Genomic DNA, 192,312 nt, shown 5'->3' with positions numbered 1-192,312 from the left:
AGTTCTCAAGGAACGGTCGCTTCCTTTGTACTCACCCTCTCGGGCTTTCCTCCGGGCGCTTCCCTTCGGTCTTGCGTTTCCGACTCTATCAGATCCTTTTTCGATCCGATTCCCTGTCGGCGGGATTTGCCTTCCGGCCCGGGCTTTCACCCGTCGGCCTTTCGACATTCACTACGTTAGCCGATTCGCCGTCCAACTCATAATCGAGTCCGTCGGCGCCGAATTCAGACGTGCGGGCACGCCGAATTCGCCCCTGCTGAGGGGATTCGCTAGGTAGTGGTTTGGCCGCTTCCGGCTGCTGGCGAACGCCGTACCCGGTTCAAGCGGCTCGGGCCACGTTACGCGCCCCGGCGAGGCGAGTCAACTGCGGCGGCGCCTCGGGACATGGGCCCTATAGGGGCTGACCGTCGGGTCGTTGGCGACCCAGAAGCGCCAGGGGTGCACGGCCCCCTCGCCGGCGACTCCGGTGCGGGGCCCGCTGAGTACCTGGTCGGAGGGCACGGCCGTGCCGGTCAGCATGCGGAGAGGGGTGTCTCCTGGACTGCACGCGTCCGTGCCGTCGAGGGAGCGGTCCACATCGAGGGCCGTGGCCAGGCGGGCCGGGCCTTTGGCCAGTTCCTTGTCGTTGCGGGCCGAGAGCCGACGGGTGCGGGCCAGCTCGGCGCCCTCGATGATCTCGCCCGCGCGCAGCAGGACCGCGCTCGCCTTTCCCTCGGGGCCGCAGACGAGGTTCATGCAGAACCACATGCCGTAGGTGAAGTAGACGTACACGTGTCCGGGCGGGCCGAACATCACCTCGTTGCGGGGGGTGCGGCCGCGGTAGGCGTGGGAGCCGGGGTCGTCCGCGCCGTCGTAGGCCTCGACCTCGGTGAGGCGGAGGGCGATCGGACCGTCCGGGGTGGTGCGGACCAGGATGCGGCCGAGGAGGTCGGGGGCGACCTCGAGGACGGGCCGGTCGAAGAACTCCCTGGGCAGGGGCGTACGGTCGGGGCTCGCGATCATGCCGTCCGAGGGTACTGGAGACGCGTGGTACGGCGGGGTGGCCTCCGGGCATCCGTCTTGCCAGGGTGAGGGAGTGCAACCGGCCACGGCCGGATCGCGTTTACAGGGATCAGGGATCCACCCGTAGTGGGCGAGAGGGAGAGACATGGCGTTCAAGAAGCTGCTCGCGAGCCTGGGGGCCGGCGGGGCTTCGGTCGAGACGGTGCTGCACGAGGTCAACGTTGTGCCGGGCGGTGTCGTCCAGGGCGAGGTGCGGATCCAGGGCGGGTCCGTGAACCAGCAGATCGAGGGGCTCTCGGTCGGGCTGCAGGCCAAGGTCGAGGTGGAGAGCGGCGACCAGGAGTACAAGCAGGACATCGAGTTCACGAAGTCGCGGCTGGGCGGTGCGTTCGAGCTGCAGGCGAACGCGGTGCACGCGGTGCAGTTCGGGCTGGAGATCCCGTGGGAGACGCCGATCACGATGATCGACGGTCAGGCGCTGCGCGGCATGAACATCGGGGTGTCCACGGAGCTGGAGATCGCGCGGGCGGTGGACTCCAGTGACCTGGACGCGGTCAACGTGCACCCGCTGCCGGCGCAGAAGGCGATCCTCGACGCGTTCCTCCAGCTGGGCTTCCGGTTCAAGAACGCGGACATGGAGCGGGGCGTCATCCGGGGGACGCGGCAGAAGCTGCCGTTCTACCAGGAGATCGAGTTCCTCCCGCCGCAGCAGTACCGCGGGCTGCACCAGGTCGAGCTGAGCTTCGTGGCCGACGAGCACGCCATGGACGTGGTGCTGGAGATGGACAAGAAGCCGGGGCTGTTCAGCGAGGGCAGCGACACGTTCCGGTCGTTCCAGGTGGGGCTCAACGACTACCAGGGCACCGACTGGACGGCGTACCTCAACCAGTGGCTCTCCGAGGTGGGCAGCAAGCGCAACTGGTTCTAGGTGAGGCCCTAGGCTCGGGGTCGACTGCACGAACCGATCAGGAGGTACCGAGGTGACCGAGCTCAAGCGGCGGCCGCTCCCCCACGACTTCCATCCGCCCGTTTCCGCGTTCACGGTGACGAGCGAGGACGTCCGGGAAGGGGCGACGCTCGAGGACGCTCAGGTCTACGCGGCCGGCAACACCTCGCCGCAGCTGCGGTGGGAGGGTTTCCCGCCGGAGACCAAGAGCTTCGCCGTGACCTGCTACGACCCCGACGCCCCGACGGGCAGCGGGTTCTGGCACTGGGTGCTGTTCGACATCCCGGCTTCGGTGACGGAGCTGCCCGCGGGCGCGGGCAGCGGCAAGTTCGAGGGGTTGCCCGAGGGGGCGGTCCACGCCCGCAACGACTACGGCAGCAAGGACTTCGGTGGTGCCGCGCCGCCGCCCGGGGACGGGCCGCACCGGTACGTGTTCACCGTGTACGCCGTGGACCAGGAGAAGCTCGGCCCGGACGCGGACGCGTCGCCGGCCGTCGTGGGCTTCAACCTGCGGTTTCACACGATCGGCCGGGCCCAGCTGATCGGCGAGTACGAGGTGCCCGCCGAGGGCTGAGCCGGCCGCCCGGGCGATCCCGGAGTTCATGGAACGTTTGCCCGCTCCTGGTCTTGGAATTGATCAGGAGCGGGCATTTTTGTTGCCGGGGGTCGCGGGGGTCACCCCCCGTGGGAGCAGCAGATATTGCGTTGTCCATCTCGGCGTGCCCGGCCAGAGTTGATCCCAGCCCGCCAGGGGGTGGGCCGGTGCACACGGGAGGTGGGCTGGTATGCGGGACACGCTGGTACTCAACGCGAGCTTCGAGCCGCTGTCGACGGTGACGCTGAACCGAGCCGTCGTTCTGGTGCTTCAGGACAAGGCCGTCGTCGAGCAGGCCCACCCCGAACTGCGCATGCGGGGAGCGGCGGTCGACATACCGGCGCCCCGCGTGATCAGGCTCTGCCAGTACGTACGGGTGCCGTTCCGAAGACGAGCGCCGTGGTCGCGGCGGGGTGTGCTGGTCCGGGACCGGCACAGGTGCGCGTACTGCGGGAGGCGGGCGACGACCGTGGACCACGTGGTGCCGCGGTCGCAGGGCGGTCAGGACACGTGGCTGAACACGGTGGCCTCGTGCGCGGAGGACAACCACCGCAAGGCGAACCGGACTCCGGAGGAGGCGGGGATGCCGCTGCTGCGGCAGCCGTTCGAGCCGACTCCGGCGGACGCGATGCTGCTGGCGCTGGGGCAGGACGACTTCGACGCGCTGCCGGAGTGGCTGGCCCAGCCGGCTGCCTAGCGGCCGTGTGCGAAGGGGCTCGCTTTCCCCCGAGGGGAAAGCGAGCCCCTTCGCATGTGCTGCCTCAGTCGATGGACGGCTTCTCGCGCCGTTCCTGGGCGGGCACCTGGGCTCCGGTCCCGCCGCCGTTGCCGCCGGAACCTCCGCCGATGCCGCCGAAGTTGCCCATGGCGCCGGACAGGCCCTTGAGGGCGTCGCCGATCTCGCTGGGCACGATCCAGAGCTTGTTGGCGTCGCCTTCGGCGATCTTCGGGAGCATCTGGAGGTACTGGTAGGAGAGAAGCTTCTGGTCCGGGTCGCCGGCGTGGATGGCCTCGAAGACCGTGCGGACGGCCTGGGCCTCGCCCTCGGCGCGCAGGGCGGCGGCCTTGGCCTCACCCTCGGCGCGCAGGATCTGGGACTGCTTCTCGCCCTCGGCGCGCAGGATCTCGGACTGCCGGACACCTTCGGCCTGGAGGATCGCGGCGCGCTTGTCGCGGTCGGCGCGCATCTGCTTCTCCATCGAGTCCTGGATGGAGGTGGGCGGTTCGATGGCCTTGAGTTCGACGCGGTTGACGCGGATGCCCCACTTGCCGGTGGCCTCGTCCAGGACCCCGCGCAGGGCGGCGTTGATCTCCTCGCGGGAGGTGAGGGTCCGCTCCAGGTCCATGCCGCCGATGATGTTGCGCAGCGTGGTGACGGTGAGCTGCTCGATCGCCTGGATGTAGCTGGCGACCTCGTAGGTGGCGGCCCGGGCGTCGGTCACCTGGTAGTAGATGACGGTGTCGATGTTGACGACCAGGTTGTCCTGGGTGATCACCGGCTGCGGCGGGAAGGGCACGACCTGTTCGCGCAGGTCGATGCGGTTGCGGATGGTGTCGATGAACGGGACGACGATGTTGAGGCCCGCGTTGAGCGTCCGCGTGTAGCGGCCGAAGCGCTCGACGATGGCCGCGCTGGCCTGTGGGATGACTTGGATCGTCTTGATCAGGGCGATGAAGACCAACACCACCAGAATGATCAGGACGATGATGACCGGTTCCATCGTCGTTCCCCGTGTCCCTTCTCCGCTGCGGCGTCTTCGGCAGATCTTATGGTTGTCGAAGATCTTGCTGGTCGAGTCTGACAGACCGTCGCGTAGCTGGCGAGGAGTTCACTCCAGTTACGTCGTGCGAGGTCACATGACGATCGCGGTGGCTCCCTCGATGTCCACGACGTCCACTTCCTGGCCCACTTCGTAGGCGCGGCCGGTGTCGAGGGCGCGGGCCGACCAGACCTCCCCGGCGAGCTTGATACGGCCGCCCGAGGCGTCGACGCGTTCCAGGACGACGGCTTGTCTGCCCTTCAACGCGTCCACGCCCGTGACGAGTTGGGGGCGCTGGGAGCGGTGCCGGTTCGCGATGGGGCGTACGACGGCGATGCCCGCCGTCGAGATGACGGCGAAGACGACGACCTGGGCGACGGCTCCGCCGCCGAAGACGCCGGTGACCACCGCAGCGGCGACGGCTCCCACCGCGAGCATGCCCAGTTCCGGCATCGCGGTGATCACGAGCGCGATGCCGAGCGCCGTCGCGCCGATCAGCCACCACAGCCATGCGTCGATGTCCACGTGGTCATCGTAGGACCGGCGCCCCTGTCGCCGACAGGGCGCCCGGTGGGTAATTGCCCTTCCTGACCCGGGATTTGCGCGGCGCTCGGGCCGTTCAGGACAGCGGGAGGCCCTGGGCGGTCCAGCGCTCGCCCACCTGTTCGACGACGAGCGGAAGGCCGAAGCACAGGGAGAGGTTGCGGGAGGTGAGTTCCAGCTCCAGCGGGCCGGCGGCGAGGACCTTGCCCTGGCGGATCATGAGCACGTGGGTGAAGCCCGGCGGGATCTCCTCGACATGGTGGGTGACCATGAGCATCGAGGGCGCGATGGGGTCGCGGGCGAGGCGGCCGAGGCGGCGGACGAGGTCCTCGCGGCCGCCGAGGTCGAGGCCGGCGGCGGGCTCGTCGAGCAGGAGCAGCTCGGGGTCGGTCATCAGGGCGCGGGCGATGAGGGTGCGCTTGCGCTCCCCCTCGGAGAGCGTGCCGAACTTGCGGTCCAGGTACTCGCTCATGCCGAGGCGGTCGAGGAAGGCGCGGGCGCGCTGCTCGTCGATCTCCTCGTAGTCCTCGTGCCAGGTGGCGGTCATGCCGTACGCGGCGGTCAGGACCGTCTCCAGGACCGTCTGGCGCTTGGGGAGCTTCTCCGTCATGGCGATGCCGGCCATGCCGATGCGGGGGCGCAGTTCGAAGACGTCGGTGCCGGGGCGGCCGAGGGTCTCGCCGAGGATGCCGGCGGTGCCGGAGCTGGGGTAGAGGTAGGTGGAAGCGAGGTTGAGGAGGGTGGTCTTGCCGGCGCCGTTCGGGCCCAGGATGACCCAGCGCTCGCCCTCCTTGACCGACCAGGAGACCTGGTCCACCAGAGCCCGGCCCTCACGGACCACGGATACGTCCTGAAGCTCCAGAACATCGCTCATGAGCGCGTTGTCTCCCCTTGCAGTGTGGCCGGTCTCGGCTGTCGCGTACGCCTGTGGCTCGGTCCGCCGCGCCGGTGGGCGCAGCCCTCCATGAAATCTACGCCACCGGTCGGCCGGGGCATTCCCTCGGTCCTGTCCTTGGGGGGTCCTAGGGTGGAGGCATGCTCACGGAACCGCGCGCTGGACGTCTCGCAGCTTGGGGAAATGCCCTTTTGGCCGGACTTGTCTCGCCGGATGACGCCGTGCTCGCCATCGTCGGCGGGGACGCGGTGCACCGGGTGGAGGGACTGCCGGGTGAGTCGGGCCAGGTCGGTCTGACACTCGCGCTGGGGCGGCTGCGCGCGCTCGGCGTGACCGGGCTGCGGGTGGCGCTGCCGGCGCCGGGGCATCCGCTGGGGCTGAGCGGGCCGCCGGAGTTCAACGCGCGGGCGCTGGAGGCCGAGGAGGCGGTGGTCTGCCACGGGGCCGCGCTCGGGCTGGTGCCGGACGTGTACGAGGCCGGGCCCGAGGGTGTGCAGGTCGAGGTGGTGTGGCATGTGCTGCCCGTGCGGGAGGCGCCGCCCGCGGATGTGCCGTCGCTCGGTGAGGCGGAGCGGGAGCTCGCGGAGGCCCTGCGGGACGCGACCGAGGTGCTGACGCGGCTGGACGTGGCCGGGTCGGGACCGGTGGCGGAGGCGGCGGTCGACGCGTACCGGGCGCGGGCCGAGCGGGGGCGGGAGGTGCTGGCGCCGGGGTATCCGCCGCGGGCGGTGCGGGTGCTGGAGCTGGCGCAGCGGGTGGGGGCGTTGATCGGGGTGGCCACGGAGAGCGGGCACGGGGGTGCGGTCAGCTCGTCCGAGATCTCCGCGCGGCGGGAGGCGCTGCGGCCGGTGGAGCGGACGGCTCGGCGGGCGCAGGTCGCGGCGTACAACTCCGTGGTGGAGGAGCGGGAGCGCGGGGTGCGGTGAGGTGGGGCGGTGACGGGGGGTGTGTCGTGCCCGGCGTCACCGGCTGGGGTCACGGCGTCGCGCGACCCGGCGCTGCGGGATGCCTCCCCCAATCTCTTCGAGCTGGGGGTACCCGAGCGCCCACCCGTGGCCCCCTGGCGGCATGTATACCCGCGGCTGAGCCGACCGGCCTCCCAGGTGCTGCCGGGAGGCCGGTGTCACCTCCGGCTCGGAGACAGAGGAGCGGCGTCAGTGGTTGACGGCGAGGTTGCCGAAGGCCGGGTTCAGGACGCCCACGACGTTCACGCTGTTGCCGGAGACGTTGACCGGGACGTGCACCGGGGCCTGGATCACGTTGCCCGAGCCGACGCCCGGGGAGCCCGCGGCCTGGCCGTCGGCGTGCGCGCTGGTGGCGGAGGCGACGCCCGCGCCCGCGGCCAGCAGGCCACCCGTCACCATCGTCACGGCCGCTGCCTTCTTCAGGTTCTTCACTTCTGAGCCCTCCTAGCGATTGCCGCGGCAGGCGCCGCAGCACGTACTGGAGAACGGCGGAGATCCACCGAGGTTGCGCCATCCGGGGGACGTTCCCACGACAGTATGAATCTCAGTCCGGAACGCAACCTTCCGTGTTGCCGTGGGGCGAGCGTTTCAACCGGTCACGCCATGGCGAACGGCCCACAGCGCGGCCTGGGTGCGGTCGGCCAGGTCGAGTTTCATCAGGATGTTGGAGACGTGCGTCTTGACGGTCTTCTCGGACAGGACGAGGGCGCGGGCGATCTCCCGGTTGGAACGGCCGTCGGCTATCAGGCCCAGCACCTCGCGTTCCCGCTCGGTCAGCGAACCGCCCCGGCCGGGGCCGGAGTTGGCCTCCTCCTGGGAGAGCAGGGCGCCGGCGACCTCGGGCTGGAGCAGGATGTGCCCGGCGTGCACCGAGCGGATGGCTCCGGCGAGGGCGTCGGGGTCGACGTCCTTGTAGACGTACCCGGCGGCGCCCGCGCGCAGGGCCGGGACGACCGTGCGCTGCTCGGTGAAACTGGTGACCACCAGCACCCGCGCGGGGTTGTCCAGCTCGCGGTGCCGGCGCAGGGCGTCGACGCCGTCCATGCCCGGCATCTTGACGTCCATGAGGATGACGTCGGGCCGCAACTCCTCGGCGCAGTCGACTCCTTCGGCGCCGTCGGCCGCCTCGCCGACGACCTCGATGTCGTCCTGCACCTCCAGGAACGTGCGCAGGCCCCGGCGGACGACCTGGTGGTCGTCGACGAGCAGGACCTTGATCGCGTCAGCCACCGGGGACCTCCATCTCGATCGTGGTGCCCTTGCCGGGCGCCGATTCCACGGTCAGCGAGCCGCCGGCGCCGCTCGCCCGGTCCCGCATGGAGACCAGTCCGAGGTGGCGTCCGGCGCGGCGGACCGCCTGCGGGTCGAAGCCGCTGCCGTCGTCCGTGACCCGCAGGACGGCTCCGGCGCCGCGGCGCTCCAGGGTCACGTCGACGTGGCCGGCTCCGGAGTGGCGCAGGGCGTTGTGCAGGGCCTCCTGTGCGACGCGCAGGACGGCTTCCTCCTGGGAGGCGGGCAGGGCCTTCACGCCGTGGCCGGTGAACGTGACGCGGGCGCTGTGGGCGCGGTCGAGGACCTGGATCTGCGTGCGCAGGGTGGCGACCAGGCCGTCCTCGTCGAGGGCGGCCGGGCGCAGCTCGACGACGGCCGCGCGCAGTTCGTCCGCGGCCTCGGCGGCCAGGGCGGCCACCTGCTGCAGTTCGCCCTTGGCGCGGGAGGGGTCGCGGTCCACCAGGCGGGCCGCGGCCTGGGCCGTCAGGCGCAGGGAGAACAGCTTCTGGCTGACCGCGTCGTGCAGTTCGTGGGCCAGGCGTGAGCGCTCCTCGGCGATGGTCAGTTCGCGGCTGCGCTCGTAGAGGCGGGCGTTGGTGAGGGCGATCGCGGCGTGCTGGGCGAGGATGCCGAGCAGTTCCTCGTCGTCCTGGGTGAAGCCGCAGCTGCCCTCGGGCTTCGTGCAGTTCTTGTTCGCGAGGAACAGGGCGCCGATCACCTCGTCGCCGTCCCGGATCGGCAGTCCCAGGAAGTCGACCAGGTCCGGGTGGGCCTTGGGCCAGCCTTCGAAGCGGGGGTCCTTGCGGACGTCGGCGAGACGCTCGGAGCGGGCCTCGTGCAGCATCGCGGCGAGGATGCCGTGCTGGCGCGGGAGCGGGCCGATGGCCTTCCACTGCTCCTCGCTGACCCCGTCGACGACGAACTGGGCGAAGCCGCCGTGGTCGTCGGGGACGCCGAGCGCGGCGTACTGCGCGTCGAGCAGTTCGCGGGCCGAGGCGACGATCGTCTTGAGGACGTCGCGCACCTCCAGATGCCTGCTCATGGCCAGCAGCGCGGAACTCACCGCGGCGAGGCCGGACCGGGGACCGTGGCTCATGTCCTCACGGTACCGGCGGGGTGTGACGGCGCGGATCGGGCCGGTGGCCTCGGGTGCCGGTCCGGTGGGCCTAGGTCGCGGGACGGGGGCGGACGGGCCGGGTGACCTAGGGCCGGGCGCGGCGGGGCGCGGGAGGCCGGGCCTGCGGCGTAGGTCCGGGGACGGTGGGCCGGTGGCGTAGGGCGAAGGGCCCCGGTGGGTTGCGGCCCGCGGCGGAGGCGGTCCGCGCGGCCCCGTTCCTACGGTGAGGGCACTTCGATCACGACGACGGGAGCTGATCATGCCGGTTGCGATCATCACCGGGGCCTCGAAGGGGCTGGGCCGGGCGCTCGCCGAGGCCCTGGCCGGGCGGGGCTGGGACCTGGTGCTCGACGCCAGGGGTGCCGGGGCCCTGGCGGAGACGGCGCAGGCCCTCTCCGGGTACGGCACGCGGGTGAGGGCGCTGCCGGGGGACGTCACGGACGCGGACCACCGGTCGCGGCTGGTGGAGGCGGCGTGGCGGCTGGGCGGGCTCGACCTGCTGGTGCACAACGCGAGCGCGCTGGGCATCGAGCCGCTGGTCCGGCTGGAGGAGCTGCCGCTGCCGGCGCTGCGGCGGGCGCTGGAGGTGAACCTGGTGGCCGCGCTGGGCCTGGTCCAGGAAGGGCTGGCCCTGCTGCGGGCCTCCGGAACGGGCACGGTCATCGCGGTCAGTTCGGACGCGGCGGCGGAGGCGTACGAGACCTGGGGCGGCTACGGAGCATCGAAGGCGGGCCTGGACCAGCTGGCGGCGGTGCTGGCCGTGGAGGAGCCGGGGCTGCGGGTGTGGACCGTGGATCCCGGGGACATGGCCACCGACCTCTACGCGGCCGCCGTGCCGGAGGACCGGGAGCCGCGGCCCGCGCCGGCGACGGTGGTGCCCGGGTTCCTGCGGCTGCTGGACGAGCGGCCGGCGAGCGGGCGGTACACGGCGGCGGCCCTGATGGAGGGTGCCGTATGACGCTCGCGGTGCGGGTGCCGCGGGAGCTGTCGGCCCGGGTGCCCGCCGAGCAGCGGGGGCCCGGGCTGGACCGGGACGCCGTACGGCTGCTGGTGTCGCGGGGTACCGAGGTGGCGCACCACACGTTCGCGGAGCTGCCGCGGCTGCTGCGGGCCGGGGATCTGCTGGTGGTCAACACCTCGGCCACGCTGGCGGCGGCCGTCGACGGGACGATCGGGCACGCGCGCGTGGTGGTGCACTTCTCCACGCGCGGGGACGACGGCCGCTGGGCGGTGGAACTGCGGGAGCCCGACGGGCGGGGCACCACGTGCGCGCGTGCGGGCGCGCCCGCGGGTACGGAGGTGCGCCTGCCGGGAGACGTGCGGCTGGTGCTGGAGGAGCCGCAGAGCCCGCGGAGCGGGCGGCTGTGGTGGGCTCGGGCGTCCGGGCCCGGGATACCGGGGCTGCTGCGGGAGCACGGGCGGCCCATCCGCTACGCGTACACGGAGCGCGACCAGCCGCTCTCCGTCCATCAGACGGTGTTCGCGCTGCCGTCGGCCGACGGGGCGGGCAGTGCGGAGATGCCGAGCGCGGCGCGGCCCTTCACGGCGCGGCTGGTGACGGAGCTGGTGAGCCGGGGGGTGCAGTTCGCGCCGGTCACGCTGCACACGGGGGTGGCGTCGGCGGAGGCGCACGAGCCGCCGTGTCCGGAGCGCTTCGCGGTGCCGGAGGCGTCGGCGCGGCTGATCGGCGCGGTGCGGGCCGGCGGGGGCCGGGTGCTGGCGGTCGGGACGACGGCGGTGCGGGCCGTGGAGTCGGCGGTGGACCCGGACGGGACCGTACGCGCGCGGGCGGGCTGGACGGATCTCGTCGTCACGCCGGAGCGCGGGGTGCGGGTCGTGGACGGGCTGCTGACCGGCCTGCACGAGCCGGAGGCCTCGCATCTGCTGATGCTGGAGGCGGTCGCGGGGCGGGCGGCGGTGCAGCGGGCCTACGAGGCCGCGCTGCAAGGCCGCTACCTGTGGCACGAGTTCGGGGACACGCACCTCGTACTGCCCTGAGCGGGCCCCTTACGCAGAGCATCGCTCGTGCAACGGGTGGTGAGACCGGTGGGCGCCCGGTGTGAGCCCGCGCATAGGGCGCACGTCACGTACGAAAGTGCATAGGAGACAAAGTCGCCCCTACTGAGCGGCGCAGATCGTCCAATATGCCCCGTTTTACCCCTCCCTGATCCACTATCTTCCTTCGTACGTCACACCTTTGCCTCGCGATTTTGCGGCCGCTAAGAATGGCTCTCGTCGCTCAGCGCCGTGGGTTCTGCCCCCGCGGCGTTCGTGTCGGAAACACACCGAGTCCAACGCCGGACGCCGAGCGACTCCCGCGCTATTCGAAGAGGTCCACACCAGCATGCCCAAGAACATCTTCAGCCGTGCTCGCAGTCGTAGCCTGACCCGTCACCACAAGATCGCCATGGCCGGTGTCACCACCCTCGGCGCCGCCGCCATCGGTTTCTCCGCGGTGCCGAGCGGGGCGTCGACGACGACCACGACCGAGGCCGCTCAGCCGGCTGCGGTGGCGTTCAGCACCGAGCAGATCAAGGACGTCAAGGCGAGCGTCACCGACCAGATGGCCGGTGCGAGCGTGAAGGCCGAGCAGATAGCGGCCAAGAAGAAGGCCGAGGCCGCTGCCGCCGCCAAGCAGAAGGCCGCCGCCGAGGCCGCGAAGAAGAAGGCCGCGGCCGAGCGCCAGGCCAAGGAGGCCGCGAGCCGCGCCGCCAAGCGCGCCGAGGTGAAGAAGGCCGCCCAGAAGAGCTACCCGAACAACCTCGACGGCTGGATCCGCGAGTCCCTCGACGTCATGAAGAAGCACGGGATCCCGGGCTCCTACGAGGGCATCAAGCGCAACATCATCCGCGAGTCCTCGGGCAACCCGCGTGCCATCAACAACTGGGACATCAACGCCATCAACGGCATCCCGTCGAAGGGCCTGCTCCAGGTCATCCCGCCGACCTTCAAGCACTGGCACGTCCCCGGCACCTCCTGGGACATCTACGACCCGGTAGCCAACATCACCGCCGCCTGCAACTACGCGGCCGACAAGTACGGCTCGATGGACAACGTCGACAGCGCGTACTGAGGCCGGCGCGGGACCTCTCTGCTTCGCTGAACGAACGCCGAAGGGCGGCACCCTCCTGACGGGGTGCCGCCCTTCGGGCGCGGTGCGCAGGCGACTACTTGCGCATGACCTCGGGCTCGTGGCGGCGCAGGAAGCGGGCCACGAAGAAGCCGCAGACCACGCCGAGCGCGAGCAGCGCGCCCATGTCCATGGCCCAGGCTCCGACCGTGTGCTCCCACAGCGGGTCGGTGTCCCCGGCGGTCTCCGGCGGGCTGATCTTGTTGAAGTCCAGCGTGGCACCGGCGGCGGCGACCGCCCAGCGCGACGGCATCAGGAACGAGAACTGGTTGACGCCGATCGAGCCGTGCAGCGCGAACAGGCACCCGGTGAAGACGACCTGGATGATCGCGAACATCACCAGCAGCGGCATGGTCTTCTCGGCGGTCTTCACCAGCGAGGAGATGATCAGGCCGAACATCATGGACGTGAAGCCCAGCGCCATGATCGGCACGGACAGCTCCAGCAGGGTGGCGCTGCCGAAGACGAGCCCCTCCTCGGGGATCTCCCGGCTGGAGAAGCCGATGACGCCGACCAGCAGGCCCTGCAGCACGGTGATCATGCCGAGCACGAAGACCTTCGACATCAGGTACGCCGAGCGGGACAGGCCGGTGGCGCGCTCCCGCTCGTAGATGACCCGTTCCTTGATCAGCTCGCGGACCGAGTTCGCCGCGCCGGCGAAGCAGGCGCCGACCGCGAGGATGAGCAGGACCGTGGTGGCCGTGCCGTTCGGGATGATCCGGCCGGTCTGCGGGTTGGCCGGGTTCGGCAGCAGGCCCTTGTCCGCGTCGATGAGCAGGCTCACCGCGCCGAGCACGGCCGGCAGGATCACCATCAGGGCCAGGAAGCCCTTGTCGGACGCGATCACCGAGACGTACCGCCGGACGAGCGTGACGAACTGGGACATCCAGCCCTGCGGCTTCGGCGGCTTCATCGCCTGCATCGGCGGAACCTGTACGGACTGCGGCGCCACCGCGTCCAGGTCCGCGGCGTACATCTGGTAGTGCTGCGAGCCCTTCCAGCGGCCCGCCCAGTCGTAGTCGCGGTAGTTCTCGAAGGCGGAGAAGACGTCGGCCCAGGTGTCGTAGCCGAAGAAGTTCAGTGCCTCCTCGGGCGGACCGAAGTAGGCCACGGCACCGCCGGGCGCCATCACCAGCAGCTTGTCGCACAGGGCCAGCTCGGCCACGGAGTGCGTGACGACGAGGACCGTGCGGCCGTCGTCGGCGAGGCCGCGCAGCAGCTGCATGACGTCGCGGTCCATGCCCGGGTCGAGGCCGGAGGTCGGCTCGTCCAGGAAGATCAGCGACGGCTTGGTCAGCAGCTCCAGGGCGACCGAGACGCGCTTGCGCTGGCCGCCGGAGAGAGACGTGACCTTCTTGTCCTTGTGGATGTCGAGCTTGAGCTCGCGCAGCACCTCGTCGATCCGGGCCTCGCGCTCGGCCCCCGTGGTGTCGGCGGGGAAGCGCAGCTTGGCCGCGTACTTGAGGGCCTTCTTGACGGTCAGCTCCTTGTGCAGGATGTCGTCCTGCGGGACCAGACCGATGCGCTGGCGCAGCTCGGCGAACTGCTTGTAGAGGTTCCGGTTGTCGTAGAGGACCTCGCCCTGGTTGGCGGGCCGGTAGCCGGTGAGCGCCTTGAGCAGGGTGGACTTGCCGGAGCCCGACGGGCCGATGACCGCGATCAGCGACTTCTCCGGGACGCCGAACGAGACGTCCTTGAGGATCTGCTTGCCGCCGTCGACCGTGACGGTCAGGTGGCGGGCGGAGAAGGACACCTCACCGGTGTCGACGAACTCCTCGAGACGGTCGCCGACGATCCGGAACGTCGAGTGACCGACGCCGACGACGTCGGCCGGACCGAGCAGCTGCGAACCGCCCTTGGGGATCGGCTGGCCGTTGACGTACGTGCCGTTGTGCGAACCGAGGTCGCGGATCTCCATGCGCCCGTCGGGCGTGGCGTGAAACTCGGCGTGGTGCCGCGAGACCTGGAGGTCCGAGACGACCAGCTCGTTCTCCAGGGCACGGCCGATGCGCATCACGCGGCCGAGGGAGAACTGGTGGAACGTGGTCGGGCTGCGGTCGCCGTAGACCGGCGGTGCCCCCGCGACACCGCCGGGGCCCTGCTGCTGCGGGATGTGCGCCGCGGGCTGCTGCGACTGCTGCCAGCCGGCCTGCTGCTGCGGCGGCGTCTGCTGGGCGGGAGCCTGCTGCGCCCAGCCGGGGTTCGCGCCCTGCGCCGCGTACGGCTGCTGCTGGGGCTGGGCCTGCGGCGCGGCGACGGAGGCCGCGGCGCCGGACAGGTTCAGGCGCGGGCCGTCGGTCGCGTTGCCCAGGTTGACCGCCGAGCCGGGGCCGAGCTCCATCTGGTGGATGCGCTGCCCCTGCACGAACGTGCCGTTGGTGCTGCCGTGGTCCTCGATGACCCAACTGCGGCCGTTGAAGCTGACCGTGGCGTGACGCCAGGAGACCCTGGCGTCGTCGAAGACGACGTCCCCCTGCGGATCACGTCCGAGGGTGTATGCCCTGGACGGATCGAGCGTCCAGGTACGTCCGTTTGATTCCAGTACGAGTTCCGGCACTCCATGCCCCACTGAGTTGTCCCCCGAGTTATCCCCCGACATGGGGAGTCTAGGGATGTCGAACATCGGGGGGAACTATTTCAGGAGCGGCCCCCTGACCGAAAGTCGGGCCTTGTGAAGAGCGCGCGCACACGCGTCTGCGGATTCCGTTGACGGGGTTGAAAACGGGCCGGAGAGTGGTATTTCGACGCGAGGGGGACCTGCCCGGTGTTCCCGCCGCGGAGCGGATCGGGGGGTCTGCCATGGGTGCTGCGACGGGTGTGGAGCCGGCGAGGGACGGTGCGCGCGTGCCGTGGGGGGACGTGCTGATGTCCGCCGTCGCCGCGGTGAGCTGGGCGTTGATCGGGATGGCGGGGACGGCGGCGCTGGGCCTGCGGCTGCTGGAGGCGGACGCGGCGGGTTCGCTGGGGCCGATGACCGCGGCGGTGGTGGCGCTCGCGGCGGGCGGCTCGGTCACGCCGAGCGGTGACGTGTCGGCGTTCGGCCTGACGGGCGCGGAGGCGGACACGGCCATCGAGATCACGCCACTGGGGGTGAGCCTGGTCGGGGCGCTGCTGCTGTCGTGGTTCTTCCTGCGGTCCTTGCGTGCGGCGGGAGTTGTGATCGCACCGGCCGAACTCCTGGCCCGCGCCGGGGCGGTGGTCGCGCTGTCCGTGGCGATGCTGGGCGGGCTGGTGTGGGCGGGACACGATGTGATCACGATCGACGGGGGGTCGCTCGGGCTGGACGACGTGCCCGGCGGCAGCGGGAGCGTGGAGGTGCCGGGGCTGGGGGACATCGGCGGGCTGCTGCCGGACCGGCTCGGAGAGCTGGTCGACGCGCGGGCGGCGGTGGGTTTCACGGTCGACACGGCGCCGACGCTGCTCGGCGGGCTGGGATGGACCGCCGGGGTTCTCGTCATCGCCCTGCTGGCCTCCCGCCGCACGCCGCTGCCGCCGGGCTGGGAGGCCGTGCACCGGGTCGTGCGGCCGGCGGTGTCGGCACTGGTGACCGTGCTGGTGATGGCCGTGGCGGCGGGGCTCGCGGCGGCGGCGTACGCGGCGATCGGCGACGACCATCCGCGCCGCGTCGCCGGGGCGGCGCTGCTCGGGGCGCCGAACGGGGTGTGGCTCGGCGTCCCGCTGGGCCTGTTCGTGCCGTGGGACGGCCGGGCCACGGGCGAGCTGACCCGCTTCCTGCCGGACCCCCTGGACGACCTGCTCGGCTCGGGCACGGACCGGCCGGTGACGCTGGGGCGGCTGGCCGAGCTGGACGGCCGGGTGTGGCTGCTGGGCGTGGCGGCGGCGCTGATGATGCTGCTGGCCGGGGTGCTGACGGCGGTACGGACGCCGGTAGTGGGAGGTGCGGGTTCGGGGAGCCCGGGTGCTCCCCCGCCGGGTTCTGGTCCCACCTCGCCGAACTCCGGTGCGGCCTCGGCGACTTCTGGTGCCGCCTCGCCCGGTTCCGATGCTCGCGCTTTCGTGGGCCGGTGCGCGCTGCGGCTGGGGGCGGTGACCGCGCTCGGGCTGCCGTTGCTCGCCTGGCTGACCGACGTGTCCGTCAGCGCGTCCCTGTCCGTCCTCGGCATCGACGCGTTCGGCGCGGGCATCGACCTGCACGGCCACGTCGGCACGGCCCTGCTGCTCGGCGCGGTGTGGGGCACGGGGGCCGGGGGTGCGGGAGCGCTGCTGGCGTGGGGGTTCGGGGTGGCGGGGCGGTCGGCCACCGCACTGGCACGGGGCGTGCAGGGCGGGGCGCGCGGGGAGGGTAAGGGGTCGAGGTCGAGGGCGGAATCGGGGTTGGGGGTCTGGTCGGGGTCGGGGGCACGGTTGGCGGCATGGCCGGGGGCTGGTCCTGCCGCGGAGCCGGGGGCGACTGCCACGTCACCGGCCGGCCCCGGGCCCGCAGGTTACGGCGACGGGGGCGGGGCCGGGGCCGGTGAGAGGCGCGCGGGGTGGGCGGGACCGAGCGCCGGCGCCACGCCCCGAGGGCACCGCGAAGGCGCCGGGGGCCTCGGGCCGGAGGCCGCTCAGCCGGGAGCAGGGTGGGTGGGGCCGAGGGCCGGCGCCACGCCTCAGGAGCACCGGGAAAGCGCCCCGAACTTCGGGGCAGGGACCGGGGAGGCGGGAGCAGGATGGGTGGGGCCCGGGGAACACAGCCCCCCGCCGGGGCACCGCGAAAGCGCCCAGGACCACGGGTCAGAGACCGGTGAGGCGGGAGCAGGGGGGGTGGGGCCAGAGGGACGCACCGCTCCCCACGGGCACGACGCCGGGCGTCTCGGAGGGCTTGGGCCGGGGGCCCACGGCGGGGAGGCGGGACCCTACGCGCCGGGGACGCCGTACCGTCCGCCGAACCCGGCCACCAATCCCTATCTGCGCGTCCCCGACGGACTGCGGGAGCCGGAGGACGCCCGGCCGCAGGACTCGCCGCCGCGGGAGGACCCCGCCGGCCGCCGGAACGACCCCGCCGGCCCGGAGGACGACTCGGCCGCGCCCGAGGACGACGGCATCTACGGCGCCCCCACGGTCGTACGGCCCGTCGGGCCTCCCCCGCGCGGGCCCCGGAAGTCCCCCGGGCCGAGGAAAGGGAACGGCCCGCCCGCCCGGCCGGACGAGTGGCCTCCGCCCCCGCCGCCCCCTCCCCCACCGCCGCGGACACCGCGCGGCGGCCGGTGAAGCCCTCCGGTCGCCGGCCGCTCCCCGGGCCCCCGGCCCTCGCGCGCAAGGTTCACGCCACCCTCCCGACACCCACTGTTCCGTGTCCGCCAGGCGGACCTCGGGGGCGGTGCGGTGTGCCCGCCGGATACGGTGGAAGCACCATGAGCGCTTCGCAGACCTCGCCTTCCGATGTCCCTGCCGACGTCCCCACCCTGCTGGTCAAGATCTTCGGCAAGGACAGGCCCGGCATCACGGCCGGCCTCTTCGACACCCTCGCCGCCTACTCCGTCGACGTCGTCGACATCGAGCAGGTGGTCACCCGTGGCCGAATGGTGCTGTGCGCGCTCGTGACCGAGCCGCCCCCCGGCCTGGAGGGCGGACTGCGGGCGACGGTCCACAGCTGGGCCGAGTCGATGAAGATGCAGGCCGAGATCATCTCCGGCCTCGGTGACAACCGGCCGCGCGGCCTGGGCCGCTCCCTGGTCACGGTGCTCGGGCACCCGCTCACCGCGGAGGCCACCGCGGCGATCGCCGCCCGGATCACCAGGACCGGCGGCAACATCGACCGTATCTTCCGGCTCGCCAAGTACCCGGTCACCGCCGTCGAGTTCGCCGTCTCCGGTGTGGAGACCGAGCCGCTGCGGACCGCGCTGGTCACCGACGCGGCGAAGCTCGGCGTCGACGTGGCGGTGGTCGCCGCCGGCCTCTACCGGCGCGCGCAGCGCCTGGTCGTCATGGACGTCGACTCGACGCTCATCCAGGACGAGGTCATCGAGCTGTTCGCCGCGCACGCCGGCTGTGAGGACAAGGTCGCCGAGGTGACGGCGGCCGCGATGCGCGGGGAGCTGGACTTCGAGCAGTCACTGCACGCGCGCGTGGCGCTGCTGGAAGGGCTGGACGCCTCCGTCGTGGACAAGGTGCGCAGCGAGGTGCGGCTGACGCCCGGCGCGCGCACCCTGATCCGCACGCTGAAGCGGCTGGGCTACCAGGTGGGTGTCGTGTCGGGCGGCTTCACCCAGGTCACGGACGACCTGAAGGAGCGGCTCGGGCTGGACTTCGCCCAGGCCAACACGCTGGAGATCGTCGACGGCAGGCTGACGGGCAGGGTCACCGGCGAGATCGTCGACCGCGCGGGCAAGGCGCGGCTGCTGCGCCGGTTCGCGGCGGAGGCGGGCGTGCCGCTGTCGCAGACGGTGGCGATCGGTGACGGGGCGAACGACCTGGACATGCTGAACGCGGCCGGTCTGGGCGTGGCCTTCAACGCCAAGCCGGTGGTCCGTGAGGCCGCGCACGCCGCGGTGAACTTCCCCTTCCTGGACACGGTGCTGTATCTGCTCGGCATCACGCGCGAAGAGGTCGAGGCGGCGGACACCGTCGAGACGGTCTGAACCCCTGGACCCCTGAGTCCCCTGCATCCCTGAACCGCTCAGGAGAGCCCGGCGCCGGGTCGGCGCCGGGCCCCGCACACATGTGGACGTCACGCCGGACGGGCCGGCCGGGCCGGCCGGCTCACGCGGAGCGGGTCACTCGGCCGGCGCCCAGTAGTCCCGCAGTGTGGCCACGCCCGGCTCGAGGCTCTTCCACGCCCCCGTGAACGACAGCACGGCGAAGGCGGCGGCCGGGAACCCGCGACGGGCCATCCGCTCACGGGCGTCGTCCTCGGCCGAGCCCGCCAGCACCTCGGCGAGGCCCTGGATGCCGGGATTGTGGCCGATCATGAGGAGGTTCCGCACGTCGTCGGGGGTCTCGTTGAGCACGGCGATCAGCTCACCCGGCGAAGCCTCGTAGATCCGCTCCTCGTAGACGGTTTTCGGCCGCTGCGGGAACTCCTGGACGGCCAGCTTCCAGGTCTCCCGGGTGCGGACGGCGGTGGAGCACAGGGCCAGATCGAAGGGGACGCCGGTGTCGGCGAGCCGGCGCCCGGCCTCCGCCGCGTCCATACGGCCCCGGTCGGCGAGCGGACGCTCGTGATCGGTCACCTGCGGCCAGTCGGCTTTCGCATGGCGGAAGAGGACAATCCTGCGGGGTTCTGCGACGCTCATGAGATCCAGCTTCGCATGAAACACGCCACAGGGCGCAGGGAGTTGACCGCCGGCTCCGGCCGTGCTCAGCGGGCTGTGAGCTGCCGTATCCGCTCGATGAGCTGATCGAGGAGCTGGGTGATGGCGGGATCCCCGGTGGCCGCGTGGGCCTCGGACGGGTGCAGCATCAGCAGGAGCAGGGTGGTGAAGGCGAGCGCCGGGAGGGCGAGGGCCCACCAGGGCAGGCGGCTGTCGGCACCGGCCCGGGTCGCCGGGTGGGGCGGGGTGTGCACAGGAGCCGACATGTCTGCCTCCGCTCTTCGTACGGCCGGTGACCCGTCTGGCGTGGTCACACCTCGAAGCTACGGAAGGCGCGGGCGCCAACCCATCCGGTGATCCACCCACTTGACCCTGACCCTCACCCCCTAGGGGACAGGGGGGCTAGCCCCACCGTGCGCGGGGGGGCGCCGGCGGGCCGGTTCACGGTGAGGCGATGGTCGCGATGACGGCGATGACGATGAAGATCGCGAAGAAGGCGCCGAAGACGAGCAGCATCTTCTTCTGACCGTGCTGGGGATTCGGGTCGAGCACTGGCATGGGCCAAGTCTCGCACCCGCCCGGCGCGCCGCGCGTCCGGGGGTCGGGCCCCGGCGGCTCAGCGGCCCGCCTCGTCCTCCACGGTGCGGTTCCGGCCGGCCAGGAAGCCGACCACCATCTGCGGGATCATCAGGGCGCTCATCAGCGCGATCGGCAGGCCCCAGCCGCCGCTGTGCTGGTAGAGGACGCCGATCAGGAGCGGCCCCGGGATGGAGATCAGGTAGCCGGTGCTCTGGGCGAAGGCGGAGAGCTGGGCCACGCCCGGTCCCGTCCTCGCCCGCATGCCGACCATGGTCAGGGCGAGCGGGAAGGCGCAGTTCGCCATGCCGAGCAGCACGGCCCAGGCCCAGGCTCCGGCGGCGGGTGCGAGGTACAGCCCGGCATAGCCGGCGAGGCCGCAGACGCCCAGGACGAGCACGATGGGGCCCTGGTGGGGCAGCCGCGTGGCCAGACGGGGTATCACGAAGGCCAGGGGCACGCCCATGACCATGGTGACCGCCAGCAGCAGACCCGCGGTACCGGCGGGGACACCGGCGTCCCGGAAGATCTGCGCCATCCAGCCCATGGTGATGTAGGCGGCGGTGGCCTGGAGCCCGAAGAAGACGGCCAGGGCCCAGGCGGTGCGGCTGCGCGTGATCCGCAACGGCGGGACCGCCCCGCGCGCGGGGCCCGGTGCGGCCCCGGCACGCGTGCCGCCGGACGCACCGTCCCGCTCGGACCCGGCACCGCTGAGGACGGAGTCGGCACCGTCCGCCTCGCCCCCGGCACCGTCCGCCACGCCCCTGGCATCCCCCGGCAGGGCAGCGCCGTCGCCCGGTACGGCAGCGCCGTCGCCCGCCCCCCGCTCCCCGGCCCCGTCCCCCGCGCCGGGCCCCGTTGCGCGGCCACGGACGAACGGGAGCCACGGCAGGACCGCCGCCACGGCCAGTGCCGCCCACAGGGACAGGCCCGACTGCCAGTTCCCGCCGAGCGCGTCGGTCAGGGGCACCGTCACGGCGGCCGCGAGGGCCGTGCCGAGCGCGAGGGCCATGGAGTACAGGCCGGTCATGGAGCCGACCCGGTCGGGGAACCAGTGCTTGACGATGACCGGCATCAGCACATTGCTGACCGCGATGCCCATGAGCGCGAGGGCGCTGGCGGCCAGGAAGCCGGCCGTGCTGCCGGTGTACGGCCGCACCAGCAGGCCGGTGGCGATGGCGGCCATGCCGGCGCACACCACCGCCCCCGCGCCGAAGCGGCGGGCCAGTCGCGGGGCCATGACACCGAAGACGGCGAAGCACAGCGGTGGCACGGAGGTGAGCAGCCCGGCCACGCTGCCGCTCATGCCGAGCCCGTCGCGCACCTCCTCCAGGAGGGCGCCGAGGCTGGTGATGGCCGGGCGCAGGTTCAGCGCGGACAGCACGATGCCCACGACGAGCAGCCGCACCGTCCACGCGCGCGGGGACGCGCCGGCCGGTTCCCCGGTGCCGTGCGCGGCGGAACCGCGCACGGCCGGGGGTGCCGCCGCCCGGGATGTCGTCCGCGTCGTCGTCCGGGTGTCCTCAGGAGCCATGAGGCCCATCATAGAATCATGGGATGATTGACTGTCCACTCCGGTCCGGCCCCCGGACACCCTCCGGGCCGCCGTTCGTGCGAAGGTGAGCCCATGCCCCTGAGCCATCCCCGACGTTCGGCCCTGTCCGAGCAGGTCATCGCCGCGCTGCGGGCCCAGATCACCTCGGGCGAGTGGCCCGTCGGCTCCCGCATCCCGACGGAGCCCGAGCTGGTCGAGCAGCTCGGCGTCGCCCGCAACACCGTCCGTGAGGCCGTCCGGGCGCTGTCGCACAACGGCCTGCTGGACATCCGCCAGGGCTCGGGCACGTACGTCGTGGCGACGAGCGAGCTGGCGGGGGTGATGCAGCGGCGGTTCGCCGACGCCGACCCCCGGCACATCGCCGAGCTGCGCTCCACGCTGGAGTCGGCGGCCGCCCGGCTGGCCGCCGAGCGGCGTACGGAGAAGGACCTCAAGCAGCTCGACGCGCTGCTGCTGCGGCGTGAGGAGGCCTGGGAGTCGGGTGACAAGGAGGCGTTCGTGACCGCGGACGCGACCTTCCACCTGGCCGTGGTGTCCGCCTCGCACAACGACGTGATGACGGCCATGTACGCGGACCTCGGCGAGGTGCTGCGGGACTGGCTGCGCGAGGACGTCGGCGAGGAGCTGACCCCGGAGACGCACATGGACCACGGCCGGCTGCTCGACGCGATCCGCGCGGGCGACGCGGAGCAGGCGGCGACGGAGGCCGCCCGCTATCCGTTCCTGTGCCGCCTGGGCGGGATCAGCTCCCCTTCCGGTGGCTGACCCACACCTCGTCGACCTCCTTCCAGCAGCGCCCGGCCAGCCGCACGGTCTGGGCGGGCGCGGCCGCCACCGGCGCGCTGTCGGTGTCGAGGTCCCACCAGCGGGCGCACTCGACGTGCAGGCTCACCCGGTCGGTCTCCGGATAGGGGTTGTGGCAGTACGCGGTCACCGTGGAGCCGGTGACCCGGATGCGGCAGGCGGCCCCGAACGGGTCCGTCCGCTCCCGCTCGGCGGCGGGCACGCGCGTGTGGGGCACCGCCTCGTACGCCAGGGTCATCACGAGAGCGACGGCGAGGGACAGTGAGGCCGTTCGGCGGGACAAGCGCACAAGGGGACCTCCTCGGCCGTGCTGGGGAGGGGCTCGCGTGGTGAACGCGTCTCCCAGACTGCCCAGGTGCGGCCCGTACCGCCCGGACTGCTGCGCCGAACGGGTGACGCCCCGCTCCCCGCGCGTGCGGGGAACGGGGCGTCCGGGCCTACGAGAGGCGTACGGGGAGGGTCAGGCGCCGATGGCGTGCAGACCGCCGTCCACGTGGATGATCTCGCCGGTGGTCTTCGGGAACCAGTCGCTCAGCAGCGCGACGACGCCGCGGCCGGCCGGCTCCGGGTCCTTCAGGTCCCACTCCAGCGGGGAGCGCGAGTCCCACACGGACGCCAGCTCGCTGAAGCCCGGGATGGACTTGGCGGCCATCGAGCCGAGCGGGCCCGCCGAGACCAGGTTGCAGCGGATGTTCTGCTTGCCCAGGTCGCGGGCCATGTAGCGGCTGGTGGCCTCCAGGGCGGCCTTGGCCGGGCCCATCCAGTCGTACTGCGGCCAGGCGAACTGCGCGTCGAAGGTCAGGCCGACGACCGAGCCGCCGTTCTGCATCAGCGGCAGGCAGGCCATGGTCAGCGACTTCAGGGAGTACGCCGAGACGTGCATGGCGGTGGCGACCGACTCGAACGGGGTGTTCAGGAAGTTGCCGCCGAGGGCGTCCTGGGGGGCGAAGCCGATGGAGTGCACGACGCCGTCGAGGCCGCCGAGCTCCTCGCCGACGACGTCGGCCAGGCGCGCGAGGTGCTCGTCGTTGGTCACGTCCAGCTCGATGACCTTGACGGGCTTGGGGAGCTTCCTGGCGATGCGCTCGGTGAGCGTGGGCCGCGGGAACGCCGTGAGGATGACCTCGGCGCCCTGCTCCTGGGCCAGCTTGGCGGTGTGGAAGGCGATGGAGGCCTCCGTCAGCACACCGGTGATCAGGACGCGCTTGCCCTCGAGAATTCCGCTCATGGTGATCAGTGACCCATTCCCAGTCCGCCGTCAACCGGGATGACGGCTCCAGTGATGTACGAGGCGTCGTCCGAGGCGAGGAACCGCACGGCCGCGGCGATCTCCTCCGGCTGGGCGTACCGCCCGAGCGGCACCTGCGCCACGATGCCGGAGCGCTGCTCGTCGGTGAGCACCTTGGTCATGTCGGTGTCGACGAAGCCGGGTGCGACGACGTTGAAGGTGATGTTGCGCGAGCCCAGCTCCCGGGCGAGGGACCGCGCGAAGCCGACCAGGGCGGCCTTGGAGGCGGCGTAGTTGGACTGCCCCGCGGAGCCGAGCAGCCCGACGACCGACGAGATCAGCACGACGCGGCCCTTCTTGGCGCGCAGCATGCCGCGGTTGGCCCGCTTGACGACACGGAAGGTGCCGGTGAGGTTCGTGTCGACGACCGAGGTGAAGTCCTCCTCGGACATCCGCATCAGGAGCTGGTCCTTGGTGATGCCGGCGTTGGCGACCAGGACCTCGACGGGGCCGTGGGCCTCCTCGATCTCCTTGTAGGCCTGCTCCACCTGCTCGGCGTCGGTGATGTCGCACTTGACGGCCAGGCAGCCCAGCTCCGTCAGGGCGGCCGGCGGCTCGCCCGAGCGGTACGTGATGGCGACCTTGTCGCCGGCATCGGCGAAAACGCGGGCGATGGCGAGGCCGATGCCCCGGTTGCCTCCGGTGACGAGAACCGAGCGGCTCAACGGATCACCCTTTCGGTAGCGGTCTGGTACCCCGCCCGGGCGCCTGGACGACAGGCGGCGATGACAGGCGGCTTCCCCGAAAACCTATCGGTCCCGGCACACCCTCGGACAATCGGGCACCGACAGTGGCGCAGGGACCTCACTGTCGGGTCCCTACAGAAGACCGTGGTCATCGGTGCGGAAAGTCGTGGCCCGCGCGCGGGATGGGCGACATGATCGGAGCAGTCAGCAAGACACCGAGAACGGCAACCACGGTCACCTCGACAGAAAGAGACGGCGGTGCCTCATACCATCGACGAGGCCTTCACGGCCCTCCCCCTACGCGCCCTCGCCGACGCGGCCCTGGCACGCGCGCGTGCGCTGGGCGCCGAGCACGCGGACTTCCGGTTCGAACGGGTGCGCAGCGCCTCCTGGCGGTTCCGGGACGCCAAGCCCGCCGGGTCGTCGGACACCACCGACCTGGGGTACGCGGTGCGGGTGGTGCACGGCGGCACCTGGGGCTTCGCGTCCGGTGTCGACCTGACCATGGACGCCGCCGCCAGGGTCGCCGGGCAGGCGGTGGCCATGGCGAAGCTGTCCGCCCAGGTGATCAAGGCGGCCGGCTCGCAGGAGCGCGTGGAACTCGCCGACGAGCCGGTGCACGCCGACAGGACGTGGATCTCCTCGTACGAGATCGACCCGTTCACCGTGCCGGACGAGGAGAAGGCCGGGCTGATCGCCGAATGGAGCGCGCGGCTGCTCGCGGCGCGCGGGGTCGACCACGTCGACGCCTCGCTGCTCACCGTCCACGAGAACAAGTTCTACGCCGACACGGCCGGGACCGTCACCACGCAGCAGCGGGTGCGGCTGCACCCGGTGTTCAACGCCGTCGCGGTGGACGAGTCCAGCGGCGAGTTCGACTCGATGCGCACGCTCGCGCCGCCCGTCGGGCGGGGCTGGGAGTACCTGCGCGGCACCGGCTGGGACTGGGAGGGCGAGCTGGAGCGGATCCCGGAGCTGCTCGCCGAGAAGATGCGCGCGCCGAGCGTCGAACCGGGCCTGTACGACCTGGTGGTCGACCCGTCCAACCTGTGGCTGACCATCCACGAGTCCATCGGCCACGCCACCGAACTCGACCGGGCGCTCGGCTACGAGGCCGCCTACGCCGGCACCTCCTTCGCCACCTTCGACCAGCTGGGCAAGCTGCGCTACGGCTCGGAGCTGATGAACGTCACCGGCGACCGCACCGCCGAGCACGGCCTGGCCACCATCGGCTACGACGACGAGGGCGTCGAGGGCCAGTCCTGGGACCTGGTCAGGAACGGCACGCTCGTCGGCTACCAGCTCGACCGGCGGATCGCGAGGCTGACGGGCTTCGAGCGGTCCAACGGCTGCGCCTTCGCCGACTCCCCCGGCCATGTGCCGGTCCAGCGCATGGCCAACGTGTCGCTGCAGCCGGACCCGGCGGGGATGTCGACCGAGGACCTGATCGGGGGCGTGGAGCGCGGCATCTACGTCGTCGGGGACCGGTCCTGGTCGATCGACATGCAGCGCTACAACTTCCAGTTCACCGGGCAGCGCTTCTACCGCATCGAGAACGGCCGGCTCGCCGGGCAGCTGCGCGACGTGGCCTACCAGGCGACCACCACGGACTTCTGGGGCTCGATGTCCGCCGTCGGCGGGCCGCAGACCTATGTCCTGGGCGGCGCCTTCAACTGCGGCAAGGCCCAGCCGGGCCAGGTCGCCGCCGTGTCGCACGGCTGTCCCTCGGCGCTGTTCAAGGGCGTCAACATCCTCAACACGACCCAGGAGGCCGGTCGATGAGCGCGCGCACCAGCAAGCCCCACGAGGTCGTCGAGCGCGCCCTCGAACTGTCCCGGGCGGACGGCTGTGTCGTCATCGCCGACGAGCACTCCTCCGCCAATCTGCGCTGGGCGGGCAACGCCCTGACGACGAACGGCGTCACCCGTGGGCGCACCCTCACGGTGATCGCCACGGTGGACGGCACGGAGGGCACCGCCTCGGGGGTGGTGTCCCGGTCCGCCGTCACCGCCGACGAGCTGGAGCCCCTGGTGCGGGCGGCGGAGGCCGCCGCGCGGGGCGCGGGGCCCGCGGAGGACGCGCAGCCGCTGGTCACGGGCGTGGACCGGTCGCCGGACTTCACGGAGGCGCCCGCCGAGACGTCCTCGGCCGTGTTCGCCGACTTCGCTCCGGCGCTCGGCGAGGCCTTCGCACGCGCGCGTGCGGGCGGCCGCGAGCTGTACGGCTTCGCCCACCACGAACTGGTGTCGTCCTACGTGGGCACCTCCACGGGGCTGCGGCTGCGGCACGACCAGCCGAAGGGCACGCTGGAGCTGAACGCCAAGTCGCCCGACCGGACCCGGTCGGCGTGGGCCGGGCGTTCCACGCGGGACTTCAAGGACGTCGACCCGGCCGCCATGGACGCCGAGCTGGCCGTGCGGCTCGGCTGGGCCGAGCGGCGCGTGGAGCTGCCCGCGGGACGGTACGAGACGCTGCTGCCGCCGACGGCGGTGGCGGACCTGCTGATCTACCAGCTGTGGTCGGCGTCGGGCCGGGACGCGGTCGAGGGACGCACGGTGTTCTCCAAGCCGGGCGGTGGCACGCGGGTCGGCGAGAAGCTGACCGACCTGCCGCTGACCCTGCGCAGCGACCCGTACGAGCCCGGCCTGGAGACGGCGCCCTTCGTGATCGCGCACTCCTCGGGCGGCGACCAGTCGGTGTTCGACAACGGGCTGCCGCTGACGGCCACCGAGTGGATGCGCGAGGGCGAGCTGCGGCACCTGACGACCAGCCGCCACAGCGCGGGCCTGACCGGGCTGCCCGTGGCGCCGGGCATCGAGAACCTGATCCTGGACGGGGGCGAGGACCGCTCCCTGGACGAGATGGTGGCGAACACCGAGCGCGGGCTGCTGCTGACCTGCCTGTGGTACATCCGCGAGGTCGACCCGGCGACCCTGCTGCTGACCGGCCTGACCCGGGACGGCGTCTACCTGGTCGAGAACGGCGAGGTGACGGGCGAGGTGAACAACTTCAGGTTCAACGAGTCCCCGGTGGGCCTGCTGGGGCGGGCGACCGAGGCGGGGCGGACGGAGAGGACGCTGCCGAGGGAGTGGAGCGACTGGTTCACCAGGGCCGCGATGCCGGCCCTGCGGGTGCCCGACTTCAATATGAGCTCTGTCAGCCAGGGCGTATAACCTCGTACCCACCACGAGGCCAATCAAGGAGATACGAGAACCGTGACGGACATCGTCGACGAGCTGAAGTGGCGCGGGCTGTTCGCCCTGTCCACTGACGAGGACGCTTTGCGCAAGGCGCTCGCGGACGGTCCCGTCACGTTCTATTGCGGTTTCGACCCGACCGCGCCGTCGCTGCACGTGGGGCACCTGGTGCAGGTGCTCACCGTGCGCCGGCTCCAGCAGGCCGGTCACCGGCCGCTGGCGCTGGTCGGCGGAGCCACGGGCCTGATCGGCGACCCCCGCCCGACGGCGGAGCGCACGCTGAACGACCCGGAGACGGTCGGCGGCTGGGTCGACAGGCTGCGCGCCCAGATCGAGCCGTTCCTCGACTTCGAGGGTCAGAACGCGGCCGTCATGGTCAACAACCTCGACTGGACGCGGGACCTCTCCGCGATCGAGTTCCTGAGGGACATCGGCAAGCACTTCCGCGTCAACAAGATGCTGACGAAGGACTCCGTGGCCCGCCGCCTGGAGTCCTCCGAGGGCATCAGCTACACGGAGTTCAGCTACCAGCTCCTGCAGGGCATGGACTTCCTCCAGCTCTACCGGCGCTACGGCTGCACGCTCCAGCAGGGCGGCAGCGACCAGTGGGGCAACCTCACGGCGGGCCTGGACCTGATCCACCGTCTGGAGCCGGACGCGACCGTGCACGCGCTGGCGACGCCGCTGATGACGAAGGCGGACGGCACCAAGTTCGGCAAGACCGAGGGCGGTGCCGTCTGGCTCGACCCGGAGATGACGACGCCGTACGCGTTCTACCAGTTCTGGCTGAACGTGGACGACCGGGACATCTCGCGGTACATGCGCATCCTGTCCTTCCGCTCCCGCGCGGAGCTGGAGGAGCTGGAGAGGCAGACGGAGGAGCGTCCGCAGGCACGGGCCGCGCAGCGGGCGCTGGCCGAGGAGCTGACGACGCTGGTGCACGGCGCCGACCAGACGGCCGCCGTGATCGCCGCGTCGAAGGCCCTCTTTGGGCAGGGCGAGCTGGCGGAGCTGGACGAGCGGACGCTGGCCGCGGCCCTGTCCGAGGTGCCGCACATCCAGGTGGCCGAGCTGGCCCCGGCCGTCGACCTGTTCGCCGAGGTCGGCCTGGTCGCCAGCAAGTCGGCCGCGCGCCGCACGGTCAAGGAGGGCGGCGCGTACGTGAACAACGTCAAGGTCGCCGCCGAGGACGCCGTCCCGGCCCGGGAGGACCTGCTGCACGGCCGCTGGCTGGTGCTGCGCCGGGGCAAGAAGAACCTGGCCGCGGTCGAGGTCACGGGCGGCTGAGCACGCACGGCGAAGGGGCGGCCTCCGGTGCCGGAGGCCGCCCCTTCGCCGTGCGCCCGTCATGCCCTGCGTCTGCTCCCCCTGACCGCCGTCCAGGCCCGGTCGCCGAGACCGACGAGGATGACCGCCATGACCAGCTGGAAGACGTGCCGCCACCAGTCGATGCCGGCTGTGGCGTCGACGCCTGCCGCCCGGGCGATGGCGTTGCCGGCGATACCGCCGATCATGCCCAGGATGACCGTCAGCCACAGCGGTACGTGCTGTTTGCCCGGAATGATCGCCTTGGCGATCAGACCGAGCACCAGTCCCACGATGATCGCCCACAACCAGCCCATCGGTGCCTCCTCGTCCGGCTCGACCTGAGCACTACGGCCAGTGTCGGCCCAGCCGCCCTACGCCGCATGCCGACGACTCCGTACGCGGTACGGCGCAGGCCGTGCGCATCGGCCGGACCGGCCCCGGTCTCGTAGCGGACGCAGCCGCGGCGTAACGTGGGATGTGTCCTGGTCGGTCACCCCCCACCGGCCCGGGGCGGCTACGGGGCGGGGACGGTCCGATACGGGCGGATGGTGGAATGCGATGCGGAAGCAGCATGGCGGCGGCAACGTCCAGGTTTTCCGGATCACCGGCGCCCGGGCGGGGCTGCAGGAGGACGTGCGCGGGCGGCAGCGCAGGTACGTGATCTCGATGACGGTCCGCACGATCTCGGTCATCCTGGCGGCGGTCCTGTGGAACGTCGAACGGCACGTGGCCGTCGTGGCGTTGGTGCTCGGACTGGTGCTGCCGTACATCGCGGTGGTGATCGCGAACGCCGGGCGCGAGAACGCGCCGTCCCTGCCGTCGACGTTCGTGGCACCGCCGGTGCGGCCGATGATCGCGCCGGCCGGGCCCGAGGACGGCCGGGCGGAATCCGCGGCGGAAGACGCCGTTTCGGGGACGGCGCCGGGGGCGCGCGGCGAATCTCCCGAGCGGTAGGGGCGCCGCGGGGCGGGCTGGTCGCGCTCGCAAACGGAAGTCGCCTTCCCGCCAAGCTCAGGAAAAGCTCAGATCAATCATGTTGTTCCAGTGCCGGGCCCGGGGTTACCCGTGACATACTTCGTACGCGCTCCGCATCCCCCGTCGGAGCGACGGACCGACGCCGGGCAGCTCCCCCCGTGGCTGCTCGGCGTCGCCTTTTCTGTGTGCAGTGGTGAGATGAACCTGTGAGTGACGAGACGCCCATCTGTTCCGCGAAGGGCTGCCGTGTCGACGCGGTGTGGGTCCTCGCCTGGAACAACCCGAAGATCCATACGCCGGAGCGGCGCAAGACGTGGCTGGCCTGTGAGGAGCACCGCGAGCACCTGTCGCAGTTCCTCGGGGTGCGGGGATTCCTGAAGGACGTGGTCCTCCTCCGGGAGTGGGAAGAGACCGCCTAGCCCGTCAGCCGCCGATCGCCGACATGGGGCGGTCCGGCTGCACGAACGCCGGGTCGTCCAGGCCCGCGCCCGCCTTCTTGCCCCACATCGCCAGGCGCCAGACGCGGGCGATCTCCTCGTCCGGGGCGCCCGAGCGCAGCGCGGCGCGCAGGTCCGTCTCCTCCCGTGCGAACAGGCAGGTGCGTACCTGACCGTCGGCGGTGAGGCGGGTGCGGTCGCAGGCCGCGCAGAACGGGCGGGTGACCGAGGCGATCACACCGACCACGTGCGGGCCGCCGTCGACGAGCCAGCGCTCCGCCGGGGCCGAGCCGCGCTTCTCCTCGCCCTCGGGCGTCAGCTCGAAGCGGGTGCGCAGGGAGGCCAGGATGTCGCCTGCCGTGATCATGCCGTCGCGCTTCCAGCCGTGCTGGGCGTCCAGGGGCATCTGCTCGATGAACCGCAGCTCGTACTCGTGCTCCACGGCCCAGGCGAGGAGGTCGGGGGCCTCGTCGTCGTTGAGCCCCGGCATGAGGACCGAGTTGACCTTGACCGGGGTCAGACCGGCGTCACGGGCGGCGTGCAGGCCCTCGATGACGTCCTTGTGGCGGTCACGGCGGGTGAGGGTCTTGAAGACGTCGGGACGGAGCGTGTCCAGGGAGACGTTGACGCGGTCCAGGCCCGCCGCCTTCAGGGCCGCCGCCGTGCGCTTGAGGCCGATGCCGTTGGTGGTCAGCGACATCTGGGGGCGGGGTTCCAGGGCGGCCACGCGCTCGACGATGCCGACCAGGCCGGGGCGCAGCAGGGGCTCGCCGCCGGTGAAGCGGACCTCCTCGATCCCGAGGGACGTGACCGCGATGCCGATCAGGCGGACGATCTCGTCGTCGGTGAGCAGATCCGGCTTGGCCAGCCACTGCAGGCCTTCCTCGGGCATGCAGTACGTGCACCGCAGGTTGCAGCGGTCGGTCAGCGAGACCCTCAGGTCGGTGGCCACTCGGCCGTAGGTGTCGATGAGCACGTGGGCCCCCTCCCTCGACGCGGATCGTGCCCGGAGCACTGGTTCTCCGACTCCTGTGAGCCTACGTGACACCGCTGACAACGCCACAGACCCGATCCCACGACGTGGGACGCGACCGCGCCGCAGGGACCTGGAGGTTCCTACGACGCGGCCGCGGGTGGAGGGTCGTGCTCAGTGGGCGCCGGTGCCGGTCAGGGACCTGACCTCCAGCTCGGCGTACTTCTTGGCGTCGGGCTCCTCCTTGGACAGGACCGTGCCGAGCCAGCCCATGAGGAAGCCGAACGGGATGGAGATGATGCCCGGGTTCTTCAGCGGGAACCAGGCGAAGTCGACCTCGGGGAACATCGCCTTGGGGTCGCCGGAGACCACGGGCGAGAACAGCACCAGGCCGACGGCGACGATCAGGCCGCCGTAGATCGACCACAGGGCGCCCTGGGTGGTGAACCGCTTCCAGAACAGGCTGTAGAGGATCGTCGGCAGGTTGGCGGAGGCCGCGACGGCGAAGGCGAGGGCGACCAGGCCCGCCACGTTCAGGTCGCGGGCCAGGGCGCCCAGGCCGATGGAGACGATGCCGATGGCGACGGTCGCCCAGCGGGCCGCGCGGACCTCCTCGGCGCCGGAGGCCTGCCCCTTGCGGATGACGTTGGCGTAGATGTCGTGCGCGAAGGACGACGACGAGGCGAGGGTGAGGCCGGCGACCACGGCGAGGATCGTCGCGAAGGCGACCGCCGAGATCGTGGCGAGCAGGATCGCGCCCCAGGCCGAGTCGACGCCGCCCAGGTGCAGGGCGAGCAGTGGCGCGGCGGTGTTGCCGGACGGGTTGGAGGCGATGATCTCGTCCTGGGAGATCAGCGCGGCGGCGCCGAAGCCGAGGGCGATGGTCATCAGGTAGAAGGCGCCGATGATGCCGATGGCCCAGTTCACGGACTTCCGGGCGGCCTTGGCGTTGGGCACGGTGTAGAAGCGGATCAGGATGTGCGGCAGGCCGGCGGTGCCGAGCACGAGGGCGATGCCCAGGGAGATGAAGTCCAGCTTGGAGGTGCCGGTGGCGCCGTACTGGAGGCCGGGCTCCAGGAAGGCGGCGCCCTTGCCGCTGTTCTCGGCGGCGGTGCCGAGCAGGTCGGAGATGTTGAAGTCGAACTTCAGCAGCACCAGGAAGGTGATCAGGAGGGTGCCGCCGATGAGCAGCACGGCCTTGACCATCTGCACCCAGGTGGTGCCCTTCATGCCGCCGATGGAGACGTAGACGATCATCAGGAGGCCGACCAGGGCGACGATGAGGATCTTGCCCGCGTCGGAGGTGATCCCGAGCAGCAGCGAGACGAGGACGCCCGCGCCGGCCATCTGGGCCAGCAGGTAGAAGATCGACACGACGATCGTGGAGGTGCCGGCGGCGGTGCGGACCGGGCGCTGGCGCATGCGGTAGGCGAGGACGTCGCCCATGGTGTAGCGGCCGGAGTTGCGCAGCGGCTCGGCCACCAGGAGCAGGGCGACCAGCCAGGCGACCAGGAAGCCGATGGAGTACAGGAAGCCGTCGTAGCCGAAGATGGCGATGGCGCCGGCGATGCCGAGGAAGGACGCGGCGGACATGTAGTCGCCGGAGACGGCGAGGCCGTTCTGGAAGGCGCTGAACTGGCGGCCGCCGGCGTAGAAGTCGGCGGCGTCCTTGGTCTGCCGGCCGGCCCAGACGGTGATGCCGAGGGTGGCGAGGACGAACAGCGCGAACAGGGTGATGATCAGCGGGCGGTGCTCGCTGGCCTCGTTCGCGGCGAGCAGGGTCTGCTGTGCGGTGCTCATGCGCCGCCCTCCATCCGGGACTTGATGGCCTCGGCCTTGGGGTCGAGCTTCGCGGCGGCGTGCTTCGAGTACCACCAGGCGATGAGGAACGTGGTGACGAACTGGGCGACGCCGAAGACGAAGGCGACGTTGATGTTGCCGAACAGCTTGGTGCCCATGAAGCCGCCCGCGTAGTTCGACAGCAGCACGTACAGCAGGTACCAGGCGATGAAGGCGACGGTCAGCGGAAAGGCGAAGGAGCGGTAGGAGCGGCGCAGTTCACCGAACTCCGCGCTCTGCTGCACCTCGGTGAACTCCTCCGGTGAGGGGAGTTTGTGTTGCTCTTTCGAGGGGGGCGGTGCGTCGGTGGCCACGGAGTCTCCTCGTAGGGACGGAAGCGGTAGGTACGGGGCGGAGGCGAGTGTCCTCGCGCTCCTTGTCCAACGTCACGGCGGCACGCGAGGAGCGGTTCAACCGGGTCGGTTTCTTTCCGAAGTCGTTCCGGGAAAACGTTGCTGGCCAGCGAGAGGCCGGGATAGCTTCACCCTGCACCACCTCGTCATGTACCTGCCCGAGCACCACCTGTGCCTCGGGCCGGTTTCGTTTCCGGAGGATGTGGAGACCCCATGTCTCACTTGCGTTCCAGACGCCGGCTCGCTCTCGCCGTGCCCGTCGTGCTGTCGCTGACGGCTTCGCTCGGTTTCCTGCCCGCCGCCGCCTCGGCGGCCCCGCAGGCGGAGCAGGCCACCCGGACGGCGGACGCGCCCCAGCTGGCGTACGTCGTCAACACCAAGGTGGACCGCCACACGATCGCGTCGGTGAAGAAGGCGATCGGCAAGGCCGGCGGCTCCGTCGTGGCGACGTACGAGCGGATCGGCGTCATCGTCGTCCACTCCTCGAACCCCGACTTCGCCAAGACCGTCCGCACGGCCCGCGGAGTGCAGTCGGCCGGCGCGACGCGCACGGCGCCGCTGGCCGCCGCGGGCACGAAGGAGGAGGGCGAGGCCCGGTACCTGACGGCCGCCCAGGCCGAGCGGGTCGAGGCCGCCTCCGCCAGGACGCCCGAGAGCGAGCCCCTCGAGGCCGACCAGTGGGACCTGCGCGCGATCGGCGCCGACAAGGCGGCCGCGATCAACCCGGGCAGCCGCAAGGTGACGGTCGCCGTCATCGACACCGGCGTGGACGACACCCACCCCGACATCGCCCCGAACTTCTCCGCCTCCCAGTCCGCCAACTGCGCCGGCGGCAAGGCCGACACCAGCGAGGGCGCCTGGCGGCCGTACACCCCCGAGGACTACCACGGCACGCACGTGGCCGGTTCGATCGCCGCCGCCCGCAACGGCGTGGGCGTCGCGGGCGTCGCTCCCGGTGTGAAGGTGTCCAGCATCAACGTGACCGACCGGGCGAGCGGCCTCTTCTACCCGGAGAGCGTCGTCTGCGCGTTCGTGTTCGCCGCCGACCACGGCGTCGAGATCACGAACAACAGCTACTACGTCGACCCGTGGCTGTACAACTGCATGGACGACCCGGACCAGCGCGCGATCGTGGACGCCGTCAACCGGGCGCAGCTGTACGCCCAGAAGAAGGGCACGCTGCACGTCGCCGCCGCGGGCAACTCCAACCACGACCTGGACGCGGACGCGATCGTCGACGACTCCAGCCCGAACGACACCACGCCCGTCGAGCGCACCATCGACCCGCACGAGTGCTTCGACATACCCACCCAGCTGCCGGGTGTCGTCACGGTCAGCGCGACCGGCGTGCAGAACGTCAAGTCGTACTACTCGACCTACGGCAAGGGCGTCGTCGACGTCGCCGCGCCGGGCGGTGACCGCCGCTACCAGATCCCGGACACGCCCTCCAAGGACGGCCGCATCCTGTCCACCATGCCGAACGGCGCGTGGGCCTTCCTGCAGGGCACCTCGATGGCCTCGCCGCACGCCTCCGGCGTCGCCGCGCTGCTGAAGTCCAAGTACCCCTGGGCCTCGCCGGCCCAGCTCCAGGCGCTGCTGAAGGCGCAGGCCGACGAGACGGCCTGCCCCGCGTCCTACGACCAGGACGGCGACGGCACGCAGGACGCGGTGTGCGAGGGCGGCGAGCGCGTCAACGGCTTCTACGGCCACGGCATCGTCAACGCGCTGCGCGCGGTCAAGTGACCCGCGCGTCCCTGACCCTCCGCACAGCCTCCTCGTACCGCGAACGAACTGGAGACACCATGACTGCGCCGCACGCGCGCTACCGCCGCGCCGTCGCGATCCCGGCCGGGATGGCCGTGGCCACGGCCCTCGCGTTCCTGCCGAACACCGCGGCCACGGCCGCCGAGGACGCCCCCGCGACGGTCTCGGCCGACGCGACCCCGCTCAGCTACGTCGTCAACGTCAAGCCCGGTCACGGCACTTCGGCGTACGTGAAGAAGGCCGTCGGCAAGGCCGGCGGGACGATCGTGACGTCGTACGACCAGATCGGCGTCATCGTCGTCCACTCCTCGAATCCCGACTTCGCCAAGACCATCCGCACGGTGCGCGGAGTCCAGTCGGCCGGTGCCACCCGCACCGCCCCGCTGCCCGCGGCGTCGACGGGCGACCTGGGCGCGCCGAAGGTGCTGAGCGCGGCCGAGGTCGCGCGGGCGGAGGCGGCGGCCGGGCAGGACCCGCTGGAGTCCCTGCAGTGGGACCTGCCCGCCATCAAGGCGGACAAGGCGCACGAGAAGTCGCTGGGCAGCGACAAGGTCACGGTCGCCGTGATCGACACCGGCGTGGACGACACCCACCCGGACATCGCGCCCAACTTCGACCGCGAGGCGTCGGTCAACTGCGTCACGGGCAAGCCGGACACCTCCGACGGGGCGTGGCGGCCGAGCGCCGCGGAGAGCCCGCACGGCACGCACGTGGCCGGTGAGATCGCCGCCGCCAAGAACGGCGTCGGCATGACGGGCGTCGCGCCCGGCGTGAAGGTCTCGGGCATCAAGGTGTCCACCACGGCCGGCTTCTTCTACACGGAGGCCGTGGTGTGCGGCTTCGTGTGGGCGGCCGAGCACGGGGTCGACGTGACGAACAACAGCTATTACACCGACCCCTGGTACTTCAACTGCAAGAACGACCCGGACCAGAAGGCGCTCGTGGAGGCCGTCACGCGCGCCTCGCGGTACGCGGAGAAGAAGGGCGCGGTCAACGTCGCGGCGGCGGGCAACGAGAACTACGACCTCGCCTCCGACTCGATCACCGACCCCTCCTCCCCGAACGACACCACGCCGGGCGAGCGGGTCGTCGACCCCTCGGAGTGCCTCGACATACCGACCCAGCTGCCGGGTGTCGTCACGGTCGCGGCGACGGGTGCGAAGGGCATCAAGTCGTCCTTCTCCAACTACGGCCTGGGCGTGGCCGACATCGCCGCGCCGGGCGGCGACTCCACGGCCTACCAGAAGCCGGAGCCGCCGGCCACGAGCGGGCTCATCCTGGGCACGCTGCCGGGCGGCAAGTGGGGCTACATGGCCGGTACGTCGATGGCGTCCCCGCACGTCGCGGGCGTCGCCGCGCTCATCAAGTCGACGCACCCGTACGCCTCCCCGGCCCTGGTGAAGGCCCTGCTGTACGCGCAGGCCGACGCCAAGGCGTGCACGGACCCGTACGACATCGACGCCGACGGCAAGGTCGACGCGGTGTGCGAGGGCTCGAAGAACCGCAACGGCTTCTACGGCTGGGGCATCGCCGACGCGCTGGACGCGGTGACCAAGTAGCGTCCGTGTGACGACGAGACGGGCCGGGCGGGGTCATCCGCCCGGCCCGTCCCGTTCCGGCGGGTCGGCGGACGGACCCCGCTTCCGACTTGCCCGGCCCTGTGGAGGTTGGTGAAGATCCCGGGGTGACCTCGACAAGATCTGCTCCCGGGGCGGCCGGGACGCGCGAACGGGGCGGTGCCGGGCGGGCCGTCGCCCTGCTGGCGCTCGTGGCGCTTGCCGCGCTGATCCCGCTGCTCGGCCCGTCGGCCGCGCTGCACGGCACCGGGGAGGCCGAGGCGCCCGGCGCCGGGGGCATAGCCCTGCTGCGCACGGTGCTGTTCGCGGCGCTGTGCATACCGGTCGGCGAGGTGTTCGTGAACCGGCTGGCACGGTCGGTGCCGGGGGCTCTGCCGGGTCCGCCGCCCAGCTGGTCGCCCTGGGCGGCCGCCGCCGGCTTCCTGGCCGCCCTGGGGCTCGCCTCGGTCGTCGCCACGGGCAATCTGGTGCCGGGCGGCCTCTCGGACATCGACGCCGGCGGCCTGTACGCCTCGCGGGACGGCAAGCTCGCCCTGCTGGAGGTCAACGCGTTCCTCGTGGCGGGGCTGTGCGCCGTCTCCCGGCGCCCGGCCACCCAGGTGCTGCCGCTGGCCGCCGTGATCGTCGCCGAGGCGCTGCGCGCCCACCCCGCGACCGAGCACACCCCGCTGACCGGCTCCGCCCTGACGCTCGTGCACCTGACCTGTGCCGCCCTGTGGGCGGGCGGCCTGCTCCACGCCCTGCGTGTGCTGCGGTTGTGGCGCGCCCCGGCGGGCGCGGCTCTGCTGGGCCTCTACGCGCGCGTGGCGGCCGTGCTGCTCGCCGCCATCACCGCGACGGGCGTGTGCAGTTCGCTGCGGCGGATGCCGCCGGAGACGATCCTGGAGCAGCTGACGGCGACGGCGTACGGCCGTGCCCTGCTGGCCAAGGTGCTGCTCGTGGCCGCCGTCGCCGTGCTGGCCCTGTGGGCCCGGCGACGGCTGCGCCGGGCGGCGGATCCGCTGACCGCATGCGCCCCGGCCCGGGCGGAGGTCGCCGCGCTGGGTCTGGTGGTCGCGGTGTCCGGGCTGATGACGGCCCTGCCGGTACCCATCCGCTGGTAGACCGGCCCTCTCCCCCGCACGGCTCTCTCCCCCGCCCGCCGCCCGGCCGGTCTCAGGCCACCCGCATCTCGCCGTACGTCGCGGCCGGTGCGCGGCGGGCGTTGAGCGCCCCGAGCGCGCCGCCGGTCAGCAGGGCCTGCGCGGCGATGTAGGTGAGCATGATCCAGAAGTCGGGGCGGGGCGGCTGCGGCCAGCCGGCGACGCCGGTCGCGATGAGCGTGTCGGAGAGCAGGAAGAGCGCCCCGCCGAGGCCGGTGTAGAGGCCGAGCCGGGTACCGGCCCGGTACGCCATGGCCGTGAGCAGGAGGCTGTACCCGGCGACGGGCACGCGCAGGTCCGCCGGCAGGTCCGGCCACAGCAGCGCGACGGTCGTGACGAGGGCGCCGGCGTAGGCGAGGGCCAGCAGAGCCGCACGCGCGCGGGGGACGGCGTACCGGCTGCCGTGCGCGCGGAAGAGCAGGAGCCAGCAGACGTGTCCCACGGCGAAGGAGGCCATGCCGGCCAGGAAGGCCGGCTCGGCGCCGGACAGCAGCAGCACGTCCCCGCCCCAGCCGAACAGCAGGGCGGCCAGGAGCGGCCGCGGCGCCCGGCGCAGGGCGGCCCACAGCGCCAGCAACGGCATCAGCAGGGGCTTGGCGACGGTGTGCCCGGCGTCGAACCCCGCCGCGAGGCAGGCGAGGTCGACGGCCGAGGTGAGGGCGAAGGCGGCGAGGACCAGGCGCGCGTGGTTCACGCGGGCGGGGTTTTCCCGGCGGGCGCGGTCCCGGCGACGGGCCGCTGCCCCCGCGGGGTCCCGGACGGGGCGGGTGCCGCCGGGGAAGCGCCGGCCGGCGCCGCCGCCCGTGCCGGTCCCCATCCCGGGCCGCGGAACACCCGCCCCGCGCGCTCGCTCCAACTGCGGGCGGCGCGCAGGTCCCTGGCGATGGACACGTACTCGTGGGTCGCCACCTTCAGCAGGTTGTACGTGTCGATGTTCTTGGTCAGCCCGTACCGGGGCCGCTCGGTCTCCGCGACGAACGAGCCGAACAGCCGGTCCCAGACGATGAGGATGCCGCCGAAGTTGCGGTCCAGGTAGCCGCCCTGGGAGGCGTGGTGGACGCGGTGGTGCGAGGGCGTGTTGAAGACGAACTCGAACCAGCGGGGCATCTTGTCGATCCGCTCGGTGTGGATCCAGAACTGGTAGACGAGGTTCGCCGAGGAGCAGAAGGCGAGCGCGGCCGGGTGCACGCCGAGGAGGACGAGCGGCACGTAGAACGGCCACACGGTCAGGGACGTCCAGGGCTGGCGCAGCGCGGTGGTGAGGTTGAACTTCCGGCTGGAGTGGTGGACGACGTGGCAGGCCCACAGGATGCGGACGACGTGGTGGCCGCGGTGGGACCAGTAGTAGAAGAAGTCCTGCCCGAGCAGCATCAGCGGGACCGTCCACCACAGCACGGGCACGCGCAGGGGCGTGAGTTCGTACAGAGCCGTGTAGATCGCCAGAATCGGTATCTTCCACAGAAAGTCGAAGGCGAGGCTGCCGAGTCCCATCCCGACGCTCGTCGCGGCGTCCTTCGCCTCGTACCCCGCGGCGTCCTCGTCGGGGTGGAGGCGGTAGCTCACCATCTCGACCACGGTGAGCAGCACGAAGGCGGGGATCGACCACAGCACGACATCGGGCAGGTTCGGCATGCAAGCACCGTAGGACCGCCGTCGCGGCCCCACCAGACGTTGTTACCGACAAGTATGGACGACGGTACGCGCTTGCTTCTTGGCGATCTCCGCCAAACGGGCGGCGGTCGAGCAGACGTACGCCCCGTGAACGGACAAGCCGGACAAGGCGCCTGAGGGGGCATCGGAGAAGGCGCGGGCGCGCACCTGGCGGGCGGTGGTGTCAGTCCCGGCCCGTATCCTCGTGAACCATGCTCGAAGACCTGACGACCGCAGCGCTCTCCGCCACGGCGTGGCCGGCCGCGTATCCCCGGGGATACGCGGTCGTCGACGTGGAGACCACGGGCCTGGCCCGGGACGACCGCATCATCTCCGCGGCCGTCTACCGGCTGGACGCGCGCGGCGAGGTCGAGGACCACTGGTACACGACGGTCAACCCGGAGCGCGACCCGGGCCCGGTCTGGATCCACGGGCTGACGAGCGAGGCCCTGGAGGGCGCGCCCCTGTTCCGGGAGATCGCCGGAGAGTTGACGGCCCGGCTGACGGGACGGGTCCTCGTCGCGCACAACGCCGTCTTCGACTGGCAGATGATCGCCCGCGAGTACGCGCGGGCGCAGCGCGAGGCGCCGGTGCGCCAGCGGCTGTGCACCATCGCGCTCTCCAAGGAGCTCGGGCTGCCGCTGCCCAACCACAAGCTGGAGTCCCTCGCGGCGCACTTCGGCGTCGTGCAGCGGCGGGCGCACCACGCGCTCGACGACGCGCGCGTGCTGGCGGAGGCGTTCCGCCCCAGCCTGCTGGCCGCTGCCGCGAACAACCTGCGGCTGCCGCTGCACGAGTGCCGGCCGCTCACGGAGTGGTCGGACCGTCCCGCCGCGCCCCGCATCGGGCAGCAGGCCGGCTACGGCGGCCAGCGCCCCACCAGTTGGCGCCCCTCCCGCAAGCGCCCCGCCTGCCCCTACCCCAACCCGGGGCGCTACGAGCCGGGCGGGCGGCTCAAGCAGGGCATGCGGGTCGCCTTCTCGGGTGACACCTCGACCGAGCGGGAGCTGCTGGAGGACCGCGCGACCGAGGCCGGGCTGCACGTCGCCACGAGCCTGTCCCGGCTGACGAGCCTGCTCGTCACGAACGACCCGGACTCGGGCACGTCCAAAGTGGTCAAGGCCCGCCAGTTCGGCACCCCGGTTGTGGACGAGGCGGCCTTCGGGCAGCTCCTCGGTGACGTGGAGCCGGCGTCCGAGGGGTGAGCGCGGGCGCGGCCCGGGGCGACCGTACGGACGGGTGATTGCCGGGCGACTCGCCCGGCGGCCGCTCGCCCGGGCCGGGGGTACGGCCCACCCTGTGGCCCATGGCGACCTGTGAGGTTTGTGGCAATCAGTACGGAATGACCTTCGAGGTGCACGCGCAGGGCGCGGTGCACGTCTTCGACTGCTTCGCCTGCGCGATCCACCGCATGGCCCCCATCTGCGAGCACTGCCGGGTGCAGATCATCGGGCAGGGCGTGGAGGTCGAAGGGCACTGGTACTGCGGCGCCCACTGCGCCCGCGCGGAGGGAAAGGTGGGAATTGTCGACAAGGTCTGAACCCGTACCCCCGTGAACGCACCCCACGACCGAGTTGTACGGTCGTGGGGTGTACCGCTTCCTGATGTCCCGGCAGTGGGTGATCCTGACCCTGGTCGCCCTGCTTCTCATCCCCACGATGATCAGGCTGGGCATCTGGCAGATGCACCGCTACGAGGAGCGCACCGCCCGCAACCGGCTGGTCGCCGACGCGCTGGCCGCCGATCCCGTGCCCGTGGAGCGGCTGACCGCGCCGGGGCACACCGTGACGAGCACCGAGCGGTACCGGACCGTGACCGCGAAGGGCCGCTTCGACGCCGAGGACGAGGTCGTCGTCCGCCGCCGCACCAGCTCCGACGACGAGGTCGGCTACCACGTGCTGACCCCGTTCGTCCTGAACGACGGCAAGGTGCTGCTGGTCAACCGGGGCTGGGTCCCCTCCGGCCCGACCCAGGCCGCGTTCCCTGAGGTCCCCGCACCGCCCGCCGGCGAGGTCACCGTCCAGGGGCGGCTGATGCCCAGCGAGACGACCGCGGCGAGCGGCATCAAGAACCTCAAGGACCTGCCGGACCGGCAGATCATGCTGATCAACAGCGAGCAGCAGGCGCGCCGCCTGCACGCCGAGGTGCTCGGCGGCTACCTCGCCCTGACGGCGCCCGAGCCCAAGGGCGACACCCCCGAGCTGCTGGGGAACCCCGGCAAGGAGGACGCGGCGCTGAACTACGCGTACGCCGTCCAGTGGTGGCTGTTCGCCGCTGCCGTCCCGGTCGGCTGGGTGATCCTGGCCCGCCGCGAGGCCCGGGACCGGGCGCAGGCGGCGGCCGAGAAGCAGGAGTCCGGCGAGGTGGCACCCGCGGCGGTCTGACCGCGCCGGCCATGAGAGCCGCGGCGGTCGCGAGAGCCGCGCCGGCCACGAGAGCCGCGCCGGCCCGTCGTCCCGGGCCTCGGTGCCGCCGCCGTCGGCCGAAAGTCACTCCCCCGGCCCCCGCCCTGATTGCCACGCCGAGTTGCCGGGAACCCGCACTCCGTGCACCCCAGCATCGAGGACTACGCGATCATCGGCGACGAGCAGACCGCGGCCCTGGTCGGCACGGACGGATCGGTGGACTGGCTGTGCCTGCCCCGCTTCGACTCGGCCGCCTGCTTCGCCAAGCTGCTCGGTGACGAGGACAACGGCTACTGGCGCATCGCCCCCGTGGGGGCGGACCGGTGCACCCGGCGCGCCTACCGCCGCGACACCCTCGTCCTGGACACCGAGTGGGAGACCGGGCAGGGCTCGGTCCGGGTCACCGACCTGATGCCCCAGCGCGACGAGGCTCCCGACCTCGTGCGCATCGTCGAGGGCCTGGACGGCGAGGTCACACTGCACAGCGTGCTGAAGCTGCGCTTCGACTACGGCTCGATCGTGCCGTGGATGCGCCGCTCGGACGGCCATCGGGTCGCCGTCGCAGGCCCGGACTCCACCTGGCTGCGCAGCGAGCCGGAAGTGACCAGCTGGGGCGAGGACTTCGGCACGCACGCGGAATTCACCGTGAAGAAGGGGGAGAAGGTCGCGTTCGTGCTGACCTGGCACCCCTCCCACGAACCGCGCCCGCCGCTCGTCGACCCCTTCGAGTCGCTGCGGCACAGCGTGGAGGACTGGCAGGCCTGGGCGTCACGCTGCCGCTACGACGGGCCGTACCGGGACGAGGTCGTCCGCTCCCTGATCACCCTCAAGGCGCTCACCTACGCGCCGACCGGCGGCATCGTCGCCGCCGCCACGACCTCGCTGCCCGAGGAGCCGGGCGGCGTGCGCAACTGGGACTACCGCTACTGCTGGCTGCGCGACTCCACCCTCACCCTGGGCGCGCTGCTGGCGGCGGGCTACCAGGAGGAGGCCGAGGCCTGGCGGAACTGGCTGCTGCGCGCGGTCGCGGGCGACCCGGCCGACCTGCAGATCATGTACGGCCTGGCGGGCGAGCGGAGGCTGCCGGAGTTCGAGCTGCCGTGGCTGTCCGGCTTCGACGAGTCCACGCCCGTCCGCATCGGCAACGACGCCGTCAACCAGCTCCAGCTGGACGTCTACGGCGAGGTCATGGACTCGCTGTCGCTGGCCCGCGAGTCGGGCCTGTCGCCGAAGCCGGACGTGTGGGCGGTGCAGACGGCCCTGATGGACTTCCTGCGGGAGAACTGGCGGCAGCCCGACGAGGGGCTGTGGGAGGTGCGCGGCGGCCGGCGCCAGTTCGTGCACTCCAAGGTGATGGTGTGGGTGGCCGCCGACCGCGCCGTGCGCACCCTGGAGCAGCATCCGGAGCTGCACGGCGACCTGGACGGCTGGCGCGCCCTGCGCGACGAGGTGCACCGCGAGGTGTGCGAGAAGGGGTACGACCCCGAGCGCAACACCTTCACGCAGGCCTACGGCTCGCGGGAGCTGGACGCCGCGCTGCTGCTCATCCCGCGTGTGGGGTTCCTGCCCCCGGACGACCCGCGGGTGATCGGCACGATCGACGCCGTCCGCGAGGAACTGGACCACGGCGGCCTGCTGCGGCGCTACAGCACCACCGACTCGGAGGTCCCGGCGGACGTCGACGGGCTGCCCGGCAGCGAGGGCACGTTCCTGGTGTGCTCGTTCTGGCTCGCGGACGCCCTGTTCATGACCGGCCGCACCAAGGAGGCGCGCGAGCTGTTCGAACGTCTGGTGGGGCTCGCCAACGACGTCGGCCTGCTGGCCGAGGAGTACGACCCGGTGGCCGGCCGGCAGCTCGGCAACTTCCCGCAGGCGTTCAGCCACATCGGCCTGGTCAACACCGCCCTCGCCCTGTTCGGGACGGACGGGGCAGGATAGGGACCATGGATCTTGGACTGAAGGACCGGGTGTACGTCGTGACCGGGGCCACGCGCGGCCTCGGCAACGCCTCCGCGCGTGAGCTCGTCGCGGACGGCGCAAAGGTGGTGGTCTCGGGGCGGGACGACAAGAGCGTCGCCGAGGCGGCCGCGGCGCTGGGCCCGAACGCGGTCGGGGTGGCCGTCGACAACGCCGACCCCGACGCGGCGGCCGTGCTGATCGGGGCCGCGCGGGAGCACTTCGGGCGCTTCGACGGTCTCCTCGTGAGCGTGGGCGGGCCCCCGGCCGGGTTCGTCGCCGACAACACCGACGAGCAGTGGCAGACGGCGTTCGAGTCGGTGTTCCTCGGCGCGGTGCGGCTGGCGCGCGCCGCGGCCGCCGAACTGGAGGCCGGGGGCGTCATCGGGTTCGTGCTGTCCGGCTCGGTGTACGAACCGATCCCCGGGCTGACCATCTCCAACGGGCTGCGGCCGGGCCTGGCCGGGTTCGCCAAGTCGCTCTCCGACGAGCTGGGGCCGCGCGGCATCCGGGTCGTCGGTGTGCTGCCCGGGCGGATCGACACCGACCGGGTGCGGGAGCTGGACTCGCTGTCGGCCGACCCCGAGGCGACCCGGGCGGCTTCGGAGTCGCGGATCCCGCTGCGCCGGTACGGCGCGCCGGAGGAGTTCGGGCGGGTCGCCGCCTTCCTGTTGTCGCCGGCCGCGTCCTATCTGACCGGCGTCATGGTGCCGGTGGACGGCGGGGCGCGGCACGGGTTCTGACCGGCCCCTTCTCAACTGACCCGTTCGGCACCGTGCTTGACCCCGCGCAGGCGCACCTCGGCCGGGAGCGACGCGAGCCCCGCCGACGTCCTGGCATGGGTCAGGGCACCGGCCGTGAAGTCGGTCAGGGCGGTGCCGGGGTCCACGTGCGGCTCCAGCGCGAGGCGTACGTGGGCCTCGGGGGCGGTGCGGCGGCCGGTCAGATGGGCGCGGGACCGGTCGACGCCGTCGATCCGAGCCGCCTCCTCGGTGAGGACGTGCTCCAGGGCCCGGCCCCGCAGCAGCGCGCCCTCGCCGTCACCGGTGTCGACCAGGACCTCGGCGAGGCGGCGCCTGCGCAGGACCCCGACCAGCCACCACAGGGCGAGCAGCAGCAGGACCGCGAGCGCGGCGATGACGACCGGCCACCACCAGCCGGAGTCCCGCCAGCGGGTGCGCTCGGCATCGCTGAGCAGCACGTCGTGCTCACTGCCGTGGATCCACCAGGAGGGGGCCGGCGCGCCGAGGCCGACGGCCAGCACCGAGCCGCCCAGCACCAGCAGCACCAGGCCCAGGAGGCCGAGGAACACCCGGTTGACGCCCCTGATCATCGTCGTCATCCCTTCCGGCCCGGGCGCCGTACCCGCACCGACAGCGAGGGCGGCCGGGACAGTCCCAGGCCGCGCACGGCGTCGCCGAGCACGGCGTCCAGGTCGGCTCGTACGTCGTCCAGTTCGCGGAAGTGCGACAGGGCGCGGACGTGCGCCCGGCGCCTGCGCACGCGGACCCGGGCCGACTGCACGCCGGCCACCTCCATGGCCCGGTCGCGCAGGGCGGTCGCGGCGGCGTCCCGGTCCAGTCCCGCCCGTACGTCGGCGTGGGTGCGGCGCATCGGCAGCACGTGCCGCTGCCCGGGGGTGACGGCCAGCAGGATCAGCCAGAGGCCGAGCGCGGCGGCGACACCGGCGCCGACCAGGACCCAGGTGTCGTCCAGGGGCCGTTCGGCGAGCTGCCGGGACAGGTCCCGGCGCCAGGCCATGCCGGGCCGGCCGGCGCGCACCGAGACGATGTCGTAGAGGAACAGTCCCGCCAGGCCCAGCAGGAGCAGCGCGACGACGGCCGCGGGGACGCGGCGCGCCGACCAGAAGCGGCCCGCGCGGCCGCCCTCCTCGCCGGCCGGGTGCGGGGGCCGCTCGGGTCCGCCGCCGTCGTCCGCCCCGGGCTCGTGCAGGACGGGCAGGTGCCGTGTGGCGCCTGCGGACTCCGTGTCCCCGGGTCGCGTGCCCTGGGGTTCGCTCATCGCGTCCTCCGCTGTCCGGCGCCGGGCGCCCCGGTCAGATGCAGCTCCTCCACCTGGACGACGACCTCCGGCACGTGCATGCCGACCAGGGTGCCCACCCGCTCGACCACCCGGCGGCGCACGCGGCGGCACCGGTCGCCGATGTCGCACGGGTAGCCCAGTTCCACGTGCACCCGGACGTGGACCACGTCGTGGTGGACGGTGACACTGGCGGACGGCCGGCCGGCGCCGGGCGGCAGCGTCCCGACGGCCTCGCGGGCGGCCTGCGAGGCGATCTTCGCGACGACCCGGTCGGCGATGCCGGTCGCGCCGCGCTCACCCGGCGGGACGACGGTCAGGGGTCTGTCGAGCTCACTCGCCCCCGTGCTCACGGGCGTCACCGCCGCCGTTCGTCACGGCTGCGGAAGAAGTCGCCGAAGTCCATGTCCCCCTCAAGGAACCGGCCGACGACGAAGCCGACGGCGCCCAGCGCCGCCACCAGCAGAAAGGCTCCGAACCCGCCGAAATATCCGGCGAAGGCCAGCGCCATGCCGGCGATCATTCCGGCCACGCCCATGCTCATGCGCTCCTCAGCTCCTCATCCGCTGTGCCGTGCCCTGGCCCGTGCCTCACTGGATCCGGCGCTCCGGTTCCTCTTCCTCCTCGTCCGGCAGCTTCACGTCGCTCACCGCGATGTTGACCTCGACGACCTCCAGGCCGGTCATCCGCTCGACGGCGGTGATGACGTTCTCCCGCACGTCCCGGGCCACGTCGGCGATCGACACGCCGTAGTCGACGACGATCTCCAGGTCGAGGGCGGCCTGCACCTCACCGACCTCGGCCTTCACCCCGCGGGTCACGCCCGACTTCTGGCCGCCGGGCACGCGGTCGCGCACGGCTCCGAAGGTGCGGGACAGGCCGCTGCCCATGGCGTGCACGCCGTCCACGTCGCGTGCGGCCAGTCCGGCGATCTTCTCCACGACGCCGTCGGCGATGGTCGTCCGGCCCCGGGAGCCCGGGTCTCCCCCGCCGCGCTTGGTCAGGGGGCTTCTGCGCGCCGCCGCCGTCTCGCTCTCCCCGCCCCGGTTCTCGGTCATGTCAGTCATCGCCGCACGTCCTTTTCGGTCGTCGTCCTGCTGACCACCGTAAGCACGGTTACGTGGAAGCGCGCCCCTGATGCGGCAGGCTGGAGGAATGACGGCCGACCGATGGACGCGTGCAGTGAGACATCAACTGGGTCTGGGCAGGCTTCTGCCGCTGGGTGAGGCGCGGGACGGCGCCTGGATCGCCGAACGAGCGGCGGAGGCGGTGCTGGGGCGCGCGGCGCGCGGTGCCCCGGGGGTGCGCCTGGACGCGCTCCGGATCGCGCTCGCGGACCCGGAGGACACCGGGGAACCGGCCGTGCCGGCGCCGCCGAGCGCGCTGCCGCCGGGACCGCTGCGGGTGACGGCGGAGATCGCGGCCACCGGCGCGCGGCCGCTGCCGGCGACGGCGTCGCTGGTGCGGGAGGCGCTGGCGACGGCGGCCGCGCGGCAGGTCGGCCTCGCGGTGACGGAGGTCGACCTGAAGGTGACGGGCCTGCTGGAGGAGGAACCGGAAGCGGAGCCCGAGACGGAACCTGCCGGACCGCCGCCCGCTGAACGGGTGGAGGGCGGCGACGAGGGCCGCGTGGCCGCCGCCGCGCTGGAGGTGCCGGGCGTGCTGCGGCTGACCGGGACCCTGGGCCACCCGGTGCACATCGAGGAACGGCAGGCCGGGGCCGCGCTGCCGCACCGCCACGTCCGGCTGGAGGTGGCGGTGGCGGCGGAGCACCGGGCCGGTGATGTGGCCCGCGCGGTCCGCACGGCGGTCGGCGCGGTGCTGCCGGACCATCCGACGGTGGCGGTCGTGGTGAGCGCGCTCGGCTGACCGCGCCCGGCGGGCCGGGTGCGGCGGTGTCAGTCGCCGATGCCGGCGAGGTCCCGCAGCCTGCGGGCCTGGGACTGGCGCTCCGCGCGGCGCTGTTCCTCGTAGGTGCGCTCCTGGGCGCCGCGCAGCAGGGCCTTGGTCTCGACGACGGCGTCGCGGGGCGCGGCGAGGAGGGCGGCGGTGAGGTCGCGGACCGTGTCGTCGAGCTGGTCCGCGGGCACGGCCACGTTGGCCAGGCCGGTGTGCACGGCCTCGTCGGCCGTGACGAAGCGCCCGGTCACGCAGATCTCCAGCGCGCGGGCGTATCCGACGAGGCCCACCAGCGGATGGGTGCCCGTCAGGTCGGGCACGAGCCCGAGGCTGGTCTCGCGCATGGCGAACTGCACGTCGTCCGCGACGACGCGCAGGTCGCAGGCGAGGGCGAGCTGGAAGCCCGCCCCGATGGCGTGCCCCTGGACGGCGGCGACGGAGACGATGTCGCTGCGCCGCCACCAGGTGAACGCCTCCTGGTATTCGGCGATGGTCGCGTCCAACTCGGCGTCGTCGCCGCGCGCGAGGTCGATGAACGACGGTTCCCCGTCGAAGCCCTCGGGCGTGAACGCCTGCCGGTCGAGCCCGGCCGAGAAGGACTTGCCCTCGGCCCGCAGCACCACGACGCGGACGGAGCCCGGCAGCTGCCGCCCGGCCTCGGTCAGCGCCCGCCACAGAGCGGGGCTCTGCGCGTTGCGCTTGGCCGGGTTGGTCAGCGTCACCGTGGCGATCGCGTCGTCGACGGTGAGCCGTACGCCGTCCTTGTCGAGTACGGGAACGAGGTCCTTGTCGGGCGAAGCCATGGGACGCCTCCGATGCGTGCGGTCGTCTTCCGTGCCGTACGCCGGCTTGTGCGCCGGAGCAGGACACAGCTAAGTGACTGCACAGTAACCACCCGGCCGGTCAGGCGAACGACCGGGTGGCCACCATCGAAGCCGAGGGGCCACCCGGGGTCAGGCCGTGGCCTTCTTGCCCCGGGTCGCCCCGCCACGCCCTCGCAGCGTGACGCCCGACTCACTGAGCATGCGGTGCACAAAGCCATACGAGCGGCCGGTCTCCTCGGCCAACGCCCGGATGCTCGCACCGGCGTCGTACTTCTTCTTCAGGTCTGCCGCGAGCTTGTCGCGCGCGGCGCCGGTCACCCGGCTGCCCTTCTTCAGAGTCTCGGCCACCCGTGCCTCCTCAAGGAAGTGCGCTCTGGTCTCCTCATGATCACCCCTCCGGGCCCCGATGGCCACCCATTCGGCAAGGTCCGTGAGACACGGACGTGACGACAGGAGCACATCCCCACATGCGGAATGCGTGATTCCGAAGAGCGCCGCCCGTGCGGCCGAACGGATCGTTCCGGGAAACGCCAGGTCAGAGAGGCGCGACGGCCGGGCCCGGAAGGATCAGGGACACGGCCGCGCAATTGATGTAGGACACACCTCGGTACGAGGAGATCTCACACAGATGATGGATCACCGATGGGCCGAATGATCCATACGCCGTTGATCACGCATTCGATCAAGCGGCACTGACGCCCGGGCGGGACTCAGGCCAGGGCGACGAGATCCGCGTAGTCGGCGCCCCACAGGTCCTCGACGCCGTCCGGCAGCAGGATGATGCGCTCCGGCTGGAGCGCCTCGACCGCGCCCTCGTCGTGCGTGACGAGGACGACCGCGCCCTTGTAGGTGCGCAGCGCGCCGAGGATCTCCTCGCGGCTGGCCGGGTCGAGGTTGTTGGTGGGTTCGTCGAGCAGCAGCACGTTCGCCGAGGACACCACGAGGGTGGCGAGGGCCAGGCGGGTCTTCTCCCCGCCGGAGAGCACCCCGGCCGGCTTGTCGACGTCGTCGCCGGAGAACAGGAACGAGCCCAGCACCTTGCGGACCTCGACGAGGTCCATGTCGGGCGCCGCGGAGCGCATGTTCTCCAGGACCGTGCGGTCCGGGTCGAGGGTCTCGTGCTCCTGGGCGTAGTACCCGAGCTTCAGGCCGTGCCCGGGCACGACCATGCCGGTGTCGGGCTGCTCGACGCCGCCGAGCAGCCGCAGCAGGGTGGTCTTGCCGGCGCCGTTGAGGCCGAGGATGACCACGCGGCTGCCCTTGTCGATGGCCAGGTCGACGTCGGTGAAGATCTCCAGCGAGCCGTACGACTTCGACAGGCCCTCGGCCATCAGCGGGGTCTTGCCGCAGGGCGCGGGCTCGGGGAAGCGGAGCTTGGCGACCTTGTCGGACTGGCGCACCGCCTCCAGGCCGGACAGCAGCTTGTCGGCGCGGCGGGCCATGTTCTGCGCGGCGACCGTCTTGGTGGCCTTGGCGCGCATCTTGTCGGCCTGCGAGTGCAGGGCGGCGGCCTTCTTCTCGGCGTTGGCGCGCTCGCGCTTGCGGCGCTTCTCGTCGGCCTCGCGCTGCTGCTGGTAGAGCTTCCAGCCCATGTTGTAGACGTCGATCTGGGCGCGGTTGGCGTCCAGGTAGAACACCTTGTTCACGACCGTCTCGACCAGGTCGACGTCGTGGGAGATCACGATGAAGCCGCCGCGGTAGGTCTTGAGGTAGTCGCGCAGCCAGACGATCGAGTCGGCGTCGAGGTGGTTGGTCGGCTCGTCGAGCAGCAGGGTGTCCGCGTCGGAGAAGAGGATGCGGGCCAGCTCGATGCGGCGGCGCTGACCGCCGGAGAGCGTGTGCAGGGGCTGGCCGAGCACGCGGTCGGGCAGGTTGAGCGCGGCGGCGATGGTGGCGGCCTCGGCCTCGGCGGCGTACCCGCCCTTGGTGAGGAACTCGGTCTCCTGGCGCTCGTACTGCTTGAGGGCCTTCTCGCGGGTGGCGCCCTGGCCGTTGGCGATGCGCTGCTCGTTCTCGCGCATCTTGCGGATCAGGACGTCCAGGCCGCGGGCGGACAGGATGCGGTCGCGGGCGAGGACGTCGAGGTCGCCCGTGCGCGGGTCCTGCGGGAGGTAGCCGACCTCGCCCGAGCGCGTGATGGTGCCGCCGGCGGGCTGTGCCTCGCCCGCCAGGCACTTGGTGAGGGTGGTCTTGCCCGCGCCGTTGCGGCCGACCAGGCCGATGCGGTCGCCCTTGGCGACCCGGAAGGTGGCGCTTTCGATGAGGACGCGGGCACCGGCGCGCAGCTCGATACCGGAGGCGGAGATCACGGACAGACTCCAGGGCGGATACGGGGGCGGGATGGGCGGCTGAGGACGTTCCCGCCGTCTAATGCGCGAGGAGAATGGCCATGGGCAACAGTCTAACGGGGCGGTGCAACCACTTTTTCTGTGTGCGCGTGTTCGGTTCGTCTCGCCGGGTCGGCGCCGGCCGGCGGTGCCAGACTGGACAGCGGGTCCGGACCACGGCGACCGCGCACAAGGAGTGATCGGTATGGCAGGCACGTCCGCGGGGCGCCCGGGCATCTGCCCGACGCTGCTGTACGGGGACGCGAAGGCGGCGATCCGCCAGCTCACGGAGGCCCTCGGCTTCACGGAGCTGTCCGTGTACGAGGGCGAGGACGGCTCGGTGCTGCACGCCGAGCTGGCGCAGGGCAACGGCGTGGTGATGATCGGCACCCGCGGCACCGGCAGCGTCTTCGACCGGGCCATGAAGGGCGCCGGCACCACGGGCGTCTACGTGGTGGTGGACGACGTGGACGCGCACCACCGCCGCGCCGTGGAGCACGGCGTGGAGATCCTGATGCCCCCGACGGACCAGGACTACGGCTCCCGGGACTACATGGCCCGGGACGTCGAGGGCAACGTGTGGAGCTTCGGCACCTACGCGCCGGAGACGGGGGGCTAGCTGCCGCCGGTGTGCACCTGGAAGGCGGCCCGGCGCACGGCCTTGGCGAGGGCCGGGTCCGGATGGGCGGCGGCGAGTGCGACCAGGACCTGCACGGTGCGCGGATGCCCCACGGCCCGCACCTCGTCGAGGAGCATCGGCACGGTCGGCTGCACCGCGGACTCCAGGTGGCGCACGAGCAGCGGGGCCTCCCCGTGGTCGGCGACGGCGGCGGCGGTGTCCACCCACAGCCAGGTCGCCTCCTCCCGGGTGAGGACCTCGTGGGCGTCCTCCGGGTCGGCGCCGTCGTGCTCGGCGAGCCACAGCAGCGCGTACGGCCGGAGCGTGGGCTCGTCCAGCACGGCGCGCACGTCCGGCTCGGCGGGGGCGCCGACGACGCGCAGCGCCTCGAAGGCGAGACCGCGCAGCAGGGCGTCCTCGCCCCGTGCGGCGCCGAGGAGCTCGGTGACGGCGCTGCCGACGGTGCGGGCGGCGAGCCAGGCGCGGTATTCGGCGCGGGCCGCGTTGGGGCGCAGCTGGGCGCAGCCGCGGAGCATGTCCTCGGCGGACTGCTCGATGTTCCCGGCGGGGCTCTGCGCGGCGACGCAGATCTGCTCCAGCTTGACCCAGACGGCCCAGCTGCCGAGCGGGGTGAGCGTGGCCTGGCCGTCGCCGCAGGTGAGGGCGCCGACCGAGGCGAGGGCGCGCAGGGCCCAGTCGAGGAGGGGCGCGAGCGGGGCGTCGGCGGGCTCGGGTTCGGCGGCCGGCTCGGGCTGGGGGCCGTAGGGGATCTCGCAGCGCGCGGTGCGCAGTTCGGTGACGCGCTGCTCCAGGAGGTCGAGGAGCTGCTCGACGGGGACGGGCCCGGCGGACAGCTGGAGGAAGGAGAGCACCTGGGGCATGGCCGAGACGACCTCGGCGACGGCGGCGGGCTCGTGCTCCTCGGGTTCCGGGAAGGCGAGCGACCAGGCGTCGAAGAGGGCGACCCAGCCGCGCAGCACGGCGCTGTCGTCGCGGTCCCAGGCGCGCAGCCGCCAGCCGGGGCGGGCGCTGTCGCCGTGCACCTCGACGAGGCCGGCCAGCCGGGCGGTGTCCCAGTCGGCTCTGACCTGAGCCGGGGTCAGGCCGAGGTCGCGGGCCGCCCGTTCGGCGGTCGCCGCGGAGAGGGTGGCCTTGCCGTCGGCGGTGGCGCTGTCCCCTCCGGGGCCGAGCGCCGCGTCGGCCCAGCGGGCGACGCGAGCCGCGCCGGCCAGACCTGAGCGTGCCATTCTGGCCAGCTCCGCCGGTGCCGGGGTGCCCTCCGGAGGGCGTGGGGCGGGGCGGCGCGAGCGCCGCTGGTTCATCGCTGCGGGGGCGGCGGCCAGGGGTCGCGGGCGGACGAGTCGGAGCCTGGAGTCGCGCGGGATACGGGACGTCACGGGGGCAGTCTTCCGGTTGACGGTCGGAAATCCCAAACGGAATGTCACGGCGGGCGACGGGGATGGCCAACGCACCGGGCTCCGTGAGCGGTGCGGGGCGGGGAACCGGCCAGTGGTACGGCGCTAAACGGAATCGTCCCGACCGGTCGGTGGGAGCGGGCCCGGAGGCGGTTGCGGGACGGCGAAGGGGGCGTGAACGGGGGGGTGCATGCGGCCGGGCCGCGGGAGGTGCCGGGCGGAGGGTCACATGAGAGGGGTCAGGAAGCGCCGGAGGGCCTCCTCGTAGGCCTGGGGGTCGGCGTTCCACATGGCTCCGTGGGGGGCGTTGCCGACGGTGCGCAGGGAGACCATGTCGGGCCGGGCCTCGGCGAGCCGCCGGGACAGCCGCCAGGGGGCGACCGTGTCGTCCGGGCCGTGGAAGACCAGGGCCGGGACGCGCAGGCCGTCGTAGGAGCTGGTGCCGCGGTCGCCGGGCAGGCCGGTGCGGCCCTGGGCGGCGCGCACGGCGAGGGGCAGCAGCGCGCCCGGGGTGCGGCGGGCCGCGGCGAGGGCGCGCAGGGTGGTCTCCCAGCTGAGCACCGGGGAGTCGAGGACGAGCCCGGAGACGTGGTCGCGCAGTCCGGAGCGCTCGGCGGCGCGCAGGGCCATGGTGGCGCCGGTGGACCAGCCGTGCAGCACGATCTGCCGGGCGCCGTAGCGCACGGCGTAGCGGATCGCGGCGTCGAGGTCGCGCCACTCGGTCTCGCCGAGGTGGCTCAGGCCGTCGGGCGGGCGGGGTGCGCCGAGGTCGCCGCGGTAGGCGAGGGCGAGCACCGGGAAGTGGTTGCGGTGCAGGAAGCCCAGGACGTTCAGGGCGAGTTCGCGGGTGGTGCCCAGGCCGTGCACGGCGATGACCCAGGTGTCCCGGGCGCCGGGCACGAACCAGGCGGGCAGGGCGCCGAGCTCTCCGGGGACGTCGACGTCGGCGTGTGCGACGCCGAGCGCGGAGCCCGGGTCGCCCACGTGGACGTTGGGGGTGAGCCAGGCCGGGTCGCCGGGGCGCAGGGTGCCGTGCGTGACGCCCTCCAGGCGGCGCACGACGGTGTCGGCGGTGTGCGGGGCGCCGGGCAGGACGGGTCCGACGATCGCGTGGCAGCCGTCGCCGGACAGGCCGTAGCGGCCGGGCCGCAGGGCGGCCAGGTCGCGGGTGAGGGTGATCTGCCCGGCGGCGGTGCCGTGCACGGTGAGCCGGGGCTCGGTCGGCAGCGGACGGCCGGGGCGCGCCCTGAGCGCGGCGTCGCTGGCGAGCCGGCCGGCCGCCACCGCGGCGGCACCGGCCCCGAGGGCGGCGGAGACGGCAGCGGCCGTCGCTCTGGCAGTGCGCACCGCTCCAGTGTCCCGGCGCGGTCCACGGGCGACCAGCGGGAGACGGCGGCGGGGTGACGGCGCCCGGGTCAGCCGCGCTGGCCGTAGCCGCGCAGCCGCTCCTGGACCTGGCCCAGCTGCCGCTCGGTCAGCAGGCTGGGGGTCAGGCCCGGCACCGACGCGGCGGTGAGCCACACGCGGCACATCCACTCCAGCTGGGCCGTGCGGTCGTAGGCCTGGTCGAGGGTGGCGCCATGGGTGACGGTGCCGTGGTTCTGCAGGAGGCAGCCGGAGCGGCCGTCGAGGGCGCGCAGCATGTTCCGGGCCAGTTCCTCGGTGCCGTAGGTGGCGTAGGGCGCGACCCGGACGGGTCCGCCGAGGGCCGCGGCCATGTAGTGGATCAGCGGCAGCTCGGTCACGAGCGTGGACACGGCCGTGGCGTGGACGGCGTGGGTGTGCACGACGGCACGGGCGTCGGTCGTGCGGTGGACGGCGAGGTGCATGGGCAGCTCGCTGGTGGGGACGAGGGTGCCGAGGACCTGCCGGCCGTCGAGGCCGACGCCGGTCACGTCGGCGGGCGTGAGGCGGTCGTAGGGGACGCCGGACGGGGTGACCAGGACGGTGTCCCCGACGCGCACCGAGACGTTGCCCGACGTGCCGACGACGAGTCCCTCGGCGACCGTGCGGCGGGCCGTCGCGACGAGGTCCTCCCAGGCGCGGGCCTCCTCGGGGCGGGCCCTCCTGCGCCGCGGCTCCCCCGCGCCCGGCCCGCCGTCCGGGGTTCCGCCCGTGTCCCGCTCGTCGTCTCGCTGCTCGGCCATGGCGCGATCCTGCCAGGGCGGGGCCGGCGCACCACCCCGCGGGGGCACTTCGGGCCGGAAACCGGCCACCCGTGACGGCACCCGCGGGGGGGGCAGGTCGTACACGACCGCGGGTCACTCGATCGGCTGAAGAGGGACGCGGGGAGAGCCTGGACCGCGGGGGTGTGGGGAGCCTGACAGCAGGGCGAACGCCGAACCCTTGTTGTGGACACCCCTGCGCCCCTCCCAGTTCATCTTCCGTTCACTCGGGTTACTTACGTTCGTCCAGCCAATGACCTCGAACGATTGCCTGGGTAAATGGAAAGCTTCTCGCTGATCCTCGCGATTGTGGTGGTAACCGCACTCGCGTTCGATTTCACGAACGGTTTCCACGACACCGCGAACGCGATGGCCACGACCATTTCCACGGGCGCCATGCGGCCGAAGGCCGCGGTCGCGATGTCCGCGGTCCTGAACCTGGTCGGCGCCTTCCTGTCCGTCGAAGTCGCCAACACGATCTCCAAGGGCCTCGTCGACGAGGCCGGCATCCGTCCCGAAGTCATCTTCGCCGCCCTGGTCGGCGCGATCCTGTGGAACCTGCTGACGTGGCTGGTCGGACTGCCGTCCAGCTCCTCGCACGCCCTCATGGGCGGCCTCGTGGGCGCCACGATCGCCTCGGCGGGCGTCGGCGCGGTGCACGGCGACGTGCTGGTGACCAAGGTCCTGATCCCGGCGGTCGCCGCCCCGCTGGTGGCGGGCATCGCGGCGATGCTGGCCACGCGGCTGACGTTCTCCCTGGGCCGCAAGGCCGACGGCAAGGCGTCCGCGAAGGGCTACCGGGCCGGCCAGATCGCCTCGGCGGGCCTGGTCTCCCTGGCGCACGGCACCAACGACGCGCAGAAGACGATGGGCGTCATCACCCTGGCCCTGGTCGCCGGCGGCGCCGTCGCGCCCGACTCGGACCCGCCCATGTGGGTCATCCTGTCCGCGGGCGTCGCGATCGCCCTCGGCACCTACCTGGGCGGCTGGCGCATCATCCGCACCATGGGCAAGGGCCTGACCGACCTCCAGCCGCAGCAGGGCTTCGCCGCCCAGACCAGCGCGGCCACGGTCATCCTGGCCTCCTCGCACCTCGGCTTCTCCCTCTCCACGACCCACTCCGTGTCCGGCGCGGTGATGGGCGCGGGCCTCGGCCGCAAGGGCGGCGTCGTCCGCTGGTCCACCGCGACGCGGATGTTCGTCGCGTGGGGCCTGACCCTGCCGGCCGCCGCCCTGGTGGGCGCGCTCGCCGAGTACGTCACCGGCTTCGGCGCCTGGGGCACCGCCGCGGTGGCCGTCTTCCTCGTCGCCTCGTCGGCGGCCATCTGGAAGATCTCCCGGCGCGAGGTCGTCGACCACACCAACGTCAACGACACCGACGACGAGCCGGCCGGCGTGGTGACCACGGCGATGGCCGCGGTGACGCCGCCTCCCGCGGGCGACGTGCCGCCGATCCCGGCCCAGGCGACCGCAGAGCGGACGCCCTCCACGACCGCCACCTCGGTCTGACCCCGCCCACCGGTTCACAAGGAAGCAGCAGAGATGAAGATCGACTGGGCGGCCCTCGGCTCCGTCTTCGGCGTCAGCCTCGTGGTCACCGTGGCCCTCGTGGGCCTGTTCACCCTCGGCATCACCGGCCTGTCGCGCCGCGAGCGGGCGGTGGCGCAGGGCGGCTCCGCCGGCCTCGCGGTGACGGGCGCGTACGCGTGCTTCGCCGCGTGCGCGGCGGCCGTCGGCTACGGCATCTACCTGATCGTGGCCTGACGCCCCGATCGCACAGCGTGTCCGCCGGGCGGCACGGGACCCGGGTCCCGTGCCGCCCGGTCGTCGTGTGCGGGTGGGGGCGGTGTGGGGTTCTCCACACTCTCCCCGCGCAGGTCAAGGGCAAGTTGACGGCGGTTCGCGCCCGTGGTGGACTTCCGGGGCCAGTACGGCGGCAGGAGAGGAAGCCGGTGTGAGTCCGGCGCGGTCCCGCCACTGTCACCGGGGTAGCCATCCCCCGGGAGCCAGGAACTCTCACCGCCGGTCACGTCGAACCAGGGCGCGGACACCCTGAGTGAGGACACATATCGCCATGCGCGGCTGCCGATCGAGGTTCAGCACCCCACCCCTGCCTGTCCTGTTGGGCGGCTGAGCCCATGGGTGCCGGTCGCGTCTTCGCGTACGGTGCCGCCGCCGGCCTGATCGGTGACCTGCTGCTCGGCGACCCCCGCCGGGGACATCCGGTCGCCGCGTTCGGGCGGGCCGCGGGTGCCGTGGAACGGGTGCTGTGGCGGGACCACCGCGGGTGGGGCGCGCTGCACACCGCGGTGTGCGTGGGAGGAGCCGTCGCCCTCGGGGCCGTCGCCGAGCGTGCCGTACGTCCCTGCGCCGTCGCCTCCGTCGCGCTCACCGCCGCCGCCACCTGGGCCGTCGTCGGGGGTACGTCGCTCGCCCGCGAGGCGGAGACCATCGGGCGGGCCCTGGAGGCGGGGGACGTCGAGGCGGCCCGGGCGCGGCTGCCTCATCTGTGCGGACGGGATCCGCAGGCCCTGGACGCCGACGGGATCGCCCGGGCCGTGGTCGAGTCCGTCGCCGAGAACACCTCCGACGCGGTGGTCGGGGCGCTGGTGTGGGGGGCCGTCGGCGGGGTGCCGGGGCTGCTCGGGTTCCGGGCCGTCAACACCCTGGACGCCATGGTCGGGCACAGGTCGGCCCGGTACCGGCGCTACGGATGGGCCTCGGCGCGTCTCGACGACCTCGCGGGATGGCCGGGCGCGCGGCTGACCGCCGTGCTCGCGGTGCTGGCCGGGCCGGATCCGCGCGGGGCCGTGCGCGCCTGGCGGGCCGACGCGGCGCAGCATCCCAGTCCCAACGCCGGACCCGTGGAGGCCTCGTTCGCGGGGGCGCTCGGGGTGCGGCTGGGCGGGACGCTGTCGTACGGCGGGCGGGTGGAGCACCGGCCCGTGCTGAACACCGGCGGGCGGGCCGTCGCCCGGCGCGATGTCGAACGGGCCGTGCGGCTCTCGCGGCGCGTCACCTGGCTGGCGCTCGGGGTGTGCGCCGGCGCGCGGTTGCTGAAGAGGGGGAAGTGAGCATGAGCGGTGGGCTTCTCGTCGCCGGGACCACCTCCGACGCGGGCAAGAGCGTCGTGACGGCCGGGATCTGCCGGTGGCTGGTACGGCAGGGCGTCAAGGTCGCGCCGTTCAAGGCGCAGAACATGTCCCTGAACTCGTTCGTGACGCGGGAGGGCGCCGAGATCGGGCGGGCGCAGGCGATGCAGGCGCAGGCCTGCCGGGTGGAGCCGACCGCGCTGATGAACCCCGTGCTGCTCAAGCCCGGGGGCGAGCAGAGCAGTCAGGTCGTGCTGCTGGGCAAGCCGGTCGGTGAGCTGAGTGCGCGCGGCTATCACGGCGGGCGGCAGCAGAAGCTGCTCGGCACGGTGCTGGACTGCCTGGAGCAGTTGCGGGGCACGTATGACGCGGTGATCTGTGAGGGGGCCGGTTCTCCCGCCGAGATCAACCTGCGGCGGACCGACATCGTCAACATGGGCATCGCCCGCAACGCCGGGCTTCCCGTGCTCGTCGTCGGCGACATCGACCGGGGCGGTGTCTTCGCCTCGTTCTTCGGCACGGTGGCGCTGCTGTCCCGCGAGGACCAGGACTGCGTCGCCGGGTTCCTGGTCAACAAGTTCCGCGGGGACGTCTCCCTGCTGGAGCCGGGCCTGGACATGCTGCACGGGCTGACGGGGCGGAAGACGTACGGCGTGCTGCCGTTCCGGCACGGGCTGGGGATCGACGAGGAGGACGGGCTGCGCGTCTCCCTGCGGGGAGCCGTGCGGGAATCCGTCGTCGCGCCGCCGCTCGGCGAGGACGTGCTGCGCGTCGCCGTGTGCGCGGTGCCGCTGATGTCCAACTTCACCGACGTGGACGCCCTGGCCGCCGAACCGGGCGTCGTGGTGCGGTTCGTGGACCGGCCCGAGGAGCTGGCCGACGCCGACCTCGTCGTCGTGCCCGGCACCCGCGGCACGGTCCGGGCGCTGGACTGGCTGCGGGAGCGGGGGCTCGCCGACGCCCTGGTGCGCAGGGCCGCCGAGCAGCGGCCCGTGCTCGGCGTCTGCGGCGGCTTCCAGCTCCTCGGCGAGCACATCGAGGACGACGTGGAGAGCCGCCGGGGTCACGTCGACGGGCTCGGGATCCTGCCCGTGCGGGTGCGGTTCGCCCGCGAGAAGACCCTCACCCGGCCGGAGGGCGAGGCCCTCGGCGAGCGGGTCGAGGGCTACGAGATCCACCACGGGGTCGCCGACGTCACCGGCGGCGAGGCCTTCCTGGACGGCTGCCGGGTCGGCCAGACCTGGGGCACGCACTGGCACGGCTCGCTGGAGTCGGACGGCTTCCGGCGGGCGTTCCTGCGCGAGGTGGCGGCCGCCGCGGGCCGCCGTTTCGTGCCGGCTCCGGACATCTCGTTCGCCGCGCTGCGCGAGGAGCAGCTCGACCGGCTCGGCGACCTGATCGAACAGCACGCGGACACCGACGCGCTGTGGCGGCTCATCGAGTCCGGCGCGCCGCAAGGACTGCCCTTCATCCCACCGGGAGCACCCGCATGAGCACTGTGTTGTTGTTGTCGACCGCCGACACGGACCTGCTGGCGGCCCGGGCCGCCTCCGGTGCCGAATACCGGATCGGCAACCCGACCCGCGTGGACGTCCGGGAGGAGCTCCCGGCCCTGCTGGACGGGGCGTCCGTCGCCGTCGTCCGGCTGCTCGGCGGCAAGCGGGCCTGGGAGGACGGGCTCGCCGCGCTGAAGGCGTCCGGGATCCCGACCGTGCTGCTGGGCGGCGAGGCCGTGCCGGACGCGGAGCTGATGGCCGAGTCGTCGGTGCCGGCCGGTGTCGTCGCCGAGGCGCTGAAGTACCTCGTGGAGGGCGGGCCGGAGAACCTCACCGAGCTGGCCCGGTTCCTGTCCGACACCGTGCTGCTCACCGGTGAGGGCTTCGCCGCGCCGCGGAAGATGCCAGAGTACGGCGTCCACGGCGAGCGGGCGCACCACGAGGGCCGCCCCACCGTCGGCGTGCTCTTCTACCGGGCCCACGAACTGAGCGGCAACACCGCCTTCGTGGACACCCTGTGCGACGCGATCGAGGCCCACGGCGCCAACGCCCTGCCGGTGTACTGCGGTTCGCTGCGCGGCGCGGACGAGGGGCTGTACGAGATCCTGGGCCGCGCCGACGCCCTGGTCGCCACCGTCCTGGCCGCCGGCGGCACGCACGCCTCGCAGGCCTCGGCGGGCGGGGACGAGGAGGCCTGGGACATCGGGGCGCTGGCCGGGATGAACGTGCCGGTGCTGCAGGGGCTGTGCCTGACCTCCTCGCGGCAGGCCTGGGAGGAGTCGGACGCCGCCCTGTCCCCCATGGACGCCGCGATGCAGGTGGCGATCCCGGAGTTCGACGGGCGGCTGATCACCGTGCCGTTCTCCTTCAAGGAGCAGGGCCCGGACGACGTGCCCGTGTACGTGGCCGACCCGGAGCGGGCCGCGCGGGTCGCCGGCATCGCCGTACGGCACGCCCGCCTGAAGCACAAGGAGAACGCGGAGAAGAAGCTCGCGCTGGTCTTCACCGCGTACCCGACCAAGCACTCGCGGGTCGGCAACGCGGTCGGGCTGGACACGCCCGCCTCGGCCGTGCGGGTGCTGGACGCGCTGCGGCAGGCCGGGTACGCCGTCGAGGGCTACCCGGACAACGGCGACGAGCTGATCCACCGGCTGATCGAGGCCGGCGGGCACGACGTGGAGTGGCTGACGGAGGAGCAGCTCGCCTCGGCGCCCGCGCGGGTGCCCCTGGCGGACTACCGGGCCTGGTTCGAGAAGCTCGACCCGGAGCTGAGGGACGCCATGACCGAGGCGTGGGGCGAGCCGCCGGGCTCGTTGTACGTCGACGGGGACGACATCGTGCTGGCGTCCCTGCAGTTCGGGAACGTCGTGGTGATGATCCAGCCGCCGCGCGGCTTCGGCGAGAACCCGATCGCGATCTACCACGACCCCGACATGCCGCCCTCGCACCACTACATGGCGGCCTACCGCTGGCTGGAGGCTGCGACATCCGAGGGGGGCTTCGGCGCCGACGCCATCGTCCACATGGGCAAGCACGGCACCATGGAGTGGCTGCCCGGCAAGGGCCTCGGGCTCAGCGGCGGGTGCGCCCCGGACGCCGTCCTCGGTGACCTGCCGCTGGTCTACCCGTTCATCGTCAACGACCCCGGCGAGGGCACCCAGGCCAAGCGCCGCGGCCACGCCACCGTCGTCGACCACCTGGTGCCGCCGATGGCCCGCGCCGACACCTACGGCGACCTGGCCAAGCTGGAGCAGCTCCTCGACGAGTACGCGCTCGTCTCCGACCTGGACCCGGCCAAGGCCCCGGCCGTGCGGGCGCAGATCTGGACGCTGGTGAAGGCGGCCGAGCTCCACCACGACCTGCACGTCGACGAACAGCCGGACGACGAGGCGTTCGACGAGTTCGTCATGCACATCGACGGCTACCTGTGCGAGATCAAGGACGTGCAGATCCGCGACGGCCTGCACGTCCTGGGCGGCGGGCCGGTCGGTGAGCCGCGCGTCAACCTGGTGCTGGCCGTGCTGCGCGCCTCGCAGGTGTGGGGCGGCCGGGCCAACGCGCTGCCGGGTCTGCGGGCCGCGCTGGCCGAGCACTTCGGGCTGGTGGAGAAGGAGCTGCTGGCCGAGCCGGGCGCCCCGGTGAAGGTGCCCGCCGAGCTGACGGACCTGGTCGACGGGCCGTCCCGCAGCGCCGCCGACGCGATCGACCTGCTGGAGCAGCTGTGCCGGCGGATCGCTGAGGGCATGGAGGAGCGCGGCTGGGACGCGGCCGCGGTTCCCGCGCTGGTCCGCGAGGTGCTCGGCGCCGAACTGCCCGACGCCGTCGCCGTGCTGGAGTTCGCCTGCGCCGAGGTCGTGCCCCGGCTGGAGAAGACCACCGACGAGATCGGGCACATCCTGCGTGCCCTGGACGGCGGTTACGTCCCGGCCGGTCCGTCCGGCTCGCCCACCCGCGGTCTGGTCAACGTGCTGCCGACGGGCCGGAACTTCTACTCCGTCGACCCCAAGGCCATTCCGTCCCGGCTCAGCTGGGAGGTCGGGCAGTCGCTCGCGGACTCGCTGGTGCAGCGGTACCTCCAGGACACCGGGGAGTACCCGAAGTCCGTCGGCCTGACGGTGTGGGGCACCTCCGCGATGCGCACCCAGGGTGACGACATCGCCGAGATCCTGGCGCTGCTGGGCTGCCGTCCCGTCTGGGACGACGCCTCGCGCCGGGTGACCGGCTTCGAGGTGATTCCCCTGGCGGAGCTGGGCCGGCCGCGCATCGACGTGACGGTCCGCATCTCCGGCTTCTTCCGGGACGCGTTCCCGCACGTGGTGGGGCTGATCGACGACGCCGTGCGGGCGGTGGCCGAGCTGGACGAGCCGGCCGAGTCCAACTACGTCCGCGCCCACGCCGACGAGGACACCGCCGAGCACGGCGACCGGCGCCGCGCCACCGCCCGCATCTTCGGCTCCAAGCCGGGGGCGTACGGGGCCGGTCTGCTGCCGCTGATCGACGCCCGCAACTGGCGCTCCGACGCGGACCTCGCCGAGGTGTACGCGGTGTGGGGCGGCTACGCGTACGGGCGCGGGCTCGACGGGCGGGCGGCGCGCGGGGACATGGAGACGGCGTTCAGGCGGATCGCCGTCGCCGCGAAGAACGTCGACACCCGCGAGCACGACCTGGTCGACGCCGACGACTACTTCCAGTACCACGGCGGCATGGTGGCCATGGTGCGGCATCTGACCGGCGCCTCCCCCGAGGCCTACGTCGGCGACTCGGCCACCCCTGACCAGGTGAAGACCCGCACGCTGGGCGAGGAGACGCACCGGGTGTTCCGCGCCCGGGTGGTCAACCCGCGCTGGATGGCGGCCATGCGGCGGCACGGCTACAAAGGCGCCTTCGAGATGGCGGCGACCGTCGACTACCTCTTCGGGTACGACGCCACGGCCGGGGTCGTGGACGACTGGATGTACGAGAAGCTCAGCGCCGAGTACGTCTTCGACCCGGAGAACCGGGACTTCATGAAGAAGTCCAACCCCTGGGCGCTGCGCGGCATCACCGAGCGGCTGCTGGAGGCGGCCGAGCGGGGCCTGTGGGCCGAGCCGGACGCGGAGACGCTGGAGCGGCTGCGCGCCACCTACCTGGAGCTCGAAGGCGACTTGGAGGGCGACGTCAAGTGACCACCCCGTTCCCGTTCACGGCCGTCGTCGGCCAGGACGACCTGCGGCTCGCGCTGCTGCTGAACGCCGTGTCACCGGCGGTCGGCGGTGTGCTGGTGCGCGGCGAGAAGGGCACCGCCAAGTCCACGGCGGTGCGGGCCCTGTCGGCACTGCTGCCGGCGGTCTCCGTCGTCCCCGGCTGCCGTTTCTCCTGCGACCCCGCCTCCCCCGACCCGGGGTGCCCGGACGGGCCCCACGAGGCCGGCGGCGGCGCCGAGCGGCCCGCCCGCATGGTCGAGCTGCCCGTCGGCGCCTCCGAGGACCGGCTCGTCGGCGCGCTGGACATCGAGCGGGCGCTGTCGGAGGGCGTGAAGGCCTTCGAGCCCGGCCTGCTCGCCGACGCGCACCGCGGCATCCTCTACGTCGACGAGGTCAACCTCCTCCACGACCACCTGGTCGACCTGCTGCTGGACGCCGCCGCGATGGGCGCCTCGTACGTCGAGCGCGAGGGCGTCTCCGTACGGCACGCAGCCCGGTTCCTGCTCGTCGGCACGATGAACCCCGAGGAGGGCGAGCTGCGGCCGCAGCTGCTCGACCGGTTCGGGCTGACCGTCGAGGTCGCGGCCTCCCGGGAGCCGGACCAGCGGGTCGAGGTCGTGCGCAGGCGGCTGGCCTACGACGACGACCCGGCCGGCTTCGCGGCCCGCTGGGCCGAGGAAGAGGCGGCGGTACGGGCCAGGATCGTGGCGGCGCGCGAGCTGCTGCCGTCGGTGCGGCTCGGCGACGGGGCGCTGCGGCAGATCGCGGCGACCTGCGCGGCCTTCGAGGTGGACGGCATGCGCGCCGACATCGTGATGGCCCGGACCGCGACCGCGCTGGCCGCCTGGGCCGGGCGGACGGACGTGCTCGCCGAGGACGTCCGGCAGGCGGCGCTGCTCGCGCTGCCGCACCGGCGGCGGCGCAACCCCTTCGACGCGCCCGGGCTGGACGAGGACAAGCTGGACGAGACGCTGGAGGAGTTCGGCGGCTCGCAGGACGACGACCCGGATCCGGACCCCGGACCGGACGGGCCCGGCGGGGGCGGCGGGCAGCCGGACCCCGGCGAGGGTCCCGAGGGCGGTGACACCGGTGCCTCGCCCGAGGCCGGGGAAGGCGGGCAGCCGCAGCCGTCGGGAGGCGGCGAGCAGTCGGCCGTACGGGCTGCCGAGCCGTTCAGGGCCAAGGTGCTGAGCGTGCCCGGGATCGGCGAGGGTGTCGCCGGGCGGCGCTCGCGGGCGCGGACCGAACACGGGCGCACCACCGGGGCGCGGCGGCCGCAGGGCGCGCTCACCAAGCTGCACCTGGCGGCGACCGTGCAGGCCGCCGCCCCGCACCAGCGGGCCCGCGGACGGTCCGGACCCGGCCTGGTCGTACGCCGGGACGACCTGCGGCAGGCCACCCGCGAGGGGCGCGAGGGCAATCTCGTGCTGTTCGTGGTGGACGCCTCCGGGTCGATGGCGGCCCGGCAGCGGATGAGCGCCGTGAAGGGCGCCGTGCTGTCGCTGCTGCTGGACGCCTACCAGCGGCGGGACAAGGTCGGTCTGGTGACCTTCCGGGGCACGGGCGCGGACGTCGCGCTGCCGCCGACGTCGTCGGTGGACGCGGCGGCGGCCCGGCTGGAGTCGCTGCCCACGGGCGGGCGGACGCCGCTCGCCGCGGGGCTGCTGCGGGCGCACGACGTGCTGCGCGTGGAGCGGCTGCGGGACCCCGCGCGGCGGCCGCTGGTCGTGGTGGTGACGGACGGGCGCGCCACCGGCGGTCCGGAGCCGGTCGCGCTGGCCGGGCGGGCGGCGCGGCTGTTCGCGGCCGACGGGGTGGCCTCCGTGGTCGTGGACTGCGAGTCGGGGCCCGTGCGGCTGGGGCTCGCCGGGCAGCTCGCCGGTGAGCTGGGCGGTACGGCCGTGACGCTGGACGAGTTGCGGGCGGACTCGATCGCCGGTCTGGTGAAGGACGTACAGAGGAGGGCCGCGTAATGCCGCAGGGACAGCCGAGTGTGGTGCCGGACGACGGCCTGACGACCCGTCAGCGGCGCAACCGGCCGCTGGTCGTGGTGCACACGGGCGTCGGCAAGGGCAAGTCCACCGCCGCGTTCGGGCTCGCGCTGCGGGCCTGGAACCAGGGGTGGCCGATCGGGGTGTTCCAGTTCGTCAAGTCGGCGAAGTGGAAGGTCGGCGAGGAGAACGCGCTGCGGGTGCTGGGGGCCTCCGGGGAGGGCGGGTCCGTCGACTGGCACAAGATGGGCGAGGGCTGGTCGTGGGTCCAGCGTGATGCCCAGATGGACAACGAGGAGAAGGCCCGCGAGGGCTGGGAGCAGGTCAAGCGGGACCTGGCGGCCGAGACGTACAAGCTGTACGTGCTCGACGAGTTCGCGTACCCGATGCACTGGGGCTGGGTCGACACCGACGAGGTCGTCGACGTCCTGCGTGCCCGGCCCGGGACGCAGCATGTCGTGATCACCGGGCGGAACGCGCCGGAGAAGCTGGTGGACTTCGCCGACCTCGTGACCGACATGTCCAAGGTCAAGCACCCCATGGACGTCGGGCAGAAGGGGCAGAGGGGCATCGAGTGGTGAGTGTTTCCGTCCCCCGGCTGGTCGTCGCCGCGCCCTCCTCGGGCAGCGGCAAGACCACCGTCGCCACGGGGCTGATGGCCGCGTTCGCCGCGCGGGGGCTCGCCGTGTCCCCGCACAAGGTCGGGCCGGACTACATCGACCCCGGGTATCACGCGCTCGCGACCGGGCGCGTGGGGCGGAACCTGGACGCGTACCTGTGCGGGCCCGAGCTGGTCGGGCCGCTGTTCCTGCACGGGGCGCGGGGCTGTGACCTCGCCGTCGTCGAGGGCGTGATGGGGCTGTACGACGGAGCCGCCGGGGAGGGGGAACTGGCCTCCACCGCTCAGGTCGCGAAACTGCTGCGGGCGCCGGTGGTGCTGGTCGTCGACGCGTCGTCGCAGTCACGGTCGGTGGCGGCGCTGGTGCACGGGTTCGCTTCCTGGGACCCGGAGGTGCGGGTCGGCGGCGTGATCCTGAACAAGGTCGGGTCCGACCGGCACGAGGAACTGCTGCGGGAGGCGCTGGACTCGGCCGGTGTGCCCGTGCTGGGTGTGCTGCGGCGGGTGGGGCAGGTGGAGACGCCGTCACGGCATCTGGGTCTTGTGCCGGTCGCCGAGCGGCGGGCGGCCGCGGTGGAGGCCGTGGCGGCGATGGGGGCGCAGGTCGCCGGCGGGTGTGACCTGGAGGCGCTGGCCGCGCTGGCGCGGAGCGCGGGCGCGTTGCCGTGTGCGGCCTGGGATGCGGCCGAGGCGCTTGCCTCGCCCTCCCATCACCCGGCCCGGCCGGGCGAGAGGCCGGCGCCCCTTTCCGGCCCGGCTCCGTCGGACGGGCGGCGCGCGCCCGTCATCGCCGTCGCCGGTGGGTCCGCCTTCACCTTCTCCTACGCCGAACACACCGAGCTGCTCACGGCCGCCGGGGCCGAAGTCGTCACCTTCGACCCGCTGCGGGACGAGGAACTGCCCGAAGGGACCCGCGGACTGGTGATCGGGGGCGGGTTCCCGGAGGTGTACGCCGCCGAGCTGTCCGCCAACGAGCCGTCGCGGAAGGCCGTCGCCGAGCTGGCGAACGGCGGCGCTCCCGTGGCCGCCGAGTGCGCCGGGCTGCTGTATTTGTGCCGGGAGCTGGACGGGCTGCCGATGTGCGGGGTGCTGGACGCCTCGGCGCGGATGAGCGAACGGCTCACGCTGGGCTACCGGGACGCCGTCGCGGTCGGCGACAGCGTGCTCGCGGCGGCCGGGACGCGGATGCGCGGGCACGAGTTCCACCGGACCGTCGTGGAGCCCGGGTCGGGGGCGGAGCCCGCCTGGGGCGTGCGCACCCCTCGGCCGCGGGTCGAAGGTTTCGTACAGCGTGGTGTGCACGCGAGTTATCTGCACACGCACTGGGCGTCCGAGCCCGGTGCGGCCCGTCGGTTCGTGGAGAGGTGCCGGACGTCATGAGCAGCAGGCTGGTCGGAGTCGGGGTGGGCCCCGGGGATCCGGAGCTGGTGACCGTCAAGGGTGTCAACGCCCTGCGCGCGGCGGACGTGGTCGTCGTGCCCGTGATGGACACGGGCGAGCGCGGGCGGGCCGAGGCGACCGTGGTGCACTACGTGCCCGAGGAGAAGGTCGTGCGGGTCGTGTTCGCGCTGAACGAGCGCAGCGACCGGGGCCGGCGCGAGGCCGCCTGGGACGCGGCGGGCGCGCGCGTCGCCGAACTGCTGCGGGCGCACGACGCCGTGGCCTTCGCCACCATCGGCGACCCCAACGTGTACTCGACCTTCACCTACCTCGCGCACACCGTCGCCGAGCTGGTGCCCGGGACCGTCGTGGAGACCGTGCCCGGCATCACCGCCATGCAGGACCTCGCCGCCCGGTCGGGTGCCGTGCTGACCGAGGGGACCGAGCCGCTCACGCTGGTGCCGGTCACCGCCGGGGCGACCGTGCTGAAGGAGGCCCTCGCCGGGCCGGGCACGGTCGTCGCCTACAAGTTCGGCCGGCAGGCCCACGAGGTCGCCGAGGCGCTGCGCGAGACCGGGCGGCTCGAGGGCGCGGTGTGGGGTTCGGCGCTGGGGCTGGCGGAGGAGTCCATCCACCCGGCCGCCGAGCTCGACGGCGCTCCCCTGCCCTATCTGTCGACGCTCATCGCGCCCGCCCGGCGCGACGGCGGCCGCGGCGGAAAGCTCTGACCTCACCCGTTCTCCCCCGCCGTCTCACCCCTGACCGTCCAACCCCTGTACGAGAGGACCCACCCCATGGCCGACGCCCCCGCCGGCAAAGTGACCTTCGTCGGTGCCGGCCCCGGCGCCGCCGACCTGCTGACGTTCCGCGCCGCGCGCGCCATCGCCGAGGCCGACGTCGTGATCTGGGCGGCCAGCCTGGTCCAGGCCGAGGTCCTCGACCACGCGCGCGCGGACGCGGAGATCCTCGACTCGGCGACCATGTCCCTGGAGGACGTCGTCGCCGTGTACGAACGGGCCCGTGGCGAGGGTCTGAAGGTGGCCCGCATCCACTCCGGCGACCCGGCCCTGTGGGGCGGCACGCAGGAACAGCTCGACCGGTGCGCCGAGCTCGGCATCGCGACCGAGATCGTCCCCGGCGTCTCCTCCTTCTCGGCCGTGGCGGCGCTGGCGCAGCGCGAGCTGACCATCCCGGAGGTCGCCCAGTCGGTGGTGCTGACCCGGCTCGGCGGCGGCAAGACGCCGATGCCGCCCGGTGAGGAGGTCCGCGAGTTCGCCAAGCACGGCACGACCATGGCGGTCTTCCTGTCCGCCGCCCGCAGCGGGCAGCTGGTGCGGGAGCTGCTGGAGGGCGGCTACCCGACGACGACCCCGGTCGTGGTGGCGTACCAGGCGACCTGGCCGGAGGAGCTGGTCGTGAAGTGCACGATCGGCACGCTGGAGGAGACGGTCAAGGAGCACAAGCTCTGGAAGCACACGCTCTTCCTGGTCGGCCCGGCCCTCGACGCGCACGGCACGCGCTCGCACCTGTACCACCCGGGGCACTTCCACGGCTACCGCAAGGCCGACCCCGAGGCCCGCCGGGCGCTGCGCGAGCGGGGGGCGAGCACGTGATCACGGTGGTCGGCACGGGGACGGGGGCGGCGGTGCCTGCCGCCGACGTCCTCGCCGGTGCCGAGCTGGTCGTCGGCGGGCGGCGGCATCTGGATGCCGTTCCGCTGCCCGGCGGGGCGGAGCGGGTCGTGCTCGGGGCGCTCGCGCCCGCCCTCGACACCATCGAGGAGTACGTCGGCGAGGACCGCCCGGTGGTGGTGCTGGCCTCCGGCGACCCGGGGTTCTTCGGGATCGTGCGGGTGCTGGCCGAGCGCTTCGGGCCGGAGCGGCTGGACGTGCGGCCCGGGGTGTCGTCCGTCGCCGCCGCCTTCGCGCGGATCGGGCTGCCCTGGGACGACGCCGTGGTGGTGAGCGCCCACGGACGGGAGCTGCGGACGGCCGTCAACATGTGCCGGGCGCGGGCGAAGACGGCCGTGCTGACCGGGCCGGGGGCCGGTCCGGCCGAGCTGGGTGCCGCGCTGGCGGGTGAGGAGCGGGTGCTGGTCGTCGCGTCCGGGCTCGGCTCCGCCGCCGAGCGCGTGGAGCGGGTGACGCCGGAGGAGGCGGCCGCCCGGGACTGGGGTACGGCGGTGAGCGTGGTGCTGTGCCTGGACGAGAGCCGTGCGCTCGGGCCGGTGCGGACGGTCGCGGGGCCCGGGGAGCGGCCGGCCGGCTGGGCCCTGGACGAGGCGGAGTTCGCGCACCGCGACTCGATGATCACCAAGTTCGAGGTGCGGGCGCTGGCCCTGGCCCGGCTGGGTCCCCGGCCCGGTGACCTGGTGTGGGACGTGGGCGCGGGGTCCGGTTCGGTGGCCGTGGAGTGCGCCCGGCTCGGGGCGGCGGCCGTGGCCGTGGAGAAGGCGCCCGACGGGGTGGAGCGGATCCGCGCCAACGCCGCCGCGCACGGTGTGGACGTACGCGTGGTGCACGGTGCCGCGCCGGACGCGCTGGACGGCCTCGCCGACGACCCGGACGCCGTGTTCGTCGGGGGCGGCGGGCGGGAACTGCCCGCGATCGTCGACGTGTGCGCCCGGCGGGCCCGGCGCGCGGTGGTCGTCGCGATGACGGCGCTCGACCGGGTGCCCGCTGTGCGCACCGCGCTGACGGGCGCCGGTCTCTCCTGCGACGGGGTGCTGTTGCAGTCGTCCCGGCTCGCGCCGCTGCCGGGTGACGTGACCCGGCTCGCGGCGGCCAATCCGGTTTTCCTGTTGTGGGGCGTCAGAAGGCCCCTGGATCGTGAGGGAGTTGCCCAGTGATCGGCCTCATTTCCGCCACCGCGGCGGGGGCGGCGGCGCGGGACCGGCTGGCCGCGGCGTGGCCGGACCGCACCCGCGTGTACGACGGGCCCGTGGCGGACGCCGTCCGGCGGGCGTTCGCGGAGTGCGAGCAGCTCGTGTGCTTCCTCGCGACCGGCGCGGTCGTGCGGATCGTCGCCCCGCTGCTGGCGGACAAGGCGAACGACCCGGGTGTGGTGTGCGTCGACGAGGCCGGGCGGTTCGCCGTGTCGCTGGCCGGCGGGCACGGCGGCGGCGCCAACGCCCTCGCCCGCGAGGTCGGTGAGGTGCTGGGCGCCGAGCCCGTGGTGACGACGGCGACGGACGCCGTGGACCTGCCCGGCCTGGACACGCTCGGCCTGCCCGTGGAGGGCGATGTAGCCGCCGTGTCGCGTGCGCTGCTCGACGGTGAGCCGGTGGCGCTGCGGGCCGAGGTGGCCTGGCCGCTGCCGCCGCTGCCGGTCGCGGCCGAGGGGGCGTACACGATCCGGGTGACCGACCGGCTGGTCGAGGCGGCCGAGCGTGAGGTGGTGCTGCGGCCGCCGTCCCTCGTCGTCGGCGTGGGCGCCTCCTCGGGCGTTCCCGCCGAGGAGGTGCTGGAGCTGGTCGGGTCGGCGCTGCGGGAGGCGGGCCTGTCGGTCCGCAGCCTGGCGGAGCTCACCACCGTCGACGCCAAGGCCGGGGAGCCGGGCGTCGTCGAGGCCGCGCGGCGGCTCGGGGTGCCGCTCGTGACGTACCCGGCCGCGGAACTGTCCGGGGTCGAGGTGCCCAACCCGTCCGACGCGCCCCTGGCCGCCGTCGGCACGCCGTCCGTGGCGGAGGCCTCGGCGCTGCTGCGCGGCGGTGAACTGCTCGTGCCGAAGCGGAAGTCGCGGCGCGCCGACGGCACCCCGGCGATGGCGACCTGTGCCGTCGTACGGCGGCCCGGACGCGGGCGGCTCGCCGTGGTGGGGCTCGGCCCGGGCGCCCGGGACCTGCTGACGCCACGCGCCCGGGAAGAACTGCGGCGCGCCGCCGTGCTCGTCGGGCTCGACCAGTACGTCGACCAGATCCGGGACCTGCTGCGGCCCGGCACACGGGTGCTGGAGTCCGGGCTCGGGGCCGAGGAGGAGCGGGCCCGCACGGCCGTCGCGGAGGCCCGCAAGGGACAGGCCGTCGCGTTGATCGGCAGCGGCGACGCGGGCGTGTACGCCATGGCCTCCCCCGCGCTCGCCGAGGCGTCCGACGACATCGACGTGATCGGCGTGCCCGGGGTGACGGCGGCCCTCGCTGCGGCCGCGATCCTCGGTGCGCCGCTCGGCCACGACCACGTGTCGATCAGCCTGTCCGACCTGCACACGCCCTGGGAGGTCATCGAGCGCCGGGTGCGGGCGGCCGCCGAGGCGGACCTCGTGGTCACCTTCTACAACCCCCGCTCGCGCGGCCGCGACTGGCAGCTGCCGAAGGCCCTGGCGATCCTCGCCGGGCACCGCGCGCCCGGGACGCCGGTCGGAGTCGTACGGAACGCCTCGCGGCCGGACGAGTCCAGCCGGCTCACCACGCTGGGCGCGCTCGACCCGGCGACGGTCGACATGATGACGGTCGTGACCGTGGGCAACACGGCGACCCGGGACATCGCGGGGCGCATGGTGACGCCCCGCGGCTACCGCTGGCAGACGACGCAGGAGGGCGCCGAGTGAACCGCGTGGTGCATCCCATCGAGGTGGAGTCCTACCGGCGGCTGCGCGCCCGGCTGGACACCTCGCACTTCCCGCCGCTGACCCGGGCGGTGGTGGAGCGGGTCATCCACTCCGCCGCCGACCTCGACTACGCCACCGACCTCGTCATGGCCGAGGCCGACTTGGAGAAGGCGCACGCCGCCCTGCACGCCGGGGCGCCCGTCGTCGTGGACGTGGAGATGGTCGGGGCCGGCATCACCCGCCGTGAGACCGTCTGCCGGCTGCGGGACGCCGAGGCCGGTCCGGGGCTGACCCGGTCCGCGCACGCGATCCGGCTCGCCTACGAGCAGGTCGGCCCGGGCGCCCTGTGGGTGATCGGCAACGCGCCGACCGCGCTGGAGGAACTGCTGACCCTGGACGCCGACCCGGCACTCGTCATCGGCCTGCCCGTCGGGTTCGTCGGCGCCGTCGAATCGAAGGCCGCCCTGCGCGAGAGCGGGCTGCCCGCCGTGAGCAACGTGTCCGAGAAGGGCGGCTCGGCGGTCGCCGCCGCCGCGCTCAACGCCCTGCTGTACCACCCCACTTCCGCCGAGGAGAAACTGTGACCACCCCGCCCGCCCTGCTCATCGCCGGCCACGGCACCCGGGACGACGCCGGAGCCGAGGCGTTCCGCGACTTCGTACGGGAGCTGGGGGCCCGCCACCCCGAACTGCCCGTCGCGGGCGGCTTCATCGAGCTGTCCCCGCCGCCGCTGGGCGAGGCCGTGACCGAACTGGTGGAGCGCGGGGTGCGGCGGTTCGCCGCCGTGCCGCTGATGCTGGTGTCGGCCGGGCACGCCAAGGGCGACATCCCGGCCGCGCTGGCCCGCGAGAAGGAACGGCACCCCGGCATCTCGTACACCTACGGGCGTCCCCTCGGGCCGCACCCGGCGCTGCTGAACGTGCTGGAGCGGCGGCTGGAGGAGGCGCTGGGCGCCGGCTCCGGGCGCACGCCCGGGGACCGGTCCGACGTGACGGTGCTGCTGGTGGGGCGCGGGTCGACGGACCCGGACGCCAACGCCGAGGTGCACAAGGCGGCGCGGCTGCTGTGGGAGGGGCGCGGTTACGCGGGCGTCGAGACGGCGTTCGTGTCGCTGGCCGCGCCGGACGTGCCGAGCGGGCTCGACCGGTGCGTGCGGCTGGGCGCGCGCCGGATCGTGGTGCTGCCCTACTTCCTGTTCACGGGCATCCTGCCGGACCGGGTGCGCCAGCAGACGGAGGGCTGGGCCGCCGCGCACCCGGAGGTCGAGGTGCGCTCGGCCGACGTCATCGGTCCCGAGCCGGAGCTGCTGGACCTGGTGTGGGAGCGGTACGAGGAGGCGGTCAAGGGCGATCTGCGGATGAACTGCGACTCGTGCGTGTACCGCATCGCGCTGCCGGGCTTCGAGGACAAGGTGGGGATGCCGCAGCAGCCGCACTTCCACCCGGACGACGACGACCACCACCACGGTCATGGTCACGGGCACGGGCATCACCACGGCGCGCACTCGCATGCGCACTGACAGCGGGCACGACCTGCGCCACCACGGCGACGCGGAGGTCCGGGACGACGGCGGCTCGCTGGTCGACCTGGCCGTGAACGTCCGCGCGGACACGCCGCCGGAGTGGCTGCGGGAGCACATCGCGGCGTCGCTCACCGGGCTGGCCGCCTACCCGGACGGGCGGGCGGCGCGGGCCGCGGTGGCGGAGCGGCACGGGCTGCCGGTGGAGCGGGTGCTGCTGACGGCGGGCGCGGCCGAGGCGTTCGTGCTGCTGGCGCGGGCGCTGAAGGTGCGGCGGCCGGTCGTGGTCCATCCGCAGTTCACCGAGCCGGAGGCGGCGCTGCGGGACGCCGGGCACACGGTGGGCCGGGTGCTGCTGCGGGAGGAGGACGGCTTCCGGCTCGACCCGGCGGCCGTCCCCGAGGACGCCGACCTCGTGGTGATCGGCAACCCCACCAACCCCACGTCGGTGCTGCACCCGGCGGGCGCCGTCGCCTCGCTCGCCCGGCCCGGGCGGGTGCTGGTGGTGGACGAGGCGTTCATGGACGCCGTGCCGGGTGAGCGGGAGTCGCTGGCCGGACGGACCGACGTGCCCGGTCTCGTGGTGCTGCGCAGCCTGACCAAGACGTGGGGGCTGGCCGGGCTGCGGATCGGCTACGTCCTGGCGGCGCCTGAGACCGTGGAGGACCTGGAGCGGGCGCAGCCGCTGTGGCCGGTGTCGACGCCGGCGCTGGCGGCGGCCGAGGCGTGCGTGGGGCCCCGGGCGGTGGCCGAGGCCGCGCACGCCGCGCACCGCATCGCCGCCGACCGGGCCCATCTCCTGACGGGTCTGGCCCCTTTCGCCCCGGCCGGGCTGCGGGTGACCGGGCCCGCGCAGGGCCCGTTCCTGCTGATCCGCCTGCCGCGCGCGGCGGCCGTCCGCCACCGCCTGCGCGAGCTCGGCTACGCCGTGCGCCGCGGGGACACGTTCCCCGGCCTGGACGAGGAGTGGCTGCGCCTGGCGGTACGGGACCGGGCGACCGTGGACGGATTCCTGCGGGCGCTGGAGAAGGCACTGGACCACTGACGTCCCGGCCCGGGGCGTCACCGCACGCCGCCGGGCCGGGCACGCGGGGGCGGGAACACCGCCGGGGGGGGCGAGCGGGAGCGCCCGGGACTCGGCCTTCGCGCTCAGCCACCGTTGCGCGGCCGGGCCGGTGCGGGCCCCTGCCGGGTCAGCCGCGCCGCCGGGCCAGGAACACCGCTCCACCGCCCCCGGCCAGCAGGGCCACCGCGCCGCCCACGAGGTAGGGCGTCGCCGGACTTCCGCCCGTCTGCGCCAGGTTCGCCTCGGCGGGGGCGCCCTGGGGCCTGGTGCCGGCGGGCGGGGCGGAGGCCTCGGCCGCGGGGCTGGGGGTCTTGCAGGTCGCCTCGGCCAGTGTGAGCGTGCCGTCGATCTCGGCGACGTTCAGCTTCAGCGGGTTGACGGACACCTTGAGTTCCAGGGCGGTGGCGGCGGCCGAGCGGGCCGTGGTCCGGGTGTTCGACAGCTCCAGGCGCACCTCGCCGACGCCGGGCACCACGACGTCGGCCGGGCCGCCGGCGGTCAGCCTCACCCGCTTGCCGAGCACGGTGACCGAACCCGGCAGGCCGGTCGTGGCGACCGGCTTCCTGCCCACCTCGCACGTGGCCGTGGAGGTGACCTGCTCGATCTCGATCAGGGACAGCAGCGGCAGGCCCGGGACGTGCAGGCGGGCGTGGGCCAGGGTGGTACTGCCCTCGGCCTTCGTGGCGGTCGTGGTGGCCGTCGCCCGGGCCACGTCCGCGCGCAGCACGCTGAAGGGCCGGCCGCCGTCCACCGCGTCCAGCCGTGCCGTCAGCGTGGTCTTCCCGGCGCTGCTCGGAGCCTCGACCTGGTTGAGGGAGACGGCGAGCGGGACCTGGACCGACTTGTCGAGCAGCGAGACGTCGAGGCCGGTGCGCAGGACGACGGCGCTCGCCCGCCCGTGATCGCCGGTGGCGTGCGCCGGGCTCGCGCCGGCCAGGGCCACGGGCACCGCGCCGAGGACCGTGGCCGTGGCTGCGGCCGCCAGACGGCGTGCGGGCATGCGGAAGGAAGTGCTGTTCACGGTGGGGACTCCCAGAAGAGACAGGCTCGGGACCCGGAAAGAATCACCCCGGCGCGCGCCCCCCGTCAGCGATCCGGCACCGCTTCACCCCAACGGGGCCGGATCGCCGGTGTATTCGATTCTCCCGGCACAGGCGTTCCCCGGCGTCACCGTCACGCCCCGCTCACCACACGCCCGTTGAGCACCACCCGGCGCGGCGCCGCCAGCACGCGCACGTCCGCGCGCGGGTCCTCGTCGTAGACGACGAGGTCGGCCGGGGCGCCCTCGTCCAGGCCGGGCCTGCCGAGCCAGGCGCGCGCCTTCCAGGTGCCGGCCGCCAGGGCCTCGACGGGCGGGATGCCCGCGGTGACCAGTTCGGCGACCTCCGCCGCCGCCAGGCCGTGGGCGAGTGCGCCGCCGGCGTCGGTGCCGACGAAGACGGGGATGCCGGCGTCGTAGGCGTCGCGCACGGTGTCGTAGCGGCGTGCGTGGAGCCGGCGCATATGGGCCGACCAGCGCGGGAACTTGGCCTCGCCGCCGTCGGCGAGCTGCGGGAAGGTGGCGATGTTGACGAGGGTCGGCACGATGGCGACGCCCCGCTCGGCGAACAGCGGGACGAGGTCCTCGGTGAGGCCCGTCGCGTGCTCGATGCAGTCGATGCCCGCCTCGACCAGGTCACGCAGGGAGCTCTCCGCGAAGCAGTGCGCGGTGACGCGGGCGCCGAGGCGGTGCGCCTCGGCGATCGCCGCCTCCACCGCGCTGCGGGGCCAGCAGGCCGACAGGTCGCCGAGGTCGCGGTCGATCCAGTCGCCGACCAGCTTGACCCAGCCGTCACCGCGCCGGGCCTCCCTGGCGACGTAGGCGACCAGGTCGTCCGGCTCGATCTCCCAGGCGTAGTTGCGGATGTAGCGGCGGGTACGGGCGATGTGCCGGCCCGCGCGGATGATCTTGGGCAGGTCCTCGCGGTCGTCGGCCCAGCGGGTGTCCGAGGGCGAGCCCGCGTCGCGGATCAGCAGGGTGCCCGCGTCCCGGTCGGTCAGCGCCTGCTTCTCGGCGACGTCCCGCGGGACCGCGCCGTGCCGGTCGAGTCCGACGTGGCAGTGCGCGTCGACGAGGCCGGGCAGAACCCAGCCCTCGACCGTGCGGACGTCGCGGGCTCCGGCGGGGCGGTCGTAGCAGACGCGGCCGCCGACGACCCACAGTTCGTCCCGGACGTCCTCGGGCCCGACGAGCACCCGTCCCTTCACGTGCAGCACCGCGTGATCGCTCATGCACGGCACCTTAGTGAGCCGCCGGCGGCGCCCCGAAAGGGGCCGGTCCCGCGGGCCTCGCGGACGGGGGCCGCGCTACCCGGCGGTTACCCTCGATGCCGTCGGACCTGTGAGTGAAGAGAGCATTGCTGTGACGCATCCGTTTCTGGACCTGGCCCCGCTCGACGCGGACCGTTTCGCCGCGATCGAGGACCGTGTGGCGCGGCTGCTGAGCACCCGGCAGGACGTCGTGATCATGCAGGGTGAGGCGCTGCTGCCGCTGGAGGGAGCGATCCGCGCCGCGGCCGGTCCGGGCACCACGGCGCTGAACGTCATCACGGGCCCGTACGGACAGACCTTCGGCGACTGGCTGCGGGACTGCGGCGCGCGGGTGATCGACCTGGCGGTGCCCTTCCACACGGCGGTGACGGCCGAGCAGATCCGGGAGGCCTTCGCCGCGCACCCGGAGATCGACTTCGTGTCCCTGGTGCACGCGGAGGCGGCGACCGGCAACACCAACCCGGTGGCGGAGATCGGTGAGGTGGTGCGGGCGCACGGGGCGCTGTTCTACCTGGACGCGGTGGCGTCGATCGGCGCCGAGCCGGTGCTGCCGGACGCGTGGGGCGTCGACCTGTGCGTGATCGGGGCGCAGAAGGCGATGGGCGGCCCGGCCGGGGTGTCGGCGGTGTCGGTGAGCGAGCGGGCCTGGGCCCGGATGGCGGCGAACCCGCGGGCGCCGCGGCGGTCGTACCTGTCGCTGCTCGACTGGAAGGAGCGGTGGATCGACGGGGGCCGCAAGGCGCTGCTGCACGCGCCGGCGCAACTGGAGATGCTCGCGCTGGAGGCGTGCGTGGAGCGGATCGAGGCGTCGGGCCTGGAGGCGGTGATGGCGCGGCACGCCTCCGCCGCTGCGGCCACCCGCGCCGGTGCGGTCGCGCTCGGTGGCGGTCTGGAGCCCTACGTGTACGAGGCCCGCGACGCTGCGCCGGTCGCCACGACCCTGCGTGTCCCGGCCGGCGTGGTGGCCTCGGAGCTGGTGGGCCGGGCCCTGGCGGCGGACCCGGCACTGCCGCTCGCGGCGGGCGGGGGCGCGCTGGCCAAAAAGATGATCCGGGTCAACCACTACGGCGCCGACGCGACGCCGGGTGCCGTCCGGGCGAGCCTGGCGGCACTCGGGGTGGCGCTGTCCGCGCAGGGCCTGTCGGTGGATGTGGAGAGCGCCCTGCGGGCCGTCGAATCGGCGAAGTGACCGGAACTTGAATTCCGTGGACTTCTCGAGTTGTCCCACATGTAAGCTGGCACACAATTAATGAATTCTTCCAGGAAAAGCTACCGGTATTCTTCTGCCCGCTTTCCCCGGTCCTAAACGCGCAGATTTTGAGGACCTTTCGCGAGGTAATTCCGGCAGGTCTCGTGAGGGTTACACGGCTGTGACGCGTTACACACAGTGACCCCTTTGCCCGGTATTACCCGGACAATATCGGACCTTTCGCCGCCCCTGTGTTCCGAGCCTCGCGCTCGCGCGATAACACAGGGGCGGCTCACATGTAAGCCCGATCGGCGATGCAATTTTGAATTTCGCTGGGTAAGTTCCATTCGCATGACCGCCGTACAAGCAGATCCGCACATCGACCGACCCACGGTGGCCGACGGAGCCGCACTGTGGCGGATGGCGAAGGATTCCAAGGTTCTCGACGTGAACTCGTCCTACAGCTATCTGCTGTGGTGCCGCGACTTCGCCACCACCTCGGCCGTCGCGCGTGACGAGCGCGGCGAGCCGATGGGCTTCATCACCGGGTACGTGCGCCCGGACAGCCCGCGCACCCTGCTGGTGTGGCAGGTGGCCGTGGACGAGGCGCACCGCGGACGCGGCCTGGCCGCGGCGCTGCTCGACGGCCTGGTCGCGCGGACCGTCGCCGAGCGCGCGGTGACGACGGTGGAGACGACCATCACTCCGGGCAACGCCGCCTCGGAGCGCCTGTTCACGTCCTTCGCCGAGCGGCACGGCGCGCCGCTGGAGCGCGAGGTGCTGTTCGACACGGGCCTGTTCCCCGACGGGCCGCACGACCCGGAGGTCCTGTACCGCATCGGACCGCTGCCCCGCTGAGACCGCCCGCCCCACCCCCGCAGACTTCGCAGACTTCGCAGACTTCCCCCACGCACCGAGGAGCGATTCGTCGTGACCATCACCCAGCCCGACCTGAGCGTCTTCGAGACCCTGGAGTCCGAGGTGCGCAGCTACTGCCGCGGCTGGCCCACCGTCTTCGACCGCGCGGTGGGCAGCCGCATGTACGACGAGGACGGCCACGAGTACCTCGACTTCTTCGCCGGAGCGGGATCACTGAACTACGGGCACAACAACCCCGTCCTGAAACGCGCGCTGATCGACTACCTGGAGCGGGACGGCGTCACGCACGGGCTCGACATGTCGACCACCGCCAAGCGCCGCTTCCTGGAGACCTTCCAGAACCTGCTGCTGCGCCCGCGCGACCTGCCGTACAAGGTCATGTTCCCGGGCCCGACCGGCACCAACGCCGTGGAGTCCGCGCTGAAGCTGGCGCGGAAGGTGAAGGGCCGCGAGGCGATCGTGTCGTTCACCAACGCCTTCCACGGCATGTCGCTCGGCTCGCTGGCCGTGACCGGCAACGCCTTCAAGCGGGCCGGCGCCGGCATCCCGCTGGTGCACGGCACGCCGATGCCGTTCGACAACTACTTCGACGGCCAGGTCCCGGACTTCCTGTGGTTCGAGCGGCTCCTGGAGGACCAGGGCTCCGGCCTGAACAAGCCGGCCGCCGTGATCGTCGAGACCGTGCAGGGCGAGGGCGGCATCAACGTGGCCCGGCCCGAGTGGCTGCGCGCCCTGGCCGACCTGTGCGAGCGGCAGGACATGCTGCTGATCGTCGACGACATCCAGATGGGCTGCGGCCGGACCGGCGCGTTCTTCTCCTTCGAGGAGGCGGGCATCACGCCGGACATCGTCACCGTCTCGAAGTCCATCAGCGGCTACGGCCTGCCCATGTCGCTGTGCCTGTTCAAGCCGGAGCTCGACATCTGGGAGCCCGGCGAGCACAACGGCACCTTCCGCGGCAACAACCCCGCCTTCGTCACGGCGACCGCGGCCCTGGAGACGTACTGGGCCGACGGCTCCGCGATGGAGAAGCAGACCCGCACGCGCGGTGAGCAGGTCGAGCAGGCGCTGATCTCGATCACCGAGGAGAACCTGGCCGACGTGAAGGAGTACCGGGGCCGCGGCCTGGTGTGGGGCATGGAGTTCCACGACAAGGCCCGCGCGGGCAAGGTCGCCAAGCGCGCCTTCGAACTCGGTCTGCTCATCGAGACGTCCGGCCCGGAGAGCGAGGTCGTCAAGCTGCTCCCGGCCCTCACCATCACGCCCGAGGAACTGGACGAGGGCCTCAGCATGCTGGCCCGCGCCGTCCGCGAGACCGCCTGATAACGCGGCACCACCCGGCACCACCCACCTAGGAGGCATCGCAGCACCGTGATTGTCCGTTCGTTCAAGGAGATCGAAGGTACCGACCGGCACGTGAAGGCGGCGTCCGGCACGTGGGAGAGCAAACGCATCGTCCTCGCCAAGGAGAAGGTCGGCTTCTCCCTGCACGAGACGATCCTGTACGCGGGTACGGAGACGTCGATGTGGTACGCGAACCACATCGAGGCCGTCGTCTGCGTCGAGGGCGAGGCCGAGCTGACCGACCACGAGACCGGGCAGAAGCACACCATCACTCCCGGGACCATGTACCTCCTGGACGGGCACGAGAGGCACACGCTGCGGGTCAAGGAGGACTTCCGCTGCCTCTGCGTGTTCAACCCGCCCGTGACCGGACGGGAGGACCACGACGAGAACGGCGTCTACCCGCTGCTCACCGAGGAGGTGTGACGTTTCCATGACCGCCACGACCGACACGACCACCACCACCGGTATCCCCGACCTCTACCCCACGCGCGGTGCCTCCGAGGTGCTCACGCCGCGCCAGGACCCGGTCGTCTGGGGCGCGCCCGACGCACCCGGGCCGATCGTGCCCGCCGACCTGCTCTCCTTCGAGCGGGACGGCTTCCTGGCGATCGAGGAGCTCATCACGGACGACGAGGTCGCCGTCTACCGCGACGAGCTGAACCGGCTGGTCAACGACCCGGACATCCGTGCCGACGAGCGGTCGATCGTCGAGCCGAAGTCCAAGGAGATCCGCTCGGTCTTCGAGGTGCACAAGATCAGCGAGGTGTTCGCCCGGCTGGTCCGCGACGAGCGGGTCGTCGGACGGGCGCGGCAGATCCTCGGCTCGGACGTGTACGTCCACCAGTCGCGGATCAACGTCAAGCCGGGGTTCGGCGCCAGTGGCTTCTACTGGCACTCGGACTTCGAGACGTGGCACGCCGAGGACGGTCTGCCGCGGATGCGTACCGTGTCGGTCTCGATCGCGCTGACCGAGAACTACGACACCAACGGCGGCCTCATGATCATGCCGGGGTCGCACAAGACGTTCCTGGGCTGTGCCGGGGAGACGCCGAAGGACAACTACAAGAAGTCGCTGCAGATGCAGGACGCGGGCACGCCCTCGGACGAGGCGCTGACCCGGTTCGCCACCGAGCACGGCATCAAGCTGTTCACGGGCAAGGCCGGTTCGGCGACGTGGTTCGACTGCAACTGCATGCACGGCTCCGGAGACAACATCACGCCGTTCCCGCGCAGCAACGTGTTCATCGTGTTCAACAGCGTGGAGAACACGGCGGTGGAACCGTTCGCGGCGCCGGTGCGGCGGCCGGAGTTCATCGGGGCGCGGGACTTCACGCCGGTGAAGTGACCGGGTGACCGGGCTGCCGGGTGGGGCCTCCTCGTGTGGGACGGGAGGCCCCACCCGGTTTTTCATGCCGTCACGGCGTCAGGGCGTCGAGCAGCCGGTCCACGTCCGCCGCCGTGTTGTAGAGGTGGAACGCGGCCCGCAGGTTGCCCGCCCGGTCGGACACCTGGATGCCCGCCCGGCTCAGCTCGTCCTGCCGGTGGCCGAGCCCGGGCACGGACACGATCGCCGAGCCCGGGGCGGGCACCGGCTCGTGTCCCAGCTCGGCGAGCCCCGCCCGGAAGCGGTCGGCGAGCCCGACGTCGTGGGCGTGCACGACGTCGACGCCGATCTCCTCGACGAGTTCCAGCGAGGCGCGCAGCCCGGCGTGGCTGAACAGGGAGGGGCTGACGTCGAACCGCCGCGCGGAGTGGGCGTGTTCCTGGACCGGGCCGTAGCAGCTGTCCCAGGGGACCTCGCCGGCGACCCAACCGGCGAGCAGCGGGGTGAGCCCGCCGAAGTCCGGCGGGACGACGAAGAACACGGCGCCGTGCGGCCCGAGGAGCCACTTGAAGCCGACGGCCGCGAGGAAGTCGTCGGCGTCGCCGTCCATCGGCAGCCAGCCCGCGGACTGGGAGACGTCGACGTAGGTGCGGGCGCCGTGGGCCCGGGCCGCGGCGCGCACCGCCGGCAGGTCCGCGATCCTGCCGTCGGCGGACTGGGCGCTGCTCACCGCGACCAGCGCGGTGCCGGGCCGGACCGACTCGGCGAGCCGGTCCAGCGGCGCGGCCCGCACCTTGAGGTCGCCGCGCTCGTGGAACGGGTTCACCAGGGAGGCGAAGTCGCCCTCGGCGGTGAGGACTTCGGCCCCGGCGGGCAGCGAGGCGGCGATCAGGGCGCCGTACTCGGCGACCGAGGCCCCGACCGCGACCCGCTCGGCGGGCACGCCGGCGAGCCGGGCGAAGCAGGCGCGGGCGGCCTCCACGTCCTCGTACAGGGGACCCAGCGGCACGCCCTCGGCGCGCATCCGCACCGCCTGCTGCACGGCGGTGACGGCACGGGCGGGCAGGAGCCCGTTGCTCGCGGTGTTCAGGTAGGTGTGCTTCGGGGCGAACTCGGCGCGGACGAGGTTCTCGAAGGTCTCCATGGGACCATGCTGCGTCCCGCGGATCTCCCCGTCCATTGCCGATTTCTGCGTGATGTCGCCAAGCAACGCTTATGCATGCGCGCTGAGCTGCGCGGATCAGCGCTGGGGCACCGCGCAGCCGTCCGGGCCGCAGGCCTCGGCGCCGTCCGTGCCGCCGTCCGGGCCGCCGTTCTCCGCGCCGTCGACGATCCGCAGGGGCGACCGCTCGCCGTAGGCCTGGGCCAGGGCGCGGGCGAAGACCTCGGCGGGCTGGGCGCCGGAGACGCCGTAGGTGCGGTCGAGGACGAAGAACGGCACCCCGTTGGCGCCGAGCTGCGCGGCCTCCCGCTCGTCGGCGCGGACCTCGTCGGCGTAGGCGCGCGGGTCGGCGAGCACCGCTCGCGCGCGCTCCTCCGCCAGGCCGGCGGCGACGGCGAGCTCCACGAGCCGCTCGTCGTCGTTGAAGACGGAGCGCTCGTCGGCGAAGTTGGCGCGGTACAGCAGGTCGAGCAGCTGCTCCTGGCGGCCGTGCTCCTTGGCGAGGTGCAGCAGGCGGTGCATGTCGAAGGTGCTGCCGTGGTCGCGGCCGCGGGTGCGGTAGTCGAGTCCCTCGGCGGCGGCCTGGGCGCCCAGGTTGTCCTCACCGGCCTCGGCCTGCGCGGGGCTCATGCCGTACTTCCTGGTGAGCATGGTGATCACGGGCTGGACGTCGTCCTTGGCGCGCCCGGGGTCGAGCTCGAAGGAGCGGTGCACCACCTCGACGTCGTCGCGGTGCGGGAACTCCCGCAGCGCCTTCTCGAAGCGGGCCTTGCCCACGTAGCACCAGGGGCAGGCGATGTCGCTCCAGATCTCGACGCGCATGACTACGGCTCTCTCCAGCTCTCGGGGTGCGGAGACTCCCTCCGCCGGGTGCATGAACGTTCAAGCAGGCGGGTTCATTCCCCGGGCACGGCGAACCGCGTCAGCAGGTCGTGGGTTCCGCCACGGCGCCAGATCATGGAACCCATGACGTGCCCGGGCCGTGCGGCGGTTCCCCGTCCGCGCTCAGCTGCCGTCCCGCAGATCGTCCGGCCAGTGCGGCAGGAACCGGAGGTGGTCGTACGTCACGACACAGCCCTCCCCCATCGGCGACTGGGTCATGAAGCCGACCAGCGCCGCGCCCGTCTCCTTCTCGTCGCCGAGGGTGAACAGCCGGACGAAGGTCCATCGCTCGCCGTCGTGGGAGGCGTGGAAGGCGAAGGCACGGCCGGTGCGGCTCACCCGCAGCCAGACGGAACTGCCCTCCACCGTTAAGGAGTTGGCGTCGTCCGAGTGGCCACGGGTGACCACCGTGCAGACGGTGGGGACGTCCGGGGAGTACTCCAGGCAGAGCTTGGCCCAGGCCCGCTCGCCCACGTGGACGTAGAGCACCCCGGCGTCGAAGGCCGCGCCGAACCCGACCGTGACCTTGGCGATCAGCTGGAAGTCCCCTTCGGGCGCCCCCAGCAGCCGCGGCGCGTCGGAGGCGGGGTCCAGCCCTTCCCCGGTGGGCGGCACGAACCGGTCCTGCCGCGCCCCGGCCCACCCGGTGAGCACGCCGTCCTCATAGGTCCAGTGGGCCTCGGGCCCGTAGGAGCGCAGCGGGAACGGCAGTTCGGGAAGTTCGAGATCCATTCGGCCCACTCTTCCAGACGCGCCCATCAGGGGCACGGGGAACGGCGCGGCAAGCCACGACGCACCGGCAGCCCGCGAGCCCCCCGCACCCCTGCGACGCTCAGCGCTCCAGCCGCCCGTTGAACCGCCGCGGCAGCCCCAGCGGGTTGTCGTCCCGCAGCTCGGCCGGCAGCAGCGCCTCGGGCGCGTTCTGGTAGACGACCGGCCGCAGCCACCGCTCGATCGCCGTCCCGCCCACCGACGTGGACGTCGACGTCGTCGCCGGGTACGGCCCGCCGTGGTGCTGCGCCGGGGCGACGGCGACACCCGTCGGCCACCCGTTCACCAGCACGCGCCCGGCCAGCGGGGTCAGCTCCTGCAGCAGCTCCGCGCCGCGGCCCTGCCCCGCGGCCTCCTCCTCGGACAGCTGCACCGTCGCCGTGAGGTTGCCCGGCAGCCGCGACAGGACGGCCTTGACCTCGTCCTCGTCCTCGTAGCGGGCCACCACGGTGACCGGCCCGAAGCACTCCTCCAGGAGCAGGTCGTGCTCGCCCTCCTGCGCCAGCCTGCTCGCGGGCACGGTGAGGAAGCCCGCGCTGACGGTGTGCTCGCCGCCCGCCCCGGGCGTGACCGGGGACTCGACGTCGGGCAGCCCGGCGCGCTCGGCGACACCGGCGACGAAGTTGTCCCGCATGCGGTGGTCGAGCAGGACCCCGGCGTCGGTGTCGCTGACGGCGTCGGTCAGCGACTTGAGCAGGGCGTCACCGGCGGCGCCGGACGGCGCGAGGACCAGGCCCGGCTTGACGCAGAACTGGCCGACGCCCAGCGTCATCGAACCGGCGAGGCCGGAGCCGATCGCCTCGGCCCGCTCGGCGGCGGCGGCCTCGGTGACGACGACCGGGTTCAGCGAGCCCAGCTCGCCGTGGAAGGGGATCGGCACGGGGCGGGCGGCCGCCGCGTCGAAGAGGGCCCGGCCACCACGCACGGAGCCGGTGAAGCCGGCCGCCGCGACCAGCGGGTGCTTGATCAGCTCCACACCGGCCTCGAAGCCGTGGACCAGGCCCACGACGCCCTCGGGGATGCCGTGCCGGGCGGCGGCGCGGCGCAGCACCTTGGCGACGTACTCGGACAGGCCCGGGTGGTCCGGGTGGGCCTTGACGACGACGGGGCAGCCGGCCGCGAGGGCGCTCGCCGTGTCACCGCCGGCGACGGAGAAGGCGAAGGGGAAGTTGGAGGCCGAGTAGACGGCGACCACACCGAGGGGCACCTTGTAGCGGCGCAGGTCCGGGATCGGCGGGGTGGCGGTGTCGTCGGGGTGGTTGATGACGACGTCGAGGAAGGCACCCTCGTCGACGATGTCCGCGAAGGCCCGCAGCTGGTAGCAGGTGCGGGCGAGCTCGCCGGTCAGCCGGACCGGGCCGAGGGCGGTCTCGGCGTCGGCGGTCTCGACGAGTCCGTCCTTGGCCGCCTCCAGCTCCTCGGCGGCGCTGCGCAGGAAGGCCGCGCGGACGGTGCGGTCCGCGAGCGAGCCGCGGGCCTCGTGCGCGGCGCGGACGGCGGCGTCGACCTCCTGGGCTGTGGCCTCCACCGCAACCTGCTCGCGCTGCTTCCCGGTTCGGGGGTCGACACTCCAGACTGGTGCTGCTGCCACCGCGGGTCCCTCCACACATGTATTGCCGCAGTACTGGGTCATCCACCAGGGGCGTTCGATATACTGAACGCTGTCTCCCATGATGAATATGCTGTGGAGACTATTTCCCGTCGAACGAAGGGGTCAAGGGCGATGTCGGCTGGCGAGACGGGCGGCGGGGCGCAGGTCAAGTCCGCGGTACGCACGGTTGAACTGCTCGAATACTTCGCCGGGCGTCCCGGTATGCACTCGCTCGCGGCGGTCCAGGAGGCCGTCGGCTACCCCAAGTCCAGCCTCTACATGCTGCTGCGCACGCTCGTCGAACTGGGCTGGGTGGAGACGGACGCGACGGGCACGCGCTACGGCATCGGCGTGCGCGCCCTGCTGGTGGGCACCTCGTACATCGACGGCGACGAGGTCGTCGCGGCGGCCCGGCCGACCCTGGACCGGCTCTCGGACGACACCACGGAGACGATCCACCTCGCCCGTCTCGACGGCACCAACGTCGTCTACCTCGCCACCCGCCAGTCGCAGCACTACCTGCGGCCCTTCACCCGCGTCGGCCGCCGGCTGCCCGCGCACTCCACGTCCCTCGGCAAGGCGCTGCTGAGCACCTACTCCGACGAGCAGGTCCGCAAGATGCTCCCGGAGACGCTGCCCGCGCTGACCGAGCACACGATCACGGACCGGGAGAAGCTCATCGAGGAGCTGCACCAGGTGCGCGAGCAGGGCTTCGCCGTGGACCGCGAGGAGAACACGCTGGGGCTGCGCTGCTTCGGCGTGGCGATCCCGTACCGCACCCCGGCGCGGGACGCCATCAGCTGCTCGGTGCCGGTGGCCCGGCTGACGCCCGCGCACGAACAGCTGGTGAAGGACGCCCTGTTCGACGCCCGGGACCGGCTGACCCTGGCCACCCGTAGGCTCTGAGGCATGAACGTCGAGCTGCGCGCGGTCCACGACAGCGATCTGCCGGTCTTCTTCCGGCAGATGAACGACCCCGAGGCGCTCCACCGGGCCGCCTTCACTCCGGCGGATCCGTCCGACCGGGCCGCCTTCGACGCCCACTGGACCCGGATCCGCGCCTCGTCCGACGTGGTCCGCACCGTGCTGGCCGACGGTGACGTGGTCGGCAGCGCGGCCGTGTACGGCGCGCCGGGCGAGCGCGAGGTGACGTACTGGATCGACCGCGCGTACTGGGGCAAGGGCCTCGCCACGGCCGCTCTGCGGGCCCTGCTGGCGGAGGTGCCCGAGCGTCCCCTGTACGCCAGGGCCGCTTCGGACAACGCGGCGTCGCTGCGGGTGCTGGAGAAGTGCGGGTTCCGCGCGGTGGCCACGGCCAGCGGCTACGCGCACGCCCGGGGCGCCGAGATCGCCGAGACGGTGCTGCTCCTGGAGGGCCGGCCCGACGGGACGCCTCCGGTCCCGGAGGGCTGAGGCCGTCTCCCCCGTCCGGCGGAGCCGGATCGTCTGCGCGCAGGAGGCGGCTCCTCGTCGCGCCGCGGGAGCCTGGGCGCATGACGCAGTCGATCGCTCCTCCCGCCGCTCCCCGCGGCGCCGTCCGCCCCAGCCGCCCCCGGCGGTTCCTGCGTGCCGTCGCCGTCCTGTCCTGCGTTCCCTACCTCGGGCTCAAGGCCGCCTGGATCGCCGGCAGCCACGTCGGCATCCCGGAGGGCAGCGCACTGCTCGACGACCGCCTCGCCATGGCTGTGATCAACGGCGTGTCCGTGCTGCTGGACAGTGCGGTGATCGTGCTGGCGCTGGTGCTGACCCGGCCGTGGGGCCTCCGGGTGCCCGCGTGGCTGCTGGCCTTCCCCGTGTGGGTCGCCACCGGGCTGCTCGCGCCGATCATGGCGGGCTTCCCCGCGCAGCTGGTCGTGCGGGCACTCGGGGCCGGCGGTGCGCGGCCGGAGGGGCGGGAGGCCTTCCTGCACGAGTGGGTGTTCGTCGTCGTGTACGCGGGGTTCATCCTCCAGGGCCTGGCCCTGGGCGGGCTGTTCGCGCTCCACGCCCGGGACCGCTGGGGCCACGTGTGGCGCGGCCGTGTCGGTGAGCTGCCCGCCGGTGTCCTCGGGCCGGCCCGTCGCGCGCTCGCCGTCGCCGCCGCCGTCGCCGCGCTGCCGCCCCTCGGCCTGCATCTGCTGTGGGCCTGCGGCGGCACCGCCGGACTGGGCGCGTCCAGGGCCGCCGGGCGCACCGCCGACTTCCACGTCCTGGAGGCCGTCTTCGTGTGCTTCCTGCTGGCGGCCGTCGCCGGCGGGCTGTCACTGGCCTTCCGATGGGGCCGGGCGCTGCCCGTACCGGTGCCGCTCGGTCTCGCCTGGGTCGGTTCCGGGGCCGTGGCCTGCTGGGGCGGCTGGCTCTCGCTCGCCTCCCTCGGCGGAGTGACGGACATCGCGGACCGTCCCACACCGCTGATGAGCCTCGCCTACGCTGGGCAGATGCTCGCCGGCTTCCTCGTCGCCGCCCTCGGCGCCCGCTTCTGCGCGGAACGTGCGGCCACAGCCGCGCGGCGGACGGCGTGAGGCGTGCCGTCCGGCTGCTGTTCGGCCGCCGGGCGCGGCTGCGCTGGGTGCACCTGATCCTGGGCGGCGCGCTCGCCATGCCGTACGTCCTGGTCGGCGAGGTGATCATCGGTCCCGCCACCGGTTCGCGGAACGTCTTCGGGTCCTTCCCGCTCCAGCTCGCCTCGTTCGGCGTGGGACTGCCGATCGCCGCACTCACCTCATTGTTCCCGCTGACCCGGCCGCTGGAGGCCGCCGCCGTGCGCTGGCTGTGCGGGGTCGGCGCGGACCGGCTCGCGACCGGTCCGGCCCGCACCCGCGGCGAGAAGGCGCGCACGGCCGGCTGGTACACGCTGCACCTGGGCCTCGGCGGGATCGTCGCGGGCATGTCGCTGGCCCTGCCGCCGTTCGCCGCCGTGCTGATCGCGCTGCCGGTCTTCGCGGGGCTGCGCGGCACCCGGCTCGGGCTGCCCGGGGTCCTCGACCAGAGCTGGGCGCTCGCGCTCGCCCCGGTGGCGGGCGTGGCCTCCCTCGTCGCCCTGGCGGGCTGCGCGGCCGGCTGCGGTGCGCTGCTGGCCCGCTGGGCGCCGCGGCTGCTCGGCCCCACGCCCGAGGACCGGCTCGCCGCCGCCGAGGCGCGGGCCGCCGACCTCGCCGTGCGCAACCGGCTGGCCCGGGAGCTGCACGACTCCGTCGGGCACGCCCTGAGCGCGGTCACCCTGCAGGCGGGCGCGGCCCGCCGGGTCCTCGACTCCGACCCGGAGTTCGTGCGCGAGGCCCTCGCCGCGATCGAGGACACGACACGGCGGACGGTGGCCGAACTCGACGCCGTGCTGGGGGTGTTGCGCGAGGGCGACGGACCCGGCACGGCCCCGGCACCCACCCTCGCCGCCGACCTGGACGGTCTGCTGGCCCGGACCCGGGCGGGCGGGCAGCGGGTGACCGCCACGGTCGCCGCCGACCCCGGGACCCTGTCCCCGCTCGTGTCCCGCGAGGCCTACCGCATCGTGCAGGAGGGGCTGAGCAACGCCCTCAGGCACGCCGGGGAAGGGGTCGCCGTGGACGTGCGGATCGAGATGGCGGACGGGGAGCTGACGATCACCGTGGAGAACCCGGTGACCGGGCCGGTGGCGTCCCGCCCCGGCGGCGGCCACGGCCTGCGGGGCATCGCGGACCGGGCCAGGCTGCTGGGCGGCACGATGACGGCGGGAACCACCGGACCGGCCGGGGAGATCTTCCGTCTGCACGTACGCCTGCCGTCGAAGGGATCCCGATGACCCGCCCCGCCCCGATCCGTGTCGTCCTGGCCGACGACGAGCGCATGGTCCGCACCGCGCTGCGCGCCATCCTCTCCGCCGAGCCCGACCTGGAGGTGGCGGGTGAGGCGGCCACCGGCGCCGAGGCCGTCTCGGTCGTCCGGGAACTGCGCCCGGACGTCGTCCTCATGGACGTCCGGATGCCGGGCATCGACGGCATCCGCGCCACGGAGCAGATCCTGGCGACCCTGGCCGAGCCACCCCGGATCGTCGTCGTGACGACGTTCGAGAACGACTCCTACGTGTACGACGCGCTGCGCGCGGGAGCCGCCGGGTTCCTGCTGAAGCGGGCCGACGCCGACGCGCTCGTGCAGGCGGTCCGGCTGGTGGCGCGCAGCGACAGCCTGCTCTTCCCGGCGGCGGTGCGCGCCCTCGCCACCGAGCACGCCCGGGCGCGCCCGGCCCCGCCCGCGTGGGTGGCGAGGCTCACCACGCGCGAGGGGGAGGTGCTGCGGCACATGGCGCGGGGGCTGACCAACGCGGAGATCGCGCGCCGGATGGGGGTCGGCCCGGCCACGGTGAAGTCGCACGTCGCGGCGGTCCTGGCCAAGACGGGCGCCCGGGACCGCACGCAGGCGGTGATCGCGGCGTACGAGGCGGGCTTCCTGAACGGCGGATGAGAAAACGGGGCGGGCGGAGGTGAATCCGGACGGACGGGAACGATCCGCCCCGCTCGGCTCGTCCTTCAGTTCGGTATGAACAAGACGATCAGGCGCGCCTCGGTCTTCACGCTGCTGCTGGTGTTGGCCCTGCTGGTCAGGGCGACCTGGGTGCAGTTCTACGAGGGCCGGGCGCTGGCAGACGACAAGAACAACCGGCGCAACGCGATCGAGACGTACTCGGCGCCACTGGGGAACATCATCGTGGGCGGCCGGTCGGTCACCGGCTCGGCGCCGACGCGGACGGGCGACCTCCGGTACAAGCGCACGTACACGGACGGCGAGCTGTACGCGGCGGTGACGGGCTACGCGTCGCAGGCCTACGCGCCGACCCAGCTGGAGGGCATCTACACCGACCTGCTCAACGGCACGGACAGCCGGCTGAAGTCGGTGATGGACACCGTCACCGGCCGGCGAGCCGACCCCGGCAGCGTGGTGACGACGATCGACCCGGACGTGCAGAAGGCGGCCTACCAGGCGCTCGGCGACAAGAAGGGCGGGGCCGTCGCCGTCGACCCGGAGACCGGGAGGATCCTGGCGGTCGTGTCGACGCCGTCGTACGACCCCTCGTCGCTCACCGACGCGAACACGGCGGGAGCGGCCTGGAAGAAGCTGACCGCGGACCCGGACAAGCCGCTGACCAACCGCGCGCTGCGGCAGCCGCTGCCGCCCGGTTCGACGTTCAAGCTGGTCGTGGCCGCGGCGGCGCTGGAGGACGGGCTGTACTCGTCGGTCGACGAGCGGACCGACAGCCCGGACCCGTACACGCTGCCGGGCACCGCCCGGCAGCTGACCAACGAGAACCCGAACGCGCCCTGCACGAACGCCACGATCCGTACGGCGCTGGAGTACTCGTGCAACAACGTCTTCGCGAAGATGGCCGTGCAGCTCGGCGAGGACAAGGTCAGGGCGATGGCCGAGAGGTTCGGCTTCAACGACGACGAGCAGGACGTGCCGGTCCGGGCCTACACGAGCGTGTACCCCTCCGGCATGTACCCGTCGGAGACGGCCCTGACCGGCATCGGCCAGTTCGACGTCACCGCCACTCCCCTGCAGATGGCGATGGTGTCCGCGGCGATAGCCGACGGAGGCAAGCTGGTCTCGCCGCACATGGTCGCGCGGATCACCGACAGCGGCGGTGACGTGCTGCGGGACTACGACGACGAGGCGGGCACGAAGGAGATCCTCTCCCCGTCGACCGCCGAACAGCTGCAGTCGGCGATGCGGACGGTGGTGGAGCAGGGCACGGGCACCAACGCGCGGATCCAGGGCGCGACCGTGGGCGGCAAGACGGGCACGGCCCAGCACGGCGAGAACAACAGCCAGGTGCCGTACGCCTGGTTCACCTCCTGGGCGAAGTCCGGCGGCAAGGAGGTCGCCGTGGCGGTGGTCGTGGAGCAGTCGGACGCGGCCCGTTCGGAGGTCAGCGGCAACGGGCTCGCGGCGCCGGTCGCGAAGGCGATGATGGAAGCGGCCCTGAAGGACTGAACCCCGGCGGCGCCGGATCCGTCTGTACCAGCGACGGGCCGCCCCCTTCCCCCCGGGGGCGGCCCGTCGTCCTCACTTCGCGCCCAGGAGCTGCTCGATCGGATCGATGGCGAAGTACACGAGGAACAGCGCCGAGGTCCCCCACAGCAGCCAGTGCACCTCCTTGGCCTTGCCGAGGACGGCCTTGATGACGACGTAGGCGAGGAAGCCGGCGCCGATGCCGTTGGTGATGGAATAGGTGAACGGCATCACGGCGATGGTGAGGAACGCGGGGATCGCGATGTCGTAGCGGTCCCAGTCGATGTGCTTGACCTGGGTCATCATCAGGAAGCCGACGGCGACCAGGGCGGGGGCGGCGGCCTGGAGCGGGACGATGGTGAGCAGCGGGGTCAGGAACAGCGCCAGCCCGAACAGGCCGCCGGTGACCAGGTTGGAGAAGCCGGTGCGCGCGCCCTCGCCGACGCCGGCGGCGGACTCGATGTAGGAGGTCGCCGAGGAGGCGGAGGCGGCTCCGCCCGCGACGGCCGCGGCGCCGTCGATGAGCAGCACCCGGCCGAGGTTCGGGACCTTGCCGTCCTCGTCCAGCAGTCCGGCCTCGGCGCTGACGCCGACGACCGTGCCCATGGTGTCGAAGAAGTCGGACAGGATCAGCGTGAAGACCAGCAGGACCACGGTGACCACGCCGACGCCGGGGGCGCTGAAGGCGCCGAACAGGTCGAAGTCGCCGACGAGCCCGAAGTCGGGGGTGTCGACGATCCGGTCGGGCCACGACGGTGTGGTCAGGCCCCAGGTCCTGACGTCGGCGACGGAGTCGATGACCATCGCCACGGCCGTCATGGTGACGATGCTGATCAGGATGGCGCCCTTGACCTTGCGGGCGAGCAGGCCGACCGTCAGCAGCACGCCGAGGCAGAAGACGAGCATCGGCCAGCCGGCGAGCGTGCCGGTGCCGCCCAGTTGCACGGGCACGGTGGTGTTGGCGGCGTCCGGGATGCGGCTGACGAACCCGGCGTCGACGAAGCCGATGAAGGCGATGAACAGGCCGATGCCGACGCTGATCGCCTGCTTGAGCGGCTGCGGGATGGCGTGCATGACGGCCTCGCGCAGCCCGGTCACCACCAGCACGCAGATCAGCAGTCCTTCGAGGACGATCAGGCCCATCGCGTCGTCCCAGCTCATCAGCGGGGCGATCTGGAAGGCGACCACGGCGTTGAGGCCGAGTCCGGCGGCGAGCGCGAGGGGGAGGTTGCCGGCGACGCCCATGATGATCGTCATGACCGCGGCCACCAGGGCGGTGACGGTGGTGAGTTGCACGGCGTCCAGCTGCTGCCCTGACTGGTCCTTGGCGCTGCCCAGGATGATGGGGTTCAGGACGAGGATGTAGGCCATCGTGAAGAAGGTGGCGAAGCCGCCGCGTATCTCCCGGCCGAGGGTGGAGCCCCGCTCGGATATCCGGAAGAACCGGTCGAGGCTGCTTGCCGGGGGCGGGCCGGCGGCCGGCCGGTCGGTGACCTGCTGCGGTTCGGACATCGTGCGTGCTCCTCGGTGCCGGGGTGATCGGTGTGCGGATGCTGGCCGGATTGTGCCCTCGTCGAACCCGGTTCAGGTTTTCTCCGTGTTACGGAATGCAAGGTCCGGCCCGCCATACGCTGTTCGAAGCCCCGTACGAACCATTCCGAGATCGCTGCTACGCTTCCGGATCTCGTCCGGATCAGCTCCGGATGATCACATGTCATCTACATGACACTCACAGGGCGCCCCCGTCCGGGAGTGCCCGCGCCGCTGCGAGGAGAGGTCGCCCGTGGGCACAGTCGTCGACGACGCCGCCTCCGTGGAGTTCCACGCCTTCTTCGAGCGCCACTACGCCGAACTGTCCCGGCTGGCCCACCTGCTGACGGGCGAGCCGGACACCGCCGACGACCTGGCGGCGGACGCCCTGCTGGCGTTGTGGCACCGCTGGGACCGGGTGCGCGCGGCCGACCATCCGGCGGCGTACGCGCGCGGGGTGGTGGCCAACCTGGCCCGCACCCGTATCCGCAGCGCGGTGCGCGAGCGGCGGCGGATCGCGCTGTTCTGGTCGCAGCGCGAGGAGAAGACCGAGAACCCGGACGTCGCGGGCGTGGTCGACGTCCAGGAGGCCCTGCGCCGGCTGCCGTTCCGCAAACGGGCCTGTGTGGTGCTGCGGCACGCCTTCGACCTCTCGGAGAAGGACACCGCGCTGGCCCTCGGGGTCTCGGTGGGTACGGTGAAGAGCCAGACCTCGAAGGGGATGGCCGAACTCCAGCGGTTGCTGGGCACGCGGGGGACGCCGCAGCGGATGCACGCCGCGCTGGGCGCTCCCCGCCGCTCGCCCGCCGTGGACGGCGTGCGCGCCGGTGAGGGCGGAGGAAGGGACCGATGACGATGCGGCGGGACGTGCACGAGGAGCTGCGCGCCCGGCTGCACGAGGCGGCCGGGCGGCACGAGCCGGACCGGGAGCGGATCCTGGCCCGGGTGGAGCGCGGGATGGCGGGTCCGGCCGTCCCCGGCCGCCGGGCGGCGCGTCCGCCGGTGGGCTGGTTGCGGGTGGCGGGAGCGACGGCCGCGGTGGCGGGCATGCTGGCGGTGGGCGGATACGCGGTCGCGTCCGCGGTGCGGGAGGAGCCCGCCCCGCCGCAGCGTGAGGTGGCGACGTCCCCCACGCCCGCACCGTCGCCGGAGGTGACGAGCCGGGCTCCCGCGCCGCCGGTGGACCCGGCGCCGAGCGCCACGCGCGGGGAGCGGGAGCCGAGCAGCCCGCCGCCCTCGCGCACGCCGAGCGCCTCCGCCCCGCAGCGGGCGCCCGCCGCCACCGAGGACGGGCCGCTGTGGTCGGACGGTTCGGTCGACCCGCACAGCAACGACTTCTGGGCCCAGAGCAACGTCACCCTGAAGAACCGGGAGCGACTGACCGAGCTGACCGTGCGGTTGCGCGTCGCGCAGACCGGCGGGGTCTCCGAGGCGGGCGCCTGGCGCTCCCTGCCCGAGGCCGACTTCACGCTCACGGTGGCCGAGGAGGACGGCTTCCTCGTCTACACCTGGACGCTGAAGGAGGGCCGTACGGTCCCGGCGGGCGAGTGGGTGTTCGCGGGGCAGTACGACCACGCCCGCGGGGGCAGGGACGCGGGCGCGGACCGCTACACGGCGACGGCCGCGACCGGTTCCCGGCAGCTGTCGGTCGGCGGTGGTTTCGCCGCCGTGGACGACGGCGACGGCGACTCGTGAAAAAACCCGGAAGACGCGGCAACCCTTTCCCGCACCGGTGGCGACCACTTCGCGCAAGAGTCACCACCCACTTGAGGAATCGGTACATGACTGCACCAGCAGAACAGCGCGTCCGCCATCGCCGCCGGGTCACCGGGCGGCGGGCGGTGATCGCCGGGGTCTCGGCCCTGGGCCTCACCGGAGCGGCGGTCCTCACGACGTCGATGCTGTCGACGGCGGGCGCCGCGTCCTCCTGGCCCGCGGACAAGGGCAAGACGCCCGTGTCGAAGACCATCGCGGTGTCCGGGGTCCGCGACGGCGGGATGAAGATGTTCTACGGCTCCGGCGCGCTCGGCGGCGACAGCCAGGACGAGGGCCAGGACCCCCTCTTCGAACTGGCCGACGGCGCGGTGCTGAAGAACGTCATCATCGGCACCCCGGCGGCCGACGGCGTGCACTGCAAGGGCAGTTGCACGCTGCAGAACGTGTGGTGGCTGGACGTCGGCGAGGACGCGGCCAGCTTCAAGGGCAAGTCGTCCTCGGCCGTGTACAAGGTGATCGGCGGCGGCGCGAAGAACGCCGACGACAAGGTGCTGCAGTTCAACGGCGCCGGCACGCTGACCGTCTCGGGCTTCCAGGTGCAGAACGCCGGCAAGCTGGTCCGCTCCTGCGGCAACTGCAAGACGCAGTACAAGCGCACGGTCGTGCTGGACGACATCGACGTGACCGCGCCGATGAACTCGATCGTCGGCGTGAACGCCAACTACGGCGACACGGCCACGCTGTCGAGGATCCGCATCCACGGCGACGCCAAGAAGAAGATCAAGACCTGTGTCCGCTTCGAGGGCAACAACACGGGCAAGGAGCCCAAGGAGCTGAAGCCGGCCGGACCGGACGGGAAGACGTGCAAGTTCACGGCCTCGGACATCAGCTACCAGTAGGACTCGCCCCCGGGTGACCCCGGTCCGGCCCTCGTCCCCCCTTGGGCCGGCCGGACGCCGGATGTCCGGCCCCCCAGCCGGACGTCGCGGCACCACGGCCCTCCGGAGCCCCCCTCCGGACGGCCGGACGGCACCGGCCGAGCCCCCCTCGGCCGGTGCGCGGGACGCCCCCGCCGGTTCGCACCCGGCGGGGGCGTCGCCGTGTGCGCGCCGGCCTGCGGCGTTTCGAAAGTTTCCGAATCACCGGCCTCCCGCGCACCCGTTGACGCGCTGACCCCCTGCGGTGACACTCCGAGGGCCGCCATCCAACAGAATCCCCCAGACTCCGACAGGAAGTGTCATGCGCCCCCGCATCGCCCGCACGCTCCTGCTCCCCTTCCTCGCCCTGGCCGCCCTCCTGCTGACCCTCCTCACGGCCCCGCCCGGCGCCGCAGATCCCGGAGCCCCGCACGTGCAGCAACCCCGGTACGCCGGATACCTCTTCGCCTACTTCACGGGGGAGGGCACCGCCGACGGCGAGCAGATCCGCTACGCCCTCAGCCGCGGCAACGACCCGCTGCACTGGCGCGAGCTGAACGCGGGCAAGCCGGTCCTGACGTCGACCACCGGCGAGAAGGGCCTGCGCGACCCGTTCGTCATCCGCTCCCCCGAGGGTGACAAGTTCTTCCTGATCGCCACCGACCTGCGGATGTACCGGAACTCCAGCGGCAGCTGGGACCAGGTCCAGCGGCACGGCAGCAAGTCGATCATGGTGTGGGAGTCCACCGACCTGGGCCACTGGACCGACCAGCGCCTGGTGCGGGTCTCCCCCGGAAACGCGGGCAACACCTGGGCCCCGGAGGCCTACTGGGACGACGAGCTGGGCTCCTACGTCGTCTTCTGGGCGTCGAAGCTGTACGCCGACGACGACCCGGAGCACAAGGGCGACACGTACAACAAGATGCTGTACGCGACGACGAAGGACTTCCGCACCTTCAGCGAGCCGAAGGTCTGGAACGACCCGGGCTACTCGGTCATCGACTCCACGGTCGTGAAGGACCGGGACACGTACTACCGCTACACCAAGGACGAGCGGGACCCCGGCTCCTCCGGTCCCTGCTCGAAGTTCGTCACCGGCGAGAAGTCCACCTCCCTGACGTCGACGGCGTACGACTTCGTGGCCGACTGCATCGGCAAGGGCGCGATGGACCGCGGTGAGGGCCCGACGGTGTTCAAGTCGAACACCGAGGAGAAGTGGTACCTGTTCATCGACGAGTACGGCGGCCGTGGGTACGTCCCCTTCGAGACCACCGACCTCGCCTCCGGCAGGTGGACCCCTTCGGCGGACTACCGGCTCCCGTCGAGCCCCCGGCACGGCACGGTCCTGCCGGTGACGCAGGAGGAGTACGACCGCCTGCTGGCCGCCTACCCGTCGACCCCCACCTCGGTGGTGGACGCGACGGCGAAGCGGCAGAAGGGCTACGCGCTCGTCACGGACAGCGCCTCGAAGGTGGTGCTGCCGATGGAGCCGGACGCCGACCTGCGGCGCCTCGCCCCGGAGCTGTGGGTGGGTGAGGGCGCCACGCTCAGCCCCCGGTCCGGCACCCGCCGCGACTTCCGCACGCCCCGGACGTACACGGTGACGGCCGCGGACGGCACGAAGCGCACCTGGACCGTCGAGGCCGTCCGCACCCGCAGCCCGGTCCTGCCGGGACTGAACGCCGACCCGGACGTGCACTACCTGAACGGCCGTTACTGGATCTACCCCACGACCGACGGCTTCCAGGGCTGGAGCGGCACGCAGTTCAAGGCGTACTCGTCGAAGGACCTGGTGCACTGGAAGGACCACGGCGTCATCCTCGATCTCGGACCTGACGTGACCTGGGCCGACCGGTACGCCTGGGCGCCCGCGATCGCCGAGCGCGACGGCAGGTACTACTTCTACTTCTGCGCCGAGCAGCAGATCGGCGTGGCGGTGGCCGACTCGCCCGCCGGCCCCTTCCGGGACGCGCTCGGCAAGCCGCTGGTCGCCAAGGGCGGGGCGTTGCCGGGTCAGATGATCGACCCGTCGGTCTTCACGGACGACGACGGCCGGGCCTACCTGTACTGGGGCAACGGCCGCGGCTACGTCGTGCCGCTCCACGACGACATGGTGTCCTTCGACGCGTCGAAGGTGCGGGACATCACCCCGGACGGCTTCCGCGAGGGCTCCTTCGTGATCAAGCGGAAGGGCACGTACTACTTCATGTGGTCGGAGGACGACACGCGCAGCGAGAACTACCACGTGGCGTACGCGACCGGGCCGTCCCCGCTGGGCCCGTGGAGCAAGCGCGGCACGATCCTGCAGAAGCGGCCCGAGTACGGCATCCTCGGCACCGGCCACCACTCGGTGGTGAACGCCCCCGGCACCGACGACTGGTACGTCGTCTACCACCGTTTCGCCCTCGACGGCCCCGGACGGCCGGGGGGCGACGGCACGCACCGCGAGACGACCGTGGACCGCCTGAGGTTCGCGGCCGACGGCGGCATCGAGCCCGTGGTGCCGACGCTGGAGGGCGTCGAACCGGTCCGGCGGTGACTCTCACAGGACGTCGTCGAGCCAGCGGAAGACCTCGTCCTGCATCTCGCGGGTGAAGACGTGGCCGAGCTCCGGCCACGTCTTCGTCCGTATCCGCTCCTCGGCGTCGTGCGCCCGCCAGACGGCGCGCAGCTTGCGGTGGGCGGCCCGTACGCCCTCGGCCGGGAACAGGGTGTCCCGGCCGCCGTGGAGGAACAGCATCGGCTTCGGGGCGGCGATGCTCGCCACGTCCGGTATGTCGAGGTGCCGGGCGAGCCCAGGGTGGAGCATGCAGTACGCCGACTGCCCGCGCAGCGTGTTGTTGCCGGGCACCATCATCTCCTTCAGCCCGGTCATCCAGCAGACGCTCGCGGCGGCCGCCACGTGGTCGCTGAGGGCCGCGGCCTGCCAGGCGCGGTAGGCGCCCATGGAGAACCCGACGGCCGCGACCCGCGAGGCGTCGACCCGGTCCAGTCCGGCCAGGAAGGCGGCGGCCCGCTCGTCCTCCCGGGCCATGAGCCCGGCGAGCGAGGAGCCGAGCTGGAACAGGTTGGCCGCGAGAGCCTGCTGCTGCTCGTACGCGAGGGGGCCGCGGTCGCCCCAGCCGAGGGCGTCCAGGCACAGCACGACATGGCCCCGCCGGGCCAGTTCGTCGCCGGGGAACCGGCCGCCGAAGTGCCGGCCGGCCCAGGCCGAGGCGGAGGCGAGGCGGGTGGCGTCGTACCAGGGCCTGACCAGCTTCTCCTTGCCGATGTCGAACCGGGAACCGTGGTCGTGCAGGAGCAGCACGGCCGGGAAGGGGCCGCGGCCGTGCGGGGTGAGCAGGGCGCCGCGCACGCGTGCCCAGCGGGTCAGGGACACGGTCACCAGCTCGCGGTCGTAGCCGTCGCCCGGCACCCGGCCGGTGGACTCCGGCGCGAACGGCACCCCGTCCTGCCGCTCGACGAGCAGGTGCTCCTCCACCGTGGCCCGGGCGGCCCGCCGCCAGGCACGCGGGTCGCGGACCGGGGACCGGCCCCAGGCGAGCGGGAAGGTCAGGGCCTGCTTCAGCGCGGGGTGGAAGCCGGGCAGCGGGCCGTCCACGACCGCCGCCCGGGCCCCGCTCAGCAACCCTCCTTCCACGGCTCCCAGCCGCCGAGGTGGGCGGCGCGGGTCGCCGACCGGGCCTGCTCGTCCGTCAGCTGGGGCCGGTTCCCGGGGACGGTCACCTCGGCCCCCGGCCCGGTGTTGCGGTACTCGGCGAACCGCATGCTCTGCCAGGGGTGGGCCTCGCGCATGTCGGCGTACGGCGCGACCGCGTCGATGCCGGGGCCGAGCCAGCTGTCCCGGACGGTGAGCATCGGCCGGGCGGTGAGGTCGGAACTGGGCACCCAGGGCCGGGCCAGCTTGTAGAAGCCGTCGGGCGCCTCGCTGCTGACGCGACCGCGGGTGACCAGGAAGCCGCGCGGGTTGGCGCCGGCGGTCGAGGGCGCGAACACGTACCCGTACGGGGGCCCGGCCAGGTCGGTCCGCGCCAGGGTGCGGAAGCGGCACCGCTCGAACACGGCCGTGGCGCGCCCGAAGACGAAGTCGACGTCGCCCTCGGCGTAGCAGTGGGCGAAGTACTGGCGGGCGAAGGTGCCCAGGGCCAGGGAGTCGGCGTACAGGGTGTCCTGGTGGCCGAGGAAGCGGCAGTGGTGGAAGGCGGACCGGTCGCCCTGGACCTTGAGGGCGACGGCCTGCGTGCCGGTGACACCGGGATGGTCGGCGCGCAGCCAGTCGTTGGCGAAGGTGATCCAGCGGGCGGTGAACCCGTCGGCCTGCACGGTGACGGTGGCGGAGCCGGAGGTGCCGTGGGTGCCGCCGCCGGGCCTGGGCGTGCCGGCCGCGTTGTCGTACACGACGACCACGTCCCGGGGGTCCTCGCTCGCCCCGATCCAGGTCATGTCCGTGCGGGCCGGGTCGACGGAGACCGTCTGCCGGTAGACGCCCGGGGCGATGACGAGGGTGTGGCCGCCGCCGTCCGCGGCGGCCACCGCGTCCCGGACGGTGGTGACGTCACCGGCGCCGCCGGGGTGGACGTACAGGGTCGTGGGGTTCAGGCGGGCGGCGGGTGAGCCGTACCGGCCGAAGGGGCGCGGGCGGGTGGTGGCCCGCGCGGGCCCGGCGGTGAGGCCGAGGGCGGTGGCGGCCGCGGCGCCCGCGGCGAGGAACCCCCGGCGGGAGACGGAACGGTGGGGCTGCGCGCGCATGCGGTTGCTCCTTCGCGTGCGGGTGGAAAGGGCCGGGGCGGGCAGGCGGGCCCGCCCCGGCCGGTTCGGACGAGCCGGTTCAGCAGACGCGTCCGGCGCCCGCCCGGGCGTCGACGATGCCGGGCACGGCCTTCGCGGGATCGACGCGGGTCCGCAGCGCCGGTGTCCAGCCGGCGCCCGGCTGGAGGGTCTCGCCGGGGATCTCCGCGTTGTGCACGGCGATCAGGTCGACGGCCCTGCCGTTGACGACGTTGCCGTTCGCGGTGACCGGCGCCTCGCTCCACTTCTTGAGGATCTTCGCCGGGCTCAGGCCCTTGGCCAGCGTGAACGCGTTGTGCTCGGCGACCAGCCGGGACTCCTTGCCGATGCCGTAGACGTAGCCCCACTTCTGGTCCTTGGTGACCACGAAGTGGTTGTTGTACGAGTCGACCTGCCCGAACCGCACCCGGGGCGCCCGCTCGACGATGCCCTCGAAGCGGTTGTGGTGGAGCGTGACCTTCAGCTTGCCCGCGTCGTCGGCGGTGGCGCTGTCGCTGTTGCCGATCAGCATGGTCTTGTCGTGGTCCCGGAACGAGTTCCAGGACACCGTCACGTGGTTCGAGCCGCGCACGACGTCGAGCAGCCCGTCGTGCTGCTGGTAGGTCTTGCCGAAGTACGACGGCAGGGAGCTGTCCGGGTGGCGGCCGTCGGTGAGCGTGTTGTGGTCGATCCACACGTGGGTGGAGCCGTGCACGACGACGCCGTCGTACTCGGAGTTCCAGGCGCCGGTGCCGTTGTCGTCGGTGGGGTCCCACTGCGGGAAGCAGTCGACCGGCGCCTCGACGGTGAGGTTGCGGACGATGACGTTGTCGACGCCCTTGATCTGCAGGCTGCCGCCGAGGATGCCCGCGCCCCTGCCGACGCCGATGATCGTGGTGTTGGCGGGCACGTTCGCCTTGATGGCCTTGTCCTGAGCGGCCGCGGACGCGGCCCGCAGGTCCTCCTGCTCGCCGCTGACCGGCTTGTCGTGGCCCCAGACGGCGGGGTCGTAGGCGGCGAGGTACTTCCCCAGGTCGTACCCGTCGGCGGCGAAGGCGTCGCAGCCCTTGGAGACGGCGTCGATCATCCCCTTGACCTTGATGATCCGGGGCGCCGTCCCGCCGTCCGCCAGGGCGGCCCGGAACTCCTCCCAGGTGGTGACGGTGTGGATCCGCGCGGCGTCGGCGGCGGCCCCACCCGTGGTGCCGGTGCCGTACGAGCCCCAGCCGTCGCCGGCCCCCAGGGTCTGGCGTGCCGCGTCCCGGGGCCCGGCCTGTGCGCCGGTGCCGGTCAGGGCGAGGACGAGCGCGGTGCAGCCGGCCAGCACCACCACTCTCGTACTGACATGATCATGACATTTACGAACGTTCATCGTGCGGCTCTCTTTCCTTCGTCGTCGGGGGTGTCACGCGGCGGCCTCGGGCCAGCCGATCCAGGACTCCGGGACCGGTTCGTCCAGCCGCCGCACGTCCCGCGGCCCGAGCACCCGCCGGCGCAGCGCCTCGCGCGCCACGAGCCGCGCCACGGCGATCGCTCCCGGCGGGTTGAAGTGCGTGTTGTCCTGCTCGGTGGCGGTCCAGTTGAAGTACGTCTTCGTCTCCTCGGGCCCCAGCTCCTGCCACAGCGCGAGCGACAGCGCCTGGAGGTCGAGGAGCGCGACTCCCTCCTCGGCGGCGAGGGCCCGCACGGCCGCCGGGTACTCCCCGTGCGTCGGCAGGGCCTTGCCGTCCGCGTCGAACCTGCGCCGCTCCACGGACGTGGCGAGCACCGGCCGCACCCCATGGGCCCGGGCGCCGTCGACATACAGCCGCAGGTACTCCTGATACGTCGACCAGGGCTCGGTGTAGCGGGCGGGATCCGCCGTCTTCTGGTCGTTGTGCCCGAACTGGATGAACAGCAGATCCCCGGGCCGTGTCGCGGCGAGCACGGCATCGAGCCGCCCCTCGTCGGCGAAGCTCTTCGAACTCCGCCCGTTCACGGCGTGGTTGGCGACCACCAGGTCCTTGCGGAGGAAGAACGGCAATGCCGTTCCCCACCCGGTCTCGGGCGCGGCGTCGGCGTATTTCTGCGCGGCGGTGGAGTCGCCGGCGATGTGCAGGGTGCGGCGGCCACGCGCCTGGGCGCTACCGCCGAACCCCAGCGCGAGAGGAACAGCGGCCATTCCGGCGGCAGCCACTCGTCTACGACTCAAAGACACGCAGAGTTCCTTTCGAAGAGGGTGAGGTCCACGCCTTGAGGGGCGCGGGGAACTGCGCGACCGGCCAGGGACGGCCCGCACCTGCACCGCACAGGCCGTCCCACGGCGAAACCCGGCAGCCGCTCACCCGTTCTGCTGGTTCCACTCCTCCTGCGCGGTGTTCAGCTGCTCGGCCATCGTGTCCAGGAAGTCCTCGGCGCTCATCTTCCCGAGCAGCACCTTCTGGAAGTTCGGCTCGTTGTCGGCCTTGGATATCGTGTTCCAGTCCGGCAGGTAGTACGGCAGCTGCACGATCGTGGTGGATCCGTCCGACAAGGCGTCGGCGGCCAGCTTCGTCGGCTCCGCCTTCGCGATCCACGCGTCCTGCGCCGCGTCCGTGTTCGACGGGACCTGCCCCGCCGCCTCGTTGAACTTCGAGTTCTCCGCCTTGGACGTGGCGAACTCGATGAACTTCCAGGCGGCCTCCTTGTTCTTGCCGCTCTTGAACAGTCCCAGCCCGTCCACCGGGTTGGACACCTGCACCCGCTTACCGCCGGGCCCGGTCGGCTGCGGAATGCCGCGGAACTTGCCGGCCCCGAGGGCCTTCACGTGGTCCTGGTACGAGCCGAGGTTGTGGTTCAGCATGCCGATCGTGCCGGAGTCCCACTGCGCGACCATCTTGGTGAAGTCGTTGTTGAGGTCGGCGGCCGGGGTGACCTTCTTGTACAGCGCCGCGTACTTCTCCAGCGCCTCGACGTTCTTCGGGTCGTTCAGCGTGGTCTTCTCGCCGCTGGAGTCCCAGAACGAGGTGATCCCGGACTGCCCGTACATCGCGTCCAGCGCCTGGGCGATGGACCCGGCACCGCCCCGGATGGTGTAGCCGAACTCGTTCCTGCCCTTGTTCGTCAGCTTGTCCGCGGCCTCGTAGAACCGCTCCCAGGTCGTCGGCTCCTCCAGCCCCGCCTTCTCGAACAGGTCGGTACGGTAGTACAGCACGCCGTTGTTCGCGGAGGTCGGGATCGAGTACAGCTTGTCGTCGCCCCCGCCGGCCGCCTTCAGCGACTCGACCATGTCCTTGTTGAGCTTGCCGTTCAGGGACGAACCGGCGAGCCGGTCGTCGAGCGGCTCCAGCGCGCCCTGCGCGGCGAAGCCGGCGATCATCGCCGATCCCACACCGCCGACGTCCGGCAGCCCGCCGCCCTGGAGGGCGGTGTCCACCTTGGACTGGTACTCGGTCGAGGCGATCCCGACGTACTCGACGTCGATGTCCGGGTTGGCCTTCTCGAAGTCGGCGATGATCTCCTTCCAGATCTCGGTGCGGACACCGCCGTTGTTGTCCCAGAAGACGATCTTGCCCTTGCCGCTTCCCTCGGCGCCCTTGTCACCGCCCGCTCCGCTGCCGTCGTCGCCGCAGGCGGTCACGGTCAGCGCGAGGACGGCCCCCAGGGCGACGGCCGTGGCGGCGCGCCTGCTTCTGCGATTGCTGATCTTCATTGGTCGGCTCTCTTCTTCTTCTGGATCCAGCGGGACTTGAGGTGTGGGGGTCAGTGGTGGGCACGGGGCGCCCGGTGATCCGTCCCCTCGGGAGGGGCGGCGGCCGTGCCGGGCCGCTTCGGTGTCGGCAAGCGCTTGCTACGGAAGTGCGTCATTGCGGCTCCCACAGGCGTACGGGTGGCTTACGAGGGCGTGAGTCTGAACCGGGTGAAGGTCGCGGCTCCGGCGTGCCCCGGGCCGGAGGGCGCGAGCGCGACGAGGCCGAGCAGGGCGCCGACCCAGCGCCACGGGGTGGCGGCGAAGACCGGGCCGGAGGGCCGGAAGCCGTCGCCGGTGTCGGCCGAGAAGCGGCAGCGGGCACCGGGGCCGATGTCGATCCGCAGCCGGGCCCGGCCCTTGGGCGCGAGCCTCGGGTGGGCCGCGTCCCGTTCGGCCTCCGCGGCCCCCTCGGCGAACCGGTGCACCAGCTGCGCGGTGCCGTCCGGGGCGCGCTGGAGCCCGATCCAGGAGAACGCGTCCCCGAGGACCGCGAGTCCGGCCCGCGCCCCGGGCTCGTCGCTGTCGAGCCGCAGCTCCACCTCGGCCGCGCAGGGCGTGCCGGGCAGCCGCTGGGTGAGCACGTTCGGCAGGACGCGCAGGTCGTGGGCGTGGGCCGAGCGGAGGCAGGTCAGCCGCAGTCCGTCCCCGGAGTGCTGGGTGGCCCAGCCCTCGCCCGGGTTGGCCGTCCACTGCCACTGACGTCCGAACCGTCCGCCGGGGAAGTCGTCGTCGGTGGCCGGGGCGGCCGGCGGCTGGGGCGGCAGGGCCGGGCGCCGGTGCACGGTGACGGGAGCGCCGTCGTCCCCGACGACCGGCCAGCCGTCCGGCCCCCAGGACATCGGCTGCAGGTGCACGACCCGGCCGTAGGGCCCGCGCTGCTGGAAGTGCACGAACCAGTCCTCCCCTGACGGGGTGCGCACCCAGCCGCCCTGGTGGGGTCCGTTGACCTCGGTGTCCTTCTGCTCCAGCACGATCCGCTCCTCGTACGGCCCGAAGAAGCCGCGCGAGCGGAAGGCGCCCTGCCAGCCGGTCTCCACTCCCCCGGCGGGGGCGAGGATCCAGAACCAGCCGTCGTGCCGGTACAGCTTGGGCCCTTCGAGGGTGAACCAGCCGGGGATGCGGTCACCGTCGACGATCACCTTGCCCTCGTCGAGGAGTCCGGTGCCGTCGGGGCGCATCCGGTGGCCGGTCAGGCGGTTCTTGACGCCGGAGCGGGACTTGGCCCAGGCGTGCACCAGGTAGGCCTCGCCGGTCTCCTCGTCCCACAGCGGGCAGGCGTCGATCAGGCCCTTGCCCGCCTTCAGCAGGTGCGGGCGGGTCCACGGGCCCCTGATCCCGGGTGCGTTGATCTGGAAGACGCCCTGGTCGGGGTCGCCCCAGAAGATCCAGAAGCGTTCGTCGTGATACCGGAGGGACGGGGCCCACACGCCGCAGTCGTGCCGGGGCGTGGCGAACTCCTCCGCAGGTTCCAGGCGTTCGAGGGCGTGGCCGACCAGGGTCCAGTTGACCAGGTCGCGGGAGTGCAGCAGCGGCAGGCCGGGGGCGCGGCCGAAGCTGGAGGCGGTCAGGTAGAAGTCGTCGCCGACGCGGACGACGTCCGGGTCGGACCAGTCGGCGTCGAGGACGGGGTTGGTGTAGGTCCCGGCGCTCATCGGCGTTCCCGGGGCCGCGGGCGTCCCGGAGGTCACGCGCTCACCGCCTTGCGGACGAGGGACGCGGCGGTGTCCCGGCCGAGGCGCCCGTCGGCGACGACGGTGACGATCCGGCGCACCACGGTCTCGCCCGGCGCGACCGGCAGCCGTTCGTCGTGCGCGAGCGAGGAGCCGACCCCGGGGTACTCCCCGGTGCGCACGAACCACGGGTCGCGCCGGGTGGCTTCGGTCACCCCGGCGAAGACGAGTGTCCAGCCGGACCCGGCCAGGGCGAGCCAGCCGGCGTGGCTGCCGTGCACGGCGGCCTCGCCCTCGGCGCCGGCCGTGAAGACCTCCGGCGCCGCGGCCTCCTTGCGGGCCCGCCAGAAGAAGCCGCCGTAGGCGGCGCCCGGGCGGCCGTTGGTGGCGGGGCTGCCGATCGACAGCGGCGCCCCGGTGACGTTGGTGAGCGAGAACGTGAGGTCCAGCGCCCACGCCTTGGAGGTGAGTTCGGTGGCCGCGACCGTGCGGCGCTCGCGCAGCAGTTCCCCGCCCGCCGCGACCCAGCGCAGCTCCTCCACGAAGCCGTCCGGGTCGCGCAGCTGGAAGGCGACGTGCCGCTGGGAGCCGTGGTTGTCCAGCTCGGTCGGGCCCTGGTCGCGGACGTAGGTGCGCCCGCCCCAGAAGTTGAACCCCTCGACGTCGGGAACGGCGACACCGACGCCGAGGTGGTGTGGGTGGTCGGCGGGGCCGAGCTCGGTGACCGCCGTGCCGGCCAGGGTGGTGACGGGGTGCAGATAGGGGCGCGGGGAGAGCCGGGCGGGCAGTTCGGGCCGCGTGACGTACCGCCCGACCGGCCGGCCCGCGACGCGCAGGACGACGGTGTCGCCGCCGGTCATCGGGTGCTCACCTCTTTCGTCCGGTGCGGCGCGGCCGGTGCCCAGGGGGCGCCCAGCTCCGAGTAGAGGGAGAGGGTGTCGGCGGCGGCCGCGACGAGCCCGTCGACACCGGGCACCACCCGGCGGTTCTCGCCGGGGACGCGGTGCCAGGCGCCGTCCGGCAGGGGCGCCGGGTCGGGAGCGGTGCGGATGGCCTCCACGACCCTCATGAACGCGCCGGTCTCGTCCGGCGGGACCAGCAGGGCCGCGCCGGTGGTGAGGTGGTCGACGAGGTTCTCCAGCAGGTCGGTGCGGCCGTGCTGGAACTCCTCGGGGCCGTGCCCGGCGCGCTGCAGCAGCACGCGGTCCTGCTTGTACCAGAAGGTGATGCGGCCGCTGCTGCCATGCACCAGCACGTACGGCTCGTCGGCCCGCTCGGCGCACAGCGTCGCGGCGACGGTGACCGGGTGGCCCTGCGCGGTGGTGATCCGCACGCAGGAGGTGTCGTCGGACTCGATGGCGTTGCCGCGCAGCAGTTCGGTCTCGATGGCGAGGACGTCCTCGGCGCGGGTGCTGCCGCCGAGGGCGAGGGCGGTGGCGACGGCGTGCGCGAGGGGGTTGGTCAGCGCCCCGTCGACGACGTCGGTGCCGTTCATCCGCCGCTTGCCCGCCCAGGGCGCCCGGCGGAAGTAGTCCTCGTCGCGCACCCAGGCGCCGGCGCCGCCGAGCCCGGCCAGGGTGCCGATCGCGCCGTCGGCGATCAGGTCCCGGACGGCGGGCACGGCGTGCGAGCCCAGCGACTGGAAGCCGATCTGGCAGACCACCCCGGCGGCGGCGACCCCGTCGGCCATCCGGCGGAACTCCGCGTAGGAGGGGGCCGGGGGCTTCTCCAGCAGCAGATGCACCCCGCGTTCGGCGGCGGTGAGCGCCAGGTCGGTGTGGGTCGGGATGGGCGTGCAGACGACCGCGGCCGCGGCGCCGGTGGAGTCCAGCAGGGCACCGAAGTCGGCGGACTGCTCGGGGGCGCCGAGGTCGCCTAGTTCGTCCTCGGTCAGCGGCGTCAGTTCGCAGACGCCGGCCAGCCTGACGAGTCCCCGGTGCTGCAGGCGGCGGATGTTCTCCAGGTGCCAGCGGCCGTGCCCGCGGGCACCGGCGAGGACGACGGGGACGGGGGTGCTCAGGGGGTCGATCACGCGACCGGTCACGGGGTCCTCCCCGCTGTCGCGGCGGTGGGTCGTCCGGCGCTCATCCCTTCACCGCCCCCGCGCTGAAGCCCGTGATCAGCCACTTCTGGATGAAGGCGAAGACGATCACGACCGGCACGGCCGCGATGATGCCGCCCGCCGCCAGGGCGCCCAGGTCGACGCTGTCCGCGCTCATCAGGGTGTTCAGGCCGACCGGGATGGTCTGCTTGTCCTGGTTGTTGAGGAACATCAGGGCGAACAGGAAGTGGTTCCAGGAGTGGACGAAGGCGAAGGAGCCGACGGCGATCAGGCCGGGCCGCAGCAGCGGCAGCACGACGATCCGGAAGGCCGTCATGCGGTTGCAGCCGTCCACCCAGGCCGCCTCCTCCAGGGAGTACGGCACGTTCTTGATGAAGTTGCTGATCAGGATCATCGACAGCGGCAGCTGGAAGACCGTCTCGGCGAGGATGACGCTGCCGAGCGAGTTGATCATCTGCAGTTCGGCGAAGATCTCGAACAGCGGCACCAGCAGCAGCGCGCCCGGCACGAACTGGGAGCACAGCAGCGCGAGCATGAACGCCCGCTTGACCTTGAAGTCGAACCGGGCGAGGGCGTAGCCGCCGGCCAGGGCGACGAGGGTCGTCATGACCAGGGTGGCGACGCCGACGAGGACGCTGTTGGCGAAGTAGGTGCCGAAGCTGCGGTCCGTCCAGACCTTCTCGAAGTGGTCGAAGGTCATCGGCCAGGGCACGAGCGAGGTCGAGCCGGCCGGGCGCAGCGAGAACAGCAGGATCCAGTAGAAGGGGACGAGGGTGAAGAGCAGGTAGATGCCCAGGGGCAGGTAGATCTGCCAGCGGGGCGCCTCGTCCCAGGCGCGCCTCTTCTGCGGCGGCCCGGGCGGTGCGGGGGTGGCGCGCACGGGGGCGGGCGCCGTCTTGGTCGCTTCCTTGACGCTCACTTGCTGTCGCCTCCGAACTTGCTCAGCCGCAGGTAGACCATCGAGCAGAAGAGCAGGATCACGAACGCCACCGTGGTCAGGGCCGACGCGTAGCCGAAGTTGTGGGCGTCGACGGATGTGTTGGCGATGTACAGCGGCAGGGTGGTCGTCTCGCCCGCGGGGCCGCCGCCGGTCAGGGTGTACAGCAGGTCGACGTTGTTGAACTCCCACACCGCCCGCAGCAGCGTGGACAGGATGATGGCGTCCTTCAGGTGCGGCAGCGTGATGTGCCAGAACTGCTTCAGCCGGCCGGCGCCGTCGACCTCGGCGGCCTCGTAGAGGTCCTTGGAGACGGACTGGAGGTCGGCGAGGATGAGGATCGCGAAGAACGGCACCCCACGCCACAGGTCGGCGACGACCGCCGCCGGGAACACGGTGGAGGTGTCGGAGAGCCAGCTCGTGCCGTAGGAGCCGATGCCGATGTCCGCGAGGTAACGGGTGATGCCCGTCTGGGAGTTGTAGAGCAGCACCCAGATCGCGGAGGTGAGCACGCCCGAGACGGCCCACGGGGAGAAGACCAGCGCGCGTCCCAGGCCACGGCCCACGAACGTCTGGTTGACGATGAGGGCCAGCGCGAGACCGAACAGCAGCTGGAGTCCGACCTCGACGACGACCCACTTGGCGCTGAAGACCAGGGTGTCCCAGAAGACGGGGTCCTCGGTGAAGGCGTGGACGAAGTTGTCGAAGCCCGCGAATCCGTTCCGCCAGGGCTTGGTGGGGTTGTAGTGCTGCAGGCTGTAGTAGAAGACGCTGATGACCGGGTAGGCGATGAAGCCCAGCATGAGCAGGGCGGCCGGGGCGATCAGCAGGTACGGGAGCCTGCGCGGGGTGGCGGAGGCACGGCGCCGCCGGGGTGGCGCGGGCGGTTTCGCCACGGCTGCGGCTTGGGCCATGACTGTTCTCCGTTCTCGGTACGTCTCTGCGGCGTGCGTCGATGCGTGCGCGGAAAGCGCTTTCTATCCAGGGGCGGGGCGGTACCCGGTGGTGCCGGACGTGCGGGGGCGGTGCGGCCGTTCAGCTTGCGTACGGGTCGGCGACCCGGCCCTGGCGGGCGAGGAACTCGAAGTCGCAGCCGGTGTCGGCCTGCGTGATCTGCTCGGTGTAGAGCGCCCCGTAGCCGCGCTCGTACCGGGTGGGCGGCGGCGTCCAGTCCGCCCTGCGCCGCTCCAGCTCCTCGTCGTCCACGTGGAGGTGGAGGGTGCGCGCCTCGACGTCGAGGGTGATCGGGTCGCCGGTGCGCACCAGGGCGAGCGGTCCGCCGACGTACGACTCGGGCGCGACGTGCAGCACGCAGGCGCCGTAACTCGTGCCGCTCATCCGGGCGTCGGAGATGCGGACCATGTCGCGCACGCCCTGCTTGAGCAGGTAGTCGGGCAGCGGCAGCATCCCGTACTCGGGCATGCCCGGGCCGCCCTTGGGCCCGGCGCCCCGGAGCACGAGCACGTGGTCGGGGGTGATGCCGAGCGACGGGTCGTTGATGGTGCGCTGCATGGTCCGGTAGTCGTCGAAGACGACGGCGGGACCGGTGTGCTTGAGCAGGTGCGGCTCGGCGGAGATGTGCTTGACGACCGCGCCGTCCGGGCAGAGGTTGCCGCGCAGCACCGCGACCCCGCCCTCGGCGGCGACCGGGTTGTCGCGGGTGCGGATCACGTCGTCGTCGTGGACGACGGCTCCGGCGATCTGCTGCCCGAGGGTGCCGTTGACGGTGGGCCGGTCCAGGTGCAGCAGGTCGGTGATGCGCGAGAGGAAGGCGGGCAGGCCTCCCGCGAAGTGGAAGTCCTCCATGAGGTGGGTCCGTCCGCCGGGTCGGACGTTGGCGAGCACCGGCACGGTGCGGGCGATGCGGTCGAAGTCGTCGAGGGTCAGCCGGACGCCGGCGCGGCCCGCCATCGCGATCAGGTGGATGACGGCGTTGGTGGAGCCGCCGAGCCCGAGCACCGTGGTGACGGCGTCCTCGAAGGCCTCGCGGGTGAGGATCCGGGACGGCTTGAGCGCGGTCCAGGCGAGCTCCACGGCACGGCGCCCGGAGGCGGCGGCCATCCGCTCGTGCCCGGAGTCGACGGCCGGGATCGAGGAGGCGCCCGGCAGCGTCATGCCGAGGGCCTCCGCCGCCGCGGTCATCGTGGAGGCGGTCCCCATGGTCATGCAGTGCCCGGGCGAGCGCGCGAGACCGCCCTGCAGCTCGCGCAGTTCGCAGTCGGTCAGGTTGCCCGCGCGGTGCTCGTCCCAGTACTTCCACATGTCGGTGCCGGACCCGAGGGTCTCGCCGCGCCAGTGGCCCGGCAGCATCGGCCCCGCGGGCACGAACAGGGCCGGCACGTCCGCCGAGGCCGCGCCCATGAGCAGCGCGGGCGTCGACTTGTCACAGCCGCCGAGCAGCACCGCCGCGTCGACGGGGTACGACCGCAGCAGCTCCTCCGTCTCCATCGCGAGCAGGTTGCGGTAGAGCATCGGCGTCGGCTTCTGGTACGTCTCGGAGAGCGTGGCGACCGGGAACTCCAGTGGGAAGCCGCCGGCCTGCCACACGCCCCGCTTGACCGCCTCCGCGCGTTCGCGCAGATGCACGTGGCAGGGGTTGATGTCGGACCAGGTGTTGAGCACGGCGATCACCGGGCGGCCCTGGTACTCCTCCGCCTCGTAACCGAGCTGGCGCATCCGGGCGTTGTGCGACCAGGTGCGCAACTGGCCCTCGACCCCGTACCACTGGTGGCTCCTGAGCTCCTCGGGACGCAGCCGGCCGGTCATATCGACCACCCCGCGGCGATCGCGGCGACCTCGGCGCGCTCGTCCTCCCGGAGCGTCCGGCTCGGCGGGCGGACCTCGCGGCGGCACAGGCCGAGGGAGGCGAGGGCCTCCTTGACGACGGTGACGTTGTTCGCGGAACCGTTGGCCGCGCGCAGTTCCTCGAAGCGGCGGATCTGCTCCCAGACCTTCATGGCGGCCGGGTAGTCGCCGGAGCGCAGCGCCTCGATCATGTTCAGGGAGACGGCCGGGGCGACGTTCACCAGCCCGGAGGTGAAGCCGGTGGCGCCCGCGGAGAAGTAGGAGGGGGCGTACGGCTCGGCGAGTCCCGCGACCCACACGAACCGCTCCAGTCCGGCGTCCCGGGCGAAGGCGGCGAACTTCGCCGCGTCCGGCACGGCGTACTTCACGCCGATGACGTTCGGGCAGGCGTCGGCGAGTTCGGCCAGGCGGGCGCCGGTGAGCTGCGCGTTGCGGATGTACGGCACGACGCCCAACTCGGGCACGGCCTCGGCGACGGCCCGGTGGTAGTCGACCCAGCCGGCCTGGGAGACGTAGGGGTGGACGGGCTGGTGGACCATCACCATCTGCGCGCCGAGGTCCCGGGCGTGCCGGGCGGAGGCGACGGCGGTCGGGACGTCGTGCCCGACGCCGACCAGGACGGCCGCCCGCTCCCCGGCCTCGTCGATGGTCAGCTCCGTGACCAGCCGGCGCTCTTCGGGGGTGAGGGCGTAGAACTCGCCGGTGTTGCCGTTGGGGGTGAGGGTGGTGACGCCGCCGTCGAGCAGGCGGCGCAGCAGGGCCCGGTAGGTGTCCCGCTCGACGGAGCCGTCCTCGGCGAACGGGGTCACCGGGATCGCCACCACATCGGCCAGGGCCGCCCGCTGGGTCTCGAACGCCACGCTGCTCATTCCTGGCCTTCCTGTTCCAGTGCCGCCTCGGGGAAGGCGCGCTGCACGAAGGACGCGATGTGGGAGTGGAGGGCGCGTGCCGCGCCGTCGGCGTCGCCGTCGAGGGCGAGCCGCAGGATCTCCCGGTGCTCGCCGGCCTCGCGCTCCCAGGACGGGGAGGCGGCCCAGGCGACGGCGGAGACCAGGGCGGCCTGGTCGCGGACCTCGTCGAGCATCCGGCCGAGCAGCGGGTTGCCGCAGGGCAGGTACAGGGCGCGGTGGAACTCCCGGTTCGCCAGGGAGCGTTCGGCCGTGTCGGTGGCCTCGTCGGCCCGGGTCAGCGCGGAGCGGGCGGCGTCCAGGGAGGCGCCGCGCTGCACGGCGCGCCTCAGCGCCTCGGGCTCCAGCAGCAGCCGGACGTCGTAGACCTCGCGCGCCATGTCCGCGTCCACCATGCGCACCGTGACGCCCTTGTACTGGCTCATCACGACCAGTCCGGTCCCGGCGAGGGTCTTGAGCGCCTCCCGCACGGGGGTCTTGGACACCCCGAACTGCGCGGCGAGCTCGGTCTCGACCAGGGCCTGTCCCGGCGTCAGCTGCCCGGTCAGGATGCGGTGTTTGATGCCCTCCAGCACGTACTGCGTGCGGGAGGGTATCGGCGTGGGCACAGAGGTCATGCGCGCCTCTCGGATCTCGCGGTCCCGGTGGATCGCGTATCGGATCTCGCGTATCGCGTCTCATATATGACGTACGAAGTACGACGCGATGACGGTAGGAGGGCGCGTTTGTTTCGTCAATGCTTCCGACGCAGAAAACAGCAATCGCTTTCTACGACCTGGGTTTCCACCCCGGATCCCGCCCGCTCAGCCCCACCGCCCGCTCCAGCAGGGGCGCCCCGGGCCCCACCGGCACGACGGGACCGAAGATCTCACCCCGGCCCGGGTCGTCGACGCTCGCGGCGAGGAAGTCGTGGCAGGCCCGCAGCGCCGCCGGGTCGGGGCGGTACTCCTGGCCGGTCGCCCGGGCCAGGTCCCAGCCGTGGATCACCAGCTCGTCGACGGCGACGAGTCCGGCGACCTCGCCCGGCAGGTCCACTCCCCCGGCCCGGGTCATGCCGGTCCACGCGGCCGGGTCGCGCCAGGCCGCGGCCAGTTCGGCCAGGAGCTGGGGCAGATCCTCGCGCCAGCCGGGCGCGAGGTCCGGGAGGGCGGAGCCGGGGCTGGTGTCGGTCGTGACGCCCAGGTCCTTGCGGCCGGCGTCGCGGAAGGCGACGGTCAGCCCGAGCAGGTGGCCCAGCAGGTGGCGCACCGCGTACTGCGGGCAGGGCGTCGGGCCGGCCAGCTGCTCCTCGGTGACTCCTTCGGCCAGGCGTGCCAGGACCGCCGTCTGCGGTCCGAGGTCGAGGGTCGGGGTGGTGTCGGTCATGCGCGGGTCCTCCTGGTCGGTGTCCTGGGAGGTGGACCGACGGCGCCGCCGGAACTCATCGCCCCGGCGCCCGCCTTCTAGGGCATCTTCCCGATCCGGGCGGGTGGGCCTCAGCGCCACCATGACCAGGCATGACGAACGTGACGACCTGGCCCGTGACGCGTGTCCTGCGCGACCGCGCCGCCGGGCTGTGCCTCTGTGCCGTGGTGGTCTCCGGCTTCGGCACCTCAGCGCTGTGGCTGGCGTCCGGTGTGTGGGTCAAGGACCTCACCGGCTCGGACGGTCTGGCCGCCCTGTGCCAGCTCGCCATGTGGCTGCCGACCCTGGCCGGCCCGCCGCTGGGCGCCCTGGCCGACCGGGGCCGGCGCAGACCGCTGCTGATCGGCGTGAACGTGCTCCTGGGCTGCCTGCTGCCCGTCCTCGTCTGCGTGGACTCCCCTGGCGAGGTGTGGCTGCTGTACGCGGTGCTGTTCGGGTACGGCGCGGCGGGCGTCGTCCACGAGGCGGCCGAGTCGGCACTCGTCGCGTCCGCCGTCGGCCCGTCCCTGCTGGGCGACTTCAACGGCCTGCGCATGACGGCCTCCGAGGGCATGAAGCTCCTGGCGCCGCTGGCCGGCGCGGGCTTGTACGCGGCGTACGGAGGCGCGGGTGTCGCCCTGCTGGACGCGGCGACGTTCGCCCTTGCCGCGGGGCTGTACGCGCTGCTGCGCGTCCGGGAGGACGAGTCCGTGCCGGTGCGCGCGGGTGGCCGTCCGCGCACGGCCGAGGGGATCAGGCACCTGCGGAGGCACCCCGTGCTGCGCCCGCTGGTCCTGGCGGGCGGCGCCACCATGCTGCTCGCGGGCGTGAACGGCGCGCTGGTCCACGCCGTCGTCGACGACCTCGGCCGCTCCCCCGCGTACGCCGGGGTCCTGTACGCCGCGCAGGGCGCCGGGTCCGTCGCGGCCGGGCTGCTGTCCGGCCCCGCGCTGCGCCGCCTGGGTGCCCGGCGCTTCGCGGCGTGCGGCGTGGCCCTGCTGGCGCTCGCGGTCGCCCTGCGCGCGGTGCCGTCCGCGCCCCTGGCGCTCGGGTGCAGCGCGGCGATCGGGGCGGGGCTGCCCGCCGTGCTGATCGCCGCGCTGACGGCCGTGCAGCGCGAGACGCCGGGCCCGCTGCTGGGCCGGGTCACCGCCACGGCGCACACCCTGGTCTACGCGCCGAACGTGGCCGGGATCGCGGCCGGGGCGGCGCTGGTGGAGCTGGTGAGCCACCGGCCGGTGCTGGTCGCCGTGGGCATGGCGCTGCTGGTGACGGCGGTGTTGCTGTGCGCTCGCCCGGCCGCGGCCGCCACCCACCGGTGACGGAAGGAACCACTGGGCGGCGTCTTCACCGAGCCCGGCGATCAGGACTGGGACGCTCACGCGGCACGGACCACCGCCTCAGGGCCCGGCGAGGGCAGGACAGCGCCCGCCTCGCGGGCGCACGAGAGCAGCACCCGCCTCGCAGGCGCCGCACGAGAGCAGCACCCCGAGGCGGCGGCAGCGTCTGCCCCGAAGACCCGCCGGGACAGCGGCAGCGGCAGCCTCAAAGGCGCGTGAGGGCGGAACGGACCGCCTCCAGGTCGCTGTCGGAGGCCAGCCCCGCGTGATACAGCCGCAGTTCCGTGGCGCCGAGCCGCCGTGCCTCGGCCGCGTCCGCCGCGAGGGTGCCGGGGCTGCCGCCCATGCCCGACACGACGGTGAAGTTGGCGGCGATGACGGCGTCCGCCCTGCCCTGCCGTGCGAACGGCGTCAGCGTGCCGGTGCCGCCCGCGCAGGGCACGACGACGCCGTCGGCGACGGACAGGATGTGCCCGGGGTCGACGCCGGCGTTGGCGCCCGCGTGGTAGGAGACCGGGTCCGCGTGCAGCAGTACCTGGAAGCCCTCGGGTGCGGCGGCCCGGACCGCCGCGACGGCCTCCTCCTGGAGCGTGCGGGCGGTCTCGTCGCGGTAGGCGCGCGTGGCCCCCGCGAGCGTCTCGCCGAGGAGCTTCTCGATGCCCGGCCAGGCCCCGTCGGAGGGTGCGCCCCGCCACACCGGCTCCAGCGCGGTGCGCACCGCGGCCGCCAGCTCGTCCGCGTCGAGGCCGTGGCGGCCGTAGCCCTCCCGGCAGGACGGGCAGAAGCAGAGCCCCATCAGGTACTGCCCGGCGTCCCCGAGGCCGACGCCGCCGGTCTTGTCGTGCGCGTGCAGGTGCTGCAGGCCGTACCAGCCGAGGGACTCCAGCTCGGTGCCGCGCGCCCCGGGCCGGACGGCCGCCTCCGCCGCCAGGTCGGTCAGGTAGGCGCGCGTGGCGGGCTGCGCGATGCAGGGTGCCCAGGGGTAGCGGTCGCCGTAGGCGTTGACGACCGAGGTGTGCGGGTGCTCGGCGCCGAGGCGGGAGTTGTGGGCGAGGACGACCCAGGTGTGCACCGGGAGGCCGGCGTCGGCGAGTGCGGCGGCGGCCCGGCCGTAGGCGTCGCCGGGGGCCCAGTCGCCGGCCGGGTAGGGGCGCAGCTCCCGCCCGTTCCAACGGCGGTCCGCCGGGTAGAGCACGGCGGCGTGCTCGGCGGTGACGACGCGGTGGCGCGGGTGGCGGGGCGTGAGCGCGCGGGTGGAGTGGTAGGCGGCGGCGAGCGTCACCTGTGCCACGCCGAGCGCGGCGATCCGCTCGGGCGCCTCCGGGTCGCCGTCGACGTCCCAGGGGTAGACGAATGCCGACGCCTTCACTTGGCCTCCTCCAGCAGCGCGTGCCCGCGTTCGATCAGTTCGGCGAGCTGCTTCACGTGGTCCCCGGCCGGTTCGTGCAGCGGGGGCCGCACCTCGCCGACGTCGAGTCCGCGCAACCGTACGCCGGCCTTGACGAGGGCGACGGCATAGCCGCGGCCCCGGGCACGCAGGTCGACGAACGGCCGGTAGAAGCCGTCCAGCAGCCTGGTGACCAGGTCGTCGTCGCCGGTGCGCAGCGCCCGGTGGAAGGCGAGGGCGATCTCGGGCGCGAAGCAGAACACGGCGGAGGAGTAGAGCGTGACGCCGAGGGCGCGGTAGGCGAGCTGGGTCTGCTCGGCGGTGGGCAGGCCGTTGAAGTAGAGGAAGTCACCCGGGGCCTCGGTGCGGACGGCGCTGATGATCCGCTGCATGAGGTCGAGGTCGCCCAGACCGTCCTTGAGACCGGCGACGCCGTCCGTGCGGGCGAGTTCGACGACGGTCTCCGGCGTGAAGACGGCGTTGTCCCGCTGGTAGACGATGACCGGCAGGGCGGTGGCGGCGGCCAGTTCCCGGTAGTGCCGCAGCAGCCCCTCCTGCGCGGCGACGACGAGGTACGGCGGCAGGGCGAGCAGTCCGTCCGCCCCGGCCGCCTCCGCGAGCCGGGCGTAGCGCACGGCGAGCGCGGTGCCGTACCCGGCGCCCGCGACGACCGGCACGCGCCCGCCGGCCGCCTCGACGGCGACCCGCACGCAACGCTCGAACTCCTCGGGGGTGAGCGCGTGGAACTCCCCGGTGCCGCAGCAGGCGAACACGGCGGCGGCCCCGGCCGCCACGCCGTCGCTCACATGGGTGCGGTAGGTGTCGAGGTCCACGGAGCCGTCCGGGCCGTAGGCGGTGACCGGGAAGAACAGCGGTCCGCTGGGGACGGTGAGCCGAGCGGCGAGAGGGGCTGACGTCACGAGCTCTCCCGGTTTTATATTCATGATTGGCGTCTATATTTCTGAACGTCCCCACGCTAGAGCGCGGCCTCCGCGCCGGTCAAGCGGGCGCATGCGCGTCACACCAGCGGATTCACCCCTTCCGCGGCCCCCTTGACGGCGTTCGCGATCACTCCCTAGCGTGTCCATCCATATGAATGCCGTGCGCCCTTGTGCACGACCGGCGAGTCAAGGAGAACCGAGGATGCCCGCTCCCCGCACCGTCCTGCTCACCGGCGCCGCCGGTGGCCTCGGCACCCTGATGCGGGACCTGCTCCCGGCCTACGGCTACGACCTGCGCCTGCTCGACCTGCGCCCGATCGAGGGCGAGCCCGACGCGATCACCGCCGACCTGGCCGACCGGGACGCCGTGCGCGAGGCGGTCCGGGGCGTCGACGCGATCATCCACCTCGCGGGCATCTCCCTGGAAGCCCCCTTCGAGAAGATCCTCAAGGCGAACATCGAGGGCACCTACCACCTCTACGAGGCCGCCCGCGAGGAGGGCGTCGGCCGGATCGTCTTCGCCTCCTCCAACCACGCCGTCGGCTACACCCCGCGCCCCCGGGGCGACGACCCGCTCATCCCCGTGGACACCCCGCGCCGCCCGGACACCTTCTACGGCCTGTCCAAGTGCTTCGGCGAGGACCTGGCGCAGCTCTACTGGGACAAGCACGGCCTGGAGACGGTGTCGGTGCGGATCGGGTCCTGCTTCCCCGAGCCGACCAGCGTGCGCATGCTCTCGGTGTGGATGAGCCCCGCCGACGGCGCCCGCCTCTTCCACGCGGCCCTCACCGCCGAGCGCGTCGGCCACACCGTCGTCCACGGCTCCTCGGCCAACACCCGCCTGTGGTGGGACCTGAGCAGCGCCCGGGCGCTCGGCTACGCACCGCAGGACGACTCCGAGCCCTGGGCCGCCGAGCTCATCGCCGAGCAGGGCGAGCTGGACCCGGAGAACGAGGCGCACGCCTACCTCGGCGGCCACTTCGTGACCGACCCGCCGATCTGGCCGTACTGACCGGAAAGAGCCGTCGCACCCGGGCGGGCGGGCAGAGAACGGGCTCGCCCGCCCGGGCATTCGGGCATGGCCCGGCGGCGCCCTGACCGCACCCTCCCGGGCCATGGCACCCGCCTCACCTGCGACGACACGCCCACCGACGGCTTCGGTCCCCCCGTGACAGCCCGGGTGCGTCCACGACCGAACGGGCACACACGGGCACGATCGCGCCCACAACAGGCCTGGTCACCGCGGGACACCCGCTGTAGAACTTCCCCCAAGGCCCACCGCGGGCCCGAACGGGCAGCACAGCAGGGAGGCGGGTGACGGCGTGAACAGGACCGCGGAGGAACGCCAGCGCGAGATCGTGCTGGCCGCACGGCGGGACGGCTCGGTCGACGTCACGGTTCTCGCCGCCGAGCTGGGCGTGGCCAAGGAGACGGTCCGGCGGGATCTGCGCGTGCTGGAGGACCACGGGCTGCTCCGCCGCACCCATGGCGGCGCCTACCCCGTGGAGAGCGCCGGGTTCGAGACGACCCTCGCCTTCCGCGCCACCAGCCACGTCCCCGAGAAGCGCCGTATCGCGGCCGCCGCCGCGGAGCTGCTCGGGGACGCCGAGACGGTGTTCGTCGACGAGGGCTTCACCCCGCAGCTCATCGCCGAGGCGCTCCCCCGGGACCGGCCGCTGACCGTGGTCACCGCCTCCCTGCCGGTCGCGGGGGCTCTCGCCGGGTCCGACAGCGTGTCCGTGCTGCTGCTCGGCGGCCGGGTCCGCTCCGGCACCCTCGCCACCGTCGACCACTGGACGACGAAGATGCTGGCCGGATTCGTCCTCGACCTGGCGTACATCGGCGCCAACGGCATCTCCCGCGAACACGGCCTCACCACCCCCGACCCGGCCGTCAGCGAGGTCAAGGCGCAGGCGATCCGGGCCGCCCGGCGCACCGTGTTCGCGGGGGTGCACACCAAGTTCGGAGCGGTCAGCTTCTGCCGGTTCGCCGAGATCGGCACCCTGGAGACGATCGTGACGAGCACCCTGCTGCCGACGGCCGAGGCCCACCGCTACTCCCTGCTCGGGCCGCAGGTCATCCGCGTCTGACCCACCCCGCTTCCGTCCCCACGGGGTGCGGTCACGCCCCGTGCTGTCCTTTATCTCCCCATTCATTCCAGGAGCGATCCATGCGAACCCCGAGCCGACGACGGCCTCCGCGAGCCACGCTCGCCCTGGCCGCCGCAGGGACGCTGCTCGCCCCGCTGCTCTCCGGCTGCTGGGTCGGGGCGGGCGGGGCCGGATCAGGCGGCGACGCCATCAACGTCCTGATGGTGAACAACCCGCAGATGGTCGAGCTGCAGAAGCTGACCCGCGCCCACTTCACCAAGGAGACGGGCATCGAGGTCAACTTCACCGTCCTGCCCGAGAACGACGTCCGCGACAAGATCAGCCAGGACTTCGCCAACCAGGCCGGCCAGTACGACGTGGCCACGCTGTCCAACTACGAGATACCGATCTACGCCCGCAACGGCTGGCTGCGCGAGATGAACGGCTATGTCGCGAAGGACCCGGGCTACGACGAGCAGGACGTGCTCAAGCCGATGCGCCAGTCCCTCACCGCGGAGGACGGAAAGCTCTACGGCCAGCCCTTCTACGGCGAGTCCTCGTTCCTGATGTACCGCAAGGACGTGTTCGAGAAGAAGGGCCTGACGATGCCCGCCCGGCCCACCTGGCGGCAGGTGGCGGACCTCGCGGCCGAGGCGGACGGCGCCGAACCCGGCATGAAGGGCATCTGCCTGCGCGGCCTGCCCGGCTGGGGCGAGGTCATGGCCCCGCTCACCACCGTCGTGAACACCTTCGGCGGCACCTGGTTCGACCAGGACTGGAAGGCCCGCCTCGACTCCCCCGAGTTCGAGAAGGCGACGAAGTTCTACGTCGACCTGGTGCGCGAGCACGGGGAGTCCGGCGCCGCCCAGTCCGGCTTCGCCGAGTGCCTGAACAACATGACCCAGGGCAAGGTCGCCATGTGGTACGACGCCACCTCCGCGGCCGGATCCCTGGAGGCGGACGGCTCCCCCGTCAAGGGCAAGGTCGGCTACGCGCCGGCCCCCGTCGAGAAGACCGAGTCCTCCGGCTGGCTCTACACCTGGGCCTGGGGCATCCAGAAGGCCTCCCGCAACCCGGACAACGCCTGGAAGTTCGTCTCCTGGGCGTCCGGCAAGGAGTACGAGCAGCTGGTCGGCGACGAGGTCGGCTGGTCCAACGTCCCGGCAGGCAAGCGGGCGTCCACGTACGCCAACCCCGCCTACCGCAAGGAGGCGGCGGCCTTCCAGGAGATGACCAAGGAGGCCATCGAACAGGCCCGGCCGAACGACCCCGGCGTGCAGCCGCGGCCCGCACCCGGCATCCAGTTCGTCGGCATCCCCGAGTTCACCGACCTGGGCACCGAGGTCTCCCAGGAGATCAGCGCGGCCATCGCCGGACGCCAGTCCGTCGAATCGGCCCTGAGGAAGTCGCAGGCGCTCGCCGAGAAGATCTCCGAGGAGTACGAGGGACGATGACCGCCACGACCACGGCCCCCGTGGCCGCTCCCGAGACACGCACCCCCGTCCGCCGCCCCTCCGCGCGCCTGCGCGCCTGGGCCACCCGCGCCCCGCTGCTCCCCGCCCTCATCTTCATGATCGCCGTCACCCAGCTGCCGTTCGTGGCCACGCTGGTGATCTCCTTCTTCGACTGGAACAGCCTCTACCCCGACGCCCGGCACTTCGCCGGCCTCGACAACTACCAAGAGGTCCTCACCGACCCGGACCTGCGCCACTCGGTGTGGACGACCGTGCTGCTCACGGTCGCGGTGGTGCTGGCCAGCCTGGTGCTGGGGCTCGTCCTGGCCCTGCTGCTGGACCGCAGGTTCCGCGGCCGGGGCATCGTCCGGACGCTCCTGATCGCGCCCTTCCTGGTGGTGCCGGTCGCCGCCGCCCTGCTCTGGAAACATGTGCTCTACAACCCCGAATACGGCCTGTTCAACGGGTTGTTGCACTATGTGGGCGGCCCACAGCCCGACTGGATCTCGAACACCCCGCTGCTGGCCGTCGAGGCCTCCCTCATCTGGCAGTGGACGCCGTTCATGATGCTGATCCTGCTCGCCGGCCTGCAGAGCCGCGACCACGAGCAGATCGAGGCGGCCCGGGTCGACGGCGCGAGCGACTGGCAGATCTTCGTCCACCTGACGCTGCCGCACCTGCGCCGCTACCTCGAACTCGGCGCCCTGCTGGGCTCGATCTACATCGTGCAGAACTTCGACGCGGTCTTCACGATCACGTCCGGCGGCCTCGGCACCGCCAACCTCCCCTACACCGTCTACCAGAGCTTCTACCAGGCCCACGAGAACGGCCTCGCCTCGGCCGCGGGTGTCCTGGTGGTCATCGGCTCCATCGTCATCGCGACCTTCGCCCTGCGCGTGGTGTCGTCCCTGTTCCGCGAGGAGGTGTCCCGCGCATGAGCACGACCGCCCTGCGAGCCCGCCGTGCCCGTGGCAAGGGAGCGGGCCTGGGCCTGCTGGCCTGGCTGCTCGGCATCGCGTTCTTCCTGCCCATCGCGTGGATGGCGCTCACGTCCTTCCACTCGGAGACGGACGCGGCGACCAACCCGCCGTCCTTCGCGGCCGCCCTGACCCTGGACGGCTACCGGGAGTTCTTCGGCGCGGGCGGCGGCGCGAGCCCCTGGCCGGCCCTGATCAACTCGACGGTCGCGTCCGTGGCGTCGACGCTCCTCGTCCTGCTGCTGGCCTTCCCGGCGGCCTACGCGCTGTCGATCAACCGCGTCCGCAAGTGGACGGACGTGCTGTTCTTCTTCCTCTCCACGAAGATGCTGCCGGCCGTGGCGGGCCTGCTGCCCATCTACCTGTTCGCCAAGAACGCCGGGATGCTCGACAACATCTGGCTGCTGGTCATCCTCTACACCTCCATGAACCTGCCGATCGCGGTGTGGATGATGCAGTCCTTCCTCGCCGAGATCCCGGTCGCCGTGATCGAGGCGGCCCGGGTGGACGGGGCCCGGCTGCCCACCGTGCTCACCCGGGTGGTGGCACCGATCGCCCTGCCGGGCATCGCCGCCACGGCGCTGATCTGCTTCATCTTCAGCTGGAACGAACTGCTCTTCGCCCGGGTCCTGACGGGCGTGGTCGCCGAGACCGCCCCCGTCTTCCTGACCGGCTTCATCACCAGCCAGGGCCTGTTCCTGGCGAAGGTGTGCGCCGCGTCGCTCGTCATCTCCCTGCCGGTGCTCGCCGCGGGGTTCGCCGCCCAGGACAAGCTGGTCCAGGGCCTGTCGTTGGGAGCCGTGAAATGAAGGCCGCCGTCATCGAGTCCGTGGGCAAGGCCGTCGTCGCCGAGGTCCCGGACCCGACGCCAGGGCCGCGCGAGGTCGTCGTCGAGGTCGCGGCCTGCGGGCTGTGCGGCACGGACCTGCACATCCTCCAGGGCGAGTTCGCCCCGAAGCTGCCGATCGTGCCCGGGCACGAGTTCGCGGGCGAGGCCGTCGGCGTCGGCACCCAGGTCACGGAGGTGGCGGTGGGCGACCGGGTCGCGGTCGACCCGTCCCTGTACTGCCACGAGTGCCGCTACTGCCGCACCGGCCACAACAACCTGTGCGAGCGCTGGGCGGCGATCGGCGTGACGACGGCCGGAGGCGCGGCGAAGTACGCCGTCGCCCCGGTGGCGAACTGCGTGAAGCTGCCGGAGCACGTCCGCACGCAGGACGCGGCCCTCGTGGAGCCGCTGTCCTGCGCGGTGCGGGGCTACGACGTCCTGCAGTCCCGCCTCGGCGCGCACGTGCTGATCTACGGCTCCGGCACGATGGGCCTGATGATGCTGGAGCTGGCCAAGCGCACGGGTGCGGCGAGCGTGGACGTCGTCGACGTGAACCCGGTCCGCCTGGAGACGGCCCGCCGCCTCGGCGTCTCGGCCTCGGCCGCGAACCCGGACGAGCTCGACCGCCCGCAGGGCTGGGACCTGGTCATCGACGCCACCGGCAACGCGGCGGCGATCCAGGACGGCCTGGACCGGGTGGCGAAGGCCGGCACGTTCCTGCAGTTCGGTGTGGCCGACTACGCGACCCGCGTGACGATCGACCCGTACCGCATCTACAACCAGGAGATCACCATCACCGGTTCGATGGCGGTGCTGCACAGCTTCGAGCGGGCCGCGGAACTCTTCGCGAACGGCGTCCTCGACCCCGACGTGTTCATCAGCGACCGCATCCCGCTGGAGCGGTACCCCGAGGCGCTGGAGCAGTTCGCGTCCGGCATCGGCAGGAAGATCGTGGTGGTGCCCTGACGCCTCCTCGGGGCTACAGCGGCTGCCTGCCGGTGGCCAGGCGGAAGCCGACGGGGTACAGGGGGCCGGGGAAGGCGCCGTGGCGGCGGCGGGTGCGGGTGAGGTCACCGAAGCGCGAGAAGCTGCCGCCACGGGCGACCCGGTAGGTGGTCATCGTCTCCACCAGGTGGTCCGCGACGAACGGCCCACCGGGGTAGGGGCGGTAGTCGTCGGCGGTGAACTCCTCGACGTTGCCCGCCATGTCGTGCGCGCCGAACGGCGACACGCCGGCGGGGAAGGCGCCGACCGGGGTGGTGGTGTGGACACCGGTCTCGCGCGTGTTGGCGGCCGAGGCGTCGAAGGTGCCGCCCCAGGGGAACGCGCCGCCGTCCGGCCCCTTGGCCGCGTACTCCCACTCGGCCTCCGTGGGGAGCCGCCACGGGTGGCCGGTGCGGTCACTGAGCCAGGCCGCGTACGCGTCGGCGTCCTCCGCCCGGACCCCCGCCACCGGGTGGTTGCTGCGGTCGTACGGATAGGCCCCCAGGTACCAGGTGGCCGGGCGGCCGGGATGGCCGGTGTCGGCGAGGAACTGCCGGTACTCCTCGTTGGTGACCGGGTAGCGGCCGATCCAGAAGTCGCGCAGGACCACGGTGTGGACCGGGGTCTCCTTGTCGATCCAGGACCGCTCCACCCCGACGTGCGCCCAGTCGGCGACGACCGCGTCGACCGCGCCGGGGTCCAGGCCGATCTCCACGCTGCCTCCCGGCACGGGGCAGGTGGCCGGACGGTCGACGTCGATGCGGGGGTCGCCGAGGAGCGCGAGGACGCCCCCGGCGGCGAGCCGCTGCGCCATCGGCACACGGGGGTCCTCCACCCGGGCGGCGAGCCGGCGCGGCGACAGCGCCGCGAGTTCCTCGGCCTCCTGCCGGGACGGCCGTACGTCACCGGGCCGGGCCAGGGCGGCGTGCTCTTGGAAGTGGGGCGAGTGGGCGACGTCCTCCAGCTTCATCAGGCGCCTTTCAGAGCGATGGTGTGGCCTTGGTGCAGCGCCTTGGCCTCCAGGTAGCGGGCGTTCTCGGCGGTGCGGTGCACGGCGGTGGGCAGGGCGTCGGCGACGTCGATGCCGTGCTCGCGCAACTGTGCCACCTTGTCGGGGTTGTTGGTCAGCAACCGCACCCGCTTCATGCCGAGGGCGCCCAGCATCAGGGCCGCGACACCGTAGTCGCGCTCGTCGGGCTCCCGGCCGATGAGCTCGTTGGCCTCGAAGGTGTCCGCGCCGCGGTCCTGGAGCAGGTAGGCGTCGAGCTTGTTGTAGAGGCCGATGCCGCGCCCCTCCTGGCGCAGGTAGAGCACCGCTCCCCCCTCGACGGCGATCCGCCGCAGGGACTCCTCCAGCTGCGGGCCGCAGTCGCAGCGGGCGGAGCCGAGGACGTCCCCGGTCAGGCACTCGCTGTGCAGCCGGACGAGCGGCGCGTCCCGGGCGGGCTCGCCCAGCACGATGGCGAGGTGCTGGGCCCCGTCGGGCAGCCCGGAGAAGGTGACCAGCTCGGCGTGGTGGCCTCCGGCCCGCTGGAGGGTGACGCCCACGCGGGCCCGCACCGTGACCTCCGGGGCGGTGACGGCCACCGCCGACCGGGGTTCGGGAATGCTCATACGGCCAGGGCCTCCTCGTGCCGGTCGGCCCGGGCGGCGAGGTCCCCGATGCGCCAGTCGCGCCGTACGCGTGGCTCTCCGCCGGGTCCCAGGTCCACCACGACGATCCGCCCGTCCCAGCCGGCCACGACCAACCGGTCGCCGTCCAGGGGTGCCATGCAGGACAGGCCCTGGCCGAACGCGGTCAGCAGGTGACCGGAGGCGAGGGTCCGGGCGGTGGCGTCCCAGTCGACGTGCCACGCGTAGAGGCCGAAGTCGTAGGAGCCGGCCAGGACGACGGGGGCGTCGGGGTCGCCGAGCAGGCCGACGCACTTGACCGACTCGTCGGGTCCGAGGAGCGTCTGGACCGTCCCGGCCCGCCACGTGCCCGGGCCGCCGTCGCCGGTGATCCGGCCGACCTTGACCGTGTGGTCGCGGGAGGCGCTCGCCGCCACCCGGCCGCCGAGGACGGCGACGGCGTTGACGAGGTTGCCGTGCTCCCACAGCGTGTCGCGCCGGTGCGGGCCACCGGCCGCGACGGTGCGGTCGGTGGCGGCGGACAGGAATCCCGAGGGCAGCGCGGTGAGGGACTTGACCGAACCGCCGTGGGCCCGGCGCCGGGCCAGGACGGACAGCGTCCGCGGGTCGAGGACGACCAGTTCGCCGTTGTACGTGCCGGCGACCAGGGTGTCCCCGTCGAAGCACAGGGACGGCAGCGGGGCGCCGAGCTGCCCGCTGACGGTCCGGCGGCCGTCCAGCAGGCCGATCACCCGGCCGGAGTAGGTGGCCGCGTACAGGGCGCCGTCACGGGCGGCGAGGGCGAGGACCGGACCGTCGGCGGCGTCCAGCGCGCGGACCGCGCGGGGCGCGGCCGCCGTGTCGTCGTCCGTCGTCGTGCCGTCGAGGTCCACGGCGAACACGGTGCCCGAGTCGCAGCCGATGTACAGCTGCCCGTCGTGCGCGGCGAGCGCGTTGGGGCCGTGGTTGGGCGCGGTGGGGGCGGCGATCTCCGTGGCGTCGTCGAGGGCGTACAGATGCGGGCCGCTCCAGAAGCTGCCCGCGGCCACCAGGCCCCGCGCCACCGACACGGAGCGGGGCCACACCCGGGCGTCCCGGACCCGGTGGGTGCGGGTGCCGTCGGCGGCGAAGAAGTGCAGCGCGCCGTCGTAGGCGCCGATCACCAGCGAGGTGTCGTCCTCGGACCAGCCGACCGTGCGGGCGGCCGAGTCGGAGACCTCCAGCGTGCGCAGCAGCTCCAGGCCCGCCGTGAGCAGGTCGACCTTGCCGTCGTCGCGGGCGACGGCGAGCACCTCGCCGGAGTGCGACCAGGCGCAGCCCTCGATGGAGGAGCCGTAGTGCCGTACGGCCGTGCCGGAGTCCGTGCCGGGCCGGCGTACGGCCACCATGCCGTCCTCACCGGCCGTGGCGACCACGCCGCCGGGGCTGACGGAGACCGCCATGCAGTGCGCCGTGTGCGAGCCGACCTCCGAGCGGAACGCTCCGGTCAGGGCGTGCCACATGGTGGCCCGGCCGTCCTCGGACACACAGATGAGGTGCTCGCCGTCCGGCATCCAGTCGACCGAGTTGATGTCGTCGGTGTGGCGGGCGAGCACGCTGACCAGGGCCGGCGGGCCCGCGTCGTCGGGTACGCGCCACACGGCGACGGTCTTGTCCGCCGAGGCGGTGGCCAGCAGCGCCGGGGAGGCGGGGTTCCACGCGCACGCGTTGACCAGGCGTCGGTGCCGCATGCGGTGCAGGACCGCCGGCCTGGCCGGGTCCTGGGTGTCCCAGACCAGCACGGTTCCGTCGTAGGAGCAGCTCGCCAGGCGCGTGCCGTCGGGGCGCAGCGCGACGTGGGTGACGGGGGCGGCGTGTCCGGCGGGGTTCACGGGCAGGTCGATGGGGCGCATATCATCCCTTGCTTCTCGGGCTATCCGACAGGCGTTTCGTCTCCGGTGGCGGGGGCCGGGTGGGTGGCGTCGCCGTCGCTCCAGTGGGGCCAGAAGCGGACCAGGCACAGGAGCGACAGGCCGGCGGCCGCGCCCAGGAACAGCAGGACGGCGACGTCGCCCCATGTCCCCTGCACGAGGGGGATCAGCAGGGGGGCGAGCAGGATGGGCAGACCGCTCATGAGGTTGAACAGGCCCTCGGCGCGGCCGACGACCTCGGGCGGCAGGTACTTGACGACGATCATGGCGGTGACGGCCGTCATGGCCGACCGCATGGTGAAGAACGCCACCATGCAGACGATGAAGACCCAGGTGGAGGGCAGCGCCATGGCGAACAGGGCCCCCGTCATCACGACCGCCGCCCCGGCCAGGACGATCCGGGGGCGCGTGCGGGCACGGGCGGCGATGTAGACGCTCCCGGCGAGCGCGCCGACGTTGGCGACGGCCTGCGCGGTGCTGACGCCGCTGGCGGACATGTGCCAGTGGTCGCGCAGGTACCAGACCATGAACGACAGGACGCCCACCCCGCTGACGAAGTGCAGTGGCAGCGACGTCAGTTGCACGTACAGCACGCGCTTCTCGGCGCGCATGACGTGCCAGCCGTCGAGGATGTCGCGGACCAGGGTGGGCCGGCGCCCCGGCCCGGCGCCGCCGGCTCCCCGCTCCTTGGCCGGCGGGTGGACGCCCATGAGCCAGACGGCGATCGGCGCGAGGAAGGTGGCCGCGTTGAACCACAGCAGTCCCAGGTAGCCGACGAGTCCGACACCGACGGCGACCAGCAGCGGCCCGACGATGTTGGACGTCACGAACAGGCTGCTGAGGACGGCCCTCGACCGGGCCGCGTTGCGCGGGAACATCGTCGCGACACCGGCGATCCAGCCCGTGCGGTACATCTCCCCGCCCAGCTGCACCAGGGCGCCCAGGGCGAACAGCACCGCGGTGGAGGCGTGTCCGGCCAGCACGGCGAGGTTGAGCGCGACCGCCGCCGCGAGCTGCACCAGCAGGCCGGGCACGACGAAGACGCGGGGGCCCCAGCGGTCCACGATCGCCCCGAGCCACGGGCTGAGGAGCAGCATGAACGGGGCGAGGGCGGCGAGGAGCGACATGGTCGTCAGCGAGCCGGTGAGCTCGTAGACGAACAGCGGGAGGCCCACCTTGTAGGAGGCCTCGCCGAGGTTGTTGACGAAGTTGCCGGTGGCGAAGACGACGAAGCGGCGGTCGCGCCAGGGGGCGGGGGCACCGGCTGTCTGCTGGTCCATGCGTACGGGTCCCGGTCCGTGGGTCAGTGCGCCGCGGGGGCGTCGTACGTGAGGGTGAAGCGGGCGGGCCTGCCCGGCAGCCAGCGGTCCTCCAGCTTGGTGAAGGTGCCCTCCTCGGCGGGGCGGTCCATGCGGTACAGCGAGAGCAGTCCGGTGCGGCAGCCGACGAGCAGATGGGGCCGGCCGTCGCCGTCGCGCACGATGCTCAGCGCCTTGGGGTAGTCCGGCAGGTCCTCCATGAAGCCGACGAACTCGTCGTCCTCGTACCGGTAGGCGGCGATCTGCATGCCGTAGGAGCTGACGCAGACCAGGCCGTCGGCGACCGTGGCGTTCTCGGCGGTGTTGGACAGCAGTTCCCGCCAGCCGCGGGTGACGCCCTCGCCGACGGCGATCTCCTTCAGGCCGCCGTCGCCGACGACGTAGAGGTGGCCGTCCTGGGCCCACATGCGCTTGGGGTACTCGCCCTGGTCCAGGCGCCACTGCGGCTTGTCCGGGTCGTCGCCGAAGACGGCGACGACCCCGTTGCGGGTGGCCAGGACACGCTCGCCGCCCGGGAGGTACGTGGCCGCCCACACCGGGAGTCCGTCGACGCCGAGGGTGGTCAGCACCTCGCCGGTGGCGGTGTCGAGTTCGACGGCGCCCGCGTTGCTCGCGACCAGGGCGCGGGTGCCGTCGGGTGAGGCGGCGACGGTGTGGAGCAGCGCCTCGGGCAGCCGCCGGTCCCACAGGATCTCGCCACCGCGCCGGGCGCGCAGCACGTGCCGGTCGCGGGTGACGGCGAGCCAGCCGCCCTCCACGGGGGCGACCCGGCGGGTGAAGCCGAGTCCGGTCTCGTGGTCCTCGGTGATGTGCAGCGTCGGTCCGCTCGCCGTACGGCGAACCTGCGCGACGGCCACGCCGGAGTCGGTGGCGCAGTACAGGACGGCCGGGTCCTCCCGGGAGGGCTGGATGTCCCAGACGGCCTGCCGCCGGAAGCCCATCGCGCGCACGAAGGTGCCGTCCTCGGTGAGCCGGGTGATCTCGCCGTCCTGGCACAGGACGAACACGTCCCCCGAGGAACTCACGGTGATGTCGCTGAGCTGATGGGAGAAACCGCTGACCACGCGCTGCACGCGCAACTCCGGGGTGCTGTTGTCGAAGACGTGCAGTTCGCCGTCGAATCCGCCGGAGTAGGCCTTGCCGAAGTCGGGCGAGAACGCGACGAACTCGACGTCGTCGCGCGCGAAAAGGTATTCGCCCTGTTTCTCGCCGTCGAGCGAGACGACGACCACGCCGTTGGCGACATCGGCGTTCTCGCCCTCGCCGAAGTCCTGGGTGCACCAGAATCGGTCGTGCCGGCCGTCATAGCGGACCCGGTGGATATTGCCGTCGTCCAGTTTCACGTGGTCGGGGAATTCCAGGTCGGTGAAGCTGCCGAACCGGAGGTTGCCCTCCTTGTCGGACACGGCGTGCCGCGTGGGGTGTTCGGTGCAGGCCCACTCCATGGGACTGCCGCCGCAGATGTTGGGGCGGATCTCCAGCACGTCGAAGGTGTGCAGATCGAGCACGAGCATCTGATGGTGGTAACCGCTGGTGACGAAGACCCGGCCGTCCCAGACGCCGATGCCGCGGGAGCTCACCGGCGACGGCTCCTCGCCCTCCAGCAGCCCCGCCCGGTCGCCCATGGCCACCGGATCGAGGCGGTTGACCAGGTCGAGCGTGTCGAGCGACCAGCGCAGTACGGCCCCCATGCGGTCCTTGCCGATGACCCAGCCGTCGGCGACGGTGAGCCCGTACAGCGGCCGCCCCGCCCGGACCCGCGGAGACGAACGGACCACGTCGAACGCGTCGTCCAGCAGGTGCACGCGGCCGAAGGAGTCCGAGACGAGCAGCCCTTCACCCTCGACATGGAGGATGCGCATGGCGCGGTCTGTCAGCTTCACGACGGATTTCCACATTCCTCGTGTGAGTTTTCCCTGCCGGACCGGCAGCCCGGCCGGCCGCGATGTCTCACCACCGACCGGGCGCCACAATTCGCGGACTCGGCCCGCGAAGGAGTCAGTGCGTCACTTGTTGGTACGCACGTTGCGGCGGATCGGCTTCTTCATGGAAAAGCACCCCCTTCCGGGTCTCCGGCGACTCCGTTCGGACATCAATCAAAAGAACTCCCCCCGGAGGCCATCAAGAAGGCATCGAGGTGATTCACGTCACAGCCTTCATCCCGTCAGTTCACATGTGCCGGCGAGGAGTTGAGCACGTCCGCACGCGTGATGGAATGCGAAGGGATCTGGCCGAAACGCATCGCCTCCGGCTCGGGCTCCGGGATTAAAGTAAACGATCTCGAAGGCTCAGCGAGCCGGGTCCGATCAGGCAGTGAGGGTGGTACGTGTCCCTGGAGATCCCCGACCAGTTGTGGAAGACGGCGACGAGCACCATCGGCCTGATCGCCGTGCGCCACGACGACGGTGTCAACGTGATGTCCGCCGAGTGGTCCTACTTCGTCAACAAGGACCCGCTGTACGCGGCCGTGGTGCTCAGCCCCCGGGCACGCAGCCGTGAACTGATCCCCGAACGGGGCGAGTTCGCCCTCACCCTGTGCGCCGAGGAGCAGGCGGAGCTCGCGGACTTCGCCGGCAGCTTCTCGTTGGGCGACCTCGACAAGACCAGCTCCGAACTGATCGAGTTCGGCGCTCCGCAGGCCACCGGCACCCCCTGGGTCAAGGGCGGCCTGGTCGCCCTGGAGTGCGTGCTGCGCGAGACCGTGCCGTTCCCCGTGCACACCATGTTCGTCGCCGAGGTCGTCGCCGCGCACCTTCCCGAGACCGCCGGCCGGCCGCTGGTGAAGCACGGCCCGATGCACGCGCTCGGCGAGCCCGTGCGGCGCACCGCTGTCGTGGCCGCCGCTCAGATCCTGCCCGGCGGCACCCTGCGGGTGGCGGCCACCGGACCGGCGGCACCGGGCGCCGACCTGTGGCGGGTCAGTCTGGTGGGCACCGACGGCACCCGGGTGGACCTGGGCGAACACCCCTCGGCCGAGTACGGCGACTTCCTGGTCGACCTGCCGCTTCCCCGGGACGTTCCGCCCCTGGCCGGGGCGCGGGTCATGGTGGAGCGCGAGGGTGCCAAGCCGGGCTTCGCGCGCCTGGCCGGGGGGAGCGCGCGGCCGTGAGCGGCGGCGCGGGCACGGACCTGCCGTCCGCGCCGCTGCGGCTGGCCGTCGTGCAGGCCGAGGCGACACCGGGGGACGTCGCGCACAACGCCCGCCGGGCGGCCGGGCTGGCCGCCGGGGCCGCCGGTCTCGGCGCGCGGGTGGTGGTCCTGCCCGAACTCCACCTGTGCGGCTACGACCTGCCGTCCCTCGCCGCGGCGCCCGCCGGCTGCGAGGTGGCCGCCGACGAGTCCGGGTTCGTCACGGACGGACGGCTGGAGCCGCTGGCCGAGACGGCCGCCCGCACCGGCACGCTGATCCTGACGGGTGCCGCGGTCCGCCGGCCCGACGGACGCCTCGCGAACTCGGTCGTCGCCGCCGAGCCGTCCGGCGCCCTGTCCGCCGTGTACGACAAGCAGCACCTGTGGCACGCGGACGAGGCCCGGCTGTTCACGGCCGGGGAACGAGGCGCGGCGCTGGAGGCCGACGGCTGGCGGCTGGGCCTCGCGGTCTGTTACGACATGTCGTTCCCCGAGCACGCCAGGGCGGCCGCGCTGTCCGGCGCGCACGCCTACCTGTGCCTGGGCGCCTTCGCCTCCGGCAACGAGCACCGCGCCTGCGTCTACCTCGCGGCCCGGGCCCTGGAGAACACGGTCTACAGCGTGTTCGCCAACCCGGTCGGCGGACCGGCCGCCCGCCCGACGCGCGGCGGAAGCGTCGTCTACGCACCCGACGGCACCCTGCTGGCCGGCGCGGGCACGGACGAGGAGCGCACGATCGTGGCGGACCTGGACCCGCGGCGCATGGCCGAGGTGCGCGGCTTCCTGCGCATGCTGGACGAGCAGCGCTCCCGGTCCGGCCGCACGGCGACCGCCCCCGCGTGAGGGCTGCGCGCCTCCCGGGGGGTGGGGCCCGGCCACTCCCTCAAGGCTGCGCGGCCCCGGGGTGTGGGGGTAGCCGGGGCCGGGCACGACCGCCCCTCGGCCGTTCCGGTCGTCCCGCGGGGCGGCACCGCCCGATCGGCCGCCGGTAAGGGAACGGTAAAGCGCCTCCGGTCGTTCACCCGGCATGACAGCTATGACCCCCGGCTCGAACATCCCCCTGTCCGCCGCCCGCGTGACGGTGGACGTCGCCGCCCCGGTGCGGCTCGACGTATCGGGCCTGCTGCTCACCGCCGACGGCAAGGTGCGCTCCGACGACGACTTCATCTTCTACAACCAGCCGTCGGGCCCGGGCGTGACCTACCGCTCGGGCGGCGGCACCGCACCCGACGCGATCGTGGTCGACACCGCGGCCCTGCCCCCGGGCATCGAGAAGATCGTCGTCACGGCGAGCCCGGACGCCGCGGGCCAGACCTTCCAGGGCATCGAACCGACGGCCACGATCCGCAACGCGGACGACAGCTCCGTGCTGGCCACCTTCACACCCCCGCAGCTCGGCAGCGAGACGGCCCTGGTGATCGTGGAGATCTACCAGCGCAACGGCCAGTGGAAGGCCCGCGCGGTCGGCCAGGGATACGCCAACGGCCTCGCGGGCATCGCCACGGACTTCGGCGTGACGGTGGAGGAACCGGCTGCCGCCGCCCCGGCCCAGCCGGTGGCCCCGCCGCCCGCCGCGGTGCAGCCGCCGGCCCCGCCGGTCAGCGCGCCCGCCGCTCCCCCGGCCGCTCCGGCCACGCCCCCGCCGCCCGCCCCGGGCGCCGGGAAGATCAACCTCGACAAGGGCCGCGTCAGCCTCCAGAAGAACCAGACCGTCTCCCTGATCAAGGGCGGCCGCCCCCTTCTCTCCCAGGTCAAGATGGGTCTCGGCTGGGAGCCGGCGTACCGCGGCAAGGACATCGACCTGGACGCCTCGGTCATCGCGTACGGACCTCAGCGCAACCACGTCGACAGCTGCTACTTCGGCAAGCTGCAGATCGTCGGCGGCGCGATCCGGCACTCCGGTGACAACCTCACGGGCGAGGGCGGCGGTGACGACGAGGTCATCACGGTCGACCTCGGCCGCCTTCCCCAGGACGTCACCGGCCTGGTCTTCACGGTCAACTCCTTCTCGGGCCAGAAGTTCACGGAGGTGGCCAAGGCGTACTGCCGCCTCCTGGACGGTACGACCGGCGAGGAGCTGGTCCGCTTCGACCTCACCAGCGCGGAGCCGCAGACCGGCGTGATGATGGCCAAGCTGATCCGCCAGTTCTCCGGCGAGTGGGAGATGACGGCGATGGGCGACTTCGTGAAGTCCCGCACGGTGAGGGGCATGGTGAAGCCCGCGGCACAAGCCCTGTAAGGCTCCGCACCCGACGAGGCCCGACGCCGGAGACGCCCCCTGCCCGGGGGCGTCCGTCGCCCTCACCGGCCGAAGGATCACCGGCCCCAGGACCACGGCCGGACCTCCGGAGCGATGCCTCGCCTCAATGCCCCACCGCAACGCCCCGCCTCAAAGCCCCCGCGGCCGCAGCCCCTCCGTCAGCAGCCCGAGGTACCGCCGGATGTGCCGGCCCTCCCCGTCCGCCAGTTCCGAGGCCGTCGCCACGCCGTGGGCCAGCCTCAGGACATCCGTCGGGTCCACGTCCCGCCGCAGCGTGCCCTCCTCCTGCGCCGCCCGGACCAGCCGTCCCGCCGCGCTCCTCACCGCGTCCCCGCAAGCCGTGGCCACCGCCGAGTCGCCCTCGGTGACGGCCGGCCCGAGGAGCGCCTTCAGACCGCGCATGCGGATCATCCCGGCGCCGAGTTCGCCGAGCCACTCCCGCAGCGCCTCGCCCGGCGGCAGTTCGGCCGCGAGCGCGTCGGCACGCGCCGCGAGGGCCTGGATCCGGTCGAGGTACGCGGCCTCCAGCAGGGCGTGCCGCGTCGGGAAGTGCCGGTACAGCGTCCCGGAGCCGACTCCGGCCCGCCTCGCGATGTCGTCGAGCGACGCTCCCTCCCCGTGCTCGGCGAACGCCTCCGCGGCCACCTTCAGCAGCCGCTCGTGGTTACGCCGGGCGTCCGCCCGCATGGGCCTGGCCTGCGCCACGCGACCCCTCCTCACAGAACCGGGGACTCTCCCCGCACCCTACCGAGACCACGCGCCCGCACGGCCCGGGCCGCTGGGCGGCGGCTCGTGCTCAGGCCGACTCGCGCACCACGAGCTCGGGTGTCACCCACGCCTCCGCGCCCCGCAGCGGCTCCTCGCCCGCACGCAGCCGTGCCACCTGCTCCACGGCCAGCCGGCCGAGCTGCCGCTTGTCGATGTGCAGGGTGGTCAGGGCCGGTTCCACCAGCTCGCCCAGGGAGAGCCCGTCGAAGCCCAGCACGGCCAGCTCGTCCGGGACCCGGCGACCGTGGCGCCGTGCGGTGCGCATCGCGCCCACGGCGATCATGTCGTTGAAGCCGAAGACGGCCGTGACGTCGGGCCGCGCCCGCAGCAGCCGCTCCATGCCGGCCTCACCGCCCGTCACGCTGTGTTCCGGGCAGACGACGACCCAGTCGGCGTCGACCGGCAGACCGAGCCGCCGCGCCTGCTCCAGGAACGCCTCCCGGCGGGGGCCGGGGCCGTGCTCACCGTCCAGCATGCCGATCCTGCGGTGTCCCCGGCCGTACAGGTGATGCATGCCCTGCTCGACGCCGGCCGCGGCGTCGATGCCGACGGCCGCGAACCGGGTCTGCTGCGGGCCGCGCTCCAGCAGGACCAGCGGGACGCCGCCGAGGTGCCGGACGAGCACGTCGTCGGGGTCCTCGAAGTAGCCCACGACGGCGTCCGTCTGGTGGGAGAGCACGTCGAGCGCCTGCCGCTCCCGGGCCCTGTCGATCCGCGCGTCCCACACGACCACCTGCCAGCCGCGCTGCTCGGCGGCCTCCAGCACGCCCGCGGCGACCTCGGGGAAGAAGGGGTTGCGCAGGTCCGGGATGACCAGGCCGGCCGTGACCGCGCCCTTGCGGACGAGCCCGCGGGCGAACCGGCTCGGCCGGTAGTCCAGGAGCCGCGCCGCCTCGAGGACCCGCTCCTTGGTGGCCGGGTCGATCTCACCCTTGTCGTTGACCGCCCGGGAGACCGTCTGGCGTGACACCCCGGCCAGGCGCGCGACGTCGTGGATCGTGGCCCGGCGCCGCGTACCGCCGGGCCGTTCGGCTCCCGGCTCCGCGCGCTGATCGTCCGTCCACACGACCAGCACTGTATCCGGCACCGGCCGCGGCCCGGCGCGGCGGACGGACGGGTATGCGGTCCGGCGGTACCGGGTGTCCGGTACCGGGTGTCCGGCACCCGGCGGGCGGGCCCCGGGGCGCCTCAGTCGCCGAGCTCGGTGAACAGGGTCAGCTGGAGGGCGCCCGGGGCTTCGAGCCGGGAGTTCAGGGAGTTCCAGGGGGTGCGGGTCGGCTCGGCGACGACCTCGGCCCCGGCCTCGGCGAGCCTGGCCGTGGTGGCGGCCGAGTCGTCCACCTGGAAGGCGACCCGGATGTGCCCGGCCACCCGGCGCCCCACCTCGACCTCGTCGATGAACGCGGCGTGGTTCGGGTCGGTCAGTTCCAGGGTGGCCCGTCCGGCCTCCAGGATGGTGACCCGCCCGCCCTCGGAGGCGAAGGCGGCCCGCTCGGGCAGCCCGAGCACGTCCCGGTAGAAGCGCAGCGCGGCCTCGTAGTCGTCGGCGGTCACGACCAGGCGCAGTTCCCGCACGGCTGGTTCGTCGGACATGGCGGCTCCTCGGTGGATCGGGCGACGCGACACGTGCTCGGACACCTGACAACCCGTCGGCCGGCCGGTTGATTCCCGGCCGGCGAGGTTGCCGTCGGCACGCCGGGCACGCGGACATCGTGCGGGAACTGCTTGCGGACGGCGCCCGTCTAGAACAGCGCGCTGTACGCGTTCAGCGCCGGCTGCCCGCCCAGGTGGGCGTAGAGGACCGTGGAGTCGCGGCCGATCTCGCCCCGGGAGACCAGGTCGATCATCCCGGCCATCGACTTGCCCTCGTAGACGGGGTCGGTGACCATCCCCTCCGTTCGGGCCGCGAGGCGCATCGCGTCCAGGGTGGTCTCGTCGGGGACGCCGTACGTGCCCGCGTGGTACCGCTCGTCGAGCTCGACGTCGTCCTCGGTCAACTCCCGCTTCCCTCCGATCAGTTGCCCGGTGTTGCGGGCGATGCGGGCGATCTGGTTCCGGGTGGCGGCCGGTTTCGCGGAGGCGTCGACGCCGAGCACGCGGCGGGGGCGCCCGCCCGCCTCCTCCAGTGCGGCGAACCCGGCGACCATGCCGGCCTGGGTCGACCCGGTCACCGAGCACACCACGACGGTGTCGAAGAAGACGCCCAGCTCCCGCTCCTGCCGGGCCACTTCGTGCGCCCAGGCGGCGAAGCCGAGCCCGCCGAGCGGATGGTCGGAGGCGCCGGCGGGGATGGCGTACGGCTTCCCGCCCGACTCCTCAACCTCCCTGAGGGCCTGCTCCCAGCTCTCCTTGAACCCGATCCCGAACCCGGCCCTCACCAGCCGGACGTCGGCCCCGGCGAGACGGCTGATCAGGATGTTGCCCACCTTGTCGTAGACGGCGTCGGGCCAGTCCACCCAGCTCTCCTGCACCAGGACGCACTTCAGCCCGGCCCGGGCGGCGACGGCGGCGACCTGGCGGGTGTGGTTGGACTGCACCCCGCCGATCGACACGAGCGTGTCGCAGCCCTGGGCGAGCGCGTCGGCGACCAGGTACTCCAGCTTGCGGGTCTTGTTGCCGCCGTAGGCGATGCCGGAGTTGCAGTCCTCCCGCTTCGCCCACAGGGAGGCGCCGCCGAGGTGCGCGGTCAGGCGCTCCAGGGGGTGGACCGGCGAGGGCCCGAAGAGCAGCGGGTAACGGGCGTACGAGGACAGGGACACGGTTCCTCCCGGGTGGGTGTGGGTCCGCCTCAGTCGGCGAGCTCTTCCAGGCCCCGCCAGATCTCCGCGGTGACGCGGACCGCCTCGGCCGTGTCACCGGCCGCGCAGGCGTCGATGAGCCGCTCGTGCAGTCCGGCCGAGCGGCAGCTGCCGCCCTCGCCGAAGCGCCGGCGCTCCAGACGGCGGATGAGGGGGGTGTAGCGGGCGACGGTCGCGGCGGCGGCCCGGTTGCCGCTGACCCGGACGAGGACGTCGTGCAGGTCGTCGTCGGCGCGCAGGGCCGCGTCCACGTCCCCGGCGCGCACGGCCGCGGCGAACCGCTCGTTGGCGGCGCGCATCACGGCGAGGTCGGCGCCGGCCAGCCGGGGCACGGCGACGCGGGTCACCAGTTCGTGCAGGGCGCCGACCACGGCGGCGGCGTCCCTGACGTCGGCGGCCACGAGCGGGGTCACGCGCGTGTAGCTCTGCGGCTTGCTCTCCAGCAGCCCCTCGTCGACGAGCCGGGAGAACGCCTCCCGGACCGGCGCCCGGGACAGCCCGAGCCGCTCCGCGAGGTCGGCGTCGCGCACCACCGCGCCGGGTTCGAGCTCCCCGGCCACGATGGCGTCCCGGATGGCCGCGTAGGCCCGGTCCCTGAGCAGGGTCCGGGGCACGGGCCGGATGGCTTCCATGAATTGAAATGTTAGATGTCAGTTCAGGCTTCAACAAGAGGTGCGGAGAAGGCCGTGGCCCGCGCTCCCCACGCGGTGCGGGCCACGGCGCTCAGGCCGCCCAGGGCCAGTCGGCGTCCCGGGAGGCCTCGATCAGCGGCACCATCCGGAAGGCCGCGTCCGACAGGCCGCCGAAGGTGTGCCGGTTCCCGGTGCCCGACGGGCCGTGGCCCGCCCGGTACCCGGCGAGGTTCCAGGTGTAGACCGGCACGCCGGCCGGGATCTGTTCGGTCGGGTCGCCCGCGTGGTGGTGCGTGTACTGCTCGTCGGTGACGATCAGCACCCGGTCGTGGCCGGCGTAGTGCCGGCGCACGGCCTCGGTGGTGTCGGTGCCGCCGAGGCTGTGGAAGCGGTCGAGGATCCGGAGTACGGACTCGCCCGTGCGGAAGGCCACGCGCTCGCTGGTCGTGCCGAACTCGACCAGGTCCGCGCGCTCCGCCCGCAGCGCGAGCGCCGTACCGAAGATCGCCGCCGCGTCGGCCCGGTCGAGCTCGGAGCGGTCGGACAGCCGCGACCAGAACATCGAGCCCGAGCGGTCCACGAGCACCAGCGTCCGGCCGGAGAGCGCGGGCACGTTGGCCAGCGAGTGGCTGAGCGCCCGCTCCAGCGCGTAGGACCAGCGCAGCGAAGGGGCGTGCCGGTGGGCGGCGAGGTAGCGGAAGGGGAACTGCCGCGAACGCGCGACCTCCGCCGGGTCGCTGATCCGCGCGGCGACCCGCTCGGCCACCTCGTCGGACACCCCGGCCTCGTCGAAGTTGCGCAGGTTGCGCACGAGCGCCATGGTGCCCATGGACGGGATCACGGCCTCCCAGGCCGCCTTGTCCATCGGGCCCTGCAGCCAGCCGGCCAGCGCCTCCCACGTCATCCCGGCCTCGGCCAGCCGCTCGGCGCCGCCCTCGGCGGTCACGAGCGCGCGCCGCTCCTCGACGGGCAGCGCCATGAGCGCGCGGTGCGCGGTGAGCGTGCGGCTGGCGGCGGGCGGCACGGCGGTGTCCGGGTGGTGCCGCCGGTCGAGCGCGTACCGGAACAGCTCGCCCTGCCACGGCTTGTCCGGGTCCGGTGCCGCGTGCACGAGGTTGAGGACGTCGCCGAAGCGGTAGCCCTTGGAGGCGGTGTCGTACTTCAGCAGCGCCTTGCCGTGGTACAGGCGGCGTACGGCGTCGGCGATGCCGCGCTTGACCGGCTTGGGCACGGCGCGGCCGTACGTCGTGGTCCAGTAGGCGAGCAGTTCTCCGGGCTCGTCGGGGCGCTGGAGCACGGAGTCGACGACCTGCCGGTTCGGCGGGCCGCCGGTCGCCCCGGCGGCCAGGCGGGCCTCGACGTACTCGGCGGCACCGACCAGGGAGGCGGTGCGCAGGTTGCCCGCGCCGCGCAGCCAGCCGAGCAGTCCGGCCGTCCACTCCGGGTCGGTGACGGCGAGTTCGCGGACGAGCCCGCGGAACCGGTCGTCGCGGTCGGCGCCGGTCTCGTAGAAGGTCTGCTGGGTCACGAAGTGGGAGACGGCGAGCAGGAAGAGCTCGGAGCGGGCGTCCCGCTCCCGGCCCCGGCCGCCCTCGTAGGTGCGCAGCACACGCCCCGTGGACGTCACCCGCGAGACGGGACGGGCCCGCGCCGCCTTGCCGTTGAATCGCGCCATGGTGAATTCCCCCGAATTCTTTCCGTGTTCGAGGGAGTCGCGACAGAAAAAGGTGGGTGCCCGAGGTCAGAAGTCGGCGACGGACCAATTCAGATGCTCTGCCCATTGAGCTACGGCGGCCCGAAAGCCGCCGACGGGACTTGAACCCGCAACCGTCCGATCCCAGGAAGTAACCGTTGCCTTCGCACCGGGCACCCACACCATGCCGCGCCTCCCGAGATCAAGTCGGCGGCGGCGTCGGATTCTTTGAGAGAGAGGAGTAGCCGCCGCCATCGCACCGGGAAGTGCGTGACGTTGTGATCTCACTGTAGGAGGCGCCGAGCCGGACCTGCGAGCGAATTAATTCCTCTTCTGCCGCTTCCAGGGACCGGTGATGGCGAGCAGGATGCCGGGCGTCTGGATGCTCGCGAAAAGGGTCCGCCCGTCGGGCGAGAAGGTGACTCCCGCGAACTCGCTGTACTCGGGCTCCTCGGCGGTGCCGATGTTCAGCTCGCCTCAACCACCCTGCTGCGACCGCGCCTTGAAGGCGGCCTTTCGCGCTTCCTTCGCCACCTTCTTGTCCGGGTGCAGCCGCCCCATCGCCTCCAGCACGTCGGCGGTCGCGGGATGGTCGACCCGCCACACCGCCGCGAAGAACCCGCTGTGCTGCTGGGCGAGCCCCTCGACCAGGGCCCCCAGCTCCTCGGAGTTCCCCTCCGCGGCGAGCTGCGCGGCCACCGTGTCGATGGTCAGCCAGTACACCATCTCCTCGGACGGCGCGGGCACGTCCGCCGCCCCGTGCTCGGTCAGCCACACCCGGGCGAGCCCGCCCAGCTCGGCGTCGTCGAGGACCTCGCGCAACGCCGGCTCGGCGGAGGCGCCCACCAGCGACAGGGCCTGCTGGCAGCGCAGCCGCCGCAGCGGCGCCCCGGTGTCGGAGCCCCGCGCAGCCGCCAGCAGCTCCCGTGCCGCCGCGAGCGATTCGCGCCGCTGGAGCCACTGCTCGGTCTCGGCCTGGGCCGCGGCCGGCGGGAACGCCGCCGTGCCGTCGAGCAGCGCGTCGGCCCCCTTGTCCGCCAGGTCACCGACGGCCGGCGCCTCGAACCCGGCCTCCAGCAGCCGCGCGCGCATCCCGTACAGGCCGAGCGGGGTGAGCCGGACCATGCCGTAGCGGGAGACGTCGGTCTCGTCGACGGGCGCCGCGGGCTCCTCGTCGGCGTCGGCCATGAGCGCCTCGTCGACGGGCTGGTACTCCACCAGGCCCACCGGCTCCAGCATCCGGAACTGGTCGTCCAGGCGCATCATCGCGTCGGAGACCTGCTCCAGGACGTCGTTGGTGGGCTCGCCCATGTCGCTGGGCACGATCACCGAGGCGGCCAGCGCGGGCAGCGGCACCGGGGCCCCGCCGGGCGCGTCCTCGCCGGCGGTCAGCAGGTAGAGGTTGCCGAGCACGCCGTCCAGGAACTCGGCCTCGGCCTCCGGATCCCAGTCGAGTCCGGAGAGGTCGACCTCGCCGTCCTGGTCCAGCAGGCCGTCGAGGTCGGGCACGCTCGCGTCGGCGAGCACGGTCTCCAGGGCCGTGAGCCACACGGCGAGCACGTCGTGCGGCGAGCCGCCGGTGAGCAGCGCGAGGTCCTCGCCCGCGCGGACGGTGCCCTCCTCCTCGTCGGCGATCTCGACGAGTCCGGCGTCCACCGCGACCCGCCAGGCCTCACTCGCGTCGGCGGCGGCGTCGTCCCCGCTCAGCCCGAGCGCCTCGGCGGCCGCGGGCAGCTGTTCGTCGACCAGGCCTCCCCCCGCGTCGACGCGGGTGTCCGGCCCGGCCCAGCGGGCGAGCCGGGCGGCCCGGGACAGCAACGGTGTGGACAGCGCGTCGCGCGCCAGCTCCGCTTCGCTGTGCAGCCGCACCGGCGGCAGGGGGGAGCTGTCTGACATCGGCTGTTTCTCCTAGCGCGCCTCAGGTGACTCAGCCGCTCAGCCTAGACGGATTTCCACCCATGCCGCCCACTTCATCTCCCCGTCGACTGCCGTACATGGCCGAAACCTTGACAAGTGACATGGACAGGCTGGAGATTGACGCGCGTAGAAGTCGGCGGACACTTGTTCACCGGACCTGCCCCACCAGACACATCGCCCGCCGCTCTCTACGCGCGTCAACCGCCCGCCCCACAGGTAGCGGCAGACAGTCCGAGCACCACCCTCGTCCCGGCGCCCTGTCACGTCCCCGGAGGGAATCCCGTTGCCGAGCAAGTCCTCCGCGCGCCTCGCCGCGCTCACCGTCGCCGCCGCGTGCTCCGCGGCGTCCACGATCGTCCTCACCACCCCCGCGCACGCGGACTCGGTCCGCATCCACGACATCCAGGGCAGCACCCGGATGTCCCCGTACGCCGGCCGGCAGGTCACGGACGTGACCGGAATCGTCACCGGCGTCCGCACCTACGGCTCCTCCCGGGGCTTCTGGATCCAGGACCCGAGCCCGGACGCCGACCCGGCCACCAGTGAGGGCGTCTTCGTCTTCACCAGCTCCACGCCGAAGGGCGTCGCCGTGGGCGACTCCGTCAAGGTCAGCGGCACGGTCGCGGAGTACGTCCCCGGCGGCACCGGCTCCGGCAACCAGGCCCTGACGGAGATCACCAAGCCGGCCACCACGGTCCTGTCCAGCGGCAACGAACTGCCCGCCGCCACGGCCGTCACGGCACGCTCGGTCCCCGCCGCCTACGCCCCCGAGGGCGACCCGGCGGCGAACGGCTCGATCAACGCCCTCCCCCTCCGGCCCGCGAAGTACGCCCTGGACTACTACGAGTCCCTGGAGGGCATGACCGTCGAGGTCGCCGACACCCGCGTGGTCGGCGCCACCGACCCGTACACCGAGCTGTGGGTGACGGTGAAGCCGCACGAGAACCGCACCCGCCACGGCGGCACGGTCTACGGCTCCTACGACGACCAGAACACGGGCCGCCTGCAGATCCAGTCCCTCGGCTCGTCCGCCGCCTTCCCGAAGGCGAACGTCGGCGACACCCTCGCGGGCACCACAGAAGGGCCCCTGGACTACAACCAGTTCGGCGGCTACACCCTGGTCGCGAGCGAACTGGGCACGCTGGAGAGCGCCGGCCGGCAGCGCGAGACCACCCGCAAGCAGCGCTCCTCCGAACTGGCGGTCGCCACCTACAACGTGGAGAACCTCGACCCCACGGACGAGACGTTCGCCGCGCACGCCTCCGCGATCGTGAACAACCTGCAGGCGCCGGACATCGTGTCCCTGGAGGAGATCCAGGACAACAACGGGGCGAAGAACGACGGCACGGTCGCGGCCGACCAGACCCTGACGAAGCTGATCGACGCGATCGTCGCGGCGGGCGGCCCGAAGTACGACTGGCGCTCGATCGACCCGGCGGACAACACCGACGGCGGCGAGCCGGGCGGCAACATCCGCCAGGCGTTCCTGTTCAACCCGGAGCGCGTCTCCTTCGCGGACCGCCCGGGCGGTGACGCCACGACGGCCACCGGCGTGACGAAGATCCGCGGCAAGGCGCACCTGACGCTCAGCCCCGGCCGCATCGCCCCCGCCGACGTGGCCTGGAAGAACAGCCGCAAGCCCCTGGCCGGCGAGTTCGTCTTCCGCGGCCGCACGGTCTTCGTGATCGCCAACCACTTCAACTCCAAGGGCGGCGACCAGGGCCTCACCTCGCAGTACCAGCCGCCGTCCCGCTCCTCCGAGACGCAGCGCCACCAGCAGGCCACTGCGGTGAACGCCTTCGTCAAGGACATCCTCGACACCCAGAAGAACGCGGACGTCGTCACGCTCGGCGACATCAACGACTTCGAGTTCTCGCGGACCACCGAGCTCCTGGAGGGCGAGGGCGAACTCTGGTCGGCGATCAAGTCGCTCCCCCGCAGCGAGCGTTACTCGTACGTCTACCAGGGCAACAGCCAGGTCCTCGACCAGATCCTGATCAGCCCGTCGATCCGCCGCGGCTGCGACTTCGAGTACGACAGCGTGCACGTCAACGCGGAGTTCCACGACCAGATCAGCGACCACGACCCGCAGGTCCTGCGGTTCCGCCCCTAGCGCCATCCGGGCCGGCCGGACACGGTGTCCGGCCGGCCCCGCCCCTCAGGGCACCAGCCCGAGCACGTGGTCGTACCGGCGCACCACGCTCTCCGACAGTCCCGGCCAGTTCTGCACCCGCTTCCACTGCTCGGTCGCCGAGCCGACACCGTCCCCCGGAGCGGCCAGGGCGTCGATGTGGGCCTGGGCGCTCTCCCACTCGGCGTAGTTCAGCACCCGGGTGCCGTCCGTACCGAGGTGGAAGTGGGCGGAGATGCCACCGGGATGCGGCTCCGGCTCGCTCTCCAGGGCCTCGAACACCGCGTCGACCCAGGCACGCTGCCGCTGCGCGTCGGGCCCGTCGAAACGGACGTCCACGATCACCACGCACCCCGGAACAGGCGCGTCGTCCCGCCGGGCGCTGCGGTACCGCCGGTACCGCCCGAGCCACACCCGCTCGATCCCCGGCACGGCCGTGTCGATCTCGTCGACGCGCTCCTGCCGGTGGGTCTTCACGAACGCCTCGTAGGCCTGCTCGCTGCGCCACTGCGAGTAGTGCAGCAGGGTGTCCCCGTCGTGCCCGGCGTACACGTGGTACCCGAGCAGATCCCCGGTCGGCCAGGGCCGCCGCTCCCAGGCCGTGGCGATCGCCTCCACGGCCTGCCGCTGCCGCTCGGGACTCCCGACCCGCCAGGTACTGAAGAAGGGTGCACCGATCCGGGGGTCGGTGAGATCCGGGTGCTGTTCGGTCCGCCGGGCCATGGAACGCTCCAGTTCGTGTACGCCGATCGCTGTGCCCCTCACCTTTCAACCTCGACCGGACTTGAGGTCAAGTGGGCACGCGGAACAGGGCGTTGACCCCCGCAGCCGAGGCCCGACGCACCCGCACCCGCCGCCGCACGGAAGGGGCCGTGCCGGGGGGGGTGTCCGCCCGCAGCGGTTGGCGCGTCAACGGGGAGTCAGCCGGCACGCAACCCCATCGCGCCGTTCCGAGGACGGACACCCCCCGGCGCGGCCCCGACCCGCCGCCCACGGTCAGGCGAGGACCCGCACCCCCACCCGGCGCCACGAGGCACCCGCGTCCCAAAACGCCCCGCGTCACGGGGGGGCACCCCCGTTCCACAGGCGCCCCGCGTCACGGGGCACCCCCGGTCACGAATGCACCCGCGTCACCGATGCCCGTGCGCGACCTTCCACCGCACGACTCCCACAGCCACCACGGCCCCCGCCGCCCCGGCCATCAGCACCGGCTTGGGATGCCGCATCCCGGCCTGCACCACGCTCCGCACCGGCCGCGGCCCCACATGCGCAGCCCGCTCCTGCACGGAGTGCCCCGCCTGCGCCGCGCTGCTGCGCAGCTGCACCGTCATCGCCCCGGCCTTGTCCCGCAGGTCGGCGGCCCGCGCCAGCGCACGCCCCTTCACGTCGGCCTTCCCGGCCAGCTCCTCCACCGTGTTCCCGAGTTCACCCCGCGTCTGCTCGATCTGCCGCCGCAGCTCATCGGGCCCCTTCGCCCCACCCGTCGGCTTCGCCCCTCCGGTCGGCTCAGTCATCGATGTGCCCTTTCCCTGATCTCCTCGACGTCCGCCTTCACGCTGCCGATGGCCCGCTCGGGCGTGGGCGGCGCGGCCCGCCGCAACTGCCCCCGCCCCATCGCGGCCAGCACCGCCGCGATCACGAACAGCACGCCCATGACGATCAGCGCGGCGGCCCACACGGGCACCACCAGAGAGAGCGCGGCCGCACCGGCACCGGCCATCGCGAGGAACCCGGCATAGGCGACCGCACCCGCCGCCCCGAGCAGTCCCCCACCGCGCCCCGCCCGCCGCCCCTTCTCGGCCAGCTCTTCCTTCGCGAGCGCGACCTCCTGCCGCACCAGCCGAGAGAGCTGTTCCGCGGCCTGCCCGACGAGCTCGCCCACGGAGTGGTGCTCGTCGCGCACGGCCCGATGATCCATCGTCCCGGTCACGGTTCCGCCTCCTCTCGAAGTAGGAACCCCCGGGTACCCGTCCGCTCCCCCGGCTACCCCTGCGGCCCGGCGGAGTCCCCGCGCTGCCCGAGCCGCGCCAGCTGCGTCTGGAACCAGTCGAGCCGCGCCTGCAACAACGCGGCCTCCGCCACGAGTTCGGGCACCCCCAATCCCTCCGCGGCCTCGATCCCGGCGGGCCCCGCCCCCTCATCACCGGGCGTCCTGCCACCCCCGTCCACGACCCGCACTCCATCGCCCGCCAACCGGGCGAACCGCCCGAGCGACACCGCCGGACGCCCCCGCGCACACACGTCACACACGGGCGCGAGCCCTCGCCACCCGGCCCGCCCCCACCCGGCATCGGCCAGCACCCGCGCCCCCGCCCCGCAGGCGCACGCCCCCACCGTCACGACCCGCACCCGCTGCCGCGCGTACCGGAAGCCCCGCTCGAAGCGGATGTAGGCCCCGAGGACGGACACCTCCAGCAGCACGGCGGTGCGATGCTCGCCGGCACACAGCAGCGCCTCCGCGGCCTCCCGGTCGTGCACGCAGTGGAATCCGCAGTCGCAGCGGCGGTGCGGCGCCCGGTGCCGCAGCCCGTACACGCAGGCCGCCTCGGCCACCACCCCGTACGGCAGCGCACCGCCGAGCGACACACCGGTGAACCCGGCCCGGGTGCCGTCCCCGGACAGCACCGGGTGAGCGATCTTGTACCCGGTCGGCGGCTCCGTCGGACGCTCCGAGGGAAGCCGCAACCTCATCGGACGGCCGGAACGCCTTCGGCCACGGACTCCTCGATGCCCTCGCCGACGCCCGACACCGCGCGGACCTCCTCGACCCCGGCCACGCCGGGCAGCTCCGTCCCCTCGCCCAGCTCCATCGGCCGCTCTTCCGCGATCCCCGTGGCCAGTGCCTTCCCCAGCTTCATGACGCCTCCCAGGACTTCCGTCGCCGACCGTCACGGCCATGGTGACGCATCGCATCCCCGCTGGGAAGAACACCCTCTAGGAAGCAAAACTTAAGAAAACAGCGTAGAAAAATTAAGTAGAGCTACGCGATCGCGCGCCCGACACTACAGCCATGACCGCACCCCGCACGCCCTTCCTCGGCCGCACGCTCTGCGCGATGGTCACCCCGTTCACCGCCTCCGGCGCCCTGGACCTTGACGGCGCCCAGCACCTCGCCGCCCACCTGGTCGCGAACGGCTGCGACGGCCTGGTGCTCTCCGGCACGACGGGCGAGTCCCCGACCACCACGGACGCGGAGAAGTCCGCCCTGATCACCGCCGTCCGCGAGGCCGTTGCCGGCGGGGCGACGATCGTCGCGGGCATCGGCACCGCCGACACCCGCCACACCGCCGAACTGGCCCGACAGGCCGAGAAGGCCGGCGCGGACGGCCTGCTGGTGGTGGCGCCGTACTACAGCCGGCCCCCGCAGGACGCCGTCGAGGCGCACTTCCGGCAGATCGCCGACACCACCGGACTCCCGCTGATGCTCTACGACATTCCGGCCCGCACGGGCACCCGCGTCGCACCCGAGACGATCCTGCGCCTCGCGGACCACCCCCGGATCGTCGCGGTCAAGGACTGCTCCGCCGACTTCCTGGCCGCCCAGAAGATCCTGGCCCGCACGGACCTGGCGTACTACGCGGGCTGCGACGAACACGTCCTCGCGCTGTACGCCGTGGGCGGCGCCGGTTACGTCAGCACGGTCGCCAACGTGATCCCGGCCCACCTGCGGGCCGTGCTGGACGCGTTCGACACGGCCGACACGGCCCGGGCGGCCCGCCTCCAGCAGCGGGCGGCGCCGCTCATCGAGGCGATGATGGCGGCGGGCCTGCCGGGAGCCGTCACGGCGAAGTCGGTGCTGAACGACCTGGCACTGCCCGCGGGCCCGGTCCGCGCCCCCCTGCGCCCCGCCGACCGCACCACGGCCGACGGCCTGCTCGCACACCACGGCGCCCTGCGCGCCACCTGACGACCACTCACCACCGGGCGACGCCACTCATCGCTCGGTGAACACCGGCTCCCGCGGCGCCCCGGATGTGCACGGCACGACACGGCAGAACGGGACGGCCTGTGCCGCAGGCTTCTGCGGCACAGGCCGTCCCGTCGGTGCGAGATCCCGGCCCCCGGGGCTCAGTTCCAGGCGTAGCCGTCCCCGAAGAGCAGCGTGTGCTCCAGCACGTCCTCCGCCGGGTCGTCGATCTGGCCGACGTTGACGTTGATCAGACCGACCCGATGGCCGTTGTGCGAGTCCTTGCTGGTCTCGTCGGCGTGCGCGGCACCCGCCGGCAGCCAGCACACCGCCAGCCCCACGGCGACCCCCACCAGCAGGCGCACCACGCCCCGCCCCTCGTTCCTCATGCCCCGGTCCTCGTTTCGTCGTCTCGGCGTCTGATCGGACTCTGCGTCCACCCGTTCATCTGCCAAAACCACTGCGAGGTCACGCGGGGTACCTCGTACGGGTCGTCAGTTGTGGCTGTGCAGGATCTCGTTCAGCCCGCCCCACACCGCGTTGTTCGGCCGGGCCTCGACGGTGCCGGTGACCGAGTTGCGGCGGAAGAGGATGTTGGAGGCGCCGGACAGCTCGCGGGCCTTGACGATCTGCCCGTCGGGCATGGTGACGCGGGTACCGGCGGTGATGTAGAGCCCGGCCTCGACGACGCACTCGTCGCCCAGGGCGATGCCGACGCCCGCCTCGGCGCCGATCAGGCACCGCTCGCCGATGGAGATGATCACGTTGCCGCCGCCGGAGAGCGTGCCCATGGTCGACGCGCCGCCGCCGATGTCGGAGCCGTCGCCGATCACGACACCCGCAGAGATCCGGCCTTCGACCATCGACGTGCCGAGCGTGCCGGCGTTGAAGTTGACGAAGCCCTCGTGCATGACGGTGGTGCCCGCGGCGAGGTGCGCGCCGAGGCGGACCCGGTCGGCGTCGGCGATGCGCACGCCCTTCGGGGCCACGTAGTCGGTCATGCGCGGGAACTTGTCCACGGAGGTCACCTGCAGGTGCAGGCCCTCGGCGCGGGCGTTCAGCCGGACCTTCTCCAGGTCGTCGACGGCGACCGGGCCGAGCGAGGTCCACGCGACGTTGGCCAGGAAGCCGAAGATGCCGTCCAGGTTCTGGCCGTGCGGCTTGACCAGGCGGTGGGAGAGCAGGTGCAGGCGCAGGTAGGTGTCGTGCGCGTCGATCGGCTTCTCGTCGAGCGAGGCGATGACCGTGCGGACCGCGACCACTTCGACGCCCCGCCGGGCGTCCGGGCCGATCGCCGCGGTGGCGCCGCCGCCGAGCAGTTCCGCGGCACGCTCGGCGGAGAGCCGCTCGGTGCCGGACGGGCCGGGCGCGTCGGCCAGCTCGGGCGCGGGGAACCAGGTGTCGAGAACGGTACCGTCGGCGGCGATCGTGGCGAGGCCGGCGGCCACGGCGCCGGTGGTGCGAGGAGCAGTCGTGTCGGTCATGAGGGCAACCTAACCGGCGGACACCGGTCGATGCGAACCGGTGCGCGCACGTCTCACGAGCCGGTCGGCACCGCCCGGGGCGGAGGGCCCTCCAGCAGCACGGACACACGTCCAGCAGCACGGACACACCCGTACCGAGGCGCGCGCACCGGCCGGCCGCCCCACCGGCAGAGACGCACCGGCCTCATCGGGACGGTCCCCCACCGGCACCGACGCGCGGGCCACCTCCGAACGCCCCCACCGGCACCGACCCACAGGCCCCATCCGAACGCCCCCGCCGGCACCGACCCACAGGCCCCATCCGAACGCCCCCGCCGGCACCGACCCACAGGCCTCATCCGGACGCCCCCGCCAGCACCCGCTCCAGCACCTCCCGCGCGTAGGCCTCGTCGTACGGCACGCCCGTCAGCAGGACCTGGAGGCAGATGCCGTCGACGACCGCCACCAGCGCCCGCGCGGTGACCGGATCGGTACGGCGGGACAGCTGCTCGGCGACCTTCTCGGCCCACTCGGCGGCGACGGGCCGCAGGGCGGGCCGGCGCAGGGCGGCCAGGTACAGCTCGTACTCCAGTTCCACGCCCGTGCGGTCCCCGGAGAGCCACTGCCCGATCCACCCGGCGAGTGCGGCGGCCAGGTCGGTTCGCGGGTCGTCCAGGCCGCCGCAGGAGGCGATCACCTTGGCGAAGCCCTCGTTGGTCTGCCGCAGCGCGGCGACCAGCAACTCGTCGAGAGTCTTGAAGTGATACGTCGTCGAGCCGAGCGGCACGTCGGCCTCGGCGGCGGCGGTGCGGTGGCTGAGCCCCGCGATGCCCTTGGCACCGACGACCCGGATCGCCGCGTCGATGATCCGCTGCCGTCGCTCGGGGTCGTGCCGCCGGGGCATCAGTGCGCACCCCCGAGGTTCAGCACGACGACCCCGACGATGATCAGCGCGATCCCGGCGGCCTTGGTGACGGTGAGGCCCTCGCCGAGGAAGGTGACGCCGATCGTGGCGACGGCGGCGGTGCCGACTCCGGCCCAGATGGCGTAGGCCGTGCCGATGGAGACGGTCTTCAGCGTCTGCGCGAGGAGCGCGAAGGAGAGCACGTATCCGAGGAGGGTGAGGAGGGAGGGCCCGATCTTGCTGAACCCGTCGCTGTACTTCATGGCGGTGGTCGCGGCCACCTCGGCGGTGATGGCGCCGGCCAGCAGCAGAAATCCCATGTGTACGAGCGTACACAGCGTCTGTACGGGCGTACACACGCGCGGTACGGACCAGCCCGCAACGGCTTGATATCGGCGAGAAACCGCTCTCTTCAAACGAGCCTCAGGGGTCTCATCTGTCCACTACGGTGTCACCGATCACACACCGGGCCGCCACAGCTGCGCCGCCGTCAAGGGTGCCCCGCCGGAGGAACCGCGCATGTCAGAAGAGAAGTCCCGCCCACCACAGGACCGTCCCTGGGAGAGCGGCTGGGCCCCGGACACCACCCGGGCACCGGGAACGCGACGCCTCTGGCTGGCGGGGGCGCTGGCCCTGGCCACGATCACCGCGTGCGTCACGGCCGTCACCGTGATGGAGAACGCGCCGCAGGAGCCCGCCCACCGGGCGGCGGAACCGACCACCCTCGGCAGTTCGGCACCCGGCGGCCTGATCTCGTTCGCGACCCCCTCGAAGAGTTCCACCGCCACACCGGGCGCGCACCGCGGCCGCCCCTCCCCCACCCCGGCCACGAGCGCGCCCACCGGCTCCGCCGCCGCACCGAAGCCGCAGCAGGAGACCACCGGGCCGCCGCGGTCCACCAGCCCTGCCAAGCCCTCGCAGCGGCCCGCCTCCCCCGGCACCTCCATACGCTCGGTCAACCACCCCGACCGCCACTGGCGGGTGCGCTCCGGCTCGGTGCACCTGGACCGGATCGGCTCCGGAGCGGAATCGCGCGAGGACGCCACCTTCCGGCGCGTGCCCGGTCTCGCCGACTCCTCCTGCGCCTCCTTCGCCACGGCGGACGGCCGCTACCTGCGCCACCGGAGCTTCGTCCTGGTCGAGGACGCCGACGACGGCTCGGCGCTGTTCCGCGCGGACGCCACGTTCTGCCCCCGCCCGGCGGCTTCCCCGGGCGCGGTCATGCTGGAATCGGTCAACTACCCTGGGCGGTTCGTGCGCCACCGCGACTTCCGGCTCCGGCTGGACTCGTACGAGCACAACGCCCTGTACCGCGCGGACTCGGCGTTCCGGCTGGTGGCCGGGCTGGGCTGAGCGGGCACGCGGAAGGGGCGGCACCCGGAGGGTGCCGCCCCTGGTACCGCCAGGTGATCTCAGACGTTGAACCCGAGCGCCCGCAGCTGCTCGCGCCCGTCGTCCGTGATCTTGTCGGGGCCCCACGGCGGCATCCACACCCAGTTGATGCGCAACTCGTTGACGAGGCCGTCCGTCGCGGACTTGGCCTGGTCCTCGATGACGTCCGTCAGCGGACAGGCCGCCGACGTGAGGGTCATGTCGACCGTGGCCACGTTCGAGTCGTCGATGTGGATGCCGTAGATCAGGCCGAGGTTGACGACGTCGATGCCCAGCTCGGGGTCGACGACGTCCATCAGGGCCTCACGGAGTTCTTCCTCCGAGGCCGGCTTCATCTCCACGGTCTCACTCATGCCGTCGTCTCCTTGTCGGCGTCGGCTCCGCCCAGTACCTGGGCCGTAGCGTCCTTCCAGGCCATCCAGCTCAGCAGGGCGCACTTGACCCGGGCCGGGTATTTCGACACCCCGGCGAACGCGACCGCGTCCTCCAGGATGTCCTCCATCGCGTCGTCGGGCTCGATCTTCCCCTTGGACTGCATCAGCTCCAGGAAGGTCTCCTGGATCTTCCGCGCGTCGGAGAGCTCCTTGCCGACGAGGAGGTCGTTCAGTACGGACGCGCTCGCCTGGCTGATCGAGCAGCCCTGGCCCTCGTACGAGACGTCCTCGATCGTCGTGCCGGCGTACTTCACGCGCAGCGTGATCTCGTCGCCGCACGTCGGGTTGACGTGGTGCACCTCGGCGTCGCCATCCCGCAAGCCCCGCCCGTGCGGGTTCTTGTAGTGGTCCAGGATGACTTCCTGGTACATGGAGTCCAGCTTCACGGTCTCAGCTCACGCCCTTCAGCCGAAGAAGTTCCGAACGTGCTCCAGGCCGTCGACCAGCGCGTCGATCTCGGCCGGCGTGGAGTACAGATAGAACGACGCTCGCGTGGTCGCAGGAATTCCGTACCGCAGGCAGACCGGCCGGGCGCAGTGGTGGCCAACCCGGACGGCGATGCCCTGTTCGTCGAGGACCTGGCCCACGTCGTGCGGGTGGATGTCGCCGAGGGTGAAGGAGATCGCGGCACCGCGCTCCTCGGCCGTGGTGGGGCCGATGATGCGCAGGTCGGGGACCTCCAGCAGCCGCTTGACCGCGTACTCGGTCAGCGCGTGCTCGTGGGCGAGGATCTTGTCCATGCCGATCGAGTTGAGGTAGTCGATCGCCGCGCCGAGCCCGACCGCCTGGGCGATCGGGGGCGTGCCCGCCTCGAACTTGTGCGGGGCGGGAGCGTACGTCGACGAGTGCATCGACACCGTCTCGATCATCTCGCCGCCGCCGAGGAACGGAGGCAGGTCCTCCAGCAGTTCCTGGCGGCCCCACAGGACGCCGATACCGGTCGGGCCGCACATCTTGTGGCCGGTGAAGGCCACGAAGTCGGCCTGCAGGGCCTGCACGTCCAGCGGCATGTGCGGCGCGGCCTGGGAGGCGTCGACGCAGACCAGCGCACCGACCTCCTGGGCACGGCGCACGATCGCCTCGACGGGGTTCTGGGTGCCGAGGATGTTGGAGACCAGCACGAAGGAGACGATCTTCGTCTTCTCAGTGATGACCTCGTCGATGTTCGACAGGTCCAGGCGGCCGTCGTCGGTGAGGCCGAACCACTTCAGCTTCGCGCCCGTGCGCTGCGCGAGCAGCTGCCACGGCACGATGTTGGAGTGGTGCTCCATCTCCGTGATGACGATCTCGGTCTCGGAGTCCACGCGGTAGGGCTCGTCGGCCCAGCCCAGCATGTTCGCCACGAGGTTGAGCGACTCGGAGGCGTTCTTGGTGAAGATCACCTCGTCGCGCGAGGGCGCGTTGATGAAGTCCGCGACCTTGTCGCGAGCGCCCTCGTACAGCGCCGTGGCCTCCTCGGCGAGCACATGCACACCGCGGTGGACGTTGGCGTTGTAGCGCTCGTAGTACTCACTGAGTGCGTCCAGCACCTGGCGGGGCTTCTGGCTGGTCGCCGCGTTGTCCAGGTACACGAGCTTCCGGCCGTCGTGGACCTGGCGGTCCAGGATGGGGAAGTCCTTGCGGATCGCCTCGGTGTCGAGGAGGCCCGGCAGCTGTGTCACGCGGATGCGCCACCCTTCGTGTATGCCTCGTAGCCCTCGTTCTCCAGCTTGTCGGCGAGCTCGGCGCCGCCGGACTCGACGATCCGGCCGCCGGAGAAGACGTGCACGTGGTCGGGCTTGATGTAGCGCAGGATGCGCGTGTAGTGCGTGATCAGCAGCGTGCCGACCTCGCCCGTCTCGCGGACGCGGTTGACGCCCTCGGAGACGACGCGCAGGGCGTCGACGTCGAGGCCGGAGTCGGTCTCGTCGAGGATGGCGACCTTCGGCTTGAGCAGCTCCAGCTGGAGGATCTCGTGGCGCTTCTTCTCACCGCCGGAGAAGCCCTCGTTGACGTTGCGCTCGGCGAAGGCGGGGTCCATGTTGAGGCGCTCCATGGCCTCCCTGACCTCCTTCACCCAGGTGCGCAGCTTGGGGGCCTCGCCGCGGACGGCGGTGGCGGAGGTGCGCAGGAAGTTGGAGACGGAGACACCGGGGACCTCGACCGGGTACTGCATGGCGAGGAACAGGCCGGCGCGGGCGCGCTCGTCGACGGACATCTCCAGGACGTCCTCACCGTCGAGGGTGACGGTGCCGCCGGTGATCGTGTACTTCGGGTGACCCGCGAGGGAGTAGGCGAGGGTCGACTTGCCCGAGCCGTTGGGGCCCATGATGGCGTGCGTCTCGCCCTGCTTCACGGTGAGGTCGACACCCTTGAGGATTTCCTTCGTGCCGTTCTCGACCTCGACGGTGACGTGCAGGTCTCGGATTTCAAGCGTAGCCATGGGTGCCTCAGGACTCCTGGGTGAGGGAGACGAGCACGTCGTCCCCTTCGATCTTTACGGGGTATACGGGGACGGGGCGCGTCGCCGGAAGGGCGTCGGGCTTGCCGGAGCGGAGGTCGAAGCGCGAGCCGTGCAGCCAGCACTCGATGTGGCAGTCGTCGACCTCGCCCTCCGACAGGGAGACGTTCGCGTGCGAGCAGATGTCGTGGATCGCGAACACCTCCCCCTCGGTCTGCACGATGGACACGGGCGTGCCGTCGAGTTCCACCCGCTTCGGGGTGTCCTCCTCCAGCTCGCCCAGTCCACAGGCGCGTACGAAGGTCATGCGACGGCCGCCTCCAGCTCCTCCTCGATCTTGGCGATCAGGCGCTCCTCGATGTCGGGGAGGCCGATCTGCTGGACCAGTTCGGCGAAGAAGCCGCGGACCACCAGGCGGCGGGCCTCGTGCTCCGGGATGCCGCGGGCCATGAGGTAGAAGAGCTGCTCGTCGTCGAAGCGGCCGGTGGCGGAGGCGTGGCCGGCGCCGACGATCTCGCCGGTCTCGATCTCCAGGTTGGGCACGGAGTCGACGCGCGCGCCGTCCGTGAGGACGAGGTTGCGGTTCATCTCGTACGTGTCCGTGCCCTCGGCCTTGGCCTCGATGAGCACGTCGCCGATCCACACCGCGTGCGCCGCGTCGCCCTGGAGCGCGCCCTTGTAGACGACGTTGGACTTGCAGTGCGGGACGTTGTGGTCGACGAGGAGGCGGTGCTCCTGGTGCTGGCCCTGGTCGGTGAAGTAGAGGCCGAACAGCTCGGCCTCGCCGCCGGGACCGGCGTACTGCACGCGCGGGTGCAGCCGGACCACGTCGCCGCCGAAGGTGACGACGACGGACTTGAAGGAGGCGTCGCGGCCGACGAGCGCGTTGTGCTGCGCGACGTGCACGGCCTTGTCGTCCCAGTCCTGCACGGAGACGACGGTGAGCTTGGCGCCGTCGCCGAGCAGGTAGTCGACGTTGGCGGCGAGCACCGCGTCACCGGTGTGGTCGATGACCACGACGGCCTCGGCGAAGGCGCCCAGCTCGATCACCTGGTGGCCGAAGGCGGTGCCGCCCTCGCCGTGCACCGCGATGCGGATGGGCTCGGTGAGGACGGTTTCCTTGGGGACGGTCACGACCGAGGCCTTCTCGAAGGCCGAGTAGGCCTGGGCGGCGATCCGGTCCACCGGGGTGCCGGCCTTGCCGAGCCGCGCGTCGTCGCGGCCCACGGCCTCGACGGTGACGCCCTCGGGGGCCTGGACCTCGACCTTCACGCCGTTGCCGGTGGCGACGGCGGTGCCGTCGTGCAGGCCGCGCAGGCGCTCCAGCGGGGTGAACCGCCACTCCTCCTCGCGGCCGTGCGGGACGGGGAAGTCCGCGACGTCGAAGGAGGGGGGCGCGCTCATGCGGGTGGCGACGGTCGACTCCGCGGCCACCGCGATCGAGCCCGCGGTGGTCGATCCCACGGGGATGTTCTGGGCCTCAGCCATGGCTGTCGTAGTGCTCTCTTTCCTGGATGGGACGTCTGCTGTCGAGGGGGCGGATCAGCCGACCGCGCCCTCCATCTGCAGCTCGATCAGCCGGTTGAGCTCCAGCGCGTACTCCATGGGGAGCTCCTTGGCGATGGGCTCGACGAAGCCGCGCACGATCATCGCCATGGCCTCGTCCTCGCTCAGGCCGCGGCTCATCAGGTAGAAGAGCTGGTCCTCGGAGACCTTGGAGACGGTCGCCTCGTGGCCCATGGACACGTCGTCCTCGCGGACGTCCACGTAGGGGTAGGTGTCCGAGCGGGAGATGGTGTCCACCAGCAGCGCGTCGCAGAGCACGTTGGACTTGGAGCCCGGGGCGCCCTCGCCGATCTCGATCAGACCGCGGTAGGAGGTGCGGCCGCCGCCTCGCGCCACCGACTTGGAGACGATGTTCGAGGAGGTGTTCGGGGCCATGTGGACCATCTTGGCGCCGGCGTCCTGGTGCTGGCCCTCGCCCGCGAAGGCGATGGACAGGGTCTCGCCCTTGGCGTGCTCGCCCATGAGGTAGACGGCCGGGTACTTCATCGTCACCTTGGAACCGATGTTGCCGTCGATCCACTCCATGGTCGCGCCCTCGTACGCCACGGCGCGCTTGGTGACCAGGTTGTAGACGTTGTTCGACCAGTTCTGGATGGTCGTGTAGCGGCAGCGGGCGTTCTTCTTGACGATGATCTCGACGACCGCGGAGTGCAGCGAGTCCGACTTGTAGATCGGGGCGGTGCAGCCCTCGACGTAGTGCACGTAGGCACCCTCGTCGACGATGATCAGGGTCCGCTCGAACTGGCCCATGTTCTCCGTGTTGATGCGGAAGTAGGCCTGGAGCGGGATCTCCACCTGGACGCCCGGCGGCACGTAGATGAAGGAGCCGCCCGACCACACGGCGGTGTTCAGCGCGGCGAACTTGTTGTCACCGGCGGGGATGACGGTGCCGAAGTACTCCTTGAAGAGCTCCGGGTGCTCCTTCAGCGCGGTGTCGGTGTCGAGGAAGATGACGCCCTGCTCCTCCAGGTCCTCGCGGATCTGGTGGTAGACGACCTCCGACTCGTACTGCGCGGCGACACCGGCGACGAGGCGCTGCTTCTCCGCCTCGGGGATGCCGAGCTTGTCGTACGTGTTCTTGATGTCCTCGGGCAGGTCCTCCCAGGACTCCGCCTGCTTCTCCGTGGAGCGCACGAAGTACTTGATGTTGTCGAAGTCGATGCCGGACAGGTCCGAGCCCCAGTTCGGCATGGGCTTCTTCTCGAACAGGCGCAGGCCCTTGAGGCGGAGCTTGGTCATCCACTCCGGCTCGCTCTTCTTGGAGGAGATGTCCCGGACGACGTCCTCGCCCAGGCCCCGGCGGGCCGACGCACCGGCCTCGTCCCGGTCGGCCCAGCCGTATTCGTACTTGCCCAGGCCCTCGAGCTCAGGGTGGGCAGTCTCCGTGGGGAGAGTCATGCGGGGTTCCTCCCGGCCGTGCTTGCAGATGCGTTGTGGGAAATCTTGGGGATGAACGTCGTGCAGACGCCGTCGCCGTGGGCGATGGTGGCGAGCCGCTGTACGTGCGTACCGAGCAGCTCCGCGAAAAATTCCGTCTCCGCCTCGCACAGCTGCGGGAACTGCTCGGCGACATGGGCGACCGGGCAGTGGTGCTGGCAGAGCTGCTCACCCTTCTGCGGGTGGGGCGCGCTGCGCGCGGTAGCAGCGTACCCGTCCGCGCTCAGGGCCTTGGCCAGCGCTTCGGTCCGCTTCTCGGGCGGGGCGGTCTCGACCGCACGGCGGTAGGCGCCCGCCTGGGCGGCGATGCGCGCGCGGGCGAAGGCGGCGATGGCCTCGCTGCCGCCCTCACGGTCGGCGATCCAGCGCAGCGCGTCCGCGGCGAGCTTGTCGTACGACTGGTCGAAGGCGTCCCGGCCGCAGTCCGTCAGGGCGAACACCTTGGCGGGCCGGCCGCGGGTGCGCGCGCCGTAGACCCGCTGCTCACGGGCCTCGACGACACCGTCGCCCGTGAGGGCGTCGAGATGCCGGCGCACGGCCGCCTGGGTGAGGCCCAGCCGCTCGGCGAGTTCCGCGACGGTCGAGGGGCCGTGGTCCAGGATCGACCGCGCGACCCGGTTGCGGGTGGACCGCTCCCCGGTCGCGAGCTCCTCCTGCGGGGCCCCCGTGGGGGTCTCCCGAGCCTCGCCGACGTTTTTCACAACGCCATTGTTGCGTAATTCATCTGGCCCGGGCAAGCGGCGTCCGGGCCGCCCGACGGTGCGCTGCGTCACTTAGGTAAACCTAATCTGACCTGCGGAAACGATCTCCGGTCGAGCGAACCGCTGGCATCGGGCGGCCGCTTCGGGAAGACTCCCCCACCATGGCCACACCCCCTCCCACCGGCCCACTTGTCACCCGCGACACCCTGCGCGCCCAGCTGTGCGAGCTGGGGGTGCGCCCCGGCGAGATCCTGCTCGTGCACTCCTCGCTCCGTTCCCTCGGCTGGGTCAACGGCGGCGCCGTCGCGGTCGTGCAGGGACTGCTCGGCGCGCTCGGCCCCGAGGGCACGCTGGTGGTGCCCACACAGACCGGCGAGCTGTCCGACCCGGTCCTGTGGAGCAACCCGCCCGTGCCCCCGGAGTGGTGGGCGGACATCCGCGCCACCATGCCCGCCTACGACCCCCGCATCACCCCGAGCCGCGGCGTGGGCGTCGTGCCGGAGACCGTCCGCACCTGGCCCGGGGCCCTGCGCAGCGCGCATCCGCAGACCTCGTTCGCCGCCCTCGGCCCGCGGGCCGCGGAGATCGTCGAGGGACACGCGCCCGACTGCCGGCTCGGCGAGCGCAGCCCGCTCGCGAAGCTGGAGGCGCTGGACGCCCGGGTCCTGCTGCTGGGCGCCGGCTACGCCTCCTGCACCAGCTTCCACCTCGCCGAGTACCGCATCCCGTCCCCGCGCGTGGCCGTGGGCCGCCCGGGCCCGGACGGCTGGGAGACCGTGACCGAGGTGTCCATCAGCTCGGACCGGTTCGACGAGCTGGGCTACGACTTCGAGCGGGACCGTCCCGTCGTGCGCGGCAAGGCCGGGGCGGCCGAGGCCCGGTTGTTCCCGGTGAAGGACGCGGTGGCCTACGCCGAACGGTGGCTCGCCACGCACCGGCCGCGCGAGGAGCAGTAGCCGCACCCCCCGCCCCGGGCACCCGCGCGCCTACCTAGACTCTGGAGTCATGCGAAGCGACCCCGTGGTCCAGGTCCAGGCCCTGGTGAAGCGGTACGGCACGAAGACCGCGGTGGACGGGCTTGACCTGGTGGCCCACCGGGGCGTGACCGCCGTGCTCGGACCCAACGGGGCGGGCAAGACGACCACGGTCGAGACCTGCGAGGGGTACCGGAAGCCGGATGCCGGCACGGTGCGCGTGCTGGGCCTCGACCCGGTGCGGCAGTCCGGGGACCTGCGCCCCCGGATCGGCGTGATGCTCCAGTCCGGCGGCGTCTACTCGGGCTCCCGCGCCGACGAGATGCTCCGGCACGTGGCGAAGCTGCACGCCCACCCCCTGGACGTGGACGCCCTCGTCGAGCGCCTCGGCCTCGGCTCGTGCGGCCGTACCACGTACCGGCGGCTGTCGGGCGGTCAGCAGCAGCGGCTCGCCCTGGCCATGGCCGTGGTCGGCCGCCCCGAGCTGGTCTTCCTGGACGAGCCGACCGCCGGCCTCGACCCGCAGGCCCGCCGCGCCACCTGGGACCTGGTCCGGGACCTGCGCGCCGACGGCGTCTCCGTGATCCTCACCACGCACTACATGGACGAGGCCGAGCAGCTCGCCGACGACGTGGCGATCATCGACGCCGGCCGGGTCATCGCCCAGGGCTCCCCGGAGGAGCTGTGCCGGGGCGGCGCCGAGAACACCCTCCGCTTCAGCGGCCGGCCCGGTCTCGACGTGGGGTCGCTGCTGAAGGCCCTGCCCGCCGACTGCTCGGCCGCCGAGCTGACGCCGGGCTCCTACCGGGTCTCCGGCAAGGTCGACCCGCAACTGCTCGCCACGGTCACCTCCTGGTGCGCCCAGCACGGCGTGCTGCCGGAGAAGATCTCGGTCGAGCGGCACACCCTGGAGGACGTCTTCTTGGAGCTCACCGGCAAGGAGCTGCGCTCATGACCGCCCCCGGCACCGGGACGTACACGCCGAGGCCCGGCGCGGCCCCGCTCCCCCGCATGATCACGGCGCAGGCCCTGCTCGAGACGAAGATGCTGCTGCGCAACGGCGAGCAGTTGCTGCTGACGGTCGTCATCCCGACGCTGCTGCTGGTGCTCTTCAGCACCGTGGACATCGTCGACACCGGCTCCGGCAAGGCGGTCGACTTCCTCGCCCCGGGCATCCTGGCGCTCGCGGTGATGTCGACGGCGTTCACCGGCCAGGCGATCGCCACCGGCTTCGAGCGGCGCTACGGCGTCCTGAAGCGGCTCGCCTCCTCGCCCCTGCCCCGCTGGGGGCTGATGACGGCGAAGACCCTGTCGGTGCTGGTCACCGAGGTGCTCCAGGTGATCCTGCTGACGGTGATCGCCTTCACGCTGGGCTGGTCTCCGCAGGGCGACCCGTTCGCGGTGCTGCTGCTCCTGGTCCTCGGCACGGCGGCCTTCTCCGGCCTCGGGCTGCTGATGGCCGGGACGCTGAAGGCCGAGGCGACGCTGGCCGCGGCGAACCTGGTGTTCCTGCTGCTGCTCGTCGGCGGCGGGGTCGTCGTTCCCCTCGACAAGTTCCCGCAGGGCGCGCAGGACGTGCTGGGCCTGCTGCCCATCGCGGCGCTCTCGGACGGCCTGCGGGACGTGCTCCAGCACGGGGCCGGGATGCCCTGGGGCGACCTGGGGATCCTCGCGGTCTGGGCGGTGGCCGCCCTGGCCGCCGCCGGGACGTTCTTCCGCTGGGAGTGAGGCCGTGACGGACCCTCGTGAAAGCGTGCACAAGCGGCCGCCTACGATGGGACGCGTGCCAAAAGTGACCCGTGCCGACACCCTGGCGGCCCTGCGGAACCCGCTCGCCTTCATCGCCGCACGCTGGACCCCGGAACCCCGGACCGTCCGGCGCGCGGCCCTGTCCGCGCTCGTGATGTCGGTGCTCATCGTCGTCACCGGCGGTGCCGTCCGGCTGACCGGCTCGGGCCTGGGCTGCCCGACCTGGCCCAAGTGCACCGACGACTCGCTCACCTCGACCGCCGAGATGGGCGTGCACGGTGCCATCGAGTTCGGCAACCGGATGCTGACGTACGTGCTGTGCGCCGCCGTCGGCTGGGCCATCATCGCCGCGCGCTCGCGGAAGCCGTACCGGCGCGGCCTGGTCCGGCTGGGCTGGGCGCAGTTCTGGATCGTGATGAGCAACGCGATCCTCGGCGGCATCGTCGTGCTGGTCGGTCTCAACCCGTACACGGTCGCGGCGCACTTCGTGGCGACGTCGGCGCTGATCGCGGTGGCCACGGTGATGTGGCAGCGCGCCGGGGAGGGCGACGGCGAGCCGCGGCCGCTGGTCGGCAAGGCCGTGCGGCAGCTGGTGTGGTTCATGATCGCCGCGGCCGTCCTGCTCATCCTGGTCGGCACGGTCGTCACCGGCGCCGGCCCGCACGCCGGCGACTCCAGCGAGGTCGAGCGGATGCCGGTCGACTGGGAGACGGTGAGCAAGCTGCACGCCGTGCTGGCGTGGATCGTGGTGACGCTGACGTTCGCCCTGTGGTTCGTCCTCAAGGCCGTCGACGCGCCGAAGGGCCCGCTGCACCGCACTCGCGAGCTGTTCCTGATCCTGCTCGCCCAGGGCGTCATCGGCTACGTCCAGTACTTCACCGATCTGCCCGAGGTCCTGGTCGGTCTGCACATGCTCGGTTCGGCCGTGATGTGGATCTGGGTGCTGCGTGTGGCGCTGTCGCTGCGCGAACGCCCGGAGGTCCTGGCCGACGTGCCCGGCCCCGCGGCCGAGGCCAGCCTCACCAAGGCCTAGGGCCGGCGCCGGGCGCTCATCCGCCCTTCCCGAGCCCGTACACCCGGCGCGCGTTCGCCGAGGCCAGCATGTTCGCCACGCGCTGCGCGTCGCCCAGGGACCAGGCGCCCTCCGCGACCCAGGTGCCCAGCACCCGGCCGAGCGCCTCGCGGAACAGCCGGGCGCCCACCACGTGCAGCTCGGGCAGCCCCCGGGCGCCGGTGGAGAAGAGGACCTTGCCGAAGGGGGCCAGCTCCAGGATCTCCGCCAGGACGGTCGCGGCCCGGGCGCCGGTGCGCACCAGGGCGGCGCCGCAGTCGACGTGGACGTGCGGGAAGACGCCGGCGAGATGGGCGGCGTGCCGGTGGTACGGGTAGCCGTGCAGCAGCACGAGGTCCGTGCCGAGCCCGGCGGTGGCCCGGACGAAGTCCGTCAGCAGCACCGGGTCCGTACGGTCGATGCGCAGGCCCGGGGCGCCGAGCCCCGCGTGCAGCTGGAGCGGCCGCCCGGAGGCGACCGCGCTCCACAGCAGGTGCCGCAGCAGTACGGGGTCGCTCAGCTCCCCGCCGACGCCGCGCCCGGCGAGCCAGCGCCCGGCGGCTCCGCGCACCTCTCCCGGCCCGGGCGGCTCGGGCGCCAGCGCGAGGCCGTGCCGTACCCCGGCCACGGAGGTGAAGGCGACGGCGTGCGCGGCGGCCGCGTGGACCGACTCGGCGAGGTTGGCCAGGAAGGACTCGACGGTTCCGGAGGTGTCGGCGACCTGCTCGGCGAGGAGTTCCAGCCGGACGATCTCATGGGCCTCGGCGGCTGCGGCGGAGGCCAGCTCGCCGGGTTCGGTGAGGTCGCCGGGAAGCCCGGAGTCGACCAGGTAGGTGGTGATGCCGCTGCCGCGCAGCAGTCTGCGGCCTGATTCCAGCACGCCGAGTTCGCGGCGGCGGGCCAGGTAGCGGGCCGGTGGGCAGTGGGGTTCCAGGCCGAGCAGGGGCGGGCACCAGCGTCTGACGGCGAAGCCGGTCTGGGTGTCGAACAGGGTGGTGCCGGGGGCGGGCGGGCCCTCGGTGCGCAGGAGATGGGCCTCGAAGGTGCCGAGGCCCAGCTCCGTGCGCAGCACTCCGTGGCAGTACTGGTCCACGAGGGACGGCGTTTCGATCATCCGGGCCTCCCCGTGGACCGCGTTGTTCTACGGGTCCTAACGGGTGAAGCGGGTGCGAGGTCGCGGTCCCGGGGTGGGCGGCCGGCGCCGTACGGCGGCTGCGGACCGGATGGGGTTGCTCGCGCAGTTCCCCGCGCCCCCGAAAGCGGGTCAGTCGTTCTTGGGGCCGCCCACCTGGATACCGGCCATACGGCTCCACTCGTAGCGGCCCGTCTTCACCTTCGCGGCGAACTCGCCGTCGAAGGACTCGTGGCGGGTGATGCCCGACTTCTCCACCGCCTTCTCGGCGATCTCGAAGGAGGGGGCGACCAGGTCGCCCCAGTTGCCGTCCTCGCCGACCAGGACGATGCGGGCGCCGCGCTCGCCGAGGTAGGCGATCTGGCCCTCGGCGCCGCCGTGGGCCTTGGAGAAGGAGCTGATCTGCTGGGCGAGCCGGGCGGCCTTGCGCTCGGCCTTCGGGTCAACCTGCTGCGTCTCTGCCATGACCAGGATGCTACTCACGAGTAGATCCACTCGCGAGGGCGGGGCGGTGTGACGTGCGTCAGGGCGTCAGCGCAGGAACGGGTCGACCGCGACGGCCACGAACAGCAGCGACACGTATGTGATCGACCAGTGGAACAGGCGCATCTCCTTCAGCTTCGCGCCCGTCACCTCGGCCTTCGCGCGGTTCTGCAGGCCGTGCGCCTCCCAGAGCCAGAAGCCGCCCGCCAGCAGGGCGACCGCCGTGTAGAACCAGCCGGTGTAGCCGAGCGGGGTCAGCAGCAGGGAGACGGCGACCATGACCCAGCTGTAGATCACGATCTGCTTGGCGACGACCTTGTTGGAGGCGACCACCGGCAGCATCGGCACGCCCACGCGCGCGTAGTCCTCCTTGACCTTCATGGACAGCGGCCAGTAGTGCGGCGGCGTCCAGAAGAACATCACGAGGAACAGGATGATCGGCGCCCACGACATCGAGTTCGTGACCGAGGACCAGCCGATCAGCACCGGCAGGCAGCCGGCGATGCCGCCCCAGACGATGTTCTGCGAGGTGCGGCGCTTGAGGATCATCGTGTAGACGACCACGTAGAACAGGAGCGCGCCGAGGGAGAGCCAGGCGCTCAGCCAGTTCACGGTGAGGCCGAACAGCAGGGTCGACGTGATCGCCAGGGTGATGCCGAAGGCGAGGCACTCGCGCGGGCTGACCATGCCGGTGACCAGCGGGCGCTGCGAGGTGCGGTCCATCAGCGCGTCGATGTCGCGGTCGATGTACATGTTGAGGGCGTTGGCGCCGCCCGCGGACATGTAGCCGCCGACGCAGGTCAGCAGCACCAGCGTCAGGTCGGGCACGCCCTGCTGCGCCAGGAACATCACCGGCACCGTGGTGATCAGCAGCAGTTCGATGATCCGCGGCTTGGTGAGAGCCACGAACGCCATGACACGGGCCCCGAACGGCCGGTGGGCCGGGCTCTGGTCCGTCCCGAGCAGACCCGCTGGACGGGATTCAACGGCCGTCACGCACACCCCTACAGAGACAGTCCAGCGAGCCCCACCGTGTGAAGTGACGGTAAAGGCTCGCGCGTACCACGCCACTTTAGACGTTGCCCAGAGTCGGACATTCGCGGGGGTCGCCTCGTGTTGGCGGGCGGCTTCCGACGGGCGGCCGGAAGCTCGATTGAGCACCCGGATGAGCGGCTCCGTATTCACCTGTCGAATGCGGTACGGACCGGTCGGGAGGCGGATCGGAATGAGTCCCTGCACTCTGGAGTGACTCGAAAGAACGCACGTCCCACGGGGGTAGGCTCGGCTGCGGCCGGTGGGCGCCCCGAGACACCGGCATCCGACATGTGGAGAGGAGCCCTGACCCAGGGTGAGCATCAAGCCGACCACCACAGACCTCGAGTGGACCGAGTTGGACCAGCGGGCCGTCGACACCGCGCGTGTCCTGGCCGCCGATGCCGTACAGAAGGTCGGTAACGGCCATCCCGGCACGGCCATGAGCCTGGCGCCCGCCGCCTACACCCTCTTCCAGAAGGTGATGCGGCACGACCCGGCGGACGCCGACTGGGTCGGGCGGGACCGCTTCGTGCTGTCCGCCGGCCACTCGTCCCTGACCCTCTACACCCAGCTCTACCTGGCCGGCTTCGGCCTGGAGCTGGACGACCTGAAGTCCTTCCGCACCTGGGGCTCGAAGACCCCCGGCCACCCCGAGTACGGGCACACGACCGGTGTGGAGACGACGACCGGCCCGCTCGGCCAGGGTGTCGCCAACGCGGTGGGCATGGCGATGGCCGCCCGCTACGAGCGCGGCCTGTTCGACCCGGAGGCCCCGGAGGGCGAGTCGCCCTTCGACCACTTCGTCTACTGCATCGCCGGTGACGGCTGCCTCCAGGAGGGCATCTCCGCCGAGGCGTCCTCGCTGGCCGGCCATCAGAAGCTCGGCAACCTGATCCTGCTGTGGGACGACAACCACATCTCGATCGAGGGCGACACCGAGACGGCCGTCTCCGAGGACACCGTCAAGCGGTACGAGGCCTACGGCTGGCACGTGCAGCGGGTCGAGCCGCAGGAGAACGGCGACCTGGACCCGGCCGCGATCTACGAGGCGATCCAGCAGGCCAAGGCCGTCACGGACCGGCCGTCGTTCATCGCGATGCGCTCGATCATCGCCTGGCCGGCCCCGAACGCGCAGAACACCGAGGCCGCCCACGGCTCGGCGCTCGGCGACGACGAGGTCGCGGCCACCAAGCGGGTCCTGGGCTTCGACCCGGAGCAGACCTTCGAGGTCTCCGACGAGGTCATCACGCACACCCGCAAGGCGCTGGAGCGGGGCCAGGCGGCACGCGCGGTGTGGGAGAAGGCGTACCAGCAGTGGCGCGACAACAACCCCGAGCGCGCCGCCGAGTACGACCGGATCGCCAAGGGCGAGCTGCCCAAGGGCTGGGAGGAGAAGATCCCGGTCTTCGAGGTCGGCAAGGGTGTCGCGACCCGCGCCGCGTCCGGCAAGGTCCTCCAGGCGCTGGGCGCCGTCATCCCCGAGCTGTGGGGCGGCTCGGCCGACCTGGCCGGCTCGAACAACACCACGATCGACAAGACCAGCTCCTTCCTCCCGGCGGACAACCCGCTGCCGGAGGCGGACCCGTACGGCCGCACGATCCACTTCGGCATCCGCGAGCACGCGATGGCCGCCGAGATGAACGGCATCGCGCTGCACGGCAACACCCGCATCTACGGCGGCACCTTCCTGGTGTTCTCCGACTACATGCGCAACGCGGTGCGGCTGTCGGCGCTGATGCACCTGCCGGTGACGTACGTGTGGACGCACGACTCCATCGGTCTCGGTGAGGACGGCCCGACGCACCAGCCGGTCGAGCACCTCGCCTCGCTGCGCGCCATCCCGGGCCTGAACGTCGTGCGCCCGGCCGACGCCAACGAGACGGCCATCGCCTGGCGCGAGATCCTGCGCCGCTGGACGAAGGAGTTCGGCAAGGGCCAGCCGCACGGCCTGGCGCTGACCCGGCAGGGCGTGCCGACCTACGAGCCCAACGACGACGCGGCCAAGGGCGGTTACGTCCTGTTCGAGGCCGAGGGCGGCGACCCCGAGGTGATCCTCATCGCCACCGGCTCGGAGGTGCACGTCGCCGTCGAGGCGCGTGAGCAGCTCCAGGGCGCCGGCGTGCCCACGCGCGTGGTGTCGATGCCGTCCGTGGAGTGGTTCGAGCAGCAGGACCAGGGGTACCGGGACAGCGTCCTGCCGCCGTCCGTCAAGGCGCGTGTCGCGGTGGAGGCCGGCATCGGTCTCACCTGGCACAAGTACGTCGGGGACGCCGGCCGCATCGTTTCCCTGGAGCACTTCGGTGCTTCGGCCGACGGCAAGGTGCTCTTCCGGGAGTTCGGCTTCACTGCCGAGAACGTGGCCGCCGCCGCCCGGGAATCGATCGCCGCAGCCCAGCGCTGACGCTCATATACGACACGTAGGAGATGGAATTTCCATGACAGACGCACTCAAGCGCCTCTCCGAGGAAGGCGTGGCGATCTGGCTGGACGACCTGTCGCGCAAGCGGATCACGTCCGGCAACCTCGCCGAGCTGATCGACCAGCAGCACGTCGTGGGCGTCACCACCAACCCGTCGATCTTCCAGAAGGCGATCTCCCAGGGCGACGGCTACGACACGCAGCTGACCGACCTCGCGGCCCGTGAGGTCACCGTCGAAGAGGCCATCCGCATGATCACCACGGCGGACGTCCGCGACGCCGCCGACGTGCTGCGCCCCGTCTTCGACGCCACCGGCGGCAAGGACGGCCGCGTCTCGATCGAGGTCGACCCGCGCCTGGCGCACAACACGCGGGCCACCGTCGCCGAGGCCAAGCAGCTCGCGTGGCTGGTGGACCGCCCCAACACCCTCATCAAGATCCCGGCGACCGAGGCGGGCATCCCGGCGATCGCCGAGACCATCGGCCTGGGCATCAGCGTCAACGTCACGCTGATCTTCTCGCTGGAGCGCTACCGCAAGGTCATGGACGCGTTCCTGACCGGCCTGGAGAAGGCCAAGGAGCGCGGCCTGGACCTGTCGCAGATCCACTCCGTGGCCTCGTTCTTCGTGTCCCGCGTGGACACCGAGATCGACAAGCGGATCGACGCCCTGGGCACCGACGAGGCCAAGGCCCTGCGCGGCAAGGCCGCCGTCGCCAACGCCCGCCTCGCCTACCAGGCGTACGAGGAGGTCTTCTCCTCGGACCGCTGGAACGCCCTGGAGAAGGCCGGCGCCAACAAGCAGCGTCCGCTGTGGGCGTCGACCGGCGTGAAGGACAAGGCGTACAGCGACACCATGTACGTCACCGAGCTGGTCGCCCCGAACACGGTGAACACCATGCCGGAGGCGACCCTGTTCGCCACCGAGGACCACGGCGAGATCACCGGCGACACCGTCGCCGGCACCTACGAGCAGGCCCGCGCCGACCTCGACGCGGTCGAGCGGCTGGGGATCAAGTACGACGAGGTCGTCCAGCTGCTGGAGAAGGAGGGCGTCGAGAAGTTCGAGGACTCCTGGAACGACCTGCTGAAGTCGACCGAGGCCGAGCTGAAGCGCCTCGCCCCCTCGGAGGGCTGAACAGGTGTCGAGCAGCAATCCGCTGCGTGACCCCGCGGACCGACGGCTCCCGCGTATCGCGGGGCCGTCGGGCCTGGTCATCTTCGGCGTCACGGGCGACCTGTCCCGCAAGAAGCTCATGCCCGCCGTGTACGACCTGGCCAACCGGGGTCTGCTGCCGCCGGGCTTCTCGCTGGTGGGCTTCGCCCGCCGCGAGTGGGCGCACGAGGACTTCGCGCAGGAGGTGCACGACGCGGTCAAGGAGCACGCCCGCACGCCCTTCCGCGAGGAGGTCTGGCAGCAGCTCATCCAGGGCATGCGGTTCGTGCAGGGCACGTTCGACGACGACGACGCGTTCGAGCGGCTGCGCTCCACGATCGAGGAGCTGGACAAGGCGCAGGGCACGGGCGGCAACTTCGCCTTCTACCTCTCGGTGCCGCCGAAGTCCTTCCCGGTGGTCATCCAGCAGCTGAAGAAGCACGGGCTGGCGGACCAGACCGGCGGTTCCTGGCGGCGCGCGGTGATCGAGAAGCCGTTCGGGCACAACCTGAAGTCGGCCGAGGAACTGAACAAGGTCGTCCACGAGGTCTTCGCCCCGGACCAGGTCTTCCGCATCGACCACTACCTGGGCAAGGAGACCGTCCAGAACATCCTGGCGCTGCGCTTCGCCAACACGATGTTCGAGCCGATCTGGAACCGGTCCTTCGTCGACCACGTGCAGATCACCATGGCCGAGGACATCGGCATCGGCGGCCGGGCCGGCTATTACGACGGCATCGGCGCCGCCCGTGACGTCATCCAGAACCACCTGCTCCAGCTGATGGCCCTGACGGCCATGGAGGAGCCCGCGTCCTTCGACGCGGACGCGCTGGCCGCCGAGAAGACCAAGGTCCTCGGAGCGGTGCGGCTGCCGCAGGACCTGGGCCGCGACACCGTGCGCGCCCAGTACGCGGCCGGCTGGCAGGGCGGCACCAAGGTGCGCGGTTATCTGGAGGAGGAGGGCATCGACGCCTCCTCGAAGACCGACACCTACGCCGCGATCAAGCTGGAGATCGACAACCGCCGCTGGGCGGGCGTCCCCTTCTACCTGCGCACCGGCAAGCGGCTCGGCCGCCGGGTGACGGAGATCGCGGTCGTCTTCCAGCGGGCCCCGCACTCCCCCTTCGACTCCACCGCCACCGAGGAGCTCGGCTCCAACGCGATCGTCATCCGCGTCCAGCCGGACGAGGGCGTGACGGTCCGCTTCGGCTCCAAGGTGCCGGGCACGTCGATGGAGATCCGGGACGTGTCGATGGACTTCGCGTACGGCGAGTCCTTCACGGAGTCCAGCCCCGAGGCGTACGAGCGGCTCATCCTGGACGTCCTGCTCGGTGACTCGAACCTCTTCCCGCGCACCGAGGAGGTCGAGCTGTCCTGGAAGATCCTCGACCCGATCGAGGAGTACTGGGACACCAACGGCAAGCCCGCCCAGTACCCGGCCGGTACCTGGGGGCCCGTCGAGGCGGACGAAATGCTCGAGCGACACGGACGGAGCTGGCGCCGGCCATGAAGACAGACCTGACCGACACCACGGCCAGCAAGATCAACAAGGCGCTGGTGCAGGGCCGCCGGGCGATCGGCACCCCCGCGGTCGGCATGGTGCTCACGCTGGTCATCGTGACGGACGAGGAGAACGCCTACGACGCGCTGAGGGCCGCGAGCGACGCCGCGCACGAGCACCCCTCGCGCACGCTGGTGGTCATCAAGCGCGTCTCCCGCTCGCCCCGCGACCGCACGCAGTCCCGGCTGGACGCGGAGGTCCGGGTCGGCGCGGACGCCGGCACGGGCGAGACGGTGGTGCTGCGGCTGTACGGCGAGGTCGCCGACCACGCCCAGTCGGTGGTGCTGCCGCTGCTGCTGCCGGACGCGCCGGTGGTGGTCTGGTGGCCGGTGAACGCTCCGCTCGACCCGGCGAAGGACCCCTTGGGGGCCCTCGGGCAGCGCCGCGTCACCGACACCTACGCCTCCGAGCAGCCGGTGCGGGACCTGGCCACCCGGTCCGGCACCTACACCCCCGGCGACACGGACCTGTCCTGGACCCGCATCACGCCCTGGCGTTCCATGCTGGCCGCGGCCCTGGACCAGGTGGCCTGCGAGGTCAGGTCCGTCGAGGTGGAGGGCGAGGAGTTCAACCCGAGCTGCGAGCTGCTGGCGATGTGGCTCGCGGACCGGCTGGACGTCCCCGTGCAGCGGTCGCTGTCCAGCGGCCCGGGTCTGACGGCGGTCCGCATGGACACCACCTGCGGCCCGATCCGCCTGGACCGTGCCGACGGCTCCCTGGCCACGCTCTCCATCGAGGGCCAGCCCGACCGTGCGGTGGCGCTCAAGCGCCGCGAAACGGCCGAGCTGATCGCGGAGGAGCTGCGCCGGCTGGACCCGGACGACACGTACGCCTCGGCCCTGCGGTACGGGGTGGACCGGCTGAAGGCCTCGGGCCCGGTGCCCAAAAGTGACGGGCGTGCCCGGCTCGCCCGCCCCACGCCCGTCGAGGCGGCTGCGAAAGCTCCCGCTGCGCAGGCGACGGCCCAGGCGCCGGTGAAGCAGGAGCCGCCCACGCCGGAACCGGTCCGGAAGGCGGAGGTGAAGTGAGTACGGCACCGCAGCTGGTCGTCCACCGGGACAAGGAGCTGATGGCGCAGGCCGCGGCGGCCCGGCTGATCACCCGGATCGTCGACGCGCAGGCCTCCCGGGGCTCGGCGTCGGTGGTCCTGACCGGCGGCCGCAACGGCAACGGCCTGCTGGCCGCGCTGGCGGCCGCCCCGGCACGGGACGCCGTCGACTGGTCGCGGCTGGACCTGTGGTGGGGCGACGAGCGCTTCCTGCCCGAGGGCGACCCGGAGCGCAACGTCACGCAGGCCAGGGGGGCGCTGCTGGACGCGGTGCCGCTCGACCCGAAGCGGGTGCACGCGATGCCCGCGTCGGACGGCCCGCACGGCGACGACGTGGAAGCGGCGGCCGCCGCGTACGCGGAGGAACTGGCGGCCGCGGCCGGCCCGGAGAACCACGGGCCCGTCCCCGCGTTCGACGTGCTGATGCTGGGCGTCGGCCCGGACACGCACGTCGCGTCCCTCTTCCCGGAGCTGCCGGCGGTCCGGGAGACCGACCGCACGGTGGTCGGCGTGCGCGGCGCGCCCAAGCCGCCGCCGACACGGGTGACGCTGACACTGCCGGCGATCCGCGCGGCCCGCGAGGTGTGGCTGCTCGCGGCCGGCGAGGACAAGGCGCGGGCGGCGGCGATCGCCCTGTCGGGCGCGGGCGAGATCCAGGCCCCGGCGGCCGGGGCGTACGGCCGCAGCCGCACCCTGTGGCTGCTGGACGCGGCGGCGGCTTCGGAGCTGCCGCGGTCGCTGTATCCGCCGGCGTCCGCCTGACGGCGCGCACGTCGCGCTGCCTCTTCACCGGAGCGGCCGGAACCCTTGATCGCAGGGGGTCCGGCCGCTTCGGTGTGCCCGGCGCTCAGCTGCCGCCCAGCACCCGGGCGGTGTAGGCGGCCAGCTCAACCCGGAGCCGCTCACGTGTCAGGTGCTCCCGGCCGGTGAGGTGGTCGACGAGGTCCGCGCGGACCGCGGCCAGCAGCGCGTGGGCGGTGAAGCCGGCATCGGGGAAGCCGGGGAGCTTTTCCAGGACGTCCCGGAGCGTGCCGTGCCACCAGTCGTAGTGCGCGGCGCGGTAGGGGCTGTCGCTCGCCGTGCCCTCCAGGGCCACGGACAGGTGCCGGTGGTCGATCTTGAAGCACAGCAGGGCGTCGAGGAGGGCCGGGACGCGGTCGGCGGGGGGCGTCGCGGGCCCCAGCGGGCGAGGGCCCTCGGCGACGGCGAGGCGGATCGGTTCGAGCCGGGACTCGTAGAGCGCGCGGATCAGGCCGGTGCGGTCGCCGAAGCCGCGGAAGAGGGTGCCCTTGCCGACGCCGGCGGCCGCCGCGATGTCGGCCATGGTCACGTCCTCGGGGCTCGCGCACGTGGCGAAGAGCCGGTCGGCCGCCGCCAGCACGGACTCGCGGTTGCGCAAGGCGTCCGCGCGGGGCTTGCGTTCGGGCACGGGATGCCTCCGTCTCCTCCGGGCCGTGAAGCGGACTACAGGTCCGCATCTTGCGAAGCGGACCGCGGGTCCGTATTCTCTTTCAAGCGGACCAGCGGTCCGTATCGTATCGGAGGGATTCCCATGACTTCATCCATGACTTCGTCCACTGCTCCGTCATCGGCTTCGTCCACGGCACTCCCGACGCCGTCCCCGTCCCCCGCCGACGTGTTCCGCCGCAGTCTGCGGCTGCTGCTCGACAAGGACGTCGACGGCTGGGTCGGGCTCTGGGACGACGACGGTGTCATGGAGTTCCCGTTCGCGCCCGAGGGGTGGCCGAGGCGGCTGGAGGGCAAGGCCGCCGTCCTCGACTACATGCGGGACTACCCCGACCACATCGACCTGCGGGAGATCCCCGACCTGACGATCCACCGCACCGACGACCCGGCGACCGTCGTGGTGGAGATGCGCGCGGTGGGGCGGCTGGTCGCGAGCGGCGCCCCGTACGACATGACGTACATCGCCGTGGTGACGGTCACCGACGGCCGTCTCACCCACTACCGCGACTACTGGAACCCGCTCGCCGTCCCCCAGGACGGCACCGCCGACTTCGCGGGGAGCGCCCGGTGAGCGCCGCCACCCTCGTCGTCGGCGCCACCGGCACGACCGGCGGACGCGTGACCCGGCTGCTGACCGCGCGAGGCCGGCGGGTTCGGGCCGCGAGCCGCCGTGCGACCCCGGTCGCCGGCGCCGAGCCGGTCCGGTTCGACTGGTACGACCCGGGGACGTTCGAGGAGGCGCTGCGGGACGTGGACCGGGTCTACCTGGTCCCGCCGGTCGGGGACCCCGACCCGGCCGCCGTCATGCTGCCGTTCCTGGAACGGGCCCGCGCGGCCGGGGTGGGCCGGGCCGTGCTGCTCGGATCGTCGGCGATCCCCTCCGGCGGCCCGGCCGTGGGGCAGGTGCAGCAGGCCCTGCCCGGCCTGTTCGAGACGTGGGCGGCCTTGCGGCCCTCGTGGTTCATGCAGAACCTCACCGGTGACCACGAGCACGCCCGGAGCATCCGCGAAGAAGGAGTCGTACGGACCGCGACGGGCGACGGGCGCGTGGCCTTCGTGGACGCCGACGACATCGCCGCCGTCGCCGCGCACGCGCTGACCTGCGACGGCGACGCGGGCGGAGATCTGGTCGTCACCGGGCCGCAGGCGCTGAGCTACGACGACGCCGCCGCCGTTCTCAGCGAGGTGACGGGGCGTCCCGTGACCCACCGGCGGCTGACGTACGAGCAGTTGCGCGACCGGCTGGCACGGAGCCTCCCGCCGGAGTTCGCCGCGGTCCTCGCCGGTCTGGACCGGGACATCGCCGCGGGGGCCGAGGACCGGGTCACCGACACGGTCGAGCGGCTCACCGGCCGCCCACCGCGCAGCCTGCGCGCGCACGTGGAGCGCACGCAGGCTGCGGTGGGCGGCCGGAGGGCCGGGGCGGCGGCTACTTGACCGACCCCGCCATCACCCCCTGCACGAAGTGCCTCTGGAACGCGAAGAACACCACGACCGGGACGATCAGGGACAGGAACGCCCCGGGGGCCAGGACGTCGATGTTGCTGCCGAACTGGCGTATCTGGGACTGGAGTTCCACGGTCAGCGGCTGTGCGGAGCTGTCCGCGAACAGCAGGGCCACCAGCATGTCGTTCCACACCCACAGGAACTGGAAGATGGCCAGGGAGGCGATCGCCGGGCGGCCCACCGGCAGGACCAGGCGCGTGAAGATGCGCCACTCGCTGCCGCCGTCCATCCGGGCCGCCTCCAGCATCTCCTTCGGCATCTCGGCGAAGTAGTTGCGCAGCAGGAACACCGCGAACGGCAGGCCGTAGGCGACGTGGAAGAGCACGACCCCGGGGATCGTGCCGAACAGGCCGAGCTGCCCGAAGAGTTTGGCGACCGGCAGCAGGCCGATCTGCACGGGCACGACCAGCAGCGCGACGACGACCAGGAAGATCGTCTCCCGCCCGGGGAAGTCCAGCCACGCGAACGCGTACCCGGCGAGCGCCGCGACGACCACGACCAGCACCGTGGTCGGCACCGAGATCAGCACCGTGTTCCAGAACGCCTGGGTGATGCCGGCGTTCTGCAGCAGCGCCGAGTAGTTGTCGAAGGAGAGCTGCCCGGGGCTGGTGAACACCGTCCACCAGCCGCCCTTCGCCGTGTCCTCGGCGGACCGCAGCGAGGACAGGAACAGCCCGGCCAGCGGTGTCATCCACACCAGGCCGACCAGCACGAGAAAGGCCTGGACGACGCCGTTGCCCAGGGAGCGCCGTACCGCGTTCATCGCTGACTCCTTCGGAAGCGGCGGACGTTGAAGACCATGGCGGGGACGACCAGCAGCAGGAGCAGCACCCCGAGCGCGCTGCCGAGCCCCTGGTTGTTGCCGCCGCCGAACGACACCAGCCACATCTGCGTGGCCAGCACGGTGGCGTCCTCCTGCACGGGCCCCGGCGCGATGATGTAGACGAGGTCGAAGACCTTCATCACGTTGATGACGAGGGTGACGAAGACGACCGTGAGGACCGGGGCGAGCAGCGGGACCGTGATGCGGCGGAAGATCTGCCACTCGTTCGCGCCGTCCATCCGGGCCGCCTCCAGGGCGTCCCGGGGCAGGGTCGACAGGCCCGCACCGATGAGGACCATCGCGAAGCCGGTCCAGATCCACAGGTAGGCGCCGATGATCGCCGGGGTGACCAGCGCGGGGCCCAGCCAGGAGACGCCCTCGTAGGGCGGGGCGAAGTTGGACGCCGGCAGTTCCACCGCGTAGGAGCCCGGCTCCAGGTCCTCGAAGCGGAAGGAGCCGTCGGCACCGGTCGTCGCCGTGGCGACCCGCTCGCCGTCGCGGACCGCCGCGACCTTCATCCCGGGCAGTCCGCTCTCCCGCGCGTCGACCTTGCCCTGTTCGCCTCCCCCGCCGGGGGTGAAGTCCAGGTAGACCACACCGCGCAGTTCGTCGGCGGCGGCCTGCTGCCGCACCGCCCCGGAGGCGGGCCGGGCGTCGCCGGGCAGGTCGCCGGGCTGCACGCCGACCAGGCCCAGCGTCACCGCGTCGCCGGGCGAGACGGACCCGCTCGTGCGGTAGGAGCCGTCCTTCTCCTTCGTCAGGCCCTGCCCGTCCCGCGCCCGGGCCGTCGGGTAGGAGGACTGCTCCTTGAACGCGTCGTGGACGGAGACGACCGCCGCGTTCAGCACGCCCTTGTCCGGGTCCTCGTCGTAGGCGAGCCGGAAGATGATGCCGGCGGCGAGGAAGGAGACCGCCATCGGCATGAACAGGAGCAGTTTGAAGGCGGTGGCCCAGCGGACCTTCTCGACCAGGACGGCCAGGATCAGGCCGAGTCCGGTGAGCAGGGCGGGGGCCACGACGACCCAGATCGCCGTGTTGCGCACGGCCTTGAGGGTCGCCGGGTCGCGGAACATCTCGGTGTAGTTGTCGCCGCCGACGAAGGTCGTGCCGGAGGCGTCGAAGAAGCTGCGGCCGACGCTGAACAGGACGGGGTAGACGACGAGCGCGCCGAGCAGGAGCAGCGCCGGGAAGACGAACAGCAGGGCGACGATCTTCCCGCGCCGCCGCAGCCGCCGGGTGCGGTCGGCGACCGGGCCCGGCGTCGGCGGGCTCGTCTCTTTCACGAGGGTGGCTGTCATGGCGTATCAGTCCTGGTACGCCTTGGCCGCCGCGGCCTCCAGCTTCGCCGCGGTGCCCTTCGGGTCGGACGGGTCGCGCAGGAAGTCCTGGAGCAGCTTCCACTCGCCGGTGCCCTTGGTGCCGCCGAAGGCCGCCGGGGCCTGGTCGGACATGTCGAAGCGGACCGAGTCGCCGGCCTCGACGAGGGACTTGGCGGTGGCGCGGGTGACGTCGTCGCCGTAGGAGGCGAGGTCGAGCTTCTTGTTCGGGGAGAGGAAACCGCCGGCCTCGGCCCACACCGCGGAGGCCTCCGGGGTGGCCAGGTACTCCAGGAGGGCCTGGGCGGCCTTCTGGTTCTTGCCGTCCTTGAGGACGACGGCCGCGTCACCGCCGCTGACCACCGGGGCCTCGCCGCCGCCGACCGCCGGGAAGGGGAAGAAGTTCGCGTCCTCGCCGACCTTCTTGCCGAACTGGTCCTTGGCGACACCGGCGACGAAGTCGCCCTCGTAGACCATGCCCGCCTCGGGCTCGGGTCCGAACACCTTCTCCACCGAGCCGGGGAAGTCGGTGTTCAGGGCGCCCTTCTGACCGCCCGCGATGAGCTGCTTGTCCTTGAAGAGCTTGCCGAGCGTGGTGAGGGCGTCGACCACGGAGGAGTCGGTCCACTTCAGCTCGTGCGCGGCGAGGGCGTCGTACTTCTCGGGCCCGGCCTGGGAGAGGTAGATGTTCTCGAACCAGTCGGTGAGCGTCCAGCCGTCCTGACCGGCGACGGAGAACGCGGCGAGCCCGGAGTCGGAGACGGTCTGCCCGGCCTCGAGCATCTCGTCGTACGTCTTCGGGGGCTTCACGCCGGCCTGGGCGAGGGCGTCGGGGCTGTACCAGACGGTCGACTTGTGCGCGGCCTTGAAGTACAGGCCGTACAGCGTGCCGTCGACGCTGCCGTACTCCTTCCACACGGGGGCGTAGCCCGCGTCGACGGCCTGCTCGGTCTTCTTCGACAGCGGCTTGATCCAGCCCTTCTGCGCGAACTGCTTGAGCACGCCGACCTGCGGGACCATCACGACGTCGGGGGCGTTGCCGCCCTCGATCTTGCTGCCGACGACGGTGGAGACGTTGTCACCGGTGGACGTGAACTGCGTCTTGGCGCCGGTCTTCTCGGTGAAGGCGTCCAGCACCTTCTGGAAGTTCTTCTGCTCGGTGCCGGACCAGACGCCCGCCACGGTGACGGTCTGGCCGTCGAGGGCCTTGTCGCCGCCGCCTGCCGCGACGGGGCCGCCGCCGCAGGCGGTCGCGCCGAGTGCCAGGACGAGTGCGGTGCAGCCGGTGAGCAGGGTGGTACGTCGTCGCATCATCGTTGATGTCCCTTCGGGAAGTTGACTTGCGGTGCGTTCAGGAACGGATCCACCAGGCGGCCGTCGAGCCGGAGAGCACTCCGGGCGGGCAGGGGCCGCTGGCGAGCAGCGGGGTGCCGGAGACCGGCGCGGGGGTGGGGGCGGTGCCGAAGTTGACGGCACACACCAGGTCGTCGCGCTCGAAGGCGAGCACGCCGGGCGGGGTGTCCAGCCAGCGCAGGGTGCCCTCGCCCAGCTGGGGCAGCGCGGAGCGCAGCTGGAGGCCGTCGCGGTACAGGTGCCAGAAGGAGCGGGTGTCGGCCAGGGCGCGGTCGGTGGCGTACTGGGCGAAGTACTCGGGCTGCGGCAGCCACGGCTTGGCGCTCTCCGCGCCCGGGGTGAAGCCGAACGGGGAGGCCTGGCCCGACCAGGGCAGCGGCACGCGGCAGCCGTCGCGGATGCGGGCCCTGCTGCCGGTGCGGCGGAAGATCGGGTCGGTGAGCACGTCGTCGGGCAGGTCGACGACCTCGGGCAGGCCGAGTTCCTCGCCCTGGTAGATGTAGGCGGCTCCGGGCAGCGCCAGCATCAGCAGCGCGGCGGCGCGGGCCCGGGCGGCGCCGAGGCCGCTGCCCTCGGTGGCGGGTTCGCCGTAGCGGGTGACGGTGCGGACCTGGTCGTGGTTGTTGAGGACCCAGGTGACCGTGGAGCCGGTGCCGGCGATGTCCTGCATGGCCTCGGAGATGACCTTGCGGAAGGCGTCCGGGTCCCAGGGCGCGCTGAGCAGGTCGAAGAAGAAGGCCTGGTGCAGTTCGTCGGGGCGGACGTACTGGGCGTGCTCGCGGGCGGTGGGGACGGAGACCTCGCCGACGAGGAGGCGTTCGCGGCCGTCGCGCGCGGTGTACTCCTCGCAGAGGGAGCGCCAGCGGCGCCACACGTCGTGCACCTCGGGCTGGTTCCAGGCGAGCGGGTTGACCGAGTCGCGGGTGCGGGCGTCGGCCTCCGGGTCGTCGGAGTCGGGCAGTTCCGGGTGCTTGAAGAGGCCGGCGGCGACGTCGATGCGGAAGCCGTCGATGCCCCGGTCCAGCCAGAACCGCAGGATCCGGTCGAACTCGGCGGCGATCTGCGGGTTGCGCCAGTTCCAGTCGGGCTGCTCGGGCGCGAACATGTGCAGGTACCACTGGCCGGGCCGCCCGTCGGGCTCGGTGACCCGGGTCCAGGCGGGGCCGCCGAACATCGAGTGCCAGTTGTTGGGCGGCTCGGAGCCGTCGGGGCCGCGGCCGTCGGCGAAGTGGAAGCGGGCCCGGGCGGGGCTGCCGGGGGCGGCGGCGAGCGCCTCGCGGAACCAGGGGTGCTCGCTGGAGCAGTGGTTGGGGACGATGTCGAGCAGCACCCTGATGCCGAGCCGCCGGGCGGAGCCCATCAGCAGGTCGAACTCGCCGAGGTCGCCGAAGAGCGGGTCGACGTCGCAGTAGTCGGCCACGTCGTAGCCGTGGTCGTGCTGCGGCGAGGGATAGAAGGGGCTCAGCCAGATCCCGTCCACGCCGAGCTTCTTCAGGTACGGCAGCCCGGCCCGGACCCCGGCGAGGTCGCCGATGCCGTCGCCGGTGCTGTCGAGGAAGCTGCGGACATAGACCTGGTAGATGACCGCGTCCCGCCACCAGTGGTACTTACTCAGCATGCATGCATGTTATGTAGCGGCGTCAGAGAGGTGTCAACGAAAAGAACAGAAGCTACCGGCCGGTTGAGCTCACAAACAGGGGCACAATCGGACACATCGAAGCCACTTGAGATGCCCTCGTTACCTAACATGTAACTAGCGGGCGGAGATGACCGCCAGTTCACGCGCGAGCCGGCGCACCGCCGCCTCGGGGGTCTGCCGCCCGGCCATCGCGTCGTGCACGACGGCCTGCACCACCAGGCTCACCTGGTCGTAGCGGGGGCTCTTGGGCCGCGGCTCGGCCGTGAGCACGCTCTCGCGCAGGGTCGGCAGGTACGGGAACCGCCTGATCAGCTCCGGGTCCTCGTACAGATCGGCCCGCACGGGCGGCAGCGCGCCGCGCGTGAGGACCTGGCGCTGGACGCGCTCACTGGTGAGGTAGGCGATCAGCCGGGCCGCGGAGTCGGGGTGCCGGGCGTGCGCGCTGACGGCCAGGTTGGATCCGCCGAGCACACTGGTCCCCGGCCCGTCCGGCCCGGGCAGCGGCACGGCGCCGACCTCGCCGGCGACCTTCGAGCCGGGGGCGGAGGCGCCGACGTAGGCGTAGGGCCAGTTCCGCAGGAAGAGCAGCCGGCCGTCCTGGAAGGCCTGCTTGGACTCCTCCTCCTTGTACGTCAGGGCCTCTTGCGGGATCCAGCCCTCGCGCACCCCGCGCGCCAGGAAGCCGATGCCCTCGCGGGCCGCCGCCGAGTCGACCGTGACGCGCTCGCCCTCGTCGCCGAGGATCGAGCCGCCCGCCGAGTAGACGGCCTCGGCCGCGTTGACGGTGAGGCCCTCGTAGGGCAGGAACTGCCCGGCGTACCCGTCCAGGCCGTGCCTGGGGGCGATGGTCCTCGCGTACCGCTCCAACTCCGCCCAGGTGCGCGGCGGCTCGACGCCCTCCTCGGCGAGGATGTCCTTGCGGTACAGCAGCAGACCCGCGTTCGTGACGTACGGGACCGCGTAGAGCCGGCCGTCGTAGGTCGCCGTGTCCACGACCGGCTGGAGGAAGGTCCTCAGCGGAAAACGGTCACGGGGCAGGGGTCTGATCCAGCCCGCCGCGGCGAACTCCGAGGTCCAGTTGACGTCGATGTTGAGCACGTCGAACCGGCTGCGGTCACCGTCGCGCAGGTCGGTGGCCATCTGGGCCCGGGTCTCGTCGGCCGAGTCGGGCAGCTCGACGAGGGTGACCCGCTCGCCGGGGTGGGTGCGGTTCCAGCCCTCCAGCAGGGGGCCGAGATAGCCGGTGAGGTCCCCGGCGGTGGCCAGGGTGAGCGGCCCGCGGCCGCCCCGCGGCGGCTCGCCCGCCTGCGCTCCGGCGGCCGCGTAACCGGTCAGGACCACGACGAGAACGAGAAGGCCCCTACCGGCGGCACGGATCCACCGCATAGGTTCCTCCCTGTACACCGGCGACGGGCTCCCTTGCCCGGACAGAGGCCATGTATACCTGTTAGGTATGGGCGATACTAGGGCCTGGAGCACATTGGACCGGACAGGAGGACTGCACGCGTGCGCCTGCCCCTCCTGGCTCTCCTCGCCCGCGGACCCGCCCACGGCTACGAGCTCAAGCAGGACCTTGAGCAACTGCTGGGCTCCGCGTACCCTCAGCCGAACGTCGGCCAGATCTATGTGACCCTCGGCCGCCTCGAGAAGTCGGGACTGATCGAGGGCGAGGACGTGGCGCAGTCCAGCCGGCCCAACAAGAAGGTCTACCACCTCACCGACGCCGGGCGGGAGGCGCTGCGCGCCTGGTTCGAGGAGCCCGAGGACGAGCCGCGGGTACGGGACGAGTTCTTCATGAAGCTGGCGCTCGCCCCGCAGACCGGCCTCGCCGACCAGATCGCCCTGATCAACCAGCAGCGGCGCCAGTACCTGAACACCATGCGGCAGCTGTCGAAGCTGGCCGCCGCCGAAGACCGCGACAACCGCATCGCCCACCTGCTCATCGAGGGCGCGATGCTGCACCTGCAGGCCGACCTCGACTGGCTGGAGCGGTGCCAGGAAGAGCTGGAGGAGCTGGAGTGAGCGACGACCGTCCCGCTCCTGTGCTGCGTGCCGAGGGGCTGGTGAAGACCCACCACGGCGAGGGCGCGCCCGCCCACGCCGTGCGCGGGGTCGACCTGTGCGTCCACCGGGGCGAGTTCGTGGCGATCACCGGTCCCTCCGGGGCCGGCAAGTCGACGCTGCTGCACCTGCTCGGCGGGCTCCAGCGGCCGGACGCGGGCAGCATCTGGCTCGACGGCGAGCCGACCGGCGCCTACAGCGAGGCCCGCTGGGCGGTGGAGCGCCGCAAGCGCATCGGGATCGTCTTCCAGTTCTTCAACCTCGTGTCCAACCTGTCCGTCGCGGACAACGTGGAGCTGCCCGCCCTGCTCGCGGGGGTCGCGCCGAAGCGGGCCCGGGCCGAGCGGGAGCAGCTCCTGGCCGAGCTGGGGCTGACCGGCAAGGAGCGCAGCATGCCGGGCGAGCTGTCCGGCGGCGAGCAGCAGCGCGTGGCCCTGGCCCGGGCCCTGGTCAACCACCCGCCGCTGCTGCTGGCGGACGAGCCGGCCGGCAGCCTCGACAGCAAGGGCACCCGCGAGGTGATGCGGCTGCTGTCCCGCTTCCACCAGCGCGGCCAGACGATCCTGCTGGTCACGCACGACGCCCGGCTGGCGAGCGCCGCGGACCGGGTGATCAGCTTCTTCGACGGCCGCATCGCCGACGACGCCACCCTCGACGGCGGCACCCCGCCGCGCCGCGCCGGCATATCCGGCGTGCTGGAGCTGAAGGACTGAGATGCGCGTGTACGACGATCCCCGGAAGGGCTGACCCGTATGCGAGCCACCCTGCGCTGGGCCCACTCCGATCTGCGCACCCACCGCGGCGAGGCGCTGTTCCTCGTCCTGGCCACCGCGGGCATCGTCGCCTCCCTGCTGCTGGCCACGGCCCTGTTCGGCTACGCGACCAATCCCTGGCAGCGCGTCTTCACCCAGTCGCACGGGGCGCACGTGTGGCTGCACACCGACACCGCCGCCGACACCGGCGAGCTGGCCGCGCTGGACGGCGTCGACGAGGTCGCCGGCCCCTATGCCACCGCCGCCACCACCGTCTCCTCGGGCGGCAGCCGCGCCTCGGTCGAACTGCGCGCCACCGCCGAGCGCCCGTCCGTCGGCCGCCCGCCCCTGGTCTCCGGCCACTGGCTGGACCCGGCCACCCCGAACGGCGTGGTCCTGGAGAGCCGTCTGGCCCGTGCCCTGCTCGCGCAGCCCGGCGACACCCTCACCGTGCCCGGCACCGCCCGCGAGCTGACCGTCGTCGGCCTCGCCGACAGCGCCGAACCGCGCTACCGGCCCGGTGAGCAGCCGGGCCTGGTGTGGGCGCTGCCGCAGGCGGTGCCGGACCCCGGCGGGCAGGTGATCGGGCTGCGGCTGACCGACCCCGAGGACACGTCCTACGTCGTGCAGCGGGCCGTGACCGTGCTGGGCGCCGGGGCCATCGGGGAGGTCTCCACCTGGCAGCAGGCCCGGGCCGAGGCGCAGGGCGACAACCGGCTCCTCGGCCAGGTGCTGGGCCTGTTCGGGCTGGGCGCGCTGGTCGCCGCCGGACTCGCCGTGCACGGCGCGATCGGCACCCGCATCCGGGGGCATCTGCGCGACCTGTCCGTGCTGAAGGCGATCGGCTTCACGCCCGGCCAGGTCATGCGCGTCTTCCTCCTCCAGCACCTCGCCTACGCCCTGCTGGGCGCCGTGGCCGCCGCCGCGCTGGCCGAGGCCCTCGGCAGCCGGATCCCCGGACGGCTCGGCGACGCCGTCGGCGTGTGGCAGGGCCTGCCCGGGCACACCGTGGCCCTGTTCGTGATACCGGCCGGGGCGGTGCTGTTCATCGGCGCCACCACCGGGCTCGCCGCGTGGCGGGCCGGACGTGTGCCGCCGGTGCCGGTGCCGCGGCCCGCGGCGACCCCGGGCGGGCGGCTGTCCGGTGTGGCGCGCCGGGCCCTCGGCGTGCGGGTCCCGCCCGCGCTGGTGCTGGGCTGGCACAAGGCGTTCACCCGCCGGCCCCGGTCCCTGGCCACCGTCGCCCGCCTCACCCTGCCGCTGCTGCTGATCGTCGTGGCCCTGAGCGCGTGGACCACCATCGACCGCTTCCACAGCGAGCCGGAACGGGTCGGGCTGCCCACCACGCTCAGCGTCCGCGCCGACGCCGGCCTGAGCGACCGGGAAGCCCGCTCCCTGCTGGAACGCGACCCGCAGGTCGCCGCCGCCTACCCCGGCGTCGAGACGGCCGCGCTGGTCCCCGGCCAGACGGCGACCATCGCCCTGCGGGGCCTCGGCACCCGGCAGGAGCCCTATCCGTACACCCTCGCCGAGGGCCGCCCCGCGCGCGGCGCCGACGAGGCCGTGGCCGGGCAGGGGCTGCTCGACCTGCTCGATGTGCGCGTCGGCGACTGGGTGCGCATGACCGTCGGCGACCAGCCGCAGATCCTGCACATCGTGGGCCGCAGCATCGAACCGGAGAACGCGGGCCGGGTCATCTCCACGTCCCTCGACACCCTCCGCGCCAACGACCCCGCGCTGCGCCCGACCCTCTACGAGCTGCGGCTGGCCCCCGGCGCCGACCCCGGGAAGGTCGCCGAGCGGCTCGCCGCTGCCGGGCGCGGCCACCTCGACGTGCACACCGTGACCAACCCCGCCGACGGGCTCTCCCCGCTGCGCGCGGTGGTCGCCGGGCTGATCGCCGTCCTCGCCCTCATCGGGCTGATCGAGCTGCTGACCGCGATCGGCGGCACGGTCCGCGAGGGCGAGCGGGATCTCCTCGCGCTGAAGGCCATCGGCCTCTCCCCCCGGCAGATCACGGCGATCACCGTCACGGCCACCGGCTTCACGGCCCTCGCGGCCGTGCTGGCCGCCACCGTGCTGGGCCTGCCCCTCGCCCACTGGCTGATCGACGCCCAGGGCCGGTCGAGCGGCATCGGCGCCGGGATCGCCCAGGGGCCGTCGGCCGTGCTCATGCTGCTGCTCGGGGCGGCCGCGGTGCTCTGCGCCGGCGCGCTGGCCGCCGTCCCCGCGGCCCGGGCGGCCCGCCGCCGGCTCGCGGACACGCTCAGCGCGGTGGCCTGACCTCGACGGATCACCCGCCGGACCCGTTGCGGGGTCCGGCGGGTACTGGCCGATGGTCCTCCTAGTCCCGGCCGCGCAGCTCCCGGTAGGCCTTCACCAGGGCCTTCGTGGAGGCGTCCAGGCCCTCGACGTCGGCGCCCTCGGTCAGGGCGGGTTCGACGCGCTTGGCGAGGACCTTGCCGAGCTCGACGCCCCACTGGTCGAAGGAGTCGATGTTCCACACCGCGCCCTGCACGAACACCTTGTGCTCGTAGAGGGCGACCAGCTGGCCGAGGACCGACGGCGTCAGCTCGGGAGCGAGGATCGTCGTCGTGGGGTGGTTGCCGCGGAACGTCTTGTGCGCCACCAGCTCCTCCGGGACGCCCTCACCCCGCACCTCCTCGGGCGTCTTGCCGAAGGCCAGCGCCTGCGTCTGGGCGAAGAAGTTGGCCATCAGCAGGTCGTGCTGGGCCTTGAGCCGGTCGCTCAGCTCGGCGACCGGCCGGGCGAAGCCGATGAAGTCCGCCGGGATGAGCTTGGTGCCCTGGTGGATCAACTGGTAGTAGGCGTGCTGCCCGTTGGTGCCGGGCGTGCCCCACACCACCGGTCCCGTCTGCCACTGCACCGGACGGCCGTCGCGGTCCACCGACTTGCCGTTGGACTCCATGTCGAGCTGCTGGAGGTAGGCGGTGAACTTGGACAGGTAGTGGCTGTAGGGGAGCACCGCGTGCGACTGGGCGTCGTGGAAGTTGCCGTACCAGATACCCAGCAGGCCCAGCAGGAGCGGCACGTTGGACTCGGGCGGCGCGGTCCGGAAGTGCTCGTCGACGATGCGGAAGCCGTCGAGCATCTCCCGGAAGCGGTCCGGGCCGATGGCGATCATCAGGGACAGGCCGATCGCGGAGTCGTAGGAGTAGCGGCCGCCGACCCAGTCCCAGAACTCGAACATGTTCGCCGTGTCGATGCCGAACGCGGCGACCTTCTCCGCGTTCGTCGACAGGGCGACGAAGTGCCGGGCCACGGCGGACTCGTCGCCGAGCGCGTCCAGCAGCCAGGACCGCGCGGACGTGGCGTTGGTGACCGTCTCGATCGTGGTGAAGGTCTTCGACGCGACGATGAACAGCGTCTCGGCCGGGTCCAGGTCCCGGATCGCCTCGTGCAGATCGGCGCCGTCCACGTTCGACACGAAACGCACCGTCAGGGACCGGTCGGTGAAGGCGCGGAGCACCTCGTGAGCCATGGCGGGGCCCAGGTCGGAGCCGCCGATGCCGATGTTGACGACGTTGCGGATCCGCTTGCCGGTGTGGCCGGTCCACTCGCCGGAGCGCACCCGGTCCGCGAACGCGGCCATCTTGTCGAGCACCGCGTGCACACCGGGCACCACGTTCTCGCCGTCGACCTCGATCACCGCGTCCCGCGGGGCCCGCAGCGCGGTGTGCAGCACGGCCCGGTTCTCGGTGGTGTTGATGCGCTCGCCGCGGAACATGGCGTCCCGCAGCCCGAACACGTCGGTCGCGGCGGCCAGTTCGCGCAGCAGGCGCAGCGTGTCGTCGGTGACGAGGTGCTTGGAGTAGTCGACGTACAGGTCTCCGACCCGGAGGGCGTACGCGGTGCCGCGGCCGGGGTCGGCGGCGAACAGCTCGCGCAGCTGGACCTCGCCCAGCTCCTCACGGTGCTTGGCCAGCGCCGTCCACTCGGACGTCTGGTCGAGCCTGGTACGGCCGTCTGCGTTCATCTCGGACTTCAGCCTCTTTCCTGTCCTGCCTGTGCTGCTGCGTACCTGCCCCGCTGCCGGTCCCAACCTAATTGATCAGCGGTTGCCGTGGTCTGTCGTCGCGCCGTCCTGCGGCCCGACAACAGATACGTCCCGGCGGCTCCCGGGTATCAGCGCGAGGACGGACAGGACGAAGAAGGCGGCCGCGAGCAGGGCCGGAGTGTTCTCGCCCCAGGCGGTGGCGACGGCCCCGCCCAGCAGCGCCCCCACGGGCGCGCCCGCCACGGCGAGCGTCCGGTAGGCGGAACTCACGCGGCCCAGCATCCCGGCGGGGCTGCGCTCCTGCATGAGCGTCGTGGTGTTGACGTTCCACACCATGCCCATGAACCCGAAGACGGCCAGGGCGGCCGTCAGCGCGGCCAGGCTGCGCACCGAGCCCATGACGAGGAGGGCACCGGTCTGGGCCGTGCCCGCGGCGAGCACCATGCGCATCCGTCCGAAGCGAGCGACAAGGCGGCCGCCCAGCACTCCCCCGGCCAGGCTGCCCGCCGTGAAGGCGGTCAGCGCCGCCGCGTATCCCGCGTTACCGGCGTCGAGCCAGCCGGTCACCAGGACGACGAGGGTGGCGACCAGGGCGCCCACGCCGATGTTGCACAGGGCGGTGGCGGCGCACAGTCCGCGCAAGGACCGGTCGCGCGTCAGGGTGCGCAGCCCTTCGGCGATCTCGCGGCGCAGGGTGCTGCCCGCGGGTCTCGGCTTCCGCTCGGTCGCGGCGGCCGGCAGGGAGGCGACCAGGGCGGCGGCCACCAGGAACGTCACCGCGTCGGCGGCGAAGGGCACGGCCGCACCGCCCAGGAGCAGCAGCGGCACGGCCGGCCCGCCGAGCAGGCCGCCCGCGACGCGCTGGCCGGTCAGCAGCCGCGCGTTGGCACTGCCCAGCGCGTCCCGGCCGACCAGGGTGGGCAGCAGCGCCGTGGCGGCGTTGTCGAAGAGGGTCTGGAGCGTGGTGAGGGCGAAGGCCAGGGCGATGAGCAGGCCGATCGACGCGTGGCCGAGGGCGACGGCCACCGCGAAGGCGGCGACCAGCAGCCCGCGCACGGCGTCCACGAGCCACATGGCGCGCCGCTGGTCGACGCGGTCGGCGACGGCCCCGCCGACCAGGCCGAAGACGATCCAGGGCAGGTAGCCGCAGGCCGTGACGGAGGCGACGAGCAGCGGCTCGCCGGTGAGGCTGACGGCGAGCAGGGGCAGCGCGGCCGTGCGCAGCGCGTCGCCGAAGCTGGACAGCACGGCGGCGCTCCACAGCCGTCCGAAGCCCCCGCGCCACGCGGGCGCACGCACTCCCCCCACCTCGACCGTCGTCACCGCTCCCCCTCAGTTCGCCCGATGCACGAACCGTAGAGGGCACCACTGACAATCGGCCGGCGGCGGACCGGGAAAGCAGCTCCGGCCGGGCACCCACTGGTGCCCGGCCGGTCCCGTCGTCTAGATCTCGCCCCGCAGCTTGGCGAGCGCCTCGGCGAGGATCGCCTCGCCGTCCGCGTCGCTGCGCCGCTCCCGCACGTACGCCAGGTGCGTCTTGTAGGGCTCGGTGCGCGGCGGGTCCGGCGGGTTGTCCCGGTCCTGGCCGGCCGGGAAGCCGCAGCGCGGGCAGTCCCAGGTGTCGGGCACCTGCGCGTCGCTGGCGAAGCTCGGCTGGGTCTCGTGTCCGTTGGAGCACCAGAAGGAGATGCGCAGCCGCGGCGCGGACTCGCCGCGCTCGGCCTCGCCCATCGGCCCCGCCCCGACCCGGCTCCCCCGGATCGCGTTGCCACTTGCCACGGTCGTAACTCCCTGCGTGATGGTGCCGCGAAGCGAGTCGGCGTTCCGCTTCGCTGCGAGCGCCTCAGTCTACGTAAGGCCCAACGCGCGTCCAGTGATTGGAGTTACAACCCTCCCACCCAGACGCAAGCCCCATGATAGGCCGCGCTCAGCTGCGCGTACCGAACATGGGGCCTTACGTACGGGTTCCGTGCGGTTGCGGCTCGCTCAGTTGTTCACCTTCATCAGGATGCCGAGCACGACAATGCACGCGAACCACAGCAGACCGACCACGACGGTGATCCGGTCGAGGTTGCGCTCGGCGACCGAGGAGCCGCCGACGGAGGACTGCATACCGCCACCGAACATGTCGGAGAGGCCGCCGCCCTTCCCCTTGTGCATCAGCACCAGCAGCATCAGCAGCAGGCTGAAGACGATCAGGGCGATCGAGAACCCCAAAACCACGGCTGGACCAACTTCCTCGGACTCGGATGGACGACGCGGGGCCCAGCACGGCGCTGGACCCCGCAAGGGTACGACGAATCGCCGTTAGCGCATACTCACTGGTCGCGGAAGCGCACGATCTTGACGAACTCGTCGGCGTCCAGGGAGGCGCCGCCGACCAGGGCGCCGTCGATGTCGGCCTGCGCCATGATCTCGGCGACGTTGCCGGACTTCACGGAGCCGCCGTACTGGATGCGGACCTTGTCGGCCAGCTCCTGCGAGTACAGTTCGGCGATCTTGCCACGGATGGCGGCGCAGACCTCCTGCGCGTCCTCGGCGCCGCAGACCTTGCCGGTGCCGATGGCCCAGACGGGCTCGTAGGCGATCACGACGGTCTCGGCCTGCTCGGCGGGGAGGTCCTTCAGACCGCCCTCGACCTGGGCGAGGGTGTGCGAGACGTGGTTGCCCGCCTCGCGGACCTCCAGCTCCTCGCCGACGCACAGGATGGGGGTCAGGCCGTGCTTGTAGGCGGCCTTGACCTTCGCGTTCACCAGCTCGTCGGTCTCGCCGTGGTACTGGCGGCGCTCGCTGTGGCCGATGGCGACGTACGTGCACTTCAGCTTGGCCAGCATCGGGCCGGAGATCTCGCCGGTGTAGGCACCGCCGTCGTGCGCCGAGATGTCCTGGGCGCCGTACTTGATCTTGAGCTTGTCGCCGTCGACCAGGGTCTGCACGGAGCGCAGGTCGGTGAAGGGCGGCAGGACGGCGACCTCGACGGCCTCGTAGTCCTTGTCGGCCAGGGCGAAGGCGAGCTTCTGGACGTGCGCGATGGCCTCGAGGTGGTTGAGGTTCATCTTCCAGTTGCCCGCCATCAGCGGCGTGCGCCCAGAGAGAGTGGATGGAGCCATAAAGGGTCAGTCCTCCAGTGCGGCGAGGCCGGGGAGCGTCTTGCCCTCGAGGTATTCGAGGGAGGCGCCGCCACCGGTCGAGATGTGGCCGAATGCGTTCTCGTCGAAGCCCAGGATGCGGACGGCGGCGGCGGAGTCGCCACCACCGACCACCGTGAAGGCCTGGGAGTCGAGGAGGGCCTGGGCGACCGCCTTGGTGCCCTCGGCGAAATCAGGGTGCTCGAAGACGCCCATGGGGCCGTTCCAGAAGACGGTGGCGGCGTCGGCGATCTTCGAGGCGTACAGCTTGCGGGACTCGGGGCCGATGTCCAGGCCCATCTGGCCGGCCGGCATGGACTCCGCGGCGACCGTGCTGGGCCGGCCCGGGGCCTTGGTCTTGAGGTCCGGGAACTCCGGCGCGACCACCACGTCCACGGGCAGGACCAGCTCGACGCCGCTCTTCTCGGCACGCTCGATGTACTCCCGGACGACCGGGAGCTGGTCCTCCTGGACCAGGGACGAGCCGATCTCGTGGCCCTTGGCCTTGAGGAAGGTGAAGACCATGCCGCCGCCGATGAGCAGACGGTCGGCCTTGCCGAGCAGCTGGTCGATCACGGCGAGCTTGTCGGAGACCTTGGCGCCGCCCAGGACGACGGCGTAGGGCCGCTTGACGTCGTCGGTGAGCTTGCGCAGGACGCCGACCTCGGTGGCGATGAGGTAGCCGGCGTAGTGCGGCAGCCGGGCCGGGAGGTCGTAGACGGAGGCGTGCTTGCGGTGCACCGCGCCGAAGCCGTCGCCGACGTAGACGTCCGCGAGGGCGGCGAGCCGGTCGGCGAAGGCGGCACGCTCGGCGTCGTCCTTGCTGGTCTCGCCGGCGTTGAAGCGGAGGTTCTCGATGACGGCTACCCGGCCGTCGGCGAGGCCCGCGATGGCCGACTCGGCGGATTCGCCGACCGTGTCGGTCGCGAAGGCCACGTCGGCACCGAGGAGTTCCCCGAGACGGGCGGCGGCGGGGGCCAGGGAGAACGCGGGGTCCGGGGCACCCTTGGGGCGGCCCAGGTGCGAGGCGACGACCACACGGGCGCCCGCCTCGGCGAGGGCCTTGACGGTGGGCAGCACGGCCCGGATGCGGCCGTCGTCGGTGATGGTGGTGCCGTCCAGCGGCACGTTCAGGTCGGCGCGGACGAAGACCCGCTTGCCCGCGACTCCTTCGGCGAGGAGTTCGTCGATCGTCTTCATGGGGACTCCTGCAAGTGCTCGTGATCGCTCGGAAGCGCTCGTGTTCGAACAGGTCGGTTCTGTACGTGACTCAGGGCTCGGACGGCGCGTGACGCGCTGCCCGAGCCCTGCCCTCACATGGAGGCCTGCCCTATTCGATCAGAGCTGGTTGCCGACGAAGACCGTGAGGTCGACGAGGCGGTTGGAGTAGCCCCACTCGTTGTCGTACCAGCCGATGACCTTCACGTTCTTGCCCTCCTGGACCATGGTCAGGGAGGAGTCGAACGTGCAGGACGCCGGGGCGTTGACGATGTCGGAGGAGACGATCGGGTCCTCGGTGTACTCGAGGATGCCCTTCAGCTCGCCCTCGGCGGCCTTCTGGAAGGCGGCGTTGACCTCTTCCTTGGTGACCTCGCGGCCCAGCTCCAGGACCAGGTCGGTGACCGAGCCGGTGGGGACCGGGACGCGCATGGCCATGCCGTCCAGCTTGCCCTTCAGCTGCGGCAGGACCAGCGCGGTGGCCTTGGCGGCACCCGTCGTGGTCGGGATGATGTTCTCGGCGGCGGCACGCGCGCGGCGCAGGTCCTTGTGCGGGAAGTCCAGGATGCGCTGGTCGTTCGTGTACGCGTGCACCGTCGTCATCAGGCCCTTGACGATGCCGAAGTTCTCGTCGAGCACCTTGGCCATCGGCGCCACACAGTTGGTGGTGCAGGAGGCGTTGGAGATGACGTGGTGGTTCGCCGGGTCGTACGTGTCCTGGTTGACGCCCATCACGATGGTGACGTCCTCGTCCTTGGCCGGAGCCGAGATGAGGACCTTCTTGGCGCCGCCCGCGATGTGCTTCTCGGCGTCGGCCTTCTTGGTGAAGATGCCGGTCGACTCGATGACGATGTCGACGCCCAGCTCGCCCCACGGAATGTCGGCGGGGTTGCGCTCGGCGAGGACCTTGATGGTCTTGCCGCCGACGGTGATGGTGTCCTCGGTGTGCGAGACCTCCTGCTTGAGGCGGCCGAGGATGGTGTCGTACTTCAGCAGGTGAGCGGTGGTCGCGGTGTCACCCAGGTCGTTGACAGCCACGATCTCGATGTCTGCACCCTGCTCCAGCAGCGCGCGGAAGTAGTTACGACCGATGCGGCCGAAGCCGTTGATGCCTACGCGGATCGTCACGAACCGATCTCCTCGTTGGTACGCCGGCCATGAAGAGCCGGCGAGCTCTGTTTGGGATGTCCCCGACCGCCTCCGACCCTACCTCCCTGAGGCCCCGGTGGTGACATCCAGATGCCCCATACACGGCAGGGCGGCCCGTACCGGCCAGTAGGGGTACGGACCGCCCGCCCCCGAGCGCGAGGATCACCTGATTTCGCTACTCGGAGGTGGTGCCTGTCGACCGCGGAGTTCCCCCGTGCGGGGAGGTCACACGTCGAGGGAGGCGAGTGCCTTTCTCATCAGGGCCGCCCGGTCGGCGGCGGTGGCGACGTGCTCCAGGCCGAAGCCGAGCAGCACGGTGTCGTCCGTGGTGACCGCGCCGTAGGTCTGGAACAGGGCCCCGGTGCGGGTCCAGTCCTTGGTGACGGCCGGGCTGCCCGCG

At 72.5% G+C, this 192,312-nt stretch carries 183 protein-coding genes, 1 pseudogene and 1 riboswitch (1 of these 185 cut by a window edge); of the genes and pseudogenes, 82 read left to right on the top strand and 102 right to left on the bottom strand.

Annotated elements, in window-relative coordinates; genetic code table 11:
* Positions 1-360: 360 nt before the first annotated feature.
* Positions 361-1,002, bottom strand: coding sequence for a DNA-3-methyladenine glycosylase (locus tag ACF07N_RS29980; protein WP_392118772.1), 642 nt, complete (start codon positions 1,000-1,002; stop codon positions 361-363).
* A 145-nt stretch (positions 1,003-1,147) separates the two neighbouring features.
* Between ACF07N_RS29980 and ACF07N_RS29975 the strand changes: the two genes are divergently transcribed.
* The 3 genes from ACF07N_RS29975 (at position 1,148) to ACF07N_RS29965 (ending at position 3,240) form a co-directional block, all read left to right on the top strand.
* Positions 1,148-1,930, top strand: a complete 783-nt coding sequence (locus ACF07N_RS29975; protein WP_392118769.1) for a sporulation protein — start codon at positions 1,148-1,150, stop codon at positions 1,928-1,930.
* 52 nt (positions 1,931-1,982) lie between these two features.
* Positions 1,983-2,522 (top strand): YbhB/YbcL family Raf kinase inhibitor-like protein, encoded by a 540-nt coding sequence (locus ACF07N_RS29970; protein WP_392118766.1) that lies wholly within the window; start codon positions 1,983-1,985, stop codon positions 2,520-2,522.
* Positions 2,523-2,733: 211 nt separating this feature from the next.
* Positions 2,734-3,240 carry an HNH endonuclease gene (locus ACF07N_RS29965; protein ID WP_114251210.1) on the top strand — a complete coding sequence of 169 codons (507 nt, stop codon included), beginning with the start codon at positions 2,734-2,736 and terminating at the stop codon, positions 3,238-3,240.
* A 64-nt stretch (positions 3,241-3,304) separates the two neighbouring features.
* Here ACF07N_RS29965 and ACF07N_RS29960 read toward each other — a convergent pair whose 3' ends face one another.
* The 3 genes from ACF07N_RS29960 to ACF07N_RS29950 form a co-directional block, all read right to left on the bottom strand.
* On the bottom strand, positions 3,305-4,264 hold the full coding sequence (locus tag ACF07N_RS29960; RefSeq protein ID WP_356527756.1) for an SPFH domain-containing protein: 960 nt from the start codon (positions 4,262-4,264) through the stop codon (positions 3,305-3,307).
* Positions 4,265-4,396: 132 nt separating this feature from the next.
* Positions 4,397-4,828 carry an NfeD family protein gene (locus ACF07N_RS29955; protein WP_383332135.1) on the bottom strand — a complete coding sequence of 144 codons (432 nt, stop codon included), beginning with the start codon at positions 4,826-4,828 and terminating at the stop codon, positions 4,397-4,399.
* A 94-nt stretch (positions 4,829-4,922) separates the two neighbouring features.
* A complete protein-coding gene (locus tag ACF07N_RS29950; protein WP_383332133.1) occupies positions 4,923-5,720 on the bottom strand; it encodes an ABC transporter ATP-binding protein in 798 nt (265 codons plus the stop codon).
* A gap of 161 nt (positions 5,721-5,881) precedes the next feature.
* Between ACF07N_RS29950 and ACF07N_RS29945 the strand changes: the two genes are divergently transcribed.
* Positions 5,882-6,667, top strand: coding sequence for a hypothetical protein (locus tag ACF07N_RS29945; protein ID WP_383332131.1), 786 nt, complete (start codon positions 5,882-5,884; stop codon positions 6,665-6,667).
* Positions 6,668-6,895: 228 nt separating this feature from the next.
* On the opposite strand, the gene ACF07N_RS29940 is transcribed toward ACF07N_RS29945, so the two are convergent.
* The 3 genes from ACF07N_RS29940 to ACF07N_RS29930 form a co-directional block, all read right to left on the bottom strand.
* On the bottom strand, positions 6,896-7,138 hold the full coding sequence (locus ACF07N_RS29940; protein WP_383332129.1) for a chaplin: 243 nt from the start codon (positions 7,136-7,138) through the stop codon (positions 6,896-6,898).
* A 156-nt stretch (positions 7,139-7,294) separates the two neighbouring features.
* Complete coding sequence (locus ACF07N_RS29935) at positions 7,295-7,936, bottom strand: response regulator (protein ID WP_392118760.1); 642 nt, start codon at positions 7,934-7,936, stop codon at positions 7,295-7,297.
* A complete protein-coding gene (locus tag ACF07N_RS29930) occupies positions 7,929-9,074 on the bottom strand; it encodes a GAF domain-containing sensor histidine kinase (protein ID WP_383346971.1) in 1,146 nt (381 codons plus the stop codon). Before ACF07N_RS29930 ends, ACF07N_RS29935 begins: the two co-directional genes overlap by 8 nt.
* Positions 9,075-9,354: 280 nt before the next feature.
* Here ACF07N_RS29930 and ACF07N_RS29925 point away from each other — a divergent pair, with 280 nt between their 5' ends.
* The 3 genes from ACF07N_RS29925 (at position 9,355) to ACF07N_RS29915 (ending at position 12,168) form a co-directional block, all read left to right on the top strand.
* Entirely contained in the window at positions 9,355-10,053 is a 699-nt protein-coding gene (locus ACF07N_RS29925) for an SDR family NAD(P)-dependent oxidoreductase (RefSeq protein ID WP_392118757.1), read from the top strand.
* The gene (locus ACF07N_RS29920) at positions 10,050-11,093 is read left to right on the top strand and encodes an S-adenosylmethionine:tRNA ribosyltransferase-isomerase (protein ID WP_392118754.1); all 1,044 of its coding nucleotides are present in this window, start codon (positions 10,050-10,052) and stop codon (positions 11,091-11,093) included. The genes ACF07N_RS29925 and ACF07N_RS29920 overlap by 4 nt, the downstream gene beginning before the upstream one ends.
* 346 nt (positions 11,094-11,439) lie before the next feature.
* Complete coding sequence (locus tag ACF07N_RS29915; RefSeq protein WP_392118751.1) at positions 11,440-12,168, top strand: transglycosylase SLT domain-containing protein; 729 nt, start codon at positions 11,440-11,442, stop codon at positions 12,166-12,168.
* A 94-nt stretch (positions 12,169-12,262) separates the two neighbouring features.
* Here the strand turns inward: ACF07N_RS29915 and ACF07N_RS29910 are convergent, their stop codons facing one another.
* Positions 12,263-14,782, bottom strand: coding sequence for an FHA domain-containing protein (locus tag ACF07N_RS29910; RefSeq protein ID WP_392118748.1), 2,520 nt, complete (start codon positions 14,780-14,782; stop codon positions 12,263-12,265).
* A 242-nt stretch (positions 14,783-15,024) separates the two neighbouring features.
* Between ACF07N_RS29910 and ACF07N_RS29905 the strand changes: the two genes are divergently transcribed.
* Both ACF07N_RS29905 and serB read left to right on the top strand, forming a co-directional pair.
* A complete protein-coding gene (locus ACF07N_RS29905; protein ID WP_392118745.1) occupies positions 15,025-17,436 on the top strand; it encodes a streptophobe family protein in 2,412 nt (803 codons plus the stop codon).
* Positions 17,437-17,579: 143 nt separating this feature from the next.
* Positions 17,580-18,806: a phosphoserine phosphatase SerB gene (gene serB / locus ACF07N_RS29900; protein WP_383332117.1), complete on the top strand. Its 1,227-nt coding sequence runs from the start codon at positions 17,580-17,582 to the stop codon at positions 18,804-18,806.
* A gap of 135 nt (positions 18,807-18,941) precedes the next feature.
* Here the strand turns inward: serB and ACF07N_RS29895 are convergent, their stop codons facing one another.
* From ACF07N_RS29895 to ACF07N_RS29880, 4 genes are all read right to left on the bottom strand, one after another.
* Entirely contained in the window at positions 18,942-19,460 is a 519-nt protein-coding gene (locus ACF07N_RS29895; protein WP_392118741.1) for a SixA phosphatase family protein, read from the bottom strand.
* 65 nt (positions 19,461-19,525) lie between these two features.
* Positions 19,526-19,744, bottom strand: coding sequence for a hypothetical protein (locus tag ACF07N_RS29890; protein WP_383346955.1), 219 nt, complete (start codon positions 19,742-19,744; stop codon positions 19,526-19,528).
* A gap of 175 nt (positions 19,745-19,919) precedes the next feature.
* A complete protein-coding gene (locus ACF07N_RS29885; protein WP_097215821.1) occupies positions 19,920-20,036 on the bottom strand; it encodes an SGM_5486 family transporter-associated protein in 117 nt (38 codons plus the stop codon).
* 58 nt (positions 20,037-20,094) lie between these two features.
* Entirely contained in the window at positions 20,095-21,600 is a 1,506-nt protein-coding gene (locus ACF07N_RS29880) for an MFS transporter (protein ID WP_392118737.1), read from the bottom strand.
* A gap of 81 nt (positions 21,601-21,681) precedes the next feature.
* Between ACF07N_RS29880 and ACF07N_RS29875 the strand changes: the two genes are divergently transcribed.
* On the top strand, positions 21,682-22,374 hold the full coding sequence (locus ACF07N_RS29875; protein WP_392118734.1) for a FadR/GntR family transcriptional regulator: 693 nt from the start codon (positions 21,682-21,684) through the stop codon (positions 22,372-22,374).
* Here ACF07N_RS29875 and ACF07N_RS29870 read toward each other — a convergent pair.
* From ACF07N_RS29870 to fabG, 3 genes are all read right to left on the bottom strand, one after another.
* Entirely contained in the window at positions 22,352-22,702 is a 351-nt protein-coding gene (locus ACF07N_RS29870) for a hypothetical protein (protein ID WP_383332107.1), read from the bottom strand. The two genes, ACF07N_RS29875 and ACF07N_RS29870, sit on opposite strands and share 23 nt — an antisense overlap.
* Before the next feature lie 171 nt (positions 22,703-22,873).
* Entirely contained in the window at positions 22,874-23,641 is a 768-nt protein-coding gene (fabI, locus tag ACF07N_RS29865; RefSeq protein WP_383332105.1) for an enoyl-ACP reductase FabI, read from the bottom strand.
* Between the two features lie 5 nt (positions 23,642-23,646).
* The gene (gene fabG / locus ACF07N_RS29860; RefSeq protein WP_392118730.1) at positions 23,647-24,366 is read right to left on the bottom strand and encodes a 3-oxoacyl-[acyl-carrier-protein] reductase; all 720 of its coding nucleotides are present in this window, start codon (positions 24,364-24,366) and stop codon (positions 23,647-23,649) included.
* 279 nt (positions 24,367-24,645) lie between these two features.
* Between fabG and ACF07N_RS29855 the strand changes: the two genes are divergently transcribed.
* From ACF07N_RS29855 to tyrS, 3 genes are read left to right on the top strand one after another with little or no spacing between them, the layout of a single operon-like run.
* Positions 24,646-26,169 (top strand): TldD/PmbA family protein, encoded by a 1,524-nt coding sequence (locus ACF07N_RS29855; protein ID WP_392118727.1) that lies wholly within the window; start codon positions 24,646-24,648, stop codon positions 26,167-26,169.
* Positions 26,166-27,560 carry a metallopeptidase TldD-related protein gene (locus tag ACF07N_RS29850; protein ID WP_392118724.1) on the top strand — a complete coding sequence of 465 codons (1,395 nt, stop codon included), beginning with the start codon at positions 26,166-26,168 and terminating at the stop codon, positions 27,558-27,560. The genes ACF07N_RS29855 and ACF07N_RS29850 overlap by 4 nt, the downstream gene beginning before the upstream one ends.
* 42 nt (positions 27,561-27,602) lie before the next feature.
* Positions 27,603-28,871 carry a tyrosine--tRNA ligase gene (gene tyrS, locus ACF07N_RS29845; RefSeq protein ID WP_383346937.1) on the top strand — a complete coding sequence of 423 codons (1,269 nt, stop codon included), beginning with the start codon at positions 27,603-27,605 and terminating at the stop codon, positions 28,869-28,871.
* Between the two features lie 59 nt (positions 28,872-28,930).
* On the opposite strand, the gene ACF07N_RS29840 is transcribed toward tyrS, so the two are convergent.
* Positions 28,931-29,206, bottom strand: a complete 276-nt coding sequence (locus ACF07N_RS29840; protein ID WP_392118720.1) for a GlsB/YeaQ/YmgE family stress response membrane protein — start codon at positions 29,204-29,206, stop codon at positions 28,931-28,933.
* Between the two features lie 244 nt (positions 29,207-29,450).
* On the opposite strand from ACF07N_RS29840, the gene ACF07N_RS29835 reads away from it, so the two are divergent.
* Positions 29,451-29,846: a DUF3099 domain-containing protein gene (locus tag ACF07N_RS29835; RefSeq protein ID WP_383332093.1), complete on the top strand. Its 396-nt coding sequence runs from the start codon at positions 29,451-29,453 to the stop codon at positions 29,844-29,846.
* A 227-nt stretch (positions 29,847-30,073) separates the two neighbouring features.
* On the top strand, positions 30,074-30,286 hold the full coding sequence (locus tag ACF07N_RS29830; RefSeq protein ID WP_383332091.1) for a hypothetical protein: 213 nt from the start codon (positions 30,074-30,076) through the stop codon (positions 30,284-30,286).
* Between the two features lie 4 nt (positions 30,287-30,290).
* Here ACF07N_RS29830 and moaA read toward each other — a convergent pair whose 3' ends face one another.
* The 3 genes from moaA to ACF07N_RS29815 all read right to left on the bottom strand — a co-directional run bounded on the left by moaA (position 30,291) and on the right by ACF07N_RS29815 (position 33,430).
* Positions 30,291-31,280, bottom strand: a complete 990-nt coding sequence (moaA, locus tag ACF07N_RS29825) for a GTP 3',8-cyclase MoaA (protein ID WP_392118717.1) — start codon at positions 31,278-31,280, stop codon at positions 30,291-30,293.
* Between the two features lie 171 nt (positions 31,281-31,451).
* A complete protein-coding gene (locus ACF07N_RS29820; RefSeq protein ID WP_383332087.1) occupies positions 31,452-33,077 on the bottom strand; it encodes a cation acetate symporter in 1,626 nt (541 codons plus the stop codon).
* The gene (locus ACF07N_RS29815) at positions 33,074-33,430 is read right to left on the bottom strand and encodes a DUF485 domain-containing protein (RefSeq protein ID WP_383332085.1); all 357 of its coding nucleotides are present in this window, start codon (positions 33,428-33,430) and stop codon (positions 33,074-33,076) included. Before ACF07N_RS29815 ends, ACF07N_RS29820 begins: the two co-directional genes overlap by 4 nt.
* Positions 33,431-33,682: 252 nt before the next feature.
* Here ACF07N_RS29815 and ACF07N_RS29810 point away from each other — a divergent pair, with 252 nt between their 5' ends.
* The 3 genes from ACF07N_RS29810 (at position 33,683) to ACF07N_RS29800 (ending at position 37,913) form a co-directional block, all read left to right on the top strand.
* Positions 33,683-35,212, top strand: a complete 1,530-nt coding sequence (locus tag ACF07N_RS29810) for a S8 family serine peptidase (protein WP_383332083.1) — start codon at positions 33,683-33,685, stop codon at positions 35,210-35,212.
* A gap of 59 nt (positions 35,213-35,271) precedes the next feature.
* Positions 35,272-36,792, top strand: coding sequence for a S8 family serine peptidase (locus ACF07N_RS29805; RefSeq protein ID WP_392118712.1), 1,521 nt, complete (start codon positions 35,272-35,274; stop codon positions 36,790-36,792).
* A 125-nt stretch (positions 36,793-36,917) separates the two neighbouring features.
* The gene (locus ACF07N_RS29800) at positions 36,918-37,913 is read left to right on the top strand and encodes a CopD family protein (RefSeq protein ID WP_392118709.1); all 996 of its coding nucleotides are present in this window, start codon (positions 36,918-36,920) and stop codon (positions 37,911-37,913) included.
* A 52-nt stretch (positions 37,914-37,965) separates the two neighbouring features.
* On the opposite strand, the gene ACF07N_RS29795 is transcribed toward ACF07N_RS29800, so the two are convergent.
* Positions 37,966-38,646: a lysoplasmalogenase gene (locus ACF07N_RS29795; RefSeq protein ID WP_392118706.1), complete on the bottom strand. Its 681-nt coding sequence runs from the start codon at positions 38,644-38,646 to the stop codon at positions 37,966-37,968.
* Positions 38,643-39,584: a sterol desaturase family protein gene (locus ACF07N_RS29790; RefSeq protein WP_392118703.1), complete on the bottom strand. Its 942-nt coding sequence runs from the start codon at positions 39,582-39,584 to the stop codon at positions 38,643-38,645. The genes ACF07N_RS29795 and ACF07N_RS29790 overlap by 4 nt, the downstream gene beginning before the upstream one ends.
* Positions 39,585-39,814: 230 nt before the next feature.
* Here ACF07N_RS29790 and ACF07N_RS29785 point away from each other — a divergent pair, with 230 nt between their 5' ends.
* The 5 genes from ACF07N_RS29785 to ACF07N_RS29765 all read left to right on the top strand — a co-directional run bounded on the left by ACF07N_RS29785 (position 39,815) and on the right by ACF07N_RS29765 (position 44,706).
* On the top strand, positions 39,815-40,807 hold the full coding sequence (locus ACF07N_RS29785) for a DEDDh family exonuclease (RefSeq protein WP_392118700.1): 993 nt from the start codon (positions 39,815-39,817) through the stop codon (positions 40,805-40,807).
* A gap of 101 nt (positions 40,808-40,908) precedes the next feature.
* Positions 40,909-41,142, top strand: a complete 234-nt coding sequence (locus ACF07N_RS29780) for a hypothetical protein (protein ID WP_114251243.1) — start codon at positions 40,909-40,911, stop codon at positions 41,140-41,142.
* Between the two features lie 49 nt (positions 41,143-41,191).
* Positions 41,192-41,986, top strand: coding sequence for an SURF1 family protein (locus ACF07N_RS29775; RefSeq protein ID WP_383332071.1), 795 nt, complete (start codon positions 41,192-41,194; stop codon positions 41,984-41,986).
* Between the two features lie 162 nt (positions 41,987-42,148).
* On the top strand, positions 42,149-43,945 hold the full coding sequence (locus tag ACF07N_RS29770) for a glycoside hydrolase family 15 protein (protein ID WP_392118696.1): 1,797 nt from the start codon (positions 42,149-42,151) through the stop codon (positions 43,943-43,945).
* A 5-nt stretch (positions 43,946-43,950) separates the two neighbouring features.
* Positions 43,951-44,706 carry an SDR family oxidoreductase gene (locus tag ACF07N_RS29765; protein WP_383332067.1) on the top strand — a complete coding sequence of 252 codons (756 nt, stop codon included), beginning with the start codon at positions 43,951-43,953 and terminating at the stop codon, positions 44,704-44,706.
* 11 nt (positions 44,707-44,717) lie between these two features.
* Here the strand turns inward: ACF07N_RS29765 and amaP are convergent, their stop codons facing one another.
* From amaP to ACF07N_RS29740, 5 genes are read right to left on the bottom strand one after another with little or no spacing between them, the layout of a single operon-like run.
* The gene (amaP, locus tag ACF07N_RS29760) at positions 44,718-45,296 is read right to left on the bottom strand and encodes an alkaline shock response membrane anchor protein AmaP (RefSeq protein ID WP_383332065.1); all 579 of its coding nucleotides are present in this window, start codon (positions 45,294-45,296) and stop codon (positions 44,718-44,720) included.
* A 5-nt stretch (positions 45,297-45,301) separates the two neighbouring features.
* Positions 45,302-45,985 (bottom strand): DUF6286 domain-containing protein, encoded by a 684-nt coding sequence (locus tag ACF07N_RS29755; protein ID WP_392118693.1) that lies wholly within the window; start codon positions 45,983-45,985, stop codon positions 45,302-45,304.
* A complete protein-coding gene (locus tag ACF07N_RS29750) occupies positions 45,982-46,365 on the bottom strand; it encodes a hypothetical protein (RefSeq protein ID WP_392118690.1) in 384 nt (127 codons plus the stop codon). Before ACF07N_RS29750 ends, ACF07N_RS29755 begins: the two co-directional genes overlap by 4 nt.
* Positions 46,362-46,547: a hypothetical protein gene (locus ACF07N_RS29745; RefSeq protein ID WP_311683857.1), complete on the bottom strand. Its 186-nt coding sequence runs from the start codon at positions 46,545-46,547 to the stop codon at positions 46,362-46,364. The genes ACF07N_RS29750 and ACF07N_RS29745 overlap by 4 nt, the downstream gene beginning before the upstream one ends.
* A gap of 46 nt (positions 46,548-46,593) precedes the next feature.
* A complete protein-coding gene (locus ACF07N_RS29740; RefSeq protein ID WP_383332057.1) occupies positions 46,594-47,070 on the bottom strand; it encodes an Asp23/Gls24 family envelope stress response protein in 477 nt (158 codons plus the stop codon).
* 88 nt (positions 47,071-47,158) lie between these two features.
* Between ACF07N_RS29740 and ACF07N_RS29735 the strand changes: the two genes are divergently transcribed.
* On the top strand, positions 47,159-47,872 hold the full coding sequence (locus ACF07N_RS29735) for a nucleopolyhedrovirus P10 family protein (RefSeq protein ID WP_383332055.1): 714 nt from the start codon (positions 47,159-47,161) through the stop codon (positions 47,870-47,872).
* Positions 47,873-47,901: 29 nt separating this feature from the next.
* Here ACF07N_RS29735 and ACF07N_RS29730 read toward each other — a convergent pair whose 3' ends face one another.
* From ACF07N_RS29730 to ACF07N_RS29720, 3 genes are all read right to left on the bottom strand, one after another.
* On the bottom strand, positions 47,902-48,705 hold the full coding sequence (locus tag ACF07N_RS29730) for an enoyl-CoA hydratase/isomerase family protein (protein WP_383332053.1): 804 nt from the start codon (positions 48,703-48,705) through the stop codon (positions 47,902-47,904).
* Positions 48,706-48,855: 150 nt separating this feature from the next.
* Positions 48,856-49,074, bottom strand: coding sequence for a helix-turn-helix domain-containing protein (locus tag ACF07N_RS29725; RefSeq protein WP_010037790.1), 219 nt, complete (start codon positions 49,072-49,074; stop codon positions 48,856-48,858).
* 362 nt (positions 49,075-49,436) lie between these two features.
* A complete protein-coding gene (locus tag ACF07N_RS29720; RefSeq protein ID WP_383332050.1) occupies positions 49,437-51,035 on the bottom strand; it encodes an ABC-F family ATP-binding cassette domain-containing protein in 1,599 nt (532 codons plus the stop codon).
* A gap of 223 nt (positions 51,036-51,258) precedes the next feature.
* On the opposite strand from ACF07N_RS29720, the gene ACF07N_RS29715 reads away from it, so the two are divergent.
* Positions 51,259-51,672 (top strand): VOC family protein, encoded by a 414-nt coding sequence (locus ACF07N_RS29715; protein WP_383332048.1) that lies wholly within the window; start codon positions 51,259-51,261, stop codon positions 51,670-51,672.
* Here ACF07N_RS29715 and ACF07N_RS29710 read toward each other — a convergent pair.
* From ACF07N_RS29710 to ACF07N_RS29700, 3 genes are all read right to left on the bottom strand, one after another.
* Entirely contained in the window at positions 51,669-53,069 is a 1,401-nt protein-coding gene (locus ACF07N_RS29710; protein WP_383332046.1) for a hypothetical protein, read from the bottom strand. The two genes, ACF07N_RS29715 and ACF07N_RS29710, sit on opposite strands and share 4 nt — an antisense overlap.
* Positions 53,070-53,312: 243 nt before the next feature.
* Entirely contained in the window at positions 53,313-54,434 is a 1,122-nt protein-coding gene (locus ACF07N_RS29705; protein WP_392118683.1) for an alpha/beta hydrolase, read from the bottom strand.
* A gap of 68 nt (positions 54,435-54,502) precedes the next feature.
* Positions 54,503-55,234 carry a class II aldolase/adducin family protein gene (locus ACF07N_RS29700; protein WP_392118680.1) on the bottom strand — a complete coding sequence of 244 codons (732 nt, stop codon included), beginning with the start codon at positions 55,232-55,234 and terminating at the stop codon, positions 54,503-54,505.
* A gap of 297 nt (positions 55,235-55,531) precedes the next feature.
* Here ACF07N_RS29700 and ACF07N_RS29695 point away from each other — a divergent pair, with 297 nt between their 5' ends.
* The 15 genes from ACF07N_RS29695 (at position 55,532) to cobC (ending at position 74,622) form a co-directional block, all read left to right on the top strand.
* Positions 55,532-56,761: an anion permease gene (locus tag ACF07N_RS29695; protein WP_383332040.1), complete on the top strand. Its 1,230-nt coding sequence runs from the start codon at positions 55,532-55,534 to the stop codon at positions 56,759-56,761.
* Between the two features lie 33 nt (positions 56,762-56,794).
* Positions 56,795-57,016: a hypothetical protein gene (locus ACF07N_RS29690; RefSeq protein WP_059422310.1), complete on the top strand. Its 222-nt coding sequence runs from the start codon at positions 56,795-56,797 to the stop codon at positions 57,014-57,016.
* A 115-nt stretch (positions 57,017-57,131) separates the two neighbouring features.
* A riboswitch (cobalamin riboswitch) is annotated at positions 57,132-57,291 on the top strand.
* A 99-nt stretch (positions 57,292-57,390) separates the two neighbouring features.
* The gene (locus ACF07N_RS29685; protein WP_383332038.1) at positions 57,391-58,326 is read left to right on the top strand and encodes a cobalamin biosynthesis protein; all 936 of its coding nucleotides are present in this window, start codon (positions 57,391-57,393) and stop codon (positions 58,324-58,326) included.
* Between the two features lie 2 nt (positions 58,327-58,328).
* Positions 58,329-59,837: a cobyric acid synthase gene (locus tag ACF07N_RS29680; protein ID WP_392118675.1), complete on the top strand. Its 1,509-nt coding sequence runs from the start codon at positions 58,329-58,331 to the stop codon at positions 59,835-59,837.
* Positions 59,834-63,505 (top strand): cobaltochelatase subunit CobN, encoded by a 3,672-nt coding sequence (gene cobN, locus ACF07N_RS29675; protein WP_392118672.1) that lies wholly within the window; start codon positions 59,834-59,836, stop codon positions 63,503-63,505. The genes ACF07N_RS29680 and cobN overlap by 4 nt, the downstream gene beginning before the upstream one ends.
* Positions 63,502-65,496, top strand: a complete 1,995-nt coding sequence (locus ACF07N_RS29670) for a putative cobaltochelatase (RefSeq protein WP_392118669.1) — start codon at positions 63,502-63,504, stop codon at positions 65,494-65,496. Before cobN ends, ACF07N_RS29670 begins: the two co-directional genes overlap by 4 nt.
* Complete coding sequence (gene cobO / locus ACF07N_RS29665; RefSeq protein ID WP_392118666.1) at positions 65,496-66,095, top strand: cob(I)yrinic acid a,c-diamide adenosyltransferase; 600 nt, start codon at positions 65,496-65,498, stop codon at positions 66,093-66,095. Before ACF07N_RS29670 ends, cobO begins: the two co-directional genes overlap by 1 nt.
* Positions 66,092-67,513 carry a cobyrinate a,c-diamide synthase gene (locus ACF07N_RS29660; protein WP_392118663.1) on the top strand — a complete coding sequence of 474 codons (1,422 nt, stop codon included), beginning with the start codon at positions 66,092-66,094 and terminating at the stop codon, positions 67,511-67,513. Before cobO ends, ACF07N_RS29660 begins: the two co-directional genes overlap by 4 nt.
* The gene (gene cobI / locus ACF07N_RS29655; RefSeq protein ID WP_392118660.1) at positions 67,510-68,241 is read left to right on the top strand and encodes a precorrin-2 C(20)-methyltransferase; all 732 of its coding nucleotides are present in this window, start codon (positions 67,510-67,512) and stop codon (positions 68,239-68,241) included. The genes ACF07N_RS29660 and cobI overlap by 4 nt, the downstream gene beginning before the upstream one ends.
* Positions 68,242-68,307: 66 nt before the next feature.
* Positions 68,308-69,126, top strand: a complete 819-nt coding sequence (gene cobM, locus ACF07N_RS29650; RefSeq protein WP_383332024.1) for a precorrin-4 C(11)-methyltransferase — start codon at positions 68,308-68,310, stop codon at positions 69,124-69,126.
* A complete protein-coding gene (cbiE, locus tag ACF07N_RS29645; protein WP_392118657.1) occupies positions 69,123-70,361 on the top strand; it encodes a precorrin-6y C5,15-methyltransferase (decarboxylating) subunit CbiE in 1,239 nt (412 codons plus the stop codon). The genes cobM and cbiE overlap by 4 nt, the downstream gene beginning before the upstream one ends.
* Positions 70,358-72,058, top strand: a complete 1,701-nt coding sequence (gene cobJ / locus ACF07N_RS29640) for a precorrin-3B C(17)-methyltransferase (protein WP_383346883.1) — start codon at positions 70,358-70,360, stop codon at positions 72,056-72,058. The genes cbiE and cobJ overlap by 4 nt, the downstream gene beginning before the upstream one ends.
* Positions 72,055-72,642: a precorrin-8X methylmutase gene (locus tag ACF07N_RS29635; RefSeq protein WP_037756942.1), complete on the top strand. Its 588-nt coding sequence runs from the start codon at positions 72,055-72,057 to the stop codon at positions 72,640-72,642. Before cobJ ends, ACF07N_RS29635 begins: the two co-directional genes overlap by 4 nt.
* Positions 72,639-73,577: a sirohydrochlorin chelatase gene (locus tag ACF07N_RS29630; protein WP_392118653.1), complete on the top strand. Its 939-nt coding sequence runs from the start codon at positions 72,639-72,641 to the stop codon at positions 73,575-73,577. Before ACF07N_RS29635 ends, ACF07N_RS29630 begins: the two co-directional genes overlap by 4 nt.
* The gene (gene cobC, locus ACF07N_RS29625; RefSeq protein WP_392118651.1) at positions 73,567-74,622 is read left to right on the top strand and encodes an Rv2231c family pyridoxal phosphate-dependent protein CobC; all 1,056 of its coding nucleotides are present in this window, start codon (positions 73,567-73,569) and stop codon (positions 74,620-74,622) included. Before ACF07N_RS29630 ends, cobC begins: the two co-directional genes overlap by 11 nt.
* A 148-nt stretch (positions 74,623-74,770) precedes the next feature.
* Here the strand turns inward: cobC and ACF07N_RS29620 are convergent, their stop codons facing one another.
* Both ACF07N_RS29620 and ACF07N_RS29615 read right to left on the bottom strand, forming a co-directional pair.
* Entirely contained in the window at positions 74,771-75,664 is an 894-nt protein-coding gene (locus tag ACF07N_RS29620) for an SCO1860 family LAETG-anchored protein (protein ID WP_383332012.1), read from the bottom strand.
* Between the two features lie 152 nt (positions 75,665-75,816).
* A complete protein-coding gene (locus ACF07N_RS29615) occupies positions 75,817-76,914 on the bottom strand; it encodes an amidohydrolase family protein (protein WP_392118648.1) in 1,098 nt (365 codons plus the stop codon).
* A 130-nt stretch (positions 76,915-77,044) separates the two neighbouring features.
* Between ACF07N_RS29615 and ACF07N_RS29610 the strand changes: the two genes are divergently transcribed.
* From ACF07N_RS29610 to thpD, 5 genes are all read left to right on the top strand, one after another.
* Positions 77,045-78,142: a pyridoxal-phosphate-dependent aminotransferase family protein gene (locus tag ACF07N_RS29610; protein WP_392118645.1), complete on the top strand. Its 1,098-nt coding sequence runs from the start codon at positions 77,045-77,047 to the stop codon at positions 78,140-78,142.
* Between the two features lie 351 nt (positions 78,143-78,493).
* Positions 78,494-79,000, top strand: a complete 507-nt coding sequence (ectA, locus tag ACF07N_RS29605) for a diaminobutyrate acetyltransferase (RefSeq protein WP_383346866.1) — start codon at positions 78,494-78,496, stop codon at positions 78,998-79,000.
* Positions 79,001-79,072: 72 nt separating this feature from the next.
* Positions 79,073-80,344: a diaminobutyrate--2-oxoglutarate transaminase gene (gene ectB, locus ACF07N_RS29600; RefSeq protein WP_383332004.1), complete on the top strand. Its 1,272-nt coding sequence runs from the start codon at positions 79,073-79,075 to the stop codon at positions 80,342-80,344.
* A gap of 48 nt (positions 80,345-80,392) precedes the next feature.
* On the top strand, positions 80,393-80,791 hold the full coding sequence (locus tag ACF07N_RS29595; RefSeq protein ID WP_311683795.1) for an ectoine synthase: 399 nt from the start codon (positions 80,393-80,395) through the stop codon (positions 80,789-80,791).
* A gap of 7 nt (positions 80,792-80,798) precedes the next feature.
* Positions 80,799-81,713 (top strand): ectoine hydroxylase, encoded by a 915-nt coding sequence (gene thpD, locus ACF07N_RS29590; protein ID WP_392118640.1) that lies wholly within the window; start codon positions 80,799-80,801, stop codon positions 81,711-81,713.
* Between the two features lie 70 nt (positions 81,714-81,783).
* Here thpD and ACF07N_RS29585 read toward each other — a convergent pair whose 3' ends face one another.
* From ACF07N_RS29585 to ACF07N_RS29570, 4 genes are all read right to left on the bottom strand, one after another.
* On the bottom strand, positions 81,784-82,836 hold the full coding sequence (locus ACF07N_RS29585; RefSeq protein ID WP_392118637.1) for an aminotransferase class V-fold PLP-dependent enzyme: 1,053 nt from the start codon (positions 82,834-82,836) through the stop codon (positions 81,784-81,786).
* 96 nt (positions 82,837-82,932) lie between these two features.
* The gene (locus ACF07N_RS29580; protein ID WP_392118634.1) at positions 82,933-83,676 is read right to left on the bottom strand and encodes a DsbA family oxidoreductase; all 744 of its coding nucleotides are present in this window, start codon (positions 83,674-83,676) and stop codon (positions 82,933-82,935) included.
* Positions 83,677-83,859: 183 nt separating this feature from the next.
* Positions 83,860-84,468 carry a DUF1349 domain-containing protein gene (locus ACF07N_RS29575; RefSeq protein ID WP_392118631.1) on the bottom strand — a complete coding sequence of 203 codons (609 nt, stop codon included), beginning with the start codon at positions 84,466-84,468 and terminating at the stop codon, positions 83,860-83,862.
* Between the two features lie 100 nt (positions 84,469-84,568).
* The gene (locus ACF07N_RS29570) at positions 84,569-86,098 is read right to left on the bottom strand and encodes an aldehyde dehydrogenase (NADP(+)) (RefSeq protein WP_392118629.1); all 1,530 of its coding nucleotides are present in this window, start codon (positions 86,096-86,098) and stop codon (positions 84,569-84,571) included.
* A 132-nt stretch (positions 86,099-86,230) separates the two neighbouring features.
* Between ACF07N_RS29570 and ACF07N_RS29565 the strand changes: the two genes are divergently transcribed.
* The 6 genes from ACF07N_RS29565 to ACF07N_RS29540 all read left to right on the top strand — a co-directional run bounded on the left by ACF07N_RS29565 (position 86,231) and on the right by ACF07N_RS29540 (position 92,041).
* A complete protein-coding gene (locus ACF07N_RS29565) occupies positions 86,231-87,004 on the top strand; it encodes an IclR family transcriptional regulator (RefSeq protein WP_234849529.1) in 774 nt (257 codons plus the stop codon).
* Positions 87,005-87,007: 3 nt separating this feature from the next.
* Complete coding sequence (locus ACF07N_RS29560) at positions 87,008-87,511, top strand: GNAT family N-acetyltransferase (protein ID WP_392118626.1); 504 nt, start codon at positions 87,008-87,010, stop codon at positions 87,509-87,511.
* An 80-nt stretch (positions 87,512-87,591) separates the two neighbouring features.
* Complete coding sequence (locus ACF07N_RS29555) at positions 87,592-88,599, top strand: hypothetical protein (protein WP_392118623.1); 1,008 nt, start codon at positions 87,592-87,594, stop codon at positions 88,597-88,599.
* Positions 88,596-89,855, top strand: coding sequence for a sensor histidine kinase (locus ACF07N_RS29550; protein ID WP_392118620.1), 1,260 nt, complete (start codon positions 88,596-88,598; stop codon positions 89,853-89,855). Before ACF07N_RS29555 ends, ACF07N_RS29550 begins: the two co-directional genes overlap by 4 nt.
* A complete protein-coding gene (locus ACF07N_RS29545; RefSeq protein WP_392118617.1) occupies positions 89,852-90,514 on the top strand; it encodes a response regulator in 663 nt (220 codons plus the stop codon). Before ACF07N_RS29550 ends, ACF07N_RS29545 begins: the two co-directional genes overlap by 4 nt.
* A 75-nt stretch (positions 90,515-90,589) precedes the next feature.
* Positions 90,590-92,041 (top strand): peptidoglycan D,D-transpeptidase FtsI family protein, encoded by a 1,452-nt coding sequence (locus ACF07N_RS29540; RefSeq protein ID WP_392118614.1) that lies wholly within the window; start codon positions 90,590-90,592, stop codon positions 92,039-92,041.
* Between the two features lie 72 nt (positions 92,042-92,113).
* Here the strand turns inward: ACF07N_RS29540 and ACF07N_RS29535 are convergent, their stop codons facing one another.
* Entirely contained in the window at positions 92,114-93,571 is a 1,458-nt protein-coding gene (locus tag ACF07N_RS29535; RefSeq protein ID WP_392118611.1) for an NCS2 family permease, read from the bottom strand.
* A gap of 271 nt (positions 93,572-93,842) precedes the next feature.
* Here ACF07N_RS29535 and ACF07N_RS29530 point away from each other — a divergent pair, with 271 nt between their 5' ends.
* From ACF07N_RS29530 to ACF07N_RS29515, 4 genes are all read left to right on the top strand, one after another.
* Positions 93,843-94,442: a SigE family RNA polymerase sigma factor gene (locus ACF07N_RS29530; protein ID WP_392118609.1), complete on the top strand. Its 600-nt coding sequence runs from the start codon at positions 93,843-93,845 to the stop codon at positions 94,440-94,442.
* Complete coding sequence (locus tag ACF07N_RS29525; protein ID WP_392118606.1) at positions 94,439-95,284, top strand: hypothetical protein; 846 nt, start codon at positions 94,439-94,441, stop codon at positions 95,282-95,284. The genes ACF07N_RS29530 and ACF07N_RS29525 overlap by 4 nt, the downstream gene beginning before the upstream one ends.
* Positions 95,285-95,370: 86 nt before the next feature.
* Positions 95,371-96,204 (top strand): pectate lyase, encoded by an 834-nt coding sequence (locus ACF07N_RS29520; RefSeq protein WP_392118603.1) that lies wholly within the window; start codon positions 95,371-95,373, stop codon positions 96,202-96,204.
* Between the two features lie 340 nt (positions 96,205-96,544).
* Positions 96,545-98,761 carry a family 43 glycosylhydrolase gene (locus tag ACF07N_RS29515; protein WP_392118600.1) on the top strand — a complete coding sequence of 739 codons (2,217 nt, stop codon included), beginning with the start codon at positions 96,545-96,547 and terminating at the stop codon, positions 98,759-98,761.
* Positions 98,762-98,764: 3 nt separating this feature from the next.
* Here ACF07N_RS29515 and ACF07N_RS29510 read toward each other — a convergent pair whose 3' ends face one another.
* From ACF07N_RS29510 to ACF07N_RS29445, 14 genes are all read right to left on the bottom strand, one after another.
* Positions 98,765-99,847 carry a dienelactone hydrolase family protein gene (locus tag ACF07N_RS29510; RefSeq protein WP_392118798.1) on the bottom strand — a complete coding sequence of 361 codons (1,083 nt, stop codon included), beginning with the start codon at positions 99,845-99,847 and terminating at the stop codon, positions 98,765-98,767.
* Complete coding sequence (locus ACF07N_RS29505) at positions 99,844-100,971, bottom strand: pectinesterase family protein (RefSeq protein ID WP_392118597.1); 1,128 nt, start codon at positions 100,969-100,971, stop codon at positions 99,844-99,846. The genes ACF07N_RS29510 and ACF07N_RS29505 overlap by 4 nt, the downstream gene beginning before the upstream one ends.
* A 79-nt stretch (positions 100,972-101,050) precedes the next feature.
* The gene (locus ACF07N_RS29500) at positions 101,051-102,361 is read right to left on the bottom strand and encodes a polysaccharide lyase family 1 protein (RefSeq protein ID WP_392118594.1); all 1,311 of its coding nucleotides are present in this window, start codon (positions 102,359-102,361) and stop codon (positions 101,051-101,053) included.
* 33 nt (positions 102,362-102,394) lie between these two features.
* Positions 102,395-103,186 (bottom strand): rhamnogalacturonan acetylesterase, encoded by a 792-nt coding sequence (locus tag ACF07N_RS29495; protein WP_392118591.1) that lies wholly within the window; start codon positions 103,184-103,186, stop codon positions 102,395-102,397.
* Between the two features lie 123 nt (positions 103,187-103,309).
* On the bottom strand, positions 103,310-104,659 hold the full coding sequence (locus ACF07N_RS29490) for an ABC transporter substrate-binding protein (RefSeq protein WP_392118588.1): 1,350 nt from the start codon (positions 104,657-104,659) through the stop codon (positions 103,310-103,312).
* Between the two features lie 182 nt (positions 104,660-104,841).
* The gene (locus tag ACF07N_RS29485; RefSeq protein WP_392118585.1) at positions 104,842-106,350 is read right to left on the bottom strand and encodes a family 43 glycosylhydrolase; all 1,509 of its coding nucleotides are present in this window, start codon (positions 106,348-106,350) and stop codon (positions 104,842-104,844) included.
* Between the two features lie 32 nt (positions 106,351-106,382).
* Entirely contained in the window at positions 106,383-107,228 is an 846-nt protein-coding gene (locus ACF07N_RS29480; RefSeq protein ID WP_392118582.1) for a PmoA family protein, read from the bottom strand.
* Positions 107,225-108,412: a Gfo/Idh/MocA family protein gene (locus ACF07N_RS29475; protein WP_392118579.1), complete on the bottom strand. Its 1,188-nt coding sequence runs from the start codon at positions 108,410-108,412 to the stop codon at positions 107,225-107,227. The genes ACF07N_RS29480 and ACF07N_RS29475 overlap by 4 nt, the downstream gene beginning before the upstream one ends.
* Positions 108,413-108,452: 40 nt before the next feature.
* The gene (locus tag ACF07N_RS29470; RefSeq protein WP_383346817.1) at positions 108,453-109,349 is read right to left on the bottom strand and encodes a carbohydrate ABC transporter permease; all 897 of its coding nucleotides are present in this window, start codon (positions 109,347-109,349) and stop codon (positions 108,453-108,455) included.
* Complete coding sequence (locus ACF07N_RS29465; protein WP_392118576.1) at positions 109,346-110,281, bottom strand: carbohydrate ABC transporter permease; 936 nt, start codon at positions 110,279-110,281, stop codon at positions 109,346-109,348. The genes ACF07N_RS29470 and ACF07N_RS29465 overlap by 4 nt, the downstream gene beginning before the upstream one ends.
* A gap of 121 nt (positions 110,282-110,402) precedes the next feature.
* Entirely contained in the window at positions 110,403-112,133 is a 1,731-nt protein-coding gene (araD, locus tag ACF07N_RS29460; RefSeq protein WP_392118573.1) for an L-arabinonate dehydratase, read from the bottom strand.
* Positions 112,130-113,041 carry a dihydrodipicolinate synthase family protein gene (locus ACF07N_RS29455; RefSeq protein ID WP_392118570.1) on the bottom strand — a complete coding sequence of 304 codons (912 nt, stop codon included), beginning with the start codon at positions 113,039-113,041 and terminating at the stop codon, positions 112,130-112,132. Before ACF07N_RS29455 ends, araD begins: the two co-directional genes overlap by 4 nt.
* Entirely contained in the window at positions 113,038-113,697 is a 660-nt protein-coding gene (locus tag ACF07N_RS29450; protein WP_383346811.1) for a GntR family transcriptional regulator, read from the bottom strand. The genes ACF07N_RS29455 and ACF07N_RS29450 overlap by 4 nt, the downstream gene beginning before the upstream one ends.
* A 151-nt stretch (positions 113,698-113,848) precedes the next feature.
* Positions 113,849-114,445 carry a TIGR03086 family metal-binding protein gene (locus tag ACF07N_RS29445; protein ID WP_392118567.1) on the bottom strand — a complete coding sequence of 199 codons (597 nt, stop codon included), beginning with the start codon at positions 114,443-114,445 and terminating at the stop codon, positions 113,849-113,851.
* 131 nt (positions 114,446-114,576) lie between these two features.
* Here ACF07N_RS29445 and ACF07N_RS29440 point away from each other — a divergent pair, with 131 nt between their 5' ends.
* Entirely contained in the window at positions 114,577-115,785 is a 1,209-nt protein-coding gene (locus tag ACF07N_RS29440; protein ID WP_392118564.1) for an MFS transporter, read from the top strand.
* 223 nt (positions 115,786-116,008) lie between these two features.
* On the opposite strand, the gene ACF07N_RS29435 is transcribed toward ACF07N_RS29440, so the two are convergent.
* Positions 116,009-117,172, bottom strand: coding sequence for a hypothetical protein (locus tag ACF07N_RS29435; protein WP_392118561.1), 1,164 nt, complete (start codon positions 117,170-117,172; stop codon positions 116,009-116,011).
* A complete protein-coding gene (locus ACF07N_RS29430; RefSeq protein ID WP_392118558.1) occupies positions 117,169-118,110 on the bottom strand; it encodes a 5-dehydro-4-deoxyglucarate dehydratase in 942 nt (313 codons plus the stop codon). The genes ACF07N_RS29435 and ACF07N_RS29430 overlap by 4 nt, the downstream gene beginning before the upstream one ends.
* Before the next feature lie 223 nt (positions 118,111-118,333).
* Between ACF07N_RS29430 and ACF07N_RS29425 the strand changes: the two genes are divergently transcribed.
* From ACF07N_RS29425 to ACF07N_RS29400, 6 genes are all read left to right on the top strand, one after another.
* Entirely contained in the window at positions 118,334-119,143 is an 810-nt protein-coding gene (locus ACF07N_RS29425; RefSeq protein ID WP_392118555.1) for an NAD-dependent epimerase/dehydratase family protein, read from the top strand.
* 310 nt (positions 119,144-119,453) lie between these two features.
* A complete protein-coding gene (locus ACF07N_RS29420; protein ID WP_383331935.1) occupies positions 119,454-120,221 on the top strand; it encodes a DeoR/GlpR family DNA-binding transcription regulator in 768 nt (255 codons plus the stop codon).
* An 80-nt stretch (positions 120,222-120,301) separates the two neighbouring features.
* On the top strand, positions 120,302-121,675 hold the full coding sequence (locus tag ACF07N_RS29415) for an ABC transporter substrate-binding protein (protein ID WP_383346801.1): 1,374 nt from the start codon (positions 120,302-120,304) through the stop codon (positions 121,673-121,675).
* On the top strand, positions 121,672-122,613 hold the full coding sequence (locus ACF07N_RS29410) for a carbohydrate ABC transporter permease (RefSeq protein ID WP_383331930.1): 942 nt from the start codon (positions 121,672-121,674) through the stop codon (positions 122,611-122,613). The genes ACF07N_RS29415 and ACF07N_RS29410 overlap by 4 nt, the downstream gene beginning before the upstream one ends.
* Complete coding sequence (locus ACF07N_RS29405) at positions 122,610-123,461, top strand: carbohydrate ABC transporter permease (RefSeq protein ID WP_392118551.1); 852 nt, start codon at positions 122,610-122,612, stop codon at positions 123,459-123,461. Before ACF07N_RS29410 ends, ACF07N_RS29405 begins: the two co-directional genes overlap by 4 nt.
* On the top strand, positions 123,458-124,447 hold the full coding sequence (locus ACF07N_RS29400; protein WP_392118548.1) for a zinc-dependent alcohol dehydrogenase family protein: 990 nt from the start codon (positions 123,458-123,460) through the stop codon (positions 124,445-124,447). The genes ACF07N_RS29405 and ACF07N_RS29400 overlap by 4 nt, the downstream gene beginning before the upstream one ends.
* A 13-nt stretch (positions 124,448-124,460) precedes the next feature.
* On the opposite strand, the gene ACF07N_RS29395 is transcribed toward ACF07N_RS29400, so the two are convergent.
* From ACF07N_RS29395 to ACF07N_RS29375, 5 genes are read right to left on the bottom strand one after another with little or no spacing between them, the layout of a single operon-like run.
* Positions 124,461-125,435 (bottom strand): formylglycine-generating enzyme family protein, encoded by a 975-nt coding sequence (locus ACF07N_RS29395; protein WP_383331926.1) that lies wholly within the window; start codon positions 125,433-125,435, stop codon positions 124,461-124,463.
* On the bottom strand, positions 125,435-126,079 hold the full coding sequence (gene ribA / locus ACF07N_RS29390) for a GTP cyclohydrolase II (protein ID WP_392118545.1): 645 nt from the start codon (positions 126,077-126,079) through the stop codon (positions 125,435-125,437). Before ribA ends, ACF07N_RS29395 begins: the two co-directional genes overlap by 1 nt.
* Positions 126,076-127,968, bottom strand: coding sequence for a WD40 repeat domain-containing protein (locus tag ACF07N_RS29385; RefSeq protein ID WP_392118542.1), 1,893 nt, complete (start codon positions 127,966-127,968; stop codon positions 126,076-126,078). The genes ribA and ACF07N_RS29385 overlap by 4 nt, the downstream gene beginning before the upstream one ends.
* 20 nt (positions 127,969-127,988) lie before the next feature.
* Complete coding sequence (locus ACF07N_RS29380) at positions 127,989-129,266, bottom strand: MFS transporter (RefSeq protein WP_392118539.1); 1,278 nt, start codon at positions 129,264-129,266, stop codon at positions 127,989-127,991.
* Between the two features lie 23 nt (positions 129,267-129,289).
* The gene (locus ACF07N_RS29375; protein WP_383346792.1) at positions 129,290-131,188 is read right to left on the bottom strand and encodes a WD40 repeat domain-containing protein; all 1,899 of its coding nucleotides are present in this window, start codon (positions 131,186-131,188) and stop codon (positions 129,290-129,292) included.
* 443 nt (positions 131,189-131,631) lie between these two features.
* Here ACF07N_RS29375 and ACF07N_RS29370 point away from each other — a divergent pair, with 443 nt between their 5' ends.
* The 3 genes from ACF07N_RS29370 to ACF07N_RS29360 all read left to right on the top strand — a co-directional run bounded on the left by ACF07N_RS29370 (position 131,632) and on the right by ACF07N_RS29360 (position 134,673).
* Complete coding sequence (locus ACF07N_RS29370; RefSeq protein WP_392118536.1) at positions 131,632-132,414, top strand: flavin reductase family protein; 783 nt, start codon at positions 131,632-131,634, stop codon at positions 132,412-132,414.
* Positions 132,411-133,277 carry a carbon-nitrogen hydrolase family protein gene (locus tag ACF07N_RS29365; protein WP_392118533.1) on the top strand — a complete coding sequence of 289 codons (867 nt, stop codon included), beginning with the start codon at positions 132,411-132,413 and terminating at the stop codon, positions 133,275-133,277. The genes ACF07N_RS29370 and ACF07N_RS29365 overlap by 4 nt, the downstream gene beginning before the upstream one ends.
* Positions 133,278-133,470: 193 nt before the next feature.
* Positions 133,471-134,673, top strand: a complete 1,203-nt coding sequence (locus tag ACF07N_RS29360) for a TerD family protein (RefSeq protein ID WP_392118795.1) — start codon at positions 133,471-133,473, stop codon at positions 134,671-134,673.
* A gap of 150 nt (positions 134,674-134,823) precedes the next feature.
* Here the strand turns inward: ACF07N_RS29360 and ACF07N_RS29355 are convergent, their stop codons facing one another.
* The 8 genes and pseudogenes from ACF07N_RS29355 to ACF07N_RS29320 form a co-directional block, all read right to left on the bottom strand.
* Positions 134,824-135,399: a TetR/AcrR family transcriptional regulator gene (locus ACF07N_RS29355; protein WP_392118530.1), complete on the bottom strand. Its 576-nt coding sequence runs from the start codon at positions 135,397-135,399 to the stop codon at positions 134,824-134,826.
* A 91-nt stretch (positions 135,400-135,490) separates the two neighbouring features.
* Positions 135,491-136,528 carry a LacI family DNA-binding transcriptional regulator gene (locus tag ACF07N_RS29350; protein WP_383583356.1) on the bottom strand — a complete coding sequence of 346 codons (1,038 nt, stop codon included), beginning with the start codon at positions 136,526-136,528 and terminating at the stop codon, positions 135,491-135,493.
* A 122-nt stretch (positions 136,529-136,650) separates the two neighbouring features.
* The gene (locus tag ACF07N_RS29345) at positions 136,651-137,055 is read right to left on the bottom strand and encodes a VOC family protein (protein ID WP_383331906.1); all 405 of its coding nucleotides are present in this window, start codon (positions 137,053-137,055) and stop codon (positions 136,651-136,653) included.
* 149 nt (positions 137,056-137,204) lie between these two features.
* Positions 137,205-138,221 (bottom strand): 1-aminocyclopropane-1-carboxylate deaminase, encoded by a 1,017-nt coding sequence (locus ACF07N_RS29340; protein WP_392118527.1) that lies wholly within the window; start codon positions 138,219-138,221, stop codon positions 137,205-137,207.
* A 29-nt stretch (positions 138,222-138,250) separates the two neighbouring features.
* The gene (locus tag ACF07N_RS29335; protein WP_392118524.1) at positions 138,251-138,892 is read right to left on the bottom strand and encodes a GntR family transcriptional regulator; all 642 of its coding nucleotides are present in this window, start codon (positions 138,890-138,892) and stop codon (positions 138,251-138,253) included.
* A 91-nt stretch (positions 138,893-138,983) separates the two neighbouring features.
* The gene (locus ACF07N_RS29330) at positions 138,984-140,567 is read right to left on the bottom strand and encodes a TROVE domain-containing protein (protein WP_392118521.1); all 1,584 of its coding nucleotides are present in this window, start codon (positions 140,565-140,567) and stop codon (positions 138,984-138,986) included.
* A gap of 339 nt (positions 140,568-140,906) precedes the next feature.
* Positions 140,907-141,059, bottom strand: a pseudogene (locus tag ACF07N_RS29325) (alkaline phosphatase PhoX); the annotation flags it as partial.
* A gap of 3 nt (positions 141,060-141,062) precedes the next feature.
* The gene (locus tag ACF07N_RS29320) at positions 141,063-142,481 is read right to left on the bottom strand and encodes a hypothetical protein (RefSeq protein WP_392118518.1); all 1,419 of its coding nucleotides are present in this window, start codon (positions 142,479-142,481) and stop codon (positions 141,063-141,065) included.
* A 304-nt stretch (positions 142,482-142,785) separates the two neighbouring features.
* Here ACF07N_RS29320 and ACF07N_RS29315 point away from each other — a divergent pair, with 304 nt between their 5' ends.
* Entirely contained in the window at positions 142,786-144,615 is a 1,830-nt protein-coding gene (locus ACF07N_RS29315) for an endonuclease/exonuclease/phosphatase family protein (protein ID WP_392118515.1), read from the top strand.
* Positions 144,616-144,660: 45 nt separating this feature from the next.
* Here the strand turns inward: ACF07N_RS29315 and ACF07N_RS29310 are convergent, their stop codons facing one another.
* The 5 genes from ACF07N_RS29310 to ACF07N_RS29290 form a co-directional block, all read right to left on the bottom strand.
* Positions 144,661-145,356 carry an antibiotic biosynthesis monooxygenase gene (locus tag ACF07N_RS29310; RefSeq protein WP_392118792.1) on the bottom strand — a complete coding sequence of 232 codons (696 nt, stop codon included), beginning with the start codon at positions 145,354-145,356 and terminating at the stop codon, positions 144,661-144,663.
* 407 nt (positions 145,357-145,763) lie between these two features.
* Positions 145,764-146,147, bottom strand: a complete 384-nt coding sequence (locus ACF07N_RS29305; RefSeq protein ID WP_383583370.1) for a DUF3618 domain-containing protein — start codon at positions 146,145-146,147, stop codon at positions 145,764-145,766.
* On the bottom strand, positions 146,144-146,563 hold the full coding sequence (locus ACF07N_RS29300; protein ID WP_383331888.1) for a phage holin family protein: 420 nt from the start codon (positions 146,561-146,563) through the stop codon (positions 146,144-146,146). Before ACF07N_RS29300 ends, ACF07N_RS29305 begins: the two co-directional genes overlap by 4 nt.
* A 53-nt stretch (positions 146,564-146,616) precedes the next feature.
* Entirely contained in the window at positions 146,617-147,324 is a 708-nt protein-coding gene (locus tag ACF07N_RS29295) for a hypothetical protein (protein WP_392118511.1), read from the bottom strand.
* Positions 147,321-147,491, bottom strand: a complete 171-nt coding sequence (locus tag ACF07N_RS29290) for a hypothetical protein (protein WP_392118508.1) — start codon at positions 147,489-147,491, stop codon at positions 147,321-147,323. Before ACF07N_RS29290 ends, ACF07N_RS29295 begins: the two co-directional genes overlap by 4 nt.
* A gap of 152 nt (positions 147,492-147,643) precedes the next feature.
* Between ACF07N_RS29290 and dapA the strand changes: the two genes are divergently transcribed.
* Positions 147,644-148,540: a 4-hydroxy-tetrahydrodipicolinate synthase gene (gene dapA, locus ACF07N_RS29285; protein ID WP_392118505.1), complete on the top strand. Its 897-nt coding sequence runs from the start codon at positions 147,644-147,646 to the stop codon at positions 148,538-148,540.
* 161 nt (positions 148,541-148,701) lie between these two features.
* Here the strand turns inward: dapA and ACF07N_RS29280 are convergent, their stop codons facing one another.
* The 4 genes from ACF07N_RS29280 to ACF07N_RS29265 all read right to left on the bottom strand — a co-directional run bounded on the left by ACF07N_RS29280 (position 148,702) and on the right by ACF07N_RS29265 (position 151,227).
* The gene (locus tag ACF07N_RS29280) at positions 148,702-148,929 is read right to left on the bottom strand and encodes a hypothetical protein (protein WP_392118502.1); all 228 of its coding nucleotides are present in this window, start codon (positions 148,927-148,929) and stop codon (positions 148,702-148,704) included.
* Between the two features lie 105 nt (positions 148,930-149,034).
* Positions 149,035-150,024 carry a 2,3,4,5-tetrahydropyridine-2,6-dicarboxylate N-succinyltransferase gene (gene dapD, locus ACF07N_RS29275; RefSeq protein WP_383331877.1) on the bottom strand — a complete coding sequence of 330 codons (990 nt, stop codon included), beginning with the start codon at positions 150,022-150,024 and terminating at the stop codon, positions 149,035-149,037.
* A 334-nt stretch (positions 150,025-150,358) separates the two neighbouring features.
* Entirely contained in the window at positions 150,359-150,907 is a 549-nt protein-coding gene (locus ACF07N_RS29270; RefSeq protein ID WP_392118499.1) for a TetR/AcrR family transcriptional regulator, read from the bottom strand.
* Positions 150,907-151,227, bottom strand: a complete 321-nt coding sequence (locus ACF07N_RS29265) for a DMT family transporter (RefSeq protein WP_392118497.1) — start codon at positions 151,225-151,227, stop codon at positions 150,907-150,909. Before ACF07N_RS29265 ends, ACF07N_RS29270 begins: the two co-directional genes overlap by 1 nt.
* Positions 151,228-151,426: 199 nt before the next feature.
* On the opposite strand from ACF07N_RS29265, the gene ACF07N_RS29260 reads away from it, so the two are divergent.
* Positions 151,427-152,260, top strand: coding sequence for an AbfB domain-containing protein (locus tag ACF07N_RS29260; RefSeq protein ID WP_392118494.1), 834 nt, complete (start codon positions 151,427-151,429; stop codon positions 152,258-152,260).
* A gap of 59 nt (positions 152,261-152,319) precedes the next feature.
* Here the strand turns inward: ACF07N_RS29260 and ACF07N_RS29255 are convergent, their stop codons facing one another.
* Genes ACF07N_RS29255 through ACF07N_RS29220 form a run of 8 tightly spaced genes read right to left on the bottom strand, consistent with a single transcriptional unit; the run spans position 152,320 to position 158,877 of the window.
* Positions 152,320-152,652: a metal-sulfur cluster assembly factor gene (locus ACF07N_RS29255; protein ID WP_006131178.1), complete on the bottom strand. Its 333-nt coding sequence runs from the start codon at positions 152,650-152,652 to the stop codon at positions 152,320-152,322.
* On the bottom strand, positions 152,649-153,119 hold the full coding sequence (gene sufU, locus ACF07N_RS29250) for a Fe-S cluster assembly sulfur transfer protein SufU (protein ID WP_383346750.1): 471 nt from the start codon (positions 153,117-153,119) through the stop codon (positions 152,649-152,651). The genes ACF07N_RS29255 and sufU overlap by 4 nt, the downstream gene beginning before the upstream one ends.
* Positions 153,120-153,137: 18 nt before the next feature.
* Positions 153,138-154,394, bottom strand: coding sequence for a cysteine desulfurase (locus ACF07N_RS29245; RefSeq protein ID WP_389613762.1), 1,257 nt, complete (start codon positions 154,392-154,394; stop codon positions 153,138-153,140).
* Positions 154,391-155,155 (bottom strand): Fe-S cluster assembly ATPase SufC, encoded by a 765-nt coding sequence (gene sufC, locus ACF07N_RS29240; protein ID WP_383331867.1) that lies wholly within the window; start codon positions 155,153-155,155, stop codon positions 154,391-154,393. Before sufC ends, ACF07N_RS29245 begins: the two co-directional genes overlap by 4 nt.
* A gap of 7 nt (positions 155,156-155,162) precedes the next feature.
* Complete coding sequence (locus tag ACF07N_RS29235; protein ID WP_020273986.1) at positions 155,163-155,480, bottom strand: non-heme iron oxygenase ferredoxin subunit; 318 nt, start codon at positions 155,478-155,480, stop codon at positions 155,163-155,165.
* Positions 155,477-156,661, bottom strand: a complete 1,185-nt coding sequence (gene sufD / locus ACF07N_RS29230) for a Fe-S cluster assembly protein SufD (protein ID WP_383331865.1) — start codon at positions 156,659-156,661, stop codon at positions 155,477-155,479. Before sufD ends, ACF07N_RS29235 begins: the two co-directional genes overlap by 4 nt.
* A 54-nt stretch (positions 156,662-156,715) precedes the next feature.
* Entirely contained in the window at positions 156,716-158,137 is a 1,422-nt protein-coding gene (gene sufB / locus ACF07N_RS29225; protein WP_365089070.1) for a Fe-S cluster assembly protein SufB, read from the bottom strand.
* The gene (locus ACF07N_RS29220; RefSeq protein WP_383331862.1) at positions 158,134-158,877 is read right to left on the bottom strand and encodes a helix-turn-helix transcriptional regulator; all 744 of its coding nucleotides are present in this window, start codon (positions 158,875-158,877) and stop codon (positions 158,134-158,136) included. Before ACF07N_RS29220 ends, sufB begins: the two co-directional genes overlap by 4 nt.
* 161 nt (positions 158,878-159,038) lie before the next feature.
* Between ACF07N_RS29220 and ACF07N_RS29215 the strand changes: the two genes are divergently transcribed.
* The 4 genes from ACF07N_RS29215 to ACF07N_RS29200 are packed head-to-tail and all read left to right on the top strand — an operon-like array spanning position 159,039 to position 162,633.
* Positions 159,039-159,833: an aminoglycoside N(3)-acetyltransferase gene (locus ACF07N_RS29215; RefSeq protein WP_392118487.1), complete on the top strand. Its 795-nt coding sequence runs from the start codon at positions 159,039-159,041 to the stop codon at positions 159,831-159,833.
* A gap of 49 nt (positions 159,834-159,882) precedes the next feature.
* Positions 159,883-160,806: an ABC transporter ATP-binding protein gene (locus ACF07N_RS29210; protein WP_383346741.1), complete on the top strand. Its 924-nt coding sequence runs from the start codon at positions 159,883-159,885 to the stop codon at positions 160,804-160,806.
* Positions 160,803-161,579, top strand: coding sequence for an ABC transporter permease (locus ACF07N_RS29205; RefSeq protein ID WP_392118484.1), 777 nt, complete (start codon positions 160,803-160,805; stop codon positions 161,577-161,579). The genes ACF07N_RS29210 and ACF07N_RS29205 overlap by 4 nt, the downstream gene beginning before the upstream one ends.
* Positions 161,580-161,625: 46 nt before the next feature.
* A complete protein-coding gene (locus tag ACF07N_RS29200; RefSeq protein ID WP_392118481.1) occupies positions 161,626-162,633 on the top strand; it encodes a heme A synthase in 1,008 nt (335 codons plus the stop codon).
* Positions 162,634-162,649: 16 nt separating this feature from the next.
* Here ACF07N_RS29200 and ACF07N_RS29195 read toward each other — a convergent pair whose 3' ends face one another.
* From ACF07N_RS29195 to ACF07N_RS29185, 3 genes are all read right to left on the bottom strand, one after another.
* Complete coding sequence (locus ACF07N_RS29195; RefSeq protein WP_383331852.1) at positions 162,650-163,765, bottom strand: amidohydrolase family protein; 1,116 nt, start codon at positions 163,763-163,765, stop codon at positions 162,650-162,652.
* 150 nt (positions 163,766-163,915) lie between these two features.
* Complete coding sequence (locus tag ACF07N_RS29190; protein ID WP_392118478.1) at positions 163,916-164,248, bottom strand: hypothetical protein; 333 nt, start codon at positions 164,246-164,248, stop codon at positions 163,916-163,918.
* 66 nt (positions 164,249-164,314) lie between these two features.
* Positions 164,315-165,268, bottom strand: a complete 954-nt coding sequence (locus ACF07N_RS29185; protein WP_383346732.1) for a heme o synthase — start codon at positions 165,266-165,268, stop codon at positions 164,315-164,317.
* A gap of 346 nt (positions 165,269-165,614) precedes the next feature.
* Here ACF07N_RS29185 and tkt point away from each other — a divergent pair, with 346 nt between their 5' ends.
* The 5 genes from tkt to pgl are packed head-to-tail and all read left to right on the top strand — an operon-like array spanning position 165,615 to position 172,244.
* On the top strand, positions 165,615-167,702 hold the full coding sequence (gene tkt, locus ACF07N_RS29180; RefSeq protein WP_392118475.1) for a transketolase: 2,088 nt from the start codon (positions 165,615-165,617) through the stop codon (positions 167,700-167,702).
* Between the two features lie 34 nt (positions 167,703-167,736).
* Complete coding sequence (gene tal / locus ACF07N_RS29175; protein ID WP_311683645.1) at positions 167,737-168,855, top strand: transaldolase; 1,119 nt, start codon at positions 167,737-167,739, stop codon at positions 168,853-168,855.
* A 4-nt stretch (positions 168,856-168,859) separates the two neighbouring features.
* Positions 168,860-170,383 (top strand): glucose-6-phosphate dehydrogenase, encoded by a 1,524-nt coding sequence (zwf, locus tag ACF07N_RS29170; protein ID WP_383331843.1) that lies wholly within the window; start codon positions 168,860-168,862, stop codon positions 170,381-170,383.
* Positions 170,380-171,462 carry a glucose-6-phosphate dehydrogenase assembly protein OpcA gene (gene opcA / locus ACF07N_RS29165; RefSeq protein WP_383331841.1) on the top strand — a complete coding sequence of 361 codons (1,083 nt, stop codon included), beginning with the start codon at positions 170,380-170,382 and terminating at the stop codon, positions 171,460-171,462. Before zwf ends, opcA begins: the two co-directional genes overlap by 4 nt.
* Positions 171,459-172,244 (top strand): 6-phosphogluconolactonase, encoded by a 786-nt coding sequence (gene pgl, locus ACF07N_RS29160; RefSeq protein WP_392118470.1) that lies wholly within the window; start codon positions 171,459-171,461, stop codon positions 172,242-172,244. The genes opcA and pgl overlap by 4 nt, the downstream gene beginning before the upstream one ends.
* A gap of 85 nt (positions 172,245-172,329) precedes the next feature.
* On the opposite strand, the gene ACF07N_RS29155 is transcribed toward pgl, so the two are convergent.
* Positions 172,330-172,911: a TetR/AcrR family transcriptional regulator gene (locus tag ACF07N_RS29155; RefSeq protein ID WP_392118467.1), complete on the bottom strand. Its 582-nt coding sequence runs from the start codon at positions 172,909-172,911 to the stop codon at positions 172,330-172,332.
* Between the two features lie 135 nt (positions 172,912-173,046).
* On the opposite strand from ACF07N_RS29155, the gene ACF07N_RS29150 reads away from it, so the two are divergent.
* Positions 173,047-173,520: a nuclear transport factor 2 family protein gene (locus ACF07N_RS29150; RefSeq protein WP_392118465.1), complete on the top strand. Its 474-nt coding sequence runs from the start codon at positions 173,047-173,049 to the stop codon at positions 173,518-173,520.
* On the top strand, positions 173,517-174,386 hold the full coding sequence (locus ACF07N_RS29145) for an NAD(P)H-binding protein (RefSeq protein ID WP_392118462.1): 870 nt from the start codon (positions 173,517-173,519) through the stop codon (positions 174,384-174,386). Before ACF07N_RS29150 ends, ACF07N_RS29145 begins: the two co-directional genes overlap by 4 nt.
* Here ACF07N_RS29145 and ACF07N_RS29140 read toward each other — a convergent pair.
* The 5 genes from ACF07N_RS29140 to ACF07N_RS29120 form a co-directional block, all read right to left on the bottom strand.
* On the bottom strand, positions 174,379-175,218 hold the full coding sequence (locus ACF07N_RS29140; RefSeq protein WP_383331830.1) for a carbohydrate ABC transporter permease: 840 nt from the start codon (positions 175,216-175,218) through the stop codon (positions 174,379-174,381). The two genes, ACF07N_RS29145 and ACF07N_RS29140, sit on opposite strands and share 8 nt — an antisense overlap.
* Positions 175,215-176,576 carry an ABC transporter permease subunit gene (locus ACF07N_RS29135; RefSeq protein ID WP_392118458.1) on the bottom strand — a complete coding sequence of 454 codons (1,362 nt, stop codon included), beginning with the start codon at positions 176,574-176,576 and terminating at the stop codon, positions 175,215-175,217. The genes ACF07N_RS29140 and ACF07N_RS29135 overlap by 4 nt, the downstream gene beginning before the upstream one ends.
* 6 nt (positions 176,577-176,582) lie before the next feature.
* Entirely contained in the window at positions 176,583-177,908 is a 1,326-nt protein-coding gene (locus ACF07N_RS29130; RefSeq protein WP_392118455.1) for an ABC transporter substrate-binding protein, read from the bottom strand.
* 37 nt (positions 177,909-177,945) lie between these two features.
* Positions 177,946-179,565, bottom strand: a complete 1,620-nt coding sequence (locus ACF07N_RS29125; RefSeq protein ID WP_392118452.1) for a glycoside hydrolase family 13 protein — start codon at positions 179,563-179,565, stop codon at positions 177,946-177,948.
* A gap of 135 nt (positions 179,566-179,700) precedes the next feature.
* Positions 179,701-180,972, bottom strand: a complete 1,272-nt coding sequence (locus ACF07N_RS29120; protein ID WP_392118449.1) for an ABC transporter substrate-binding protein — start codon at positions 180,970-180,972, stop codon at positions 179,701-179,703.
* Positions 180,973-181,092: 120 nt separating this feature from the next.
* Between ACF07N_RS29120 and ACF07N_RS29115 the strand changes: the two genes are divergently transcribed.
* The 3 genes from ACF07N_RS29115 to ACF07N_RS29105 are packed head-to-tail and all read left to right on the top strand — an operon-like array spanning position 181,093 to position 184,682.
* The gene (locus tag ACF07N_RS29115; protein WP_031117406.1) at positions 181,093-181,608 is read left to right on the top strand and encodes a PadR family transcriptional regulator; all 516 of its coding nucleotides are present in this window, start codon (positions 181,093-181,095) and stop codon (positions 181,606-181,608) included.
* Positions 181,605-182,360 (top strand): ABC transporter ATP-binding protein, encoded by a 756-nt coding sequence (locus ACF07N_RS29110; RefSeq protein ID WP_383331820.1) that lies wholly within the window; start codon positions 181,605-181,607, stop codon positions 182,358-182,360. Before ACF07N_RS29115 ends, ACF07N_RS29110 begins: the two co-directional genes overlap by 4 nt.
* Before the next feature lie 39 nt (positions 182,361-182,399).
* A complete protein-coding gene (locus tag ACF07N_RS29105) occupies positions 182,400-184,682 on the top strand; it encodes an FtsX-like permease family protein (protein ID WP_383331818.1) in 2,283 nt (760 codons plus the stop codon).
* A gap of 61 nt (positions 184,683-184,743) precedes the next feature.
* Here the strand turns inward: ACF07N_RS29105 and pgi are convergent, their stop codons facing one another.
* The 8 genes from pgi to ACF07N_RS29065 all read right to left on the bottom strand — a co-directional run.
* The gene (gene pgi / locus ACF07N_RS29100; protein ID WP_392118446.1) at positions 184,744-186,396 is read right to left on the bottom strand and encodes a glucose-6-phosphate isomerase; all 1,653 of its coding nucleotides are present in this window, start codon (positions 186,394-186,396) and stop codon (positions 184,744-184,746) included.
* A gap of 75 nt (positions 186,397-186,471) precedes the next feature.
* Complete coding sequence (locus tag ACF07N_RS29095) at positions 186,472-187,740, bottom strand: MFS transporter (protein WP_392118443.1); 1,269 nt, start codon at positions 187,738-187,740, stop codon at positions 186,472-186,474.
* Between the two features lie 120 nt (positions 187,741-187,860).
* Positions 187,861-188,196, bottom strand: a complete 336-nt coding sequence (locus ACF07N_RS29090; protein WP_003957010.1) for an RNA polymerase-binding protein RbpA — start codon at positions 188,194-188,196, stop codon at positions 187,861-187,863.
* 207 nt (positions 188,197-188,403) lie between these two features.
* Complete coding sequence (gene secG / locus ACF07N_RS29085; protein WP_009300451.1) at positions 188,404-188,634, bottom strand: preprotein translocase subunit SecG; 231 nt, start codon at positions 188,632-188,634, stop codon at positions 188,404-188,406.
* Positions 188,635-188,735: 101 nt separating this feature from the next.
* Entirely contained in the window at positions 188,736-189,527 is a 792-nt protein-coding gene (gene tpiA, locus ACF07N_RS29080; protein ID WP_383331812.1) for a triose-phosphate isomerase, read from the bottom strand.
* A gap of 6 nt (positions 189,528-189,533) precedes the next feature.
* Positions 189,534-190,745 carry a phosphoglycerate kinase gene (locus tag ACF07N_RS29075; protein ID WP_392118440.1) on the bottom strand — a complete coding sequence of 404 codons (1,212 nt, stop codon included), beginning with the start codon at positions 190,743-190,745 and terminating at the stop codon, positions 189,534-189,536.
* Positions 190,746-190,883: 138 nt separating this feature from the next.
* Positions 190,884-191,891: a type I glyceraldehyde-3-phosphate dehydrogenase gene (gene gap / locus ACF07N_RS29070; protein ID WP_383331808.1), complete on the bottom strand. Its 1,008-nt coding sequence runs from the start codon at positions 191,889-191,891 to the stop codon at positions 190,884-190,886.
* A gap of 246 nt (positions 191,892-192,137) precedes the next feature.
* Positions 192,138-192,312, bottom strand: the 3' portion of a protein-coding gene (locus ACF07N_RS29065; RefSeq protein WP_392118437.1) for a M14 family zinc carboxypeptidase. Its footprint extends 2,780 nt past the window's final position; only the last 175 of its 2,955 coding nucleotides appear in the window; the start codon falls outside the window, past its right edge — the gene reads right to left on this strand; the stop codon is at positions 192,138-192,140.

Source organism: Streptomyces sp. NPDC015242 (assembly GCF_043079125.1).
In the GTDB taxonomy this organism is placed as follows: domain Bacteria; phylum Actinomycetota; class Actinomycetes; order Streptomycetales; family Streptomycetaceae; genus Streptomyces.
This window is presented reverse-complemented; position numbering and strand designations above follow the sequence as displayed.

Bases quoted from the DNA above. Each gene is read 5' to 3' on its own strand.
- cobM (WP_383332024.1), top strand. From the start codon at position 68,308: ATGGCCGACGCCCCCGCCGGCAAAGTGACCTTCGTCGGTGCCGGCCCC.
- ACF07N_RS29920 (WP_392118754.1), top strand. From the start codon at position 10,050: ATGACGCTCGCGGTGCGGGTGCCGCGGGAGCTGTCGGCCCGGGTGCCC.
- thpD (WP_392118640.1), top strand. From the start codon at position 80,799: ATGACCGCCACGACCGACACGACCACCACCACCGGTATCCCCGACCTC.
- ACF07N_RS29150 (WP_392118465.1), top strand. From the start codon at position 173,047: ATGACTTCGTCCACTGCTCCGTCATCGGCTTCGTCCACGGCACTCCCG.
- dapA (WP_392118505.1), top strand. From the start codon at position 147,644: ATGACCGCACCCCGCACGCCCTTCCTCGGCCGCACGCTCTGCGCGATG.
- dapD (WP_383331877.1), bottom strand. From the start codon at position 150,024: ATGACCGACACGACTGCTCCTCGCACCACCGGCGCCGTGGCCGCCGGC.
- ACF07N_RS29930 (WP_383346971.1), bottom strand. From the start codon at position 9,074: ATGAGCCACGGTCCCCGGTCCGGCCTCGCCGCGGTGAGTTCCGCGCTG.
- ACF07N_RS29395 (WP_383331926.1), bottom strand. From the start codon at position 125,435: ATGAAGCTGGAGGACGTCGCCCACTCGCCCCACTTCCAAGAGCACGCC.
- ACF07N_RS29575 (WP_392118631.1), bottom strand. From the start codon at position 84,468: ATGGATCTCGAACTTCCCGAACTGCCGTTCCCGCTGCGCTCCTACGGG.
- ACF07N_RS29735 (WP_383332055.1), top strand. From the start codon at position 47,159: ATGACGGCCGACCGATGGACGCGTGCAGTGAGACATCAACTGGGTCTG.
- ACF07N_RS29515 (WP_392118600.1), top strand. From the start codon at position 96,545: ATGCGCCCCCGCATCGCCCGCACGCTCCTGCTCCCCTTCCTCGCCCTG.
- ACF07N_RS29690 (WP_059422310.1), top strand. From the start codon at position 56,795: ATGAAGATCGACTGGGCGGCCCTCGGCTCCGTCTTCGGCGTCAGCCTC.
- ACF07N_RS29280 (WP_392118502.1), bottom strand. From the start codon at position 148,929: ATGAGGAACGAGGGGCGGGGCGTGGTGCGCCTGCTGGTGGGGGTCGCC.
- ACF07N_RS29320 (WP_392118518.1), bottom strand. From the start codon at position 142,481: ATGTCAGACAGCTCCCCCCTGCCGCCGGTGCGGCTGCACAGCGAAGCG.
- ACF07N_RS29485 (WP_392118585.1), bottom strand. From the start codon at position 106,350: ATGAGCGCCGGGACCTACACCAACCCCGTCCTCGACGCCGACTGGTCC.
- ectA (WP_383346866.1), top strand. From the start codon at position 78,494: ATGACCGCCGTACAAGCAGATCCGCACATCGACCGACCCACGGTGGCC.
- ACF07N_RS29520 (WP_392118603.1), top strand. From the start codon at position 95,371: ATGACTGCACCAGCAGAACAGCGCGTCCGCCATCGCCGCCGGGTCACC.
- ACF07N_RS29480 (WP_392118582.1), bottom strand. From the start codon at position 107,228: ATGACCGGCGGCGACACCGTCGTCCTGCGCGTCGCGGGCCGGCCGGTC.
- amaP (WP_383332065.1), bottom strand. From the start codon at position 45,296: ATGATCAGGGGCGTCAACCGGGTGTTCCTCGGCCTCCTGGGCCTGGTG.
- ACF07N_RS29890 (WP_383346955.1), bottom strand. From the start codon at position 19,744: ATGTCGGCTCCTGTGCACACCCCGCCCCACCCGGCGACCCGGGCCGGT.
- ACF07N_RS29745 (WP_311683857.1), bottom strand. From the start codon at position 46,547: ATGAGCATGGGCGTGGCCGGAATGATCGCCGGCATGGCGCTGGCCTTC.
- ACF07N_RS29780 (WP_114251243.1), top strand. From the start codon at position 40,909: ATGGCGACCTGTGAGGTTTGTGGCAATCAGTACGGAATGACCTTCGAG.
- ACF07N_RS29500 (WP_392118594.1), bottom strand. From the start codon at position 102,361: ATGAACGTTCGTAAATGTCATGATCATGTCAGTACGAGAGTGGTGGTG.
- ACF07N_RS29905 (WP_392118745.1), top strand. From the start codon at position 15,025: ATGGGTGCTGCGACGGGTGTGGAGCCGGCGAGGGACGGTGCGCGCGTG.
- ACF07N_RS29190 (WP_392118478.1), bottom strand. From the start codon at position 164,248: ATGGCAGAGACGCAGCAGGTTGACCCGAAGGCCGAGCGCAAGGCCGCC.
- ACF07N_RS29715 (WP_383332048.1), top strand. From the start codon at position 51,259: ATGGCAGGCACGTCCGCGGGGCGCCCGGGCATCTGCCCGACGCTGCTG.
- ACF07N_RS29210 (WP_383346741.1), top strand. From the start codon at position 159,883: ATGCGAAGCGACCCCGTGGTCCAGGTCCAGGCCCTGGTGAAGCGGTAC.
- ACF07N_RS29415 (WP_383346801.1), top strand. From the start codon at position 120,302: ATGCGAACCCCGAGCCGACGACGGCCTCCGCGAGCCACGCTCGCCCTG.
- ACF07N_RS29310 (WP_392118792.1), bottom strand. From the start codon at position 145,356: ATGGCCCGGCGGACCGAACAGCACCCGGATCTCACCGACCCCCGGATC.
- ACF07N_RS29490 (WP_392118588.1), bottom strand. From the start codon at position 104,659: ATGAAGATCAGCAATCGCAGAAGCAGGCGCGCCGCCACGGCCGTCGCC.
- ACF07N_RS29205 (WP_392118484.1), top strand. From the start codon at position 160,803: ATGACCGCCCCCGGCACCGGGACGTACACGCCGAGGCCCGGCGCGGCC.
- ACF07N_RS29740 (WP_383332057.1), bottom strand. From the start codon at position 47,070: ATGACTGACATGACCGAGAACCGGGGCGGGGAGAGCGAGACGGCGGCG.
- ACF07N_RS29135 (WP_392118458.1), bottom strand. From the start codon at position 176,576: ATGACAGCCACCCTCGTGAAAGAGACGAGCCCGCCGACGCCGGGCCCG.
- ACF07N_RS29960 (WP_356527756.1), bottom strand. From the start codon at position 4,264: ATGGAACCGGTCATCATCGTCCTGATCATTCTGGTGGTGTTGGTCTTC.
- opcA (WP_383331841.1), top strand. From the start codon at position 170,380: ATGAAGACAGACCTGACCGACACCACGGCCAGCAAGATCAACAAGGCG.
- ACF07N_RS29305 (WP_383583370.1), bottom strand. From the start codon at position 146,147: ATGACTGAGCCGACCGGAGGGGCGAAGCCGACGGGTGGGGCGAAGGGG.
- ACF07N_RS29700 (WP_392118680.1), bottom strand. From the start codon at position 55,234: ATGGCCGAGCAGCGAGACGACGAGCGGGACACGGGCGGAACCCCGGAC.
- ACF07N_RS29505 (WP_392118597.1), bottom strand. From the start codon at position 100,971: ATGCGCGCGCAGCCCCACCGTTCCGTCTCCCGCCGGGGGTTCCTCGCC.
- cobI (WP_392118660.1), top strand. From the start codon at position 67,510: ATGAGCAGCAGGCTGGTCGGAGTCGGGGTGGGCCCCGGGGATCCGGAG.
- ACF07N_RS29455 (WP_392118570.1), bottom strand. From the start codon at position 113,041: ATGAGCAGCGTGGCGTTCGAGACCCAGCGGGCGGCCCTGGCCGATGTG.
- fabI (WP_383332105.1), bottom strand. From the start codon at position 23,641: ATGAGCGGAATTCTCGAGGGCAAGCGCGTCCTGATCACCGGTGTGCTG.
- araD (WP_392118573.1), bottom strand. From the start codon at position 112,133: ATGACCGGCCGGCTGCGTCCCGAGGAGCTCAGGAGCCACCAGTGGTAC.
- cobC (WP_392118651.1), top strand. From the start codon at position 73,567: ATGCGCACTGACAGCGGGCACGACCTGCGCCACCACGGCGACGCGGAG.
- ACF07N_RS29380 (WP_392118539.1), bottom strand. From the start codon at position 129,266: ATGGACCAGCAGACAGCCGGTGCCCCCGCCCCCTGGCGCGACCGCCGC.
- ACF07N_RS29235 (WP_020273986.1), bottom strand. From the start codon at position 155,480: ATGACCTTCGTACGCGCCTGTGGACTGGGCGAGCTGGAGGAGGACACC.
- sufD (WP_383331865.1), bottom strand. From the start codon at position 156,661: ATGGCTGAGGCCCAGAACATCCCCGTGGGATCGACCACCGCGGGCTCG.
- ACF07N_RS29875 (WP_392118734.1), top strand. From the start codon at position 21,682: ATGCCCCTGAGCCATCCCCGACGTTCGGCCCTGTCCGAGCAGGTCATC.
- ACF07N_RS29405 (WP_392118551.1), top strand. From the start codon at position 122,610: ATGAGCACGACCGCCCTGCGAGCCCGCCGTGCCCGTGGCAAGGGAGCG.
- ACF07N_RS29885 (WP_097215821.1), bottom strand. From the start codon at position 20,036: ATGCCAGTGCTCGACCCGAATCCCCAGCACGGTCAGAAGAAGATGCTG.
- ACF07N_RS29980 (WP_392118772.1), bottom strand. From the start codon at position 1,002: ATGATCGCGAGCCCCGACCGTACGCCCCTGCCCAGGGAGTTCTTCGAC.
- ACF07N_RS29330 (WP_392118521.1), bottom strand. From the start codon at position 140,567: ATGGCGCGATTCAACGGCAAGGCGGCGCGGGCCCGTCCCGTCTCGCGG.
- ACF07N_RS29850 (WP_392118724.1), top strand. From the start codon at position 26,166: ATGAGCGCGCGCACCAGCAAGCCCCACGAGGTCGTCGAGCGCGCCCTC.
- ACF07N_RS29130 (WP_392118455.1), bottom strand. From the start codon at position 177,908: ATGATGCGACGACGTACCACCCTGCTCACCGGCTGCACCGCACTCGTC.
- ACF07N_RS29260 (WP_392118494.1), top strand. From the start codon at position 151,427: ATGTCAGAAGAGAAGTCCCGCCCACCACAGGACCGTCCCTGGGAGAGC.
- ACF07N_RS29945 (WP_383332131.1), top strand. From the start codon at position 5,882: ATGCTCACGGAACCGCGCGCTGGACGTCTCGCAGCTTGGGGAAATGCC.
- ACF07N_RS29445 (WP_392118567.1), bottom strand. From the start codon at position 114,445: ATGACCGACACCACCCCGACCCTCGACCTCGGACCGCAGACGGCGGTC.
- ACF07N_RS29755 (WP_392118693.1), bottom strand. From the start codon at position 45,985: ATGAGCGAACCCCAGGGCACGCGACCCGGGGACACGGAGTCCGCAGGC.
- ACF07N_RS29075 (WP_392118440.1), bottom strand. From the start codon at position 190,745: ATGAAGACGATCGACGAACTCCTCGCCGAAGGAGTCGCGGGCAAGCGG.
- ACF07N_RS29880 (WP_392118737.1), bottom strand. From the start codon at position 21,600: ATGATGGGCCTCATGGCTCCTGAGGACACCCGGACGACGACGCGGACG.
- pgi (WP_392118446.1), bottom strand. From the start codon at position 186,396: ATGAACGCAGACGGCCGTACCAGGCTCGACCAGACGTCCGAGTGGACG.
- ACF07N_RS29125 (WP_392118452.1), bottom strand. From the start codon at position 179,565: ATGCTGAGTAAGTACCACTGGTGGCGGGACGCGGTCATCTACCAGGTC.
- ACF07N_RS29335 (WP_392118524.1), bottom strand. From the start codon at position 138,892: ATGGAAGCCATCCGGCCCGTGCCCCGGACCCTGCTCAGGGACCGGGCC.
- cobO (WP_392118666.1), top strand. From the start codon at position 65,496: ATGCCGCAGGGACAGCCGAGTGTGGTGCCGGACGACGGCCTGACGACC.
- ACF07N_RS29385 (WP_392118542.1), bottom strand. From the start codon at position 127,968: ATGCGCCCCATCGACCTGCCCGTGAACCCCGCCGGACACGCCGCCCCC.
- tal (WP_311683645.1), top strand. From the start codon at position 167,737: ATGACAGACGCACTCAAGCGCCTCTCCGAGGAAGGCGTGGCGATCTGG.
- ACF07N_RS29695 (WP_383332040.1), top strand. From the start codon at position 55,532: ATGGAAAGCTTCTCGCTGATCCTCGCGATTGTGGTGGTAACCGCACTC.
- tpiA (WP_383331812.1), bottom strand. From the start codon at position 189,527: ATGGCTCCATCCACTCTCTCTGGGCGCACGCCGCTGATGGCGGGCAAC.
- ACF07N_RS29685 (WP_383332038.1), top strand. From the start codon at position 57,391: ATGGGTGCCGGTCGCGTCTTCGCGTACGGTGCCGCCGCCGGCCTGATC.
- ACF07N_RS29400 (WP_392118548.1), top strand. From the start codon at position 123,458: ATGAAGGCCGCCGTCATCGAGTCCGTGGGCAAGGCCGTCGTCGCCGAG.
- ACF07N_RS29525 (WP_392118606.1), top strand. From the start codon at position 94,439: ATGACGATGCGGCGGGACGTGCACGAGGAGCTGCGCGCCCGGCTGCAC.
- ACF07N_RS29585 (WP_392118637.1), bottom strand. From the start codon at position 82,836: ATGGAGACCTTCGAGAACCTCGTCCGCGCCGAGTTCGCCCCGAAGCAC.
- ACF07N_RS29345 (WP_383331906.1), bottom strand. From the start codon at position 137,055: ATGTCCGACGAACCAGCCGTGCGGGAACTGCGCCTGGTCGTGACCGCC.
- serB (WP_383332117.1), top strand. From the start codon at position 17,580: ATGAGCGCTTCGCAGACCTCGCCTTCCGATGTCCCTGCCGACGTCCCC.
- ACF07N_RS29580 (WP_392118634.1), bottom strand. From the start codon at position 83,676: ATGCGCGTCGAGATCTGGAGCGACATCGCCTGCCCCTGGTGCTACGTG.
- ACF07N_RS29410 (WP_383331930.1), top strand. From the start codon at position 121,672: ATGACCGCCACGACCACGGCCCCCGTGGCCGCTCCCGAGACACGCACC.
- ACF07N_RS29265 (WP_392118497.1), bottom strand. From the start codon at position 151,227: ATGGGATTTCTGCTGCTGGCCGGCGCCATCACCGCCGAGGTGGCCGCG.
- ACF07N_RS29615 (WP_392118648.1), bottom strand. From the start codon at position 76,914: ATGAGCGATCACGCGGTGCTGCACGTGAAGGGACGGGTGCTCGTCGGG.
- ACF07N_RS29105 (WP_383331818.1), top strand. From the start codon at position 182,400: ATGCGAGCCACCCTGCGCTGGGCCCACTCCGATCTGCGCACCCACCGC.
- ACF07N_RS29895 (WP_392118741.1), bottom strand. From the start codon at position 19,460: ATGAGCGTCGCAGAACCCCGCAGGATTGTCCTCTTCCGCCATGCGAAA.
- ACF07N_RS29925 (WP_392118757.1), top strand. From the start codon at position 9,355: ATGCCGGTTGCGATCATCACCGGGGCCTCGAAGGGGCTGGGCCGGGCG.
- ACF07N_RS29425 (WP_392118555.1), top strand. From the start codon at position 118,334: ATGCCCGCTCCCCGCACCGTCCTGCTCACCGGCGCCGCCGGTGGCCTC.
- ACF07N_RS29840 (WP_392118720.1), bottom strand. From the start codon at position 29,206: ATGGGCTGGTTGTGGGCGATCATCGTGGGACTGGTGCTCGGTCTGATC.
- ACF07N_RS29295 (WP_392118511.1), bottom strand. From the start codon at position 147,324: ATGAGGTTGCGGCTTCCCTCGGAGCGTCCGACGGAGCCGCCGACCGGG.
- ACF07N_RS29360 (WP_392118795.1), top strand. From the start codon at position 133,471: ATGACCCCCGGCTCGAACATCCCCCTGTCCGCCGCCCGCGTGACGGTG.
- sufB (WP_365089070.1), bottom strand. From the start codon at position 158,137: ATGACTCTCCCCACGGAGACTGCCCACCCTGAGCTCGAGGGCCTGGGC.
- ACF07N_RS29810 (WP_383332083.1), top strand. From the start codon at position 33,683: ATGTCTCACTTGCGTTCCAGACGCCGGCTCGCTCTCGCCGTGCCCGTC.
- ACF07N_RS29270 (WP_392118499.1), bottom strand. From the start codon at position 150,907: ATGCCCCGGCGGCACGACCCCGAGCGACGGCAGCGGATCATCGACGCG.
- ACF07N_RS29565 (WP_234849529.1), top strand. From the start codon at position 86,231: ATGTCGGCTGGCGAGACGGGCGGCGGGGCGCAGGTCAAGTCCGCGGTA.
- ACF07N_RS29555 (WP_392118623.1), top strand. From the start codon at position 87,592: ATGACGCAGTCGATCGCTCCTCCCGCCGCTCCCCGCGGCGCCGTCCGC.
- ACF07N_RS29200 (WP_392118481.1), top strand. From the start codon at position 161,626: ATGGGACGCGTGCCAAAAGTGACCCGTGCCGACACCCTGGCGGCCCTG.
- ACF07N_RS29545 (WP_392118617.1), top strand. From the start codon at position 89,852: ATGACCCGCCCCGCCCCGATCCGTGTCGTCCTGGCCGACGACGAGCGC.
- ACF07N_RS29120 (WP_392118449.1), bottom strand. From the start codon at position 180,972: ATGCGGTGGATCCGTGCCGCCGGTAGGGGCCTTCTCGTTCTCGTCGTG.
- ACF07N_RS29195 (WP_383331852.1), bottom strand. From the start codon at position 163,765: ATGATCGAAACGCCGTCCCTCGTGGACCAGTACTGCCACGGAGTGCTG.
- ACF07N_RS29440 (WP_392118564.1), top strand. From the start codon at position 114,577: ATGACGAACGTGACGACCTGGCCCGTGACGCGTGTCCTGCGCGACCGC.
- ACF07N_RS29765 (WP_383332067.1), top strand. From the start codon at position 43,951: ATGGATCTTGGACTGAAGGACCGGGTGTACGTCGTGACCGGGGCCACG.
- ribA (WP_392118545.1), bottom strand. From the start codon at position 126,079: ATGAGCATTCCCGAACCCCGGTCGGCGGTGGCCGTCACCGCCCCGGAG.
- ACF07N_RS29965 (WP_114251210.1), top strand. From the start codon at position 2,734: ATGCGGGACACGCTGGTACTCAACGCGAGCTTCGAGCCGCTGTCGACG.
- ACF07N_RS29785 (WP_392118700.1), top strand. From the start codon at position 39,815: ATGCTCGAAGACCTGACGACCGCAGCGCTCTCCGCCACGGCGTGGCCG.
- ACF07N_RS29465 (WP_392118576.1), bottom strand. From the start codon at position 110,281: ATGGCCCAAGCCGCAGCCGTGGCGAAACCGCCCGCGCCACCCCGGCGG.
- ACF07N_RS29140 (WP_383331830.1), bottom strand. From the start codon at position 175,218: ATGAACGCGGTACGGCGCTCCCTGGGCAACGGCGTCGTCCAGGCCTTT.
- ACF07N_RS29835 (WP_383332093.1), top strand. From the start codon at position 29,451: ATGCGGAAGCAGCATGGCGGCGGCAACGTCCAGGTTTTCCGGATCACC.
- ACF07N_RS29255 (WP_006131178.1), bottom strand. From the start codon at position 152,652: ATGAGTGAGACCGTGGAGATGAAGCCGGCCTCGGAGGAAGAACTCCGT.
- ACF07N_RS29975 (WP_392118769.1), top strand. From the start codon at position 1,148: ATGGCGTTCAAGAAGCTGCTCGCGAGCCTGGGGGCCGGCGGGGCTTCG.
- ACF07N_RS29790 (WP_392118703.1), bottom strand. From the start codon at position 39,584: ATGCCGAACCTGCCCGATGTCGTGCTGTGGTCGATCCCCGCCTTCGTG.
- ACF07N_RS29535 (WP_392118611.1), bottom strand. From the start codon at position 93,571: ATGTCCGAACCGCAGCAGGTCACCGACCGGCCGGCCGCCGGCCCGCCC.
- ACF07N_RS29290 (WP_392118508.1), bottom strand. From the start codon at position 147,491: ATGAAGCTGGGGAAGGCACTGGCCACGGGGATCGCGGAAGAGCGGCCG.
- ACF07N_RS29915 (WP_392118751.1), top strand. From the start codon at position 11,440: ATGCCCAAGAACATCTTCAGCCGTGCTCGCAGTCGTAGCCTGACCCGT.
- ACF07N_RS29540 (WP_392118614.1), top strand. From the start codon at position 90,590: ATGAACAAGACGATCAGGCGCGCCTCGGTCTTCACGCTGCTGCTGGTG.
- ACF07N_RS29950 (WP_383332133.1), bottom strand. From the start codon at position 5,720: ATGAGCGATGTTCTGGAGCTTCAGGACGTATCCGTGGTCCGTGAGGGC.
- ACF07N_RS29215 (WP_392118487.1), top strand. From the start codon at position 159,039: ATGGCCACACCCCCTCCCACCGGCCCACTTGTCACCCGCGACACCCTG.
- ACF07N_RS29680 (WP_392118675.1), top strand. From the start codon at position 58,329: ATGAGCGGTGGGCTTCTCGTCGCCGGGACCACCTCCGACGCGGGCAAG.
- ACF07N_RS29820 (WP_383332087.1), bottom strand. From the start codon at position 33,077: ATGAGCACCGCACAGCAGACCCTGCTCGCCGCGAACGAGGCCAGCGAG.
- ACF07N_RS29805 (WP_392118712.1), top strand. From the start codon at position 35,272: ATGACTGCGCCGCACGCGCGCTACCGCCGCGCCGTCGCGATCCCGGCC.
- cobN (WP_392118672.1), top strand. From the start codon at position 59,834: ATGAGCACTGTGTTGTTGTTGTCGACCGCCGACACGGACCTGCTGGCG.
- ACF07N_RS29560 (WP_392118626.1), top strand. From the start codon at position 87,008: ATGAACGTCGAGCTGCGCGCGGTCCACGACAGCGATCTGCCGGTCTTC.
- ACF07N_RS29450 (WP_383346811.1), bottom strand. From the start codon at position 113,697: ATGACCTCTGTGCCCACGCCGATACCCTCCCGCACGCAGTACGTGCTG.
- sufC (WP_383331867.1), bottom strand. From the start codon at position 155,155: ATGGCTACGCTTGAAATCCGAGACCTGCACGTCACCGTCGAGGTCGAG.
- ACF07N_RS29730 (WP_383332053.1), bottom strand. From the start codon at position 48,705: ATGGCTTCGCCCGACAAGGACCTCGTTCCCGTACTCGACAAGGACGGC.